Origin of the sequence: Xanthobacter aminoxidans, from assembly GCF_023571765.1 — a bacterium.
In the GTDB taxonomy this organism is placed as follows: Bacteria; Pseudomonadota; Alphaproteobacteria; order Rhizobiales; family Xanthobacteraceae; genus Xanthobacter; species Xanthobacter aminoxidans.
The window spans coordinates 55,266-248,695 of record NZ_JAMJXC010000007.1; the positions used below are offsets into that span (position 1 = coordinate 55,266).

Below are 193,430 nucleotides of genomic sequence, written 5' to 3' on the forward strand. Positions count from 1 at the left end.
GGAGATGAGCACCACCTCCACATTCTGCTGCGCGAGGCCTGCGGCCTTCAGGATCGGACGGGTGTAGTCCTTCAGCAGGGCCTCGATCTCGGTGTCCTGGATGGTCTGCGGCGCCGAGCGGGGCGCCTGCTCCTGTGCCTGGGCAGCGCCCATCCATGTCGCCTGGAACGGTAGAGCGGTCGCGGCGGCGAGGCAAAGCATGCGTCCGGCGGCACGAAGCCCGTGCCGGGCACGCTTTCCAGTTCCGATCCGCATATCCGCTCGGGTTCGATCCATTCCGTCAACCACCACGCAAGCCGCCATTCACGCAGGGACCACAGCAATATCCGCCTTGGCTCGCTCCGGGGCACAGGCTACGAGACTGCCGGACACTGGCTTTGGCAGATGCCAAGGTCAATCCGCTGGCCTTCACGTTGGGGCGAACCCGCCTCAGGGACAGGCAGAATAAGGCGGCAGCACGGCAACGCGGGCATCTGCGCGGCGCACGCCGCCCGAGCGCAACGGAAATTCGACTATGCCGAACGGTCTCCCTCTTCTCTCCCGGCGCAGCGCCGTCGAGCCCTTCATCGTCATGGACGTGATGGAGCACGCCGCCCGGATCGAGGCGCAGGGCGGGCATGTCATCCATCTGGAGGTGGGCCAGCCGGCGGCCCCCGCCCCGCTCGTGGCCCGGCAGGCGGCGGCGGCGGCGCTTGCGGCCGGACAGGTGGGCTATACCGCCGCCCTCGGCATCCCTGCCCTTCGCGCGCGCATCGCCCGCCACTACGCGGAGCAGCACGGCGTCTCGGTCGATCCGGAGCGGATCGTCGTGACCAACGGGTCGTCCGGCGGCTTCATCCTCGCCTTTCTCGCGCTGTTCGAGCCGGGGGATCGCGTCGCCATCGCCGCACCGGGTTACCCGCCCTATCGTCACGTCCTGTCCGCGCTCGGCTGCGAGCCGGTGCTGATCGAGACCCGCGCGGAGGACCGCCACGCCCTCACCCCCGAGCGCCTCCTGGAAGCGCATCGCGCCGCGCCGCTCAAGGGCGTTCTGGTGGCGAGCCCCGCCAATCCCACCGGCACCATGATGGACCGGGCTGCCCTGACGGCGCTCCATGCCTGCGCCCGCGACCTCGGCCTCGCCTTCGTCTCCGACGAGATCTACCACGGCCTCGACTATGCCTTCCCGGCCGTGAGCGCGGTGGAGATCGGCGAGGACGTCACCGTCATCAACTCCTTCTCCAAATACTTCTGCATGACCGGCTGGCGCGTCGGCTGGATGGTGGTGCCACCCGGCGTCTCGCGCACCATGGAACGGCTGCAGCAGAACTTCTCCATTTCCGTGCCGACCCTGTCGCAGATCGCCGCCGACGCCGCCTTCGAGGGCCGCGCCGAGATGGATCAGGTGAAGGCGACCTACTTGGAGAACCGCCGCATCCTCACCGAGGGGCTGCCCGCTGCCGGTCTCGGCCGCTTCCTGCCAGCGGATGGCGCCTTCTACCTCTATGCCGACGTCTCCGACTTCACCGACGATTCGGCGGTCTTTGCCCGCAGCCTGCTCGATGCCGCCCATGTGGCGGCGACGCCCGGCGTGGATTTCGACCCGTTCCACGGCCGCCAGTTCCTGCGCTTCTCCTATGCCGGCTCGGGGCCGGACATGGCGGAGGCGGTGCGGCGCATCGGCGACTTCCTCAAGCGGGGCTGACGTCGGCGACCCGTTTGCGCGCCGCGCGTGTCAATGGGTCGCGGTTGGCCCGGGGAGACCGCCGGCACGCCGCCGCGCCACACGGCCGCTCGATTTGCTGGTAGGATGACCCGTCATGAGCCGGCCGAACGACCAGATCGTCGAGATCACGCCCGATGTGCTGCTGAAGGCCTATGCCTGCGGCATCTTCCCGATGGCCGAGAGCGCCGATGATCCCGGCCTCTACTGGATCGAGCCCGAGCGGCGCGGCATCATCCCCCTCGACGCCTTCCACGTCTCCTCCCGGCTCGCCCGAACGGTGCGCGCGGACAAGTTCGAGGTGCGCGTGGACAGCGATTTCGAGGCGGTCATCGACGGCTGCGCCGAGCCGCAGGAAGGCCGCGACAAGACCTGGATCAACGATCCCATTCGCCGCCTCTATGGCGAATTGTTCGCCCGCGGGCGCTGCCACACGGTGGAAGCATGGCACGACGGGAAGCTCGTAGGCGGCCTTTACGGCGTGCGGCTGGGCGGCGCGTTCTTCGGCGAGAGCATGTTCCACCGCGAGCGGGACGCCTCCAAGGTGGCGCTGGTGCATCTGGTGGGGCGGCTGATCGCCGGCGGCTTCCGGCTGCTCGATACGCAATTCGTCACCAGCCACCTCAAGACCTTCGGGGCGATCGAGGTGTCGCGGCGGCACTATCACAAGCTGCTGGAGAACGCCCTTGAGGTGGAGGGCGATTTCTACTGCTGGCCCCGGGCGGTAACGGGCGAGGCCGCCTTGCAGCCGATCAGCCACACGTCATAGATCGGGTGCTCCACCGCGTGCAGGCCCGGGCTCGCCGCGAACATCCAGCCGGTGAAGATGCGCTTGGCCTGCCCCTGCAATGTCACCTCGTTCACCTCGGTGAAGGAGGTGGTGTTCTGCGTCTCGGTGGCGGGACGCGTGTAGCAGACGCGCGGCGTCACCTGCAGAGCGCCGAACTGGGCCGTCTCGCCGATGGCGATATCGAACGAGGTGATGCGCCCGGTGATCTTGTCGAGGCCGGCATAGACCGCATAGGCGTTGGCGATCTTCTGAGTCGGCGGCTGCACCACCACCACGTCACCCTCATCCCCAGGAGGCGCGGGCTGCATGCCTGCGGGGGGCTGCTGGGCAGCGGCCGGAGGCGGCGGGGGCGCCGGACCGCGCTGGATTGCGGCGGGGGCCGCCGGTCGCTGCGCGGGCGCCGCGGGCGGGGCCGCGATCACCGGAACGCTGTTGGGCACCTGGGGCAGCGGACGCTGGTTGGGAATGGTTCCGGGCGGCGGCAGCGGGGTCTGCTCGATGGTGCCGCGGCTCTGCGCCAGCGCCTGAGGCATCGCGGCGGCGATCAGGCCGGCGGCCAACAGCGAAACGGAGCAGAGGAAGCGCATCAGTCTGTGAACCCGTGGAATGAAGGCGGCAACGCCGGGAAGCGGGCCGGCCCTTCTCCCCTTCTGACCGCCTGAATCGGGCGGTGGCAAGGCGGCGCCCGGAGGAGGCTTCACAGAAAGGAGACCGTGCAGAAGTACCGCGGGACGCCGAGGCGCCGGCCTATTCGCCGGGCGTCCAGGCCTTGTAATCGCCGGTGACGCGGGGACGCAGGCCACCGGCCAGCACCGAGCCCTTGGGACGGTAGGCGCCGGGCGTGCCGGTCATGTTGCGGCGATGCGGCTTCTGCCAGGAGCGGGCGGTATAGGTCTCATCCACCGGCGGCGTATCCACACGATGGTGCATCCAGCCCCACCAGCCCGGAGGAATCGTCGAGGCCTCGGCATAGCCGGGATAGATGACCCAGCGGCGCTCGAAACCCAGCGTCGGATCGATCTTGCCGCCCTTGGTGCGATAGTAGCGATTGCCGAACTCGTCCTCGCCCACGAGCTCGCCGAAGCGCTTCGTCCACCACATGGTGCCGACGGTCTGCTTGTTCCACCAGGTGAAGATGTAGAGCAGAAAATTCTTCACGGCCCGCGCCTCGTTCAAGTCGCGCGGAACATGCCACTCGCCCCGCCCGATGTCCACCGCCGGACAGCCACCGACCGGCTCTTTAGGGGGCGAACAGCAGCATCACATAGACGCAGAACACGATGAGGTGGATCACCCCGTTGAGCGCATTGGTCTTTCCGGTGCCGAAGGAGAGCACGGAAAGGACGAAGGTGAGCAGCAGCATGGTGCGGTCCTCGTTGTCGAGGCCGAGCACCATGGAGCGTCCGATCATGACGCTGATGAACGCCATGGCCGGGATGGTCAGCGACACCGTGGCGAGCGCCGAGCCCAGCGCGATGTTGAGCGAGTGCTGCAGATGATTGCGGGCGGCGGCGCGCACCGCGCTGATGCATTCCGGAAGGAGGATGAGCGTCGCGACCAGCGCGCCGGTCACGGCGTCAGGATCTTCCAGCGAGAACTGGGCCAGGAAATCCTCGAAGGTCGCGGCGACCTGGCCGGAGAGCGCCACCACCGCGGCGAGACTCGCCAGCAGCATGCCGATGGCGAGCAGGAAGGCGGAGAGGCCCGGCACCGGTTCGCCGTGGCCTTCCGCCTGCCCGGCGAAATGCTCGCGATAGCGCACCGTCTGCATGTAGAGAAAGGCGGCATAGAGCGCGATAGCGATCAGCGACATGTAGACGAGCTGAAACAGCGAGAAGGCGCCTGTCGCCCCTGCGTGCGTCTCGTTGGGCAGGATCAGCAGCATCACACCGAGCGCGATGATGGCAGACAGATAGCCCGACGCGCCCTGTTGCTGGATCGTCTGCTCGCGGTGCCGGATGCTGCCGAGCAGGAGGCACAGGCCGACGATTCCGGCGTTCACGATCATCAGCACCGACAGCACGGACTCGCGGGCAAGCGTCGGGTTGTTTTCGCCGTTGAGCATCATGGATGCCATCACCGACACCTCGATGATGGTCACGGACAGGGTGAGGAGCAGCGTGCCCCATGGCTGCCCCAGCCGGGCCGCCACGACGTCGGCGTGCCCGACCGCCGAGAAGGCGGAGCCGCACAGGAGCGCGACCGAGCCAGCCGCGAGCACGCCCGGTGTCCCCGGTCCAACGTCGGGCCACAGCAGGAAGACGAGAGCGAGCAGCAACCCCAGGGCGGGGAGAATATAGGCCGAGATGCCTGGCCGCTTTCCCATCTCTTGCCTTCCCGAATCCAGCCTGTGTGCGCTGAGCGCCCTCCCTTATCCCGTCCGCCCGCAAAAGGGTACAAGCCCCCCCGCGGGACGGAGCTACAGCGCGGGCGAGCGCCCCCCCTCCTTGCGCTCGGCCAGCAGGCACAGATAGAGCGAGGCCAGCGTCGCACCGGCGAGCGCCGTGATCTCCGCATGGTCGTAAGGCGGGGATACCTCCACCACGTCGAACCCCTTGAGGTCGAGCGCACCGAGGCGCCTGAGGCAGGCCATCACCTCACGGGTGGAGAGACCGCCACACACCGGCGTCCCGGTGCCGGGCGCAAAGGCGGGGTCGAGGGCATCGATGTCGAAGCTGACATAGACCGGCGCGTCACCCACCCGATCGCAGATATGCCGGGCCAAAGCAGCGGGGCCCATTTCGCCGGCCACGTTGCCATGCACGATCTCGATGCCGTAGCTGCGGGGCGCATGGGTCCGGATGCCCACCTGAATCGAGCGGTCCACCCGGATCAGTCCGTCCTTCACGGCGCGGGTGATCATGGTGCCGTGGTCCACGCGGTCCCCGTTGTCGTCCCATGTGTCCTGATGGGCATCGAACTGCACCAGCGCCACCGGCTGCCCGAGCCGCGCCGTCAGCGCCCGCAGGATGGGGTAGGTCAGGAAATGGTCGCCGCCGAGGGTTACGAGGTGGCTGCCGCGGGCGTAGTGGGCGGCAGCTTGAGCGGCGATGGCGCCGGGGATGCCCGCCGGCAGGCCGTAGTCGAACACGCAGTCGCCGCCATCCGCGACGTCCAGCGTCTCGAACGGGTCGAAGCCGAAGGGATAGAAGGGATCGCCGTCGAGGATGGAGGACGCGGCGCGGAGGGCGCGCGGCCCGAAGCGGGTGCCGGGCCGGTTCGACACCGCCACATCGAGCGGCACGCCCCACACCACCACCTCTGCTCCCCCGCCGTCACGGGCATAGCGACGGCGCAGGAAGGACGTGACACCCGAATAGTTTGGCTCGGTGGACTGGCCGTGGCGGAAGCCCGGATCCAGCGCGCGGTCGACAGGGCGGGGAAGGGTCGGATCGGCCATATTGTCCTCGCTGGCACTTTTCGCGCACGGCACAGCGCCGCCGGCCCATGCGCGGTCGCATCATAGCGAAGGCCGGGCGCCCCGAAAGCACGGCCAAGAGACGCCTGTGCCGTATTCACCGGCCGCGGGCACTCCTCGGCAATCTGTGGAAACAAAGTCAGCCATCGGAAACAAAATTACGCCGTACAATAGTAGGACGACCGACTTGTGCGCACGTCGACTACACGCTATTGGCGCATACAACCTATTTTTCTCCCCGCGTGTGGTTCAACGCCCCCCGGAGCGGCCCCAGACATGGATTTTCAGGTCCAGACTGTGCTGTCGGTCTCGGCCGTGGTGGGCCTGCTTCTGGCAGGCCTTCAACTTCTGGCGGGATGGCGATTGCGGCAGTCCTGCCTGTTCGTCTGGTCGCTCGCCAACCTGTTCCTCACTACCGGCTGCGTTTTCCTTGCCGCGCGCATCGACATCGGCCTTCCGGCGAGCGTGCTGATCGGCAATGGCTGCATCCTCATCGGCATGGGGCTCATCTACAGCGGAATTCGCACGCTTGATGAGCGCACGCCGAGGCTGGCCGCGGTGGCGGTGGTGACAGCGCTGGGAACCGGCCTCCTCGGCCTGTCGCTGTGGAGCGGCAACAACCTCGCCGATCGCGTGACCATCACTTCGGTCCTGGTCGGTTGCTGGACTGCGACAGCGGGACGCGCCCTGCTGCAGACGCCCGGCGGGGGACCGATCATTTCCCGCGTCGCATCGGCCTTGGTGTTGATGGTTCTGGCCATCGGCTACACGCTGCGGGGCTTGGGGGTGCAGTTCGGCATCGTTCCGCTGCCGGGCGATGGCCCCGTGGAAGTGCTGATCGCCATCGTCGGCCTTGGCCTTGCCATCTGCTGGACCTTCGGCAGTCTTTACATGGTGCTCGAGAAGGTCGCCTCCCTCGACGACCTCACCGGCCTGCTCAATCGCCGCTCGATCCTGCAGCGCGGGGAGGAGTTGTTGCGGTCCGCGCGTGCCCGGCGCATGCCCTTCTCGCTGCTGCTCGCCGACCTCGACCACTTCAAGTCGGTCAACGACCGCTTCGGCCACGACGTGGGCGACCTCGCGCTGAAGCGCTTTGCGGCCGTCGTGCCGCAGAGCATCCGCTCCAATGACGTCGCGGGGCGCTATGGCGGCGAAGAATTCTGCATCCTTCTGCCAGGAGCCGATGCGAAAGGCGCCCATGCCATAGCCGAGCGATTGCGCCTGCTGGTGGAAGCGCAGCTCCGCGAGGTGGCTTCCCACGACATCGGCGTCACGCTCACCGTCGGGGCGGCGACCTATCTGCCGGGGAGCAGCGGGCCGGACACCATCGCCGACCTCATCATTGCGGCCGATGGCGCGCTCTATTCCGGCAAGGCGCTGGGCCGCAACCGCACCGCCATGGCGCAGTTGCCATCGGGTGAGGTCCCGAGCGCGCCGCGGGAGACGCCGGGTCACGGCGCGATCGCCGCGGAGCCCTCGCGCTAGAGGACGCTCATTCCGGCACCAGCCGGCCGCGATAGACCACGGTTGCCTCAGGCCCCTTTGTCGTATCCGGCCGGTCGGCCGGCTCACGCGTCACCACCAGCTCGGTGCCCGAAAGCCCCTTCCGGCCAAGCCGCGCGAGTTCGGGCACGCGTTCGGACAAGCCTGACGAGAAGGCGCCGATCAGCCGCGCGCCGGCGGTGGGAGAGACCAGCCACAGGCGATAGGTCTCGCCGTCCGGTGGTGCCGGGGCGAACGACCGCACATGCACGGCGCCGCTATCGGGGTCGATCCGCACCGACACCGCGGGCAGCGGCTCCGCCTGCATCACAGCGACCCAATAGCCCTCACCGGGCCAGACCCACTCGCGATAGGCTGCCACACCGCCCAGCCCCAGGCAGAGCAGCGCGAGCAGAAGCGAAATCCCGCGCCAGGGACCATGACGCACGACGACGCGCGTGGGCGCGCTCGGCTCGTCCGGCAGCGCCGACACCTCACCGGAAGCGACCTCGGTTGCCCATCCGGGCAGCGGCGCCTCCTCTGCCTTCTCCCCGGCGGCAGGATCAGCCGACGGGGCCTCGCTCGACGGCGCGTCCTGAGGGGCGGGCTCAAGGGAAGACACCTCGGCGGCATCTGCGAGCACGGCAGGCGGCGCGACAGCCTCCGCCTCTTCGTCCGGCTTCTGCTCCGTGGCCTCGGTCACGTCCAACGCCATGGGCGCAGCGACAGGTTCAGGTACCCCTTCAGCGACGGGCGACAGAGCGGCCTCCATAGTGGCCGGCTCCGTTTCAACCGGCGTCGGCGCAGGAGCGGGGGCGACGGGCGCGGGCTCGGCCGCATCGGGCGCGCCCTCGGAAACCGCTGGGGCCGTCGGCTCCACCACGGGCGGCTCCGGAACGACGGCGTCCGGCTCAGCCACGGATCCGGACGGCGGAAGGCTCTCCGCGGCCGGTGACGCTTCCGCAGGCGTGCTGCCCCCGACCGGCGTGGGCGACGCCTCCGCGACGGGCTCCGGCTCCGGCTGCGGATCGGGCTCCAGGAACATGAAGGCTGGCGGCGGCGTGAGCGGCTCGGGCGACGGGCGGGGGCGGGGTGGAGGCGCGACCAGTTGCAGGGGCGCGGACGCCTCCGGCAACCGCGCAGCCGTCGGCACAGTCCCTGGTCCTGGCGACGGGGGACGGGACAACTGGGACGTCACCTGAGGCAACAGGCCCGCCGACCTCGTGTCGCGGATCGGCCCGGCCGGCACCCGTGGGGTCTCCATCGGCTGGGGCGGCCCTAGACCGGCTTCGAGCGGCGGGAAGGCCCGGCGGCGGGACGGCCGTTCCGCCCCACGCGAAGGCTCGACACGCCCCGGCTCGGCGCCCCGGCCAATGCCGAACAGCCGGCGCACCCGTGCGACTGCCCCCTCCCCCGTCCCTGCCGCCGAACGCAGAGGCCGGCCTTCCGGCATGGCCGGCCGGCGGGGCGGATCGGGCGAGGGCGACATGCCGCGCGGCAGGGTGGCCCCGCGCAGGGCGGGCGGGGCGCTCCTCAGATCCGAGGCGATGGCCCGCCAGATCTCCGGCGAGGGAATGACCGGCACGGCCAGTTCATGCAGCGGCGCCAGCCGGCGCTCCCACAGGCGGACCAGAGCGGCAAACTGCGGCTCGGCGGCGCAGCGGGCACGCACCCGGCGACGGTCCTCATTGTCGAGGGTGCCGAGCACGTACTCGGCGGCGAGGATGCGGTCCGCATCAGGCGGCGCCACACGCTCGGGCAGGCGATCGGGAGAGGCCCGGCTCATGGGGTGAACCTCATGACCGCCGCCCCAAGAACTCGCCCAACTGGTGGATGCTGCGGGCCATCCAGGCGCGGATGGCCGGCGCGGGCGCGTCGAAATAGACCGAGAGCGCCTCGTAGCTCCAGCCGTCATAGAAGGCGAGCAGCAGCATCCGGCGCCGCTCCTCGGGCAGTCGTCCGAGGCAGGTCAGGAGGCGCGTCAAAGCCGGGCTGCGGTGCGGCGAGGCGATCGGATCATGGCCGCGCTGGGCGACGTCGAACGGCTCGAAGGCGTCGCCCACCGGCCGCTGCCAGGCCATGTCGAGGGCGCAGCCGCGGGCGATGGAGACCATCCAGCACACCGGGTCTTCATTCTGACGAAGGGTATGCGCCTCGGACCGCACCCGCCGGTAGGCCTGCCGCATGGCCTCCGAGGCAAGCTCGGGCCGGCGCAGCAGGCGCAGCACGATGCCGTAGAGCTTCGGGCTGGTCAGCCGGTAAAGCTCTTCGAACGCGCGCAGGTCGCCCGCGGCAACCGCGTCGACGAGGGCATGGACCTTGCGGTGGGGAGTCACGGAACACTCGTGCTCGGGGTTTGGCCGAGCAGAAGGTACCGGAGCGGTAGACCCGAATGGAAGCCTCAAGGTTGCAGGAACCGCCCGTGGACGAGAAAAATCGTCTGCCGCACCGCAGCAAAGGCTACCTGCCTACCCCCTTGAAACTCAAGCCATACCGCGTTCAGAAGCGCACCGGCGCGGCGGGCCTGAGCGGCGGACGGCGGGTTGCGTTGTCCACACGCGCGGAACGGTCCATCTCTCCGGCCGCCTCCACCAGCGCGAGATCGGCTTCCGCTTCGGTGAGCGTGGCCTTGGCCTCGTCCTGCTGCACCTTAAGGTCGTCCGCGGAGCGGCGGAGATTGTCCCGGCGGTTGCGCGCGGCGAGCGCCAGCGGCGGATAGGCGAAATGGCGCGGATCGGTGATGCCGGAGCGCGCCTCCTCGGCGGCGATGTCGCGGTCGAGTTCCTGGGCCATGCGCTCGAACTCGGCGATCATCGTGTCGATCTGCGCGAGGCGCCGGCGCGCATCGTCGATCTGGAACCGCTTGGCACGGATCAGGGGGTCACGCGACTTCATCGGCGTCTACTCCGGTACAAATGACGCAGCCCCTCAACGCCCGCCCGTGTGCGCCTGAGGCCTCCGGGAATGAGAATGTCCTGTGCTGGTTGCCCTTTCCTTACCTTCGGCGTCGCCATGGCAGGAAAATCGTACGGATCACGCCGTCGGCAACCAATCGTTTACCGCCTTCGTTAATGATGACGCTACGGTTCGGGTGATGCGCCGCCGCGCGCTCAGCCGGACGCCGGATCAAGGGGCTCGGGCGAGGGGTGGTCGGGCGGTTTGCGTGAGGGCTGTGGAAAAACCTTAAGTGCCTGAAACAGAGTCAGTCTTGACTCTCATGCACAAAGATTTTTCCGCAGACTCTTGTGGGTAGGAATCGAGTTCTGTTAACGATTCTACACACGTAACGCGAATCACCCCGATGGCCGAGCAACGAAAGTCGGCGCCGCCGCCTTTCGGCTAGTTGCGAGGAAAGGGATAGCCATGCGCGTCTTGCTCATCGAGGACGACAGTGCTACGGCCCGAGGCATCGAATTGATGCTGAAGACCGAGAGCTTCAACGTCTATACGACCAACCTCGGTGAGGAAGGCGTGGACCTCGGTAAGGTCTACGAGTACGACATCATCCTTCTTGACCTGAATTTGCCCGACATGTCCGGGTTCGAGGTCTTGCGCTCCCTTCGCGTGGCGAAGGTGAAGACGCCGATCCTCATCCTCTCGGGTCTCGCCAATACGGAAGACAAGGTGAAGGGCTTCGGCTTCGGTGCCGACGATTACCTCACCAAGCCCTTCCACAAGGACGAGATGGTCGCCCGCATCCACGCGATCGTGCGCCGCTCCAAGGGCCATGCCCAGTCGGTGATCCAGACCGGCGACCTGATCGTCAACCTGGACACCAAGACCGTCGAGGTGGAGGGCAACCGCGTCCACCTCACCGGCAAGGAATATCAGATGCTGGAGCTGCTCTCGCTCCGCAAGGGCACCACCCTCACCAAGGAGATGTTCCTGAACCATCTCTACGGCGGCATGGACGAGCCCGAGCTCAAGATCATCGACGTGTTCATCTGCAAGCTGCGCAAGAAGCTGGCAAACGCGTCCGCCGGCAAGAACTACATCGAGACGGTCTGGGGCCGCGGCTACGTCCTGCGCGAGCCCATGCATGGTGCCGAGCGCATCGCCGTCTGACCCGACTGCCCTTTCCCTTTCCTTCTCGTCAAGAGGCCCCGCTCCAGCGGGGCCTCTTGCGTTTTGGAACCTCTTGCGTTTCGGAACCTCTTGCGTTTTGGGGCTCCGGCTACTTCGCCTTCGCGCGGGCCTCGGCGCGGGCGAGCCAGGCCTTCATGAAGGCGATCTCCTCCTCCTGCGCCTTGATGATCCCCTCCGCGAGCTTGCGGATCTCGGGGTCCTTGCCGAAGGCGAGTTCCACCTTGGCCATGGCGACGGCGCCTTCGTGGTGGGGGATCATGCCGCGCACGAAGTCGATGTCGGTGTCGCCGGAATAGGCGATGTCCATGTCCTTGTGCATCTGCACCCCGGCGGCCTTGAACGCGGCCGTGGAGGGGGTGTCGGCCGCAGTCGAGGCCGGCCCGCCCATGGCGTGGGGCATATTCTGCATGTCGTGCATCATCGGTCCGCCGGGCACGGCCGACTGGGCCGCCGCCGGGTTGATGGACACAAGGCCGGCGACAACGACGGCAGCAAAGGTCAAGGGCACGGCCGCGCGAGAGCGCGCCGCGAAAGTGCGGGACCGCATGGGGTCTCTCCTGAATGATGAAATGTCCGTTCCGGCGCCCTCGGCCGGCGCCGTAGCCGTCAGGCGCGCGGTCTGGGCGGCGGGAGTTGGACCTCGGGTCCGTGGGCCGGCCTGTCGCTTGCGGACGAAAAGGCGAGACGCTGGCCGGGTCCGTTCGGCCCAGTCGCGAGGTCGAGCGCCGGCGCGACCCAGTGGCAGGTCATCAGGCATCCCCAGCCGGAGCAGCAGGACGGTCCCGCCGGCATGGAGGCGCCGCCGGCATGACCCAGATGCGCCGGCACCACGGGCTGGGCCGTCGCCCGGGGGCCCGCAGGGCTGTGGGTAGAAGGACGCTTCTCGGGCGCGGTCGAAGTGACTGGCGCAACATGCGCCGTCACCTCGTGCGGGCTCACCTCCGCCTGCGCGCCCGGCGCCATCTCATGGGGACAGCTCGCGTGGGCACCGGCCGCACCTGCAAGCGCCAGCACGCCGCAGAGCAGCGCGAGACGCAGAAGCAGGCGTGCGGCCAGACGCATGGGGGCTTTCCTCGGGCGACGGTCAGGCGGCAGAGAGCGTAACCGTATCACCGTCCTGGGTGAAGCCGATCGAAAGGCCGCAGTCGCGGGCGAGAAGCCCGGCATAGAAGGGCTGGACGGAATGGGCATCGAGCCCACCCTCGGGAAGGGTGCCCGTCGCCAGCGCCTCGATGCCCTGCGGAATACGGGCGCTCTGGCCGGTGGAGACGAGAGCGAAGGTCACGTCGTCCCCCTCCCCCGCCCCGGTGACGCGGATGACGCCACCCCGCGGCACGGTGGTGCCGGCGAGCAGGACGAGGTTGAGCAGCAGCTTCACCCGGTTCTTGGGCAGCAGCACACGCGGCAGCGTCCATTCCAGCGACGTGCGCTGATCCTCGACCACGCCGCGCACCACCTGCTCGGCATCCCCCGTGTCGAGGCGGGCGCCGGCCGAACCCGCCGCCCCGAAGGCGAGGCGGGTGAACTGGAGCCGGGCCGAGGCCTGCCGGGCGCTCTTGGCGATGAGGTCGAGGGCCACGTCGCGCATGTCGGCGGCGTTCTCGTCCTCGAGAACCTCGAGACCGTTGACGATGGCGCCCACCGGGCTGATCACGTCGTGGCAGACCCGCGAGCACAGGAGCGCGCCGAGATCGAGCGCGGAAACGGCAAGCGGGATGCGGGGGGCGTCGGCGGACATGACGTTTCCCGGGGCGGCGACGGAGACGGCGCCGGGCACCGCATGCGTCTCGAAATGGCGAATCCGTCTCGAAGGACGGCCGGCCCTGATACACCGCCGCCGGGAAGGGCCACAAGCAGCGCCCCCCTGCGCCGCATCGACATGCGGTCCGCGCCCGTCTAGAGACGGCCGAAACGAGCCCATCGAGATCCGACCATGACCCAGCGCCCTCCCCGCTCCCCCGCGCCTACCGATGCCGCCATCCTCGCGGGGCTGGCCGAGGCGGCGCTGGCGGCCGGCGTCGCCATCCGGCGCATCGAGGCGGAGGGCATCGACGCCCGCCACAAGGCGGACCTCAGCCCGGTGACGGCGGCCGACCATGCGGCGGAAGAGATCATCTGCGCCGCCCTCGCCCACCTCTTGCCCGGCGTGCCGGTGGTGGCGGAAGAGGCCATGGCGCTGGGCGCGCAGGTCGATTGCGGTAACCGCTTCGTGCTGGTCGATCCCCTCGACGGCACCAAGGAGTTCATCTCCGGCAACGGCGAGTACACGGTGAATATCGCGCTGGTGGAGGACGGCACGCCGGTGCTCGGCATCGTCTATGCCCCGGCGCGGGCGCTGCTGTTCGCCGGCCGGCCCGGCGCCGCCTTCCGCGCCATCCGCGCGCCCGGCGCGGCGGTGGATGCGCAGGACTGGACACCCATCGCCTGCCGCCAGGTGCCCGAGGGGCCGATCGTGGTGGCGGCCAGCCGCTCCCATGGTGATCCCGCCACGGACGCGCTGATCGGCCGCTATCAGGTGGCAGAGCGCATACCCGCCGGTTCGGCGCTCAAGTTCGGCCTGCTCGCCGAGGGCAAGGTGGACCTTTATCCCCGGCTCGGGACCGTGATGGAGTGGGACAGCGCCGCCGGCCATGCCCTCGTCGCTGCGGCGGGCGGCAGCGTCACCCGTCCGGACGGCAGCCCGCTCACCTATGGGCATGCGGACGCCAGCTACAAGGTGCACGGTTTCATCGCCTGGGGTGCCGGCGGCCCGGCCCGCGGGCGCACCGCCGATTAACGCTCCGATAACACGCAATCACCATGGTGATTGTGATGCAACGGCTCGGGACAAGCGACGGCGCGCCTTTGCGCGGTCACACTGGTCGCCATAATCGAACCGATTCGTCCCGCTGTTTGCGAATTTCACCGCCCGCCCGCTGAAGCCCTCCGGCCGAAGCCCACCGCGAGAGACCCCATGCGCTTTGCTTCCGTGCGCTTCTCTTCTGTCCGCTTCCCCCGGAGCCTCCTGAAGACCGCCCGCGCGCTCGCGGTCGCCATGGGCGTTGTCTCTGGCCTGCCGCTCGCCGCCGGGCTCACCCCGGCCGCCGCACAACAGGGGCCGGCGCCGCAGAACTATTCAACCAACGAACTGGTGAGCAAGGGCCATTCCTTCTTCGGCAGCGTTTCCCGCGGGCTGGCGCTGTCCATCGAAAAGGCGGTGGGCCAGTGGGGCCAGCCCAACGGCTATATCCTCGGCCAGGAGGGCGCCGGCGCCTTCATCGGCGGCCTGCGCTACGGCGAGGGCGTGCTCTACACCCGCAACGCCGGCGACCTGAAGGTCTACTGGCAGGGCCCCTCGGTAGGCTGGGACTTCGGCGGCGACGGCGCTCGCACCATGATCCTCGTCTACAACCTCAAGAGCGTGGACGACATCTTCCGCCGCTTCGGCGGCATTTCCGGCTCGGCCTATCTCGTCGCGGGATTCGGCATGACCGCGCTTGGCGCCGACGGGATCGTGGTGGTTCCGATCCGTTCGGGCGTGGGCGTGCGCCTCGGGGCCAATCTCGGCTACCTCAAGTTCACCCCCAATCCCACCTGGAACCCCTTCTGATCGCATTGGGGGCCTGACGGCGCTGGCACGCGCGCACGGGCCATGGCATGAATGGCGCTGGCGCCCGCCTGCGACGGCGGGCGGAAGGCTCGGTCGCAGGGCGGCGTCGCCGATGTGGCCTCTAGGCAAAGGGCGAGTGCGCGCGTGATCGAGCAGATCATGTACTTCATGCTGGGCGTGCTGATCGCAACGCTCGTGGCTTTGCTCGTGCTGCCCGCGGTCTGGCACCGGGCCGTCCGGCTCACCACCAAAAGGGTGGAGGCGGCGGTGCCCATCTCCATCTTCGAGGTGCAGGCCGACAAGGACCAGCAACGCGCATTCTTCGCCCTCAACCAGCGGCGGCTGGAGCTGCAATCCGACGCCATGCGCGACACCATCGTCGCCAACGCCGCCACCATCGAGACCCAGCGCCAGCGCACCTTCGAGCTGGAGGGCGAACTGAAGACCCTCCAGGCCCAGCACACATTCCTGCAAGCCACCAGCGCCGAGCGCGATGTGCTTTTGGGCGAAACGCAGGACCAGCTCGCCGACCGCACCGCCACCGTCGCCCGCCTGGAAGAGGCGCTGGCCGATCGGGTTGCCGCCCTCGCCGCGCTGGAAGCCGCCCACGGCACCCTCACCGGGGATGCCCGCGCCCAGGCCGAGGCCTTGAAGGCCCGCGAGGAGGCGCTTGCCGCCGCCCGCACCCGCGTTACTGCCCTCGAAGCGGACGTGGAGAGCCTGAGCGCGCGCCTCACCGACACCGCCCGCCGGCTCGAGGAAACGTCCGCCACCCTTGAAGCCGAGCGCGCCGCCACCCTTGAGGCCCGTGCCATCGCGGCCCAAGCCGCGACCGAGCTTTCCACCGATCTCACCGAGGCGCAGGAAGCCCTTGCCCTCAAGGTGGTCGAGAGCGAGGCGCGGGCGCAGACCATCGCCGTTCTGGAGGCCGAGCGCGACCGGCTCGCCCAGACGCTCGCCATGGCGGAGGCCGACCTTGACGCCAACCGCGCCGTCGTCCACGCCTTCGAGCAGCGGCGCGCCAGCGAGTTCGGCGCGGCCGAGGCCGAGAACCGGCGGCTTGAGGATGCCCTGCGCATGCTCAAGGCCGACCACGCCCTCATGGAAGAGGCAGTGCAGCGCCGCCGGGACGACGGCAATACGGCGCCCGCCCCGCTCGCGAGCGAAGTCCCTGCTGCGGACGGTGCCGACAACGCGATCCTGCGCGAAAGCATGACCGACCTCGCGGCGCGCCTCGCCGCCCTCACCGCCCGGCTGGAGGGCAACGGCTCGCCCATCCGTCAGGCCGTGGCGGATGGCGCCGGCGGCGATCTCGCGTCCCGCATCCGCGCCCTGCTCGGTCCGGCCGACGGCAATGCCGAAGAAGAGGCATCCACCGGCGACGCTCCGGCGATCGAAGCCAATGCCGCTCCGTCCGATGGCACCGTCCGTCGTAGCCGCAAATCCGCGCGCAGCCGGGCGGCCGTATAAGTCATCCGGTCGGACGCGCGCCGCCTCTCGCACAGCCGAACAGGATGAATGAGCGACCTCGATGCCCCTGCGGCCCGCATTGACGCCAGGATTGCGGGACTGAAGGACTGGCGCGGCGACGCCCTCGCCCGCGTGCGCGCCCTGATCCACGAAGCCGATCCTGAGGTGACCGAGGCAGTGAAGTGGGTGAAGCCCACCAATCCGTCCGGCGTGCCCACATGGGATCATGACGGCATCCTCTGCACCGGGGAGGTCTACAAGACCTATGTGAAGCTGACCTTCGCCCACGGCGCGGCGCTGAATGATCCGAGCGGGCTTTTCAATGCGGGCCTCGGCGGCGGCACCCGCCGGGCCATCGACATTCATGAAGGGAAAGAGGTGGAGCCCGAGGCGTTCAAGGCCCTGATTCGGGCCGCCGTGGCCCTCAACACCGCCCGGCAGGCGTCGAAGCGCCGGTAACGCCTATCGCGAGGCTACCGTGAGTTCGTCGAGGCGCGCGCGCATGGATCGCGGCAGCTCGGGGAAACGGGACGGCTCGACGAAGTCCGCCGCGCGATAGGGTGGCCCCTTGGTCTTGCCGGTGAAGACCCGGGTGCCCTCGGCGGTCATCACCACATCGCCGCGCTTCAGCGTGGGGTCTTCCATGACATCCACATGGGTGAGGCCGCCGACCTTGCCGTTGCAGGTGCAGCCCTCGACGAGGCGCTGACGGTAGACATAGGCATTGGGCAGTTCCGAATAGGGCTTGCCCTCGCGGGTGACGGCTCCCTCGATCCCGCGCGCGGGATCCGAGGTGCTCACCACGGTCATCTTCGCGGCCGGACAGAAGGCGGCGCATTGGGCGAGATCACTCTTCTCCACCCCGGCGCGGCCGGCGAGCGGGAAATACCGCCCGTCGCAGGTGCGCACGCAGTAGCCGTGGCCACCGCCGCTGGAACTCGGCGCCGCATCAAGCATGCGCGGGGTGACGATGATGCGGGGCTGCTCGCTGGACCGATAGGTCGGGCGAGCGCCGAACAGGGCAGAGAAAAAGTCCGTCAGGGGCGACCCGCCATGCGAGGGGAACATCCCCCGCGACTGCGCTCTCGCATCGCTGCCGAAGGGCACGAGCGCCAGCGCAAGGCCCAAGGCGAAGGCCACCATCAGCGCCAGCAGCCCGTCTTCCCGGCCGCGTGCCGATGGAAGCGCACGCTCGCCAGTATTTTCGGCCTGTGGTGCACCTTGCCCAGCTTGATCTGCCATTTTCCACCCCATCCCAGGCTCTTCGCATCCCAGGGCGTCACCGCGTCTCACCGCGGCCACACGCCGTTTCGAGGCCATGGCTGGCGAGATGCCCGCTCAGGCCGAAGACGTGTGCGGCGCTCCGATCATTCCGCCCGACGTTCGATGCCGGTCAGGGCAGCGGACGTTCGGGCCGAAGGCGCTGGCATCGAATTTGGCGCGGTTGCCCGCGCGTGAAGATGCCCCGGGGCATGGGGCTCAGGACGTGCGATATCGCCCGGTAGCCTGTCCGCGCAAGCCACGGACAAGCTCCATCGCGATATGATCTCAGGCGAATGCGGATACGCTGCGAACAGGCGGCCTAGGCGTTTCGGCCGGGTGCTCGTGCGGCTGCATAAGGAAGGCAAGGGTGGGCGTCGCGACCAGCAGGGTGGCGAACAGCATCACGACCACAGAAATCAGAACAGACCCATTGGCTACGCGGAGCATCGCGGGACTCCCTCTCCCCGATTCCGGCTGATGGTCCGCCGCACCATCGCCATCCCTAATATAACCTTAATTGCCGGTGGACGGTTCCCGTGCTCAAGGTCACGTTCGCGAGAGTGGGATTGCGCGAATCAGCAAATACACCTTCGGCTTACCGCAACCGACGGCAGCGATGTTTCCCGTGTCGCGCTGCGGCAGTGGATGACCTCCGCCAGCGCTGCGGTGCGGCAACGAAGCCGCCTTGCGCGCCACCGCCCGCCGCACTGATATGGCGGCATGATAGACAAGCTCGAATACCTGATCGCTCTTGCCCGTGAACGCCATTTCGGCCGGGCCGCCGAAGCCTGCGGCGTCACCCAGCCCACCCTCTCCGCCGGCATCAAGCAGCTGGAGGACACGCTGGGGGTGCTGCTGGTGCAGCGCGGCTCCCGCTTCATGGGCTTCACCCCCGAGGGCGAGCGGACGCTGGAATGGGCGCGGCGCATCGTGGCCGACAGCCGCGCCATGCGGCAGGACATCGACGCGCTGAAGCGCGGCCTCGCCGGCCCCCTGCGCATCGCCGCCATTCCCACGGCCCTGCCCATGGTGGCGGCGCTGACGACCCCGTTCCGCGCCCGCCATCCGGACGTGCGCTTCACGGTGATCTCGCGCACCTCCATCGAAATCCTGAACCACCTGGAAAATCTGGAGATCGACGCGGGCCTCACCTATCTCGACAACGAGCCGCTCGGCCGGGTGAACACGGTGCCGCTCTATCGCGAGCGCTACCGCCTCGTGACGGCGGCCGATGCCAAGTATGGCGACCGCGAGAGCGTGACCTGGGCGGAGGTGGCGGAGTTGCAGCTCGCCCTCCTCACCCCGGACATGCAGAACCGGCGCATCGTGGACAACCTCCTCGCCGCCGCCGGTGCCAGCCACAAGCCGACGCTCGAATCCAATTCCATGATCGTGCTGTTCACCCATGTGCGCACGGGGCTTTGGTCCAGCGTGATGCCGGCCATGCTCGCGGATTCGCTGGGGCTCACCTCCACCGTGCGGTCGATTCCGATCCTGGAGCCGGACATCTCCCACTCCATCGGCCTCGTGGTGCCCCATCGGGAGCCGACCACGCCGATCACGGCAGCTCTCGTAGCGGAAGCACGACGTATCGCTCCGAAGCTGGAGCAGGCCACGGTGACCGATCCGGCAATTGCTGCAATGCAATAATTTGGGGCGGCCATGGCCGCTCCCAAAACCGTGTCCGCATAGAAAAACACGATCAATATACCAAGAACCATCCCAGACTGACCGGAATGACGCAGGCCAGCGCCTTGATTTCCGGTTCCGGCGCGCCTCGAACGGGCGCCGCTTGATAGAGATGTTCTATCGCAACATCCCACAGCTGCCTTGATTGAAGGGCCGCGTATGACACACTTTCCCCCAAGCAACACGAAGCAGCGGCAACGCGGCCTCGGTCAGTTGGGGAAAGTGAGACGTCCATGGCGGTCTATGAGGATTGGAGCACCGAGCGCGCAGCGCAGGTGATCGCGGAGCACAAGCATCTCGACGGGGCGACCATGCCGATCCTGCACGCCATGCAGGAGACGTTCGGCTTCGTGCCCGATCCCGTGGTGCCGATGATCGCGGAGACGCTCAATCTCTCCCGCGCCGAGGTCTACGGCGTCCTTACCTTCTATCACGACTTCCGCCGCGAGCCGCCGGGCCGCACGGTGGTGAAGCTCTGTGCCGCCGAGGCGTGCCAGTCCATGGGCAGCACAGCCCTCACCGCCTACGCGGAGGCGAAGCTGGGCGTCTCCATGGGCGAGACCTCGGCCGATGGCCGCGTGACGCTCGAACCCATCTACTGCCTCGGCCTGTGCGCCTGTGCCCCCTCCGCCCTCGTGGACGGGCAGCTGGTCGGCCGCCTCGACCGCGCTACGGTCGACGAAATCGCCGAGTGCGTCGCCGCCGGCAAGCACTTCGGAGAGGTGTGATGAAGTCCCCCCGCATCTTCGTTCCCAACGACGCCACTGCCATCGCCTGCGGCGCCGACCGCGTCGCCAAGCGGCTTGAAGCCGGCCTTCTCGCCCGTGGCATCACCGCCGACATCACCCGCAACGGCTCGCGCGGCATGTTCTGGCTGGAGCCGCTGGTGGAGATCGAGACCGAGCGCGGCCGCATCGGCTACGGCCCCGTCACGCCCGCCGAGGTGGACGAGCTTCTGCACGCCGGCTTCCTGCATGGCGCCGACCATCCCAAATGCATCGGCGTGGTGGACGAGCTGCCCTGGCTGAAGAAGCAGACGCGGCTCACCTTCGCCCGCATCGGCATCATCGACCCGCTCTCCCTCACCGAGTACGAGGCCCACGGCGGCTATCGCGGCCTGAAGCGCGCGCTGGAGCTGGGACCGTCCGGGACGGTGGAAGAGGTGTTCGAGAGCGGCCTGCGCGGCCGCGGCGGCGCAGGCTTCCCGACCGGCATCAAGTGGCGCACCGTCGCCGCCGCCCCGGCCGACCAGAAGTACATCGTCTGCAACGCCGACGAGGGCGACTCGGGCACGTTCGCCGACCGCCTCATCATGGAGGCGGACCCCTACTGCCTCATCGAGGGCATGACCATCGCCGGCCTCGCCGTGGGCGCGACCAAGGGCTTCGTCTATTGCCGCTCGGAATATCCCCTCGCCTTCGTGGTGATGGAGAAGGCCATCGAGAAGGCCCGCATGGCGGGGCTGCTCGGCGACAACATCCTCGGCTCCGGCGTCTCCTTCGACATGGAAATGCGCATGGGCGCCGGCGCCTATGTGTGCGGCGAGGAAACCTCGCTGCTCGAAAGCCTGGAAGGCAAGCGCGGCCTCGTGCGCGCCAAGCCGCCGCTGCCGGCGCATGTGGGCCTGTTCGGCAAGCCCACCGTCATCAACAACCTCGTCTCCCTCGCCACCGTGCCGATCATCCTCGACAAGGGCGGCAAGTTCTATCGCGACTTCGGCATGGGCCGCTCACGCGGCACCATGCCCATCCAGCTCGCCGGCAACATCAAGCATGGCGGCCTGTTCGAGACGGCGTTCGGCATCTCGCTGGGCGAGCTTGTCAACGAGATCGGCGGCGGCACGGCCTCCGGCCGTCCCGTGAAGGCGGTGCAGGCAGGCGGGCCGCTGGGTGCCTACCTGCCGGTGCACCAGTTCGACACGCCGTTCGACTACGAGGCCTTCGCGGCCAAGGACGCGCTCATCGGCCATGGCGGCATCGTGGTGTTCGACGACACGGTGGACATGGCTCACATGGCCAAGTTCGCCATGGAGTTCTGCGCCCACGAGAGCTGCGGCAAGTGCACGCCCTGCCGAATCGGCTCCACCCGTGGCGTCGAGACCATCGACAAGATCGTCGCCGGCGAGAAGCGTGAGCAGAACCTCGCGCTGCTGGAAGACCTCTGCCACACCATGAAGCTCGGCTCGCTCTGCGCGCTCGGCGGATTCACGCCCTACCCCGTCGTCAGCGCCCTCACCCATTTCCCGGAAGACTTCGGCGCCACGCCGAAGCTGCCGGCCGCCGCAGAATAATTGGAGGAACGACATGTCCCTCGTCCATGAAATCGACTACGGCACGCCGGCTTCCAAGTCGGAGAAGCTGGTCACGCTCACCATCGACGGCATGACCGTGCAGGTGCCGGAAGGCACTTCCATCATGCGCGCCGCGATGGAGGTGGGGAACCAGATCCCCAAGCTCTGCGCCACCGACATGCTCGACGCCTTCGGCTCCTGCCGTCTGTGCCTCGTCGAGATCGAGGGCCGCAACGGCACCCCCGCCTCCTGCACCACCCCCGTGGCGGACGGCATCGTGGTGAAGACCCAGACCGAGCGGCTCAAGAAGATCCGCAAGGGGGTGATGGAGCTCTACATCTCCGACCACCCGCTGGACTGCCTGACCTGCTCCGCCAACGGCGATTGCGAGCTGCAGGACATGGCCGGCGTCGTCGGCCTGCGCGACGTGCGCTACGGCTACGAGGGCGAGAACCACACGAAGCTCGGGAAGGACGAGTCCAACCCCTATTTCACCTATGAAAAGTCGAAGTGCATCGTCTGCAATCGCTGCGTCCGCGCCTGCGAGGAAGTGCAGGGCACGTTCGCGCTCACCATCTCCGGCCGTGGCTTCGACAGCCGCGTCTCGCCCGGCATGGACGAGAGCTTCCTCACCTCGGAGTGCGTCTCCTGCGGCGCCTGCGTGCAGTCCTGCCCGACCGCGACGCTGAACGAGAAGGCCATGTACAACATCGGCACCCCCGAGCATTCGGTGGTGACGACCTGCGCCTATTGCGGCGTCGGCTGCACGTTCAAGGCCGAGATGCGCGGCGACGAGCTGGTGCGCATGGTGCCCTACAAGGACGGCAAGGCGAACCGGGGCCATTCCTGCGTCAAGGGCCGCTTCGCCTATGGCTATGCCGTCCACCAGGACCGCATCCTGAAGCCCATGATCCGCTCCTCCATCCACGAGCCGTGGAAGGAAGTGAGCTATGAGGAGGCCATCGCCTACGCCGCCTCCGAGTTCAAGCGCATCCAGGAGAAGTACGGCAAGCGCTCGGTGGGTGGCATCACCTCCTCGCGCTGCACCAACGAGGAGACCTACCTCGTCCAGAAGCTGATCCGCGGCGGCTTCGGCAACAACAACGTGGACACCTGCGCCCGCGTCTGCCACTCGCCCACCGGCTACGGCCTGTCCGTGACCTACGGCACCTCGGCCGGCACGCAGGACTTTGACAGCATCGAAGAGTCCGACGTTGTGCTCATCATCGGCGCCAACCCGACCGACGGCCACCCGGTGTTCGGCTCGCGCCTCAAGAAGCGGCTGCGCCAGGGCGCCAAGCTCATCGTGGTGGACCCCCGCCGCACCGACGTGGTGCGCTCGCCCCACATCGAGGCGGCCTACCACCTGCCGCTGCGCCCCGGCACCAACGTGGCGATCGTGACGGCCATGGCCCACGTCATCGTCACCGAGGGTCTCGTCAACGAGCAGTTCGTGCGCGAGCGCTGCGACTGGGAGGAGTTCCAGGAATGGGCCGCCTTCGTCGCCGAGGAGCGCCACTCCCCCGAGGCGGTGGAGAAGTACACCGGTGTTCCGGCTGACGCGGTGCGCGGCGCCGCCCGGCTCTATGCCACCGGCGGCAACGGTGCGATCTATTACGGCCTGGGCGTGACCGAGCATTCGCAGGGCTCGACCACCGTCATCGCCATTGCCAACCTCGCCATGGCCACCGGCAACATCGGCCGCAACGGCGTGGGCGTGAACCCGCTGCGTGGCCAGAACAACGTGCAGGGCTCGTGCGACATGGGCTCGTTCCCACACGAGCTGCCGGGCTACCGCCACATCTCGGACGACGCCACCCGCGCGTCCTTCGAAGCCCTGTGGGGCGTCGGGCTCGACGACGAGCCGGGCCTGCGCATCCCCAACATGTTCGATGCGGCGGTCGAGGGCACCTACAAGGGCATGTACGTGCAGGGCGAGGACATCCTCCAGTCCGACCCCGACACCAAGCATGTCTCGGCCGGCCTTGCCGCGCTGGAGTGCCTGGTGGTGCAGGACCTGTTCCTGAACGAGACCGCCAACTACGCCCACGTCTTCCTGCCGGGCTGCTCCTTCCTTGAGAAGGACGGCACCTTCACCAATGCCGAGCGCCGCATCCAGCGCATCCGCAAGGTCATGGCGCCGAAGAACGGCTATGCGGACTGGGAAGTCACCCAGATGCTGTCGAACGCCCTGGGCTTCCCCATGACCTACAGCCACCCCGGCGAGATCATGGACGAGATCGCGGCGCTGACGCCCTCGTTCGCCGGCGTGAACTACAAGCTGCTCGACGAGATGGGCTCGGTGCAGTGGCCCTGCAACGAGAAGGCGCCGGAAGGCACCCCGATCATGCACATCGGCGGCTTCGTGCGCGGCAAGGGCAAGTTCATGCTCACCGAGTACGTGCCCACCGACGAGAAGACCGGGCCGCGCTTCCCGCTGCTGCTCACCACCGGCCGCATCCTCAGCCAGTACAACGTGGGCGCCCAGACCCGGCGCACCGAGAACGTGGTCTGGCACCCGGAGGACGTGCTGGAGATCCATGCCCACGACGCCGAGGTCCGCGGCATCCGCGACGGCGACTTCGTGAAGCTGGACAGCCGCGCCGGCTCCACCTCGCTGCGCGCTGTGATCTCCGATCGCGTCGCCCCGGGCGTGGTCTACACCACCTTCCATCACCCGGTGACGCAGGCCAACGTGGTGACCACCGACTATTCGGACTGGGCCACCAACTGCCCCGAATACAAGGTGACGGCGGTGCAGGTCTCGCCCTCCAACGGCCCGACCCAGTGGCAGGAGGAGTACGAGAACCTCAGCCGCACCAGCCGCCGCATCGCGGCAGAGTGAGGCGGCGACAAGCATAGGCTCCTCCCGGCTGCCCCCCGGCGGAGACAGGTGCCAGCCCCTCCCTTCGCGCTCCCTCTCCCCTTGCGGGAGAGGGCCGGGGTGAGGGGTTTCTACCGGCCTGGTACGGTGCCGGACGGAAAGGCCCTCCCCCCTCACCCCCAGCCCCTCTCCCGCAAGGGGAGAGGGGAGCCTAGGCGGAGCCGCCCCCTTCCAGCTGCCCTCGGGTGCCCCCATCTGAAGAATGCCATGACCGACACCCCCGCCTGCCCGCTCCCCTCAGACCTCCCCGCGCCCCCTCCGGCGCGGCGGGTGGAGCGCGTGCAGCTGCGGGACGGGCAGGTCTCCTCCGGCACCCGGGCGGTGCCCGAGGAAGTGCCGGTCGCCCTCACCTTCAATGGCACCACCCATGCAGTGATGATGGCGAGCCCCACCGACATCGCCGCCTTCGCGCTGGGCTTTGCCCTCACCGAGGGCATCGTCGCGGCGAAGGAGGAGATCCTCTCCCGCGATGTGATCGTCGTCGATGAGGGCATCGAGGCGCGCATGTGGATCGCCGAGGAGAAGATGAAGCATCTCTCCGCCCGGCGCCGGGCGCTCGCCGGCCCCACCGGCTGCGGCCTGTGCGGGGTGGAAAGCCTCGCCGAGGCAGTGAAGCCCGCCGCCCATATCACCGCCACGGCCGTCTTCGCGCCGGACGTGGTGCTGGGCGCCATGGCGACCCTCGGCCCGCTTCAGGCGCTGAACCGCGAGACCCGCGCGGTGCACGCCGCCGCCTATTTCGAACCCGGCCGGGGCATCCTAGCGCTGGCGGAGGATGTGGGCCGCCACAACGCCTTGGACAAGCTCGTCGGCATGGCCGCCGACGCCGGCTTCGACACCGCGCGGGGGCTGCTGCTGCTCACCAGCCGCGTCTCCATCGAGATGGTGCAGAAGGCGGCGGTGCTGGGCGTGGGCGTCATCGCCGCGGTGTCCGCCCCGACTTCGCTCGCCATCCGCACGGCAGAGGCTGCTGGCATCACCCTTGCCGCCATCGTGCGCGATGACGGCTTTGAGATTTTCACCCATCCCGGGCGCATCGCGCCCGCTTCATCGGAACGGGACCATGTCGCATAACTCCACCGAGAAGCTGGTCTATATGGCCAACCAGATCGCCACCGCCTTCGCCGCGCAGAAGCACGAGGCGGCTGTGGAGGCGACGCGCACGCACATCAAGAAGTTCTGGGACCCGCGCATGCGCTCCAAGATCGCCGAGCATGTGGCGCACGGCGGCGAGGGACTTCAGCCCATCGCCCGCGAGGCACTGGAAGGGTTGCAGGCGCCGAAGGCGGCCTGATTTCGCCCGTCGCCCGCCGCGTGCGGGCGATCGGCTTTACACCACGTCCCTCGGCGCGAGGGCGCATTCCATGCGCCCCTCCTCCACCTGCAGCACCGGGTGGACGATGCCGAAGCGGGCTTTCAGCTCCGCGCACGTCTCCGACAGAAAATCATCGTCCAGCGTCGCGCCGGGCCGCACCAGATGGGCGCTGAGCGCCACCGAGGTGGTGCTTAGGCCCCAGATGTGCAGGTCGTGCACCTCGCTCACGCCCGGCCGCGCGGCGAGATAGGCCTCCACCTCCGCGGCGTCGACGCCCTCCGGCACCATGTCCATGGCGAGGTTCACGCTGTCCCGCAGCAGGCCCCATGTGCCGGCGATGATGGCGACGGAGATCGCCAGCGACACCACCGGGTCCAGCCACAGCCACCCGGTGAGCGCGATCACCGCACCGGCGATCACCACGCCCAGCGAGATCGCGCCGTCCGCCACCATGTGCACGAACGCGCCCCGGACGTTCAGATCGCCCTTGCGCCCCGCCATGAACAAAAGCGCCGTGCCGATGTTCACGCCGACGCCCACCAGCGCCACCACCATCACGATTCCGGTCTGGATCGGCTCGGGATCGGCGATCCGGCCGAAGGCTTCCAGGATGATGCCGCCGGTGGCGACCAGCAGCAGCGTCGCATTGGCGAGCGCGGCGAGGATGGAGGAACGACCGTAGCCGTAGGTGTGCTTCGCCGTCGGCGCCCGGCGCGACAGCCATGCGGCACCCCAGGCGAGCAGCAGGCCGAGCACGTCGGAGAGATTGTGGCCCGCATCCGCCAGAAGGGCGAGCGAGCCGGACATGAAGCCGAACCCTGCCTCGATGACGACGAAGCCGAGGTTCAGCCCGGCACCGATGGCGAAGGCCCGCAGCGAATCCGGCGGGGCGTGGGAATGGCCGTGCCCGCCGTGGCCGTGCGAATGGCCGGCGTGGTCTTGGTCTTGGTCTTGGCTATCGTGGTCGTCGTGATCGTGGCCGTGACCGCTCTGATGGGATGCCATGCCGCGCCTCCACGCATTCGCGGCATCTTCCACAAGCGCCGGGCGATGTCACGCCCGGCCGGCGCGACGCGAGCGCGCGCCTATGCGAGGAACGCCGAGACGGTCCGCACAAATGCCTCCGGCTGCTCGATGGCGGAGAGGTGCCCGCCCGGCAGGCGCGCCAGCTTCGCGCCGGGAATGGCCGCGGCGATGGCCTCGCCCCAGGCCGGTGGCGTCGAGCGATCGCCGTCGGAGACGATGACCAGCGTCTGGGTGGCGATGCGCGCCACGTCGGTGCGGAAATCCATGTCGCGCATGGCGGCGCTGGTGCCCATGTAGCCGGAAGGCTTCGTGCCCGTGACCATCGCACGGACCTCCACCACGCGGGCGGGGCGCTGCGCCTTGAACTCGGACGTGAACCAGCTGTCGATGACGGAATCGGCGATGGGGCCGGTGCCGTCCTTGCGCACCGCCTTGATGCGGTGATCCCAGAAGCGCGCTGGGCCGGCATGGGCGGTGGTGTTGGACAGGATGAGCCGGGTGAGGCGCTGGGGCGCGTTCAGTGCCAGCCACTGGCCCACCATGCCGCCCAGCGACAGGCCGCAGAAATCAGCGGCGGCGAGGTTCAGCCGGTCCATGATCGCCAGCACGTCGCGGCCGAGGTCGCCCATGGAATAGACCTGGTCGGGCGCGGCGCTCTCGCCATGGCCGCGGGCGTCGTAGCGGATGACGCGGCGGCCCGCGAACAGCGGCACCACCTCGTCCCACATGCCGAGCGTGCAGCCGAGGGAATGGGAGAGGATGAGCGGCGGCGCGCCCTCCGGCCCCGTCACCTCCACCCTGAACCGCTCCCCGGAGACCTCCAGCAGCGCCACGGCGCCCTCCCCTCTGGATTCAATATGCCAGAGGTGTAGCGCGTTCAGGGCCGGGCGCAAGCGTCCCGCTGGACGCCCGCGCCTGTCGCAGGCTCACTCGAGGTCGGTCTCGAAGATAGCCATGCGGAAGTTCTGCGTGGCCTTCCCCTTTTCCTCGTCCTTGGTGAGAGTGCCGATGGCATCATCGCCGAGATAGACCTCGGCGGTGTCCTTGGACTTGGCGAAGGCGACCACCTTGAACTTCGGGTTGCCGAACTTGGTGCGGAGGTAGCTGGGAGCGTCCTTGTCCAGAACCGGCATGCGGAAATGATAGGAAAGCTCGCCGTCCTCCTCGTCCTTGTCCAGAGTGCCGATCGCTTCCTCGCCGAGGAACACCTCGGCGCTGCCCTTCGGCTTCGCGCGGGCTGCCACGTTGATCTGCGGATTGTTGAAGAGGTTCCGCATATAACGCTGCACCTGCTCGATCTCGGTCTTGTCCAAGGGGTGTCCTCCTGAGAGCGGATGGCCGCCTTATGGCCGCCATCGGGTGCGCGTTCAAGCCGGCGGGGTCAGATGTCCGCACCGGACCAGATGTTGTCCTCGAACATCTGGTCCATGGAGCGCGAAGGCTCGGCGCAGCCGGCCTCGCCCACCACCTTGGCCGGGATGCCGGCGACGGTCGAATTGCGCGGCACCGGCTTCAGCACCACGGAGCCGGCGGCGACACGGGCGCAGCGGCCCACCTCGATATTGCCGAGCACCTTGGCGCCGGCGCCGATGAGCACGCCGCGGCGGATCTTGGGATGGCGGTCGCCGCTTTCCTTGCCGGTGCCGCCCAGCGTCACGCCCTGGAGGATGGAAACGTCATCCTCGATCACCGCCGTCGCGCCGATGACGATGCCGGTGGCATGGTCGAAGAACACGCCGCGGCCCATGGGCACCTGGGGATGGATGTCCACGGCGAAGACGGACGACGCGCGGCTCTGGAGGTAGAGCGCGAAATCCTTGTGCCCGTTGTTCCACAGAAAGTGGGCGAGCCGGTGCGACTGGATGGCGTGGAAGCCCTTGAAATAGAGCACCGGATCCAGCGTGCGGTCGGCGGCGGGGTCGCGGTCCACCACGGCCATCACGTCGGCGCGCAGGGCCTGGGAGATGTCCTTGTCCCGGGCCACCGCATCGAGCCAGGCGGCGCGGATGGCGGAGCCCGGCAGGTCGGTGTCGCCGAGACGGGCGGCGATGCGCTCGCCGATCACGGCTTCGAGGCTGGGCTGGCCGAGGATGGCGCTGGTGAAGAATCCGGCGAGCAGCGGCTCGCGCTCGGCGGCCTCCTCGGCCTCGTTGCGCAGGCGCGCCCATACGGGGTCCACCACATCGTGCCAGCGCTCGGTGCCAAGGCGCGTCACGCGCGGCACGGCAGTCTCCGGCACCTGTGAAACCGGTACCTGCGACACCATCGGCAATTGCGGCATCTCTGCCTCCTCGGGGATCAGACTTGCCCCTGTTCTAGCACATGCTGCGGCGAGGCGAGAGGTTCCCGCCGGCCAGCGTCAAGGGCGCGCCTTCAGGAAGTCGAGAGCGCCCTGCTTGAACACCTTGTCACCCACGGCGGGATTGTGGTCGCGGTTGGGAATGTCGAGCTGGGTGCCGTCCGGCAGCAGCGCCACCAGCGGCGCAGCGGCGCCGGCCACCGCATCGCGGGTGCCGATGGCGACCATCACCGGCTGGAAGATGCGCCCCACCTCCTCGCGCGTCAGCACCTGCCGCGAGCCGCGGATGCAGGCGGCGAGTGCCTTCAGGTCCGCCTTGTTGGCATCGGCGAAGGCGCGGAACATGCGGCCCATGGGGTCCGCGACGTCGTCGAGGCTCGGCGCCTCCAGCGCGTCTGCCACCGTCTGCGGCAGGCCCGCGCCTTCCACGAGGTGGATGCCGAGACCGCCGAAGATGGCCGAGCGCACCGCATGGGGAAAATGCAGCGCCATCTGGGCGGCGACCCGCGCGCCCATGGAATAGCCGATCACGTCCGCCCGCTCGAGGCCGAGATGCCGGAGCAGGTTGTGGGCGTCCTCCGCCATCAGGCGGGTGTCGTAGAGGGCGGGATCGTAGAGCTTTTCGGATTCCCCATGGCCGCGATGGTCGAAGGCGATGACGCGATAGCCCGCCTCGGTGAGCGTCTTGGTCCAGGAGGGGCCGACCCAGTTGATCTCCTTGGTGGAGGCGAAGCCGTGGATCAGGAGGACCGGCTCGCCGGCACCCTGATCGAGATAGGCGATATCGACACCGTCGGAGGAGAAATGGGGCATGAGGGACCTTCGCGGGGAACGGCGAGCAGGGGAGCCGCGCGCCGCTCGGGCGCGCGGGCCGGGAAACTAGAAGGTCCCTCCCCGCCTGCCAACTCCCCGCCGGTCTCCTCCTGTCCCAGCGCGCGCACCGCCTCCGTGGCGGCGAGGACGTCGCGGGTTGCCTCAGCGATGACATCGGCGGCGGCGGTTGCCGGCACCGCGACCTCCGCCATGGGCGCAACAACCGGCGCGCGCCGCACGAACAGCTTTCCGCGCGCAGCGCCCCGAGGCGCCTCCCGCCGGCGCCGCTTGTGCCGCCACGTCCGGCGGGCGCAGGCGACGCAGAAGGAATTGAAGCTGGACACCAGCGCGAAGAGATAGAAGACCGCGAGGAAGCCCCACCAGATGAGGTGGAACAGCAGGCTGGTGATGGCGATGGCGCCGCGCCCCAGCGTCTTCAGGATGGCGAGCGTTTGCGCGCCCTTGGCGTCGGCGAGCCGGGCGACGCGGGAGAGGTCGCGGCCGCCCTCGGCCACCTTCAGGCCTTCCAGCGCGGCGCGGGTGCCGGCCTTGGCCTCGATGCGGGCGGTGTCGTCCAGCATCCGGGTGAGGGTGGCGAGGCGATCGGTGCGCACCACGCTCTTCACCGCCGCCCCGTCCACCGCTGCCGAGCCGGAGAGGAGACGGCGCAGAGCCACGAAGTCCACGCTTTCCCGGGCTGCCCGGGTGAAGCTGCGCAGCAGGCCGGCGGAGAGGCGGCCGGTGCGCTTCGCCACCTTCACCAGCGAGATGCCCATACGCACCGGCAGGCTCGCGCCCACGGTGGCGTAAGTTCCCGCGGTGACGGCGATGCCTACTGCCGACAGGCCGAGAATGAGCTGATCCGGTTCCTCCCCGCGGGCCATCTTCAGGCCCTCGCGGCCGGCGTCGCGGATGTCGCCCCAGACCATTAGGTCGCTCGTCGCCGCCCCCGCGAGGCCGGCGAGATCATTGGGCTGGCCGGTGATGAAGCCCATGCCGAACGCCTTGGCGGAATGCAGCGCCTGCGCCGTCGTGCCATTGGCCGCCTCCACCTGCTTGCGCAGCTCCGGGGGAACGGCGAGGTGCCGGGCATCGGCCAAAGCGAGATAGGAGGTGGCGAGGGCGGTATCGTCCTCCGCCAGCGCCGCCGCGATGGCGCGCGCCGCGTCCTCCCCCGTGAAGGCGCGAAGACCGAGATCGGCGAGGGCGGCGGGATCGTCGCGGGCGGCGATCAGCTTCGCGCTCTCCTTCGCCACGGGCACGAGCCAGGGCGCCGCGCCCAGCAGCGAGATGAAGACGACGAGGAAGGCGAAGATGCGGGCCATGGTCTTTCCGTGCCGTCATCCTCGCATCCCATTGTGGCGAAGTCGAAGGCGTTCGCGGCCGGATCAGCCTCCCCTAACGGCAATGCAATTTGAGCCGCGGCTGCCCCTTCCACCGCTTCCGCCGGCCGCTCCCGCCGCATAAAAGGAAGGCTTGGCGCCCTTGCGCGCCATGCGAGCATTGGCCCCAGCCGGGCCGGAGACGCCGGGGCATGAGCGTAACGGGATCGAGAGAGCCAGCCGCCTCGGGCGCACCGACGGCGCTGGACCGTGCTCTGCGGACGATCCGGCCGGCTTTCGTCAGCGTCGTGGTGTTCAGCTTCTTCATCAACCTCCTCGGCCTCAACGCCTCCATCTACATGATGCAGGTCTATGACCGGGTGCTCGGCAGCCGCAGCATCGAGACGCTGGTGCTGCTCACCCTCATCACCGCCTTCCTCTATCTGGTGTGGGCGGCGCTGGAAGGGTTGAGGTCCCGCCTGCTGGAGCGGGCCGGCATCGCCTTCGACACCAAGGTGGCGGCGGACGTCTTCGATGCCGTGCGCCGCATGGCGCTGCGCGCGCCGGGCAATGGACAGGCGCAGGCGCTGCGCGACCTCGACACCGTGCGCGACTTCTATGCCGGCGCCGGCCTCGCCGCTTTGTGCGATGTGCCGTGGGTGCCCATCTACATGATCTGCGCGACGCTGCTGCACCCCTATTACGGCGTGCTGGCGGTGGCGAGCTGCCTGATCTCCGGCTTCCTCGCGGTGCTGAACAACCGCGCCACCCGCGAGAGCCTCGCCGAAGCGGGCCGCGCCGGCATCAAGGCCAATGCCCTCGCCACGGCCACCCTGCGCAATGCGGAAGTGCTCAAGGCCATGGGCATGTCGAAGGCCCTGCGCGCGCGCTGGAGCGAGGCGCACGAGGGCGCCATGGGCTGGCAGAGCCGGGCCGGCGACCGAGGCGCGCTTCTCATCGGCATCACCAAGTTCAACCGGGCGCTGGTGCAGAGCATCGTGCTCGGGCTCGGCGCCTGGCTCGCCATCCAGAAGCAGATTTCGCCCGGCATGATCATCGCCGGCTCCATCCTGGTGGGCCGCTGCATCCAGCCCATCGAGCAGGCAGTGAGCAACTGGAAATCGGTGGTGAACATGCGCACCGCCTATGGCCGCATCCAGCTGCTGCTGCGCGCCGCCCCTCCCCCGCCCGAGCGGCTGCGCCTGCCGGAACCCACGGGGGCGGTGAGCGTGGAGAACCTGTTCGTGCGGGCGCCGGGCCGCGAGACGGCGGTGCTGCGGCAGCTGTCGTTCCGGCTCGACGCCGGCAGCGCCCTCGGCGTCATCGGCCCGACGGCGGCCGGCAAGTCCACCCTCGCGCGAGCGCTGGTCGGCGTGTGGCCGGCCGCGTCAGGCGCACTGCGGCTCGACGGATCGGACCTTGCCCATTGGGACGAGGAGCAGCTCGGCCGCCATGTCGGCTACCTGCCGCAGGACGTGGAGCTGTTCGCCGGCACCATCGCCGAGAATATCGCCCGCTTCACCGCCGCCGAGCCGGAGGCCGTGGTGGCGGCGGCGCAGCTCGCCGGGGTCCATGAGATGATCCAGCAGCTGCCGCAGGGCTACAATACCGAGATCGGCGACGGCGGCCTCGCCTTGTCCGGCGGGCAGCGCCAACGCATCGGCCTTGCCCGCGCGGTGTTCGGCCTGCCGGCGCTGATCGTGCTGGATGAGCCCAATGCCAGTCTCGATCCGGCCGGCGAAGCCGCGCTCACCGAGGCGCTGAAGCAGTTGAAGGCGGCGCGCCGGACGGTGGTACTCATCACCCACAGGCCGGCCGCTTTGGCCCAATGCGATCTCGTGCTCGCGCTCAAGGATGGCACTGCCCTCGCCTTCGGCCCACGCGACGAGGTGATGAAGCGCGTCGCCCAGGGTTCGGCGCCCACGCAGATGCCCCAGCCCGCAGCCTCTGCCGGGGGTAGCGCACCGACTGTTCGCGTCCGCAAATCCGTCGCCGGCCTCGGCACCGCGCCGGCCTCGTCGGCCGGTCCGGCGAACCAGCCGTGAGGCGCGCATGACCTCGCCCGCCTTTCCCGACCGTCCCTTCGCCGGCGCCTCGCCCCGGACGCCCTCGGGCTATCGCAGCGTCGCGCTCGCGGGCTACGCTCTGATCGCCGTCACCTTCCTCGGCTTGGGCGGGTGGGCGGCGATGGCCCGCGTCGACGGTGCGGTGGTCGCACCGGGCGTGATCGGCGTGGAGAGCAAGCGGCAGGTGGTGCAGCATCTGGAAGGCGGCATCGTCGCCGCCATCCTGGTGCAGGAGGGGCAGAAGGTGGGACGGGACGAAACCCTGTTCCGGCTCGATCCCACCCAGTCGCGGGCCAATGACGAGGCCGCCCTCGCCCAGCGACGCGCCGCTCTGGCCCTGGAAGCCCGCCTCGTCGCCGAACGGGACGATGCTCCCGCCATCACCTTCCCGCCCGAGCTTCTGGAACTCGCCCGCGTGCCCGCCGTCCGGGAGGCCATGGCCGACCAGATCGCCCAGTTCCGCGACCGCCGCGCCGCCTTCCAGAGCCAGATCGACATCCTGAACGGCCGCATCCTCCAGCTCGGCCATGAGCTGGAGGGACTTGCCCAGGAACGCGCTTCGGCCCGGCAGCAATTGGTCTTCGTCGAAGACGAACTGACCGCCGTGCGCGAGCTGGAGCGCAAGCACCTCGTCAACAAGTCGCGCGTCTCCTCGCTCGAGCGGGAAAAGGCGCGGCTGGACGGGCTCGTGGGCCGCAACATTGCCGACGAGGCCAAGGCGCGCGGCTCCATCGGCGAGCAGAAGATGCAGATCGTCCAGCTCACGCAGCAGCGGGCGGAAGATGTCGGCTCCCAGTTGCTCGATATCCGCGAGAAGCTGGCGGAGCTGAAGGAGAAAGTTCAGGTCACCCGCAGCGTGCTGGAGCGCATCGAGATCCGCGCTCCCAGCAGCGGGATCGTGCAGAACATCAACCCGCGCATCTACACGGTGGGCGCCGTGGTGCGCCCCGGCGATACGCTGCTGGAGATCGTGCCTCTGGACGCGCCGCTGGTGGTGGAAGCCCGCGTGCCCGTGCAGGACATCGACCGCCTCGACCTCCATGAGGCGGTGGAAGTGCGCTTTCCCGCTTTCCACGGCCGGACCACGCCGATGGTGCTCGGCCATCTCGCGTCGGTGTCGCGCGATCGGCTGGTGGACGAGACCACCCACCAGCCCTATTTCCTCGCCCGCGTCGGCGTGGACGAGACGGACGTGCCGGCCGACCTGCGCAGCCGGCTCCAGCCGGGCATGGATGCGGAAGTCGCCTTCCACACCGGCTCGCGCACGGTGCTGAGCTATCTGCTGCGCCCCCTCGCCGATGCCATGGCCCGCGCCTTCACGGAGCGATGACGGCCTCGCGCCGATAGGCGAACGGGACTACAAGGGCGCCGAAAGAGGACGGGATATGACCATGCTGAAGGTCTGGGGCCGCATCAATTCGGTGAACGTCGAGAAGGTGATCTGGACCGCGCAGGAGCTTGGCTTGCCCTTCGAGCGGATCGAGGCCGGTGGCGCCTTCGGCGTGGTGGATACCCCGGAGTTCCGGGCCAGGAACCCGGTGGGCCGGGTGCCGGTGATCGACGATGACGGCTTCGTGCTGTGGGAATCCAACGCCATCGTACGCTACCTCGCCACCCGCCACGGGCTCGGCGCGCTGATGCCCGCCGACCTGCGCGCGCAGGCCGAAGCCGGGCGTTGGATGGATTTCCAGCTCGGCACCGTCGCCGCGCCGCTGAGCGCGCTGACATGGGGCATCGTGCGCACCGCGCCGGAAAAGCGCGATCCGAAGGCCCTCGCACCGGCCTTCGCCAATCTCGGCGCGGCGCTGGCGATCGTGGAGGCGGGGCTCGCCGGTCGCACTTATCTGGTGGGCGAGGGCCTCACCGTCGCCGACATTCCGCTCGCCTGCTGCGCCCACCGCTGGTTCAACATGCCGCTGGAGGGCACCGGGCTGGAACGGCCCGATCTGCCCAACCTTGCCGCCTGGTACGGACGGCTGAAGGCGCGGCCGGCGGTTGCGGGACTGATGCCGACGCCGCTGACCTGAGGCGCAGGTGATGCGCCTTCAGAAGTGCGTCACCCCATCGTAGATCAGCTTCACGCCGACCACCGCGAGGATGGTGTAGACGAGGCCGAAGAAGCGCGCCGGTGAGACGCGGCGCACCAGCCAGACGCCGGCCATGGTCGACACCACGGCAATGGGGATCAGCGCGGCCGAGGTGGCGAGATTCTCGAATGAGATCTGGCCCAGCGCGAGGAAGAACGGCAGCTTCACCCAGTTCACCACCGCGAAGAAGGCGGTGGCCGTCGCCGCGAACTGCTGCACGGGGAGCGGGCGCCGCAGCAGATAGATCATCAGCGGCGGACCACCCGCATTGGCGATCATGCTGGTGAAGCCGGAGACGGCGCTCCACACCGCGGCGGCGATGGGGCCCGACTCCCCCGGCGTTCGCTTCAGCCGCCGCGACAGGAAGGCGCGCACCGCTTCCACCACCGAGAGCACGCCGATGCCGAAGGCCACCGCCGCGTCGGACACGGAGGCCGCAAGCAGATAGCCGAGCACGATGCCGGCGAGGGCGCCCGGAAGGGTGCGCAGCAGCTCCTTCCGGCTCCAGCGGCGCCAGTAGGCGTAGAGGCTCACCACGTCCTGGACGATCAGCACCGGCAGGATGATGGCGGCCGCCTGGATGGGCGACATCACCAGCGCCAGAATGGGCTGGCCCAGCACCGAAAGGCCGGTGAAGCCGCCCTTGGAGAGGCCCACCACAATGGTGGCCGGCACGGCGGCGGCATAGAAGAGGGGATCGACGATCAAGGGGAACTCGCTGCGGCAGCCGCCCCTCACGCGGGGACGGGCACCGGTCGCGCGGAGGCGCCGGCCTGCCGCCTATAGCAGCCCGCCCGGCGCGGCACGACAGAAAATCCCCTGCAAGGCCAAGCCCCAGTCCGCCGCTCAGCGCCTCTCCCTGCGGCATGAGCCGAGCCGGGCGAGGGCCAGCGCCTGCTCGAATCCGGCTTCGAGGGAATCGATGATGGGCAGGGGCGCGGCGACCTCGATCTCGGCGGCGTAGCCGGCCAGCGCCGCGCCGCCGAGGATGAGCACGTCCGGCGCCTGTGCGGCGATGGTCTCCTCCACCACCCGCGCCACCGCCCAGGTCTTGTCCGACGAGCCGTCCGCATGGCGGGCGGACAGAGCGAGGGCGTCGCCGGGCACCATGGCGATGCCGGCGCAGCGTCCGTCCAGATGGGTGCGGCGCATCAGCTCGCGCAGCATGGCGGGCCATTCGCCGTCCGGCACCACGATGGAGAAGCGTTCGCCCAATTGGAGCGCGGCGAGGATGCTCGCCTCGGCCATGCCGGCGAAGGGAAAGGCGAAGGTGCCGCGCAGCGCCTCCAGGCCCGGCTCGCCGAAGCAGGCATAGAGGGCGGCATCGAAGGGGGGACGCCCTTCCTCCTGCTCCTTCGCCACGGCCGCAGCCACCGCCTCCAGCGCCGCATGGCCCGCCACCGCCGCCGACTGGCGCGTGGTGACATAGGGCTGGCCGAAGCTGGCCGTGACGCCGGCAAGTTCGACGCCTGCGGGCGCACGACGGTTCAGCGCCGCCACCATGCGATCGGTCACGGCCTCGCTGGTATTCGCGTTCAGGACCAGAATCTTCAAAGCGCCCTCCCCCTACCCGCCCCAAAGGAAGCATCCGGGGGCCGGCCTGAAAAGCGTCCCGCACGCCTCTCGACCCAAAATGCATGCGATGAACCGCATTTGCCCAATTGATAGGCAATCATGCAATTTGTCGATGATTTGACGACGAACTGTTTCAAGCATTCCGTAGCGGCACAAAGGATCGGGACGGCTTCTGCGCCGTGGCACAGGGGTTGCTAGCCAGCATGGGCATCGCGCCGAAGAGGACTCGACGATGCTCAAGAAAGACCTGCGCAACAGCCCGGCCAGCCGCCTCCTGAGGACGGCCGCCTTTCTCGTGGCCACGGGGGGCGCCATCGCCGTCCCGGCCCTTCTGGCACCGGGCTTTGCCGCTGCGGAGACCACCCTGCGCATCGGCATGACGGCAGCCGATATTCCGCGCACCCTCGGCCAGCCCGACCAGGGTTTCGAGGGCAACCGCTTCACCGGCCTCACCATGTATGACGCGCTGGTGCTGTGGGACCTGTCCTCGGCCACCAAGCCCAGCGTCCTCGTCCCCGGCCTCGCCACCGAGTGGAAGGTGGACGATCAGGACAAGACCAAGTGGATCTTCAAGCTGCGCCCCGGCGTGACCTTCCATGACGGCTCGCCGTTCAACGCCGATGCCGTGGTGTGGAACGTGGACAAGGTGCTCAACAAGGAGGCACCCCAGTTCGATGCCAGCCAGGTGGGCGTCACCGCCTCGCGCATGCCAACCCTGCGCTCGGCGAAGAAGATCGACGATTTGACGGTGGAGCTGACCACCGCCGAGCCCGACTCCTTCCTGCCCTACAACCTCACCAACCTGTTCATGGCGAGCCCTGCCCACTGGCAGAAGCTCTATGAGACGGCGGAGGGCGCCGACGCCAAGGCGAAGGCCGCCGCGGCCTGGACCATCTTCGCCCGCAGTGCCTCCGGCACCGGCCCATGGAAGATGGCCGCCTTCGTGCCGCGCGAGCGGCTGGAGCTGGTGAAGAACGCCGCCTACTGGGACAAGAACCGCATCCCGAAGACCGACCGCATGGTGCTCCTGCCCATGCCCGAGGCCAACGCCCGCACCGCCGCCCTCCTCGCCGGGCAGGTGGACTGGATCGAGGCCCCCGCGCCCGACGCCCTGCCCCAGCTGAAGTCTCGCGGCTTCAAGATCGAGGCGAACGAGCAGCCCCACGTCTGGCCCTGGCAGTTCTCCCGCATCGAGGGCTCGCCGTGGAACGACATCCGGGTGCGCAAGGCGGCGAACCTGTGCATCGACCGCGAAGGGATGAAGGAGGGCCTGCTCGGCGGCCTCATGGCTCCCGCCACCGGCACCGTGGAGCCCGGCCATCCCTGGCGCGGCAACCCCACCTTCCAGATCAAGTATGATGTGAAGGAAGGCCAGAAGCTGATGAAGGAGGCCGGGTTCGGCCCCGACAAGAAGCTGAAGGTGACGACGCAGACCTCGGCCTCGGGATCCGGCCAGATGCTGCCGCTTCCCATGAACGAATACCTGCAGCAGGCGCTGGCCGAATGCTATTTCGACGTGAAGCTCGATGTGATCGAGTGGAACACGCTGTTCACCAACTGGCGCAAGGGCGCGAAGGACCCGTCCGCCAACGGCTCCAACGCGGTGAACATCACCTATGCGGCCATGGACCCGTTCTTCGCCATGGTGCGCTTTCTCCAGTCCGGCATGGCGCCGCCGGTGTCCAACAACTGGGGCTACATCAACAACCCCAAGTTCGACGAGCTGGTGAAGAAGGCGCGCAACTCCTTCGATCCCGCCGCACGTGATGCCGCCCTCGCCGAGCTGCACGCCGCCTCGGTGGACGATGCCGCCTTCCTCTGGGTCGCCCACGATGTGGGCCCGCGCGCGCTGAGCCCGAAGATCACCGGCTTCGTGCAGCCCAAGAGCTGGTTCGTGGACTTCTCGCCGGTGTCCATCAGCCAGTGAGGCACGCAGGGTAACGGCGCGCGCTTCCGTTCCCCTGACGGCCGTCATGCCCGGGCTTGTCCCGGGCATCCACGTCGGGCCGCCTGAGTGACCTCTGACGCTGAACCCGGCCGCACCACGTGGATGGCCGGGACAAGCCCGGCCATGACGGTCGGCAGATGCGCATCCAAGCGCGGAGCCGCCGGCCCCGCGCCCTTCCAACACAAGCAGGATCGCCCCGTGCTGGTCTATGTCCTCAGGCGCATCGTCTATGTGATCCCCATCGTCGTCTCGGTGGCGCTGGTGTGCTTCCTTCTGGTGCACATCACCCCCGGCGACCCGCTGGTGGCGGTGCTGCCGCCGGACGCCTCGGCGGAACTCGCGGCGCAGCTGCGCGCGGCCTACGGATTTGACCAGCCGCTTCCGGTGCAGTTCGGCCTGTGGGTCTGGCATGCGCTGCATGGCAATCTCGGCACCTCCATCGCCACCGGCCGCCCGGTGCTGGCCGAGGTGACGGCGGCGGTCGGCAACACCTTCATCCTGGCGGTTTCGGCCGCCATCATCGGCTTCGCGCTGGGGGCCTTCTTCGGCCTCATCGCCGGCTATTTCCGTAACACCTGGGTGGACAAGCTCGCCACCTCCATCGCGGTGGCCGGCGTCTCCGTGCCCCATTACTGGCTGGGCATGGTGCTGGTCATCATCTTCTCGGTGTGGCTCAACTGGCTGCCCGCCGTGGGCATGGGGCCGGGCGGATGGTCGTGGGACTGGGAGCACATGCGCTTCCTCATCCTGCCCGCCGTCACCATGTCGGTCATCCCCATGGGCATCGTCACGCGCACGGTGCGCGCGCTCACCGGCGACATCCTCTCGCAGGATTTCGTGGAGGCGCTGCGCTCCAAGGGCCTGCGCGAGACCCAGGTGTTCCGCCACGTGGTGAAGAACGCCTTGCCCACCGCCATCGCCGTCATGGGCCTCCAGCTCGGCTACCTGCTCGGCGGCTCGATCCTCATCGAGACGGTGTTCTCCTGGCCGGGCACGGGCTTCCTTTTGAACTCCGCCATCTTCCAGCGCGACCTGCCGCTATTGCAGGGCACGATCCTCGTGCTGGCGCTGTTCTTCGTCTTCCTCAACCTCGTGGTGGACATCGCCCAGGCGGCGATCGACCCGCGCATCAAGAGGGCCTGATCGTGGCGATGACCAGCGATGCCGCCCTTGAGGCGGCCCCCGTCGAGAAGGCCCGCGGCTATTGGGCGACGGTGGCCCGCCGCATCTCCCGCGACAAGGTGAGCATGGCCTGCGCGGCCATCCTCATCCTCATCGTGCTGGCGGCGATCTTCGCGCCCTGGCTCGGCCTCGCCGATCCCTACCAGGGCTCCATGATCCGCCGGCTGCGCCCCATCGGCACGCCGAACTATCCGCTCGGCACCGACGAGCTCGGCCGCGACATGCTCTCCCGCCTTGTCTATGGCGGGCGGCTCTCGCTGCTCATCGGCATATTGCCGGTGATCCTCGCCTTCGGCATCGGCACCAGCCTCGGGCTGCTGGCCGGCTATCTCGGCGGCAAGGTCAACACGATCATCATGCGCACGATCGACGTGTTCTACGCCTTCCCCTCGGTGCTGCTCGCCATCGCCATCTCGGGCGTGCTCGGGGCGGGCATCGTCAATTCCATCGTCTCGCTCACCGTGGTGTTCGTGCCGCAGATCACCCGCGTGGCGGAGAGTGTCACCACCTCGGTGCGCTCGCTCGACTTCGTGGATGCGGCGCGGGCGTCGGGCGCCTCGGCGCTCACCATCATGCGCGTGCACATGCTGGGCAACGTGCTGGGGCCGATCTTCGTCTATGCGACGGGCCTCATCTCCGTCTCCATGATCCTCGCGGCGGGCCTCTCCTTCCTCGGCCTCGGCACGCGGCCGCCGGAGCCCGAATGGGGCCTGATGCTGAACACCCTGCGCACCGCCATCTACGTCAATCCGGGCGTCGCGGCTCTGCCGGGCGTGATGATCTTCGCCGTCTCCATCTGCTTCAACATGCTCAGCGACGGGCTGCGCAGCGCCATGGACATCCGCAATTGAGCACCATCGAACCTCTTGAGGACCTCGGCGGACCGGCCCAGCCGCTGCTCGCCGTCAACAGCCTCACCAAGCACTTCCCCATCGGCGGCGGCCTGTTCGCCGAAAAGAAGACCGTGCGGGCGGTGGACGACGTGTCCTTCGCTGTCGCCAAGGGCGAGACGCTCGGCATCGTGGGTGAGAGCGGCTGCGGCAAGTCCACCACCGCGCGCCTGCTCATGCACCTCATGCCGCGCACCTCCGGCGAGATCCTGTTCGACGGCCAGGTCGTCGGCTACAGCCTCTCCATGCGCGAGTTCCGGCGTGGCATGCAGATGGTGTTCCAGGACAGCTACGCGTCCCTGAATCCGCGCCTCACCATCGAGGACAGCATCGCCTTCGGGCCGAAGGTCCACGGCATCCCCGACAAGGAGGCGCGGGCGCTCGCCCGCGAGCTGATGGGCAAGGTGGGCCTGCGCCCGGAAGTCTTCGCCAACCGCTATCCGCACGAGGTGTCCGGCGGCCAGCGCCAGCGCGTCAACATCGCCCGTGCCCTCGCCCTGAAGCCACGGCTCGTTATCCTGGACGAGGCAGTCTCGGCGCTGGACAAGTCGGTGGAGGCGCAGGTGCTGAACCTGCTCACCGACCTCAAGCGCGAGTTCGGCCTCACCTACGTGTTCATCAGCCACGACCTCAACGTGGTCCGCTACATCTCTGACCGGGTGCTGGTGATGTATCTCGGGCAGGTGGTGGAGGTGGGGCCGGTGGATCAGGTGTGGGAGGCCCCTGCCCACCCCTACACGCGCGCTCTGCTCGCCGCCATGCCGGCCCTCGACCCGGACAAGCGCACCGAGACGCCGCCGCTCTCGGGCGATCCGCCCAACCCCATCGATCCGCCCGCCGGCTGCCGCTTCCACACCCGCTGCACCTTCGCGGAAGAGGTGTGCGGACGGGTGTGCCCCGCCCTCTCCCCGGCGACGCCGGGCGATACGGCGCCCGACGCCCATCTCGCCGCCTGCCACATGGTCATTCCGGGCTCCGGCCACAGCCGCGCGCCCGCCGCGACGGAGGTCGCCGCATGAGCCAGCATCTTTCGTCTGAAGACGCCGCCGCCATCATCCGCGCCGCCGGCCTCGATCTTCCCGCCAGCGATGCCGCGCGCATCGCCTCCGGCATCTCGCCCGGCCTTGCCGCCTTCTCCGCCGTGGCCGGCACCCTGCCGTTCGATCTGGAGCCGGCGACCTTCCTCGCGGTGCAGCGGCCCTGCGCGGAGCCGAAGGAGGGCGGCCAATGAGCCTGTCGCTCCGCCCCTCCGCCGGCGCGCCGGCCGATCCGGCGCTGATGACGCTCGCGGAAGCCGCCATGGCCATCCGCGCCGGCGTGCTCTCCTCCCGCGAGGCGACGGAGGCGTGCCTCGCCCGCATCGCGCGGCTCCAGCCGGCGCTCAACGCCTTCATCGCCATCGAGCCCGAAGCGGCCCTCGCCGCCGCCGATGCGGCCGATGCCGCGCTGGCGCAGGGCGAGGTGAAGGGCCTGCTGCACGGCCTGCCCCTCGCCCACAAGGACATGTTCTACGAACAGGGCCGCGTCTCCACCTGCGGCTCGAAGATCCTGCGGGACACCGTGGCGACGACGAACTCCACGGCCCTCGCCCGCATCAAGGCGGCGGGCACGGTGCGGCTCGGCGCGCTGCACATGGTGGAATTCGCCTATGGCCCCACCGGCCACAACGCCCATTTCGGCGCGGCGCGGAACCCGTGGAACACCGCCCATGTCACCGGGGGCTCCTCCTCCGGCTCAGGAGCGGCGGTGGCGGCGCGGCTCACCTATGGCGCGCTGGGCTCGGACACCGGCGGCTCCATCCGCATGCCGGCGCATTTCTGCGGCGTCACGGGGCTGAAGACCACGGTCGGGCTCGTCAGCCGCTACGGCGCCATGCCGCTGTCCTTCTCCCTCGACACCATCGGCCCGCTGGCCCGCACCGTGGAGGATTGCGCCATTCTGCTCGGCCTCATGGCCGGCGCCGATCCGCTCGATCCCACCACCGCCACCGCTCCGGTGCCGGACTATCTCGCCGCCGCCGAAGGCCGCCTCAAGGGCCTCACCATCGGCATTCCCGATGCCTTCTATGTGGACGATCTCGACCCCGAGGTCGCCCGCGTGCTGGACGAGACCATCGCGACCCTGAAGCGCGGCGGCGCGCGCATCGTCAGCGTCTCGCTGCCCGACCAGATGAAGCTCTCCGGGGCCTCGCAGGTGGTGCTGAACTGCGAGGCCTCCGCTAGCCACAAGCCATGGCTCCTTGAGCGCCCGCAGGACTATGGCCCGCAGATCCGCTCCCGGCTGGAGAACGGCTTCGCCATCCCCGCCGTAACCTATCTGGAGGCGCTGCGCTGGCGTGGGCCGGCGCTGGCCGCGCATCTGGCGGCGGTCGCCGAAGTGGATGCCGTGCTCGCCCCCACCGCGCCCATGCCCGCCCCCACCATCGCCGAGACCGACACGGACGGCGGGCCGGGCGCGGAGGCGATGATCCAGCGCATCACCCGCTTCACCCGCCCGGTGAACTATCTGGGCCTGCCCACGGTGAGCCTGCCCTGCGGCTTCACCCGCACCGGACTTCCCGTCGGCTTGCAGGTGATCGGCCGGCCGTTCGCCGAGGCGACATTGATCCGCATCGGCGCCGCCTTCCAACGCGAGACCGATTTCCATGAACAGATGCCGGAGGAGCCATGAGCGAAGCGAACGGCACGAAAACCATGGCTGAAGCCGCAAGGCCCCTCGTCGACATCCGCGACCTCACCATCCGCTTCACCGGCGAACGCACCGTCCATGCGGTGAATGGGGTGTCCCTCTCCCTCGGCGAGGGCGAGGTGCTGGGCCTGCTGGGCGAGTCCGGCTCGGGCAAGAGCGTCACCATGCGTGCGCTCATGCGCCTCCTGCCCAAACGGCGCTCGGTGATCTCCGGCAGCGTGCATGTGGCGGGGCAGGATGTGCTCGCCATGGACGACGCCACCCTCTCCGACTTCCGCGGCCGCACCGTCTCCATGATCTTCCAGGAGCCGGCGCTGGCGCTGGACCCGGTCTACACCATCGGCCGGCAGATCTCGGAATCGGTGATGCGCCACGAGGGCGCGAGCCAGCGCGACGCCACCGCCCGCGCGCTGGAGATGCTGGAGCTGGTGCGCATCCCCTCGGCGAAGCGCCGGCTGGATGCCTATCCCCACGAGATGAGCGGCGGCATGCGCCAGCGCGCCATGATCGCCCTCGCCCTCGCCTGCCGCCCCAAGATCCTGCTGGCGGACGAGCCCACCACCGCGCTCGATGCCACGGTTCAGATCCAGATCCTGCTGCTGCTGCGCGAGTTGCAGCGGGAGATGGGCATGTCGGTGATCTTCGTGACCCACGACATCGGTGTCGCCATCGAGATCTGCGACAAGGTGGCGGTGATGTATGCCGGCCAGATGGTGGAGACGGGCACGCTGGGCGAGATCGTCCGCACGCCGCAGCATCCCTATCCGCGCGGGCTGCTCGCCTCTACCGTTCACGGCGCGGCGCGCGGGTCGCGGCTGGAGACCATCCCCGGCACGCCGCCCTCCCTCGACAAGGCGCCTGTCGCCTGCTCCTTTGCGCCGCGCTGTGCCTTCGCGCAGCCGCGCTGCACCGTCGCGCCGCCGCCGCTCGTCCATCTCGGCCCCGGCCGCGACGTGCGCTGTGTTCTGGCTGAAACCCCCGTCCCGGTGAACTGATGACCGCCTACGCCTCCAACCTCACGATCAATGCCGACCGCCTCTGGAGCACGATCATCGAAACCGCCCGCTTCGGCGGCACGGAGAAGGGCGGCGTGCGCCGTCTCACTCTGTCGGAGGAGGACCGGCAGGTGCGCGACTGGTTCCGCGCCGCCTGCGAGGCCGCCGGCTGCACCGTCACCGTGGACGGCCTCGGCAACATGTTCGCTTTGCGGCCGGGGAAGGACATGACCAAGCCACCGCTCGGCATCGGCTCCCACCTCGACACCCAGCCCACTGGCGGCAAGTTCGACGGCGTGCTGGGCGTGATGGCGGCGCTGGAGGTGGTGCGTACTCTCAACGACGCCGGCATCGAGACCGAGACGCCCCTCTGCGTCTGCAACTGGACCAACGAGGAAGGCTCCCGCTTTGCCCCGGCCATGATGGGCTCGGCGGGCTACGTGGCGGACCTGCCGGTTTCCGACATCCTCGCCCGCACCGATGCGGACGGGATCTGCGTCGGCGCGGCGCTGGACGCCATCGGCTATCGTGGGCCGGAAGAGGTGGGCGCGCAGAAATTCTCGGGCTTCCTCGAACTCCACATCGAGCAGGGGCCGATCCTGGAGGCGGAAGGCCTCCCCATCGGCGTGGTGGAGCACGGCCAGGGCATCATCTGGTACGATGGCCGCATCTCCGGCTTCGAGAGCCATACGGGCTCCACACCCATGCATCTGCGCAAGGATGCGCTCGCCGCTTTGTCCGAGATCGTGCTGGCCATCGAAGCCCTCGCCAAGGCGCACGGGCCGAACGCGGTGGGCAGTGTCGGCGAGGCGGTGATCGCGCGGCCCTCGCGCAATGTGATCCCCGGCGAGATCGCCTTTTCCGGCGAATTCCGCACCCCCGACGCCGGCATTCTCGCTGCCCTCGACAAGGCGCTTCAGGAGCAGGTGAAGGAGATCGCCGCGCGGCGGAAGGTGGACATCCGCCTCGACACCATCTGGCGCAAGGAGCCCACCCATTTCGACCCGGCCATGACCGGCGCCATCGCCGCCGCCGCCGACCGGCTGGGCCTGCCGCACCGGCCCATCGTGTCGGGGGCGGGGCATGACAGCTTCCACCTCGCCACCGTGGTGCCCACCGCCATGGTCTTCGTGCCGTGCAAGGACGGCGTGAGCCACAACGAGCTGGAATCCGCCAAGCCGGAGGAGTGCGCCGCTGGCGCCAACGTGCTGCTGCACGCGGTGCTCGCGGTGGCGGGCGGCGGCGCGTGAGGCCTCTCGTCCCACGTTCGCTGACGGGGGAGGCCTTCGCGCCCTATGGCGAGGTGCTGGCGGTGCCGCAGACGGTGGGTATGCGCACGTCGTTCAACACCGTCCTCGCGAACCTGCGGCCCGATGTTCCGGCCTGCCTCTCCCTCATCCTCGCCGCGCCGGTTCCTCAGCCGGTGAGGATCGAGGTGATCGAGCGGCATGTCTTCACCTCCCAGAGCATCGTGCCGATGGCGACAGCCCGCTGGGTGATTGTGGTGGCGCCGGGCGCCGCCGGGGACGGGCCGGACCTGGCGGCGGCGGAGGCCTTCCTGCCCACGCCGGGACAGGGCATCACGCTGGCGCCGGGCACCTGGCACGCGCCGTTGACGGTGCTCGATGCCCCCGCCCCGTTCGCATTCCTCATGTGGCGCAACCACGCGACGGACGACGAAGAGATCATCGCCATTCCTCCGATGGCGGTGGCGGTTTAGCGCCGCTCACGCCTCGGCCAGTCGCTCCCGTCCGCGTTTGCGAATGAAGCGCAGCCCATCCAATACCGGGCGTTCCACCGCGACGAGGAACAGGCTGGCGCAGGCGAAGGCGGCGAGGGCTGTAACCGCGAAGAGCAGCGCGAGCCCTCCGACGCCCACGGGCGCGAAATGCACGAAGGCCCAGGCGGCCGGCCCCACGATCAGCGGCACATGCACCAGATAGAGCGGAAACGAGAGCGCGCCGAGATGCTGCAGCGCCGGTCGCTCGAACAGGTCCCGCAGCCACGGCGTGGTGAGGAACGAGACGATGACGAGCAGCGCCCCGGCCTCCCGCCAGCCGTCGCCGCCGAGGCGGGACAGCACGGCATCGGCAAGGCCCGGCCCGTCCGCATGGCCGGGATAGGTGGCGCCGAGGACGAGACCGAGGAGCGCGAGAAGCGTGCCCCGCATCGGCATCGGCTTCAGCCAGCCGCGCAGCTCGAACAGCAGCGCCCCGCCGCAGAAGGCCGCGAGCGAGAAATCGACAGCAATCCCGAGGCCAAGGCCCCCCGCCACCAGCGCCGGCACCCGCGCCCGCCCCCGCACGAGGGCATAGCCGCCATAGATGAGGATCGAGCCCATCAGCTCGATGCGCATGGTCCAGAGCGGGTTATTGAACAGCGGCTTGCCCGTCTCCACGAACACCTGCACCGCCCCTTCCCACGCCGCCTGCCATAGGGGCGGAATGGGCGGCTGGTGGGTCCAGCGAAACCACGTACTGCCGGAGAGCGCCTGCGCCGCGTTTCCGGCATCGGGAAAGCCGGCGATCCAGACCCATGCGATGAGCGAGGCGGCCAGCGCCGGCAGGGCGAGGCGGAAATATCTGAGGCCGATCAGCAGCGGCGCTTCCTTCAGCGTCCGTGGCGCCGAGGCGGCCAGCACGAAGCCGCTCAGGGCGAAGAAGACGGCCACGGAGAAATGCCCGTTCCACAGCACCGCCAGCGGCGTGTCGGAGACAGAGAAGCCGGTGCGGCCCCAGGAGCGGAAGGGGCCGGGCGTGAAGGCGTAGAAGAAATGGAAGATCGCCACCGTGCAGGAGGCGAAGCCGCGCAAGCCATCGAGGCTGGTGACGCGGCCGAGGGGAGGCTCGATGAGGTGCGTTTCGGAAACAGGCATCAGGCAGGCATCGGGGCAGCAAGCGGGAGCCGGACCGTAGCCCCGCCGGGGACGCGGGTCCATCACCCCCGCCGCCGGGCACCGGACTAACCCGGGCACCCATCCCGCTGCCTGCTCCCGCCGACGCATGAGCCTTCCGGTCAGGCCGGAGGCCGACGGCGTAACGGGGAGCCGGCGGCGTAGCGCTGTCAGGCGCCCCCAAACGCATCCGACGACAGCGACCTCAGCGCCGCGCGATACTCCTCCCGAAGCCGCGCGCAAAGCTCGGCCGCGCCGGGCAGATCGGAGATGCCGCCCACCCCCTGCCCTGCCGACCAGACATTCTTCCACGCCTTCGCCTCGTTCGACATGTCGAGCTTGGCGTGGCCCTGGAGATTGTCCGGGTCGAGCCCGGCGGCGCGGATGCTGGGCTTCATGAAGTTGGCGTTCACGCCGCTGATGGCGGGCGTGTAGAGGATGTCCGCCGCCGAGGAGGACAGGATCATGTCCTTGAATTCCTGCGGCACCATGGCCTCGCGCGTGGCGATGAAGCGCGTGCCCATGTAGGCGAGGTCCGCCCCCGCAGCGCGCGCCGCGAGGATCTGCGCGCCGGTGTTGATGGCACCGGCCATGAGGATGGTGCCGGCGAACACCTGCCTGATCTCGGTGACAAGAGCGAAGGGGCTGAGCTGCCCCGCATGGCCGCCGGCACCGGCCGAGACGGCGATGATGCCGTCCACGCCGGCTTCCGCCGCCTTCTCCGCATGACGGCGGCTGATGACATCGTGGAAGACGACGCCGCCATAGGAATGCACCGCCTTCACGAGATCGGGCACCGCCCCGAGCGAGGTGATGACGAGCGGCACCTTCTCCTCGACACAGATGGCGAGGTCCGCCTCCACGCGCGGGTTGGACTTGTGGACGATGAGGTTGACGCCGAACGGCGCCGCGTCTTCCACCTCGGCAAGGCGCGCCTTGATCTCCCGCACCCAGTCGCGGAAGCCGTCGCTGGTGCGGGCGTTGAGCGCCGGGAAGGTGCCCACCATGCCCGAACGCGAGACCTCCACCACGAGATCGGGACCGGAGGTGAGGAACATGGGCGCGGCCACGGCGGGGATTTTCAGGCGGCCCTCGAAGGCGGCGGGAAGCGGCATGGGATGGTCCTTGTTCTCGTGCGGCGGGGCCGCCGTCTCGTTTGTAAATTTCGAACCGTCATACCCCGGCTCGAGGCACGGGATGACAAGCGCTTACGATGCCGCTCCGCCCGCCTTGGCGGCCTGACGGGCAAAGAAAGCGGCGATCTTGTCCTGCGCCTGCGGGCTCTGAATGAGGGCGGCACAATAGTCGCGCTCCACCTTCAGCGCCTTGTCCATGGGCAGGCGCGCCCCCTCGAACACGCAGGAGAGGATGGCGCGCGGCGCGGGGTCTTCCCCCTTGGTTCGCGCCAGCACGCGGGCGTTCCAGACCGCGAACAGGTCGCCCGCGGCGGTGCTGGTCGGCGCGAGGCCGGGCAGGCGAAAGCCCTTCACATCCCATGGCGCGACTGGGCTGACCCGCCCCTCGCGCAAGGCGGCCTTGGCGGCGGGAAGGAGATCGTCCGACGCCACGATCACATCGATCAGCCCCGCCGCCTGCGCCTCGGCCGCGGTCATGGGCCTGCCGTCCACCAGGATCGGCAAGGCGGCGGCGATGCCCAGGCGGCGAAGCACGCGCTGGGTGCCGCCGGCGCCGGGCAATATGCCGAGCGTCACCTCCGGCAGGCCGAACAGGCCCTTGGGATTGTCCGCGACGAGCCGGTGATGGCAGGCGAGCATCAGCTCCAGCCCCGCCCCGAGCGCCGTGCCGGGCGCAGCAGCCACCACCGGCTTGCCGCACGTCTCCAGCCGGCGGAATAGCGCCCCCATGCGACCGATGCGGCGCGCCGCCTCCGGCAACGTCACGTCCGGTGCCGCGAGGCCGTTCATGATCGCGAGATCCGCCCCCGCAAGGAAGGAGGACTTGCCCGAGGTGACGATGATGCCTGAGACGGCACCATCCGCCGCCAGCCGTTCCACCTCGGCCTCCAGCGCATCGACGAGCGCCCAGCCCAGCGTGTTCACCGATCGGCCGGGCTGATCGAGGATGAGAATGGCGATGCCGTCGCCGTCGATCTCCGTGCGCAGCATGGCTCAGACCCGCTCGATGATGGTGGCGACGCCCATGCCGGCGCCGATGCACAGGGTGGCGAGCGCCGTGGCCTTCCCCGTCCGCTCCAGCTCGTCGAGCACGGTGCCGAGGATCATGGCTCCGGTGGCGCCGAGCGGGTGGCCCATGGCGATGGCCCCGCCGTTCACGTTCACCTGTGCGGGGTCCAGCCTCAAAGCGTCGATGAAGCGCAGCGCCACGGCGGCGAAGGCCTCGTTGATCTCGTAGAGATCGATGTCGGCGGCGCTCATGCCCGCCCGCTTCAACGCCTTCTCGGCGGCGAAGGACGGGGCGGTGAGCATGATGGTGGGTTCCGAGCCGATCTCCGCGAAAGCGCGGATGCGCGCGCGCGGCTTCAAGCCCGCCGCGTCCCCGGCCTCCCGCGTGCCAATGAGCACGGCGGCCGCGCCGTCCACGATGCCGGAGGAGTTGCCGGCGTGGTGGACATGGGCGATCTCGCCGACTTCGGGATAGCGTAGGCGCGCGATGGCGTCGAAGCCGGGGTCCGCCCCCATGGCCGCGAAGGCGGGCTTGAGGCGGGCGAGGTCGTCAACGCTGGAATTGCCGCGCACCGTTTCGTCGCGATCCAGCATCACCTCGCCGATAGCGTCGGTGACGGGCACGATGGAGCGGGCAAAGCGGCCTTCCGCCCACGCCCGCGCGGCGCGGTGATGGCTCTCCACGGCGAAGGCATCCACGGCGGCGCGGTCATAGCCCCATTTGGTGGCGATGAGATCGGCGCTGATGCCCTGCGGCACGAAGCGGGTGGCGAAAGCCACGTCCGGGTCCTGGCTCCACGCCCCGCCGTCCGAGAGGATGGGAATGCGCGACATGCTTTCACAACCAGCGCCGATCACCATGTCCGCCTGCCCGGCCATCACCTTGGCGGAGGCCATGTTGACCGCCTCCAGCCCGGAGCCGCAGAAGCGATTGATCTGAACGCCCGCCACCTCATCGTCATAGCCCGCGCGCAGCGCGGCGATGCGCGGCAGGCACTGGCCCTGCTCGCCGATGGGCATGACGACACCCATCACGATGTCGCTCACAACCGCCGTATCGAGGGCGCTGCGGTCGCGCAGGGCGGAAAGCACGGTCGTGGCGAGATGCACGGGCGTCGCCGCATGCAGCGCGCCATCCGGCTTGCCGCGGCCGCGCGGGGTGCGCACGTGGTCGAAGATATAGGCGTCTGGCATGGAGGGTCCTTGCAGCCGCGCCGCTCAGGCGTAGAGGCCTTCGATCTCGGTGGCGTATTTCTTCTGGATGTTGGAACGGCGGATCTTCATGGTCGCCGTCACCTCGTCGTCGTCGTGGTCCAGCTCCTTGGTGAGGAGGTGGAAACGGCGGATGTGGGACACCTGCGCGAGCTCCGCATTGGCCTTGGCGACCTCGCCCTCGATCAGCGCGCGAACCTGCGGGTTTTCGACGAGATTGCGGAAATTGGTGTAGGCCAGCGACTTCTCTTCCGCCCACTTGCCCACCGTCTCGAAATCGATCTGGATGAGGGCGGAGACATATTTGCGCGCCTCGCCGATGACGATGCATTCCTTGATGAAGACGCTGGACTTCGCGACGTTCTCGATCTCCGACGGGCTCAAATTCTTGCCGCCCGCGGTAATCATGATGTCCTTGAGGCGATCGACGATCTTCACCTGATCGCCCACCATCTCCACCACATCGCCGGTGTGCAGCCAGCCGTCGCGGAGCGCAGCGGCCGTCGCCTCCTCGTTGCGGTAGTAGCCGGCGAAGACGAGGTCGCCCTTCACCATGAGTTCATTGTGCGGGCCGAGCTTCACCTCCACGCCCTCCGCAGCCGGGCCGACGCAGCCGGGGCGGAGATCGGTGAGGCGCTGGCCGGTGCACATGCCGGTGGTCTCGGTGGCGCCGTAGACCTCCACCAGAGGCACGCCGAGGGTGCGGAAGAAACGCACGATGTTGGGCGAGATGGGCGCCGCGCCGGTCATCGCCACCTTCGCGCGCCTGAGGCCGATGAAGTTCTGCAGCGCGCGGAAGAAAAGCAGGTAGGCCACGAAGAAGAGCGCCCGCTCCTTCAGCGAGCGCTTCGACGGGTGCTTCTCGGCGAACGGCTCGCACGCCTTCACGAGGCGCTCGTAGAGCGCACGGCGCACGCCACCCGCCTCCATCATCTTGATGGTGATGGACGCCGCCAGCTTCTCCCAGATGCGCGGCACGCCAAGGAACATGGAGGGCGCGACCTCCCGCAGATCTTCCTGGATGGTGCGGATGCTCTCGCCGAAATTGACCTGTGAGCCCAGGTAGATGGGCGCCATGGTGGTGAGCATCTGCTCGGCCACATGGCAGAGCGGCAAGTAGGAGACGTGGGTGGTGGTCTCGTCGAGCCCCAGCCGCTCGGACAGCGCGATCGCCTCGGCGCGCAGGTTGCGATAGGTGAGCATCGCGCCCTTGGGCTTTCCGGTGGAGCCCGAAGTATAGATCATCAGCGCCACATCGGAGAGCGACTGACGCGCCAGCGCGTCCTCGATGATCCCGGGCTGGGCCGCGCGATGGGCGGCGCCCATCTCGATCATCGTGTCGAAGGCGATCACCTCGCCGCCCGCGTAGGTGCGCAGGCCCTTCTTCTCCACCACCACGATGCGCCGGAGCTTGGGCAGTTCGGCCCGGCGCTCCAGCACCTTGTCCACCTGCTCCTGGTCCTCGCAGACGACGATTTCCGCCTCCGCATGGCCGAGCACATAGGCCACCTCATTGGCCGGGCTGGTGGGGTAGACGCCCACCGTGACCGCCCCGAGAAGGCCGGCGCCGAGCTGGGTGAGCACCCATTCGATGCGGTTTTCCGAGAGCACCGCCACATGCCCGCCCTCGGGCAAGCCGAGGGCGCGCAGCCCGTGGCCGGCGAGGGCCGCGCGCTCGAAATAGGCCTGCCACGACACCGGATTCCAGATGCCGAAATCCTTCTGGCGGATGGCGGTGCGGGCACCGATGCGCTGCGCATTGAGGCGCAGCATCTGCGGCAGGGTTAGGTCCGGGAAAACGGGTGCGGTCATGGTCGCGCGCTCACGAAAGCCAGCGCTTGCGGCGCTTGTAATGCTTGATATCGCGGTAGCTCTTCGCCCCCGCCTCCCCGGCCATGCCGAGGTAGAATTCGCGCACGTCCTCGTCCGCCATCAGCCGCTCGGTGGGGCCATCCAGAACGATCTTGCCGGTCTCCATGATGTAGCCGTAGTGCGAGACCGCGAGCGCCACCGCCGCATTCTGCTCCACCAGCAGCATGGAGACGCCCCGCTCGCGATTGATGCGGGCGATGATGGTGAAGATCTCCTCCACCAGCTTGGGCGAAAGCCCGAGGGAGGGCTCGTCCAGCAGGATCAGCTTCGGCTCCGCCACCAGCGCGCGGCCGATGGCGAGCATCTGCTGCTCGCCGCCGGAGAGATAGCCCGCACGGCCGTTGCGGCGCTCGTGCAGGCGGGGGAAATACTCGTAGACCGCCTCAAAGTTCGTGGGCCTCGTCTTGCCGGAGCTGGCCTTGCGCCCGGTGAGCGCATAGGTGGCGGCGACGAGGTTCTCCTCCACCGTGAGATCCTCGAAGATGCGCCGCCCCTCCATCACGTGGAACAGGCCGCGGCGCACGAGGTCGTGCGGCTTCAGCGCGCCGCTCGGGGCGCCGTCGAAGGTGATGGCGCCGGAGGTGACGTCGCCGTCCTCCAGCGCGAGAAGGCCAGACACCGCCTTGAGGGTGGTGGACTTGCCGGCGCCGTTGGAGCCCAGCAGCGCCACCACCTTCCCGGCCTCCACCTTCAGCGACAGGCCGCGCAGCACCTGGATCGTCTTGTTGTAGACGACCTCGATGTTGGAGATGTCGAGTATGGCGTGCGCGGTCATATCAATCACTTCTTCAGGCTGATCCAGTCGGATGCCGGCTTCATCTGCTTGTCGGCGGCGTTGAACTGGTAGATGCGGCCGACGGGGACGGAATTGCCGGGTACCGAGATCGGCACGCCGATGATGCCGCCGGTGTCGAAGTCCTTGATGGAATTGAGCGCGGCCTTCAGCGTCTTGCCGTTCAGCTCCTTGCCGGCCTCCAGCGTGCGCTTGGCCGCCTCGCCCATAAGCATGGCGGTGAGAAAGCCCTGCATGTAGCCCGTCGCCTGATAGGTGGGGCGGAGCTTGCGGATCTTTTCGAGGATCGGCGCGTCGGGCGAGGTGTCGTAATAGTAGCGATACGGCATCACGCCCATGAAGCCGTCCGCCGGGGCGCCCACATTGGCCCAGAGCGAGTTGTCCATGGACCAGAAGGTGCCCATGAACTTGGTCTTCAGCCCGAGCTGCTTGGCCTGCGACATGAATTCCGGCAGCGGCGCCAGCACATAGCCGTGGAAGATGGTGAAGTCCGGATTGGCGCGGCGCAGCTTCAGCACTTCGGTGGAAACGTCCACCGCGGTGGGCGGGGTGACGATCTGCGCCACCACGTCGAGGCCCATCTCCTTCGCCCGCTTCACGCTCGCCTCGATGGGGTCACGGCCGAACTCGGTGTCCGAATTCACGAAGACGAGCTTCGCCCCCGGCTGCGCCTTGGCGATGTATTCGAGCAAAATGGCGAACATCTCCACATAGTCCGGCCCGGCCATGAACTGGAACGGATACTTCTCGGGATTGTTCAGCTCGCTGCCGAAGGACGCGCCGGCCATGAGGATGGTGCCGCGGCGGTTCAGCTCCTCGTTGATGGTCTTGGCGAAGCCGGTGCTGTCGCCATAGTAGAGATGGATGTCGTTCTGGGTGGTCAGCTTGTTGAACACCGCTACCGAGGTATCCACCTTGTAGGCGGTGTCCTCATAGGCGAGGCGCAGCTTGCGCCCGGCGATGCCGCCGGCCTCGTTGGTGAGCTTCACATAGTCGGACATCCCCGCCTCGATGGCCACGCCGGCGAAGGCGAATACGCCGGTGAGCGGGATGGACCCGCCGATGACGATCTCCTTCTCCTGCGCATAAGCGGTGAAGCCGGGAAAGGCGGAGGCAAGGCCGGCGCCGGCGGCGAGGCCCATGATCTGGCGTCTGTTGAGACTGGTCATTGGCGTTTTCTCCCTTGGATCTTTTTACTTGGTCTTTTCTTGCGTCATGTGCGGAACGGCCACAGATGGAAGAAGCGGCGCGCGCGGCGCACCATTTCCGCCAGTCCATGCGGCTCGAAGACGAGGAACAGGATGATGAGCGCCCCGAACACGATGGTGCGCACCGGCGAGAGCGCCGCGCCGGCATTGGGGAAAATGGGCGCGAGCCAGTCCACCACGTACTTCAGCAGCTCCGGCACCAGCGTCATGAAGGCCGCGCCCAGCACCGAGCCGATGATGGTGCCGAGCCCGCCCACGATGACCGCCGCAAGGAAGAAGATGGAGGTGGCGAAGGGGAAGCTTTCCGGCGTCACCACGCGGAAGAAATAGGCCCACATGCCGCCCGCCACGCCCGCGTAGAACGAGGAGAGAGCGAAGCTCATCAGCTTGTACTTGAGCAGCGGGATGCCCAGCACCTCGGCCGAGATGTCCCGGTCGCGGATGGCGATGAAGGCGCGGCCGATGCGGGTGCGGAAGAGGTTCGCCGCGCCCAGAACCATCAGGCAGGTGATGGGCACGATGACGAAATAGAGCGCGAACGGGCTCGCCAGCTCCAGCCCGAACAAACGCGCCGGCGCGACATTGATGCCGCGCACACCGCCCGTCACCGAAACCCAGTGGGTGAAGACGAAATGCAGGATCACCGAGGCCGCGATGGTGGCGATGGCGAGATAGAGCCCCTTCACCCTGAGGCTCGGAATGCCCACCAGCACACCCACCAAAGCGGACACGAGGCCGGCGGCGAGGATGTTGAGGAGGAAGGGCGTCCCCACCTGCCCCTCGAAGAAGGCGACCGTATAGGCCCCCACCGCCATGAAGGCCGCCTGCCCGAGGCTGACGAGGCCAGTAAAGCCGGTGAGGATGTTGAGCCCCGTCGCGCTCGCCACGTTGATGGCGACGAGGCAGGCGAGATAAAGCCAGTATTGGTTGAGCACGAAGGGCGCGAGCACCAGCATGGCGAGGAGCACGCCCATCCACGCCCGTTGCGTCGAGGTGACGAGCAGCCCCTCGTCGGCGATGTAGGTTTCCTTGGCGGTTGCGATGCGCATCAGAGCCGCTCGATCTCCACGGTGCCAAACAGGCCGTAGGGCCGGATCATCAGCGCCGCGATGAGGATGGAGAAGGTGGTGACGAGCTTGTACTCGCCGCCGAGGAAGGTGCCGGCCCAGGCTTCCACGAGGCCGATGAGGATGCCGCCGACGAGCGCGCCGAGCACGCTGTCCAGCCCGCCGATGATGACCACCACCAGCGCCGAGAGGCCGAACACGCCCATGGTGGGCGAGATACCGCCGATGGCCCCCACCAGCAGCCCCGCCCCCGCGGCGGTGGCGCAGGCCACCATCCAGGCCAGCGAGAACACCGCCGGCACGTTGATGCCGCAGGAATAGGCCGCCGCCTGGTCGGTCGCCGTGGCGCGCAAAGCGACGCCGCCGCGCCAGAAGCGGAACAGCAGCAGGAACAGGGCGATCACCAGCGCCGACACCACGAAGCCTATGGCGATCTTGCGCGAGACATAGGCCTCGCCGATGAACACCGGCGCCTGCCCCATGAAGTCCGGCAGCGCGCGGGGATCGGTATTCCAGATCAGCTCCGTGGCGCCGATCAGCACCGAGCCGAGCCCCACCGTGAGCATGAGCACGGAGATGGAGCTTTCGCCCAGCATGGGCCGGATGAGCGTGCGCTCCACCACGAAGCCGAACAGCGCACCACCGGCGATGGCGAGCGGAATGGCGAGCCATGTGGCGAGACCGAAGGCGGTGACGAAGGCGAAGAAGAGATAGCCGCCCAGCATCAAGATTTCGCCCACCGCGAGATTGATGACGCGGGTCGCCTTGTAGATCAGCACGAAGGACAGGGCCGTGAGCGACAGCAATGCCCCGGAGCCGAGCCCCGCCAGTGTCACCTCGGTGAAGAAGAGCCAATCCATCAGGCCGCCTCCCCCACGCCGGAGAGGCGCCGCATCAGCTCGGCCGGATCGCCCGAGCCGAGATAGGCGGCGGCGACCTCGGGATTGCCCTGCACCTCGGCGGGCAGCCCCTGCGCGATGACCTTGCCGAAATTCAGCACCACCACATGGTCGGAGATGTCCATCACCATCGCCATGTCGTGCTCCACCATGAGGATGGAGATGCCCCATTCTTCCTTCACGTCGAGGATGAAGCGGGCCATGTCCTCGGTCTCTTCCCGGTTCATGCCGGCGACGGGCTCGTCCAGCATCAGGAGGCGCGGGCGCATGGCGAGGGCGCGGGCCAGCTCCACGCGCTTCTGGAGGCCGTAGGAGAGGGAGGCGACCGGCTTGTTGCGGATGTGGTCGATTTCCAGGAAGTCGATAATCTGCCGCTCCACCTCGGCGCGCAGCTCCATCTCCTCGGCCCGGGCGGCGCCCCAATAGGTCAGCGCCTGCAGGAGGTTGGTCTTCATGTGGGCGTGCCGGCCGAGCTTGATGTTGTCGAGCACGGTCATGCCCTTGAAGAGCGCGATGTTCTGGAAGGTGCGCGCCAGCCCCGCCTTTGCCCGCTCCGGCGGATGGGTGCGGGTGATGTCCACGCCGTCGAGGCGGATCGCCCCGGCGCGCGGGCGGTAGAAGCCGGAAATGCAGTTGAACAGCGAGGTCTTGCCGGCGCCGTTCGGGCCGATGAGGGCGGTGATGGAGCCCTTCTTCACCTCGAAGGACACGTCGGTGAGCGCCCTGAGCCCGCCGAACCACAGGCCGAGGCCATCCACCGCCAGATGCGCGGCGATGGGCGCAGGCGTTGCCGCGGAGGCTGGCGCGGCGTTCATGCCCCCTCCCCCGGCCGCGGGCTGGCGCACGGGCGCCGCCCGGCCACAGGGACCGAGTTGACGTGTTCCAAGGCATTCCCTCCAAAGCCGCCGGTTTTCCGGCGATCATCTTGGCTTTACTTAGGAGCGACCATGAGCATCAAAGCTCACAATCAACTGTACCCACCCACACCGTCATGCCCCGGCTTGTCCGGGGCATCCACTGCGCCGACCGTCCGGCGCCTTCAATCCCAACACCGCCTGGGCCCCGAAGTGGATCCCCCGCACAAGGCGGGGGATGACAGGCCAACAAGCGCCCCCTTCAACTCTGCGACTTACTCAGCGCATAGCGCGCGAAGATGCGCTCCACTGGCTCGTCAATCTCGCGGCCGGCCCGCACGAAGCCCTTGCGCCAGTCCACCAGATGCCGGCGCATCCAGGTGCGGGAGAGTTGGAGGTCGCGCGCCCTGACGGCGTCGATGATGAAGCGGTGCGCCTGCGCCATGCGCCCGGCGCCCTCGGGCACCCTCCGGCAGATCATCTCCGTGGAGGGAAAGAACAGCAAGGCGGCGGGCTCGCGCGCCATCTCCAGCACGCGGTTGCCGCAGGCGCGGGCGAGGAGCGCGTGAAATTCAGAATCCAGCTCGGCCACGACGACGGGATTGTTCACCGCCGCCTCGAGGCGCTCCTGGTTATCTTCCAGCGCCGCCAGCATGTCCGCATCCGCATGGACGACCGCGCCTTCGACCGATCCCACTTCCAGCACCATGGCGGTGTCGAACAATTCGCGGAAGGTCACGTCCTGCAGCACCAGCGCGCGGCTGATGCGGGTGGAGAGGCCGCCGGCCCGCGGCTCGCACACGAATAGCTTGCGGCTCGCCTCCCGCCGCACGAGGCCGCCCTGCTCAAGCACGCGAATCCCCTCGCGCACCGTGGAGCGGTTGACCCCGAACTGCCGCACCAGCGCCGCCTCGGTGCCGATCTCATCCCCCGGCCGCAGCCGGCCGGACACGATCTCGGCCTCGATGGCCTCGGCGACCATCTCGTAGGCGGAAGGGACCTTGATGCGGTCGAACCGTTCCATCGCGGGCGGAAAATCCTCAAAAGGAGGCTTTGTCGGACAAAAGGCTATTTGTCGCGAAATGAGTTGTCAACGGGGAGAATTGGAAATGAACTTTATGATATAAATAGCTGATATAAAAAGCTTTTCCTCGTCTCCACGATTTCACCCGACATCTTTTGCATCGCATCATTGCAGGCGCACACTGATGCGTTTGCCGATCGCGCGGCGCGTCGTATTCACGCGTCCCGGACAGTCCCCGGCCCTATTCTTGCGTCGCTCGCCATCGCGCGATCCGAACGCGCGACGTGCCTTGGACGGGTCTGGCCATGCCATTGTTTTTCCAACGAGATTGCGCACATCAAGGGCGCACCCCCGGCGTGTCGCAAAGCAGACGACGCGCAGCGGTCCCCAGCTTCGGGATGGCCGCGCGATGACGGCCGCCCCACCCGAGCCACTGCGTCGCTTTTGCTGGGACATCCAGTCCATGGTGGAACTGGCGGACGATCCGCGCGAGATACTGATGATCGGTCGCGACCTCATGGGCCGGCTGGTGGCGCAGGACGATTGGCTGCCGGAGGTGTTCGCGCAGCTCGACGGCGCACCGTTCCGGCAATACCAGCTCTATGCGGACCAGATGACCCGCTTCACCGTCATCGCCACCGTGCTCGCCCCCAGCGCCGCGCTGCCGGTGAGCGAGCAGACAGTCTGGGAACTGGCCGGCGTGCTGCGCGGCGAGGTCGTGCGCCAGAGTCTCGCGCTGCCGGACGGCGCACCGCCGGTGGCACGGGCGGCTTCGAAATGCCTCGGCGCGGGCGCGGTGGATGCCTTCGCGCCCAAGGACGGGGACGGGCTCGCCATTGCCAACGGCTCGTCCACCGCTCCCGCCATCCTGATCGAGGTGCATGGCGCGGAGATCGGCGACCAGCCCCGCCGCACGGTCGGGCCGGACGGCACCGTGGGCAGCTTCACCACCGTCTACGCCAACCCGCCGGAGGCGCCGGCCTGGGACATCCTGACCATCCAGGCGCGCATTGTGGACTGACGGTTGCCGGCTGGCGGGCGGCGGTGCTCTAGTCGTTCCGCGCCCGCCGGCGCGGAGACCTGCGAGATGCTGCGCCGCGCTGTCCTTGTCCTCGCTCTCCTGCTCGCGCCGGCCCTCGCCCATGCCGAGGATCGTTCCGCGGCGGACCGCGCCGCCGAAGCCGCCATCCGCGCCCGCCTTGCCGCCTGGACCGAGGCGTTCAACCGGGGCGATGCCGCGGCCACCTGCGAGCTGTTCGCCGACGATCTGAAATCCGATGTGCGGGGTGCCCCTGCGGGGGACAAGGCCGCCGTCTGCGCGCGTCTCGCCAAGGCGCTGGCGAAATCCGGCGGCAAGCTCGCCTATGTCTGCCAGATCCACGAAATCCTGGTGTCCGGCGACCTCGCCATGGCGCGCCTCACCTGGGTGCTCACCGAGCGCCCGGGCGGCAATGCGCTTTCGCGCGACGAGGGCATGGACATCTTCCGCCGCGATCCCGACGGCCTCTGGCGCATCGCCCGGTTCATGGCATTCGCGGTGGAGAGCGAGAGCACGCCGGGCGGGAAATAGCCACCACCAAGCCCCGCCCATAAAAAAGCCCCGGAGCAGCCTTCGCCGCTCCGGGGCCTGCCTCAGCGCGTGAGGATCAGTTCTTGGACTTGTCGACCAGAGCCTTGGCCTTGATCCAGGGCATCATGGCGCGCAGCTTCTCGCCAACTTCCTCGATGGGATGGGCGTTGACGCGGGCGCGGGTGGCCTTGAAGGAGGCCTGGTTGACCTTGTTCTCCAGCATCCAGTCGCGGGTGAACTTGCCGGACTGGATGTCGTTCAGCACGCGCTTCATCTCGGCCTTGGTCTCGGCGGTGATGATGCGGGGGCCGGTGACGTACTCGCCGTATTCGGCGGTGTTGGAGATCGAGTAGTTCATGTTGGCGATGCCGCCCTCATAGATGAGGTCGACGATCAGCTTCACCTCGTGGAGGCACTCGAAATAGGCCATCTCGGGGGCGTAGCCGGCTTCCACCAGCGTCTCGAAGCCGGCGCGGATCAGCTCCACGAGGCCGCCGCAGAGCACCACCTGCTCGCCGAAGAGGTCGGTCTCGCACTCTTCCTTGAAGGTAGTCTCGATGACGCCGGCGCGGCCGCCGCCGATGGCGGAGGCGTAGGAGAGGCCGAGGTCATGGGCGTTGCCCGAGGCGTCCTGGGCGATGGCGATGAGGGTCGGCACGCCGCCGCCGCGCTGGTACTCGGACCGTACGGTGTGGCCGGGGCCCTTGGGGGCGACCATCAGCACGTCGAGGTCCTTGCGGGGCTCGATGAGGTTGAAGTGCACGTTGAGGCCGTGGGCGAACAGCAGCGCCGCGCCGTGCTTCATGTTGTCGGCGAGGCTCTCGCGATAGATGTCACCCTGCAGCTCGTCGGGGGTGAGCATCATCACCACGTCGGCGATCTTGGCGGCTTCGGCGGGCGCCATCACCTTGAAGCCCTCGGCCTCGGCCTTCTTGGCGGAGGCGGAGCCGGGACGCAGGCCGATGATGACATCATTCACGCCCGAGTCGCGCATGTTGAGCGCATGGGCATGGCCCTGGCTGCCATAACCGATGACGGCGACCTTCTTGCCCTTGATCAGGTTCAGGTCGGCGTCGCTGTCGTAATAAACGCGCATCGTGGTCTCCTTATGGGCGTTATCTCGAATTGGGGGATGGCCGCGGCTCCTTTGCACCGGATCGCGGCAAATGGAAACAGGCGTTTCGCCCGGCACCGCTGCCGGTGAACGCCTGTTTCCGATTGGTCACATGGTCAGACCGCGGTCCTCACGTGGCCCATTTCACATGGCCTCCGGGCCGCGGGAGATGGCCACCACGCCGGTGCGCGCCACCTCCACGAGGCCGAGCGGCTCCATCAGCCAGGCGAACTGGTCGATCTTGTCCGACTTGCCGGTGATCTCGAACACGAAGCTCTCGCGGGTCGCATCAATGACGCGGGCGCGGAAGGCCTCGGCGAGCCGCAGCGCCTCGCCACGGGCCTCGCCCACGCCGCGCACCTTCACCATGGCCAGCTCGCGCTCCAGCGCCGAGGCCTCCACGGTCAGGTCGCGCACCCGGTGCACGGGCACGAGGCGGTCGAGCTGGTTCTTGATCTGCTCGATCACCATGGGCGTGCCGGTGGTGACGATGGTGATGCGCGAGAGGTGCCCCTCATGGCTCACCTCCGACACCGTGAGGCTGTCGATGTTGTAGCCGCGGCCGGAGAACAGGCCGATGACGCGCGCCAGCACGCCCGGCTCGTTGTCGACCAGGACGGAGAGGGTATGGCGCTCGATGGGCTCGGAAGAGTTGGGCATGGGTGTCTCGGATGGAATGGCGTGAGGGCGCGGGGGAAGAAGCTCCCTCTCCCCTTGCGGGAGAGGGTCGGGGTGAGGGGTATGGTTCAGCTTGGCCAGCGCCGGGCGTTTCGACCCGGCGGCCTCCCCCCCTCACCCCCAGCCCCTCTCCCGCGAGGGGAGAGGGGAGGAAGCGAAAGGGCCCGCCTCACACCAGCATCTTGCCCTCGTCGGTGATGGCCTCGTCGAGGTCCACGGCCATGTCGCCGAGGATCATCTCGTTATGGGCGCGGCCCGAGGGGATCATGGGGAAGCAGTTTTCCTGCTGGTCCACGATGCAGTCGAAGATCACCGGCCGCTTGATGGCGATCATCTCCTCGATGGCGGCGTCCAGATCAGAGGGCTTGTCGCAGCGGATGCCCACGCCGCCATAGGCGTCGGCGAGCTTCACGAAGTCGGGCAGCGCCTCGGAATAGGAGTGCGAGTAGCGCGCGCCGTGCAGCAGCTCCTGCCACTGGCGCACCATGCCCATGTACTTGTTGTTCAGGATGAAGATCTTCACCGGCAGGTCGAACTGCACGGCGGTCGACATCTCCTGCATGTTCATGAGGATGGAGGCTTCGCCGGCGATGTCGATGCACAGGGCATCGGGGTGCGCCTTCTGCGCGCCGATGGCGGCGGGCAGGCCGTAGCCCATGGTGCCGAGGCCGCCGGAGGTCATCCAGCGGTTCGGCTCCTCGAAGCGGAAGAACTGCGCCGCCCACATCTGGTGCTGGCCCACCTCGGTGGAGATGTAGACGTCCTTGTCCTTGGTGAGATTGTAGAGCCGCTCGATGGCGTATTGCGGCTTGATGATCTCGTCCGACTGCCGATAGGCGAGGCAGTTGCGCCCCCGCCAGCGGTCGATCTGTGTCCACCACGCATCCAGCGCCGCCTTGTCGATGGACAGGTCGCGGGCCTTCCAGGCGGCGAGCATGTCGGCGAGCACGCGGGTGCAGTCGCCGATGATGGGCAGGTCGACCTTGACGTTCTTGTTGATGGACGAGGGGTCGATGTCGATGTGGATCTTCTTGGAGCCCGGCGCGAAGGCGTCGAGGCGGCCGGTGATGCGGTCGTCGAAGCGCGCGCCGATGCAGACCATCACGTCGCAGCCGTGCATGGCCATGTTGGCTTCATAGGTGCCGTGCATGCCCAGCATGCCCAGCCACTGGCGGTTGGCCGCCGGGAAGGCGCCGAGACCCATGAGGGTCGAGGTGACGGGCACGCCGGTGAGGCGCGCCAGCTCGCGCAGGATGCGGCTCGCCTCGGGACCGGAATTGATGACGCCGCCGCCGGTGTAGAAGATGGGCCGCTTCGCCCCGGCCAGCATCTCCACCGCCGCCGCGATCTGCGGCGCCTCGGCGTCGAGCTTCGGACGGTAGGTCTTGTGCTGGATGTTCTCGCGGCCGACATAGGTGCCGGTGGCGAACTGCACGTCCTTCGGAATGTCGACCACCACCGGGCCGGGCCGGCCGTTCTGGGCGACATAGAAGGCCTCATGCAGCACGCGCGCGAGGTCGTTCACGTCCCGCACGAGGTAATTGTGCTTGGTGCAGGGGCGGGTGATGCCGACCGTGTCGCATTCCTGGAAGGCGTCGTTGCCGATGAGGTGGGTCGCCACCTGCCCGGTGATGCAAACGATCGGGATGGAATCCATCAGCGCGTCGGTGAGGCCGGTGACCGCATTGGTGGCGCCGGGGCCGGAGGTGACGAGCACGACGCCGACCTTGCCGGAGGAGCGGGCATAGCCCTCGGCCGAATGCACCGCCGCCTGCTCGTGGCGCACGAGGATGTGCTCGATGTGGTTCTGGTGGAACAGCGCATCGTAGATCGGCAGCACGGCGCCGCCCGGATAGCCGAAGATGTGCTCGACGCCCTGGTCGGCGAAGGCCTGGATCACCATCTCGGCGCCGGTCATCTGCTTGCTCATGGTGCAACTCCCTGCGGGAACCGTCCGGTCCCGGCCGGCGCGCTTCGCCGGACTTTTATCCTTGTCTCCACCCGGCCTGCGGCCCGGCTCGATCCTGAAATTCCGCGCCGGCGCCCCGGCTCAGAAACGACGAAGGGGCCCGAAGGCCCCTCGTCACGCGCCACTTCATTCGTCACAGCCCTCAGGCCGGACGGAAAGTGGCGCACCACCCTACGAGAAGAATAACGATCTTGCGCATGGCCGCGCTGTCCCTTTCAAAAGTTGCGCGAAATTACCCACGCGCAAGGGGTCCGTCAAGCGCCGATGCACTCCGTTAGGGAATGCGTGGTAGCTTTCCGCGCGTTCCGCCGTGATATTGCCCAAAGTTGGGGGTCTGTATATCAAACCTGCGGTCCGAGAGGATCCCGATGAGGAGGGGCTCTGCCTCATGAAGACGTTCACGCTCGCGATTTCGGCCACTCTGGTCGCAACTGCGCTGTCCGCCGGCGTCGCGCTCGCGGATTGCCAGACCGATGTCGCGTCGGTTCGCGGTGAACTGGAGGAGAAGGGCAAGGCCCTGCAGGCGGTGGTGAACAAGAAGGAGAAGGACCCGCAGGTGCTCTGCCCCGCGTTCCGCGCCTTCGCCGCCGCCGAGCAGAAATGGGTGAAGTTCCTCACCGACAACAAGGACTGGTGCCAGATCCCGCAGCAGGCCGTCGATCAGGCCGCCGCCTCCAACAAGAAGACCGTAGACATCCGCAACCGGGTCTGCGAGGCCGCAGCCAACGGCGCGTCCGGCGTGGGCGGGCCGAACAAGCCGCCGCCGCAGGGCTCCATGTCCAGCGCGCTCGGAATCACCACCGGCTACAATATCGATGCGGGGAAGAACACTGGCGTCTTCGGCACCCTCAACGGCAACGCACTGAAGTGAGGTCGCCGGATTGAGTGCCCGCGAAGGGGCTGCCGCCCCGCCGATCGCCGATGCCCCGCGCGGTAACTGGGTGGAGCGCCTGGCCCCTGGCCCGGTGCGGCCATACCTGCGACTCGCGCGGATGGACCGTCCGATCGGGTCGTGGCTCCTGCTCCTGCCCTGCTGGTGGTCCACGGCGCTCGCCGCCATCGCCAATGACGATCCCTATCCCTCGCCCAAGCTGCTGGTGCTGTTCGCCATCGGCGCCGTCGCCATGCGCGGGGCGGGCTGCACCTGGAACGACATCCTCGACCGCAAGATCGACCGGCAGGTGGCGCGCACCCGCGGCCGCCCCGTCGCATCCGGACAGGTGAGCGTTCCCGCCGCCTTCGCGTTTCTGGTTTTTCAGGCCCTGGTCGGCCTCGCGGTGCTGCTCTCGCTGCCGCATTTCGCCATCGTCACCGGCATCGCCTCCCTCGGCGTGGTCGCCGTTTACCCGCTGATGAAGCGCGTGACCTCGGTGCCGCAGCTCATTCTCGGCATCGCCTTCTCCTGGGGCGCGCTGATGGGCTGGGCGAGCGTGATGCGCACCATCGCCGATCCCGCCCTGCTGCTGTTCGCCGGCTCGGTGCTGTGGGTGTTCGCCTACGACACCATCTATGCCCATCAGGACAAGGAGGACGACGCCATCGTCGGCGTGCGGTCCACCGCCCTCCTGTTCGGGCGCAGCACCGGCCTTGCCGTGTCGCTGTGCTATGCGCTGGTGGTGTTCCTGTTCGCCGCGGCGCTCATGTCGGTGCCGGTGGGGCCGTTCGCCTATCTCGGACTGATCGGCTTCGCCATTCACCTGTGGATGCAGGTGCGCCGGCTCGACATCGACGATCCCGAGCGCTGCCTCGCCGTCTTCAAGTCGAATCGCGATGCCGGGCTGATCCTGTTCGTGGGCCTCGCCCTCGACACCCTTCTGCCCAACACCATCCTCCCTCTCCTGCCGTAAGGACACCCTTCGGGGCGGTCCGATTGACGCGGTGCAGCATGAGATGGCTTGCCTCGCGGCGCCCGCGCCCCTATTTGGCAGGCAATGAGCACCGAACCGACGCGCGCCGGCGGCGGGGATCATCCCCGTTTCGCCATCGACGACGCCTTCGCCCGCCGTATGGTCCATACGGTGGCCGAAGCCGGCGAGATGGCGCGTGGCATGTTCGCGGCCGGCGTGAAGACCTGGACCAAGGGCAACAATTCCCCCGTCACCGAGGCCGACATGGCGGTGGACGCCTTCCTGCGTCAGCACCTGACGGCGCTTGATCCCGCCGCCGGCTGGCTGTCCGAGGAATCGGCCGATACGCCCGCACGCCTCTCCGCCTCGCGCCTCTGGGTGGTGGACCCCATCGACGGCACCCGCGCCTTCATGGCGGCCGGCAGCGACTGGGCGGTGTCCGTGGCGCTGGTGGAAGCGGGACGGCCGGTGGCCGCCGCCTTGTTCGCCCCGGCCACCGACGAGATGTTCACCGCCATTGCCGGCGCCGGTGCCTTCCACAATGGCCGCGCCCTCGCCGTCGCCTCCCGCGCGCGGCTGGAAGGAGCCCGGGTCGCCGGCCCGCCGGCCGATCTCGACCGCATCGCCCGCGCCGCCCCCATCGAGCGCCTGCCGCGCATCCGCTCGCTGGCGCTGCGCCTCGCGCGGGTCGCCACCGGCGAGATCGACGTCGCCTTCGCCGGCGGCAATTCCAATGACTGGGATCTGGCCGCCGCCGACCTCGTCGTCACCGAGGCGCAGGGCCGCCTCACCGGCCACGACGGCATGGCGCTGCGCTACAATGCGCCCATTCCCAGCCACGCCCCCCTCGTCTGCGCCGGTGCGCCGCTGCACCAGGCCGCGCTCGAGGCGATGGGCGCACCCGTTTCTTTCAAAGCCGCATTGGATACGCCATGACCGAGACGAAGAAGCAGTTGCCCCACCTGGTTTTCGGCGGGGAGCTCACCGCAATCGACAGCGCCGAGTTCAAGGATCTGAGCAAGCTCGACATCGTCGGCATTTATCCCGACTATGCCAGCGCGACAGCGGCCTGGAAGGCCAAGGCGCAGCAGACGGTGGACAACGCCATGATGCGCTATTTCGTGGTACACCTCCACCGCCTCCTCGATCCGGAAACCGGCAAGGTTCAGGGCGGGTGAAGATCGGGTTCCTCGTCCCTCACCCGGTGCGGGACGCAACAACAGTGGGCAAACCATAAGATGTGGCGGCGACTGAGGACAAACCGCGCCTTCAAGGTGGCAGCGGGAACGACGTTTGCGTCCTATTTCAAGCTGGTGGCGCATACGACCGATTTCGTCGTCGAGCCCCCGGACGTCTTCGACACCATCGACGAGCACCTGCCGGTGATCGTCACCTTCTGGCACGGGCAGCATTTCCTCACCCCGTTCGCCATGAAGCCCCACCACAAGGCCAAGGTGCTGATCTCCCGCCATGCGGATGCGGAGATCAACGCCATCGCCGCCGAGAAGCTGGGCGTCGGAACCATTCGCGGCTCCGGCGCCACGTCCAAGCGTGACTTCCACCGCAAGGGCGCGGTCTCCGCCACCTACCAGATGCTGGACACCCTGGCGGAAGGCATCAATGTGGCGATGACCGCCGACGTGCCCAAGATCGCCCGCAAGGTGGGCATGGGCGTCGTTACCATTGCACGCTACTCGGGACGCCCTATCATCCCCGTCGCCATGGCGACCCATAATCGCATCACATTGAAGAGCTGGGACCGTGCCAGCCTGAACCTGCCGTTCGGGAAGGGTGCCGCCGTCGCCGGTGCGCCGATCTGGGTCGACCGCGACGTGGACGAGGCCGGCCTCCTCGCCGCCCGCGATCAGGTGCAGGCCAGCCTCGAGGACGTGACCCGCCGGGCCGAGGCGCTGGCCGCACGGACCTCTCGTCGATGAAGGCCTCGACATGAAGGGGCGCAAGCTGCCTCTCACCCTCCGGGCCTACCGGCGGGCGAGTTCCGTAGCGGCGCTGCTGGCGCCGGCCTGGCTTTCCTATCGCGTCCGCAAGGGTAAGGAAGACCCGGCGCGCCTCGCCGAGCGGCGCGGCTATGCCAGCACCGAGCGCCCCCCGGGCCCGCTGGTGTGGGTGCATGGCGCCAGCGTCGGCGAAGTCATTTCCGTCCTTCCGCTGATCGAGCGGCTGAGCCAGCGCGGTTTCCGCGTGCTGCTCACCTCCGGCACGCTCACCTCCAGCCGCGTGGCCGAGCGGCGGGCGCCGCCCGGCGTCATCCACCAGTTCGTGCCGCTGGACGCCCGCGCCTTCGTCGCCCGCTTCCTCGACCACTGGTCGCCGGACCTCGTGCTGCTGGCCGAATCCGAACTGTGGCCGAACCTGCTCGCGGAGCTGGGCCGTCGCGGCACGCCCGTCGTGCTGGTCAATGGCCGGCTGTCTGAACGCTCCGCCACCCGCTGGAAAAAGCTCCCCAAGAGCGCGCGGGCGCTGCTCTCCCGCGTGGACCTGTGCCTCGCCCAGAGCGAGGAGGACGGCGCGCGCTTCCGGGCGCTGGGTACGCCGCGGGTGGAAGTCTGCGGCAACCTGAAATTCGACGTGCCGCCCCCCTCCGCCGACACGGCCGAACTCCAGCGGCTCGACAAGGCGCTCGGCAAGCGGCCGATCCTGCTCGCCGCCTCCACCCATGAGGGTGAGGAGGCGCTGATGATCGAGGCGCACGAGATCCTCACCTCCAAGATCCCGGAGCTGGTGACGGTGATCGCCCCGCGCCATCCCGAGCGCGGGCTGGATGTGGCGGCGCTCGCCCAGGCGGCGGACCTCGCCACCCGCCAGCGCAGCCTCGGCGAGGTGCCGGACCGGGAAACCGACATCTATATCGCCGACACCATCGGCGAGCTGGGCCTGTTCTATCGCATGGCGCCGGTGGTCTTCATGGGCGGCTCGCTGGTGGAGCATGGCGGGCAGAACCCCATCGAGCCGGCGAAGCTCGGCGCGGTGGTGCTGCACGGCCCCCATGTCTGGAACTTCGCCAACATCTACGAGCGGCTCGATGCCGACGAAGGCGCGGCGGAAGTCACCGATGCGCTGGGCATCGCCCGCGCCGCCTATGCCCTCATCAAGGACCCGCAGCTGCACGGCGAGATGGCCGATGCGGCCCACGCCGCCGTGACCTCGCTGGGCGGCGCGCTGGACCGCACGCTGGTCGCCATCGAGCCCTATCTCGTCCACATCCGCCTGCAGGCCCGCTGATGCTGCGCGCGCCCGCCTTCTGGTGGCGCGACCGGCCGGGCCTTGCCGCCGCTCTGCTCTCTCCGGTCGCCGCCGTCATCGGCGGCGTGGCGCTGCGCCGGCTCGGGGAGGCCGGCGGCATGGTGGACGTGCCGGTGATCTGCATCGGCAATCCCACGGTCGGCGGCGCGGGCAAGACCCCCACCGCCATCGCCCTCATCGAACGGCTCAAGGCGCGCGGGGCGCAGCCCTTCGCCCTGCTGCGCGGCCATGGCGGCAAGGCCAAGGCCCCCCTTCGGGTCGATCCGGCCTCCCACACCGCGGCGGACGTGGGGGACGAAGCCCTGCTGCTCGCCATTCATGCGCCCACCATCGTCGCCGGCGGGGACCGGCTGGGTGGCGCGCGGCTGGCGGTGAAGGCCGGCGCGAGCCATGTGGTGATGGACGACGGCTTCCAGAACCCCTCCCTCCACAAGGATTGCACGCTGCTGGTGATCGATGCCGGCGTCGGCGTGGGCAACGGCTGCGTCACCCCGTCCGGGCCGCTGCGCGCGCCGCTGGCTCCGCAGATCGAGAAGGCCGATGCGCTGCTGCTGATCGGCGACGGCGCGCCGGGCGAGACGGTGGCCGGGCTGGCGCGCGCGGCGGACCTGGCCGTGCTGCACGGGCACCTCGCGCCGGAGCCCTCGGCCGTCGCGGCGCTAAAGGGCAAGCCCCTCGTCGCCTTCGCCGGCATCGGACGGCCGGAGAAGTTCTTCGCCACGCTGGAGGCGGAAGGGCTCAACGTAGTCGCGCGCCACGCCTTCCCCGACCACCATCCCTACCGGACGGACGAGATCGCCCACCTCGCGGCGGAGGCGCGGCGCCTCGGCGCGCGGCTGGTGACGACGCAGAAGGACTTCGTGCGGATCGGCTTCGCGTTCACGGTCAGCGCGAAGATCGCGAACCTGCCCGTCAGCCTCGCGCTGGACGGGGGCGATCGGCTCGACGCCCTGATCAGCTGGGCCGAGGCCCGCGTCGCCGCCCGCAGGCTGTAAGGCTGGACCGGCTCAGTGCCGCCGGGCGAGCAGCGCGGTCGCCGCCACCATCAGCCAGCCCAGGATCATCAGGCTGCCGCCGAATGGCGCGCTCCCGCCCAGGAGCTTGACGTCCATCAAGGCCCGCGCGGCAAGATCGCCCGAAAAGAGAAGCGTGCCGAGCGCGATGGCGCTGGCCCCCACCTTCAGCAGCACGCCCCCGTGCGTGAGCTGGAGGGCAAGAGCGACCAGCGCCGCCAGCGTCGCGGCGTTGAACAGCAGGAAGTGCGACGCGGTCTCAAGGTTGGTGCCCCCGCCCACATGGGCCGCAGCAGCCGCAGCCGCGACACCGGCCGCACCGAACAGGCCGGCAAGAAGGACGAGAAGACGGGTCCAGAGGTCCATCGGGTGTATCCTGTCGGGCGTTTGCCGGGGCGTTTCCTGGGGCGTTTTTTGCGGGCGCATCGCGGGCGTTTGTCTATACGCCCGGCGGGCGGATCGCGGGAGCCGCGCCGGCTGCGGCATCGCGCGCCGCCACGGCGGTGCGCACCCCGGGGACCAACCAAGGGCTATGAGCCCAAAGTCTTGACCGGCGGTGCCTTGTGAAGCGTCGAGGCGCTCAGCATAATCCGCCCCAACCAAGGCGGGTACCGCCGTGAATGATGGACAGCGGACGAAGCGGTCCGCGCGAGGGAGGCAGAAGAATGTCCGACAAGGTCTATGACGTTCCGTCCCAGTGGGCCCAGAAAGCCTATGTGGACGACGCGCACTACAAGTCCATGTATGCCGCCTCGGTCAACGACCCGAACGCCTTCTGGGGCGAGCACGGCAAAAGGATCGACTGGTTCACGCCCTACACGAAGGTGAAGAACACTTCGTATGACCCGGGCCACGTCTCCATCAAGTGGTTCGAGGACGGCGTGACAAACGTCGCCTACAATTGCGTGGACCGGCACCTCGAGACCCGCGGCGACCAGGTGGCCATCATCTGGGAAGGCGACAGCCCCGACGAGAGCCGCAAGATCACCTATCGTGAGCTGTCCTCCGAGGTGAACAAGCTCGCCAACGTGCTGCGCAACCGCGGCGTGGAGAAGGGCGACCGCGTCACCATCTATCTGCCGATGATCCCCGAGGCGGCGTTCGCCATGCTCGCCTGCGCGCGGCTCGGCGCCATTCACTCCATCGTGTTCGGCGGCTTCTCGCCGGACAGCCTCGGCGGGCGCATCGCCGATTGCGGCTCCAAGGTCGTCATCACCGCCGACGAGGGCCTGCGCGGCGGCCGCAAGGTGCCGCTGAAGGCCAATGTGGACGCGGCCGTGAACCAGATCGACGGCGGCGTGGACCACGTGATCGTGGTGCGCCGCACCGGCGGCAAGGTGGACATGACCCCCGGCCGCGACGTCTATTACGACGAAGCCGCCGCCATGGTGACGGACGAATGCCCGGCCGAGCCGATGAATGCGGAAGATCCGCTGTTCATCCTCTACACCTCCGGCTCCACCGGCAAGCCGAAGGGCGTGCTGCACACCACCGGCGGCTATCTCGTCTATGCGTCCATGACGCATCAGTACGTGTTCGACTATCACCCCGGCGACATCTACTGGTGCACCGCTGACGTGGGCTGGGTGACGGGTCATTCCTACATCGTCTATGGCCCGCTCGCGAACGGCGCCACCACGCTCATGTTCGAGGGCATCCCGAACTATCCGAGCGTGTCCCGCTTCTGGGACGTGATCGACAAGCATCAGGTCTCGATCTTCTACACCGCCCCCACCGCCATCCGCTCGCTGATGCAGGCGGGCGAGGAGCCGGTGAAGCGCACCTCCCGCGCCTCCCTGCGCCTGCTCGGCTCGGTGGGCGAGCCCATCAATCCGGAGGCCTGGGAGTGGTACTACCGCGTGGTCGGCGAGGAGCGCTGCCCCATCGTCGATACGTGGTGGCAGACCGAGACCGGCGGCATCCTCATCACCCCCCTGCCCGGCGCGACGAAGCTCAAGCCCGGCTCGGCCACCCGTCCCTTCTTCGGCGTGCAGCCGGAAGTGGTGGATGCGGCGGGCGGCGTGCTGGAAGGCGCCTGCGAGGGCAACCTCGTGATCGCCGACTCGTGGCCGGGCCAGATGCGCACGGTCTATGGCGACCATGAGCGCTTCGAGCAGACCTACTTCGCGACCTATCCCGGCAAGTACTTCACCGGCGACGGCTGCCGCCGCGACGCGGACGGCTTCTACTGGATCACCGGCCGTGTGGACGACGTCATCAACGTCTCCGGCCACCGCATGGGCACGGCGGAGGTGGAAAGCGCCCTCGTCGCCCATCCGAAGGTGTCCGAGGCCGCCGTGGTCGGCTTCCCGCACGACATCAAGGGCCAGGGCATCTATGCCTATGTCACCCTGATGGACGGCGAGGAGCCCACCGAGGAGCTGCGCAAGGAGCTGGTGGCCTGGGTGCGCCGGGAAATCGGCCCCATCGCCTCGCCCGACCTGATCCAGTTCGCGCCGGGCCTGCCCAAGACCCGCTCGGGCAAGATCATGCGCCGCATCCTGCGCAAGATCGCGGAAGATCAGTTCGACAGCCTCGGCGACACCTCGACGCTGGCCGATCCCGGCGTGGTGGAAGACCTCATCAGCAACCGCCAGAACAAGCGCGACGCGGCCTGAGGGCACGTCTCAGGCGCCCTTCATCGTCTCCGTCATGGCCCGGCGCGTCCGGGCCATCCACCGGGCCGATGGAGCGGTGGGACGGACGAAGATCCAGCCCGGCCGCACCGTGGATCCCCCGGATGAACCGGGGGATGACGGCGGTGAAAGCGAAACCAGGACCAAGCCGGCGTCCCTCGGGGCGCCGGTTTTCTTTTGGCACTGGCGCACAAGAAAAAACCGGACGTTCGCGAGAACGCCCGGCGGGAGGAATGCGACGATCATGGAAGCGGCGAGGGGGGCTCGCCGCGCCGCTCAGTGCGAGCGGCTGACCACGGTGTATTCGCCGGCGGCGACCCGCTCGGCGACGCGCGCCATATATTCGGAGCTGGCGGCCTCGCCATAGGTGGCGACGAGGCTGCGCAGGGCGGTGAAGAGCGCGGCCTGCACCAGGCAGTCCTCGTCCAGCCCTTCGCGCACGGCCTCGACCCACGCATCGTTCAGATAGGTCAAGGCGGCGTGGCGGTCATCGGCGGCCATGTCCGAGATTTCGGGCAGGTCGATGACGGGGTTGGTCAAGGTGGACACGTTTGGCTGCCTCCACGCCGCAGAACCGAACGGCGCACCGGATATCTAGCACTTCACGCTGGGGGATTCAGGCGAGTTCTGACCAAAAGGTTAACACGAAAGGGGTCAATTCCCCCCATACCTCACCACGATTTCGTGAGTGAGGCGCCCGCCCTCGTCGAGCTGGCGATCCACCGCCATGTGCGCCGCCGGCGTGCAGCTGCGATAGACCTCGGCATAGCTAGAATAGCCCCGGTTGAAACTGGCGATGATCTTGGAGCGGCGGGCGTCCGAGGGCTGCTCGGTATCGATGAGCGCCTGCATCTCGTTGCGCCAGCGCTGCGCCTCGGCGGTGACTCCGCACAAGGGCCGCAGGTAATGCAGGGCGCCGAGAATTTCCGCGAGGCGCATCAGGTCGCCGTCATAGGGCGGGGGCGCGCCTTCCGTCGGCCCGGCGGCGCGGGACGCGGCGGGGCCGGCGAGCACGAGGCCGGCAGTCAGGAGAAGGGCGAGCGCGCGCATCATCATGGTTCCGCCGCCACTCCTGCGGCGCGCGGCGCGCGCGGTCAAGGGGGCCAACCGGCGGTTCACATCTCGCCCATCAGGAGCGCGGCCTTGGCCACCACCTCGGCGAGCCCCTCGGTGGTGGTGAGGGCGGCGACCTCGTTGGGCCGGAACCAGCCGACCTCGGCGGCTTCCGCGCCGGGCTTCGGCTCCCCGCCGCGCCAGCGGGCGGCGTGGGCGAGCACCACGAAATGGGCCTTCAGCTCCCCCTCCCGGTTGCGCACGATGATGTCGCGGGCGGCGGCGAGGCCGACGATCTCGGCCTCGACCCCAACCTCTTCCATCAACTCGCGCACGGCGGCCTCGGCCACCGTCTCGCCCGGCTCCACCCGTCCGCCCGGCAGGCTCCACAACCCGGCGCCGGGATTGGCGGCGCGGCGGGCGAGCAGCACGAGGGGGCCGCGGAACACGGCGGCGCTGGCGGCGAGCGTCGGGCGCACCTCCACCCGCGGGGGAACGGCCGTTGCGCTTTCCAGGGTGTCGGACATGAAGGATCTCGGGCGAGGCGATGCAGCCGGAGCCGTGACGGGCGGCTTGTGAGGTTTCGGCCGGAGCTTACCTTTCCCCGATCCGAGGAGCACGCGATTCGTGACTGAGCCAGACGTCCCCGCCCAACCCGTTGCCAAACCCGTTGCAAAGACGACCTCCCGTCGAGCCGGCGCCGCGCCGCGCGCATGGCAGCGCATGCTCTCCGGCCGCCGGCTCGACCTGCTCGACCCCTCCCCCCTCGACGTGGAGATCGAGGACATCGCCCACGGCCTCGCCCGCGTGGCGCGCTGGAACGGCCAGACATCGGGCGCCAACATCTTCTCCGTGGCCCAGCATTCCCTGCTGGTGGAGAAGATTTCCCGCCGCACCCATCCGGACCTGGACGCCCGCTGGCGCCTGTGCGTGCTGCTGCACGACGCACCGGAATACGTCATCGGCGACATGATCTCCCCATTCAAGGCGGTGCTGGGGGGCGACTACAAGACCGTGGAGGCGCGCCTCCTCAATGCCATCTGCGTGCGTTTCTCTCTGCCGGTGGGCTGGCCCGATCAACTTTTGAAGATCGTCAAGGCGGCGGACCGCGCCTCGGCCTATTTCGAGGCGACGCGTCTGGCGGGATTTGCGGAAGAGGAGGCGAAAGCCTTCTTCGGCCGCCCCGCCCGCCTCGACGCTGGGGTGGAAAAGGACTATCTCACCCCATGGGAGGCGGAAACGGCGAAAGCCCGTTTCCTCAAGAGATTCGAGGAGCTTGCGCCATGATCCATGTCTGCTCCCTCGCCAAGCTGCACGATACGGTCGCCACGACCGGCGCGCGGCATGTCATCACCCTCATCAATGGCGGCACGGTGCTGACCCGGCCGAGCAACGTCGACCCCACCAACCACCTCTTCCTCGGCATCAACGACATCGCCGAGGAGATCGAGGGGCTGGTGGCGCCGGGCGAGGCGCACATGCTCGAACTGTTCGAGTTCGTGCGCGCCTGGCCGCGCCAGACGCCGCTGGTGATCCATTGCTATGCCGGCATCTCGCGCTCCACGGCGGCAGCCTATGCCACCCTCTGCGCGCTGTTGCCGGATCGCGACGAGATGGAGCTGGCCCAGCGCCTGCGCCACGCCTCGCCCACCGCGACGCCGAACCCGCGCATCGTGTCGCTCGCCGATGCAGCGTTGCAGCGGGAGGGCCGGATGGTTGCCGCCATTCACTCTATCGGTCGCGGCGCCGATGCCTTCGAGGGCGAGCCCTTCTCCCTGCCGGTAGCCTGAGTGGCGCCGCAGACTGGGCGGGACCGCGCGCGATCTCAGCTCTGCATCGCGCGCGCAGCACCAGTGCCGGCTGCGCGCGCGCCCCACTCGCGAGCATGGCGGGCATTGGCTATGTTGCGCCGCAACTTATCCCCGACAGACTGAGCTGCGGGCCTCTGGGCGCCTCTTCGCCAGCCCGCGCCGTCTGCCCTGCCCCGGCCGCCCCGGCCAGAGACCGCCCATGCCCGCTTCCGCCCCGAGCCCGAACCAGCTGGGCTTCGCCCGCATCTTCGCCATGGCCGCCGCTGCCGGCGTCGCCGTGGCGAACATCTATTACAACCAGCCCATGCTGGCGGTGATGGAGGCGGACCTGCCCGGCCCGCTGACGCCGCTGGTGCCCACCGTGACGCAGCTCGGCTATGCCGCCGGCCTGTTCCTGCTGGTGCCTTTGGCCGATCAGATGGAGCGGCGGCGGCTTATTGTCCTGCATTTCGTCGCCGTGGCGGCGGCCGCCGCGTTATCGGCCTTGGCGCAGGGCCCGCTGGCGCTGCTCGCGGCTTCGCTGCTGCTCGGCCTCGGCTCCACGGTGGCGCAGCAGATCGTGCCGTTCGCCGCCCATCTCGCGCCGCCGGAGAAGCGCGGGGCGACGGTGGGCACCGTGCTGTCCGGCATCCTCGCCGGGATCCTGCTCAGCCGCACGCTGGCCGGCTTCGTCGCCGCCCACGCGGGCTGGCGCGCCATGTTCTGGCTGGCGGTGCCCATGGCGCTCGCCGCCGCGGCGCTGATGGCGGCCATGCTCCCCCGCAGCAAGCCGGAGGGCGGGCTGAGCTATGCCAGCCTCATGGGCTCGCTCCTCGGCTTGTGGAATGAGTTCCCGACGCTGCGGCGGGCGGCGATCACGCAGGCGCTGATCTTCGCCTCCTTCATCGCCTTCTGGACCATCCTCGCCTTCCGGCTGGAAGGGCCGCCCTTCGGTCTCGGCTCGGAGGCCGCCGGCCTGTTCGGCATCCTCGGGCTGGTGGGCGTGCTCGCCGCGCCGCTGTTCGGCCGCTTCACCGACCGGCGGGGACCGTCCAGCGTGGTGGTGCTCGGCGCCGTGCTGGCGCTCGCCGCGTGGCTGTTCTTCTCGCTTTGGCCGCAACTGGCGGGCCTTGCCGTGGGTGTGGTGCTGATCGACCTCGGCATCCAGAGCGCGCTGGTGGGCAACCAGCACCGCATCTTCGCCCTGCGGCCGGCGGCACGGGCGCGGCTCAACACCATCCTCGTGGGCACCATGTTCCTCGGCGGCGCCTTCGGCTCGGCTGTCGCCACGATGGCCTGGACATGGGGCGGATGGGCCGCCGTCTGTGCCACCGGGCTCATCCTGTGCGTGGGGGCGCTGGTCATCACGCTGGTCGCCGGGCGGGGCGCCTCGGCCAGGGCCTGAACGGCTCAGCCGGCCGCCAGCACGCCCACCAGCCCCGGCACCGGCACGCCCTTCTCCGAGCGGGTGGAGGCCCGCTCCAGCAGCACGACGGTAAGCCCCGCCTCCGCCGCCAACGCGCGGACATAGTCCTCTCCATGGGCATAGCGCAGCGTCTCGCGCAGCAGCACGCCTTCGCCCTCGTGCGTCTCCAGCGTGAAGGCGAAGAGGCCGCCCGGCGCCAGCGCCGCCCGCGCGGCGTGGAAGATCGGGGCGAGGTCACCCACATAGCAGAGTGCGTCGGCGGCGAGGACGAGATCGAGGCCGCCGGCCGGCATCGCCCCCAGCGCCGCCCCCATCTCGCCGGCTTCGAGGGCGGCGTAGAGGCCGAGCGCGCGGGCCTTTTCCAGCATGGCGGGGGAAAGGTCCACCCCGTCGAGCCGCTCGACCAGCGGCGCGAAGAGCACGCCGGCGAGGCCCGTGCCGCAGCCGAGGTCCAGCGCCGCACCAAAGCGGACGTCGCGCCCCTGGGTGGCACAGGCGGCCCGCACCGCCTCCAGCAGCAGCTCGGGGCCGCGATAGGCGAGCTTTTCGCGCAAAGCGGTATCGAAGCGGCCGGCATATTGGTCGAACAGGGTGCGCACATAGGCCGCCGACATCACGCCGTCCGCCGCCTCGCCCCCGAGCCGCGCCCGGCGCAGCCCCGCGCCCAGCCGGTCGGCGGGATCGAGCGCCAGCGCCCGGCCATAGGCCTCCCGCGCCGCCTCGCTTTCCCCCTGCCCTTCCCGCGCCTCGCCCAGCAGGAACCAGGCGGCGGCGAAAGCGGGCGCCGCCTCCACCGTCTCGGCGAGGAGCTCTGCGGCGGCGGCGAAATCCCCCTCGGCGAGGAAGGCGCGCGCCCAGTCGAGCCGCCGGTCGAGGACGGGATCGCCTGATGTGTCGAAGGCAGCAGCGGACAAGCTCGATCTCGCAGTTCGAGGGAACCTCGCGCAGGCGCGCAAGTCTCCCCATATAGTGGTGAACCCGCCCGATAAAGTGATGCGCCCGGAAGACCTCCTCTGCCCCTCGCCCAAGGGACTCTACAGCCCCGCCGGCGATTTCTACGTGGACCCCACCCGCGCCGTGCCGCGGGCGGTGATCACGCACGGCCATTCCGACCATGCCCGCGCCGGCCATGCCCACGTGCTCGCCACCCGCGAGACGCTGGACATCATGGCCCTGCGCATGGGGCCGGGCTTCGCGGGGGCGACGCAGGCGCTGGCCTATGGCGCGGAGATCATCCTCAACGGGGTGAAGGTGAGCCTTCATCCCGCCGGCCATGTGCTCGGCTCGGCGCAGGTGCGGCTGGAGAAGGACGGGCTCGTGATCGTCGTCTCCGGCGACTACAAGGACGCCGCCGACCCCACCTGCGCCCCGTTCGAGCCCATCCGCTGCCACGTCTTCGTCAGCGAGGCGACGTTCGGCCTGCCGGTTTTCCGCCATCCCCCCGCGGCGGGGGAGGTGGACAAGCTGCTCGCCTCGGTGCGCATCTTCCCCGAGCGCACCCACATCGTCGGCGCCTATTCGCTGGGCAAGGCGCAGCGGATGATGGCGCTGATCCGCCGCGCGGGGCACGACGCGCCCATCTACGTGCACGGCGCGCTCACCAACATCACCGACTATTATGAAAGCTGCGGCATGGATTTCGGCGAGATCCTGCCGGTGAAGGGCGCGCCGAAATCCGCTTTCGCCGGGGCCATCGTCATCGCCCCGCCCTCCTCCATGACGGACCTGTGGGCGCGGCGCTTCGCCGACCCCATCACCTGCTTCGCCTCCGGCTGGATGCGCGTGCGCGCCCGCGCCCGGCAGCGGGGGGTGGAGCTGCCGCTCGTCGTCTCCGACCATGCCGACTGGGACGGCCTCTGCGCCTCCATCCGCGCCACCGGCTGCGAGGAGTTGTGGGTGACGCACGGCGCCGAGGACGCCCTCGTCCACTGGGCCCACACCCGGCAATTGCGCGCCCGCCCCCTCCATATGGTCGGCTACGGCGAGGAGGACGAGGAGGCGGTGGTGGTCGCGCCGGAGGGGGAGGCCCCTCCCCCATGAACCGCTTCGCCGCGCTGCTGGATCGCATGTCCTACGAGGCCGGGCGCAATGCCAAGATCCGGCTCATGGCGGACTATTTCCGCTCGACGCCGGACCCGGAGCGGGGGCTCGCCCTGGCGGCGCTCACCGGGGCGCTGTCGTTCGCCAATGCCAAGCCCGGCGTGGTGCGCACGCTGATCGCCGAACGGGCGGACCCGGTGCTGTTCGAGATGTCCTATGATTATGTGGGCGACCTCTCGGAGACCGTCGCCCTCATGTGGCCCCGGCCGGAGGGCGCGCGGCCGCACGCGCCGCTGCTGTCCGAGATCGTCCACGGCCTCTCCACCTTCTCCAAGGTGTCCCTGCCCCGGCATCTGGCCGACTGGCTGGACGGCCTCGACGAGACCGGCCGCTGGGCGCTCTTGAAGCTCATCACCGGGTCCATGCGGGTGGGCGCCTCGGCGCGCCTCGCCAAGACCGCCGTGGCGAGCCTGGGGCAAGGGCTCACGGAGGTGACGCCGGACGAGGTGGAGCTGGTCTGGCCCGGCCTTGAGCCGCCCTACGAGGAGCTGTTCGCCTGGGTGGAGGGGCGCGGGCCGCGGCCGGAGACCTCCAATCCCGCCCCATTCCGCCCGGTGATGCTGGCCCACGCCATCGAGGAAACGGATTTCACCGCCCTCGATCCGGCCGATTTCCGCGCCGAATGGAAATGGGACGGCATCCGCGTGCAGGCGGTCGCGGGCACCGGGCCGGACGGCGCGCGCGTGGTGCGGCTCTATTCCCGCACCGGCGAGGACATCTCCGACGCCTTCCCGGACATGGCGGAGGCCATCGCCTTCGACGGCGCCATGGACGGCGAATTGCTCATCGTCCGCGACGGCCGGGTGGAGCCGTTCAACGTGCTCCAGCAGCGGCTGAACCGCAAAACGGTGACCGTGAAGATGCTGGCGGAATTCCCCGCCCACATCCGCGCCTATGACCTGCTGGTGGACGGCGCGGACGATTTGCGCGGCGAACCCTTCGCCACCCGCCGCGCCCGGCTGGAGGCGCTCGTGGCGCGCCTCCACACCCCACGCATCGACCTGTCCCCCATGGTGCCCTTCTCGACCTGGGAGGCGCTGACCACCGCCCGCCGCGACCCCGCCTCCGCCGGCGCGGGGGCGGACGCCGGGGCGGTGGAAGGGGTCATGATCAAGCGGGCGGACAGCCTCTATCTGCCCGGCCGGCCGAAGGGGCCGTGGTGGAAGTGGAAGCGCGATCCGCACACGGTGGATGCGGTGCTCATGTATGCCCAGCGCGGGCACGGCAAGCGCTCGTCCTTCTATTCGGACTACACCTTCGGGGTGTGGACGATCGGCGATGAGGGAGAGGATGTGCTGGTGCCGGTGGGCAAGGCCTATTTCGGCTTCACCGACGAGGAACTGAAGCAGATCGACGCCTTCGTGCGCCGCGCCACCATCAACCGCTTCGGCCCGGTGCGCGAGGTGGTGCACGAGAAGGACGAGGGGCTGGTGCTGGAAGTGGCCTTCGAGGGCCTCGCCCGCTCCACCCGCCACCGCTCCGGCATCGCCATGCGCTTCCCCCGCATCGCCCGCCTGAGATGGGACAAGCCGCCGGGCGAGGCGGACCGGCTGGAGACGCTGGAGGCGTTGCTGGGGTGAGGTGCGCGAAGGATTGAATGGCGAGGTCGTGCGGCTCGAGGTGGCGTGCGGCCTGCCCCCACAACACCGTCATGCCCGGCCTTGTCCCGGCCATGACGGCGGAGAAACAGGAAACGGCAGGGACCTTCCCGCCCGCGTCGGCACCCGCCCCTACTGGCTCGCCCACACGATCCGCGCGATCCAGTCCACCTGATCCAGCGGGATCTGCCGGTCCTCGTGGGCGGGGTTGAGGGAGCGCAGCTCGATGTGGCGGGCGGTCTTGCGCACCAGTTCCTTGGCCAGCACCTCGCCCTCCTTGGTCTTCAGCACCACCCGGTCGCCGCGGCGCGGCTCGGAGGCGGGGGAGACCACCACGATGTCGCCGTCGCGATAGACCGGCTCCATGGAATCGCCGGCGATCTCCAGCGCATAGGCGTGGGCGTCGTGGACGTCGGGAAAGACGATCTCGTCCCAGCCGGCGCCCACCGGGAAGCCCGCATCGTCGAAGAAGCCGCCGGAGCCGGCCTGGGCGAAGCCGATCTGCGGAATGGCATGGAGCGGCCGCGTCGGGGGCGGCGACGCGTCTTCGGCGAAGCCCGCGCCGCCGCCATGGGCGGCTGTGCGGTCTGAGCCGTCCAGCAAGGAGAAGAAGTGCTCCGGGCTGGTGCCGGTGGCGGCCAGCGCCTTGGCGATGCTCTCGGTGGAGGGCCAGCGCGGCCGGCCGTCGATGGTCACGCGCTTGGAGCGGTTGAAGGTGGTGGGGTCGAGCCCCGCCCGCCGGGCGAGGCCGGAGGTGGACAGCCCGTGCTGCTCGGCGAGTTCATCGACGGCACGCCAGATCTTACCGTGGGTCAGCATGGGAAAGACGTTCCTTGCCTCGAAGATCCTTGGCCTCGACAGCGAATCCGGATGCGGACCGGGGCCACCCGCGCGACACCACGCCCCCCGATGCGTGGAAGATATGAATTTGTTCCCCATTTGTACAGGACTTCAGTCCGCATGCAACCATAAGGCGAACACAGTTGCCCTTTCGTTCGTGCCGGCCTATGTGCGTCGCCGATCCATTGAGGAGCATCGCCCGTGACTGCCGCCCCCCTCATCTACAAGATCGCCCCCGCCGCCTTGTGGGCCGCCGCCGAGCAAGCGGGCGTGTTCACCGGGGCGCCGGTGGACGTGGCGGACGGCTACATCCATTTCTCCACCGCCGCGCAGGCGCGCGAGACGGCGGCGAAGCACTTCGCCGGGCAAGCCGACCTGAAGCTGGTGGCTATCGAGGCGGCGGCGCTGGGCGCGGCGCTGAAGTGGGAACCCTCACGCGGTGGCGCCCTCTTCCCCCATCTCTACGCGCCGCTGCCGCTCACCGCTGTGAGATGGGTGCGCGACCTGCCGCTCGGCGCGGACGGGGCCCACGTCTTCCCCACGCTGGACTGAAACTCAGCCGAAGGTCCGCCGCTCCAGCGCCGGCAGGCGCAGGGCCTGGAAGCCGCCGCGCGCGAGGAGGAAGGCCAGCATCGCCAGCCAAAGGCCGTGATTGCCCAGCGGCCGCAAGGCGAGGAACACGCCGAGATAGACGCCCAGCGAGGCGAGCATCAGGTTGCGCATGTCGCGCGACCACAGCGCGCCGATATAGACGCCGTCGAAAGCATAGGCCGTCACCCCCGCCACCGGCAGCAGCGCGGCGTAGAGAAGATAGATTCGCGCTTCGGCCCGCACCTCCGGGCTGGTGCTCATGGCGTCCACGATGGCCGGGCCGGTGACGAGGTAGACCGCCCCCGCCAGCACCGCGAAGGCAAATCCCCACACGATGGACAGCCGCACCCCGGCGGAAAAATCCGCCCGGCGCCGCGCACCCACGGCCGAGCCGCAGATCTGCTCGGCGGCGGTGGCGAAACCATCGAGGAAATAGGCGGCCACCATCACCATGTTCTGGAGAACGGCATTGGCGGCGAGGGTCACGTCGCCCGCCCGTGCGCCCTGCGCGGCGAAGAAGGAGAAGGCGAACATCAGCGCCGCGGTGCGGATCATGATGTCGCGGTTGAGCATGACGGTCTGGATGAGCCGCGCCTTGTCGAGCAGCACCGCCTTCGCCACCCCGAGCCGCCCGCCCAGCAGCACGGCGCACAGGACGAGCCCGGCCGCCGCTCCGACGATTTCGGCGACGAGGGTTCCCGCCGCCGAGCCGGCGACGCCCCATCCGGCGCCAAGCACGAGCGCGGCCGAGAGCACCATGTTGAGGACATTGATTCCCAGCTGGAGCACCAGCGCCCGCCCGGTGCGGCCGAGGCCCACCAGCCAGCCCAGCACCACGTAATTGGCCAGGGTGAAGGGCGCGGCGAAGATGCGGATGGCGTAATAGTCGCGCACCGCCGCGTTCACCTCCTCGCTCGCCCCCGCCAGCGACAGGGCCGCGCTCTCGATGGGTGTGCGCAGGAGCACGATCAGGAGACCGAGCGCGCCGGCGACCAGCAGGCCGCGCGCCAGAACCGCCCGCTCCTCCACCGCATCACGTCGCCCCACCGCCTGCGCGGCGAGGCCCACCGTGCCCATGCGCAGGAAGCCGAACACCCAGAACAGCATGTCGAAGATGATGGCGGCGAGCGCCACGCCGCCGAGCAGCGACGCGCTGCCGAGCCGACCCACCACCGCCGCATCCACCACGCCCAGCATCGGCGTGGTGAGGTGCGCCAGCGTCATCGGCAGCGCGATGGCGAGCACGCGCCGGTGCGTCACGCCCCCCGAGACGGCGGCGAGGGACACGGCCTCAGCGCCGGCCGAACACGCGCATGAGCAGCCAGAGCGGAATGACGATGACGGCGCCGAGCAGGAAATAGCGCCACATGCGCTCCACCGCCTCGAAGCTGAAGCTGAACAGGTTGCGCAGCAGGCGCTGGAGGCTGGTGAGGATGTTCATCGGGTCGAGCCCGAGGGCAGCGAGGATCACGCCCACCACCACCGAGAGCAGCACGAGCCGCACCAGCACCCAGGCAGGCGACCCGCCGAAGAAGCGCGTGAGATCGTTGTTCTCGGACATGGGCGGGGCTCCTGTGACGGCCGTGGTTTAGCACGACCGTCGCGCAGGGGGGAGACGGAGCCTGCCTCAGCCCGCCCGCAGGAAGTCCGTGACCAGCGCGACGGTGGCGGCGGGGTTCTCCTCCATGATCCAGTGGCCGCTGCCGGGCACCACATCACCCGTCACGTCGCTGGCGGCGAAGCGCATCACCTCGGCCATCCCGAGGCCGAACGAATGCTCGCCGCCCAGCGCCAGCACCGGCATGGCGAGCTTGCCCGCCTTGAGGAATTCCACGTTGTCGAGGGCGTCCTGGTCGAAGGCGGCGAACTGGGCGAAGCCCGCGTGCATGGCGCCGGGCTGGGCGTAGAGCGCGGCGTAATGTTCCCGCGCGGCCTCCGAGAAGTGGCTGGGATCGGCGGAGAATTCGTTCCAGAAGCGATCGAGATAGATGCGCTCGCGCCCGGCGACGAGGCGCTCCATGTCCGGCCCGCCGAAGCGGAAATGCCAGAGCAGCGGGTTCTTCAGGATCTCGTCCCACGGTCCGACGCCGGGCAGCGGCGCATCGATGAGGGCGAATTTCGTCACCCGGTCGCGGTGGAGCGCGGCGAAGGCGAAGCCCACCATGTTGCCGATGTCGTGGGTGACGAGCGCAACCTTGTCGATTCCGAGGGCATCGAGCAGGCCGGCCATGTCGGCGCCCTGGGTCTTCTTGTCGTAGCCGCCGGGCGGCTTGGCCGAGAGGCCCATGCCGCGCAGGTCCGGCACCACCACGGTGTGGGTGGGCGCCAGCGCCTGGGCGAGGGCGCCCCACATGTCGCCGGTCTCGCCATAGCCGTGGATGAGCAGCACCGCCGGCCCTTGCCCGCCCGTGCGGACATGGAGGGTGGTGCCGTTGGTCTCGATCTCCGCGATGCGGAAATCGGCGGGAAAGGGAACGATCTGGCTCGCTTCGGGGGCAGCAGTCGAAGGCGTCTGGGGCATGGTTTCCTCCCCGCCGCTGGCCGGCGGATGCGCGAGATGCGCTAAGGGAAAGTATGGTCTGTTCCGATGACGACCAGTAGTGGTGCTGCGCGCAAACTTCGCTTGCGCGGCGAACCTTGCCGCATCGTGATGGCGGGCGCAGAATAGGTAGGTACAGCGGCCGCGCGCCCTGCCCCGACGGCGGCGAATTTGCCTCTCCGGCACAAACCTGCTAACAGCCCCAGCTTCACACGGACGGCCATGCCGATCCCGCCGACCGGGCCGAGAGCCCGGAGGCCCCCGCCCGACAGCGCGATGCGCCCTCGGGCGTGCTTTGCGTTGGCTTGATGTGGCGTCCCCTGGATGCTCCCTCATCCGGCCCGCGCAGCGCGGGAGATCATCGCCGTCCGGTGTGAAGCTGCAACACCCGGGTGCCCATGTTCGATACCCTTTCCGACCGCCTCGGCGGCATACTCGACAAGCTGAAGCGGCGCGGCGCTCTCACCGAGGCCGACGTCGGCGAGGCCATGCGCGAGGTGCGCCGCGCGCTGATCGAGGCGGACGTGGCGCTGGACGTGGTGCGCTCCTTCACCGACCGGGTGCGCCAGCGCGCCGTGGGCGTGGAGGTCATCAAGTCCGTCACCCCCGGCCAGATGGTGGTGAAGATCGTCCACGACGAGCTCGTGGCGACTCTCGGCTCCGACGCCGACCCCATCGACCTGAACGCCCCCGCCCCGGTGCCGATCCTGATGGTCGGCCTGCAGGGCTCGGGCAAGACCACCTCCACCGCCAAGATCGCCAAGCGCCTCACCGAACGCGGCAAGCGCAAGGTGCTGATGGCCTCGCTCGACACCCGCCGTCCGGCGGCCATGGAGCAGCTGGCCACGCTGGGCAAGCAGGTGGAGGTCGCGACCCTTCCCATCGTCGCCGGGCAATCGGCCGTGCAGATCGCCAGGCGCGCCATCGAGGCGGCGAAGCTCGGCGGCTACGACGTGGTGATGCTCGACACCGCCGGCCGCGTCACCCTCGATGAGGGGTTGATGGCCGAGGTGGCCGAGGTGAAGGCCGTCACCAAGCCGCATGAAGTGCTGCTGGTCGCCGACAGCCTCACCGGCCAGGACGCGGTGAACACCGCCAAGGCCTTCGACGGCCGCGTGGGCCTCACCGGCATCGTGCTGACCCGCGCGGATGGCGATGGTCGCGGTGGTGCGGCTCTTTCCATGCGCGCCGTCACCGGCAAGCCCATCAAGCTGCTCGGCACCGGCGAAAAGATGGACGCGCTGGAGGATTTCGATCCCCATCGCGTGGCTGGCCGCATCCTCGGCATGGGCGACGTGGTCGCCCTCGTGGAGCGGGCCGCCGAGAATATCGACATCGAGAAGGCGAAGATCACTGCCGAGCGCATGCGCAAGGGCACCTTCGACCTTGACGATCTGCGCGGCCAGCTGGAGCAGATGTCCAAGATGGGCGGCCTCGGCGGGCTCATGGGCCTGATGCCCGGCGTCGCCAAGGTGAAGAACCAGATCGCCGCCGCGAACCTCGACGACAAGGTGTTCAAGCGGCAGGTGGCCATCATCAATTCGATGACCCCCAAGGAGCGCCGCGCGCCCAAGCTGCTCGACGCTTCCCGCAAGCGCCGCATCGCCGCCGGCTCCGGCACCAAGGTGGAGGAGATCAACCGCCTCCTGAAGATGCATCGCCAGATGGCCGACGTGATGAAGGCCATGGGCGGCGCCGCCGGCAAGCGCGGCCCGCTCGCGGGTCTCGCCGGCATGATGGGCTTCGGCGGCGGCGGCCCCTCCCCCGAGATGCTGCAGGAAATGGCGGAAAAGATGGGCAAGGGCGGCCCCGGCGGAATGCCCGGCGCGCCCGGCGGCCTGCCGCCGAACTTCCCCGGCCTGCCCGGCGGCGGCCTGCCGTCCAAATTCCCCGGCGGGCTCCCCGGCCTGCCGAAGGGCTTTCCTGGAGTGGGAGGGCCCGGCAAGAAGAAGTAATTCCGCTCTCTCCCGTCATGGCCGGGCTTGTCCCGGCCATCCACGTCCAGCGGCCTGGCGCATTCCTGCGAGAAGCGTGACGGCGGGACGACGTGGATGCCCGGGACAAGCCCGGGCATGACGGCCTCAGACACTCACATCCACCAATCGAACGACCCAAAGGAAGAAGACCATGTCCCTCAAGATCCGTCTCGCCCGCGGCGGCGCCAAGAAGCGTCCCTACTACCGCATCGTCGTCGCCGACGCCCGCGCCCCGCGCGATGGCCGCTTCATCGAGAAGATCGGCACCTTCAACCCGCTGCTGGCCAAGGATTCCGAGACCCGCGTGGTGCTCGACACCGAGAAGGCGAAGGCGTGGCTCGAGAAGGGCGCCCAGCCCACCGACCGCGTGGCCCGCTTCCTCGACGCCGCCGGCCTGCTGAAGCGCGAAGCCAAGAACAACCCGAAGAAGGCCGAGCCCGGCCAGAAGGCCCAGGAGCGCGCCAAGGAGAAGGCCGACAAGGCCGCCGCGGCCGCGGGTGGCGAAGCCGCCGAGTGAGGCTTTCCTTTCGGGAAGATGAGGAATGGGGGCGCCTGGCGCCCCCTTTTCTTTTGCGGCAACGGTTCACAACCGCGCCCCGGCACCTATCTAAGCCCCAGTCCCGAAAGCTCGGGCGCGGCGGCACCACCGTGACGCTGAGGGCGGTTCCCCCTGTCCGCCGACCGGGCTAGAGAAGGGCGACGCATATTCTGAATCCATTCTGCCCCTCCCGCTGCTTCTGGAGCGCCTGATGTCCGATCCCGTCACCGTCTCGTTCGCCCGGCTCACCGCCGCCGCCAAGGGCGTCCTCGTGGTGCTCACCGACGAAAGCCTCGCCTTCGGCACGCAGGCGCAGAAGCTGGTGAAGGGGGCCGACAAGGCGCTGACCCGCGCGTTCGACGCCGAGAAGTTCAAGGGCAAGGCCTGGAGCGCGCTGGACCTGCTCGCCCCCGCCGGCATCGAGGCGCCGCGCCTCATCATCATCTCGGTGGGCAAGGCGGCGGACCTGAAGCCCAAGGACTTCCTGAAGCTCGGCGGCCTCATCGCCGGCAAGCTGCCCGCCTCCGCCCGCGAGGCGAGCGTGGTGCTCGACCTGCCCGGCACCAAGATCTCCGCCGATTCCGCCGCCGAGGTGGCGCTGGGCATCTCGCTGCGCAGCTACAGCTTCGACCGCTACAAGACCAAGAAGAAGGACGATGCCGAGCCGACCGCCCGCGCCGTGACCCTCCTCGTCTCCGACGAGGCCGGCACCAAGCGCGCCTATGCCGCCCGGCAGGCGGTGGGCGACGGCGTGCTGTTCGCCCGCGACCTCGTGAACGAGCCCGCCAACGTGCTCGACCCGCCGGAATTCGCCCGCCGCGCCGAGGAGCATCTTTCCGGCGTGGGCGTCGAGATCGAGGTGCTGGACGATGCCGCCCTCGCGGAAGCCGGCCTCAAGGCGCTGCTCGGCGTCGGCCAGGGCTCCATCAAGGAAAGCCGCGTCGTGGTGATGCGCTGGAACGGCGGCCCCAAGGACGAGGCGCCGGTCGCCTTCATCGGCAAGGGCGTCACCTTCGACACCGGCGGCATCTCCATCAAGCCGGCCGCCGGCATGGAGGACATGAAGGGCGACATGGGCGGCGCCGCCTGCGTCACCGGCCTCATGTATGCGCTCGCCGCCCGCAAGGCGAAGGTGAACGCAGTGGGCCTCATCGGCCTCGTGGAGAACATGCCCGACGGTGCTGCCCAGCGCCCCGGCGACATCGTCACCTCGCTCTCCGGCCAGACCATCGAGATCATCAACACCGACGCCGAGGGCCGGCTCGTGCTGTGCGACGTGCTCTGGTACGCCAAGGAGCGCTTCAAGCCCAAGTTCATGATCGACCTCGCGACCCTCACGGGCGCGATCCTGGTGGCGCTGGGCTCGGAATATGCCGGCCTCTTCTCCAACGACGACGAACTATCCCAGCGCCTCACCCAGGCCGGTCAGGAGACCGGCGAGCGGGTGTGGCGCATGCCGCTCGGCCCGGAATACGACAAGCTGATCGACTCGAAGTTCGCCGACATGAAGAACACCGGCGGCCGCAACGCCGGCTCCATCACCGCCGCCCAGTTCCTGCACCGCTTCGTGGACAAGACCCCGTGGGCGCATCTCGACGTGGCCGGCACGGCCATGTCCTCCCCCGCGAGCGACATCAACAAGAGCTGGGGCTCGGGCTGGGGCGTGCGCCTGCTCGACCAGCTGGTGAAGGACCACTACGAGGGCTGAGGCTCGCCTCTTTCACGGCCGTCGCCTCTCTCACAACCGTCGCCCTCCGGCTTGACCGGAGGGCCCATCTCCCCGCTTGAGCCGAGGCGGGGAGGGAGAGGCAAATGGCGCCATGGGTCCTCCGGTCAAGCCAGAGGACGACGGCAGATGAGACAGGAAGGCGTTATTCCGCGGGCCCAGCGTGGGGCGGATGCTTCGGCTCGGTCAGGCGCACGGCGGCATAGCCCATCGCGATCACCACGAGGGGCATGACCACATAAGCATAAAGCCAGAGGCCGGTCATATCAGTCGTCCAAGCACGCTTCTTGCCATGAAATGTAGCACACCTGCCGCGGCCAGCCAAAATACGCTACCCAGGGCAATGAGTGGGCCATGGGACGGGGACCCTGCGGCCGCCCCTCCCAGACCGTAAAGCGATGCAACGGCCGGCCCCAGCGCACCGACCGTGAGACAGGCGGTCGAGGCCCGGTCGAGAGCATTGGCCGTCAGCTTGGTGCGCTCGTTCTGGATGAGGCTCATGGGCCGCATATGGATGCCGCCCCCGCGCCGGTCAAGCCAGACGGCGGCGGCGCAGGACATCACGCGGCGCCGCGTGCTAGCCTCCCCGCAATGACCGAAATCCTCTTCTACCACCTTGAGCGCCGCCCTCTGGAGCAGGTGCTGCCGATGCTGCTGGAGAAGTCGCTGGAGCGCGGCTGGCGGTGCGTGGTGCAGTGCGGGTCGGCGGAGCGGCGGGACGCGCTCGATTCCCATCTGTGGACCTACAGCGAGGCCTCCTTCCTGCCCCACGGCACGGAGGCGCAGCCGCTGCCCGAGCGCCAGCCGGTGCTCATCGCCACCTCCGAGGCGAACCCCAACGGCGCGCAGGTGCGTTTTCTGGTGGATGCGGTGCCGCTCGCCGATGCCTCGCCCTATGCGCGCGTCGTCCACCTCTTCGACGGGCGGGACGACGAGCAGGTGGCCAAGGCCCGCGAGCGCTGGCGCGAGGCCAAGGCGGTGGCCGGCAACGAACTCACCTACTGGCAGCAGGACGAGAACGGGCGCTGGGTGCGCAAGGCGTGAGAATTGCCCTGCGTTACTGCAGGAAGAATCACCCCGTCGTCCGTCATCGCCCGCCTTGTGCGGGCGATCCACGGTGGGGCCGGGTCCACACCTTCGAACATGGCTCAAGCGGCAGGTGGATCGCCCGGACACGCCGGGCGATGACGGCGCTCATGAAGGGAGGCATTCCTCCCGCACGCATAAGGCTCTGCCTGCCCCTACGCCCGCGGACTGCGGCGGAACAGGCGGGTGAGCAGCGTCAGCACCGGCAGGATCAGCCCCGGCACGGCGGCGAGCGAGGCGTAGGAGGCGACGTTGGCCTGGGTGGCGCGCAGGTCCGCGGCCACCGCATCCATGGCCGACTGGCTCACCTGATTGGCCAGCGCCAGCTCGCGCGAGGGCTTCAGCATGGCGCCGATGATGGCCACGATGAGCGCGAGGAAGAGCCCTCCGCCGCCCACCACCACGGCCGCCCAGATCGGCCCCATGGATTGCTCCAGCGCCAGGAACAGCGCGACGCCCAGCATCACCACGCCGAAGCTCGCCACCAGAGCGGCGAAGGCGAACAGGCCGGCGCGGGCCGCGATGTGGCGCAGGTGGATTTCGGCAATGATGGTGTTGGTGCGCAGCAGAATCTTCAGATTCCGCATCAGCTGGTCGAAATTCATCCCGCGTCCCTTCCTCTGCGCACAACCCTGACCGGCCGGAGCAGCGAGCCTGCCACCGCCCCCGCCAGAAACGACACGGCCATCCACGCCAGGGGGTTCATCCGCACGGCCCGCCGCGCCTTCGCGCCGCCCGCCGCCTCAGGTCCGCTCGGCGGTCCCTTGGCCATGGCCGCCTTCAGCGCCACCCCTGCCAGCTCGCTCTTGAGCTCGACCAGCTCGGATTCCCGTTCGTCGCCCATACCGCCTCCCGGAACGTCTCCGGGCCGCCTGAGAGGGAAGCACCGTGCGCCGCCCTGTCAAGCCGCCCTGCGCAAGGACAACTTCCGGATCGGTCGATTGATCCCCGCGCCCGGGCTTCAAGGCGACGGAAAGAGGCTCTAGCATCGCCCTCCCGCCCAAGGACGATCCCAAGAGAAGGCCTGCCCCCAATGAGCCCGACCCCCGCCGCGCCGCGCACCCTCGACTATTTCTTCTCCAGCGTGAGCCCCTGGACCTTCCTGGGCCACGGCCCGGTGATGGCGCTCGCCGCGCGCCATGGCGTCAATGTGCGCTTCCATCCGGTGGCCCTCGGCCCCGTCTTCGCGGAAACCGGCGGCCTGCCGCTCGCCAAGCGCGCCCCGCCGCGCCAGCGCTACCGCATTCTCGAGCTTCAGCGCTGGCGGCAGAAGCGCGGCGTGGACCTCAACGTCCACCCCGCCCACTGGCCGTTCGACGGCACGCTGGCCGACCAGACCATCCTCGCCGCCATCGAGGCCGGGCACGCGCCCGGCGCGCTGATGGAGCGGATCTTCTCCGGCGTCTGGGTCCGGCAGGAAAATCTCGGCCTGCCCGAGGTCATCGCCGCCTGCGCCGACGCGGTGGGCCTGCCCGGCGCCGAGCTGGTGGCGGCGGCGGGCGAGGAGAAGATCGCCGCGCTCTATCTGGAGAACCGCGCCAAGGCGCTCGCCGCCGACGTGTTCGGCGCGCCGTCCTATGTGCTGGATGGCGAGGTGTTCTGGGGCCAGGACCGCATCGACCTGCTGGACGACGCCCTCACCTCCGGCCGCGCGCCCTATCGGCCGGACGTGGCCTGAAGTCCCCTGCCCCCTTCCGGCCCCGATCGGCGTGATTATCTAGCGGGAATGACGCGGCGGAACGGGCCGCGGACGTGACGGCGGGATTTGGAGGCGCGCATGGTCTTCCCGGCTCATCCGGCGCATTCGGCCGGTCTCGCGGCGGTCCTCGCCGCGAGCCTTCTGGCGGCCCCTGCCCTCGCGCAGGCGCAAGTTCCGCCCGTGCCGCCCGGCGACACCACGGCGCCGCGCTTCTCCTTCGCCCCGGTGGAGGGCGGCGCGCTGAAGCTCGACCGGGAGACCGGCCGCGTCTCCCTGTGCGCCAAGCGCGGCACGGGCTTCACCTGCGAGGCGGTGCCTGACACGCGCGATGCCTATGAGGCGGAGATCGCCCGCCTTCAGGGGGAGGTGGACACCCTGCGCCGCTCGGCCCAGCTTCCACCGCTCCCGCCCCTGCCGCCGACACAGGGGCCGAACGCCAGCCCCGACACCTCAGACATGGACCGCGCCCTCGACTATGCCGAGCGCTTCTACAAGCGCCTGCGCGGCCTCATCGACGAATTCCGCGCGCCCAACGGGCAGGAGAAGCTCTGAGAGCGCGAAAGGCCGAGGGGTGGGGGCTTCGCCATTGGCCCCGCCCGTCATGCCCGGGCTTGTCCCGGGCATCCACGTCGAGCCGTTTCGCGCTCACCTGAGTCGTAGTCCCGGCCGAGCCACGTGGATGGCCGGGACAAGCCCGGCCATGACGGCGGGAAAAACAGGGGGCTGGCCGCTGACGCCCCCTCCCTCAGAACTCCGCCAGATACCCGTCGATCCGCTTCAGCGCCTGGTCGGCGATGGTGCCGGGGAAGGCGATGAAGACGTGGCAGCCGCCGGGATAGACCTCCAGCTCGGTGCCATTCCCCGCCGCCGCCCACGCATTGGCCATGAAGAGCGTGTCGTCCACCAGAGGGTCGCGGCCGCCGACGATGAACAGCGCCTTGGGCAGGCCCTTGAGGCGCGCCAGCAGCGGCGACACGTCCGGGTCGTCGGCCTTGCCTTCAAGCCGCAGGTAGTTGTCGACGAAGAACTGGATGTCCCGCGTGTTCAGCACCAGCGGCAGGTCGCCCCAGTTGCGGACGGAGGGGGTCAGGCGCAGGTCGTAGCAACCGGCGGTGAGCACGGCGACGGAGAAGGGCGTGAGGCCGTGGCGGTCACGCAGCCGCACGAGGGTCGCGACCGCCAGCGTCGCGCCGCCCGATTCCCCGCCGATGGCGAAGCGCTCGGTGCCGAAGCGGGCCTTCGCCTCCTTCACCAGCCAGAGGGCGGCCGCTTCGCAATCGTCCGGGCCGGCGGGATAGGGCACTTCCGGCGCCAGCGCATAATCCACCGAGACCACCGCCAGCCCGCAATTGGCGGCGATGCGGTCCAGCAGCGCCTCGTTCTCGCGCGCCGAACCCAGCGTCCAGCCGCCGCCATGGATGTGGAAATAGACGCCCCTGGGCGCGCCGTCCGGCCTGTAGATGCGCACCGGCACCGGGCCGCGCGGGCCGGGAATGGTCTCGGCCGTGGCGCGCGGGCTTTCCGGCGCCAGCGGAAACACGCCCTTGCCGGCGAGGCGGGCGGCGCGAATCTCGGGCAGCGGGGTGGCCCACCGGTCGGGGATGGCGGACAGGACCTTCACGATGGCATCGTTGACCATGCGCGTGTCGGGCGCGATGGCCGCATCGGCGAACACGGCGGGATCGAGAACCAGCTTCGACATGGAAGAACCCTGATCGTTGGGCGTCGCCGCCCGAAAAGGCGGCGCGGCAGGCCGTGAACTGGTACGTGGCGGGCGAACACCGCGCAAGAAGCGAACACCGCGCAAGCAGGAGGAGACATCACCATGGCGCGCACCAGCCGCACCCCGGCGCGACTGAGCGGGGCCGTGCGCCACGCCGAGGCGACGCTTCAGGTGGAGACGCCCGGCGAGGGCTTCACCGACATCACCCGCGAGGCCACCGCCTTCCTCACCGAGATCGCCGCCGGCGACGGCGTGCTCACCGTCTTCTGCCGCCACACCTCGGCGTCCCTCACCATCCAGGAGAATGCCGACCCGGACGTGCAGACCGATCTTCTCACCGCCCTGCGCACCCTCGCACCGCGCAATTTCCGCTGGGTGCACGACACCGAGGGGCCGGACGACATGCCGGCCCATGTGCGCACCATGCTCAGCGACGCCAGCCTCTCCATCCCCGTGCGCGGCGGACGGCCGGGGCTCGGCACGTGGCAGGGCATCTACCTCGTGGAGCATCGCGAGCGGCCCCATCGGCGCGAGGTGGTTTTGACTTTCACCGGAACGCTTGGTCAATTTCCCTGATCGGCTTGTCACCGCTTCGCCACGGATTGATGATCGCAGAATCGATTCGCGCTAACGTTGTGGCGACCGCGCGACAAGAAGCTGAAGCCTTGCGGGGGAGGAAGCATGGTGGAAGATGCCGGGAACGGACTGCGCCTCGTCATCGCCGACGACCATCCCCTGTTCCGCGGTGCCTTGCGGGAAGCGGTGCTCGGCCGCAGCGCCGATGCCAGGATCGAGGAGGTCGGCACCTTCGACGACCTGACGGCGCTCTTGGAGCGCGACCCCGAGTTCGACCTGATCCTGCTCGACCTCACCATGCCCGGCGCGCGGGGCTTTTCCGGCCTCATCTATCTGCGCGCCCAGTACATGGCGATCCCGGTGGTGGTGGTCTCGGGCAATGAGGAGCCGGCGGTGATCCGCCGCTGCCTCGATCTCGGTGCCTCCGGCTTCATCCCCAAGAGCATGAGCGTCGGCAACATGCGCGATGCGGTGGCGCAGGTGCTGAAGGGCGAGACCTTCCTGCCGCCCGACATCAACGTGACCACCAAGGCCGACGCCGAGACCGACGCCATCATCGCCCGCCTCTCCACCCTCACGCCCCAGCAGGTGCGGGTGCTGATGATGCTGGCCGAGGGCCGGCTCAACAAGCAGATCGCCTATGAGCTGTCCGTCTCCGAGGCGACGGTGAAGGCGCACGTCTCCGCCATCCTTCAGAAGCTGGGCGTGGAAAGCCGTACCCAGGCCGTGATCGCGGTGTCCAAGGTGGAACAGGGCCTGTGGAGCCATCCGCAGGCGTGAGCACGGACCGGCCCGTTCTGCCACGGTAGGAACCTCTTCACCGGTCACGCTCATAAAGCAGGGCGAGGACCGGGATGCCGCGCGCAGCATCCCGCAGCGGCACGCCACCGGCGTTCCGGGAATGGCGGAAGGATCGAGATGACCGAGCAAAGCCTCAGCCCGACCGGCTCCGAAGCCCCCCGGCGGCGCACCCTGAAGGAGGCCGTCGCGCTCTATACCCAGCGCGACGTGCTCTCCGTCAGCCTGCTCGGCTTCTCCTCCGGCCTGCCGCTGGCGCTCACCGGCGGCACGCTCTCGCTGTGGATGAAGGACGTGGGGGTGACGCTCACCGCCATCGGCCTGTTCAGCCTCGTGGGCCTGCCCTACACGCTGAAGTTCCTGTGGGCGCCGGTGCTGGACGCGGTGGACGTGCCGATCCTGTCCCGCCTGCTCGGCCGGCGGCGCGGCTGGCTTCTGGCCTGCCAGGTTGTGCTCATCGCCGCCATCGCGGCGCTCGCGCTTCAGGACCCCATCAGCGCCCCCTTCGGCGTCGCCGCCTGCGCGCTGGCCGTCGCCATCGCCTCGGCGACGCAGGACATCGCGGTGGATGCCTTCCGCGTGGAACGGCTGGAGAGCGCGAGCGAACAGGCCGCCGGCATGGCCGGATACGTCACCGGCTACCGCATCGCCATGCTGGCCACCGGCGCCGGCGTCATCGCGCTGGTCGCCTATCTGGAAACGGCGCTGGGCCTGCCGCGCGGCACCAGCTGGTTCTGGGGCTACATGATCGCCGCCGGATGCGTCGCCATCGGCCTCGTCGCCACCCTGTTCGCCCGCGAGCCCAGGGCGCCGGTGCGCGCGCCGGATGAAGGCACCGGACACCGGCTGGTGGCCACCACCGTGGGCGCGTTCGGCGAGTTCCTGCGCCGCAACCAGGCGGTGATGATCCTGCTGTTCGTGATGCTGTTCAAATTCTGCGATGCCTTCGCCGGCGTGCTCACCGGGCCGTTCGTGCTGGACATCGGCTTCTCGAAGGCCACCTACGTGGAGATCGTGAAGGTGGTGGGCTTCGGCGGCACCATCGCCGGCAGCTTCGTGGGCGCGTGGATCGCCCGCGAGCGTCCGCTGGTGACGTGCCTGTGGATCTCCGGCGTCCTCCAGATCACCTCCAACCTCGGCTTCACGCTCCAGGCCTATGTGGGCCCGAACGAGGCGGTGCTGACGGGCGTCATCCTCATCGAGAACTTCACCAGCGCCATCGGCACGGTGATCTTCGTGGCCTATCTCTCGGCCCTGTGCGGCGCGCGGGAGCATACCGCCACCCAGTACGCGCTGCTGACGGCGCTGACCGCGGTGGGCCGCACCCTGCTCGGTTCCTCCAGCGGCGCCATCGCCGAGGCGTCGGGCTGGCCGCTGTTCTTCGTCCTCACCGCCGTCGCCGGCCTGCCGGGCCTCGCCGCCCTCGGATGGCTCCAGATGAAGGGGCACTTCGCCGAACTGGCCCGCGACAGGGCCTGACCGGCCCCCCTCAGCGCCGGCCGAAGGCGGGCCGGCTGAAGAACAGCAGCACCAGGGCGAGCGGGATCATGATGTGATCCAGGATCTTGCCCGGCGGGGCGTGGGTGACATCCAGCGGGCGCATGTGGCCGAGCAGGTAGCGGCCCGCATATTCCACCACGATGAACACCAGCAGCAGCGGGATCAGCGCCCGATAGCGCGCCAGGGCGACCACATAGAGCAGCCCCATGATGAGCTGCGACAGGCCCCAGAGCGCGAAGACGAAGATCACCGCCTGCCCTGCCTGGACCGGCGAGAAGGTATCGAGCGGAATGTGCGCCACCGACTGCGCCCCGCCATCCGGCGCCAGCATGTGGAACAGGCTGCGCCCGATGGTCATGGCGGTGATCGCCGCGAACACCGCCACCACCGCACGGTGGCCGGGGAAGTGGTTGTCGATGCGGTCCGGCAGGATCCAGTTCATGGGGCGCTCCGGGCAGAAACAGAGGCGGCACGCGAGACGAAGCCGCCGCCCGGACTTATGGCATCGCTTGGCGCCCGGACCCGATGGCGGAAAATGGCCCGAAGGGTGGCCGTCATTGTCTGTCTCGGGCCGGCTCCCACGGCCCTCTCGCCGTCATGCCCGGGCTTGTCCCGGCCATCCACGTCGGGCCGATCGAGCGGGTGTCCCAGAACTGTTCCCGGCCGACCCACGTGGATGGCCGGGACAAGCCCGGCCATGACGGCGGTTCAGGGGAGAATAGCCAGGACAACCCCCGAACGACCGCTGCGACGGGCGGCTGCTACCGCCGCCGCCCCGCCTGCTGGGCGACCTGCAACACCACCCGCTCGCAGATGGCGGGGGCGAGCGTCGCGTTGCGGCGGGCGGCGAGGACCGCGTCGTCGACGGCGAGGAGCGCCTTCATGCAGCGGTCGGGGTCGAGGCCGCGCAGGGCCTTTTCCAGCTTGGGCTTGCGCGAGAAATGCACCGGCGGGCGCGCGGAGCCCACCACGCTCTCGGGGCTCGATCCCCCGGCCACGGCCAGCGTCATGGGGTGCAAAGCGGTGAGCGCGCGCAGCAGGCCGCCCAGCACGGCATCCGGCCGCGTTGCCGCGCCGAAGGCCTTGGAGAGGGCCGCCAGCGCATCCCGCGTCTCGCCGGCCAGCGCCGAATCCACCACGTCGTCCAGCGCCAGCGCCGAGGCGTCGCCGACGATGAGGCGCACGTCCTCCAGCGTCACGCGCTCGGTGCCCATGCCATAGAGGATGAGCTTGGCGATCTCCCCGCGCGAGGCCAGCCGGTCGCCGCCGATGAGGGAGACGAGCAGCTCGCGCGCGTCGCGATCGATGGAGAGGCCGGCCTCCGCCATCATCTGATCCACGAGGCGGGCGAGGTCGCGCTCGCTGTCGGCGTAGCAGGCGATGGCCAGGGCGTTCTGGGCGTTCTCGCACAGGGTGCGGAGCGGGGCGCCCTTCTTCAGGTCGCCGGCCTCCACCACCACCAGCGCATCGCAGGGGTTGGAGAGCACCGGCTGGATCGCGGGCACGATGTTCTTGGAGCCGGCGCGCACCCACACCACCCGCTCGCCGCCGAACAGGCCGATGGTGGAGGTCTCGTCGATCAGCCGGCGGGGATCGGAGGCGATCTCGTCGCCCTCCAGCCGCACCAGCGCGAAGGGATCGTGGGCATCGGGCACGGCGCGGCGCACCAGTCCCTCGGCGCGCTCGCGCACGAGGCCGGTGTCGGGGCCGTAGATGAGGATGACGCTCTTGGACCGGTCGCGCCGGGCGAGCGCCGCGTCGGCGTCGCCGGGCCGGACCGCGACCATCCGCTCAGCTCGCCGAACGGGCCGGCGGCGCGTTGCCGGTGCGGATGAACCACGCGGCAAGCTGCGCCTTGATCTGGTCCGCCACGGAACGGGCGGCCCGCTTCTCGGCGTCGATCTGGGCGCTGTAGTTGGCGAAGCGCTGGTCGCTGGTGTCGATGGTGGCGGAGCCGGTGGCGGCGCCTTCCACCTGAGTGATCTTCTTCTTGTCGTCCGCCTTGATGATGCGCCAGTTAGCGGTGACGCGGATGATCTGGTTCTCGGGCAGGCCGGAGGCCGAATTGATGAGCGCGGTGGAGACGGACGAATCCACCGTGATGATCATCTGCAGCGGCGCGCCCTTGGGGTTCCCCTCGCCGCCGGTGAGGGCGAAGATCAGGTCGTTGCGCAGATCATTGCCGAGCCGGCCCTGGATCTGCACGATCTCCACATCCCGCATCTTGTCGAGCAGCGCCGGGCCGCCGGTGGTCGAGTTCTCGGCATAGAGCGGCTGGAAGCAGCCCGCGAGCGCCCCGGAGAGGGCGCACACCAGCATCAGCCGCCCCAGAAGGGCGGCGGGGCGCATGCGGAAGGACGGATCAGGCGACGACATTCACGATCCTCTGCGGCACCACGATGATACGCTTCGGCGCGCGTCCGTCGAGTGCCCGCTGGACGCTTTCCAGCGCGAGCACGGCGGCCTCGACCTCGGCCGGGGTCGCCTCGCGCGGGACGACGATATCGTCGCGCTTCTTGCCATTGATCTGGATCGGAAGTGTGACCGTGTCGCGGCGCAGCAGATCGGCCTCGGTGGCCGGCCAGGAGGTCTCCGCCACCAGCGTGCTCTCCTGCGACCCGTGGCCGAGCGCGACCCAGCACTCCTCGGCGAGGTGCGGCGTCATGGGAGCGACCACGCCGGTGAGCATCTCGGCGGCTTCGCGCAGCGCGAAGGCAAGGTCTTCCGGCACCTCAGGCGCCGAACGGGCGGCAGCGACGGCCGAGCCGAACACGTTGGCGAACTCGTGGACATGCGCTACGGCCACGTTGAAGCGCAGCCGCTCGATGTCCTCGGCCACCGTCGCAACGAGCCCATGGGCGGCGCGGCGCAGGCCGAGGGCCTGCTCGCCGAACGTTTCGGGGCGCGCGGCGCCCGGCTTGGCACCCAGCTCCACCGCCTCGTTCACCAGACGCCACACGCGCTGCACGAAGCGCCAGGCGCCCTCGATGCCGCCCTGCGTCCACTCGCTGTCGCGCTCGGGCGGGGTGTCGGAGAGCATGAACCAGCGGGCGCAGTCCACGCCGTAGGTATCCGCCACCACCTCGGGCGCCACCACGTTGCGCTTGGACTTGGACATCTTCTCCGGCGGGGAGACGGTGACGGGCGTGCCGTCCGAGATCCGCACCGCCTTGCCGTTGCCGAGGAGCTTCACCTCCTCGGGGAAGAGCCACTTGCCCTCGGTATCCTTGTACGTCTCGTGGACGATCATGCCCTGGGTGAAGAGGCCGGCGAACGGCTCTTCCAGGTCCACCCGGCCGCAATGCTTCAGCGCGCGGGTGAAGAAGCGGGAATAGAGCAGGTGCAGGATCGCGTGCTCGATGCCGCCGATATACTGGTCCACCGGCAGCCAGTGGCTCACCGCCGCCTTATCCAGCGGCTTCTCCACGTTGTCGGAGGCGTAGCGCAGGAAGTACCAGGACGAATCCACGAAGGTGTCCATGGTGTCCGTCTCGCGCCGGGCCGGCTTGCCGCACTTGGGGCACGGCACGTCGCGCCACGCCTTGGCGCGGTCCAGCGGATTGCCGGGACGGTCGAACGTCACATCGTCCGGCAATTCCACCGGAAGCTGGTCGCGGGGTACGCCCACCGGGCCGCAGTCGTCGCAATGGATGACCGGGATGGGGCAGCCCCAGTAGCGCTGGCGCGAGATGCCCCAGTCGCGCAGGCGGAAGTTCACCCGCCGCGTGCCCTGCGGCTCGCCCGCGACGCGGAAGCGCTCGAGCTGGCGGGCCACCGCCTCCTTGGCCTCGGGCACGCTCATGCCATCGAGGAAGGCGGAGTTGAACAGGGTGCCGTCGCCGTCATAGGGCCCATCGGCCACCGAGAAGGTGGCGGGGTCCGCGCCCTCGGGCAGCACCACGGGGGTGATGGCGAGGTCGTATTTGGTGGCGAAGTCGAAGTCGCGTTGGTCGTGGGCCGGGCAGCCGAAGATGGCGCCGGTGCCGTAGTCCATCAGCACGAAGTTGGCGACATAGACCGGCACGGTGCGCGTGGCGTCCAGCGGATGGACGACACTGAGGCCGGTGGCGTAGCCCTTCTTCTCCTGCGTCTCGATCTCTTCCGCCGAGGTGCCGCCGCGCTTGCACTCGGCGATGAAGGCGGAGAGCTGCCCGTCCGTGCCGGCGAGGTGCTTGGCCAGCGGATGATCGGGCGAGAGCGCGAGGAAGGAGGCGCCGAACAGGGTGTCCGGGCGGGTGGTGTAGACCTTCACCGCCTTGGTGCCGGCGGGCAGCTTCTCCACACCCGCCTTGGCGAACTCGAACAGCACTTCGAGCCCTTCCGAGCGGCCGATCCAGTTGCGCTGCATGAGGCGCACCTTGTCCGGCCAGCGGTCGAGCGTGTCGATGGCGTCGAGCAGTTCCTGGGCGAACTGGGTGATGCGCAGGAACCACTGCGACAGCTTGCGCCGCTCCACGATGGCGCCGGAGCGCCAGCCGCGGCCGTCGATCACCTGCTCGTTGGCGAGCACGGTGTTGTCCACCGGGTCCCAATTGACCTCGCTCTCCTTGCGATAGGCGAGGCCGTTGTCCAGGAAGTCGAGGAAGATGCGCTGCTGCTCCACGTAATAGGACGGGTCGCAGGTGGCGATCTCGCGGTTCCAGTCGAGCGACAGGCCGAGCAGCTGGAGCTGCTCGCGCATGGAGGCGATGTTCTCGTAGGTCCAGCTCTTGGGGTGGATGCCGCGCTCGATGGCCGCATTCTCCGCCGGCAGGCCGAAGGCGTCCCAGCCCATGGGATGGAGCACGTTGAAGCCCTGCATGCGCTTGTAGCGCGCGAGCACGTCGCCCATCACATAGTTGCGGCCGTGGCCGATATGGATGCGCCCCGACGGATAGGGGAACATCTCCATGACGAAGAATTTCGGACGCGGGTCGTCGTTGCGCGTGCGGAAGATGCCGCGCTCGGCCCAGGTCTTCTGCCACTTCGGCTCGGCTTCGCGGGCGTTGTAGCGGTCTTGAGTGCGGTCTTGCGCGCGCTCGGCGGCGTTGTCCGGCATACGATCTTGGGTCATGGGTCCGTCAGGCGTCGAAACGGCCGGGACTAGGACAGAAACAAACCCTGCGGTCAACCGTCCCGCACCGCCGAAGGTGCCCCGGACAAGCGACACCGAAGGTGGAGTGCTGAGCCGGGGGCCAGCGCAGGACTCCCGCGCAGCGGGGCCATCCCTCCCCTCTCCCCTTGCGGGAGAGGGGTCGGGGGTGAGGGGGCGGCGGCCTCATCATGCGTCGCGATGCCGGTTCTCGCGGCACCACACCCCTCACCCCACCCCTCTCCCGCAAGGGGAGAGGGGGCACGGCCTGCACCTTCCGTCGACGCTGCATGCGTCCGGGGCACGAGGGCGGTGCAAGCGCCCCACCCATTCCACTGAAGGACGACGGCGGCCGGTTTGGCCTTGCCACATGCCGGCCCATCGTCCATCAAACCGTGGGGACATCAATCTGGAGGGTGGCGATGACGGCGCCGGGTCGCGGGATGAGAGTCGCTTCGGGAATTGCAGCAACACTCCTCCTGACCACCCTATCAGCCGCGCCTGCGCTTGCGGCGGACGGGGTTCCCGCCCTCAACGGCGCGAAGCTCCCGCTGCTCTGGGGCATCCCCTTCGCCGGCATGCTGCTGTCGATCGCCCTGTTCCCGCTGCTCGCGAACCACTTCTGGCACCACCATTACGGCAAGGTGGCGCTGTTCTGGGGGTTGGCCTTCGCGGTGCCCTTCTCGCTCACCTACGGCCCGTCGGCGACGGCGCACGAGGTGGTGCACACGGCACTCTTGGAATACATCCCCTTCATCATCCTGCTGTTCGCCCTGTTCACCGTGTCCGGCGGCATCCTCGTCACCGGCAATCTCAAGGGCACGCCGCTGGTCAACACGGTGATCCTGGCTTTCGGCACGGTGATCGCCAGCCTCATCGGCACCACCGGCGCCTCCATGGTGCTCATCCGCCCGCTGCTGCGCGCCAATGACGACCGCCAGCACAATGTGCACACGGTGGTGTTCTTCATCTTCCTGGTGTCGAACATCGGCGGCTCGCTGACGCCGCTGGGCGACCCGCCCCTGTTCCTCGGCTTCCTGAAGGGCGTGAACTTCTTCTGGACCACCACCCACCTGCTACACGACACGGCGGTGATCGCGGCCATCCTGCTCGTCGCCTATTACCTGCTGGACCGCTTCTTCTACGCCCGCGAGGACGAGGTGATCCGCAATCCGCCGGACCCCACCCCGGCGACCGACAGCCTCGGCCTGCGCGGGGCGCAGAACCTGCCGCTGCTCGGCGGCATCATCGGCGCCATCCTCATCTCGGCGCTGTGGAAGCCGGGCATCAATTTCGACGTCTACGGCACCCATCTGGAGCTGCAATGGGTGGTGCGCGACGTGCTGCTCGTGGTGTTCGCGCTGATCTCGCTGGCCATCACCCCGGCGCTGGTGCGCGAGCGCAACGGCTTCGACTGGGAGCCGATCCTGGAAGTGGCGAAGCTGTTCGCCGCCATCTTCCTCACCATCATCCCGGTCATCGCCATCCTGAAGGCCGGCGCCAGCGGCGCCCTCGCCCCGCTGGTCAACCTCGTCACCACGCCGGACGGCCAGCCGGTGAACGTCTGGTACTTCTGGCTGACGGGCGCGCTCTCCGCCTTCCTCGACAATGCCCCGACCTATCTCGTGTTCTTCAACCTCGCCGGCGGCGATCCCCACCAGCTCATGGGGCCGCTCGCGGTGACGCTGGAGGCGATCTCGGCCGGCGCGGTGTTCATGGGCGCGCTGACCTATATCGGCAACGCACCCAACTTCATGGTGCTCTCCATCGCCCGCCATCGCGGCGTGAAGATGCCGAGCTTCTTCGGCTACATGGCCTGGTCGTTCAGCTTCCTGCTGCCGCCCTTCGCGCTGATCACCTGGCTGTATTTCGTCTGAGGGGGTGGGCATGCCGGTGGCATACGCACCGCCCTCGCGCCCCGGACGCATGCAGCGTTAGCGGAATGCGAGCCGGGGCCCGGCGCAGGGGACCGCCGCAGGCGCTTCCGGGCCTTACGATCCTCGGGCTTTGCCCCGCTAGGCGGGGAGTCTTGCGCTGGCCCCCGGCTCGGCGCTCCGGCTTTTGCCGTCGCTGGTCCGGGGAACAGGCCGCCGGCGTGGCCGGCGCCCGTCAATGCCCCCCTACTCCCCCGCCAGCCGAAGCGGTGCACCCTGCGCCGCTTCCGCCCGCCTGAGCCGCGCCTCGGCCTCGGCGATGTAGCCGCGGGTGAGCGGCACCGCCTCCTGGCGGCGGGCGAGCTGGATCTGGAACACGTTCAGGCCCTGGTGGCGGAAGCCCATCTCGCTGGCGGCGAGATAGAATTCCCACATGCGGCAGAAGCGCTCGTCGGTGAGCCGCGCCGCCTCCTCCCGGCGGGCGAGGAAGCGCTGGCGCCACGCCTTCAGCGTCTCGGCATAATGCAGGCGCAGCAGCTCGATGTCGGTGACGACGAGGCCGCTCTTCTCGATCTGCGGCGTCACCTCCGACAGCGCCGGAATGTAGCCGCCGGGGAAGATGTATTTGGCGATGAACGGGTTGGTGACGCCGGGCGGGTCGGACCGGCCGATGGCGTGCAGCAGCATCACCCCGTCGTCCTTCAAGAGGCTCCGCGCCTTGCGGAAGAAGGCGCCGTAATGGTCCACGCCCACATGCTCGAACATGCCCACCGAGACGATGCGGTCGAACGGCCCCTCCACGTCCCGATAGTCCTGCAAGGAGAATGAGACATGCGCCGCCATGCCCCGCTCGTCGGCGCGGGCGGTGGCGAGCGCCAGCTGCTCCTGCGAGAGGGTGACGCCGGAGACCTCAGCCCCCGCCATCTCCGCGAGATAGAGGGCGAGCCCGCCCCAGCCGGAGCCGATGTCCAGCACCTTGAGGCCCGGCCGGTCCAGCACCAGCTTCGCCGCGATGTGGCGCTTCTTGGCGAGCTGAGCGTCGTCGAGGCTCTGCCCCTTATGCTCGAAATAGGCGCAGCTGTACTGCCGGTCGTGATCGAGGAAGAGGGAATAGAGCCGGCCGTCGATGTCGTAGTGGTGCGCCACGTTGCGCCGCGACCGCTCGGGCGGATTGAACTGGGCGATGCGCCGCCCGAGCCGCCGCAGCACATGGAACGCCTTGGCCGGCACGCTGGGATTGAAGGATGCGGGCTGGGACATGAGCAGCGCGAGGAGGTCGGCGATGCTGCCGGCGTCCAGCACCAGCGTGCCGTCCATATAGGCCTCGCCGAGCTTCAGCTCGGGATCAAGCACGATGCCCCGCTCGGCCTCGGCGGTGGTGAAGCGCACGGCGAGCGGCTCGGGGATCGGTCCGGCGCGGGGGGAGCCTTTCACGGTGAAGGTGCGGCCCGAGGCCGTCGTCACCTTCAGCGCGCCATCGACGACGACACGACGCAGAAGTGTCTCCAGCAACCGTTCCATCGGCCGCCTCCGGTTTCGTCCGCTCGATCCTTTCCCGCTTCCCGGCACCGGAGGGTTCGGGCCACCCCCTGCGCCCCGAAGTTCCCGGCCTGAAGCGCCGCAACCTCGAAATGAAAACACCAACCGTGCCGCACCGCAATACGGCACGCGACGATTTGACCCGCGGGGCGCGTGCGGGCCGGATGAGCCCGCTTCAGGGCGTCGGCCCGGTGCAGGCTTCCGAGCGGGTGGCGAGGGCAGTCCACACCTGCTCCACGGCGGTGCGGTTGTTGCAGCGGTCGGCGGTGGGCTCCAATTGCTCGTGCAGGTTCATCTGCACCGGCTTGGAGAGCCACCAGCTCATGGAGACCTGCCGGATCTTCTCCGGCGTCGCCGTGCCCACCGGACAATGGCCGGCGCTGTCCTCCGGCCAGACCTTGATCTGCACGAGGTTCACCGCGCAGCGCCCGCCGAAGCGTCCATCGAGCCAGGCGGCGGCATGGGCCACGGCGAGCCGGCCGCGCCCGCTGCGCACCGCGCCGATGGCATCGACGGGGCCGACCACCTCGGGCAGGAAGCTGTGCTCCGCCGCGTCCGGCACCACCACGCCGCGGGCGGTGCGCTCCTCGGTGAGCACGCTCTGGGGATCGTTGGAGACGACCAGGACGAAGGGCGCGAGAGCCGGCTCCACGTCCACCATGGCCTGCGCCAGCTCCAGCGCGCTCTCGGCGCCGAAATTCTCGAAATAGCCGCCGTCGACGATGCGATCCACCACGTCCGTGTCCACCTGGTAGATGGAGCCGGGAGGCGAGATCACCGGGAAGCGGGCAGAGTTGGTGGCCGCCGTGGAGAGCCGCACGTCGAGGTCCGAGCGCACGAGGCTGTGGAAGTCGATGGCGTGGGTGAAGATGGGGCATTCGGCGGTGGGGCCGCCGCTCGGGCAGCGGCTGGAGGCCGCGTAGGTCGGCAGGATGTCGGTGGTGATGATGCGCTGGCCGGTCTCCACCGACGTGCCGTTGAGCACGAGATAGGGCACCCAGTGCTCGGGATCGCGCGGGGCGCCGAGGAAGGGCTCGGAGAGGCGGCGCGCGGCGCCGGGGCCGGCATTGGCGCCCGCCGCCGCCACATGGCGGGCGAAGCTCGCTTCCCAGGCCTCCTCCAGCAGCGCGGCGCGATCGCGCAGGAAGAGCTGCACCTGATCGTGGAAGGCGAGGCCGAAGAAGGTGGCGGTGAGGAAGTCGTCCGCCGTCATGCTCTCCAGGCAGTCGCGCCAGCCGTGGATGGCGCCGCCGAACCAGTGGGCCGGCGCTTCGGTGGGGCACGGCGGCGCAGTCCCGGTGCGGGCGGACAAGGCGGCGGCCACCACCGCCGCGCCGTAGGAGCCGCCCGAGACGCCGGAGAGGGCGAAGAGGTGGGTTGCGACGTTCTTCCCCTGGCGTTCCTGGCCGTCGAGCACGCTCTGGATGGCCGCCGAGAAGCGCCCGTCGTCCCGCGCCGCGCGGCTCACCTTCGAGCCATCGGCGCGGGTGAAGCCGAAGGCCTGCTTCTGCCGGTCGTAGTCGAGGAAATGGCCGATCACGCTGGCGGTGAAGAAGCCCGCCCGGCTCGCCCCGCCCGCGGCGGCCACGATGATCGGGCGCGGACAGGATGAGGGCTGCTCCGCGCAGCCATTGGCCCGCATCCACAGATGGACGGCCTGCACGAGGCTGGTGCGGCGATAGGCCGGCTCGTCGGCGGTCACGGTGCGCACCGCGTGGTTGTCGCCGAACACATAGACGCCGACCGCCCCGGCGATGAACAGGCCGGTCAGGATCGGCACATGGAAGCGCCGCCCCACCGAGGACAGATAGGCGAGGATCGGCACCCAGCCGCCGAAGATCAGCGGCACGGCAAAGGCGAGCGGCAGGCGCGCGGCGAGCCAGTGCGGGCTCGCCACCAGCACCGCCACCACCAGCAAGGCGTAGAAGAGGAGCGCGAGGCGGCCGGAGGCGTGGAGCTGGCCTGCCGCATCGTCCCGCCGCGGCGCGATGGCCAGCAGGCCGAACACCGGCTTCAGCCACCGCCCGAGCACGCGGTCCAGCGCGGCGAGGGCTGTCACCTGCGTCAACCGTCCGCGCAGCACGCAATAGAGATAGAAGAGCGGCACCGCCGCCAGCATAGCCCAGACGAGCAGCACCAACTGGTGGTGGGCGGCGGCGATGGCGGGGCGGTCGGCCAGCGTCGGCAGATTGCCGATGGCCGCGTTGGCGCCCATGGCGAAGGCGAGGAAGGGCGCAAGGCCGATGAGGCGGGGCACCTCGCGCACCGTCGCCGCCATCAGCCGGTCACGCCCGACGACGCCGCGGTGGCCGGCCGAGGCATCGCGCCGGGCGACCAGCACCGCGAGGCCGTCGTCCGTCTCCACCAGCAGGCGCGCGGCGTAGTGCACCGGCATGGCCCACAGCAGGAAGACCGCGGCGACGAGGGAGACAATGGCGCGGGAGAGGCCGGCCGCAGCGCCCGCCGGGGCGCCGGCCATGGCTACGTCGAGGGTCACGTCCTGCGCCTGCGTCACCCCCGCCATCAGCGCGAGGCCGAGGAGGACGCTCAGCAGCGGAACCCGGACCACCCACAGCACGAGGGTGAGATCGAGGATGCGGCGCCAGAAATGCGAAACAATGCCCCTGGGCTTCTGCCGCAAGGAGACGCTTGCCGGCCGAGAGCCCGCACGCACACGCTCTATCCTCATGCGTGCCTCCCATCCCCCGCACGCATCTCTAGGATAGAAGTGTTCCGATCCCGCTTACAACTTACGCCCGGTTGAAGGTAGCGGGCGGACGTCGGGATGCGGGATCGAAGGGCCTCAGATCATCGCCATGCCGCCGTTGACGTGCAGCGTCTGGCCGGTGACGTAGGCGGCTTCATTCGACGCGAGATAGACGCAGGCGGCGGCGATGTCCTCGGGCGTGCCGAGCTTGGCGGCGGGCACGGCCTTGAGGATGCCCTCGCGCTGCTTCTCGTTGAGCGCGTCGGTCATGGGGGTGGCGATGAAGCCGGGGGCGATGCAGTTCACCGTCACCCCGCGCGAGGCGACTTCCTGCGCCAGCGACTTGGACATGCCGATCATGCCGGCCTTGGCGGCAGCGTAGTTGCCCTGCCCCGCATTGCCGGTGACGCCGACGATGGAGGTGATGGAGATGATGCGGCCGGAGCGGCGGCGCATCATGGTGCGCACGGCGGCGCGCGACAGGCGGAAGGCAGCGGTGAGGTTCACCGCGATCACCTGATCCCACGCCTCGTCCGACAGGCGCATGAAGATGTTGTCGCGGGTGATGCCGGCATTGTTGACGAGGATGTCCACATGCCCGCCCAGCGCCTCCTCGGCGGCGGGAATGAGCTTCTCCACCTCTTCGGTGTTGCCGAGGTTGCACGGCAGCACGAACACGCGCTCGCCGCCCATCTCGGCGGCGATGGCGTCGAGCGCCTCGCGGCGGGTGCCGGAGACGGCGACGGTGGCGCCCTGGGCGTGCAGCGCCTTGGCGATGGCGCCGCCGATGCCGCCGGTGGCGCCGGTCACGAGCGCGGTCTTGCCGGTCAAATCGAACATGTCAGCCCCCAGTTTCTTTCGGGTGTCGCGGCTTTTGCGCCGCCGGTTGTATCGGCTTGGTCGGGTGGTGTCCCGACACAAGGGCGCCCTCGCCCGGATTTTTCCGGGGAGGGCGCCCGTCGGTGAGAAGATGTCAGGCGGCGGAAGCGGCCGCGTTGCGGGCGGCGATGAAGGCCGCCACGTCGTCGGGCGTGCCCACGGCGCTCGCCGCGATCTGCTTGTCGATGCGCTTCACGAGGCCGCAGAGCACCTTGCCGGCGCCCACCTCGACCACGCGGTTCACGCCCGCGCCGGCCATGTAGATCACGCTTTCGCGCCAGCGCACGGTGCCCGTCACCTGCTCCACCAGCAGGCGGACGATCTCGGCCGGATCGGTGACGGGGGAGGCGCGCACGTTGGCCACCAGCGGCACGCGGGGCGTCATCACGGTGGAGCCGGAGAGGGCCACTTCCATGGCCTCGGCGGCCGGACCCATGAGGCGGCAATGGAAGGGGGCGGACACCGGCAGCAGCACCGCCTTCAGCGCGCCGCGCTCCTTGGCGATGAGGATGGCGCGTTCCACGGCGGCCTTGGTGCCGGAGACCACCACCTGCCCGGGGGCGTTGTCGTTGGCCGCCTCGCACACGTCGTCGCCGGCGGCTTCCGCCGCCACCGCGACGGCCTGGTCGTAGTCGAGGCCGAGCAGGGCAGCCATGGCGCCCTCGCCCACCGGCACCGCATCCTGCATGGCGCGGCCGCGGATGCGCAGGAGCCGCGCCGCCTCGGTGACGGTGAGGGCGCCGGCGGCGGCCAGCGCCGAATATTCGCCCAGCGAATGGCCGGCGACGAAGGCCGCCTCGCGGGCAAGATCAAGCCCCGCTTCCGATTCGAGAACCCGCAGCGCGGCAATGGATACCGCCATCAGCGCCGGCTGGGCGTTGGCGGTGAGGGTCAGTTCGTCGGAAGGGCCTTCCCACATCACCCGCGTCAGGCTGTCGCCGAGGGCGGCATCCACTTCCTCGAACACGGCCTTGGCGGCCGGGAAATTGTCGGCGAGGGCCTTGCCCATGCCCACGGCCTGGCTGCCCTGACCGGGAAAAATGAAGGCAGTCTGGGGTGTTGTGCGCGACCCTTCGGTCATGGGCGGCCTCCGGCTGGAAATTGGCGAGCGGAGAGACACCGGGATTGTGGGCGAGTCAAGGCAAGGGGGTGGCAAGAGCCGCGTCAGGGCGATTCTCGAATCGCGTGTCAAGCCAACCTTACGATAAGGAAACTGGGGGTTGGCCACGCCCGCTTCACAATTTATCCATAACGAGCGATGGACATTGGGCGCAGCTCTGCACGTCCGCATCAGAAAGTGGTTCCGCCGTGAAGCCTGAAGTGAAGGCCATCCGGGGATTTCCGGCGCTTCTTGCCGCCGCTCTCCTCTCCGCCACCGTCATCGTCCCCGCCTGCGCGCAGACTCTGACGCCGTCCGGAACCGCGCCTTCCGCGCCGCCCACGTCGACCTTCACCGCGCCGCACCCCGCGCTGATGACCGGGCCCGTGCCCTCCTCCATGATGGAGCCGCCGCCGCCCAACCTGCCCTCGAGCACCGGCATGGCTGCGCCCGCGGCCGAGGCGACGGGCACCAACCCGCACAATCTCATCGCCTATTCCTCGGCGACGGTGGATGGCCCCTACATCGCCATGACCTTCGACGACGGCCCCAACCCCGAGACCACGCCGCGCCTTTTGAAGATGCTGGAGCAGCGGGGCATCAAGGCCACCTTCTTCGTGCTCGGCAGCCGCGCCGTCGCCTCGCCCAACATCATCAAGCAGATGGTCGCGCAGGGGCACGAGGTCGCGAACCATTCCTGGGATCACCCCCAGCTGCCCAAGATCCCGGTGGCCGCCGCCGACAAGCAGATCGGCGACACCAACGCCGCCATCGAGCAGATCACCGGCCTCAAGATCCACAATCTGCGCCCGCCCTACGGCGCGATGACCCCGGCGCTGCGCGCGCATCTGCGCGAGAAGTTCGGCTCCACCTTCATCTACTGGTCCGTGGACCCGCTGGACTGGAAGGACCGCAACGCGCAGGTCATCCACGACCGCATCCTGAAGAATGTGCATCCGGGCGCCATCATCCTCGCCCATGACATCCACCCCACCACGGTGGACGCCATGCCGAAGACGCTCGATGACCTCATCGCCAAGGGCTACAAGTTCGTCACCGTCTCCCAGCTCATCGCCATGAACAAGGCGATGCCGGAGCCCAAGGTCGCCTCCCTGAACCCGGCGCCGAAGAAGAAGCCGAAGCCCCAGGGCGCGGCCGCCGCCGCCAACACCACCGGCTCCACCGGCACGAAGCCGGCGACGACCGCGCCCAAGCCCGTCAGCGCCAAGCCGACCGCGCCCCGCCCGCCGGCGAGCGTCGGGCTGTACTGAGGGCAGTTCGTTTTCCGCCCCGGCTCAGGCGCTCCGGCGCTGCCAGGCGCGGGGGGAGAGGCCGGTCCAGCCGCGGAACGCCCGGGTGAAATGGGCCGGTTCCGAATAGCCGAGGTCCAGAGCGACGGCGGCGATGGAAACTCGGCGCTGCCGCAACAGGCTCTCCGCCTCGGCCCTGAGGACCGACCGGGCGACCTGCTCGAACGTGATGCCGCGAAGCACAAGCCGGCGCTGCAGCGTGCGCGCCGACATGCCGAGCCGCCGCGCCACCGGCGCCAGCGCCGGCCGCCCCGCCAGAAGCTCCAGCAGGATCAGGTGCTCCACCAGACCCACCAGATCATCGGGGATTGCCTCCCGTCCCGTGGGCTCCACCCGCTGCGGCCTCGGTGCGGGGTTTTCCGCAAGGAGATGCGCCTCGGGAAAGCTCACAAGGGCGCGGGCGCTGCGGCCAAGATCCGTGCGCAGCACATCCTCGACCGCCGTCCGGCCAGGGAGGGGCGGCCCGGCCACCGCCGCCCGCAATGGGGTGAAGCGCGGGCCGATGAACCGGCGCAGCAGATCGAGCATGTAGCCGAGGGCGAGGCATTCGTTGAACTGGCGCCCTTCGTCGGAGCGGTCGGTGACGCCATAGGTCCAGTGGGCGATCCCGTCTTCGGCCCAGAGTTCGATTCGCGTCGAGGATTGCAGCAGGGTGCCCATCATGCTGTTGGCGCGGGCGATGGCCACGTCGAGCCGGTCGGCGCCGAGTACGTGGTCGGCGAGGGCGCCGAGGCCGAGGATGCCGGCTTCCACCGACAGCCGCGCCCCCAGCGCCGGATCGCCGATCTCCCGCGCCGCGCAGGCGATGAGGCGCAACTGGTCGCGCAGGAGGATCAGCCGCTCGGGATGGTCCACCAGCCGCAGCGGGAGTTCGGCGGCGCGGAACACCTTCGCGGGTGAGCCGCCCGCGCGCTCCACCACCTCTGCGACCCGCCCCATGGAGCGGGCCTTGGTGAGGCCCCATCCGGTCATCCGCGTCTCGTCCTGTCGCGAAATGGCAAGAACCGCCGCCGGCCCCGCGCCATCCTCGCGGCTGACGGGCGGCACAACCGCCCGCGCAGCTTCAGGGATGGAACGCAACATGAGCAAATCTTCTGAAATCGAGGCGCCGGAAGCGGTTCAGGCTGCCCTTCGCACAGCCGTTGGCGCGGTGCATGCGGAGGTACGGGCGGGCGCGGTGCTCCACCTGCCGGCCCATGACGCCCAATGGATGGCGACTGGAATATCCGTCACGCGGGGCGAGACGGTCACACTCCTGTCTTCGGGCATCGCCTGGCTCTCCCGCGCTTTCGACCTGTTCGTCACCGGCGGTCTGTCGCTCTGGTACCGCATCGGCGGGGGCCCCATCGGCAAGGTGGGAGACGACACCTTCAGCTTCACCGCCGAGCGGGACGGGCCGCTTGAGCTGATCTGCCACCTGGCGGGGCAGTGGATCGACGAAAGCGGGCGCTTCGATCCCGCCTCGACCCTGGAGGACGGTGGCCTTTGCGTCGCGGCTCTGGTCTGGCGCGGCGACCGGGACGCGGGCCTTGCCGCCTTCGCGGCGGTCGATTCCACTGGCCTTGCGGCCCGCGAGGTCGCGCGGATCGCGGCCTTTCGCCCGCTGCCGCCCGGCTGGGCGCCCCTGTGGCGGGTGGGCGCCACCTCCATCTTCTGCGAGGCGGTCGACACGGACGCGCCCCCGCGCATCGCCTGCCGCTGCGTCGAGGATGCCGGCATCATCAAATATCCGCTCAGCCTGGAGCTGACCGACGACCTTGCCATCGCCTGGGACTGGCGCATCCAGCGCCTGCCCTCCACGGTCGCCGAGGACATCGCGCCGACCCACGACTATCTCTCCCTCGCGGTGGAGTTCGACACCGGGCAGGACCTGACCTATTTCTGGAGCTCCTCCCTGCCGGTGGGCACCACCTTCCGCTGCCCGCTGCCCTGGTGGGACCAGGTGGAGACCCATATGGCCGTGCGCTCCGGCGCCGCGGGCCTCGGCCAGTGGCTCGGCGAGCGGCAGCCGCTGCTGTCCGACTACCGGCGCTGCGTGGGCGGCGCCGATCCGGCGCGGGTGGTGGGTGTGTGGATCATCGCTCTGAGCGCCTTCCAGCGCGGCACGGGCCTCGCCGATTTCGCCCGCATCCGCCTGGAAGGCGCGGGTGGGCAAACCTGGATCGGGCCGTAGGAGAGAGAGCCTGGGCGGCCCCCTCCCGCCTTGCCTTTCCTTCGAAACCTGCTATACGCCCCGCTTCCGTCGCACCCGGCCGGGGGCTGAACGGACGGTCTTCTTTTGCCGCGGCCCATCCCACGGGTTTGGCCAAGGCGTCGGAAGACAGGGCGAAAGTCCGTCGTCCCGTGTCCCCGCCTTCCGAGCTTCGCGCCTTTCCGAAAGGCAAGAAGGGCTTGGCGCCGGTGGACGGAAGAGTGAAACCGAAAGGCAGTGAACACATGCCGCTCTACGAGCACGTGTTCCTCGCGCGCCAGGACGTCACGGCGCAGCAGGTCGAGGAACTCACCACCCGGTTCAAGGGTGTCATCGAGGCGAATGGCGGCTCGGTCGGTAAGACCGAGTACTGGGGCGTGAAGTCCCTCACCTATCGCATCAACAAGAACCGCAAGGCCCACTTCACCCTTCTGAACATCGACGCCCCCGCGGCGGCGGTGCAGGAGCTGGAGCGCCAGCAGCGCATCGACGAGGACGTCCTGCGCATCCTCACCCTGCGCGTCGAGGAGCACGAGGAGGGTCCCTCCGCCATGCTCCAGAAGCGTGACCGGGACGACCGTGGCGAGCGCGGAGAGCGTGGCGACCGCGGTGATCGTGGCGACCGCTTCGGCGGCCGTGAGGATCGGCCGCGCCGTCCGCGTCCGACCGATGAAGTGCAGGCCGAGGAGGGCAACTGATGGCTTTCGCATCGTCCGGTGGTGCCGGCGCCGGCGGCGGTCAGCGCCGTCCCTTCTTCCGCCGTCGCAAGACCTGCCCCTTCTCCGGCCCGAACGCGCCGAAGATCGACTACAAGGATGTGCGTCTCCTGCAGCGCTACATCTCCGAGCGCGGCAAGATCGTGCCCTCGCGCATCACGGCGGTCTCCGCCAAGAAGCAGCGCGAGCTCTCCGCCGCCATCAAGCGCGCGCGGTTCCTGGGCCTGCTGCCCTTCGTGATCCGCTGATCGCCTGATCCGCTGATTGGGGCGCCCCCTTCGGGAGGGCGCCCTTCCTTTAGCGACGCGCTTCGGGGAATGACCCCCGGAGCGTCTGCTGGGGCGGAAAATCCGCCTCTAACCGCACCCGCGGGACAGCTTGTCGAGATGGTGTACCTTCTTCTCACAGGCGTGGCTGCCGGCCTCGCATCCGCCCTTCTTGCCGCCGGAGCCGCGGCGGGATCGGCGCTGGCCGTGCCCCTGTTCTATCTCTCGCCTTTGCCGGTGATGATCGCCGGCCTCGCCTTCTCGCCGCTCTCGGCGCTGGTGGCGCTTGCCGTGGGCGCTGCGGGGCTCGGCCTCGGCTTCGGCGGAACCCTCCTCCTGACATACATGGTCAGCCTCGGCGGACCGGCCTTCGCCTTGTCCTATGCGGCGATGCTGGCACGGCCGGATCCAGCCGGACGGGACGGGCTGGTGTGGTTCCCGGTGGGCGGGCTGGTGCTGCTCTCCGCTGCCGTCTCGACGCTGGCGGTCATCATCGCCCTGTTCACCGTCGCCGGCGATTACGAGAGCTACCGCAAGGCGGTGATCGCCGCGTTCGAGACGCTGCTCTCGGGCCAGGTGCTGCCGGGGGCGGAGCCGACCGATCCCGCCGCCGTGGGGGCCATCGTGGCGCGCCTGCTGCCGGGCATGGCGGCGGTGATGTCCATGGTCTCGCAGCTCGTCTGCCTCTATCTCGCGGCCCGCGCCGCGCGAATCTCCGGCCGCCTCAGGCGTCCGTGGCCGACCCTGTCGGCCGTCCGCCTGCCGCCCGTCACCTCGCTGGTGCTGGCGGTGGCGATCGCCTTGTCCATGGCCGGGGCGATGGTGGGGCTGTCCGCCTCCGCCGCGGCCGCGACCTTGGTGTGCGCCTATGCGCTCGCGGGCTTCGCCGTGGTCCATGCCGTGACCATCGGCCACTCGGCCCGCTTTCTCATCCTCGCCGGGCTGTGGCTCACCACGGCCGTGCTCGGCTGGCCGGTCATCGCCATGGCGATGCTCGGCTTTGTCGACGCCATGTTCGACTTCCGCTCGCGCATGGGCTCCGGGCAAAGCCCGCCCGCCGCGAACGACCGCTGAAAAACACCGTAAATCCAACGATCAGAGACAGGAGAACCAAAATGGACGTCATTCTTCTCGAGCGCGTCGCCAAGCTCGGCCAGATGGGCGAAGTGGTGAAGGTGAAGGACGGCTTCGGCCGCAACTACCTGCTGCCGAACGGCAAGGCCCTGCGCGCCACCAAGGCGAACAAGGAGCGGTTCGAGACCATGAAGATCGAGCTCGAGGCCCGCAACCTGGAGCGCCGCAAGGACGCCGAGGCGGTGGCCGAGAAGCTCGCCGGCCAGGCCGTCATCATGATCCGTCAGGCGGGCGAGAGCGGTCAGCTCTACGGCTCGGTCTCCACCCGCGACATCGCCGAGGGCTTCACCGCCAACGGCTTCAGCCTCGACCGCGGCCAGATCGTGATGAACCACCCCATCAAGACCCTGGGCCTGCATGTGGTGCCGGTGAGCCTGCACCCCGAGGTCGAGGTGACCGTGCAGGTCAACGTCGCCCGCAACGCGGAAGAGGCCGAGCGCCAGGCCCGCGGCGAGGACGTGCGCACCGCCCGTGACGAGGACGCCGAGATCGAGGCCGAGCTCGCCATCGAGCGCGCCGCCGTGGCCGCCGAAATCGCCGCCGAGGAAGGCGAGGAAGCCTGATTCTGGCCTGAGGCCTGCGGCGCCGGCACCCCGGCGCCGGTTGCAAGCTTTGAACACGGCGTCCCGGCCTCACCGCCGGGGCGCCGTTTTCGTTTCCGGGTTCCGCCCTCGCGTCCCGGACGCATGCAGCGAAAGCGGAATGCGAGCCGGGACCCAGCGCAAGAGACCGCCGAAGGCGCTTCCTGCCCCCAATGCTTCCCGGCTTTGCCCCGCTGCGCGGGAGTCTTGCGCTGGCCCCCGGATCAGCGCTCCGGCTGCGCCGTCGCTTGTCCGGGGAACGGCGGATTCCGTCTCCCGCAGGAATCCTCTAAACTCCCACCGTTTCATCGCCGCCGGCCCGACCGGCCCCCATATTTCAATCCTTGGAGCTGCCCGCCATGGCGCGCGCCCGTACCGCCTATCTCAACCGGGCCGATGTGCCCGACCGTGCCGCGCTTCAGGCGGCGATTGATGCCTTCAAGATCAAGCTGGTGCTGGATGACGGCTATGTGCCGCTGGGAACCTCCGGCTACCTGCCCTGCACCCTCCAGGGCGAGGATGCCGGCTTCACCCTGCGGTTTCGCGACGTGGGGGAGGATGGCGGCAAATCTCCCGCCCTCGCTCCGGTGCTGGGCGCGCGGGACGTGGCCGCCGACATCAAGTGGACCGGCGACATCCGCGAGGAGGTGAGCGCCATGGCGGTGCTCGCCGCCCTCGCCGGCTCATTCGGCGCCGTGGTGCACGACCCGGAGAAGGACGCGCTCATCGCGGCGAAGACGCTCCTCGCCCGCGCCAAAGAGGGCGCCGAGGAGCTGTAGGCCTCACTGCGCGACGCTCTTGGACATCAGGTTGATGACGATGACGCCGGCGATGATGAGCCCGAGGCCGATGAGCGCCGGCAGGTCCAGCTTCTGGCCGTAGTAGACCCAGGCGAATCCGGTGACGAGCACGATGCCGACGCCGGACCAGATGGCATAGGCGATGCCCACCGGCAGCGTGCGCAGGGTGAGCGACAGGCAGAAGAAGGCGATGCAATAGCCCACCACCACGATCACCGAGGGGCCGAACTTGGTGAAGCCTTCCGCCTGCTTCAGCGCCGAGGTGGCGATGACCTCGGCAACGATGGCGATGAGAAGATAGACGTAGCTCATGTGACCCTGCCCCCCGCCGCGGTCGCCCGCAGCCCCATGCGCAGAAGAGGCGCCGGCCCGGCTGCTGTCAACGCGGGGAAATTCCGCAGCGCCCGCCGGCCAGCCTTTCCGTTGGAGGTGCCGTCATCGCCCGGCTATCCTCCCTCCTCCTTCCCCTCCCAGCATGACGGCCACCGTGACCGAGCCTTTCACCCCCCGCGATCCCGCCTATGAGACCAAGGTGCGCGACAGCTTCGCCCGCCAGCCCTTCATGACGCTCATCGGCGCCACCCTCGGCGCGGTGGCGCCGGGACGGGTGGAGATCGTGCTGCCCCATGCGGAGAAGGTGACGCAGCAGCACGGCTATTTCCACGGCGGCTCCATCGGCGCCATCGCCGACACCGCCGGCGGCTATGCCGCCTACAGCCTGTTCCCACCGGATTCGACCGTGCTGACGGTGGAGTACAAGATCAACATCATGGCCCCCGGCAAGGGGGAACGACTGGTGGCCGTGGGCGAGGTGACGCGGGCGGGGCGCACCCTCACCGTGGCGAAGGTGGAGGTCTATGCCGAGGCCGGCGGCACCCGCACCCACTGCGCCACCGCCACCCAGACCCTCATGTGCCTCGCCGGCCGCAGCGACGATCGCGATGCGGCCCCGACCCGCGCCCCTTCCGGCGGCGCGACGGCCTGATGCTGTTCGCCGCCCCCCTGCTGCCGGGCCGTCTGGTCCGGCGCTACAAGCGCTTCCTCGCCGACGTGGTGCTGGACGACGGCACCGAGACCACGGCGCATGTGGCCAACTCCGGCGCCATGCTGGGGCTCGATGCCCCCGGCAGCCGCGTCCTCCTCTCCCGCTCCCTCAACCCCGCCCGCAAGCTGGCCCTGAGCTGGGAGCTGGTGGAGGCCGATTTCGGCGCCGGGCCGGAATGGGTGGGGGTGAACACCATGCACCCCAACCTGCTGGTGGCCGAGGCCATCGCCGCCGGCCAGGTACCCGCCCTCGCCGGCTACGCCCGGATGCGGCGGGAGGTGAAATACGGCAAGGCCAGCCGCGTGGACATCAAGCTGGAAGACGACGCCCGCCCCGACTGCTTCGTGGAAGTGAAGAACGTCCACCTCATGCGCGCCCCCGGCAAGGCCGAGTTCCCGGATTGCGTGACCGCCCGCGGCGCCAAGCACCTCGATGAACTGGCCGGCGAGGTGGCGGCCGGGCGGCGGGCGGTGATGGTCTATATCAGCCAGATCGGCTCGGCCGGCTCCATCGCCCTCGCCCGCGATCTCGACCCCGGCTATGGGCGCGCCTTCGACCGGGCGCGGGACGCCGGGGTGGAGGCGATCGGCCTCGCCTGCCGGATCACGGCGAATGGTATTAACGTAGAGCGAACCGTGCCCATGCTGGGATGAGGTGTCGATTCGAGAGCTGACACCATTGGACAGGCCCCGAACCCCGGGCGAAAACGTGGTGAAACCCGATTCGGAAACCTGGGGTGAATCGCCGATGGCCGTCCCGTTCAGCCTCTCCCGCCGCGGAACCCTGAAGCTCGCCGCGACCCTCGCCGGCGCCCTTGTGGCGGACTCCCTGCTGCCCGCCACCGCCGCCGACGATCCTGACCTTGCGGAAATTAAGGCCCTGAAACCAGGCACTTACGTCTGGTATCCCGAGCGTTCGCCGGACGGCTTCGTGGCCATCGTGGTGAATTTGTCGGACCAGCTCTGCTTCGTCTACCGAAACGGTGTCCGAATAGGGGCCTCCACGGTCTCCACCGGCAAGGACGGGCACGAAACCCCTACCGGGGTATTCACAATCCTGGGCAAGGACGTGGACCACCATTCCTCGCTTTATAACGACGCATCAATGCCTTACACGGAGCGTCTGACGTGGTCGGGCGTGGCGCTGCACGCGGGCGGCCTCCCTGGATACCCCTCCTCCCACGGCTGCGTGCACCTGCCGCTGGCCTTCTCCAAGCTGGTCTTCGGCATCACCCACCTGGGCACCCCGGTCATCATCGCCGACCGCCATTCGGCGCCAGAAGATGTTTTGCATCCGGGACTTATCATGAGCGAGGGTCTGGAGCAGCAGCTCGCCACCTCGGCCACCGGCGAAGGCGCCCCCCAGGATGCCACCACCGCCCCGGAGCCCGTCTCCATGGTGGTGAGCCGGGCCGACAGCTCCATCACCGTCCTCAAGGGCGCACAGACCGCCGTGCAGGGTCCGGTGAGCATCCGCGATCCGCAGAACCCCTTGGGAAACCTCGTCTATGTGCTCATGAGCAAGGACGGAACCGCGCCCCGCTGGAGCGCCGTTTCCTATGAGGGGAACGGCGTCGTGGCCGGTCTGGCGCAGGATGCGCTGGCCCGGATCAGCGTCGATCCCTCCATCAACAAGCAGGTGGCCGCGCTGGTGACGCCGGGCACGACCTTGTTCCTCACCGACCTGCCCGCCCACCCCGGCACCCGGAGCGACGGCGGATTCGTCGTGATGGCCCAGAAGGTTACGAGCTGATGCGTCGGCTCGCCGCCGCGGCAATCCTCGCCCTCCTCGGCACCGCCGCGTACGCCCAGAACAAACCCGCAGCCCCGGTGCCGGCCAAGGAGCTGTTCGGCCGCGCCGCCCAGCCCGCCCCCATGGCCGCGCGCAGCATCGGATTCTATTCCAAGGGCTGTCTCGCCGGCGCCCAGGCCTTGCCCGTCAACGGTCCGAACTGGCAGGTCATGCGCCTGTCCCGCAACCGCAACTGGGGCCACCCGGACCTCGTCGACTTCCTCGAACGCTTCTCGGCGAAGGTGCCGCAAGTGTCTGGCTGGCAAGGCATTCTCGTCGGCGATATGGCCCAGCCACGCGGCGGCCCCATGCTCACCGGCCACGCCTCCCACCAGATCGGCCTTGATGCCGACATCTGGCTCACCCCCAGCCCCGGACGCGAACTCACCCGAGAGGAACGGGAAAAGCTCTCCGCCTCCATGATGGTCCGCGCCGACCGCAAGGACATCGATCCCGCCAACTGGCGGCCGGACACCTGGAAGGTGATCCGCGCCGCCGCCGTCGAGCCGCGGGTGGAGCGCATTTTCGTCAACGCCGCCATCAAGAAGGCGCTGTGCCGGGAGGCGACGGGCGACCGGTCCTTCCTCGCCAAGGTGCGCCCCTATTGGGGCCACGACTACCACATGCACATCCGCCTCACCTGCCCGGCCTCCAGCCCCGACTGCCGTCCGCAGGAAGCCCCGCCGACCGGGGATGGCTGCGGATCGGAGCTGGACTGGTGGTTCACCGACGCGGTGCTGCACCCCAAGCCGGAGAAGGAACCGTCCAAGCCCAAGCCGCCCCTCACCCTCGCCGATCTGCCCGACGCCTGCGCCGCCGTGCTCGACGCGCGCTGACGACGGCCGGCCTCGCGCGAACGTGCTCAGCCGGGGAGCCGGCCTCCGGCTGGTGCCGCTCCGCTCCCCGGCGCATCATACCGGTGCAGGCCGAAACGGCCGCAGCATCATGGGAGGGCGCAATGCTGAAACGTCTTGGTGTTGGTGCAATCGTCCTGTTTGCGGGCCTGAGCCCGGCGGCGGCCGAGAAATGGGATCTTTCGACCATGACCTGCCAGCAGTTCCTGCAGGCGGACAAGGATACGATCACCATTATCCTCACGTGGCTCGATGCCTACTACAAGGACGACGACGCGCCTCCGGTGATCGACACGGACAAGTTCGTGAAGAATGCCGAAAAACTTGCCGGCTTCTGCGCGTCCTCGCCGAGCCTCGGTCTCATCACGGCGGCCGACAAGGTGTTCGACTGATCCCGGAACCCGCCGCCTTAGTCCCGTCTTGAAGAGCTGTCCGCAATTCCGGCCGCCCCGGCCCACGGGACGGCGAGAGGGAGGTTCATGTGTCCGATCTGTCTGATCTTTTTCCCGGATTTGCCTCGCACTACGTGGATACGAAGGCCGGCCGCATCTTCCTGCGGCAGGGGGGAACGGGTGCTCCCCTGCTCCTGCTCCACGGTTTCCCCCAGAGCCACGTGATGTGGCACCGCGTGGCGCCGAAGCTGGCCGAGCAGCACACCCTCATCATCCCCGATTTGCCCGGCTACGGCTGGAGCGCGGCGCCGGAGGGCGGGGCCGATCATTTTCCCTATTCCAAGCGCGCCATGGCGGCCGCCATGGTGGAGGTGATGGAAAGCCTCGGCTTCGCCCATTTCTCTGTCATGGGCCATGACCGCGGCGCGCGGGCCGCCTACCGGCTGGGGCTGGACCATCCCGGCCGCCTCGACCGGCTGGTGCTGCTCGATATCGTGCCCACCTACGTGATGTGGCATCGCATGGACCGGGCGCGGGCGCTGCAGGTCTATCACTGGGCGATGCTGGCCCAGCCCAAGCCCCTCCCGGAGAAGCTGGTGGGCGCCAATCCCGCATGGTTCCTCGACTGGACCATGGCGAGCTGGACGGCGCACAAGGACCTTTCGGCCTTCGATCCGCGCGCAATATCCGCCTATCGCGCGGCCATTTCCTCGCCCGACCGGCTGCACGCCATGTGCGAGGATTACCGGGCCGGGGCCACCATCGACCTCGCCCATGACGAGGCGGACATCGCCGCCGGTCGAACCCTCTCCTGCCCGACGCTCGCGCTGTGGGGCGCCGCCGGCATCCCGAGCCGTGGCGCGAGCCCGCTGGAGGCCTGGAAGGCGTTTGCGCCGCAGGTGGAAGGACAGGCCATCGAGGCCGGCCACTTCGTGGCGGAGGAAGCCCCGAAGGCGATGCTCGATGTGACGATGCCGTTCCTGGCGCAGGGACGGCCGTAGACCGACTACCGGCGTTCCTGGAAGAACGCCCGCAACACGTCGGCCGCCTGCCGCTCGGCGATGCCGCCATAGACCTCCGGCGCGTGGTGGCAGGTGGGCTGGGAGAAAAAGCGGGGGCCGTGCTCCACGGCGCCCCCCTTGGGGTCGGGTGCGCCGAAATAGAGCCGGCGGATGCGGGCAAACGATAGCGCCGCCGCGCACATGGCGCAGGGTTCCAGCGTCACGTAGAGGTCGCAGTTCATCAGACGTTCGGTCTTGAGCTGCGCGCCCGCCGCGCGGACCACCAGCATTTCCGCATGGGCGGTGGGATCGTTCAGCTCGCGCGTGCGGTTGCCGTTGCGGGCGACAACCTCCGACCCGCGCACGAGAACCGCGCCGACCGGAACCTCGCCCCGCTCGGCTGCCGCGCGCGCTTCGTTGAGCGCCATCTGCATGAAGGTTCCCGACATGGTGCCTTTAACCGCCCCTGATCTCGCCCAGCCCATCGCCGCGCTCGCCGCGCAGCCTGCGCTGTGCTAACTCCCCCTCATGCCGCGCACATCACCGCCCCGCAAGGACAAGAACCGCGTTCCGCGCCAGAAGCGCGAACTCCCCGCCGCCCCTCAGAAGGAGGCAGAGCGCGTCGCCAAGGTCGTCGCCCGCGCCGGCCTCGGCTCGCGCCGCGAGATCGAGGAATGGATCGAGGCCGGCCGCGTGGCGGTCAACGGCGAGGTGCTCACCAGCCCTGCCGTCACCGTCACGCCCGCTGACGCCATCACCATCGACGGGGATCCACTCCCCGAGCGGGAGCGCACCCGCCTCTTCCTTTACCACAAGCCCAAGGGCGTCGTGACCACCAACCGCGACCCGGAAGGCCGCACGACGCTGTTCGAGATCCTGCCCAAGGGCCTGCCGCGCCTCGTCAGCGTGGGCCGGCTGGACCTCAATTCCGAGGGCCTGCTGCTGCTCACCAATGACGGCGGTCTCGCCCGCGTGCTGGAATTGCCCGAGACCGGATGGCTCCGCCGCTACCGCGTGCGCGCCAACGGCGAGATCGATCAGGCCAAGCTCGACACGCTCATCAAGGGCATCACCGTGGATGGCGTCGAGTACGGCCCCATCGAAGCTGAGCTCGACCGTGTGCAGGGCGCCAACGCCTGGATCACGGTCTCGCTCCGCGAGGGCAAGAACCGCGAGATCCGCAACGTGCTCGGCGCGCTCGGCCTCGCGGTGAACCGACTGATCCGCGTCTCCTACGGTCCGTTCCAGCTGGGCGAGATCCCCGAGGGCAGCGTCGAGGAAGTGCGCACCCGCGTGCTGCGCGACCAGATCGGAGCTGACCTTGCCACTGCCGCCGGTGCGGATTTCACCGGTCTGCTGGTGGAGCGGGAGATTGAAGAAATCCCCGTGCGTCCCGCCTACCGTCCCGCGGGACGCCGGCAGGCCGAGGCCGACAAGGCCGGCGGGCTGAAAGTGCCATCTCGCCGCGCCAGCCGCGAGCGGGAGGAGTTTGACGCGCCGGTTGAGGATGTCATCCGCCCCGCCGCGCCGCGCGTGCGCCGTCGCGCCAGCGAGGAGCACGGCACCGAGCGCGTGGGCACCGTCGCAGACCGCAAGGGCCGCTCCGTGAAGGTCGAGCGTGTACGGGCGCCCAAGGACGAGGCGCCGCGTCGCGCCCGTCCGGCGGCAGGCGAAGGCGAGGGACGTCCCTTCCGTCGCAGCCGGGACGAAGGAGCCGCCGAGCGTCCGCGCCGCGAGGGTCGCCCCTCCTTCCGCGATGACGCGCCGCGCGGACGCGGCCCGCGCGAGGAAAAGGAAGATTTCCGCCGCCGCCCCACCCGCTCCGGGGGCGGCGACGAGCGGCCGCGCCGTTACGAGGATGACGGCGGCTTCAAGCGCTCCGGCCCCCGCCGCGAAGGCGACCGCCCCCAGGGCGACCGCCCGTTTCGCTCCCGCCCTGAGGGACGTGGCGGCGATTTCGGTGACAGGCCCACCCGCAGCCGCAGCTTTGGTGGCGACCGGCCCGAGGGCGAGCGCCCGGCCCGCGCCCGGCCCCGGCCGGAAGGACGCGGCGGCGACTACGGCGACAAGCCCGCCCGCGGCCGCAGTTTCGGCGGAGAGCGGACAGAGGGCGAGCGTCCCGCCCGTGCCCGGCCCCGCCCGGAGGGACGCGGCGACTATGCCGACAAGCCCGCGCGCAGCCGCAGCTTCAGCGGCGAGCGGACAGAGGGCGAGCGCCCCGCCCGTGCCCGGCCTCGGCCGGAAGGTCGCGGCGATTTCGGCGACAGGCCGCCGCGCGAGCGCAGCTATGGCGACAAGCCGGCCGGCCGCACCCGTTCGTTCGAGGATCGTCCGGGCGGCGGAAAGCCGGCGGGCCGGCCGGGGAGCAAGCCCGGCGGCTTCGGCGCAAAGGGTCCCGGCAAGGGATTTGGGAAGCCCGGCGGTCGTCCTGCGGGTGGCAAACCCGCTGGCAAGCCCGGCGCGGGGCGCTCCGGCCCCGGCAAGCCGGGCGGTCCGCGCGGCAAGCGCTGACGGGAACGTCTGACCCATGCGCATCGTGGGTGGCCGCCTCAAGGGACGGGCTCTGAAAGGCCCGTCCTCCAGCCTCACGCGCCCCACCTCCGACCGGCTGCGCGAGAGCCTGTTCAACATGCTCGCCCACGCCTATGGCGATCCGTGCGACGGCGCGCGGGTGCTCGACCTGTTCGCCGGCACCGGGGCGCTCGGAATCGAGGCCCTGTCGCGCGGCGCGCGTTTCGCTTTGTTCGTGGAGGAGGCCGCGGAGGCGCGCGGGCTCATCCGCGACAATGTCGAAGCGCTTGGCCTTACTGGCGTCACCAAGGTGTTCCGCCGCGACGCCATCCGGCTCGGCGAAATGGGACCGGGCGAGCCCTACGGCCTCGTCTTCTGCGATCCGCCCTACGGCAAGGGCCTCGCCGAGCAGGCGATCGCCGCGGCGGTTGATGGCGGCTGGCTCACCCCCGACGCGCTGCTGATCATCGAGGAGCGCACCGGCCTGTTCGTCACACCGGACGGCTTCCGCGAAATCGAGCGGCGCGCCTATGACGAGAGCGAGCTGACGTTTATCGAGCGGGCCTGAGCCCCTCCCCTCACCGCTCGCTGCGGACGATAACCTCCATCAGCTCCGCCACCTTGCGACGCTGGTCCTCCGCGTCGCCCGAGCGGATGGCATGCTCGACGCAATGCCCCACATGATCCTTCAGCACCTCCTCCTCCACCCGCCGCAAGGCGGCGCGGACCGCCGAGAGCTGGGTGATGATGTCGATGCAGTAGCGGTCCTCCTCCACCATGCGGGAGAGGCCGCGCACCTGGCCCTCGATGCGGCTCAGGCGCTTCTGGACTTGCTCTTTAGTCGGGCTGCGCATGGCTTGCCATATACCCCCTATGGGTATATTGGACAAGAGAGGATACCCCCCGGGGGTTTATTGACGCCTTGAACATGAGCCAGCGCAAGGCCACCTGCCCCGATGCGGCCTAACGCTGGCAGCCGGATTTGCGGAGCCGCCATGGCACAGGACCACTCGTCACACGACCACTCCTCGCACGGCGGCGATTGCTGCGGTGGCAAGGCACCGCCCCCGCTCGACTTGTCGGCGGTGGCCAAGCCGGCCTTGCCCGAGACGGTGAAGGATCCTGTCTGCGGCATGGACGTGAAGACCGACCCGGCCGCCGGCAAGCCCACGACCGAGCATGAGGGGCGCACCTATTTCTTCTGCTGCAACGGCTGCAAGACGAAGTTCGAGGCGGCGCCGGAGACCTATCTCGCGCCGGTGAAGGACCCGGTGTGCGGCATGATGGTGTCGCCCGGCACGGCCAAATACTCGGCCCGGCACGAGAAGAAGCCCTATTTCTTCTGCTCGTCCTCCTGCGAGACCAAGTTCAAGGCCGACCCCGTACGCTACGTGGGCGGCAGCGCGCCGCCGCCGCCCGCCGAAGTCCCGGCCGGCACCATCTACACCTGCCCCATGGACCCGGAGATCCGGCAAATCGGCCCCGGCATCTGCCCCATCTGCGGCATGGCGCTGGAGCCGGAGGTCGTCACCCTCGACGAGGGGCCGAACCACGAACTGGTGGACATGACCCGCCGTTTCTGGATCGGCCTCGCCCTCACCCTGCCCGTCTTCGTGCTGGAAATGGGGAGCCACCTTTTCGGCTGGTCGCCGCTGCCGCAACAGATCTCGAACTACGTCCAGTTCGCCCTCGCCACGCCCGTGGTGCTCTGGGTGGGATGGCCGTTCCTCCAGCGCGGCTGGCAGTCGCTGAAAACGCGGCATCTCAACATGTTCACCCTCATCGCCATGGGCACGGGGGTGGCCTATCTCTATTCGCTGGTGGGCACCTTCGCGCCGAGACTGTTCCCGCACGATTTCCATGCCCATGGCGGCGGCGTGCCCGTCTATTTCGAGGCGGCGGCGGTCATCACCGTGCTCGTGGCCCTCGGGCAGGTGCTGGAGCTGCGCGCCCGCGAGCAGACCTCGAGCGCCATCAAGGCCCTGCTCTCCCTCGCCCCCAAGACCGCCCTGCGCATCCGCGCCGACGGCACGGACGAGACCATCGACCTCGGCCTCGTCGCGCCCGGTGACCTGCTCCGCGTGCGCCCCGGCGAGAAGGTGCCGGTGGACGGCACGGTGGCGGATGGCCGCGCCGTGGTGGACGAAAGCCTCGTCACCGGCGAGTCGCTGCCCGTTTCCCGGGAGCCCGGCGAGAAGGTCATCGGCGGCACGGTCAACGCCTCCGGCGTCTTCACCATGAAGGCGGAGAAGGTCGGCCGCGAAACCCTCCTCTCCCAGATCGTGCAGATGGTGGCGCAGGCCCAGCGCTCGCGCGCGCCCATCCAGCGGCTGGCGGATCAGGTCTCCGGCTGGTTCGTGCCGCTGGTGTTCGCCGCCGCCGTCGTCGCCTTCGTGGTGTGGATGGCGGTCGGCCCCGAGCCCCGGCTCACCTTCGCGCTGATGGCTGCGGTGAGCGTGCTCATCATCGCCTGCCCCTGCGCCCTCGGCCTCGCCACGCCCATGTCGGTGATGGTCGGCGTCGGCCGCGGCGCCCAGCTCGGCGTGCTGGTGCGCAACGCCGAGGCGCTGGAGCGCATGGAGAAGGTGGACGTGGTGGTGGTGGACAAGACCGGCACCCTTACCGTCGGCAAGCCCAAGGTCATCGCCGTGCGTGCCTTCAACGGCCGCAGCGAGGATGAAGTGCTGCGCCTCGCCGCCGCGCTGGAGCGGGCGAGCGAGCATCCCCTCGGCGCTGCCATCGTGCATGAGGCTGCGGCGCGCGAGCTGGTCACATCCGAACCGTCCGGTGTTGACAGCCCGGCGGGCAAAGGCATCGTCGGACAGGTGGAAGGCCACACGATCGCCGTGGGCCATGCCGCCTTCATGAGCGAAATCAGCGTCCACACCGACCATCAGACGGCCATGGCCGAGAGCTTCCGCCGCGAGGGGGCGACGGCGGTGTTCGTGGCCATCGACGGCAAGGCGGCCGGCCTCGTGGCCATCGCCGATCCGGTGAAGGACACGACCGAGGCCGCGCTGAAGCGGCTGCAGCAGGACGGCGTGCGCGTGGTCATGCTCACCGGCGACAACCGCACCACGGCCCTCGCCGTGGCCAAGCGCCTCGGCATCGTCGAAGTCGAGGCCGAAGTTCTGCCTGCCCGCAAGGCCGAGGTGGTCGAGCGCCTGCGTAAGGAAGGGCACGTGGTGGCCATGGCCGGCGACGGCGTGAACGACGCCCCGGCTCTTGCCGTCGCGGACGTGGGCATCGCCATGGGCACGGGCACCGATATCGCCATGGAGAGCGCGGGCATCACCCTGCTCAAGGGCGACCTGGCCGGCATCGCCCACGCCCGTGCCCTGTCGCGCGCCACCATGGCGAACATCCGGCGCAACCTGCTGTTCGCCTTCCTCTACAATGCGGCCGGCGTGCCCATTGCGGCCGGCGTGCTCTATCCCAGCCTCGGCCTGCTCCTGTCGCCCATGGTGGCGGCTGCGGCCATGGCGCTCTCGTCCGTCAGCGTCATCGCCAACGCCCTGCTGCTGCGAGCCTTCACGCCGCGCTGAGCGGCAACGCGCCTTTACAGGCCTCGCCCCCGGACGGAAGATCGATCCGGGGGGCGGCCATGGGGCTTTCGGCAGCGGGCATTTCGGAGCGGATCGGCCGGGCCGGCGCCGTGGCGCGCGGCTTCGGCTCCGCTCTTCTTGGCCTCGCATTGCCGCCCACCTGCATCGCCTGCGGCAGCATCACCGGCGCGGCGGGAGGATTGTGCGGGCCGTGCTGGGGCAAGCTCTCCTTTATCAGCCGGCCCTATTGCGAGCGGACCGGCGCACCGTTCAGCCACGATCCAGACCGCGTGTTCGGCGACGGCTGGCTCTCGGCCGAGGCGCTCGCCGATCCTCCGGCCTATGATCGTGCCCGTGCGGCCGTCACCTTCGATGACGTCGCCCGCGGCCTCGTGCACAAGCTGAAATATGCCGACCGCCTCGATCTCGCAGCGCCCATGGCGCGGCTGATGCTGCAGGCCGGCACCGATCTTACAGGCTCAGCCGAGATCATCGTGCCGGTGCCGCTCCATCCGATCCGGCTGTGGCGGCGCAAGTTCAACCAGGCGGCGCTCCTCGCCCGGCATGTGGCGGCTGCCACGGCCCTGCCCGTCGAGGCCCGCGCGCTGGTGCGGCGCCGTCGGACTCCCTCGCAGACTGCGCTGGGGCGCAATGCGCGGCGCGCGAATGTCGCCGGCGCTTTTGCAGTGCCGCATGGTGCGGCGCATCGCATCGAGGGCCGTCGCGTGCTTCTGGTGGATGACGTGTACACGACCGGTGCGACGCTCGACGCCTGTGCGCAGGTGCTCCGCCGCGCCGGCGCCGCCGGTGTCGATGCGCTCACGTTTGCGCGGGTTGTCGAATTCGGCTGACCCCTTATGATGCGACGCTTTCGTGACGGCACGCCCCCGCGCCGTCCCACCTGTCGTGACATCATGAAGCCCATCGAAATCTATACCAAGAGCTGGTGCCCCTATTGCCATTCCGCCAAGGAATTGCTGCGGCGCAAAGGCTTGACCTTCACCGAGATCGACGTGACCACCGACGCCGAAGGCCAGCAGGAGATGATCCGCCGCGCCAATGGCCGCACGTCCGTACCGCAGATCTTCATTGGCGAGACCCATGTGGGCGGCTGCGACGACCTCTACGCTCTGGAGGACGCCGGCCGGCTGGACGCCCTCGCAGCCTGACCCTGCACGGGGCGTGCGAACGGCAGGCCCCGTGCATTCCCGCCGGGAAGAGCCTATCTGTCGGAGATCGCGCCGCGCCGGGCGCGAAACGGCGATCCAGGCTCCGGCGGCAGCGAAAGAGCAAGCCCCATGACCACCTCGGAACCGACCCCGGCCAAATCCGCGCCCGAAGCGCGCACCGGCAAGACCCTCCGCGTGGGCCTGATCCAGCTGCGAAGCGGCCGCGAACCGGCGGCGAACCTCGATGCCGCCGCCGCCCTCATCCGCGAGGCGGCCCGGGACGGCGCGCGCTATGTCCAGACGCCGGAAGTGACCAACATCATGGAGCTGGATCGCAAGGTCCTGTTCGAGAAGCTCCAGGAAGAAGGCAACGACGCCACCCTCGCCGCCCTGCGCCAGCTGGCGCGCGAACTGGGCATCACGCTCCATATCGGCTCCCTCGCCCTGAAGGTTTCCGACGCCAAGGCCGTGAATCGCGGCTTCGTCATCGACCCCGATGGCGAGATCACCGGCCGCTACGACAAGATCCACATGTTCGACGTGGACCTCGGCAATGGCGAGAGCTACCGCGAGTCGAACGCCTACCGGCCGGGCGAGCGTGCCGTGCTGACCGACGTGGACGGTATCCGCCTCGGCATGACCATCTGCTACGACCTGCGCTTCCCCTCGCTCTACCGGGCGCTCGCCGAAGGCGGCGCCAAGGTGCTCACCGTGCCGTCGGCCTTCACCCGGCCAACCGGTGAGGCCCACTGGCACATTCTGCTGCGCGCCCGCGCCATCGAGAACGGCGCCTATGTCCTCGCCGCCGCACAAGGTGGACGGCACGAGAATGGCCGCGACACCTATGGTCACTCGCTGGTGGTCGACCCTTGGGGCCGCGTCATCGCCGAGGGCGGGACCGACCCGGGCGTCATCCTCGCCGAGATCGACATGGCGGAAGTCGCCGCGGCACGGGCGCGCGTGCCGTCTCTCACCAACGGCCGCCGGTTCGAGATCGCCGAGCCGGGGCAGATCGGCCACCTCCACGTGGTGCGTGCCTCCTCATGATCCGCTACACCCTCAAGTGCGACGACGGCCACGAATTCGAGAGCTGGTTTCCCTCCTCCACCAGCTACGACACCCAGCATGCACGCGGCCTCGTCACCTGCCCCACCTGCAATTCAGCCAAGGTAGAGAAGGCCGTGATGGCCCCGTCCGTCGCGCGCACCGACAAGGGGATGCCGGACAGGGAGCCTGTGGGCGCGCCCGCGAGCGGGCCCGACGCTGGTGCGGCTGCCGAAGCGCCTTCCGCCGAGGCGACGCCCGTGGCGATGATGGCGCGGCCCGACAGCGAGTTGCGCACGCTGATCCGCCAGCTGCGCGATCACATCGTCGCCAACTCGGATGATGTCGGTGACAGCTTCGCCGACCTCGCCCGCAAAATGCATGACGGAGAGATCGAGCATCGTCCCATCCGTGGCGAGGCGACGGTGGAAGAGGTGAAGGCCCTGCGCGAGGACGAGGTGGAGGTGTTCCCCCTCCCGGTGCTGCCGGAAGATCGGAACTGAGGCCTAGACCTCGCGCTCCGCCACCATGAAATAGTTCACCGAGAGATCCTCGGTCAGGCGGAAATCGCCGGAGAAGGGCTCGTAGGCGAGGCCCACCTTCTCCCGAGCGGCAAAGCCGGCTGAAGCGAGCGTCGCCTCCAGCTCTTCCGGCGTCACGAACTTCTCCCAGCGATGGGTGCCGGGCGCCAGCCAGCGCAGGACGTATTCGGCACCGACGATGGCGAGGGCGAAGCTCTTGGGCGTGCGGTTCAAGGTGGACAGCACCAGCACGCCGCCATCCGCCACCAGACGCCCGGCGGTGCGCACGAACAGGCCGACATCGGCCACATGCTCCACCACCTCCAGCGCCACCACCACATCGAAGCGGGCGCCGCGCTCGGCCAGTGCCTCGGCGGTCTCGGCCTCGTAGGTCACGGTGAGGCCCGATTGCGTGGCGTGGGCGCGGGCGATGTCCACATTGCCGGGAGCCGGGTCGATGCCCGTCACATCGGCGCCCATGCGGGACAAGGGCTCGCTGAGCAGGCCCCCGCCGCAGCCGATGTCGAGGAGGGAAAGGCCCTTCAGCGGGCGCAGCGCGCGGGCATCACGGGAGAAATGCCGCACCAGCGTGTCACGCAGGAAAGCGAGGCGCGCCGGATTCATGGCGTGCAGGGGCGCCATCTTGCCCTTCACGTCCCACCATTGGGCGCCGAGCGCCTCGAAGCGGGAGACCTCTTCCGGATCGACCGTGGCGTTCATCTGCGGCATCACGGCCTCCTCGTCGGCGGGCAACATTCCCCACACTTAGGCGCCGCATCCGGCGCGGGCAAGGCCGCGCGGGATGCCCTGTCAGCGCACCATGCCGACGATGTCCTTCACGTCGCGGATGGTCTGGTCGGCGATCACCCGGGCGCGGTCGGCTCCGTCGATGAGAATGGCATCGATCGCAGTCGGATCGGCCATCAGACGCTGCATCTCGGTGCCGATGGGGCCGAGCTTCGCCACGGCCAGATCCACCAGCGCGGCCTTGAAGGCCGAGAACTGGGCGTTGCCGTAATCCGCCAGCACCTGCGCCTTGGTGGTATCGGACAGGGCCGCGAAGATGCCGACGAGGTTGTCCGCTTCCGGGCGCCCCTTCAGCCCCTCTTCCTCCGAGGGCAACGGCTCCGGATCGGTCTTCGCCCTGCGCACCTTGCCGGCGATGGCGTCGGCATCGTCGGTGAGGTTGATGCGGGAGAAGTCCGAGGCCTCCGACTTCGACATCTTCTTGGAGCCGTCGCGCAGGCTCATCACCCGCGTCGCCGGGCCGGCGATGAGCGGCTCGGTGATGGGGAAGTAGCCCTCGCCATGGCCATTGGAGGCGATGGAGGGGGCGAAGTCCGTGTTGAACTTCTGGGCGATGTCGCGCGTCAGTTCCAGATGCTGCTTCTGGTCGTCGCCGACCGGCACGTGAGTGGCGCGATAGAGCAGGATGTCGGCAGCCATCAGGGTCGGATAGGCGAAGAGGCCCACGGAGGCGTTCTCGCGGTCCTTGCCGGCCTTCTCCTTGAACTGCGTCATGCGGTTCAGCCAGCCCATGCGCGCGACGCAGTTGAACACCCAGGCGAGTTCGGCGTGGCCGGACACCTGGCTCTGGTTGAACACGATGTGGGCCTTGGGATCGATGCCGCAGGCGATGAACGCAGCCGTCACCTCGCGGGTGTGGCGCTTCAGCTCTTCCGGGTCCTGCCAGACGGTGATGGCGTGGAGGTCAACCACGCAATAGATGCACTCGTGGCTCTTCTGCAGTTCCACGAAGCGCTTGATGGCGCCGAGATAATTGCCGAGATGCAGGTTGCCCGTGGGCTGCACGCCGGAAAATACGCGTTCTGCGACCGCCGCCATGGCGAACTCCCCAAAGAGCGGCGCGCCGCTCGACCTGAATACGGGCAACGGCCCGCAAAAGTGAATGCGGCGCGTCATGCCACCTGGGGCGGCACGGCGCAAGGGCACAGCCCGCAACGCTGCTGCCCGGCTCAGATGCGGCCCGTCCAGGCCTTCGAGACGGCCGTCTTCACCACGAGCGCGCCGGCGCCGTAGATGGCACCGCCGCAGAAGACGAGCCCGACCAGACGCAGGATGCCCGCCAGCGTCCCCTCCGGCACGGGCCACGTTGCTGCGAGCGCGCCGACCCCGGCCCCCATGGCGAGGCTCGCCGCCGCGAGGCCGGCGGCCGAGAGCAGCACCGGCGTCGAGAAGCGCAACGCGCCACGGGCGATGAGGATGCCCCCCAAGGCCAGAATGGATGCCGCCGCGGACAGCGCCACAGCCCCCGCCGCGATCAGGGGGCCGCCGACCCTTCCCAGCCCGGCAGCGGCGACGATGCACAGCAGCAGCGAGCCGAGCGCGATTCGCTCCGCCGCCTTGATCTGTCCGGACGTGGAGGCGGCGGCCGAGAGGATGCGCTCCAGCCCCTGCGCCGGCAGCGAGAACGAGAGGACGGCCAGCAGCGCGGCCGTCAAGCGGGCGTCTTCGCTGTCGAAGCTCCCCCGCTGGAAGAGTGTGACGACGATGGGCTCGGCCAGGACCGCAAGCCCGACCGCCGCCGGCAAGGCGAAGGCAAGCGCCGCCAGCACCGCCCGTCCGGCATCGTCCGCGGCCTCGGCTCTCCCGCGCCGGAGCAAGGCCGGCACGAGGACCGCCCCCGCGCTCGCACCGACGAGGCCCAGGGGGAGGTCCATCAGCCGCTGGGCGTAGTTCAGGGCGGCGGCGGCGCCAGGGCTGGCGGACACGGCTGCGACCACGATGATGAAGCGAAGCTGGCTCAATCCGGCAAACAGCAAGGCGGGCGACGCCGCCCGAAGCACACCGAGCGCCGCCCGGAGATCGCGAGCCGTCAGAACGCGGAACAACGGCTGCGCCGGACAGCCCCTTGCAGCCAGCCTCATGATGGCAAATTGAGCGCAGCCCGCCCCCACCTGCGCTGCCGCGATGGCGAAGGCGGCGGTGTCGCTTTCCATCAGCCCCTTGGCGAGCAAAACGCCGATGACCGCAAGCACCGTGACATTGGCCGCTGCGGGAGCCAATGCCGGCAGCAGCACGCGATGGGTGGCATTGGCGATGCCGCCGAAGATGGCTGCAAGCCCGGCGAGCGGGATGTAGAGCACCACCACCCGACCGCAAAGGATGGCGACATCCGCCCGCTGCCCGCCCGCCTCGAAGCCCGGCGCCATCAGGCCGATCACCTGCGGCATGAAGAGCGCTACGATAGCCGCGAACACGAGGAGGAGACCGCAGAGCAGCAGCAGGGTCGCGCCCGCGAGCCGGCCAGCCGCCTCATCGTCTGTTCCCGCGGCTTCGTTCGTCGTCCGGGCGAGCGCTGGAATGAAGGCGAGGTTGAACGCGCCCTCGGCCAGCAGCCGGCGCGCCAGCAATGGCAGCGCCATGGCAGCCGCCAGCGCATCCGCCACCGGCCCGACGCCGAGCACAGCTGCCGTGGCCGCATCCCGCGCAAAGCCCATAACGCGGGACGCGAGGGTTGCCGCCGAGACGATGGAGGTTCGGGCGAGGAGGGACATGAGCCCTGCCTATGACTCGCGCGGCCGGTTGTGTCGATGGGCTCTGCGCAGAACGTCCCTCCAAGCCCTGCCCAGGGCGCAAGCCGCGGCGGAGAATGACCGTCACAAACGAAAAACGCCCGCTTGCGCGGGCGTCTTCCGGTCGATCATGCGTCTCAGGCCTGGGGCTGAGGCTCGATGGAGCCGCCGGCACCGCCGGGGCGGGGGCGCTTGGTGGTGGGGATGGCCGAGCCGCGCGGGTTGGACGGCTCGAGCACGCTCTCCCGGTTCGGCGTCTTACCCTCGAGGAGGTCCACGATCTCGTCGCCCGAAAGCGTCTCGTACTCGAGCAGGCCGCGAGCAAGAGCTTCGAGGTCGTCGTACTTCTCGGTGAGGATGCGCTTTGCCTCGGTATAGCCCTCGTCCACGAGCCGCCGGACCTCCTTGTCGATGGTCTGGGCCGTGGCTTCAGACACGTTCTGGTGGCGCTGCATCGACATGCCGAGGAACACGTCCTCGTTGTTCTCGCCATAGGCCACCTGGCCGAGCAGGTCGGAGAAGCCCCAGCGCGTCACCATCATCTTGGCGAGGCGGGTCGCCTGCTCGATGTCGGAGGCGGCACCGGACGTCACCTTGTCGTGGCCGAACACGAGTTCCTCCGCCACGCGGCCGCCCATCATGATGGCGAGGCGCGAGGTCATCTGCTCGTAGCTCATGGAGAGCTTGTCGCGCTCCGGAAGCTGCATGACCATGCCGAGTGCCCGGCCGCGCGGGATGATGGTGGCCTTGTGCACCGGGTCGGTCGCCGGAACATTGAGGGCGACGATGGCATGGCCGCCCTCGTGATAGGCGGTGAGCATCTTCTCTTCCTCGGTCATCACGAGGGAGCGACGCTCGGCGCCCATCATCACCTTGTCCTTGGCGTCCTCGAACTCGGCCATGGTGACCATGCGCTTGTTGCGCCGGGCCGCCATCAGCGCCGCCTCGTTGCAGAGGTTCGCGAGGTCCGCGCCGGAGAAGCCGGGCGTGCCGCGGGCGATGGTCTTGAGATTCACGTCGGGGGCGACGGGGATCTTGCGGGCGTGCACTTTCAGGATCTGCTCGCGGCCAACCACGTCCGGGTTCGGGACAATGACCTGACGGTCGAAGCGGCCGGGACGCAGCAGCGCGGGATCGAGCACGTCCGGACGGTTGGTCGCGGCGATGAGGATGATGCCCTCGTTCGCCTCGAAGCCGTCCATCTCCACCAGCAGCTGGTTGAGGGTCTGCTCGCGCTCGTCATTGCCGCCGCCGAGGCCGGCACCGCGGTGGCGACCCACCGCGTCGATCTCGTCGATGAAGATGATGCACGGCGCATTCTTCTTCGCCTGCTCGAACATGTCGCGCACGCGGCTCGCGCCGACGCCCACGAACATTTCCACGAAGTCCGAGCCCGAGATGGTGAAGAACGGCACGTTGGCCTCACCCGCGATGGCGCGGGCGAGCAGCGTCTTGCCGGTGCCGGGGGGGCCGACAAGCAGCACGCCGCGCGGGATGCGGCCGCCGAGGCGCTGGAACTTCTGCGGGTCGCGCAGGAATTCCACGATCTCGGTGAGGTCGCTCTTCGCCTCGTCGATGCCGGCCACGTCGTCGAAGGTCACGCGGCCGTGCGCCTCGGTGAGGAGCTTGGCGCGGCTCTTGCCGAAGCCCATGGCCTTGCCGCCGGCGCCCTGCATCTGGCGCGACAGGAAGATCCACACGCCGATCAGCGCCAGGAACGGCAGCCAGGAGAGCAGCAGGCTCACGAACCACGGCACGTTGTCCGACGGCGCGCGCGCAGTGATCTGCACGCCCTTGCCGTACAGGCGCTGCACGAGCGAGGGGTCGTTCGGCGCGTAGGTCTGGAACGAGCCCGAACGGTCGGAATAGGTGCCGGTGATGTTCGGCCCCTCGATCACGACCTCGCGCACCTTGCCGGCGTCCACGTCGGTGAGGAGCTGCGAGAAGGAGATTTCGTTCGCGTTGGTGCGCTGGCCCGGGCTGTTGAACAGCGAGAACAAGGCCAGCAGCAGCAGGACGATGATCACCCAAAGGGCGAAATTACGTAGATTGGCGTTCATTGAACCCTCGTGGGGACAGAAGGTCGGTTCCGCTTCGACGCCTCACCATACGGAAAGGATACCTCCGCACAGCACCGCCGCCGGTGGAACCTCCCGCACCGTCCAGCGCCTAATTTAGGAGCGAGGCCCCGTCTTGCCAAGGAGAGGCGCCTTTTCCGCACTTGAATTCGTCGCGATGCCCTCGGTCGGGCGCCGGGGTGGTGCGCTGGATACGAGCACCCGCCCCTTCCGGACGGCCACACTGGCACCTGCTAGGGTGCGGCGAAATGGAGCAGCCGGCAAAGCGAGCGCGGCCAAAAGTGCGGCCAGAAGAACCTCAAGCTTGGCCAACTCGACCGGGCCTTCCCGCCCCTGCGCCGTCACGCAGCGGCCGAGAAGACGCAGGGCGATTTCCTCCGGCAGTTCGGCAAACCGAGCGGCCTCGATGGCGACGCCCGACTTGTCGGCGGTAACAAGTTCCGCCTCCACCCTGTCCGTCATCGCCTCCAGGGCCGAGTCGGCACGGGCGAGCCGGCGGGCGAGGCGGGCGAGGCCGCGCGCGTCGAGGCCCTCCTGCGCCAAAGCGGGAGCGAGTGCCCTCAGGCGCGGACGTGCGAAACGGGCATCGAGATTGGAGGGGTCGCTCGCATAGGCGATGTTGGCGGCATCAAGCGTCGCCACCAGGCGCGCCTTCGGCAGACCGAGGAAGGGGCGCAGAAGGATGAGCTCACCCCGTGCCGTCTCGGCGCTCATTGCCGCGAGGCCGGCAAGGCCCGAGCCCCGCGCCATGCGGAACAGCACGGTCTCGGCTTGGTCGTCGCAGGTATGGGCCAAAGCAAGCGCCGGCGCGCCGACCCGATCCGCCTCGGCCGTGAGCAGCGCATAGCGGGCGTCCCGCGCCGCCTCCTGCAGGCCGCGATCGGGCTTTTTGCTCTGCCAGCGAAGCGTGCGATGAGGCACGTTCAATCGAGCGGCCAGACGCGCCACATCGGCCGCCTCCTCGGCTGCCGCGGGCCTCAATCCATGATCGACCGTCGCCGCAAACAGCCGCGGTCCACCCGGGGACTGCGCCCGCCAGCGGGCGGCGAGATGGAGCAGCGCGGTGGAATCAGGCCCGCCGGAAACGGCGAGGAGAACGGCCGGGCGGCCGGCAAAGCTGGAAAAGAGGGCGTCGAGTTCGCTGTCGGCGACCGCCGAGCAGGAGTCGGGAGGCAGGCTTGCGGAATCCGCCGCCATCGGCCTCAGCAACCGACGCGCTTCTGCTCGCGCTCAACGGCCTGCCGGACGGAGGAGGCGGTGCGAGGATATTTCCGGTCCACCTCCTGGAAGGTGGCACAGGCCGTCTCCTTTTCGCCGAGGCCGGCGAGTGACTGCCCGAGCCGCAGCAGCGCCTCAGGCGCGCGGGCGGAATTCTGGTACTTGGTGGACACCTCGAGAAACGAGGCTGCCGCATCGGAGTAGTTCTGCCGCAGGAACAGACTCTCTCCGAGCATGAAGGTCGCGTCGGCGATGAGCCGGTCGTTGGGAGAAGACTGGATGATCTGGCGGAAGGTCTGCTCGGCGCCGGCATAGTCCTGTCGCTGAAGCTGGGACTGGCCGGCATCGTACAGCTCGCGCACCGTGGCCCCGGCGGACGGCAGCGCGGCCACCTGCTGCCCGGCGGCCGGGCGGATGGGCGCCACGTCCACCGCGCGGGGCGCGGGCGTGGCGCTCGCGGGAGAGCCGAGCGGCTGGGGCGCACCCGGCGCGGCCGGGTCCATGTTGGGATCGAAGGCGTCGGAGCGGCGCACCGGAGCGGCGGGCGCTGCCGCCGGACGGCCGGAGGGAAGCACCGCCGGCGCCTGGACCGGCGCGGCCACGGGCGCCGCGGACGGGCCGCCGGACGGACGGCCGCCGCCGGCCTCCTCCAGCCGGCGCACCTGCGCCTCAAGCTGCTGGTTGCGATACTGCAGTTGCTCGACCTGGCCGGTGAGCTGACGCAGGGTCGATTCCAGCCGCTCCATCCGCTCCATCAGCTCCGGATCCTCGCGCGGAGCTTCCTGCGCGGGCTGGGGCGGCTTGAACAGATTGCCGAAGAGGTTCCCGTCGTTCTGAGCAGCCGCGGGCGCTGCCGTGCCGAGGGCCGCAGCAAAGGCAAGGCCGAAGAGGACGGCATAGGTGCGAACAAGAACACCGACCGGGCGCAGGCGCATCTTCATGTGACTTTTGCTTGGGGCTGGTGGCGAGGAGCACGTCCGGAACAGTGCCGGTTCGAGCCATGCGACTTTACCCCGCCGATCGCGTCCAAAGTGTGACCCGGCAACGACTTGCCGTGGACCGATCGAGGTTCTGAGGGCGCTGGACGCACGAAGGCCGGCACCCGTGGGCGCTGGACGCACGAAGGCCGGCACCCGTGGGCGCCGGCCTTCGCGAGACATTCGGAAGCAGGATCAGGCGCCGCCGCCGTTCAGCACCGTCACCGCGCGGCGGTTCTGAGACCAGCACGAGATGTCGTTGCACACCGCCACCGGGCGCTCCTTGCCATAGGAGATGGTGCGCATCCGGGCCGGGTCGATCCCGCGGGAGGCGAGGTAGTCACGCACGCTCTGGGCGCGCTTGGCCCCCAGCGCGATGTTGTATTCGCGGGTTCCGCGCTCGTCCGCATGACCTTCGATGGTGAAGGTGTAGCGGTTGTACTGCTGGAGCCACTGGGCCTGACGGTCCAGGGTGGCGCGGGCCTGCGGGGTGAGATCGGTCTGGTCGCTCTCGAAGAACACGCGATCGCCAACAGCGACCACGAACTCCTGAGGGGAACCGGGAGGGCCACCCGCGCCGCCGACGCCGGCATTCTGGTTGGGATTGTTGGCGCACGCGGCAAGCGCCAGCGCGAAGCCAAACAGAGCCGCGAACCGGAAGCCGCGAGCAAGGCTGAGGAAACGCATCCGGTAACTCCCTTCTCAACGCTGCACCGGAGGCTTCGGGTCTAAAGCCGTCCGGTTAAGCGAACGTTCCGTACGCGGCCTCCTGGCCGCTCCGAGAGCCGAAAACCGGAGGATGCGGACCACTCCCGCTCGCCATGGTTTCCGGGCCGTTATCATCGCCCTTCGGGCGGGTACGCGCCTCCCTCTCCCGCGTGCAGAAACCCGCACGGCAGGTGAATGAGGTGTTTGCCCGAAAGGCCGGGAGAGGCGACGACGCCCCTCGTCCGACGCGTCCTTCACTGATGCCGGGACGTGGCGTCATCATGGCGCGGAGGTGCAGGGGTGAAGGCAGCGCAACGGCGGTGGCGGGCGTTGCAAAAGAGCCACAACCGAGCCCTTGCTCGGCACCGCCCCTCATCGCTTCGCCTTCAGGAGCGGCCGGATTCCCAGCGGGCGGCCTGCGCCTGCGCCTTCTTGCGGTCTGCCTCGGGCAGCTTGGCCACCACGTCGTCCAGCATCGGATCACCGAGCCCACGGCTCTTGGCGAGGAGGTGCCAGGCAGCCGCCTTCGTCTTGTCCTCCGGCACGCCGCGTCCAACCGCGAGCAGCCGCGCATAGCGGTTCTGGGCGATGGCATTGCCGGCCAGCGCCGCCTTGCGGAACATGGCGGCCGCGGCGGCCTCGTCCTTGGGCACGCCGGTGCCGTTGAACTGCATGATGGCGAATTCCACCTGCGCCGTGACGTGACCGAGTCGGGCGGCGGCGCCCATCATGCGGGCGGCCGCGGCGACATCCTTGTCGACGCCATTGCCCTCCTTCAGCAGCACGCCGAGGGCATACTGGGCATCTTCCACGTCCTTGGCCGCGGCGATCTCGAACCAGCGCGCGGCCTCCGAAGGCTCCTTGGGGACCTTTCTACCCTGGAGATAGAGCAGGCCGAGATTGTACGCGGCGCCGGCATTCCCCTTCTCCGCCGCCTGCCGGAACAGCTGTGCCGCCGCGACCTCGTCCATGGGAACGCCGCGGCCGGCGAGGGTCATGTTGCCGAGCGCGAAAAGCGCTCCGCTCGAGCCGGCATCCGCCGCCTTGCGATACCACTCGATCGCCTTTTTGGGGTCGAGGGGAACGCCGAGGCCTTCGGAATAGAGCTCGCCAAGCAGCGTCATGGCCGCCGGATCTGTTCCGGCGCGGGCGCGCTTCAGGGCCTCGTTGAAGGCGGAAACGTAATAGCCGCGCTGGTACGCGCCATAGGCGAGATCCCCCGAGCCGCCCGGCGTATCGAGGCTGGGATAGGAGATCTGCAGGCCCAGGAGTGGCATGGGCGCGGGTTCGCGCGGACGCTGGGCGGCCTTTGGATCCGGCTTTGCGGACGGCTTGTTGCCGGCCTTCCCATCGGGCTTGGCCGGCTTGGTCGCAGGTTTGGCCGCGGGCTGAGTGGAAGACGCAGCCCCGCCGGGCTGCTGGGCCTGCGCATACGCCAGGGACGGCGCCACAGCCACCGCGAGGGCGAGCAGCACGGCGCTGCCTGAAACAGCGAACCTTAGCCTGCTGAATGGCGCGCGGACGGCCGACATCATTGCGCGTCGTCACCCGATACAAGGCGCGCCTGCGCGGCCGCCACCACCTTCGGTGCTTCGCCGGCCGACGCCAGCAGCGCCTCCGACAGGGCGATGAAATCAGCTCCGGCTTCGGCCAGCGCCGTCACCTCGTCGAGGGAAGAGGCGACGCCGACGCAGGGCACCTCGAACAGTTCGGCCCACCATTCCACAAGATCGCGCACACGGAAGAACTCGCCCGGCTCCGGCGCAAGCGCGCCGAAGGCGACGTAATCGGCCCCGCTCTCCCCTGCGATCATGGCTTCATGGCGCGTGGCAAGCCCGGCGGCACCGACAATGGCCGCAGGCTTCAGCAGCCTCAGAGCCGAATCGAGCGCCGGTCCGGCCGCAACGTGCACGCCGTCGAGACCGGCGCTGGCGACGAGCCCCTCGGAGCCTTCGAGGAGTACGGCTGCATCATGCCGCTGTGCCGCTCCCGCGATCTCGGCGAGCCGCGCCGGATCGAGCTTCTCGCCGGCAGGGGTGCGCAGCACCACGCAGGCCACATCGCCCGCGCGCACCGCGGCCTCCACCATGCGCGGGTCGAGCGCAGGCGTGACGGTGAAGACGAGCATGAGGCGGGCGCCGGTGGCGGGCGGAGGATTGGCCATGGGTCTGATCGGTCTGCCAAGAAATCGGCGAATTGGGGGCACGGACGCGGAATGTCGTCGGCTTTCGCCAGACCATAAGAAAAGGGCCGGCGCAAGCCGGCCCTTCCTGAACGTGATGCGCCCGATGCTCAGGCGGCCTTGCGCTCCTCCTCGGCCGACCACTTGCCGAGGGCCGCGAGGGAGTTCATGTGCGCGCGGTGGGCGAAGGCGGCCTGCGCCTTGGCCACGTTCTCCGGCTTGCCGGACCACGCCTTCTGCGGCGCGGCCTGCAGGGCGCGGCCGTAGGAATAGGTGAGCTTCCAGGGCAGGCCGCCCAGCTTCACCATGGCATCGAGATGGGCGGTGGCGTCCTCGTCGGACTGGCCGCCGGAGAGGAAGGCGATGCCGGGCACGGCGGTGGGCACGCAGGCCTTCAGCACGCGCACGGTCTTCTCCGCCACCTCGGCCACCGAGGCCTGCACCGGGCTCTTCTTGCCAGGCACGATCATGTTGGGCTTGAGCACCATGCCTTCCAGGCGGACGCGCTGGTAGTACAGCTCCTCGAACACCGTCTTCAGCGCCCATTCGGTGACGCGGTAGCAGGCGTCGATATCGTGGGCGCCGTCCATCAGCACTTCCGGCTCGACGATCGGGACGATCTTCGCTTCCTGGCACAGCGCCGCATAGCGGGCGAGCGCGTGGGCGTTGGCGCGGAGCGAGGTGTAGGACGGGATGTGCTTGGTGGTGTCGATGTCGATCACCGCGCGCCACTTCGCGAAGCGGGCGCCGAGGTCGTAATACTCCTTGAGACGACCGGCGAGGCCGTCGAGACCCTCGGTGATGGTCTCACCGGGGCAGAAGGGCTGCGGCTTGGCGCCGGCGTCGACCTTGATGCCGGGGATGGCGCCGGCCTTCTCGATGACGGAGACGAGCGGCGTGCCGTCCTTCGCCTTCTGCCGGATGGTCTCGTCATAGAGGATGACGCCGGAGATGTAGTCCATGCCCTGCGAGCGGAACATCAGCTCGCGGTAGTCGCGACGGTTCTCCTCGGTGGATTCGACCCCGATGGCATCGAACCGCTTCTTGATGGTACCGCCGCTCTCGTCTGCCGCGAGGATGCCCTTGCCGTCGGCCACCATTTTCTGCGCGATCGCGTCGAGCTCCGCCGTCATGTTCTTCACCTGCCTTGTTGCCGCCCCTCGGCGGGCATGGACGCCGGAGCGTGGCACTCCGGCAGATTGATTGTCGTTTGCGCGCCCGAACCGCGGCGCATCTGTCTGCGCGCCTCGAAGTCCCGGAGCCGGCACCGGGTTCCCGACCGATGCCCTACCCGAAAAGCGCCCGCCGCGGAGGGCCGGGCGGGCGCAATCTTCGTCATTTTATCCCGCAGCGCAATATCAGCGCCGCAGGGCCTCCACGCCCGGAAGCGCCTTGCCCTCGAGCCACTCGAGGAAGGCACCACCGGCCGTCGAGACGTAGGAGAAGCGCTCCGCCGTCCCTGCATGGTTCAGCGCGGCCACCGTGTCGCCGCCACCCGCAACCGACAGCAACCGCCCGTTGTGGGTGAGGTCGCCGACATAGCGGGCCACGGCCACCGTCGCCGCATCGAACGGCGTCAGCTCGAACGCGCCGAACGGCCCGTTCCAGACCACCGTCTTCGCCCCGTCGAGCTTCTGCTTGACGATGCCGACCGTCTCCGGACCGGCGTCCAGCATCATCTCGTCGTCCTTCACGTCATCGACGCTGGTGACGCGGTGCGCGGCATTGGCCTTGAACTCGGTGGCGACCACCGCGTCCACCGGCAGGACGATCTCGCATCCGGCCGCCTCGGCCTTCTTCAGGATGTCCCGCGCGGTGTTGGCCAGGTCGTGCTCGCAGAGCGACTTGCCCACCTTCTTGCCGAGGGCGGCGAGGAAGGTGTTGGCCATGCCACCGCCGATGACGAGGATGTCCACCTTCTTCACGAGGTTGCCGAGCAGTTCGAGCTTGCTGGACACCTTGGAGCCGCCGACCACGGCGAGCACGGGGCGCTGGGGCGCCTCGAGGGCCTTGGTCAGCGCCTCGATCTCGCTCTCCATGGAGCGGCCGGCATAGGCCGGCAGCTTGCGGGCCAGCCCCTCGGTGGAGGCATGCGCGCGGTGGGCGGTGGAGAAGGCATCGTTGACATAGATGTCGCCGAGGCTCGCGAGGGCTTCGATGAAGTCCGGCGCGTTCTTCTCCTCGCCCGCATGGAAGCGGGTGTTCTCCAGCACGATCACCTCGCCGGAGGCGAGGCGGGAGACGGCGCTCTTCGCCTCGTCGCCGATGCAATCGGAGGCGAACGCGACCTTGCGGCCGAGTTCGCCCTCGAGGGCCTTGGCGACGGGGGCGAGCGACTGGCTTTCGTCGCGGCCCTTGGGCCGCCCGAAGTGCGCCAGCAGGACGGCCTTGCCGCCCTTGCCGGTGATGTCCCGAATGGTGGGCAGGATGGCCTTGAGACGGGTGGCGTCGGTGACGCGCCCGCTCTCCATGGGAACGTTGAGGTCGACACGCACGAGGACCCGCTTGTCGGCGAGGTCCACGGCGTCATCGAGGGTGCGGAAGGCGATCATGATGGCGCCCCCTTTTCCCGGTCAGCCCAGCTTGCCCATGGCGACAGCCGTGTCGCTCATGCGGTTCGAGAAGCCCCACTCGTTGTCGTACCACGACAGCACCCGCACCAGCGTGCCTTCCATGACCTTGGTCTGGTCGAGGTGGAAGGTGGAGGAGTTGGGATTGTGGTTGAAATCGATGGAGACGTTGGGCTGGTCGGTGAAGCCGAGGATGCCCTTCAGCTGCTGCGAGGCAGCCGCGATGATCGCCTCGTTGATCTCTTCCTTGCTGGTCGCGCGCTTCGCGACGAACTTCAGGTCGATCACCGAGACGTTCGGGGTCGGCACGCGGATGGAGGTTCCGTCCAGCTTGCCGGCCAGCTCAGGGAGCACGAGGCCCACCGCCTTGGCGGCGCCGGTCGAGGTGGGGATCATGGACATGGCCGCCGCGCGGGCGCGGTAGAGGTCCTTGTGCATGGTATCCAGCGTCGGCTGGTCGCCGGTGTAGGCGTGGATGGTGGTCATAAAGCCCTTCTCGATGCCGACGGCATCGTTGAGGACCTTGGCCACCGGGGCGAGGCAGTTGGTGGTGCAGGAGGCGTTGGAGACGACGAGGTGCTCGTTCGTGAGCTTCTCGTGGTTCACGCCGTAGACCACGGTGAGGTCCGCGCCATCGGCCGGGGCCGAGACCAGCACGCGCTTGGCACCGGCGGCGAGGTGCGCCGCAGCCTTGTCACGCGAGGTGAAGATGCCGGTGCATTCCAGCGCGATGTCCACGCCCAGCTCCTTGTGGGGCAGCTCGGCGGGGTTGCGCACTGCGGTGACCTTGATGGGGCCGCGGCCCACGTCGATGGTATCTCCGGCGACCTTGACCTCGCCGGGGAAGCGGCCGTGCACGCTGTCGAAGCGGAAGAGGTGGGCGTTCGTCTCCACCGGGCCGAGGTCGTTGATCGCCACCACCTCGATGTCGGTGCGGCCCGATTCGATGATGGCGCGCAGCACATTGCGACCGATGCGACCGAAACCGTTGATGGCCACCTTGACGCTCATATTGGGTCCTCCTGAGCCGGCTTGAAGCCCGGCCTCCCTGAATTGCGTTGCGCGCCCGCGGTTCACCCGCGGCGCGGTCCTCTCGCGCCCGCCGTGCGCCGAACCTCAGGCCTGCCGGAGCTGATAGAGCGCGCGCGCCGCGACCTGCTGGGCAGTAATGCCGAAATGGGCGTAAAGCTCCTTTGCGGGCGCGCTGGCGCCGAACGATGTCATTCCCACGAAGGCGGCGTTCGAACCGACGATAGCGTCCCACCCCATGCGGATCGCGGCTTCCACCGCAACCTTGGCCGGAGCGTCCCCGATCACCTTTGCCCGCTCTGCGGCGGGCCTTTCGAGGAACAGTTCGAACGAGGGGATGGAGACGACGCGGGTGGGAACACCCTGCGCCTCCAACAGCTTGGCGGCTTCAACCGCCAAGGACACTTCCGAGCCGGTGGCGAACAGGCCCGCCTGCGCCGGCCCGGACGCAGCGAGGATTTCGTAAGCGCCTTCCGCCGACCGGTTCACGGCCGTGGCGTCGGTGCGCAGGAGCGGCAGGTTCTGGCGCGACAGGATGAGCGCCGAGGGCCTGTCGGTGGACTGTAGCGCAATCTGCCAGCATTCCGCCGTCTCCACCGTGTCGCAGGGGCGCATCACGAGGAGGTTGGGAATGGCGCGCAGCGCCGCGAGGTGCTCCACCGGCTGGTGGGTGGGGCCATCCTCGCCGAGGCCGATGGAATCGTGGGTGAGCACGTGGATCACCCGCTCGCCCATGAGGGCCGCGAGGCGGATGGCCGGGCGGCAATAGTCCGAGAACACCATGAAGCCGCCGGAGAAGGGGATAAGCCCCTTGTGCAGCGCCATGCCGTTCATGGCGGCAGCCATGCCGTGCTCGCGCACGCCGTAATGGATGAAGGAGCCGGAGAAGTCGTCCGGCGTCACGGACTTCGCGCCCTTGGCCTTGGTGTTGTTCGAGCCGGTGAGGTCGGCCGAGCCGCCCACCATCTCGGGCACCACCGGGGTGATGAAGTCCAGCACCATCTCGGACGACTTGCGAGTGGCGATCGCGCCGCCGTCCTTCACCGCCTTTTCCTTGACGGCGACGATGGCGCCTTCCAGCGCCGCGGGCAGCGTGCCGGCGACCCGGCGCTCGAATTCGGTACGCTCCTCGGCCGGGCGGGTGGCGAAGCGGGCTTCCCACGCCTCGCGGGCGGAACGGCCTGCGGCACCGGCGGCACGCCAGCCGTTGAGCGCATCCTCGGGCACCACGAAGGCCGGCGCTTCCCAGCCGAGGGCGGCGCGGGTGGCGGCGATTTCCTCGGCGCCCAGCGGCGAGCCGTGGACCTTCTCGGAGCCGGCCTTCTTGGGAGAGCCGAAGCCGATGGTGGTGCGGCAGGAGATCAGGGTCGGACGGTCGGAGGCCTTCGCGGCCTCGAGCGCGGCGAGGATGGCCTCGGGATCATGCCCGTCCACGGCTGCGGTCGCCCAGCCGGAGGCGGCGAAGCGCGCGAGCTGGTTGGTGGAGCCGGAAATGGAGGTGGGGCCGTCGATGGAGATCTTGTTGTCGTCCCACATGACGATGAGCTTGGACAGCTTCAGGTGGCCGGCGAGGTCCGCCGCCTCCTGGCTGATGCCCTCCATCAGGTCGCCGTCGGAGGCGAGGACGTAGGTGTAGTGGTCCACCACATCCGAACCGAAGCGGGCGGCGAGCAGGCGCTCGGCCATGGCCATGCCCACGGCGGTGGCGATGCCCTGTCCCAGCGGGCCGGTGGTGGTCTCGATGCCTTCGGTGACGAAATTCTCGGGGTGGCCGGGCGTCAGCGAGCCGAGCTGCCGGAAGCGCTTGATCTCGTCGATCGTCACCTTCTCGTAGCCGGCGAGGTGCAGCACCGAATAGAGCAGCATGGAGCCGTGGCCGGCGGAGAGCACGAAGCGGTCGCGATCCGGCCAGAACGGACGCGAGGGATCGTACTTCAGCACCTTCGTGAACAGCACGGTGGCGATGTCCGCCGCGCCCATGGGCAGGCCCGGATGGCCGCTGTTGGCGGCCTCGACGGCATCGATCGCGAGGAACCGGATGGCATTGGCCAGACGATCGTGACTCGTGACGCTGTCGCTCGTGCGGCTGGACATGTTCCCGTATCTCCGGTGCCGGCGCTCATGGCAGCCGGCCGGCTAGAGGCAGTCAGGGTTTCACGGGCCCGGCGGCCCGGGTCCGTCGGCAATGCTGGCACGACCACCCGGACCCGGGGCCGGCCTTTGAGCCGCCTTGTACCAAGGCTCACTGCGCTGTCAAACCTGCCTGATCTCCTCGCGTCAAGGCGACGGGCGTGGAGCCACCCGCGCTGCATCGTCGCGGCGACGCAACATAAGGGATGAGCGTGCGTGCGCCGCACGGGCCGGCTCGCGCCTCGGTTGCGGGTTGCCTCCTCAGGGCGCCGCATTCATGTTGACAGACTGGAAAGAGCGGCGTTCCGCCGCCCGTCCGACTCGGCTAAAGTCTCGTCATGTATGCGCTGAAGCAACGCCCGCCGCTGCAGGACGCCCCCATCGAGGCGGCGACCCGGCGCCTCCACGCCGCGCTTGATGCGCTGACCGACGCCATCGATCGCCGGCGCGACGCCGATCGCCATCAGGAGGCTCTGCTGGCCCAGCTCCACGCCCTCGGCAATGACCGCGCCCGGCTCGCCGCCGAGCTGGACGTGGCCCAGGCGGAGGCCGGCGAGGTGGAAGAGGCGGGGCGCGAAATCATCCGCCGCCTCGACGTGGCCATGAGCACCATTCGCGACGTGCTCGCGACCCACGGCGGCTGAGGCGATGCCGCACGTCTCCGTCACCATTGCAGGCCGGCAATACAGGATGGCCTGCGACGAGGGGCAGGAAGAGCACCTCATCCGCCTCGCACGGGACATCGACGACCGCATCACGCAATTGCGCGGCGCGTTCGGCGAGATCGGCGACCAGCGCCTCGTCGTCATGGCCGCCATCACCATCGCGGACGAGCTGGCCTCGGCGCGCGGCCGCATCCGGGCGCTGGAGAGCGATATCGAGAGCCAGCGGGACGCCCGCGCCTCCGCCATGGCCCGCATCGAGGCCAGCGAGGAAGAGGTGGCACGCACCATCGACGCCGTGGCCGAGCGCATCGAACGCCTCGTGGCGGAACTCGCCCCGAAGGAGCGCGGAACGGTGGGGATGGGCTGAAGCTTCAGGCCGAAGGGACTGGCGCCGCGTCCTTTTCGTCCCTACATTGGCAATGCGGGGCTGCGGGGCTCGTTAGGAGACATTTCCCCGGGGCCTTATCGATCCTTAAGGGAGCTGTCCCTGACCTTGCCTCCGGGCTTGGACATATGGCGCCCACCTACGTTGTAGGTTTCCCGGGATCGACCTCCGACGGCTTTTGTGGCTCCGCACGTCTCCCCTTCATCCACACGCTTCAAACGACATGGCCTGTGAAGATGCGGCCGGCGAAAGTCTGGCTGCCGAGAAGAAGCGCCTGCGCCTCCTCGCCCTCGGACGGCGCGCGGCCCTGGGGCCTCAGGCCCGCGCCGCTGCATCCGAAGCCGCGGCTCGCCATGCCGCCGCCGCTCTGGGCGACATCTCCGGCCTGACCGTCTCGCTCTTCTGCGCCTTCCGCGATGAGATCGACACCGCCCCGCTTGCGGCTGAGCTGCGCGCCCGGCGCGCCCGACTCGCCTTGCCTGTCATCCTCGGCCGCGACCGACCGCTGCTGTTCCGACTGTGGCGCGCCGAAGACGCGCTGATCCCCGCAGGAGCCTTCCGCATCCCCGAGCCGCCCGCCCATGCCGAGGAGGTGGTGCCGGACGTGCTGATGGTGCCCCTCGCCGCCTTCGACCGGCGCGGCTTCCGCATCGGCTACGGTGCTGGCTTCTATGACCGTACCCTTGCGCTTCTGCGCGCGCGGCGCCCAGTCCGGGCTCTGGGGTATGCATTTGCGTGCCAGGAGGTCGAAGAGGTTCCCGCCGAACCCCATGACGAGCCGGTGGACATGATGATAACGGAAAGGGAATCTTTCAGCGTGACGGCGCGCCCCTGACGCCCGCCCGCTGCCCTTCGATCGTGCCTGCCGGAAAAGTTCATGCGCATTCTGTTTCTTGGCGACGTCGTCGGCCGCTCGGGCCGCGAATGTGTCGTGTCGCACCTGCCGGGCCTCGTCGCCCAATGGTCCCTCGACCTCGTTGTGGTGAACGGCGAGAATGCCGCCGGCGGCTTCGGCATCACCGAGGCGATCTATGATGAGCTGCGCGCCGCCGGCGCCGACGCCATCACCCTCGGCAACCACTCCTTTGACCAGCGCGAAGCGCTCGTCTTCATCGAGCGCGCCCCCGCTCTGGTGCGGCCGCTGAACTATCCGCCCGGCACGCCCGGCCGCGGCGCGGCTCTGGTCGAAGCACGCAACGGCGCGCGGGTGCTGGTGCTGAATGTCATGGGCCGCATCTTCATGGACCCGCTCGACGATCCCTTCGCCGGCCTCGACCGCGCGCTGGACGGCGCCACGCTGGGCGAGATGGTGGATGCCATCGTGGTGGACGTTCACGCCGAGACCACCAGCGAGAAGCAGGCCATCGGCCATTTCTGTGACGGCCGCGCCTCCCTCGTGGTGGGCACCCACACCCATGTCCCCACCGCCGACTACCGCATTCTCTCCGGCGGCACCGCCTACATGACCGACGCGGGCATGTGCGGTGCTTATGACGGCGTGATCGGCATGGACAAGGAAGAGCCGCTGCGGCGCTTCACCCGCAAGCTCGCCTCCGGCCGGTTCGAGCCGGCGTCCGGCCCTGCTGCGCTGTCGGGCGTCGCGGTGGAGACGGACGACCGGACCGGCCTTGCGGTGAAGGTCTCGGCCGTGCGCCTCGGCGCCGGGCTGGAGCCATCCCGTCCAACCTTCTGGGACTGACGCCCCCTCTGCCCCAGCGGCAGGAAAAGCCCGGCAGCGCCATGCTGCACCCGCTTCCTTGCCCTTTTCCCGTCGGCCCGCCTATAAGGCCGGCTCCAGTCAACAGGATCGGTCCGGGCGGCGCCGCTTGCGCGGCGCGCGGGGCGGGTCCGCACAACGGGACGGTGGCCATGGCCGGGCATTCACAATTCAAGAACATCATGCACCGCAAGGGGCGGCAGGACGCGATGCGTTCCAAGCTGTTCTCCAAGCTGGCGCGCGAAATCACGGTCTCGGCCAAGATGGGCCTGCCGGACCCCAACATGAACGCGCGCCTGCGCGCCGCCATCCTCGCGGCCCGCGCCGAGAACATGCCCAAGGACAATATCGACCGCGCCATCAAGAAGGCGGCCGGGGCAGACACCGAGAATTACGACGAGATCCGCTATGAGGGCTACGGCCCGGGTGGCGTCGCCGTGATCGTCGAGGCGCTCACCGACAACCGCAACCGCACCGCCTCGGAAGTGCGCTCCTATTTCACCAAGTCGGGCGGCAACCTTGCCGAGACCGGCGCGGTGTCGTTCATGTTCGACCGGGTGGGGCGCATCGAGTATGCCCCCGGCAAGGCCGATGCCGACACCATGATGGAAGCGGCCATCGACGCCGGGGCGGACGACGTGACCTCCAGCGAGGACGGTCATGAAGTGATCTGCGCCGCCGAGAACCTTGCGGAAGTGCAGCGGGCGCTGGAGCAGAAGTTCGGCGAGCCGAACAAGGCGGCCCTCGTCTGGCGGCCGCAGAACACCGTCGCGGTGGACGATGAGACCGGCGAGAAGCTGATGCGCCTCGTCGAGACCCTCGAGGACAATGACGACGTGCAGACCGTCACCGCCAATTTCGAGCTGTCCGACGCCCTGCTGGCGAAGCTGAGCGCCTGATCCGGCGCCAGTTTTTAGGAAAATGAGCGCCCGGCAAGGCCGGGCCGCTCGCATTCAAGTACCCTGAGAGGCGGCACAGCCGCCTCTCCTCAGGCCTCAGGCGGCGAACGCCGTGGCCATGGACTTCAGCTCGGCAATGGCGGTGTCGATCTCGCCGCGCTGACGCTCAAGCTGGGCGATCTGCGACAGGCAGCGATCGCGCGACAGGGACAGCTCGCTCTCACCACCCTCATGGGCCGCCACCAGCGCCCGGATCTCCGCCAGGGTGAAGCCGAGGTGCTTGCCCTTCAGGATGACCGCCAGACGCTTGCGATCGGATTCGGAATAGAGCCGGGTCATGCCGTCGCGGCGGGGCGAGATGAGGCCCTTGTCCTCATAGAAGCGCAGGGCGCGCAGGGTGATCCCGAACTCACGGGAGAGGTCGCCGATGGTGAAGACCACGCCCTCGCGGTAGGCCTCAGCAGCCACATGAGCCTGCGAAGGAACGACGGATCCCAGTCCGTGGTCGAAAGTCTTCTCGAACGTGTTGGCGTCCATGCCTCAATTCCCCTTATCGCGATCCTGTCCGTGGCACGGACGGATGGCCTGTGGCGACCTGTCGTGGTTGCAGCGCCCCCCACGCACGCAGCGTGCGCTTCCCCAGGAGCGGAACCGGCTGTCTCGGGCAGGCTGGAATGAACCAGACCGGACCGGAGGTGCCGCTGCGCCACTATGCCTACCGTCGTGATGACGGACTGGGGAGGTTCTGAGGGATACCGTAGGGGAAAGTAACAGTTACAACTCAATCAAATCATATACTTATGCGGCCACACCAAATGCGGTAATGGCGAAGGTCACGCTTCGCGAGGTTGCCGCTGCGGAGGGTGCGGCAGACGTATGGGGGACGTTAGGGCGTGCTACCTGACCGAGGTGGAGCCCTGCGCAGCCTGCTCCAGGGATAGGCGCTCCTGCCACGACAAGCTGGACGACCTCGCGTGGCTGCCTTTCCCCGCGATTTCCACCGCCGCGCCGCAGCGGTGGTGATTAACCGGCGATTTACCTTGATCCGAAATTCTGTGCTGAGGACATCACCGAATCGGGGCATGGTACTTTGACACCTCAAGGTCATCCGTTCGCCCCGCGGGAGGCCGGAATGGAGCGTTTTGAGCGCACGGCCCGGACACGCAAGGGCTTCGAGGGCCATCACGGCTTCGATCCCTATGCGCAGGCCGAACAGCCGGACGTCCCCGCATGGGACGTCTTCGATCTTCCCGCTTCGGCAATCGAAGCTCTCCGGGGGGAAATCGGCATTCTGCGCGAACGTCTGGCGACGGCCGCCCCCAAGCGGGCCGTCACCGAGATGGACCGCGCGATCACGCTTCTGTCTCGCCGCGTCGACGATTTGCGCGAGGCTGGTGCGACCCGTGAGGGATCGGACCAGGCCATCCTCGACGAACTCGCCTCCATTCGTGGCAGCCTTGGCGAGGTGGGGCGCAACGAGCGCTTTGCCGAGCGCTTCAAGGTGGTCGAATCAGGCATCGATGCCCTCGGCCGCAAGATCGATCTTCTGGGCGCCCGTGCCGTGGACCCGGTGGAGGTCGCCCGCCTGCAGAGCCAGATGGGCGAAATGCGCGATCTCGTGCAGCGCCTCGTCACCGGTCCGCAGGGACAGGACGCCATGGCGAAGCTGGCCCAGCGGCTCGGCGCCTGCGCCGAGAGCGTTGCCTTGGCCGGCGAGCAGGCAGCACAGCGCCTGACCGACGCGGCCGGCGATTTCGAGCGCAATGCCGATGCCCTGCTGCGCCGCTTCGCGGATCTGGAAGCCCGCGGCCGCGCTGGCGATGCGGAGGCAACAGACCGCCTGCGCGCCTCGCTGCTCGAATCGGTCAACGGCGTTCATGCCCGGCTCGATCGCATGTCCGGGCAGATCGCCGATCAGGCGGCGAGCGTCTCGCCCGCGCTCGGCCTTGAAATCTCGCAGCGGCTCGGAGCCATCGCGGCGCGCCTTGCCGCGGCGGAGGAAAGTGGCCGGTCGGGCAGCTCCGTCGTCGATGCGATGGAGCGGCACCTGTCCGGCCTGTCGGACCAGCTGCGCCAGACTCACGACCGGCTCGGCCGCCTCGACGAGATCGAGACGGGCCTGCGGCGCCTGAGCGAGGAAGTCCGCAACGTCCGCGAGGATACCCGCTCGGTCGCCAACGAGGCCGCCGCGGCCGTGGCGGCCAAGGTGTCCGACAATCCCGACGGCGCCGCCGTGCTCGGCTTGAAGCGCGGCCTGGCCGCCCTCGAAGCCCGTCAGGACGAGATGGAGCGCCGGGCCGGCGAGCTAATGGCCGCCGAGCTGGAGCAGCAGCTGGACAGCATTTCCGTTGCCCTCGCCCAGGAGGGAGACGGCACCTACGCCCCCCGGTCCGCCGCGGGACGGGCGCCGGCCCAAGACGCGGTCCATGAAGCGCCCTATGAGGAGGCCGCCTATCAGGAGGCTGCGTACCAGGACGCGGGGTATTATCCGGAGCCGTCCTACGAGGAGGCGCCCCAACCCCACGCCACCTATCAGGAGCCGGAATTCCAGCCAGCTCCCGAGATCCGCGCCGAGGATGCCGCGCCCCAGCCGCAGCGCCGCGCCGCGGGTGACGCCACCGAGGCCGACGCCCTCGAAAGCGCGCTGCGCGCCGCCGCGACCGACGTGCCGTGGCCCCGCCCGAACCGCCGCGTCGACTGGGGCACGCCCCCCGCGCACGCAAAGGAAGCGGAGGAGGAGCGTCCGCGCCTCGAAAAGCGCGCCCGCAAGGCGGAGAAGGCCCGCGAACGCCGCCCACACGCGCCGGGCGTGTTCGCCGGCCTGTTCGCGCGGCGCCGTCACATTGCCATGGTGGCCCTGATTGCGGGGGCGACCACTGTCTTTACTGGCCTCAGCGTGGGCATGGCCGTGCGCAACGGACCGGAGATCGTCACCGGGCTGACCGAAGCCCTGCGCCGGCTCGCCGCACCTGCCATCGCCGGGGTGGCTCCGACAGAACTGCCGCCGGCCATCGGCCCGTCCGCCTTGCAGACCGCCGCCCGCGACGGCGATCCCGCCGCCGCCTTCCTCGTGGCCGGCCGCTATGCGGAAGGCCGCGGCACGGACGTCAATCTCGATGCCGCCACCAAATGGCTCGGCTATGCGGTGCAGCGCGGGTCCGCCCCGGCCGCGCTCAGGCTCGGTGCACTCTATGAGTCGGCCGGCAAGGACATGGGCGAGGCGCGGCGGTTCTACACCTGGGCCGCAGAGCAGGGGAACGTGCGCGCAATGCACGCCCTCGCCATGCTCCTGTCCGAGGGCACCCTGCCCGACCTCAACGGCAAGCCCGACTGGGCCGGCGCGCTCAAGTGGTTCCGCACTGCCGCCGATCTCGGCCATCGCGACAGCCAGTACAATCTCGGCGTCATCTATGCCCGCGGCCTCGGCGTGAGCGCCGACGCTGCGGAAGCCTGGAAGTGGCTCGATCTCGCCGCCCGGCAGGGCGACGAGGACAGCGCCCGCAAGCGCGACATCCTGAGCCGCGACGCCGATCCCGCCGTGCTGGCCAAGGCCCAGCAGGCCTCCGCCGCCTTCGTGCCCGCGACGCCGGTCGCCGCCGCCAATACGGTGACCATCAAGCCGGAATGGCAGGAACAGGCCCCCGACGTGGTGGCCAGCGCGGCCCCGGCCAAGGCCGCGACGCGGGTCGCAAGCTCCGCCGGCACCGCGCACTGAGGTATGGGATGCCGGTCTGCGGCATCCCCTTTCCCCGGTCCGCCCGCTGGCGCACCTTGGCCCCATGGACCTGAACGCGATTCGCATCCTCGGCCTCGACCCGGGCCTTCGCCGCACGGGCTGGGGCGTCATCGACGTGCTCGGCTCGCGGCTCTCCTTCGTCGCCTGCGGCACCATCCTCCCCCCCGAGGCGGGCGAGATGGCCGAGCGGCTGGCCTTCCTGCATCGCGGCCTGGTGGACGTTCTCCTGCGCTTCGCCCCGGCCGAGGCGGCGGTGGAGGAGACCTTCGTGAACATGAACCCGTCATCAACCCTGAAGCTCGGCCAGGCCCGCGGCGTCGTCATGCTCGCCCCGGCGCAGATGGGGCTGCCCGTCGCCGAATATGCGCCGCTGCTGGTGAAAAAGAGCGTCGTGGGCGCCGGGCGGGCGGAAAAAGCGCAGGTGCGCATGATGATCGGCATTCTCCTGCCGAAGGCGACGCCCGAGACCGACGACGCCTCCGATGCCCTCGCCATCGCCATTACCCATGCGCATCATCGTGGCGCGGCTGCGCGTGCGCGCGCGGCGCTGTAAACTCCCCCGCGCCCCCGGGGGATATTCGCCATGATCTATGGACAGCTCGCGCTCGTCACGGCGGCCGTCTTCACTGGCGCCGCCTTCTATATCAATGCGGTGGAGCAGCCGGCCCGGCTCATGCTGCCGGATGGCGCGGCGCTCGCCCAGTGGAAGCCGGCCTATCGGCGCGGCTTCGCCATGCAGGCGACGCTGGCTCTGGCCGGCGCCCTGCTGGGCGCCGCCGCCTTCGCCACGGACAATGATTGGCGCTGGCTCGCCGGCGCGGTGCTGATGCTCGCCAACTGGCCGTTCACGCTGGTCGGCATCATGCCCACCAACCGTGCGCTCATGGGCGCGCGGGAAGAGGAAGCCGGGCCGCACACGCGCCGGCTTATCGCTAACTGGGGGCAACTGCACATGGTCCGCACCGGCCTCGGCGCCCTCGCCACCTTCGTCTTTTTCACCGCAGCCACGGGCTGAAGGGTCGCACATGATCGGGAAGCTCAAGGGCGTGGTGGACGAACTCAACGAGGACCACGCCATCATCGACGTGCATGGCGTGGGCTATCTCGTCCATTGCTCCGGTCGCACCCTCTCCGCCCTGCCACGGACGGGCGAGGCGACGGCGCTGTTCATCGAGACCCATGTGCGGGAGGACGCGATCCGCCTGTTCGGCTTCGCCTCGGCGGCGGAGCGGGACTGGTTCCGCCTGCTGCAGGGCGTGCAGGGCATCGGCACCAAGACGGCGCTGGCGGTGCTCTCCACCCTCACCGCCTCGGAGCTGACCCAGGCCATCGCGTTGGGCGACAAGACGACGGTGGCGCGCGCCCCAGGCGTCGGCCCACGGGTGGCCACCCGTATCGTGACCGAGCTGAAGGACAAGATGCCGGGCTTCGGCGCAGGCTCGGTTTCCCTCGCCGACATCGGCGGCGCCCCGGCGGCGGCCCCGGTCGCCGGTGGCGCGGCAGCGGATGCGATGTCCGCCCTCGTCAATCTCGGCTATGGCGCACCCCAGGCCAACGCCGCTATTGCCGCCGCCTTGCGCTCGGCCGGTGAGGACGCCAAGACCGAAACGCTGATCCGCCTTGGGCTGAAGGAGCTGGCCAAGTAGGACGCTCACGGCATCCGCGAGGCGATCTTCAGTTCCTCACCATCGACCGAGAAGGTGCCGTAGCCGCGATGGTGGATGGTGCGCGGTGCCTTCTGCGCCGGGTCGCGCCACGCCTTCACCACCTCCAGCACGAACAGGTTGAAGCGGTTGACGAGGCGCGTCTCCACCACGCGGCATTCGAGGTTGGCGAAGCACTCCGCCACCAGCGGCGCCTGAACCAGCGCCGCCGGAACGGGCGTGAGCCCGACCGTGGAGAACTTGTCCACCTCTTCGCCGGAGCAATTGCCCACGGCCACCACCTTCTCCGCCAGCGCCACGGCGGGAATGGCGATGACGCATTCCTTCGTGGCGCGCAGCGCCCTGAAGCTGAAATCGGCGGAGGAGACGATGCAGGCGATGAGCGGCGGGGTGAATTCCACCATCATGTGCCAGGACATGGCCATGACGTTGGCCCGCCCCCGCGCCGCCGTCGTGAGCAGGACCACCGGCCCCGGCTCGATCAGCTTGTAGACCTCCGCGAGCGGAAGCTCCTTCATGGCACGGCCCATGGCGACCTCCTGAGGTGGAGGTGGCAGGTTTCCACATGCGGCCCGCGCCCGCATTAATCCAGATCACGCCCGGGAGGTCCGTTCCCCTTCCGTACCCGGCCGGCAGGCACTACAGTCGCGCGAGTCGCTGGTCCCGAGGCGCGCAAGGCTCTCGTCATGAACACCCGCCTCCTCTCGGGCGAAAAGCGCGGCGATGATGCCGCAGATTCCACCCTGCGCCCGCAGCTCCTCTCGGAGTTCGTCGGTCAGGCGCAGGCGCGCGCCAATCTGGAAATCTTCATCAAGGCGGCGCGGGCGCGCGGCGAGGCGCTGGACCACGTTCTGTTCGTGGGGCCGCCCGGCCTCGGCAAGACGACGCTGGCGCAGATCATGTCGCGCGAGATGGGGGTGGGCTTCCGCTCCACCTCCGGGCCTGTCATCGCCAAGGCCGGCGACCTTGCCGCCATCCTCACCAATCTCGAAGAGCGCGACGTGCTCTTCATCGACGAGATCCACCGTCTCTCCCCCGCCGTGGAGGAAATCCTCTATCCGGCCATGGAGGATTACGAGCTGGATCTCGTGATCGGCGAGGGCCCGGCCGCACGCTCGGTGAAGATCTCGCTGCCAAAATTCACGCTGGTGGGCGCCACCACCCGCTCCGGCCTCCTCACCACGCCACTGCGCGACCGCTTCGGCATCCCCGTGCGCCTCCAGTTCTACACGGTGGAGGAACTGGAGAAGATCGTGGTGCGCGGGGCGCGGGTGATGGGCATCGCCATCGCCCCGGACGGCGCCACCGAGATCGCCCGCCGCGCGCGCGGCACCCCGCGCATCGCCGGCCGGCTGTTGCGGCGGGTGCGCGATTTCGCGCTGGTGGCGGAGGCGGAACGGATCGATCGCAAGATCGCCGACCGCGCCCTCCTCGCGCTGGAGGTGGACGCCGCCGGCCTCGACGCCATGGACCGGCGCTATCTCACGGTGATCGCCGAATTCTACGGCGGCGGACCGGTGGGCGTGGACACGCTGGCCGCTGCCCTGTCCGAGCCGCGCGATGCCATCGAGGAGATCGTCGAGCCTTTCCTCGTGCAGCAGGGCTTCATCCAGCGCACGCCACGCGGGCGGATGCTGACCGGCGCCGCCTTCCGCCACCTGGGGCTTGCGGAGCCGCCCTCCGTCAAGCAGATGCCGCTGTTCGACGAGGGCGATTGAGAGGCGCGACTGACGCCCTCGACGGCAGCCCGCGCGGAATGTAAAGCACATTGACATGAGCTGGACCCGGAACGGCGAAACGCGCTCCTATCATCACGGCAACCTGCGGGAAGCCCTGATGCAGGCCGCGCTCGACCTCGTGGCCGAGAAAGGTGTCGCCGGCTTCACCTTCGCCGAGGCGGCCCGCCGGGCCGGGGTGAGCCCTGCCGCTCCCTACCGGCATTTCCGCGACCGGGACGAACTGCTCGCAGCCGTTGCCACCGCAGGGTTCGACCGACTGACCGAGACCTTGCAGGCCGCTTGGCAAGGCGGACGGCCCAAGGCCTCCGAAGCCTTCGAGCGGGTCGGCCGCGCCTACCTCGCCTTCGCCCGCAGCCGGCCGGCGGAATATGTGGCGATGTTTGAATCCGGCCTTTCTCCCGATCGTCACGAAGGTTTGAAGCAGGCGGGAGACAAGGCTTTCGGCGCACTGCGCGAGGCCGCCGAAGTTCTGGTCTCTCACATTCCCGGCCCCGGCCGCCCGCCCGCTCTGATGGTGGCGCTGCACACCTGGTCCCTTGCCCACGGCGTTGCCTCGTTGTTTGGCCGCGCCGATGGCGGACGGCGCAAGCTGCCCATGGACCCGGACGACCTTCTTGAGGCCGGATTCCTCGTCTATCTGAAGGGCCTCGGCGCCCCCTCCGAGTGAGGCGTCGGCAGGCGCCCATTGACAAGGAGCGTCCTGCGACCTATCTATGTAAATGTTATTTACATTAACCGGGAACGACAGCCATGGAGCTCGCTTACAAGCTCGACAGCTACGGTAAACCGGCGTGGATCGCGCTCACGGTACTGGGCTTCATGGCCTGGTGGCCGCTGGGCCTCGCCATCCTCGCCTTCGCCATTGGCAGCGGACGGTTCGGATGCGGCAAGCGCAGCTTCGCCCGCTGGCAGGAACAGGGAGGAGAGACGATGAAGGGCTTCGGATGCTGGACTCGTTCGGCTCCCTCCAGCGGCAATCGCGCCTTCGACGAATATCGCCAGGACACCCTGCGCCGCCTCGAGGAGGAGCAGAAGGAGTTCCGCGACTTCCTTGATCGCCTGCGTCAGGCCAAGGACAAGGCCGAGTTCGACCAGTTCATGGCCGAGCGCCGCCGCCGCGCCGACGAGCCGCAGCCGGACGCCTCCGGCAACGGCTGACCGCCCGACCGGCAGGACTGTCGGTCAAGAACGTCGGTACGGTCGCCAACGCCCCCCAGGTTCCGTACCGGCCGAACCGCGCCCTTTGTTCACAAGGGGCGCGGTCTCGTTTATGGGAAGGCGCCATGATCGAGCGTCCGACTCCCTCCCCGTCCGACAAGAACCTCCACCTCGCCGGCCACCTCATTCCCGGCGGCCATGCGCTGGACGTGCGCGTCTATTACGAGGACACGGATTTCTCCGGCATCGTCTATCACGCCAACTATCTGCGCTTCATGGAGCGCGGCCGTTCCGACTACATGCGGCTTCTGGGCGTGGTGCAGGGCGAGCTCTTCGCGCAGGCCGCGGAGGAAGCGCCCGGCTTCCATTTCGTCGTCCGCGCCATGCAGATCGACTTCCTGAAGCCCGCGCGCATCGACGACGTGCTCCAGATCGTCACCCTCTCCAAGGATGTGGCCGGTGCCTCCATCACCCTGCTTCAGCAGGTGAAGCGCGGCGACGAGTTGCTGGTGTCCGCCACCGTGCGGGTGGCCTTCGTCTCCGAGGGTCGCGCCAAGCGCATCCCTGATTCCTTGCGGCAGGCGACCCTCGCGGATGCGCGTGAGGCGGAGGCGCTCGGCGAAATCCGCCGCTGACGCTTGGGAAGGCACGACTTTCGTTACCGTCACGGCGCTGCGCTAACGCAGCATTAAGCGTGTTCATGCACAGCTTCATCCGGCTGCGGCGCTTTCGCACCGCAGCGCAGACCGGCACGCCCGTCAAAGTTTGGACAGTTTCGCCCGGTCAAAGGGCCGCCAAACTTTGAATGCGACGTCCGGCGCTCGAAACCCGCGCGGCCTCAAGCCGGGGCGGGAGCCGGATGCTCCGGGCGGGCACGCCCCCTCCCGAGCGCAGAAGCGGTCCCTCCTCAAGGAGCGCACCGCGGAGCCGAGGATGATTGATGTGACGAGCCGCACCGGCACCGTTTCCCGCCTGACGCCGGCGATCGCCACGGCGGCGGGCCTCCTCCTTATTGGCACCCTGCCCGCGCTCGCCCAGGATCCGATCGGCAGCGCCGTTGCGCCGCCCGCCGCGGACTTTTCCTTCCTCGGCCTGTTCCTGCAGGCCCACATCGTCGTCAAGCTGGTGATGATCGGCCTGATCGTGTCCTCGATCTGGGTCTGGGCCATCATCATCAACAAATGGATGCTGTTCTCCCGCAACAAGCGCGAGATGGACCGCTTCGAGCAGGTGTTCTGGTCCGGTCAGAGCCTCGAAGACCTCTACCGCACCCTCGCGGGCCGCTCCAACCACGGCATGGCCGCCATCTTCGTTGCCGCCATGCGCGAGTGGAAGCGCACCTATGAGGGGGGCGCGCGCTCCCTGGCCGGCCTCAACCAGCGGATCGACAAGGTGATGAACGTCACCATCGCCCGCGAGGTGGAGCGGCTGGAGACGGGGCTGCTGGTGCTGGCGACCGTGGGCTCGGCCGGCCCCTTCGTCGGCCTGTTCGGCACGGTCTGGGGCATCATGACCTCGTTCCAGTCCATCGCCGCATCCAAGAACACATCGCTCGCCGTGGTAGCGCCGGGCATTGCGGAGGCGCTGTTCGCGACCGCGATGGGCCTCATTGCCGCCATCCCCGCGACGATTTTCTACAACAAGTTCATTTCCCAGACCGGGCGTCAGGCCCAGCGGCTGGAGGGTTTCGCGGACGAGTTCTCCGCCATCCTCTCGCGCCAGATCGACGAGCGGGGCTGAACCATGGGCATGTCGGGCGGAGGGGCGGCAGGATGGCAGAGCCGGCGCTCGCGCCGGCGCGCCGCCCCGGTCATGGCCGAAATCAACGTGACGCCCATGGTGGACGTCATGCTGGTGCTGCTCATCATCTTCATGGTGGCGGCGCCGCTGCTGACGGTGGGCGTGCCCATCGACCTGCCGCAGACGCAGGCGAGCGCGGTGAACCAGGACAACAAGGAGCCGATCACCCTCTCGGTGCGGCCCAACGGCCAGATCTATCTCGGCGACAGCGAGATCAAGTACGAGGATCTGGTCTCGAAGTTGCAGGCGGTGACGCAGGCGCGCGGCGGTTTCGAGGAGCGTATCTTCGTCCGCGGCGACAAGAACGCCAATTACGGGCAGATCATGCGGGTCATGGGCCGCCTCTCCGGGGCGGGCTTCAAGAAGGTGGCGCTGGTCACCGAGGTCGAGCAGGGAGGCTGAGCCATCAATCCCATGCGCAGCAGCCTCGCGGCATCGACGGCGCTCCATGTGGGCGTTCTCGTCCTGACCCTGGTGAGTTTCTCCGGGGCGAAGCCGCTTGACCCGACGTTGCAGGACATCCCCGTCGACGTCATTACCTCGTCCGAGTACACCAAGCTCACCCGGGGGGCGCTGACGGGCAAGAAGACCGAAAAGCCGAAGCAGGTGGCCGAGAAGGTCGCCGACCCCACCCCCATCGAGGATCCCAAGCTCAAGGCCAGCGAGAAGCCGCCGGTGGAGGCGACCACCCCTCCCCCGCCGCCGCCTCCCCCGCCGCCGCAGAAGGCCGAGCAGCCGACCCAGCAGAAGGCCGAGCCTGCGCCGCCGCCCAAGGAAACGGCGGAAGTCGCGCTGAAGAACGAGCCGAAGAAGCAGGAGCAGCCGCAGGAACAGGCCAAGGCCGAGGCCGCCCCGCCCCTGCCGCCGCGCAAGCCGGCGCCGCCGCGTGAGCAGCCCAAGCCCATAGAGGCCAATGCGCCCTCGCGCGAGTTCAACACCGACCAGATCAAGGAACTGATCGACAAGCGCACCCCCACCCGGCAGGTGGCGAGCGCGGGCGAGATTTCGAACACCTCCTCCATCGGCGCGCCGAGCGGTCAGGCGGCGACCCTGAGCGTGAACGAGATCGACGCCTTCAAGCGCCGCCTGAAGACCTGCTGGGGCACCATGCCGGGCAACCTCACCGCGCCGCCGCCCGTCGACGTGGACATCTTCTTCAACAAGGACGGCACCCTTTCGGCGCAGCCGCGGATCGTTCCCGGACAGGCGAACGCCGGCAACCCGGCCTTCCAGGCGGTGGCGAGCATCGGCATCCGGGCCATCATCCAGTGCCAGCCCTACACGATGTTCCAACCCGAGAAATACGCCTCTTCGTGGAAGACGCTCGGCATCACCCTCAGCGACAAGCTCTTCACCCAATAGCAGGCCGGCGCCCCCGGCGGCACGCGCCGCCGGCCCCTCGGGCGCGGCGTGACCCGAAAGAACGAGGACGAAAATGACGCGGTCCGGACGCCCGGAAGCCTTCCAGCGCCCACACGATGATGGTCACGCCGGCTCCCCGGCGGGCGGGCCCGCGCAGGGCCTTGGCCGTCGCGCCTTCCTGATGACGGGCATGGCCGCCGGCGCCGCGGGGATCCTCCATGGCGGCCTCGGCGCGGCCCAAGCCCAGGCCGCGCGCATCGAGATCACCCCCGGCGCCTTCAAGCCGATCCCCATCGCCATCACCGACCTCCTGGGCGAGCCGGAACTCGGGCGCAACATCTCCGGGGTCATCACCTCGGACCTGCGCCGCTGCGGCCTGTTCGCGCCCATCGATCCGAAGGCGTTCGTCGAGCAGATCACAAATCCCGACACCCCGCGCTTCCAGGACTGGCGCGTCATCAACGCCCAGGCGCTGCTCACCGGCCGCGTGACGCGGCAGGCGGACGGGCGGGTGCAGGTGGTGTTCCGCCTGTGGGACGTGTTCGCCGGCCAGCAGCTCGCCGCCCAGCAGTTCGTGGCGCAGCCGGAGAACTGGCGGCGCATCGCCCACATCGTCGCCGACGCCATCTATGAGAAGATGACCGGCGAGAAGGGCTATTTCGACACCCGCATCGTCTTCGTGGACGAGAGCGGGCCGAAGGAGCGCCGCATCAAGCGCCTCGCCATCATGGACCAGGACGGCGCCAACGTGAGCTATCTCACCCGCGGCGACAGCCTGGTGCTGACCCCGCGCTTCTCGCCCACCAGCCAGGAAATCACCTACATGTCCTACGGGCAGGGTGATCCCAAGGTGTTCCTGCTCAACATCGAGACCGGCCAGCGGGAGATCGTCGGCAATTTCCCCGGCATGAGCTTCGCGCCCCGTTTCGCGCCGGACGGCCAGAAGGTCATCATGAGCCTCCAGCAGGGCGGCAACTCGAACATCTTCGTCATGGACCTGCGCTCGCGCGCCACCACCCGCCTCACCGACACGGCGGCCATTGATACCGCCCCCTGCTATTCGCCCGACGGGCGGCAGATCTGCTTCGAGAGCGACCGTGGCGGTACCTCGCAGATCTATGTGATGAATGCGGACGGCTCCGGCGCCAAGCGCATCTCCTTCGGCAATGCCCGCTACTCGACGCCGGTGTGGTCGCCCAAGGGCGACTGGATCGCCTACACCCGGCAGGCCGAAGGGCGCTTCGCCATCGGCGTCATGCGCACCGATGGCTCGGGAGAGCGTGTGCTGACAGAGGGTTATCACAACGAGGGGCCGACCTTCTGCCCCAATGGCCGCGTGCTCATGTTCTTCCGCGATCCGGGCGGCGCCTCCGGCCCCTCCCTCTATACCGTGGACGTGACGGGCTACAACGAGCAGCGCCTGCCGACCCCGAGCTACGGCTCGGACCCGGCCTGGTCTCCGCTGCGGTCCTGAGCTTAGCTGGCTACCTCCCATTTCTGTTGGGGCGCGGCTGAACGCGCCTTGACGGGGGCAGCCAAGGCAGGCAAACGCAGGTTCAATCGCTTTCCCTGCCCGCTGCCCCGGCGCCGGGCGCGCCGGCTTTCGGCCTCACGTCAGGTACTTCATGATCCGCTCGCCCCTCATCACCGTCATGGTCCAGGCTGTCCGCAAGGCTGGGCGCACGCTCGCCCGCGATTTCGGCGAGGTGGAGCAGCTTCAGGTCTCCATGAAGGGCCCCGGAGACTTCGTCTCCGCCGCCGACCGCAAGGCCGAGGACACCCTCTTCGCCGAGCTGTCCCGCGCCCGGCCGAACTACGGCTTCCTCATGGAGGAGCGCGGCGCGGTGGAAGGCACCGACCCCGCCAACACCTGGGTGGTGGACCCCCTCGACGGCACCACCAACTTCCTGCACGGCATCCCGATCTTCTCCATCTCGCTGGCGCTGGTGCGCAACGGCGTGCCGGTGGCGGGCGTCGTCTACAATCCGGTGAGCGACGAGCTCTATGTGGCCGAGAGCGGCCAGGGCGCCTATCTCAACGAGCGGCGCATCCGTGTCGCCGCACGGCGCAAGCTCGCCGAATGCGTGGTGTGCTGCGGCGTGCCCCACATGGGCCGCGGCGACCATGCCCAGTTCAACCGCGAGCTTGAACTCGTCCAGCCGCAGGTCTCGGGCATCCGCCGCACCGGCTCCGCCGCCATCGACCTCGCCTGGACCGCCGCCGGACGCTTCGACGCCTTCTGGGAGCGCAACCTCTCGCCCTGGGACATGGCGGCCGGCATCGTCCTCGTGCGCGAGGCGGGAGGCTATGTCTCCGACATGGACGACGGCGAGAAGATGCTGGAGCGCGGCCACATCATGGCCGGCAACGAACTGATCCGCCGCGACCTGCAGAAGCTGCTGAAGAAGGCCTGAGGCGGGCGGGCCTTCAGTCGCCAATAGGGCTGGCTCACCCGCTGTCATCGCCCGCCTTGTGCGGGCGATCCACGGTTGGGCTGGGTGCGGTGTCCATCCTGTCAGAACAGGACCTGCGGATGCGTGGATCCCCCGGACGAGCCGGGGGATGACGGCGGCACCTTACCGCCGCGCGAACAGCTTCTCCACGTCCTTCAATGAGAGCGTGACGAAGGTCGGCCGGCCGTGGTTGCACTCGCCGGCGTTGGGCGTCTGCTCCATCTCCCGCAGCAGGGCGTTCATCTCCTCCACCCTGAGCCGTCGTCCGGCCCGCACAGAGCCGTGGCAGGCCATGGTGGCGGCGACGTGCAGCAGGCGCCGCTCCAGCGGCAGCGCATCGTCCCATTCGGCCGCATGCTCGGCGAGGTCGGTGACGAGGCGGGTCACGTCCGCGTCCTTCAGCAGGGCCGGCACCTCGCGCACCAGCACCGCGCCGGGTCCGAAGGGCTCCAGAACAAGCCCCAGAGCGGCGAGGTCGGACGCCCGCTCGGTGAGTCGATCCGCATCCGCCGGATCGAGATCCACCACGGCCGGGATCAGCAGCCCCTGCCGCGCCACCCCGTCCCGCTCCATGGCCGCCTTGAGCTTCTCGTAGACCAGCCGCTCATGGGCCGCGTGCTGGTCGATGAGGACCAGCCCCTCGCGGGTCTGGGCGACGATATAGGTCTCGTGCAGCTGCGCGCGGGCCGCCCCCAGAGGCCGGTCGAGATCGACGGCAGAGACGGGCGCTGCGTCGGCGCGGGCATCGGCCGAGGGCTCGGCGATCTCGAGACGCACCTGCTCCTCGCCCGACCGGAAGGGCTCGGGGCGCGTAGGCGACTGCCGCCAGTCGTAATCGAGCCGTGGCGCCGGGCGGAAGCCGGCGAAGGCGCCCCCGCGCTCGGGCTCCCCAAGGCCCGAAGAGGTGCGGGACGGAAGGCTGGGCGTCTGCGCCAGTGCCACGAGGCGATCCGCCATGCTGGCGGCAGTGGACGGGATGCGGGCGGCCAAGGCATCGGAAAGCGTGCGCACGATGAGCGCCCGCACATTGCCCCCGTCGCGGAAGCGCACCTCGGTCTTGGCGGGATGGACGTTCACGTCCACGTCGCGGGGATCGAGGGTGAAGAACAGCGCCAGCACGGGATAGCGATCGGACGGCAGAAGGTCCGCATAGGCTGCGCGCACCGCCCCCATCAGCAGCTTGTCGCGCACCGGGCGGCCGTTCACGAACAGGTACTGGCTCAGCGAATTGGCCTTGGAGAAGGTCGGCAGGCCGGCAAGGCCATCGAGCCGAACGCCTTCCCGGATGCCGGAGACGGCGATGACGTTACGCCCCGCATCGGCGCCCAGCACATCCGCGAGCCGCTGCGCCCGGCCGGCCTCATCGTCCGCTCGCGCGGGAAACGTGACCGGCGCGCGCTCGTCGGTGGCGAGGGTGAAGGCCACGTCCGGGCGGGCGAGCGCCAGACGGCGCACCACGTCCGCCGCGGCCGTGCCCTCCGCCCGATCGGACTTCAGGAACTTGAGGCGCGCGGGCGTCGCGTAGAAGAGATCGCGCACCTCCACCCGCGTTCCGCGCCCGAGCGCCGCCGGCCGGGGCGGCGTCACCACGCCGCCATCCACACGCACCTCGAAGGCATGGGCGGCCTCCGGCGGACGGCTGGCGATGGCAAGGTGCGCCACCGCGCCGATGGAGGGCAGCGCCTCGCCGCGAAAGCCGAGGGTGGCGATGGCGAGCAGGTCCTCGCCGGACAACTTGGACGTGGCGTGGCGCTCCACGCACAAGGCAAGATCGTCCGGCCCCATGCCCGAGCCGTCGTCGCTCACGCGCACGAGGCGCCGGCCGCCGCCCTGAATCACCACCTCGATGGAGCGCGCGCCGGCGTCCAGCGCGTTCTCCACCAGCTCCTTCACCACGGCAGCCGGCCGCTCCACCACCTCGCCGGCGGCGATGCGGTCGATGAGCACGGGCGGTAGGCGGCGGATGGACATGGCACTCATCGCGATTCGGATGGGGCGATCTTATCGGCTCCCGCCAGCCGCACGAAATCGCCGCAAACCCGCCCAAGGCCGCGCTTCTACGAGGCCGGGATGACGACCAAGCTTGCTTTGACGCCGGCAAGGACTAATTGTGTAGATTGAATTCCGAGATTGAGGACGGCTCCGCGCGTCGTCCGTGAAGGCAGCGTCATGAACTATGTTGAGGCGGCAAACGCGCCGCTGCGCAAGACCGGCCATATCAAGCTCTACGGGCCGGAAGGCTTCGAGGGCATGCGGCGGGCCGGCGCGCTGACCGCCAAGGCGCTCGACGCCGTGGCGGAAATGATCGGGCCGGGGGTGACCACCACCGCCATCGACCAGCTCATCTTTGACTTCGCCATGGACCATGGCGCCTACCCCGCCACGCTGATGTACCGCGGCTACCGCTACTCGGTCTGTACTTCGGTGAACCACGTGGTGTGCCACGGCATGCCAAACGCCCGCCCTCTGCGCGATGGCGACATCGTGAACGTAGATGTCACCCTGGTGCTCGACGGCTGGTATGGCGATTCGAGCCGCATGTTTCCGGTGGGCGCCATTCCGCGCCGGGCGGAGCGGCTGCTGGACGTGACCTATGAGTCGATGATGCGGGGCATCCGCGCCATTCGTCCGGGCGCGCATGTGGGCGACATCGGCGCCGCCATCCAGGAGTTCGTGGAGCCGCAGCACATGAGCGTGGTGCGCGATTTCTGCGGCCACGGCGTCGGGCAAGTGTTCCACGACGAGCCGAACATCGTGCATGTGGGCCGGCGCGGCGAGGGGCCGAAGCTGGTGCCGGGCATGATCTTCACCGTGGAGCCGATGATCAACCTCGGCCGCCCGCACGTGAAGGTGCTCTCCGATGGCTGGACGGCGGTGACGCGGGACCGCTCGCTCTCCGCGCAGTTCGAGCATGCCGTTGGCGTGACGGAAACCGGCGTGGAGATCTTCACCCTGAGCCCCAAGGGCTATCACAAGCCGCCTTACATCACCGCCTGAGGGAGCCGGATGGCCGAAGCGCCGGAAGACGGCCTGAACGAGGCGCCCCACTTCCACGGGCATCGCGACCGGCTTCGCGCGCGCTTCCGCTCGGCCGGGTCGCAGGCGCTGGCCGACTACGAGCTGCTGGAGCTGGTGCTGTTCCGCGCCGTGCCGCGGCGGGATGTGAAGCCGCTCGCCAAGGCCCTCGTAGACCGCTTCGGCTCCTTCGCCGAGGTGGTGGCTGCGCCGGTGCAGTTGCTGGCCGAGGTGCCCGGCGTGAAGGACGCCATCATCACCGAGCTGAAGGTGGTCGAGGCGGCCGCCCAGCGCCTCGCCAAGGGGCAGGTGAAGCGGCGGCCGGCGCTGTCGTCTTGGAGCGCGGTGATCGACTATTGCCGCACCGCCATGGCCTATGCCGACCGCGAGCAGGTGCGGGTGCTGTTCCTCGACAAGCGCAACCAGCTGATCGCCGACGAGGTGCTGCAGACGGGTACCGTGGACCACGCGCCGGTCTATCCCCGCGAGGTGGTGAAACGGGCGCTGGAGGTGTCCGCCTCCGCGCTCATCCTCTGCCACAATCACCCCTCGGGCGACCCAACCCCCTCGCGCGCCGACATCGACATGACCCGCCGCATCATCGATGTGGCGAAGCCGCTGGGCATCGAGGTCCACGACCACATCATCGTCGGCAAGGACGGCCACGCGAGCCTGAAGGGCCTTCGGCTGATCTGAAGGCTTCCGGGACAAGCGCCCGGATCAGTGGCCCTCGAAGGCCACCAGCGTACGGACCGCCACGCCCATCCCCCGCAGCTTCTCGGAGCCCCCGAGGTCCGGCAGGTCGACGATGAAGCAGGCCGCCTCCACCACGGCGCCGCAGGTCTGAAGGAGCTTCACCGCGCCAGTGGCGGTGCCGCCTGTGGCGATCAAGTCATCCACCAGAAGCACCCTTTGGCCGGGGGTGATGGCGTCCACATGCATCTCGATCTCGTCCTCGCCATATTCGAGGGCGTAGGCCATGCGCACCGTCTGGTGGGGCAGCTTGCCCTTCTTGCGGATGGGCACGAAGCCGGCGGAAAGCTGATGCGCCACCGCGCCGCCGAGGATGAAGCCCCGCGCCTCGATGCCGGCCACCTTGTCGATCTTCGCGCCGGCCCAGGGCTGCACCAGCTCATCCACCGCCCGGCGGAAGGCGCGGGCGTCGCCGAGCAGGGTGGTGATGTCGCGAAACAGGATGCCGGGCTTGGGGTAATTCTCGATGGTACGGATGGAGGCGGCGAAATCGGCAGGGGTCATGACAGGCTCCGGTTTAGCGGAGAAGCTAAGGCGGCGGCAGCGCGGGGGAAAGCAGCACAGCGGCCAAAAGCGCCGATGCCGCGCAGTCGTGATCGGCGGGGCGCCCACATGAAAAAGGGCCCCTGACGGGGCCCTTGATCGTTCTGCGGACTTACGGTCAGCGCACCTGATCAGTGCGCCACGTTCGACCAGACCTTCTTCTTGGTGAAGTAGAGAAGGCCGCTGAGCACGATCAGGAAGATCATGACCTGAAACCCGATGCGCTTGCGCTGGTCGAGGTGCGGCTCTGCCACCCACATCATGAAGGCCGCCACATCCTGGGAATACTGGTCGACGGTCTGGGGCGAGCCGTCCGTGTATTCCACCTGGCCGTCGCTGAGGGGCTTCGGCATGGCGATCTGGTGACCGGGGAAATACTCGTTGTAGTTCAGACCCGGCTGCACATGGACACCGGCGGGGGCATCCTCATAGCCCGTGAGCAGAGCGTGGATGTAGTCCACGCCGTGCTCCTGGTACTGGATGAAGGCGTCGGTGATGAAGCCGGGGAAGCCGACGTGGTAGGAGCGGGCCTTGGCCAGCACCGAGAAGTCCGGCGGCAGGGCGCCGCCGTTGGCGGCGCGGGCGGCGTTGTCGTTCGGGAACGGCGCCGGCCAGTGATCGGACAGACGACCCGGACGCTGGAACATGTCGCCGGCGTCGTTGGGGCCGTCGGTGATCTGGTACTCGCCCGCGACCTGCTTGGCCTGCGCTTCAGTGAAGTGCGGGCCGCCCTCCTGGGCGAGGTTGCGGAAGTACAGGTAGTTGGCCGAGTGGCAGGCGGCGCAGACTTCCTTGAACACCTTGAAGCCGCGCTGCAGCTGCGCCGGATCATACATGCCGAAGGGACCCGCGAAGGACCACGACATGCGATGCGGACGCGGCTGGGCGTGCGCATCCTCGGCACGGGCGCCGGAGGCGCCCGCTGTCAGGAGCAGTGCCGCCGCGACGGCACCGAAGAGAGAGCTACGAATGGTCATTGCTGTTCTCTCCGCGCCGATCACTTGGTCTCGGGACCGGCCGCCCCGGCGACCACCACCGCTCCGCCCTTCGACTTCGCGAGCACGGCATCCGCGATGGAGGCCGGCACGGGCTTGGGGCGCTCGAACAGGCCGAGCAGTGGCAGGATGACGAGGAAGTGGATGAAATAGTAGGCCGTCAGGATGCGCGAGACGATGAGCGCGCCGCCCTCGGCGGGCTGGGAGCCCATGTAGCCGAGGAGAACCGCCACCACCGCGAACACCCAGAAGAACTGGCGGAACAGCGGACGATACTTCGCCGAGCGCACCTTGGAGGTGTCGAGCCAGGGCAGGAAGGCCAGCACCGCGATCGCCGCGAACATGGCGAGCACGCCGCCGAGCTTGTCCGGGATGGAGCGCAGGATCGCGTAGAAGGGCAGGAAGTACCATTCGGGCACGATATGCGCCGGCGTGGAGAGCGGGTTGGCCGGGATGTAGTTGTCCGAGTGGCCGAGATAGTTCGGGATGTAGAAGATGAACCAGGAGAAGAAGATCAGGAACACCACCATCGCGAACGTGTCCTTGATCGTCGCGTAGGGGGTGAAGGGCACCGTATCCTTCGCCACGCTCTTGATGTCCACGCCGTCCGGGTTGTTCTGGCCCACGTGGTGGAGCGCCCAGATGTGGAGGCCGACCACGCCGGCGATCATGAAGGGCAGCAGGTAGTGCAGCGAGAAGAAGCGGTTCAGCGTGGGATCACCCACCGAATAGCCGCCCCACAGCCACTGCACGATGGTGTTGCCGACCCACGGAATGGCCGAGAACAGGTTCGTGATGACGGTGGCGCCCCAGAACGACATCTGGCCCCAGGGGAGCACATAGCCCATGAAGGCGGTGGCCATCATGAGGAGGTAGATGATGACGCCGAGGATCCACAACACCTCGCGGGGGGCCTTGTAGGACCCGTAGTACATGCCGCGGAAGATGTGGATGTACACCGCGATGAAGAACATCGAGGCGCCGTTGGCGTGGATGTAGCGGATCAGCCAGCCGTAGTTCACGTCGCGCATGATGTGCTCGACGCGGGCGAACGAGACCGGGGCATAGGCCACGTAGTGCATGGCCAGCACCACGCCGGAGACGATCTGGCAGACGAGCATGAAGCTCAGGATCGCGCCGAAGGTCCACATGTAATTGAGATTCTTCGGCACCGGGTAAGCGATGGCCGAGGAATGGATCAGCCCGACGATCGGCAAGCGGCTCTCGAACCACTGCGCGACCTTCCCCTTGGGCTGGTAGGTGGAATGTCCTTCCATGAGTCCAACCTTTTTGAAAGCGGCGACGATGCGCGCGTCAGCCGATCACGATCTTGGTGTCGGTGGTGAAGGCGTAGGGCGGCAATTCGAGATTGAGCGGCGCCGGTCCCTGCCGGATGCGGCCGGAGGTGTCGTACACCGAGCCGTGGCAGGGGCAGAACCAGCCGTTGTACTGGCCCTGGTGGCCGAGCGGCACGCAGCCGAGGTGGGTGCAGATGCCGATCACCACCAGCCACTGGTCCTTGCCGGCCTTCACACGCGCCGAATCGGGCTGCGGGTCTTTCAGGTCAGACAGGGGGGTGTCCACCGCCGACTTGATCTCCGCCGGCGTGCGGTGGGAAATGAAGATCGGCTTGCCGCGCCACTGCACAGTGACGATCTGGCCTTCAGCGATGGGGGAGAGGTCCACCTCGGTGGTGGACAGCGCGAGCACGGACGCATCGGGCTGGAGCTGGGAAATGAAGGGCCACGCCATGGCGGCGGCACCGACGGCGCCCACGGCACCGGTTGCGATGTAGAGGAAGTCCCGACGCGTCGTCGTGTCCGACGTCTCCGTATGTGCCACGGCGCAGTCCCCGATAGTGTTGTCGTCCCGACGCACGTCCCGCAACCGCCGGCCGCGCGCAATGCTGCGGCCGCACGGACCTGCGAGCCGCCAATTTCAAGCGCCTCTAATTGCACCCTAGCCCCATCTTGTCCAGATCATGGCGATGCGGCACGCGGTCCTGCACTGCGACAGATCCATGTCGTTGCGCAAGGTCACGTGGGGAACGACGCCGGGCAGCCCGCCGGCCGGTCGCGCTCGGGGGTCGGCCGGCGGATATAAAGCGGCCCCAGCACCCGACTTATGGCTAAGATCAAGCATTGCGCGACGTTCGGCCGACCGGTAGCTTGGCAGTGCTTTCCGTTTGCGCACTCTGCCTCGTCCCGCCCGCGTCGGCCCCACCCGCCCGGACCGCGAAGGCGAGTGTGCCCTGCGCACCGCACAACCATATGATCCGGGGGAGAAACTCATGACGAAACGTATTCTGGCTTGCCTCGCGGCAGTGGCCGGCATCGGCGCGGCGGGGGCCGCCCATGCCCAGACGGTCCCGGTGACGATCGTCAACAACACCGGCATTACCGGCAAGATGTACATCACGGTCTATGGCCAGGACCCGGCCAACCCGACCTCCTATCTGGTCAGCGACGCGACCGGAAAGACCAAGCCGCTGAACACCCAGAACAACACGCCGACCGACTATGGCTTCAATACTGCGTCGACCAGCACATATACGTTCAACGTTCCGCGCCTGAATTCCGGGCGGATCTATATTTCCTTCTGCCAGCCCTCCTATCTCACGATCACTCCGACGGGCAACGGCAGCGGCCCTCTGGCGCCCAATTCGCCAGCGCCCTGGAACACGTCGAGCAAGAACCACACCTCGGTGATCGACTTCGCCGAATACACCTGGGGGCCTGACAACAATTTCAACGTCAACACGACGCAGGTGGACTCGCTGGGCATCCCCATGAAGATGGTCCTGCAGAACGCGTCGCAGACGGTGACGGCCGGCTTCACGGATGCCAACTCGTCGCAAACGGTCGTCAAGACGCTCGTCGCCACGCCGCCATGGAGCACGCTTCTCATCACGGACAGCAAGGGGCGCCCGACCCAGGTGCTCAGCCCCAACCATGGCATGGAAGCAGGGTACAAATTCCCCACCAATTACTGGGACAGCTACGTCAACCTGGTCCTCGCCACCTATTCCAAGGCCGGGAAGAGCTTCACCCTGAACAACCAGATCGGGAGCGTCACGACCCCGTACACTGGAACGACCTCCGCCACCCAGATCACGCTGACGCCCACGGGGGGCGCCAACAAGACGGTCTTCAACAAGCCGACGTCCAAGGATCTCTGGCAGAATGGTCCCACATTCGCCAGCGGCGATGCGGGGCCGGTTCCGAGCCTGCAGCGGTGGATGCAGGCGGCGTTCCTCCGCTCGACCTTCATCAACAGCACCAACAGCATCTCGAACTGCTCTGTGAAGCCGTACCAGGGGCTGCCGCAGAACCTCTATTCCCAGACCATCCACGCCGCATCGCTCAACGGAAAGGCCTATACCTTCCCTTATGACGATGTGTGCGAGCAGAGCAGCTACAACTCGGTCCCCGCGCCGACCAAGCTGACGCTCACCCTGTTCCCGCTCAATTCGACGTGGAACAAGATGACCTGCAGCAACTGACCTGACGCCCCGCTCCGGCGGCGTCCCCGCCGGAGCCTTTCCTTGACCCTGCGCATCGCCCTCTATTGCCCGGACATCGCGCAGAATGCCGGTGCCATCCTGCGCACCGGCGCCTGCCTCGGGGCAGAGGTGCACATCATCGAGCCCGCAGGCTTCCCGGTGGGCGACGCCGGCTTCCGCCGTGCGGGGATGGACTATATCGACCAGGTGGTCTGGCGGCGGCACGCCTCCTTCACCGCCTTCGATGCGGAGCGGCGCGCCGAGGGCCGGCGCTTCGTCCTCCTCACCACCACCGGCGCCGAGCCGCTGTTCGGCTTTTCCTTCCAGCCCGACGACGTGATCCTGTTCGGCCGTGAGTCCGCCGGCGTGCCGCCCGAGGTTCATGCCGCGGCGGATGCGCGCGTGCGCATTCCCATGCGGCCGGGCGTGCGCTCGCTCAATGTCGCTGTCAGCGCCGGCATCGTCCTCGCCGAAGCGCTCAGGCAGACCGGTGGCGTGCCCGGCTGAGCTTTCTTCCGCCGCGGGGAGGCGATAGAAGCGCCGCCAGCCAGAAGAACATCGGAGGCGGAACGCCCATGGAAAACCCCGTGCCCCCCGTTTCCGCCCCCGCCGAGGCCGGCGACGCGCTGCTCGATGCCCGCCGTGCCGAGGCCCGCGCCTGGTTCGAGGACTTGCAGGGCCGCATCATCGCCGCCTTCGAGGCGCTGGAGGACGCCGCCGATCCCGCGCTCTACGGCCCCTCCCCTGCCCGCTTCGTCCGTACCCCCTGGGTGCGCACCGATCACACCGGCGCGCCGGGCGGCGGCGGCACCATGGCCCTCATGCGCGGCCGGCTTTTCGAGAAGGTGGGCGTGCATACCTCCACCGTATTCGGGGAGTTCGCCCCCGAGTTCCGCGCCCAGATCCCCGGCGCGGCGGAGGACCCGCGCTTCTGGGCCTCGGGCATTTCGCTCATCGCCCACATGGCGAACCCGCACGTGCCGGCCGTGCACATGAACACGCGCTTCGTCGTCACCACCAAGGCGTGGTTCGGCGGCGGGGCGGACCTGACCCCGGTGCTCGCCCGCCGGCGTACGCAGGAGGATGCAGACACCATCGCCTTCCACAAGGCCTTGGAAGCGGCCTGTACCGCCCACAAGGTGGCGGACTATGCCCGCTACAAGGCGTGGTGTGACGACTATTTCTTCCTCAAGCATCGCAACGAGATGCGGGGCATCGGCGGCATCTTCTACGATTATCTCGATTCCGCCGCCGCCGGCACCGGCCGCTGGGAGGACGATCTTGCCTTCACCCGCGACGTGGGTCTCGCCTTCCTCGACGTCTATCCCCGCCTCGTGCGCGCCAACATGGCGACACCGTGGACTGAGGAGGACCGGGAGGAGCAGCTCATCCGCCGCGGGCGCTACGTGGAATTCAACCTGCTGTACGACCGGGGCACCATCTTCGGCCTGCGGACGGGCGGCAATGTGGATTCGATCCTCTCCTCCATGCCCCCGGTGGTGAAGTGGCCGTGATCCGCCCGTCATGAATGCGCATTAAGGCTGCTGCTGCGCCGGCCCCTTCGCGGCTGGCCCGGAGACACACAGCCATGGCGTTCGCCCCCGGAGACATCGTCCAGCTCAAGTCCGGCAGCCCCGCCCTTACCGTCGTCACCGCCTCCGAGACGGAGATTTCGGTGGTGTGGTTCGCCGAGGACGTGAGCGAGTTCCGCAAGGACACCCTTCCCGCCATCGCGGTGGAGAAGCTCGAGATCGCCGATTTCGAGGAAGAGGACGAGGAAGAAGACGACGAGGACTGAGCCTTACAAAGGCCCTTCGTCCGCGGCGATCGCCGCCCGCAGCAGGGCGGCGATGTGGCCGGGCTCCTCGGGGAAGCCGGCGTCGATCCAGTCCGCCTCCGCCCGCCGCAGGGCGGCCCCGAGCGCCCGTCCCGGCTTGAGGCCCAGCGCGATCAGATCATCGGCGCGGAACGGGGCACGCGGCACCGCCCATTGAGCGGCCAGCCGGCCGATCCGCTCCATGCCCGGCCGCCCGTGCGCCGCCGCCAGCAGGGCGCGCTCGCGCGCCGCTTCCGCCCCCGTCCGGTAGATGAAGGCCTGCGCCGCCGCGTCGTCGGCCATGTCCGGCACAGGGCCGGCCATGAGGGCGAGGCGCCGCCCCTCGGCATTGGACAGGCGCAGCTTTCCGCGCAGCCGCTCGGCATCGTCCGGCACCCGCACCGCAAGGACGGCGAGACGGCGGATGGCATCGGCCGGCACGTCCCAGCCCTCCCCGCGCCACAACGCCTCGATCTCCACCAGCCGCGCGAACGCCCGGGCATCGGCGATGCCGCCGATCAGCGGCTGGATCAGGCCCGCGTCGCTCATGACGGCAAGGGTCGTCGCCGCTCCGGGGGCGAGGAGCAGCTTCAGCAATTCGGCGCGCACCCGCTCGTGGGACAAGGCGAGCAGGCCCTGCCGCAGGCGCACGGCACCGGAGAATGCTGCCTTGTCCACCGGGCCGGCCCCATAGGCCGCGTGAAAGCGGAACAGACGCAGGATGCGCAGGTAATCTTCGCGAATGCGCGCGTCCGGCGAACCGATGAAGCGGATTTTCCGCGCCTCAAGGTCCGCAAGGCCGCCCACGAGGTCCACCACCGTGCCGTCCGGCGCCGCATAGAGCGCGTTCAGGGTGAAATCGCGCCGCTCGGCATCGTGCTGCCAGCTCCGGCCGAAGCGCACCACCGCCCGCCTGCCATCCGTCTCCACGTCCTCGCGCAGGGTGGTGACCTCATAGCCGTGATGGCCGGACACCACGGTGACAGTGCCATGCTCGATGCCGGTCGGCACCGCCTTGAGGCCGGCGCGGGCGGCGCGGGCGGCGACCTCCTGTGGCAGGGCGGTGGTCGCGATGTCCACGTCGATCACGGGCAGGCCGAGGAGGGCGTTGCGCACCGCACCTCCAACCACCCGCGCCTCCTCCCCGCCGCCATTCAGCACGGCGAGCAGGGGCGAAAGGCCCGGTGTGGTCCAGAACGGCGCGCCGGCAACGCTGACAGTCATTCGAAATGCCCCGGCACGAACGCGCCATCCTTGGTCTGGGCGGGAACGTAGTGAGCGCCCGGCGGGGCCACGCGATCATGCTCGAACAGGAACAGGCCCAGCGCCACCAGCCCGACGGCCGCTACCGAGGCCACCGCGAGGGCGCGCGGCGACCAGTTGGCCGGCACGACCGACCCTTTGGTCGCGAGCAGCAGGGCGCCGTAGAGCAGGAACGGCGTGAGAAAGAGAGCGAGTTCGATGAGCAGGCTGCGCGCCATCAGGCGTAGACCTTCTCGTAGAGATTGCGCAGCATGCCCGCGGTTGCGCCCCAGATGTTATGCCCCTCGAACGGCATCACATAGAAGTGCCGCAGCGTGCCCTTCCATTCCCGCGACTGGCGCTCATGGTTGCGTGGGCTCATGAGAAAGCCGAGCGGCACCTCGAACGCCTCGTCCACCTCGGCGGGATTGAGGGTGAGCGTATAGGCCGGGTCCACCAGCCCCACCACCGGAACGATCCAGAAGCCGGTACCGGAGAGGTAGCCGTCCAGAAATCCCAGGGGCCGCACCAGCGCCGAATCAAGCCCCACCTCCTCGCGCGCCTCCCGCAGGGCCGCATCGATCTCGTCCTTGTCACCGGGATCGATGCGCCCGCCGGGAAAGGCCACCTGCCCCGCATGCTGTGAGAGGTGCGACGATCTGAGCGTGAGCAAAATGGTCGGCTCCGGCCGGGCGATGACCGGCACGAGGACGGCGGCGTGGCGCGGGCGATCCTGCGGGATGAGGCTCACCTTCTCCGGCTGCAAGGCATGGTCGCCGTTCAGCGCGAGAAAGTCGCTTTCCGAATAGAAGGGAGGCGGATCCCGCGACAGGCGCTCACCCGCACGGCGCAGGAAATCGGCGAGGCTGTCACCGGCGCTGTTGGCCTCGGAAAATGCATCATCGGACACCCGCATCAGTCCAGTCCCAGTTCGGCTGCCGGAAGAATGGGGAAGAAGAGCCCGCCCGACGCCACGCCGAACATGGGGACGCCGCCCTCCTCCCGCACCTCCCCGAGATCCATGAGGTCGAGATGGACGGCGCGCGACAGCCGCGCCTCCAGCCCCCGCCGGACATGCAGGTAGGGGACCACCTCGCCCACCCCGTCGCCGCGGGCGAACCGCAGCTCGTGGCCCGGGCCACAGCGCACCACGTCGTCCAGATTGGTGCGGAAGACGAGGGTGCGATTCGGGTCGCTGCGCCCGGCCGCATCCGGCTCAGACGCGGATTCCACGGCCAGATCCACGGCAAGAAACGGAGCATCCTCAACCCGAATGCCCACCTTCTCCACCGGCGTCTTCAGCACGAAGCGCTCGCCCTCCCGTGCCAGCACGGAGGCGAACAGCTTCACCAACGCCGGGCGGGTGATGGGGGTGCCCATGTAGGTCCAGCTTCCATCGGCGCGGATCACCATGTCCATGTCGCCGCAATCGGGCGGATTCCACAGCTCCACCGGGGCCGGACCTTTCCCGCCGCCGGCGCGCGCGGCCGCCATCAGCGCCTCCAGCCGGCCCGGCGCAGATGGCGCATCGGAAGTGGAGGGCGTGAGAGCTGGCGTGTCTGGCGTTGGGGCAGGCATCTGGTCTCCTTGGACCCGGTCACGCCGCAAAAGGCGGAAGCCTCGCGATGACGTGAGTGCGCCGCACCCGCACCACCTCCGCGGGGGCTCGACGGGCGCGCATCATATCGTAAGCTCTCTGTCCGGGTGGCGCGACGTTTGCAAGACTTCGCGAGACGGGCGTGTTCCGCTCCGTCCCAGACCGGCGCGTGGACCGGCCCGCCCGATGCCCGTTAAACAGGCAAAGGGTGGATCAGACTGGCGGATGGGAGCCGGAGGCGTTTTGTTGCCGCTTTTGGCAGCAAGCTTGCGGTGCGTGTCCGGCGTGCAGGCAATTATGGCGTGCGGTTCGTGTTTGGCGTGCGGTTCGTACTTGGCGTGTAGGAGATGAGCATATGTCGGCTGCCGGCGAGACCTTTGACCTCGACCAGATGATCATCCGCAATGCGGAAGCCGCCGCCGCCCATGTGAAGGCTGCCCGCGCGGCCATATCCAACGTCATCTTCGGCCAGGAAACGGTGGTGGAGCGCGCGCTCATTACCATCCTCGCCGGCGGCCATGCGCTGCTCGTCGGCGTGCCGGGCCTCGCCAAGACCAAGCTCGTGGACACCATGGGCACCGTGCTCGGCCTCGATGCCCGCCGCGTGCAGTTCACGCCGGACCTTATGCCCTCAGACATCCTCGGCGCCGAGGTGCTGGAGGAATCAGCCGGCGGCCGCCGCGCCTTCCGCTTCATCAAGGGCCCGATCTTCGCCCAGCTCCTGATGGCGGACGAGATCAACCGCGCCTCGCCGCGCACCCAGTCGGCCCTGCTGCAGGCCATGCAGGAATACCATGTCACCGTCGCCGGCGAGCGGCACGATCTGCCCAAGCCCTTCCATGTGCTCGCGACCCAAAACCCGCTGGAGCAGGAAGGCACCTATCCCCTCCCCGAGGCGCAGCTCGACCGCTTCCTGATGGAAATCGACGTCGATTATCCCGATCGCGACGCCGAGCGGCGCATCCTGTTCGAGACCACCTCGGCGGAGGAGCAGAAGCCCCGCGCCGCCATGACGGTGGACGATCTGGTGGCCGCCCAGCGCCTCGTCCGCCGCCTGCCGGTGGGCGCATCGGTGGTGGAAGCCATCCTCACCCTCGTCCGCTCGGCGCGTCCCGGCGCCGAAGGGCCGGAGCAGGCCTATATTGCCTGGGGCCCCGGCCCGCGCGCCAGCCAGGCGCTGATGCTGGCGGTGCGCGCCCGCGCCCTGCTGGACGGGCGCTATGCCCCCTCCCTCGACGATGTGGTGGCCCTCGCCGAGCCGGTGCTGAAGCACCGCATGGCGCTGACCTTCGCCGCCCGCGCCGAGCGCCAGAGCGTCACCGGCATCATCCGCCGCCTCACCGAGCGGCTCGGGTGAGCGCGGACCGGCCCGCGCCCATGGCCGCTCCCATGGCCAACGCCCCACAAAAAGGCGCGCCCGAGGACGCGCAGCGTCACGCCGTTGAGACGTCCGCCCTCGCCGCCGCAGACCTTGCGGCAGCCATGCCGCGCCTCGTCCTGGAGGCGCGCCGCATCGCCATGAGCGTGCAGCACGGCCTGCACGGGCGTCGGCGCTCGGGCACGGGTGAGAATTTCTGGCAATACCGCCGTTTCGTGGACGGCGAGCCGGCCAATCGCGTGGACTGGCGCCGCTCCGCCCGCGACGATCATCTTTATGTCCGCGAGCGCGAGTGGGAGGCGAGCCACACGGTGTGGATCTGGCCCGATCTCTCGGCGTCCATGGACTATGCCTCCCGCGGGCAGCCGCCGAAGCGCGAGCGGGCGCTTGTAGTGGCTTTCGCCCTCGCGGAGCTTCTGGTGAAGGGCGGCGAGCGCGTGGGCATTCCCGAATTGATGCGCCCCTCCGCCAACCGCCGCATCGTCGAGCGGATGGCCGAGGCGGTGGTGCTGGCGCCGCGCCTGCCGGCGAGCCTGCCGCCTGAGTTCGGCCCCTCGCCGCTCTCCGAGATCGTTCTGCTGAGCGATTTCTGGAGCCCGGCCGAAGAGGTCTCGGCCCGGCTTCACATGCTGGCCGCCTCGGGCGCCCACGGCCATCTGGTGCAGATCGTGGACCCGGCGGAGGAGACGTTTCCCTTCTCCGGCCGCATCGAATTCCGCGAACCGGAGGGCGGCGACCGCCTCACTGTCGGCCGGGCCGAGAGCTGGAAGGCCGACTATGACGTGAAGCTGGCGGACCACCGCGCCCGTCTCCGTGCCGCCGCGGAACGGCTCGGCTGGAGCTTCGCCATCCACCGCACCGACCGGCCGGCGAGCGAAATGCTGCTCGCCCTGCACCAGCGCATGAGTGTGGGGGGCGGCCCGTCCGCCTTCCCGAAGGACGGCGGCCATGCCTTCGTCTCTGGAGGACCGGCCTGATGTTCGGTCTTCCCCTCGCCTTTTCCGCGCCGCTGCTGCTCACCGCCTTCCTGGCGCTGCCGCTGCTGTGGTTCCTGCTGCGCGTAGTGCCGCCGAAGCCGCGCGAGGTTAGCTTTCCCCCGCTGCGCCTGCTCCTGGGCATCACGCCCAAGGAGGAGAGCGCGGCGCGTACGCCGTGGTGGCTCACCGCGCTGCGGATGCTGCTGGCGGCCCTCGTCATCCTCGCCGCCGCCGGCCCCATCTGGAACCCGCCCGCGACGGCGCCGACCGGCTCGGGGCCGCTTCTCATCGTCATAGACCAGGGCTGGCCCGCCGCCGCGAGCTGGGAGGCCCGCCGCAGCGCTGCGGCCGCCCTCATCGACGAGGCGGAGACCAACGGGCGCGGCGTCGCCCTCATTCCCACCGGCGACGTGCCGCGCGAGGCGACCCTCTCCACTCCCGCAGCCGCGCGTGACCACCTGCGCTCGCTGGAGCCGGTGCCCTATGCGCCCGCCCGCAGGGACGCGCTGGCGCTGGCCGGGCGCCTCCTCGGCACGGAGCCCAGCGCCGGCATCGTCTACATTTCCGATGGCGTGGACCTTGGTGCCGATCCCGACACCGCCCGCGCCTTCGCCGATCTCGGCACCGGCGCACGCCTGCTGGTGGTGGGCGGCGGCGTCGCCGCGCCGCTCGCCCTTGCTGGCGCCGAGAATGCCGCGGAAGCGCTCACGGTGAAGGTACTGCGGCCGACCTCCGGCGCCCCGCGCTCCGGCCGGGTGACGGCCCGCGACATGCGCGGCCTCGTGCTCGCCGAAGCCCCCTTCACCCTGCCAGAGGGCGCGAGCGAGGTGGATGCCCGCTTCGACCTGCCGGTGGAATTGCGCAACGAGGTGGCGCGGCTGGAGATTGCCGGCGAACACTCGGCCGGCGCCGTGCAGCTTCTCGACAAGCGCTGGCGGCGGCGCTCCGTGGGCGTCGTCTCCGGCACCTCCACCGACACCGGACAGCCCCTGCTGGCGCCGACCTATTACCTCTCCCGCGCCCTCGGCCCGTTCGCCGACCTGCGCGTGGCGGAGACGGGATCGGCCACCGAGAACATCAACCGCTTCCTCGACCAGCGCCTGCCCGTGCTGGCGCTGACGGATGTGGGCACCATCCCGCCTGCCACCCGCAACCGCCTCGCCAAGTTCGTGGAAGACGGCGGCGTGCTGATCCGCTTCGCCGGGCCGCGCCTCGCCAATGCGCAGGACGATCTCCTGCCGGTGCGCCTGCGCCGCGGCGGCCGTGTGCTCGGCGGCTCCCTCTCGTGGGAAACGCCGCAGAAGCTCGGCTCCCTGACGCCGGAAGGCCCCTTCCGCGACATCAAGCCTGCCGACGACGTGACAGTGAACCGGCAGGTGCTCGCCGAGCCGGACGGCACGCTGGGCGACCGCACCTGGGCGACGCTCGCCGACGGCACACCCCTCGTCACCGGCACCCGTCGGGGCAAGGGCGCGCTGGTGCTGTTCCATGTCACCGGCGACACATCCTGGTCGAACCTCCCCCTTTCCGGCACATTCGTTGAGATGCTGCGCCACGTGGTTGCCCTGTCCGATGCCCCGCCCCCGCCCGAGACGGCGCCGGCGGACACTGCCATTCATCCCGCCGGCCGGCCGGATGTGGCGGCGCTGCCCCCCGCCCGCGTTCTCGACGGCTTCGGCGCCTTCCGCCCCGCCGGCCCCACCGCCCGCGCTTTGCCCGCCGACTATCGCGGCCGTTCCACCGCCGATCATCCGCCCGGCTTCTACGGCCCGCCGGACGGCCTCGTGGCGGTCAACACGCTGCTCCCCGCCGACCGGCCCAAGGCCCTCGACCTCGCGGCGCTGGGCGGACGCACGGAGCCGTTGCAGGAGAGCGCGCCGCGCGACATGCGCGGGCCGATCCTCATCGGCGCCATGCTGCTGCTGCTGCTCGACGCTCTGGCGGTTCTGTTCCTCGCCGGCGGGCTCTCCCGCATGGGCGGAACGCGGCCGCGCCCAGGGGCCGCCGCCATCCTGCTCGCCGCCGTGATGCTGGGCGCCGCCGGAGGCGCCTTCCTGCCCGGACCTGCCCGGGCCGACGACAGCTTCGCGCTGAAGGCCACCACGCAGACCCGCTTCGCCTATGTGGTGACGGGCGACAGCGAGGTGGACGACATCTCCCGCGCCGGCCTCGACGGCCTCGCCACCTTCCTCGCCCAGCGCACGGCGCTGCAGGCCGGCGAGGCCATGGGGGTGGACATCGGGAAGGATGAACTCGCCTTCTTCCCCGTCCTCTATTGGCCCATCCTCGCCAACACGCCGGTCCCGGCGCAGCCGGTGCTGGCGCGCATCGACGCCTACATGAAGCAGGGCGGCACGGTGATCTTCGACACGCGCGACGCGATCGAATCCCCCGGCGGGCCAGGCGCGCCGCTCACCCCGGCGCAGGCGCGGCTGAAGGAGATCCTCTCCCGCCTCGACATTCCCGAGCTGGAGCCGGTGCCGCGCGACCACGTGCTCACGAAGGCCTTCTATCTGCTGAAGGATTTCCCCGGCCGCTTCACCGGCGGCACCACCTGGGTGGAGGCGCTCCCCGCCGCCCGCGACGATGCCGACCGCCCCGCCCGCGCCGGCGACGGCGTGTCCCCCGTCATCATCACCTCCAACGACCTTGCCGGCGCCTGGGCCGTCTCGCGCTCGGGCGAACCCATGCTGCCGCTCACCCCCGGCGAGCCGCGCCAGCGCGAGATCGCCTTCCGAGCCGGCGCCAACATGGTGATGTACGTGCTGACCGGCAACTACAAGGCGGACCAGGTGCACGTGCCGGCGCTTCTGGAACGGCTGGGGCAGTGAGGAAGACATCCATCCGATGAGCTACGGCCTCACCTTCTCCCCCTTCCTGCCGCTGCCGGCCCTGATCGCGGTGGCGATCGCGGCCGCTGTGCTGGCGGGGCTGCTGGTCTATTCCCGCACGCGCGGCTCGGTGTTCCGGGCGCTGGCGCTGGCGGTGGGCCTGCTCGCCCTCGCCAACCCCTCCTTCACCCGTGAGGAGCGCGAGCCGCTGTCCTCCGTTGTGGCGGTGGTGGTGGACAAGAGCCAGTCCCAATCCTTCGGCGAACGCACCCAGCAGACCGAAGCCGCCCGCGCCCAGCTCGCCGAGCGCCTGGGCAAGCTCTCCGGCGTCGAGGTGCGGACCATCGAGGCCGATGCGGGCGACGGCTCGGTGGACGGTACGCGCCTGTTCTCGGCCCTCTCGGCCGGCCTTGCCGACGTGCCGCCGGAGCGGGTGGCCGGTGCCATCATGATCACCGATGGGCGGGTCCACGACACGCCGGAGAATGCCGGCGCGCTGGGCTTTTCCGCCCCCGTCCACGCCCTCATCACCGGCCGCGCCGGCGAGCGGGACCGCCGCGTGGCGCTGGAGAAGACGCCGCGCTTCGGCATCGTCGGCCAGAAGCAGACCATCACCTTCAAGGTGACGGACGAAGGCGCGCCGGCCGGCGCCCGCGTGCCCGTCACCATCCGCCGCGACGGCGAGGTGATCGGCCGCCCCACCGTCACCACCGGCCGCAGCGCCAGCATCGATGTGGACATCACCCACGCCGGCCCCAACATCGTCGAGTTCGAGGTGCCCCCGCTCGAGGGCGAGCTGACGCGGGTGAACAACCGCACCGCCGTCGCCATCGATGGCGTGCGCGATAAGCTGCGCGTGCTGCTCGTCTCCGGCGAGCCGAACGTGGGCGAGCGCACCTGGCGCAACCTGTTGAAGAGCGATGCCAATGTGGACCTCGTCCACTTCACCATCCTGCGCCCGCCGGAGAAGCAGGACGGCACGCCCATCAACGAACTCTCGCTGATCGCCTTCCCGACCCGCGAGCTGTTCCAGACCAAGATCAAGGATTTCGACCTCATCATCTTCGACCGTTATGCCCAGCAGGGCGTGCTGCCGCAGATCTATTTCGACAACATCGTGCGCTACGTGCGCGCCGGCGGCGCCGTGCTGGTGGCCGCGGGCACGGACTTCCTCGACACTGGCTCGCTCTACAACACGCCGCTGGAGGAAATCCTTCCCGGCATACCGCGCGGCGAGGCCACTGACGCCCCCTACCACGCCAAGCTCACGGACCCCGGCAAGCGCCATCCTGTCACCCGCAACCTGCCAGGATCGGAGAGTGACCCGCCCCACTGGAGCCGCTTCTTCCGCGTGATCGACGCGCAGGCGCGCTCCGGCACCAGCCTCATGTCCGCGCCCGGCGACAAGCCGGTGCTGCTGGTGGACCGGGTGGGCGAGGGCCGCGTCGCACTCCTCCTCTCCGACCACATCTGGCTGTGGGCGCGCGGCTACGAGGGCGGCGGCCCGCACATCGACCTGCTCCGCCGTCTCTCCCACTGGCTGATGAAGGAGCCGGACCTGGAGGAGGAGCGCCTCAAGCTCACCGTCTCCGGCCGCGATCTGGTGGTGGAGCGCCAGACCATGGCGGACCAGGTGCCGCCCGCCACCGTCACCACGCCCTCGGGCGCGCTGCGCACCCTCACCCTCGCCCAGGTCGAGCCCGGCCTGTGGCAGGCCAAGACGCCGGCGGACGAACTGGGCCTGTGGCGGGCACAGAACGGCACGCTGAACGCCCTCGCCAATATCGGCCCCCTGAACCCCAAGGAATTCGCCGAGGTAACGAGCACCCGCGACGTGCTCGCCCCCATCGCGGCGGCCACGGGCGGCGGCGTGTGGCGGCTCGCCGATCTCAACGGCCAGGTGCCGCGCCTCGTGCAGGTCTCCGCCTCGGACCGGCTGGCCGGCGAGGACTGGATGGGGCTGAAGACGCGGGACGTCTCGGTGGTGCGCGGCATCGGCCTGTTCCCGATGTTCGCGGGTCTCTCAGGCCTGCTCCTGCTGCTCGGCGTCATCACCGCCGCCTGGGTGCGCGAGGGCCGCTGAGGCGGCCCTCCGGGCGCGGGATGCCGAAACTTAAGGTTATGGTTAACGATTTGCTGCCACGCTCCCGGAAACTCGCACACCGGGAGCATGTTGCATGGCGTCCGCCGCCTCCGTATCCGCCGACCGCAACCGTGGGATCGCGCTGCTGATGGGCGGAGCGATGCTGGCTGGCGGCCTGCTGCTCATGGTCCAGATCGTGACCGCTTTCAGCGCCTTTGCCTCCGTCTGAAGGGACAGCACCGGGAATGGGCGCGCTGCGCGCCCTCGCGATGCCCCCTATTGCAGCGCCGCCCGCTCCTCGGCCTCACGCTGGCTCTCGGCCCGCTTGGTGACGATGGAGGCAATGATGACCACCACCGTCACGATGGCGATGAGGATGGTGCAGACCGCGTTGATCTCCGGCGTCACGCCGAGGCGCACCTGCGAATAGATGCGCATGGGCAGCGTGGTGGCGCCGGGTCCGGTGGTGAAGCTCGCAATCACCAGATCATCCAGCGACAGGGTGAAGGCCAGCATGAAGCCGGACACCACCGCCGGCAGGATGAGCGGCAGGGTGATCTTGAAGAAGGTCTGGAACGGCGGGCAGCCGAGATCCAGCGCCGCCTCCTCCAGCGTGCGATCGAAGGTGACGAGGCGCGACTGCACCACCACGGCCACGAAGCACATGGTGAAGGTGATGTGGGCGAGCAGCACGGTCCAGAAGCCGCGGTCGAAATTCACCGCCACGAACAGCAGCAGCAGCGACAGGCCGGTGATGACCTCGGGCATGACGAGGGGCGCGTAGATCATGCCAGAAAACAGCGTGCGCCCGCCGAATCGCCCATAGCGGGTGAGCGCCAACGCCGCCATGGTGCCGAGCACGGTGGCCGCCAGCGAGGAGAAGAAGGCGATGCGCAACGTCACCCAGGCAGCATCGATGAGCTGCTCGTTCTCCAGCAAAGACCAGTACCATTGGGTGGAAAAACCGGCCCATACGGTGACAAGTCTTGACGCGTTGAAAGAGTAGATCACCAACAGAATGATCGGGATGTAGAGGAAGGCGAAGCCCAGCACGATGGACGTGACGTTGAACCAGGTGAGGCCTTTTCTCATTTGCCTGCCTCCAGTTCGCGCTGCTGGATGTTCTGGTAGATCACGATGGGGATCACCAGCACGAGCAGCAGCAGCACCGCCACCGCCGAAGAGACCGTCCAGGAGCGGTTCACGGTGAACTCGGTCCAGAGCGACTTGCCGATCATCAGCGTGTCGGAGCCGCCGAGCAGATCGGGGATCACGAACTCGCCCACCGCCGGGATGAAGCACAGCAGAGCTCCCGCGGCGACGCCGGGGAGCGAGAGTGGGAAGGTGATCTTCCAGAAGGCCTTCACGGGCGGGCAGCCGAGATCGGCCGCGGCTTCGAGAAGCGTGAGGTCGAGCTTCTCCAGCGCCGAATAAAGCGGCAGCACCATGAACGGCAGGTAGGAATAGACGATGCCGATATAGACCGCGAGATTGGTATTCAGGATCTCCAGCGGTGTGTCGATAACCCCAAGCGCCATCAGCCCCTGATTGAGCAGACCCTCCGGCGAGAGGATGCCGATCCAGGCGTAGACGCGGATGAGGAACGAGGTCCAGAAGGGCAGGATCACCAGCATCAGCAGCGTCGGCTGAATGGAGCGCGGCGCCCGCGCCATGGCGTAGGCGATGGGATATCCAACCAGCAGCAGCAGGATCGTCGAGATGGACGCGATGATCAGGCTGGAGCCGTAGGCGGCGAGGAATTCGTTCGAAAAATCCAGCACGTAGCCGTAATTGGCCAGGGAGAGCTGCGACAGGAAGTCGGTCAGGCCCGAAAGGCCGTTGGAGAGATCGAGTTGCGGCGCATAGGGCGGCTGGGCCACCACGTCCTGCGACAGCGAGATCTTGAAGACGATGAGGAAGGGCGCCAGAAACAGCGCCAGAAGCCACAGATAGGGAACCGCGATCACGAACCAGCGGCCCCGTCCCTTTTCTCCCGCCATGGCCATGACTGCCTCCTAACGGGTCAGAAGGACGCCGGCGTCGGGATCAAACGTGACCCACACCTTGTCCTCCCAGGAAATGGGCCGCGCCACCCGGCGCGACAGGTTCGGCTGGGACACCTTGAGGCGCTGACCGCAGGCGAGCTCCACGTGATAGATGGAGAGATCGCCCAGATAGCCGATGTCCCAGATTTCCCCGGCGAAGACGTTCTCCGTCCCCTCAGGCGGCGGATCGAGCGAAATGCGCAGCTTCTCCGGCCGAATGGCGATGCAGGCCTTGCCGCCGGGCCCGGCCTCGCAGGGATGCGCCACGGTCAGCGGCGACGGCGTCACCTCCGAGGTGAGGCGTGTGGTCTCGCCCTCGCAGGCGGTCACGGTCGATTCGATCAGGTTCACCTCGCCGATGAAGTCGGCGATGTAGCGCGTGGCCGGCTGCTCATAGATTTCCGCCGGGGGGGCCACCTGCACCAGCACGCCGTGATTCATCACCGCGATGCGATCGGCCACGGTCATGGCCTCTTCCTGGTCGTGGGTCACGATCAGAAAGGTCATGCCGAGGGACATCTGCAGGTCCATCAGCTCGAACTGGGTCTCCTCGCGCAGCTTCTTGTCGAGAGCGCCGAGCGGCTCGTCCAGCAGCAGCACCTTGGGGCGCTTGGCGAGCGAACGGGCGAGCGCGACGCGCTGGCGCTGGCCGCCGGAAAGCTGGTGCGGCTTGCGTTTGGCGAACTGCTCAAGCTTCACCAGTTCCAGCATCTCGGTAACGCGGGCGTCGATGTCGGCCTTCGGCATCTTGTCCTGCTTCAGGCCGAAGGCGATGTTGTCCGCCACGTTCATGTGCGGGAACAGCGCGTAGGACTGGAACATCATGTTCACCGGCCGCCGGTAAGGCGGCACCCCCGCGAGATCTTCACCCGCGAGCGTCAGGCGGCCGGAGGTCGGTTCCTCGAAGCCGGCGAGCATCCGCATGAGGGTGGTCTTGCCGCAGCCCGAAGGGCCGAGCAGAGCGAAGAACTCCCGCTCATAGATGTCGAGGCTGACATTGTTGACCGCAGTGAAATCGCCGAACCGCTTGACGACATTCTCGAAGCGGATGAGCGGCGTCTGGGTTGGATCCTTCCATGGGGCAAACGTGCGCCGGACGGCGCCGATGGTTTCCTTGCGCGCCTTGTCCGCTGCCATGACTTCCCCCATCCAGGCCTCGTAGCTGGAGGCTAGCTGCGCAGAAGGAAACGCTCAAGCCGCAAGCAGGCGCATTTTTTCAGCGCCCGTAGCCTGCCGAGCGCCCAACCGTGTCAGCCCGGCATGTCATCCACTGCCATCGGCGCCGAGCCCCTTGCACCGCAGCGCCGCATGTACTAGAGGAGCGCTCCTGACGACGGCACACCCGTCTCCGCGGTCCCCTCCTGGTGCGGCCGCCGGCACGCTGCGGTAGCTCAGTGGTAGAGCACTCCCTTGGTAAGGGAGAGGTCGAGAGTTCAATCCTCTCTCGCAGCACCATCCTATGGCGTTGATCGGCCAAGCTTCTTTGAGATAGAAGGACTTCGGACAGCTCCCCTGGTACACAGAGCTGGTCCACGATGGCCCTTCGCATGTCACGCCCGGTCCGCCTGCCACACACCTCCGTTCCTGCTTTCCGCAAGCGCATCCCCGCCGACCTACGCGGTAAAGTCACAGGACGAGAGGTCCGCATTCCATTCCCAGCCCACGGGCACGAACCCGAGTGCACCGTGGTCGCCACCCTTGGCGTGTCGGAGGTCAAGTTTTCCCTCCACACCCGCGACCCACGTGTTGCCACCGCCCGCTCCGGCATCGCCGAGGACCACCTCCAGCGCCTCTTCGCAGGGCTGCGGAGCGGGCCGGTGCGCCTCACCCACAAGCAGGTCGTGGCATTGGCGGGGGTGTGGTATCGCGGCTTCGTCGCCCACCTTGAAGACGATCCCGGCAAGCCCTTTGTGTTCGAGAAGTTGCGGCAGTCGGTTTCGGACGCCCTCGACGATCCCGCGAAGCTGCGCTCAGAGATGGGACCGTTTGCAGACGAAGTGCTCGCAGCCCACGCCCTCACGGTGGACGATGACAGCCGAGACGCCCTCATGGTCGCCATGCGGGACGCTATTCGCGATGCCGCCGGAACGCTGTTGCGACGAGCACGCGGCGACTATGGGCCGGACACTGTTGCCGAGCGCTTCCCCTCAGTCGGGGCCCTCCCCTCCCCTGCAACGGGCGATGCCCTTCAGGTGCCCGCATCGGCCACAGGCGCAGGCGCGACACTGACCGGCCTCGCCAAGGCGTGGGGCCGAGAGCGTCAACCGCGGGCGAAGACGCTGGAAGAGCACCTTCGGGTGGTGAAGGCGTTCGTGGCGTTCGTGAAGCACGACGACGCCGAAGCGATCACCCCTGAGGACGTGGTCGCCTGGAAGGATGCCCTCGTCGCCGAAGGGCGCCTTGCCGCCAAGACCATCAATGCCAAGTACCTCACGCCCCTGGGCACCGTCCTCAACTGGGGCAAGGCGAACCGCAAGATTGCCGGCAATCCGGCGCAGGGTATCCGGTCGAGCGGGAAGGCCCCACCGCGCACACGGGAACGCTCCTTCACCTCCGAGGAAGCCACCACCATCTTGAAGGCGGCGCTCCGTGCCCACAATGCGCCCGGCAGGAACGCCTTCGAGATGCTGGCGGCGCGACGATGGGTGCCTTGGCTCTGCGCCTACTCCGGCGCCCGCGTCGCCGAGATCACCCAACTCCGGGGGCAGGACTTTCAGGAGGTCCAGGGGGTGTGGGTCTTCCGCATCTCGCCGGAGGCCGGCGCCGTGAAGACGGACAAGCCAAGGACGGTCCCCATCCATCCCGACCTGATCCGGCAGGGGCTCCCGCAGTTCGTGAAGGAGCGCGGGGATGGGCCGCTGTTCTACAAGGAGGCCCCCACCCGCCGGAAGGACCCGACCAAGGCCCATCCCGCAAAGACGGTGGCGGGGCGCCTCGCCGGTTGGGTGCGCGACATTGGTGTGAACGACCCGAACGTGCAGCCGAACCACGGCTGGCGACACTTGTTCATGACGCTGTGCCGCGAGCATGGGGTGGCGGAAGAGGCTCGGTATTTCATCGTAGGCCACACCAGGCGCGACACAGGGCAGAGCTATGGCGAGGCGTCGGCAGCGGCGTTGCTGCGGGAGGTGGCGAAGCTGCCGGCGTTCGGGGTCCAATGAAGGTGGCGGGTCACGCTGGCGTCCATCCACGATTGCGCTAGAACGGGACAACACGCCGAGTTGGGGACGGTCCGCACCATGACGCCGCACGAGTTCATCACGAAGTGGCAGAACTCGAAGCTGAAGGAGCGGGCGGCGGCGCAATAGCATTTCCTCGATCTGTGCCGGCTGCTTGGCGAGAAGACGCCGGCTGAGGTGGATGCCGGCGGCCTCGATTACGGCTTCGAGGTGGGCGCCACCAAGACCGGCGGCGGCCACGGCTTCGCCGACGTGTTCAAGCGCGGCCATTTCGGCTGGGAATACAAGGGCACCCGCGCCAATCTGGATGCGGCCTTGCTCCAGCTCCAGCGCTATGCGGTGGCCCTCGACAATCCGCCGCTGCTCATCGTGTCGGACATCGGAACCACCATCCGCATCCACACCAACTGGACCAATTCGGTCTCCAAAATCTACGACATCCCCATTGCCGAGCTGGAGGATGCGGAGAAGCGTCAGTGGCTAAAGGCCGCCTTTGCGGACCCGGAGGCGCTGCGGCCTACCAAGACCCGCCAGCAGCTCACCGAGGAAGTGGCCGGCAAGTTCGCGGAACTCGCCCGCTCGCTCCGGGCGCGATACGACGAGCCGGAGGAGGTCGCGCACTTCATTAACCGCCTCGTCTTCTGCATGTTCGCGGAAGACGTGAAGTTGCTGAAAGACGGAATGTTCTCCCGAATGCTGGATCAGGCCCTCCTGAACCCAAGCAAGTTCGAAGATTTTGCCCGCAAGCTATTCCGCGCCATGAGCAAGGGCGGGACTATCGGTTTCGAGACGGTGGCGTGGTTCAACGGCGGCCTGTTCGACAGCGACCGCGTGTTCCCCCTGACGCCGGCCGAAATCCGCCTCGTGCACGAGGCTGCGCAGCGCTTTTGGGGAGATATCGACCCATCCATCCTCGGCACCCTCTTCGAGCGCGGACTGGACCCGGACAAGCGCAGCCAACTCGGGGCGCATTACACCGACCGCGACAAGATCATGATGATCATTGAGCCGGTCATCATCGCTCCCCTCGCAGCCGAATGGGCGGAGGCGAAGGCGGAGATTGCTGCACTGATGGAGAAGGCAGCAGCCCTCGACGCTACCGCAAAGACCCAGCGTGGCAAGGCCGGCTCCACAGCCAAGGGGCAGGCCACCACGGCGCTCAATTCCGCCCAGGCGGTGCTGGACCGCTATCTGAAGCGCCTTGCCGACTTTCGGGTGCTCGACCCTGCATGCGGCTCTGGCAATTTCCTGTATCTGGCATTGCGAGCACTGAAGGATCTGGAGCACCGTGCCCAGGTGGAGGCGGAAGCCCTCGGCCTCCCGCGCCGCTTCCCAGCCATCGGGCCAGAGGTGGTGCGTGGCATCGAGATCAACCCCTATGCGGCCGAGCTGGCGCGGGTCTCGGTATGGATCGGTGAAATCCAGTGGATGCTTAAGAACGGCTTCGAGGCCGCGCAGAACCCGGTGCTGAAGCCGCTGGAGAACATCGAGCGCCGGGATGCGTTGCTGAACGAGGATGGGACGCGAGCGGAGTGGCCAGAGGCTAACGTCATCGTGGGCAATCCTCCTTTTTTGGGGCGGGCGAAGCTGAACCGTGTCCTTAAGGAGGATTATGTTGCCGCTCTAAGGAGCGCTTATGCCAATGATGTCCCTCCAAGCTCTGATTTGGTTATATACTGGTTCTATAAAGCCCACGAACTCATATCATGTGGTAGCGTCGAAACTGCTGGGTTTGTTGGGACACAAGCAATTCGCAGAGGTGCAAGTCGCAAGACCCTGGATAAAATCGTCAATTCTGGACGAATTTTCGATGCGTGGTCGGACCAGCGCTGGGCAATTGACGGGGCTGCGGTACGCGTTTCTTTGGTTTGCTTCGATCGCACCAAAGAGGGGCCAGCGCACCTCGACGGCAGACAGGTTGTGCGTATTGCCTCAGATTTGTTTGCGACCGAGCAAATTATTGAGCCATATAGGCTGTCTGAGAATATTGGAACAGGGTTTCAAGGAACCATCAGCGGTGGCCCATTCGAGATTTCAGGAGAGATCGCGAGGAAGTGGATTTCTTCATCCGGAAACCCTAACGGACGGCCCAATTCCGACATTTTGTTCCCGTGGAGGAATGCCGACGACTTGATCGCAGCCATTTCAGACACTTGGATTATCGTGTTCCCGGACGACATGACAGAAACTGAGGCATCGCTCTACGAAGAGCCGTATGAATATCTGTTGAGCGCTTGGGAGGCCGAAAATACCAAACGCGAACGTGAGGGAGAAAAACCGCTAAGGGCTGGCGAGCCTCGTTCGCGAGAGACATGGTGGCTTCTACAGCGGTCGCGGCCCGCACTCGCGAAAGCGAAGTCGAATATGCACAGATACATTGCAACGCCGAGAGTTGGTAAATTTCGGGCATTCCGCTTCTTGCAACGCAATATCGTTCCCGATACTCGGCTCGTAATAATTGCCAGCGACAGCGATTGTACATTTGGCATATTGCAGTCACGTCACCACACCATGTGGGCGCTACGTTACGGAGCAAAGCATGGCGTCGGCAATGATCCAGAGTATGTGCACACAAAAACTTTCGAGACCTTTCCCTTCCCCGAAGGCCTTGCGCCCAACATCCCTGCCGCCGCCTATGCGGACGACCCCCGCGCAATCGCCATCGCCAAGGCGGCGGCCCGGCTCAATGAGCTGAGGGAGAACTGGCTCAATCCCGCCGACCTCGTGCGCCGGGAGCCGGAGGTTGTGGCCGGCTATCCTGACCGCGTAGAGCCCGTGAGCCCTGAGGCGGAGAAGGAGCTGAAGAAGCGGACCCTTGAACCGCCCCTAGTTTTCTAGACGCCTTCGGGGGTCGCTTTGTGCTGCCGTTCGAACTCGATGGGCGACAGCATCCCGTTGCGTGCGTGTTTGCGGGTGGGGTTGTAGAACATCTCGATGTAATCG

At 68.8% G+C, this 193,430-nt stretch carries 187 protein-coding genes, 1 tRNA gene and 1 other RNA gene (1 of these 189 only partly in view); 105 read left to right on the forward strand and 84 right to left on the reverse strand.

Features of this window, described 5'->3' with window-relative positions:
• On the reverse strand, window positions 1-201 hold the 5' portion of the coding sequence (locus EJ105_RS12660) for a M48 family metalloprotease (RefSeq protein ID WP_394042162.1). Its footprint begins 1,188 nt before the window's first position; only the first 201 of its 1,389 coding nucleotides appear in the window; its start codon is at window positions 199-201; its stop codon lies off the left edge, out of view.
• Window positions 202-514: 313 nt separating this feature from the next.
• Between EJ105_RS12660 and EJ105_RS12665 the strand changes: the two genes are divergently transcribed.
• Both EJ105_RS12665 and aat read left to right on the forward strand, forming a co-directional pair.
• Window positions 515-1,684, forward strand: coding sequence for a pyridoxal phosphate-dependent aminotransferase (locus EJ105_RS12665; protein ID WP_250166619.1), 1,170 nt, complete (start codon window positions 515-517; stop codon window positions 1,682-1,684).
• Window positions 1,685-1,799: 115 nt separating this feature from the next.
• On the forward strand, window positions 1,800-2,471 hold the full coding sequence (gene aat / locus EJ105_RS12670; protein ID WP_250166620.1) for a leucyl/phenylalanyl-tRNA--protein transferase: 672 nt from the start codon (window positions 1,800-1,802) through the stop codon (window positions 2,469-2,471).
• Here aat and EJ105_RS12675 read toward each other — a convergent pair.
• From EJ105_RS12675 to speB, 4 genes are all read right to left on the reverse strand, one after another.
• On the reverse strand, window positions 2,408-3,079 hold the full coding sequence (locus EJ105_RS12675; protein WP_250166621.1) for a DUF2155 domain-containing protein: 672 nt from the start codon (window positions 3,077-3,079) through the stop codon (window positions 2,408-2,410). The genes aat and EJ105_RS12675 overlap by 64 nt on opposite strands.
• A 160-nt stretch (window positions 3,080-3,239) precedes the next feature.
• Window positions 3,240-3,650, reverse strand: a complete 411-nt coding sequence (locus EJ105_RS12680) for an NADH:ubiquinone oxidoreductase subunit NDUFA12 (protein ID WP_024279594.1) — start codon at window positions 3,648-3,650, stop codon at window positions 3,240-3,242.
• A gap of 82 nt (window positions 3,651-3,732) precedes the next feature.
• Window positions 3,733-4,818: a calcium:cation antiporter gene (locus EJ105_RS12685; RefSeq protein ID WP_250166622.1), complete on the reverse strand. Its 1,086-nt coding sequence runs from the start codon at window positions 4,816-4,818 to the stop codon at window positions 3,733-3,735.
• Window positions 4,819-4,911: 93 nt separating this feature from the next.
• Window positions 4,912-5,892: an agmatinase gene (gene speB, locus EJ105_RS12690; RefSeq protein ID WP_029557999.1), complete on the reverse strand. Its 981-nt coding sequence runs from the start codon at window positions 5,890-5,892 to the stop codon at window positions 4,912-4,914.
• A gap of 294 nt (window positions 5,893-6,186) precedes the next feature.
• On the opposite strand from speB, the gene EJ105_RS12695 reads away from it, so the two are divergent.
• Window positions 6,187-7,395 (forward strand): GGDEF domain-containing protein, encoded by a 1,209-nt coding sequence (locus tag EJ105_RS12695; RefSeq protein ID WP_250166623.1) that lies wholly within the window; start codon window positions 6,187-6,189, stop codon window positions 7,393-7,395.
• Window positions 7,396-7,402: 7 nt separating this feature from the next.
• Here the strand turns inward: EJ105_RS12695 and EJ105_RS12700 are convergent, their stop codons facing one another.
• From EJ105_RS12700 to EJ105_RS12710, 3 genes are all read right to left on the reverse strand, one after another.
• Window positions 7,403-9,178, reverse strand: coding sequence for a hypothetical protein (locus EJ105_RS12700; protein WP_250166624.1), 1,776 nt, complete (start codon window positions 9,176-9,178; stop codon window positions 7,403-7,405).
• A 10-nt stretch (window positions 9,179-9,188) separates the two neighbouring features.
• Window positions 9,189-9,728: an RNA polymerase sigma factor gene (locus EJ105_RS28010; RefSeq protein ID WP_024279600.1), complete on the reverse strand. Its 540-nt coding sequence runs from the start codon at window positions 9,726-9,728 to the stop codon at window positions 9,189-9,191.
• A gap of 163 nt (window positions 9,729-9,891) precedes the next feature.
• The gene (locus tag EJ105_RS12710; protein ID WP_024279601.1) at window positions 9,892-10,287 is read right to left on the reverse strand and encodes a flagellar export protein FliJ; all 396 of its coding nucleotides are present in this window, start codon (window positions 10,285-10,287) and stop codon (window positions 9,892-9,894) included.
• 468 nt (window positions 10,288-10,755) lie between these two features.
• Between EJ105_RS12710 and ctrA the strand changes: the two genes are divergently transcribed.
• Entirely contained in the window at window positions 10,756-11,457 is a 702-nt protein-coding gene (ctrA, locus tag EJ105_RS12715; RefSeq protein ID WP_024279602.1) for a response regulator transcription factor CtrA, read from the forward strand.
• A gap of 109 nt (window positions 11,458-11,566) precedes the next feature.
• Here ctrA and copM read toward each other — a convergent pair whose 3' ends face one another.
• Together copM and chpT are read right to left on the reverse strand one after the other, a co-directional pair.
• A complete protein-coding gene (gene copM, locus EJ105_RS12720; RefSeq protein WP_431192965.1) occupies window positions 11,567-11,887 on the reverse strand; it encodes a CopM family metallochaperone in 321 nt (106 codons plus the stop codon).
• A gap of 675 nt (window positions 11,888-12,562) precedes the next feature.
• Window positions 12,563-13,216: a histidine phosphotransferase ChpT gene (gene chpT, locus EJ105_RS12725; protein ID WP_029557995.1), complete on the reverse strand. Its 654-nt coding sequence runs from the start codon at window positions 13,214-13,216 to the stop codon at window positions 12,563-12,565.
• 195 nt (window positions 13,217-13,411) lie between these two features.
• Between chpT and cysQ the strand changes: the two genes are divergently transcribed.
• The 4 genes from cysQ to EJ105_RS12745 all read left to right on the forward strand — a co-directional run bounded on the left by cysQ (window position 13,412) and on the right by EJ105_RS12745 (window position 16,996).
• Window positions 13,412-14,254, forward strand: a complete 843-nt coding sequence (cysQ, locus tag EJ105_RS12730; RefSeq protein WP_250166625.1) for a 3'(2'),5'-bisphosphate nucleotidase CysQ — start codon at window positions 13,412-13,414, stop codon at window positions 14,252-14,254.
• A gap of 258 nt (window positions 14,255-14,512) precedes the next feature.
• A complete protein-coding gene (locus tag EJ105_RS12735) occupies window positions 14,513-15,067 on the forward strand; it encodes a DUF1134 domain-containing protein (protein ID WP_250166740.1) in 555 nt (184 codons plus the stop codon).
• Window positions 15,068-15,211: 144 nt separating this feature from the next.
• Window positions 15,212-16,537, forward strand: a complete 1,326-nt coding sequence (locus tag EJ105_RS12740) for a coiled-coil domain-containing protein (RefSeq protein ID WP_250166626.1) — start codon at window positions 15,212-15,214, stop codon at window positions 16,535-16,537.
• Window positions 16,538-16,585: 48 nt separating this feature from the next.
• On the forward strand, window positions 16,586-16,996 hold the full coding sequence (locus EJ105_RS12745) for a DUF1801 domain-containing protein (RefSeq protein WP_250166627.1): 411 nt from the start codon (window positions 16,586-16,588) through the stop codon (window positions 16,994-16,996).
• 3 nt (window positions 16,997-16,999) lie between these two features.
• On the opposite strand, the gene EJ105_RS12750 is transcribed toward EJ105_RS12745, so the two are convergent.
• Window positions 17,000-17,779, reverse strand: coding sequence for a DUF2865 domain-containing protein (locus EJ105_RS12750; protein ID WP_250166628.1), 780 nt, complete (start codon window positions 17,777-17,779; stop codon window positions 17,000-17,002).
• 741 nt (window positions 17,780-18,520) lie between these two features.
• Here EJ105_RS12750 and EJ105_RS12755 point away from each other — a divergent pair.
• From EJ105_RS12755 to EJ105_RS12780, 6 genes are all read left to right on the forward strand, one after another.
• Window positions 18,521-19,450, forward strand: a complete 930-nt coding sequence (locus EJ105_RS12755) for a LysR family transcriptional regulator (RefSeq protein ID WP_024279610.1) — start codon at window positions 18,521-18,523, stop codon at window positions 19,448-19,450.
• Window positions 19,451-19,722: 272 nt separating this feature from the next.
• Window positions 19,723-20,217: a formate dehydrogenase subunit gamma gene (locus EJ105_RS12760; RefSeq protein WP_250166629.1), complete on the forward strand. Its 495-nt coding sequence runs from the start codon at window positions 19,723-19,725 to the stop codon at window positions 20,215-20,217.
• Window positions 20,217-21,779 carry a formate dehydrogenase beta subunit gene (locus EJ105_RS12765; protein ID WP_250166630.1) on the forward strand — a complete coding sequence of 521 codons (1,563 nt, stop codon included), beginning with the start codon at window positions 20,217-20,219 and terminating at the stop codon, window positions 21,777-21,779. Before EJ105_RS12760 ends, EJ105_RS12765 begins: the two co-directional genes overlap by 1 nt.
• A 13-nt stretch (window positions 21,780-21,792) precedes the next feature.
• Window positions 21,793-24,624 carry a formate dehydrogenase subunit alpha gene (gene fdhF / locus EJ105_RS12770; protein ID WP_250166631.1) on the forward strand — a complete coding sequence of 944 codons (2,832 nt, stop codon included), beginning with the start codon at window positions 21,793-21,795 and terminating at the stop codon, window positions 24,622-24,624.
• A gap of 246 nt (window positions 24,625-24,870) precedes the next feature.
• Complete coding sequence (gene fdhD / locus EJ105_RS12775) at window positions 24,871-25,737, forward strand: formate dehydrogenase accessory sulfurtransferase FdhD (RefSeq protein ID WP_250166632.1); 867 nt, start codon at window positions 24,871-24,873, stop codon at window positions 25,735-25,737.
• Entirely contained in the window at window positions 25,727-25,957 is a 231-nt protein-coding gene (locus EJ105_RS12780) for a formate dehydrogenase subunit delta (RefSeq protein ID WP_024279615.1), read from the forward strand. Before fdhD ends, EJ105_RS12780 begins: the two co-directional genes overlap by 11 nt.
• A gap of 36 nt (window positions 25,958-25,993) precedes the next feature.
• Here the strand turns inward: EJ105_RS12780 and EJ105_RS12785 are convergent, their stop codons facing one another.
• The 6 genes from EJ105_RS12785 to EJ105_RS12810 form a co-directional block, all read right to left on the reverse strand.
• Window positions 25,994-26,983, reverse strand: coding sequence for a cation diffusion facilitator family transporter (locus EJ105_RS12785; RefSeq protein WP_250166633.1), 990 nt, complete (start codon window positions 26,981-26,983; stop codon window positions 25,994-25,996).
• An 80-nt stretch (window positions 26,984-27,063) separates the two neighbouring features.
• Window positions 27,064-27,837: a 3-oxoadipate enol-lactonase gene (gene pcaD / locus EJ105_RS12790; RefSeq protein WP_250166634.1), complete on the reverse strand. Its 774-nt coding sequence runs from the start codon at window positions 27,835-27,837 to the stop codon at window positions 27,064-27,066.
• Between the two features lie 93 nt (window positions 27,838-27,930).
• Window positions 27,931-28,317: a DUF3126 family protein gene (locus tag EJ105_RS12795; protein ID WP_024279618.1), complete on the reverse strand. Its 387-nt coding sequence runs from the start codon at window positions 28,315-28,317 to the stop codon at window positions 27,931-27,933.
• Window positions 28,318-28,385: 68 nt separating this feature from the next.
• Window positions 28,386-29,285 carry a serine O-acetyltransferase gene (gene cysE, locus EJ105_RS12800; protein WP_250166635.1) on the reverse strand — a complete coding sequence of 300 codons (900 nt, stop codon included), beginning with the start codon at window positions 29,283-29,285 and terminating at the stop codon, window positions 28,386-28,388.
• Between the two features lie 78 nt (window positions 29,286-29,363).
• On the reverse strand, window positions 29,364-30,116 hold the full coding sequence (locus EJ105_RS12805; protein WP_250166636.1) for an alpha/beta fold hydrolase: 753 nt from the start codon (window positions 30,114-30,116) through the stop codon (window positions 29,364-29,366).
• Entirely contained in the window at window positions 30,044-31,441 is a 1,398-nt protein-coding gene (locus EJ105_RS12810) for a hypothetical protein (protein WP_250166637.1), read from the reverse strand. The genes EJ105_RS12805 and EJ105_RS12810 overlap by 73 nt, the downstream gene beginning before the upstream one ends.
• A 209-nt stretch (window positions 31,442-31,650) precedes the next feature.
• On the opposite strand from EJ105_RS12810, the gene EJ105_RS12815 reads away from it, so the two are divergent.
• Genes EJ105_RS12815 through EJ105_RS12825 form a run of 3 tightly spaced genes read left to right on the forward strand, consistent with a single transcriptional unit; the run spans window position 31,651 to window position 35,531 of the window.
• Window positions 31,651-33,483 carry a type I secretion system permease/ATPase gene (locus EJ105_RS12815; protein WP_250166638.1) on the forward strand — a complete coding sequence of 611 codons (1,833 nt, stop codon included), beginning with the start codon at window positions 31,651-31,653 and terminating at the stop codon, window positions 33,481-33,483.
• A gap of 7 nt (window positions 33,484-33,490) precedes the next feature.
• On the forward strand, window positions 33,491-34,834 hold the full coding sequence (locus tag EJ105_RS12820; RefSeq protein WP_250166639.1) for an HlyD family type I secretion periplasmic adaptor subunit: 1,344 nt from the start codon (window positions 33,491-33,493) through the stop codon (window positions 34,832-34,834).
• 55 nt (window positions 34,835-34,889) lie between these two features.
• Entirely contained in the window at window positions 34,890-35,531 is a 642-nt protein-coding gene (locus EJ105_RS12825) for a glutathione S-transferase family protein (RefSeq protein ID WP_250166640.1), read from the forward strand.
• An 18-nt stretch (window positions 35,532-35,549) separates the two neighbouring features.
• On the opposite strand, the gene EJ105_RS12830 is transcribed toward EJ105_RS12825, so the two are convergent.
• Window positions 35,550-36,299 carry a sulfite exporter TauE/SafE family protein gene (locus EJ105_RS12830; protein WP_250166641.1) on the reverse strand — a complete coding sequence of 250 codons (750 nt, stop codon included), beginning with the start codon at window positions 36,297-36,299 and terminating at the stop codon, window positions 35,550-35,552.
• Window positions 36,300-36,437: 138 nt separating this feature from the next.
• The gene (locus tag EJ105_RS12835) at window positions 36,438-37,145 is read right to left on the reverse strand and encodes an aspartate/glutamate racemase family protein (protein ID WP_250166642.1); all 708 of its coding nucleotides are present in this window, start codon (window positions 37,143-37,145) and stop codon (window positions 36,438-36,440) included.
• A gap of 253 nt (window positions 37,146-37,398) precedes the next feature.
• Between EJ105_RS12835 and EJ105_RS12840 the strand changes: the two genes are divergently transcribed.
• The 9 genes from EJ105_RS12840 to EJ105_RS12880 all read left to right on the forward strand — a co-directional run bounded on the left by EJ105_RS12840 (window position 37,399) and on the right by EJ105_RS12880 (window position 46,589).
• Window positions 37,399-39,093, forward strand: coding sequence for an ABC transporter substrate-binding protein (locus tag EJ105_RS12840; RefSeq protein ID WP_250166643.1), 1,695 nt, complete (start codon window positions 37,399-37,401; stop codon window positions 39,091-39,093).
• A 219-nt stretch (window positions 39,094-39,312) separates the two neighbouring features.
• Window positions 39,313-40,257 carry an ABC transporter permease gene (locus EJ105_RS12845; protein WP_029557973.1) on the forward strand — a complete coding sequence of 315 codons (945 nt, stop codon included), beginning with the start codon at window positions 39,313-39,315 and terminating at the stop codon, window positions 40,255-40,257.
• 8 nt (window positions 40,258-40,265) lie between these two features.
• On the forward strand, window positions 40,266-41,147 hold the full coding sequence (locus EJ105_RS12850; protein WP_029557972.1) for an ABC transporter permease: 882 nt from the start codon (window positions 40,266-40,268) through the stop codon (window positions 41,145-41,147).
• Window positions 41,144-42,205 (forward strand): ABC transporter ATP-binding protein, encoded by a 1,062-nt coding sequence (locus tag EJ105_RS12855; protein WP_250166644.1) that lies wholly within the window; start codon window positions 41,144-41,146, stop codon window positions 42,203-42,205. The genes EJ105_RS12850 and EJ105_RS12855 overlap by 4 nt, the downstream gene beginning before the upstream one ends.
• On the forward strand, window positions 42,202-42,417 hold the full coding sequence (locus EJ105_RS12860; protein WP_250166645.1) for a hypothetical protein: 216 nt from the start codon (window positions 42,202-42,204) through the stop codon (window positions 42,415-42,417). The genes EJ105_RS12855 and EJ105_RS12860 overlap by 4 nt, the downstream gene beginning before the upstream one ends.
• Entirely contained in the window at window positions 42,414-43,856 is a 1,443-nt protein-coding gene (locus tag EJ105_RS12865; protein ID WP_250166646.1) for an amidase, read from the forward strand. The genes EJ105_RS12860 and EJ105_RS12865 overlap by 4 nt, the downstream gene beginning before the upstream one ends.
• Window positions 43,853-44,869: an ABC transporter ATP-binding protein gene (locus tag EJ105_RS12870; RefSeq protein WP_250166647.1), complete on the forward strand. Its 1,017-nt coding sequence runs from the start codon at window positions 43,853-43,855 to the stop codon at window positions 44,867-44,869. The genes EJ105_RS12865 and EJ105_RS12870 overlap by 4 nt, the downstream gene beginning before the upstream one ends.
• Window positions 44,869-46,119 (forward strand): Zn-dependent hydrolase, encoded by a 1,251-nt coding sequence (locus EJ105_RS12875; RefSeq protein ID WP_250166648.1) that lies wholly within the window; start codon window positions 44,869-44,871, stop codon window positions 46,117-46,119. Before EJ105_RS12870 ends, EJ105_RS12875 begins: the two co-directional genes overlap by 1 nt.
• Window positions 46,116-46,589, forward strand: coding sequence for an ureidoglycolate lyase (locus EJ105_RS12880; RefSeq protein ID WP_250166649.1), 474 nt, complete (start codon window positions 46,116-46,118; stop codon window positions 46,587-46,589). The genes EJ105_RS12875 and EJ105_RS12880 overlap by 4 nt, the downstream gene beginning before the upstream one ends.
• Before the next feature lie 6 nt (window positions 46,590-46,595).
• On the opposite strand, the gene EJ105_RS12885 is transcribed toward EJ105_RS12880, so the two are convergent.
• From EJ105_RS12885 to EJ105_RS12935, 11 genes are all read right to left on the reverse strand, one after another.
• Window positions 46,596-47,744 carry an acyltransferase family protein gene (locus EJ105_RS12885; protein ID WP_250166650.1) on the reverse strand — a complete coding sequence of 383 codons (1,149 nt, stop codon included), beginning with the start codon at window positions 47,742-47,744 and terminating at the stop codon, window positions 46,596-46,598.
• A gap of 188 nt (window positions 47,745-47,932) precedes the next feature.
• On the reverse strand, window positions 47,933-48,877 hold the full coding sequence (locus EJ105_RS12890; protein WP_250166651.1) for an NAD(P)H-dependent flavin oxidoreductase: 945 nt from the start codon (window positions 48,875-48,877) through the stop codon (window positions 47,933-47,935).
• 93 nt (window positions 48,878-48,970) lie between these two features.
• Window positions 48,971-49,888, reverse strand: a complete 918-nt coding sequence (locus EJ105_RS12895; RefSeq protein ID WP_250166652.1) for an enoyl-CoA hydratase-related protein — start codon at window positions 49,886-49,888, stop codon at window positions 48,971-48,973.
• A 3-nt stretch (window positions 49,889-49,891) separates the two neighbouring features.
• On the reverse strand, window positions 49,892-51,100 hold the full coding sequence (locus EJ105_RS12900) for an acetyl-CoA C-acetyltransferase (protein ID WP_250166653.1): 1,209 nt from the start codon (window positions 51,098-51,100) through the stop codon (window positions 49,892-49,894).
• A gap of 24 nt (window positions 51,101-51,124) precedes the next feature.
• Entirely contained in the window at window positions 51,125-52,930 is a 1,806-nt protein-coding gene (locus EJ105_RS12905; protein ID WP_250166654.1) for an AMP-dependent synthetase/ligase, read from the reverse strand.
• Window positions 52,931-52,940: 10 nt separating this feature from the next.
• Window positions 52,941-53,765, reverse strand: a complete 825-nt coding sequence (locus EJ105_RS12910) for an ABC transporter ATP-binding protein (protein ID WP_250166655.1) — start codon at window positions 53,763-53,765, stop codon at window positions 52,941-52,943.
• A 5-nt stretch (window positions 53,766-53,770) separates the two neighbouring features.
• Window positions 53,771-54,952: an ABC transporter substrate-binding protein gene (locus tag EJ105_RS12915; RefSeq protein ID WP_250166656.1), complete on the reverse strand. Its 1,182-nt coding sequence runs from the start codon at window positions 54,950-54,952 to the stop codon at window positions 53,771-53,773.
• Window positions 54,953-54,996: 44 nt separating this feature from the next.
• Window positions 54,997-56,040, reverse strand: a complete 1,044-nt coding sequence (locus tag EJ105_RS12920; protein WP_250166657.1) for a branched-chain amino acid ABC transporter permease — start codon at window positions 56,038-56,040, stop codon at window positions 54,997-54,999.
• On the reverse strand, window positions 56,040-56,918 hold the full coding sequence (locus EJ105_RS12925; RefSeq protein WP_029557956.1) for a branched-chain amino acid ABC transporter permease: 879 nt from the start codon (window positions 56,916-56,918) through the stop codon (window positions 56,040-56,042). The genes EJ105_RS12920 and EJ105_RS12925 overlap by 1 nt, the downstream gene beginning before the upstream one ends.
• A complete protein-coding gene (locus tag EJ105_RS12930) occupies window positions 56,918-57,772 on the reverse strand; it encodes an ABC transporter ATP-binding protein (RefSeq protein ID WP_250166658.1) in 855 nt (284 codons plus the stop codon). The genes EJ105_RS12925 and EJ105_RS12930 overlap by 1 nt, the downstream gene beginning before the upstream one ends.
• Before the next feature lie 301 nt (window positions 57,773-58,073).
• Window positions 58,074-58,835 carry a FadR/GntR family transcriptional regulator gene (locus tag EJ105_RS12935; RefSeq protein WP_250166659.1) on the reverse strand — a complete coding sequence of 254 codons (762 nt, stop codon included), beginning with the start codon at window positions 58,833-58,835 and terminating at the stop codon, window positions 58,074-58,076.
• Window positions 58,836-59,244: 409 nt separating this feature from the next.
• On the opposite strand from EJ105_RS12935, the gene EJ105_RS12940 reads away from it, so the two are divergent.
• Together EJ105_RS12940 and EJ105_RS12945 are read left to right on the forward strand one after the other, a co-directional pair.
• A complete protein-coding gene (locus EJ105_RS12940) occupies window positions 59,245-59,856 on the forward strand; it encodes a cysteine dioxygenase family protein (RefSeq protein WP_250166660.1) in 612 nt (203 codons plus the stop codon).
• 66 nt (window positions 59,857-59,922) lie between these two features.
• Complete coding sequence (locus tag EJ105_RS12945) at window positions 59,923-60,405, forward strand: YybH family protein (protein WP_250166661.1); 483 nt, start codon at window positions 59,923-59,925, stop codon at window positions 60,403-60,405.
• Between the two features lie 76 nt (window positions 60,406-60,481).
• On the opposite strand, the gene ilvC is transcribed toward EJ105_RS12945, so the two are convergent.
• The 3 genes from ilvC to EJ105_RS12960 form a co-directional block, all read right to left on the reverse strand.
• Complete coding sequence (ilvC, locus tag EJ105_RS12950) at window positions 60,482-61,501, reverse strand: ketol-acid reductoisomerase (protein WP_250166662.1); 1,020 nt, start codon at window positions 61,499-61,501, stop codon at window positions 60,482-60,484.
• Window positions 61,502-61,663: 162 nt separating this feature from the next.
• On the reverse strand, window positions 61,664-62,179 hold the full coding sequence (ilvN, locus tag EJ105_RS12955; RefSeq protein WP_029557951.1) for an acetolactate synthase small subunit: 516 nt from the start codon (window positions 62,177-62,179) through the stop codon (window positions 61,664-61,666).
• Between the two features lie 187 nt (window positions 62,180-62,366).
• On the reverse strand, window positions 62,367-64,127 hold the full coding sequence (locus tag EJ105_RS12960; protein WP_029557950.1) for an acetolactate synthase 3 large subunit: 1,761 nt from the start codon (window positions 64,125-64,127) through the stop codon (window positions 62,367-62,369).
• A gap of 427 nt (window positions 64,128-64,554) precedes the next feature.
• Between EJ105_RS12960 and EJ105_RS12965 the strand changes: the two genes are divergently transcribed.
• The 7 genes from EJ105_RS12965 to lpxK all read left to right on the forward strand — a co-directional run bounded on the left by EJ105_RS12965 (window position 64,555) and on the right by lpxK (window position 70,272).
• On the forward strand, window positions 64,555-65,037 hold the full coding sequence (locus EJ105_RS12965; protein ID WP_250166663.1) for a hypothetical protein: 483 nt from the start codon (window positions 64,555-64,557) through the stop codon (window positions 65,035-65,037).
• Between the two features lie 10 nt (window positions 65,038-65,047).
• On the forward strand, window positions 65,048-66,013 hold the full coding sequence (gene ubiA / locus EJ105_RS12970; RefSeq protein ID WP_029557948.1) for a 4-hydroxybenzoate octaprenyltransferase: 966 nt from the start codon (window positions 65,048-65,050) through the stop codon (window positions 66,011-66,013).
• Between the two features lie 84 nt (window positions 66,014-66,097).
• The gene (locus EJ105_RS12975) at window positions 66,098-66,949 is read left to right on the forward strand and encodes a 3'(2'),5'-bisphosphate nucleotidase CysQ (RefSeq protein ID WP_250166664.1); all 852 of its coding nucleotides are present in this window, start codon (window positions 66,098-66,100) and stop codon (window positions 66,947-66,949) included.
• A complete protein-coding gene (locus EJ105_RS12980; protein ID WP_024279655.1) occupies window positions 66,946-67,191 on the forward strand; it encodes a DUF4170 domain-containing protein in 246 nt (81 codons plus the stop codon). Before EJ105_RS12975 ends, EJ105_RS12980 begins: the two co-directional genes overlap by 4 nt.
• Window positions 67,192-67,251: 60 nt before the next feature.
• Window positions 67,252-67,950: a lysophospholipid acyltransferase family protein gene (locus EJ105_RS12985; protein ID WP_029557946.1), complete on the forward strand. Its 699-nt coding sequence runs from the start codon at window positions 67,252-67,254 to the stop codon at window positions 67,948-67,950.
• A 10-nt stretch (window positions 67,951-67,960) separates the two neighbouring features.
• Entirely contained in the window at window positions 67,961-69,256 is a 1,296-nt protein-coding gene (locus EJ105_RS12990; RefSeq protein WP_250166665.1) for a 3-deoxy-D-manno-octulosonic acid transferase, read from the forward strand.
• Window positions 69,256-70,272, forward strand: a complete 1,017-nt coding sequence (gene lpxK / locus EJ105_RS12995) for a tetraacyldisaccharide 4'-kinase (protein ID WP_250166666.1) — start codon at window positions 69,256-69,258, stop codon at window positions 70,270-70,272. The genes EJ105_RS12990 and lpxK overlap by 1 nt, the downstream gene beginning before the upstream one ends.
• A 12-nt stretch (window positions 70,273-70,284) precedes the next feature.
• Here the strand turns inward: lpxK and EJ105_RS13000 are convergent, their stop codons facing one another.
• Complete coding sequence (locus EJ105_RS13000; protein ID WP_250166667.1) at window positions 70,285-70,656, reverse strand: DUF423 domain-containing protein; 372 nt, start codon at window positions 70,654-70,656, stop codon at window positions 70,285-70,287.
• Window positions 70,657-70,955: 299 nt separating this feature from the next.
• Between EJ105_RS13000 and acs the strand changes: the two genes are divergently transcribed.
• Window positions 70,956-72,908: an acetate--CoA ligase gene (gene acs, locus EJ105_RS13005; RefSeq protein ID WP_250166668.1), complete on the forward strand. Its 1,953-nt coding sequence runs from the start codon at window positions 70,956-70,958 to the stop codon at window positions 72,906-72,908.
• Between the two features lie 294 nt (window positions 72,909-73,202).
• On the opposite strand, the gene EJ105_RS13010 is transcribed toward acs, so the two are convergent.
• The 3 genes from EJ105_RS13010 to EJ105_RS13020 all read right to left on the reverse strand — a co-directional run bounded on the left by EJ105_RS13010 (window position 73,203) and on the right by EJ105_RS13020 (window position 74,506).
• Window positions 73,203-73,475 (reverse strand): hypothetical protein, encoded by a 273-nt coding sequence (locus EJ105_RS13010; protein ID WP_024279661.1) that lies wholly within the window; start codon window positions 73,473-73,475, stop codon window positions 73,203-73,205.
• Window positions 73,476-73,580: 105 nt separating this feature from the next.
• A complete protein-coding gene (locus tag EJ105_RS13015) occupies window positions 73,581-73,982 on the reverse strand; it encodes a TIGR02301 family protein (RefSeq protein WP_250166669.1) in 402 nt (133 codons plus the stop codon).
• Window positions 73,983-74,041: 59 nt separating this feature from the next.
• Entirely contained in the window at window positions 74,042-74,506 is a 465-nt protein-coding gene (locus tag EJ105_RS13020) for an NUDIX hydrolase (RefSeq protein ID WP_250166670.1), read from the reverse strand.
• Between the two features lie 196 nt (window positions 74,507-74,702).
• Here EJ105_RS13020 and EJ105_RS13025 point away from each other — a divergent pair, with 196 nt between their 5' ends.
• The 3 genes from EJ105_RS13025 to EJ105_RS13035 all read left to right on the forward strand — a co-directional run bounded on the left by EJ105_RS13025 (window position 74,703) and on the right by EJ105_RS13035 (window position 77,174).
• On the forward strand, window positions 74,703-75,266 hold the full coding sequence (locus EJ105_RS13025; RefSeq protein WP_250166741.1) for an HD family hydrolase: 564 nt from the start codon (window positions 74,703-74,705) through the stop codon (window positions 75,264-75,266).
• A complete protein-coding gene (locus EJ105_RS13030) occupies window positions 75,263-75,769 on the forward strand; it encodes a tyrosine phosphatase family protein (RefSeq protein ID WP_024279665.1) in 507 nt (168 codons plus the stop codon). The genes EJ105_RS13025 and EJ105_RS13030 overlap by 4 nt, the downstream gene beginning before the upstream one ends.
• A 220-nt stretch (window positions 75,770-75,989) precedes the next feature.
• Window positions 75,990-77,174: an MFS transporter gene (locus EJ105_RS13035; RefSeq protein WP_250166671.1), complete on the forward strand. Its 1,185-nt coding sequence runs from the start codon at window positions 75,990-75,992 to the stop codon at window positions 77,172-77,174.
• Window positions 77,175-77,179: 5 nt separating this feature from the next.
• On the opposite strand, the gene EJ105_RS13040 is transcribed toward EJ105_RS13035, so the two are convergent.
• Window positions 77,180-78,109: a class I SAM-dependent DNA methyltransferase gene (locus tag EJ105_RS13040; RefSeq protein WP_250166672.1), complete on the reverse strand. Its 930-nt coding sequence runs from the start codon at window positions 78,107-78,109 to the stop codon at window positions 77,180-77,182.
• A 79-nt stretch (window positions 78,110-78,188) separates the two neighbouring features.
• On the opposite strand from EJ105_RS13040, the gene EJ105_RS13045 reads away from it, so the two are divergent.
• Window positions 78,189-79,235 carry a ligase-associated DNA damage response exonuclease gene (locus EJ105_RS13045; protein ID WP_250166742.1) on the forward strand — a complete coding sequence of 349 codons (1,047 nt, stop codon included), beginning with the start codon at window positions 78,189-78,191 and terminating at the stop codon, window positions 79,233-79,235.
• Window positions 79,232-80,875 (forward strand): cisplatin damage response ATP-dependent DNA ligase, encoded by a 1,644-nt coding sequence (locus EJ105_RS13050; RefSeq protein WP_250166673.1) that lies wholly within the window; start codon window positions 79,232-79,234, stop codon window positions 80,873-80,875. The genes EJ105_RS13045 and EJ105_RS13050 overlap by 4 nt, the downstream gene beginning before the upstream one ends.
• 150 nt (window positions 80,876-81,025) lie before the next feature.
• Here the strand turns inward: EJ105_RS13050 and EJ105_RS13055 are convergent, their stop codons facing one another.
• Window positions 81,026-81,712: a S24 family peptidase gene (locus EJ105_RS13055; protein WP_250166674.1), complete on the reverse strand. Its 687-nt coding sequence runs from the start codon at window positions 81,710-81,712 to the stop codon at window positions 81,026-81,028.
• 222 nt (window positions 81,713-81,934) lie between these two features.
• Between EJ105_RS13055 and EJ105_RS13060 the strand changes: the two genes are divergently transcribed.
• Window positions 81,935-82,285 (forward strand): DUF952 domain-containing protein, encoded by a 351-nt coding sequence (locus EJ105_RS13060; protein ID WP_250166675.1) that lies wholly within the window; start codon window positions 81,935-81,937, stop codon window positions 82,283-82,285.
• A 3-nt stretch (window positions 82,286-82,288) separates the two neighbouring features.
• Here EJ105_RS13060 and EJ105_RS13065 read toward each other — a convergent pair whose 3' ends face one another.
• The 3 genes from EJ105_RS13065 to EJ105_RS13075 form a co-directional block, all read right to left on the reverse strand.
• Window positions 82,289-83,611 (reverse strand): MATE family efflux transporter, encoded by a 1,323-nt coding sequence (locus tag EJ105_RS13065; RefSeq protein ID WP_250166676.1) that lies wholly within the window; start codon window positions 83,609-83,611, stop codon window positions 82,289-82,291.
• Between the two features lie 4 nt (window positions 83,612-83,615).
• Entirely contained in the window at window positions 83,616-83,885 is a 270-nt protein-coding gene (locus EJ105_RS13070; RefSeq protein ID WP_024279675.1) for a DUF6460 domain-containing protein, read from the reverse strand.
• Between the two features lie 66 nt (window positions 83,886-83,951).
• Complete coding sequence (locus tag EJ105_RS13075) at window positions 83,952-84,845, reverse strand: alpha/beta fold hydrolase (protein ID WP_250166677.1); 894 nt, start codon at window positions 84,843-84,845, stop codon at window positions 83,952-83,954.
• A 416-nt stretch (window positions 84,846-85,261) separates the two neighbouring features.
• On the opposite strand from EJ105_RS13075, the gene ffh reads away from it, so the two are divergent.
• From ffh to EJ105_RS13095, 4 genes are all read left to right on the forward strand, one after another.
• Complete coding sequence (gene ffh, locus EJ105_RS13080; protein WP_250166678.1) at window positions 85,262-86,818, forward strand: signal recognition particle protein; 1,557 nt, start codon at window positions 85,262-85,264, stop codon at window positions 86,816-86,818.
• Window positions 86,819-86,990: 172 nt separating this feature from the next.
• Window positions 86,991-87,356, forward strand: coding sequence for a 30S ribosomal protein S16 (rpsP, locus tag EJ105_RS13085; RefSeq protein ID WP_029557928.1), 366 nt, complete (start codon window positions 86,991-86,993; stop codon window positions 87,354-87,356).
• A gap of 232 nt (window positions 87,357-87,588) precedes the next feature.
• Window positions 87,589-89,085: a leucyl aminopeptidase gene (locus tag EJ105_RS13090; RefSeq protein ID WP_250166679.1), complete on the forward strand. Its 1,497-nt coding sequence runs from the start codon at window positions 87,589-87,591 to the stop codon at window positions 89,083-89,085.
• A 609-nt stretch (window positions 89,086-89,694) separates the two neighbouring features.
• Window positions 89,695-90,147 carry a DNA polymerase III subunit chi gene (locus EJ105_RS13095; protein ID WP_229645770.1) on the forward strand — a complete coding sequence of 151 codons (453 nt, stop codon included), beginning with the start codon at window positions 89,695-89,697 and terminating at the stop codon, window positions 90,145-90,147.
• Between the two features lie 197 nt (window positions 90,148-90,344).
• Here the strand turns inward: EJ105_RS13095 and EJ105_RS13100 are convergent, their stop codons facing one another.
• The gene (locus tag EJ105_RS13100) at window positions 90,345-90,794 is read right to left on the reverse strand and encodes a phage holin family protein (RefSeq protein ID WP_250166680.1); all 450 of its coding nucleotides are present in this window, start codon (window positions 90,792-90,794) and stop codon (window positions 90,345-90,347) included.
• Entirely contained in the window at window positions 90,791-91,033 is a 243-nt protein-coding gene (locus EJ105_RS13105; protein ID WP_250166681.1) for a hypothetical protein, read from the reverse strand. Before EJ105_RS13105 ends, EJ105_RS13100 begins: the two co-directional genes overlap by 4 nt.
• Window positions 91,034-91,222: 189 nt before the next feature.
• On the opposite strand from EJ105_RS13105, the gene EJ105_RS13110 reads away from it, so the two are divergent.
• On the forward strand, window positions 91,223-91,867 hold the full coding sequence (locus tag EJ105_RS13110; protein WP_250166682.1) for a 2-hydroxychromene-2-carboxylate isomerase: 645 nt from the start codon (window positions 91,223-91,225) through the stop codon (window positions 91,865-91,867).
• A gap of 99 nt (window positions 91,868-91,966) precedes the next feature.
• Window positions 91,967-92,440: a hypothetical protein gene (locus tag EJ105_RS13115; RefSeq protein ID WP_250166683.1), complete on the forward strand. Its 474-nt coding sequence runs from the start codon at window positions 91,967-91,969 to the stop codon at window positions 92,438-92,440.
• A gap of 193 nt (window positions 92,441-92,633) precedes the next feature.
• Here EJ105_RS13115 and EJ105_RS13120 read toward each other — a convergent pair whose 3' ends face one another.
• Window positions 92,634-93,590: an alpha/beta hydrolase gene (locus EJ105_RS13120; RefSeq protein ID WP_250166684.1), complete on the reverse strand. Its 957-nt coding sequence runs from the start codon at window positions 93,588-93,590 to the stop codon at window positions 92,634-92,636.
• A 123-nt stretch (window positions 93,591-93,713) separates the two neighbouring features.
• Here EJ105_RS13120 and EJ105_RS13125 point away from each other — a divergent pair, with 123 nt between their 5' ends.
• The 3 genes from EJ105_RS13125 to EJ105_RS13135 all read left to right on the forward strand — a co-directional run bounded on the left by EJ105_RS13125 (window position 93,714) and on the right by EJ105_RS13135 (window position 96,464).
• A complete protein-coding gene (locus EJ105_RS13125) occupies window positions 93,714-94,187 on the forward strand; it encodes a secondary thiamine-phosphate synthase enzyme YjbQ (RefSeq protein ID WP_081837666.1) in 474 nt (157 codons plus the stop codon).
• A gap of 105 nt (window positions 94,188-94,292) precedes the next feature.
• Window positions 94,293-94,967 (forward strand): LuxR C-terminal-related transcriptional regulator, encoded by a 675-nt coding sequence (locus EJ105_RS13130; protein ID WP_024279688.1) that lies wholly within the window; start codon window positions 94,293-94,295, stop codon window positions 94,965-94,967.
• 138 nt (window positions 94,968-95,105) lie between these two features.
• On the forward strand, window positions 95,106-96,464 hold the full coding sequence (locus EJ105_RS13135; RefSeq protein ID WP_029557919.1) for an AmpG family muropeptide MFS transporter: 1,359 nt from the start codon (window positions 95,106-95,108) through the stop codon (window positions 96,462-96,464).
• Window positions 96,465-96,474: 10 nt separating this feature from the next.
• Here the strand turns inward: EJ105_RS13135 and EJ105_RS13140 are convergent, their stop codons facing one another.
• The 4 genes from EJ105_RS13140 to leuS form a co-directional block, all read right to left on the reverse strand.
• Window positions 96,475-96,927, reverse strand: a complete 453-nt coding sequence (locus tag EJ105_RS13140) for a hypothetical protein (protein WP_250166685.1) — start codon at window positions 96,925-96,927, stop codon at window positions 96,475-96,477.
• 319 nt (window positions 96,928-97,246) lie between these two features.
• On the reverse strand, window positions 97,247-98,272 hold the full coding sequence (holA, locus tag EJ105_RS13145; protein WP_250166686.1) for a DNA polymerase III subunit delta: 1,026 nt from the start codon (window positions 98,270-98,272) through the stop codon (window positions 97,247-97,249).
• A gap of 4 nt (window positions 98,273-98,276) precedes the next feature.
• Window positions 98,277-98,861 (reverse strand): LPS assembly lipoprotein LptE, encoded by a 585-nt coding sequence (gene lptE / locus EJ105_RS13150; protein WP_051679147.1) that lies wholly within the window; start codon window positions 98,859-98,861, stop codon window positions 98,277-98,279.
• Complete coding sequence (gene leuS / locus EJ105_RS13155; RefSeq protein ID WP_250166687.1) at window positions 98,848-101,538, reverse strand: leucine--tRNA ligase; 2,691 nt, start codon at window positions 101,536-101,538, stop codon at window positions 98,848-98,850. The genes lptE and leuS overlap by 14 nt, the downstream gene beginning before the upstream one ends.
• A gap of 461 nt (window positions 101,539-101,999) precedes the next feature.
• Between leuS and EJ105_RS13160 the strand changes: the two genes are divergently transcribed.
• On the forward strand, window positions 102,000-103,433 hold the full coding sequence (locus EJ105_RS13160) for a sodium:proton antiporter (RefSeq protein ID WP_250166688.1): 1,434 nt from the start codon (window positions 102,000-102,002) through the stop codon (window positions 103,431-103,433).
• Window positions 103,434-103,676: 243 nt separating this feature from the next.
• On the opposite strand, the gene EJ105_RS13165 is transcribed toward EJ105_RS13160, so the two are convergent.
• From EJ105_RS13165 to fabD, 4 genes are all read right to left on the reverse strand, one after another.
• On the reverse strand, window positions 103,677-104,951 hold the full coding sequence (locus EJ105_RS13165) for a cyclopropane fatty acid synthase (RefSeq protein ID WP_250166689.1): 1,275 nt from the start codon (window positions 104,949-104,951) through the stop codon (window positions 103,677-103,679).
• 193 nt (window positions 104,952-105,144) lie between these two features.
• Window positions 105,145-107,643 carry a hypothetical protein gene (locus tag EJ105_RS13170; protein ID WP_250166690.1) on the reverse strand — a complete coding sequence of 833 codons (2,499 nt, stop codon included), beginning with the start codon at window positions 107,641-107,643 and terminating at the stop codon, window positions 105,145-105,147.
• Window positions 107,644-107,772: 129 nt separating this feature from the next.
• Window positions 107,773-108,516 carry a 3-oxoacyl-[acyl-carrier-protein] reductase gene (fabG, locus tag EJ105_RS13175; RefSeq protein ID WP_029557911.1) on the reverse strand — a complete coding sequence of 248 codons (744 nt, stop codon included), beginning with the start codon at window positions 108,514-108,516 and terminating at the stop codon, window positions 107,773-107,775.
• Window positions 108,517-108,649: 133 nt separating this feature from the next.
• Window positions 108,650-109,636: an ACP S-malonyltransferase gene (fabD, locus tag EJ105_RS13180; RefSeq protein ID WP_029557910.1), complete on the reverse strand. Its 987-nt coding sequence runs from the start codon at window positions 109,634-109,636 to the stop codon at window positions 108,650-108,652.
• A gap of 227 nt (window positions 109,637-109,863) precedes the next feature.
• On the opposite strand from fabD, the gene EJ105_RS13185 reads away from it, so the two are divergent.
• Window positions 109,864-110,925, forward strand: a complete 1,062-nt coding sequence (locus EJ105_RS13185) for a polysaccharide deacetylase family protein (RefSeq protein WP_250166691.1) — start codon at window positions 109,864-109,866, stop codon at window positions 110,923-110,925.
• Window positions 110,926-110,949: 24 nt separating this feature from the next.
• Here EJ105_RS13185 and EJ105_RS13190 read toward each other — a convergent pair whose 3' ends face one another.
• Complete coding sequence (locus tag EJ105_RS13190; RefSeq protein ID WP_250166692.1) at window positions 110,950-112,047, reverse strand: AraC family transcriptional regulator; 1,098 nt, start codon at window positions 112,045-112,047, stop codon at window positions 110,950-110,952.
• Here EJ105_RS13190 and EJ105_RS13195 point away from each other — a divergent pair.
• From EJ105_RS13195 to EJ105_RS13220, 6 genes are all read left to right on the forward strand, one after another.
• A complete protein-coding gene (locus tag EJ105_RS13195; RefSeq protein WP_250166693.1) occupies window positions 112,046-113,137 on the forward strand; it encodes a DUF3047 domain-containing protein in 1,092 nt (363 codons plus the stop codon). The two genes, EJ105_RS13190 and EJ105_RS13195, sit on opposite strands and share 2 nt — an antisense overlap.
• A gap of 263 nt (window positions 113,138-113,400) precedes the next feature.
• Window positions 113,401-113,853, forward strand: a complete 453-nt coding sequence (gene rpsF, locus EJ105_RS13200) for a 30S ribosomal protein S6 (protein WP_024279700.1) — start codon at window positions 113,401-113,403, stop codon at window positions 113,851-113,853.
• Entirely contained in the window at window positions 113,853-114,119 is a 267-nt protein-coding gene (rpsR, locus tag EJ105_RS13205) for a 30S ribosomal protein S18 (RefSeq protein ID WP_024279701.1), read from the forward strand. The genes rpsF and rpsR overlap by 1 nt, the downstream gene beginning before the upstream one ends.
• A 138-nt stretch (window positions 114,120-114,257) precedes the next feature.
• Complete coding sequence (locus EJ105_RS13210; RefSeq protein WP_250166694.1) at window positions 114,258-115,211, forward strand: DUF2232 domain-containing protein; 954 nt, start codon at window positions 114,258-114,260, stop codon at window positions 115,209-115,211.
• Window positions 115,212-115,252: 41 nt separating this feature from the next.
• On the forward strand, window positions 115,253-115,834 hold the full coding sequence (gene rplI / locus EJ105_RS13215; protein ID WP_024279703.1) for a 50S ribosomal protein L9: 582 nt from the start codon (window positions 115,253-115,255) through the stop codon (window positions 115,832-115,834).
• 377 nt (window positions 115,835-116,211) lie between these two features.
• A complete protein-coding gene (locus EJ105_RS13220; protein ID WP_250166695.1) occupies window positions 116,212-116,631 on the forward strand; it encodes a hypothetical protein in 420 nt (139 codons plus the stop codon).
• A gap of 3 nt (window positions 116,632-116,634) precedes the next feature.
• Here the strand turns inward: EJ105_RS13220 and EJ105_RS13225 are convergent, their stop codons facing one another.
• A complete protein-coding gene (locus EJ105_RS13225) occupies window positions 116,635-116,964 on the reverse strand; it encodes a DMT family transporter (protein ID WP_250166696.1) in 330 nt (109 codons plus the stop codon).
• A 175-nt stretch (window positions 116,965-117,139) separates the two neighbouring features.
• On the opposite strand from EJ105_RS13225, the gene EJ105_RS13230 reads away from it, so the two are divergent.
• From EJ105_RS13230 to EJ105_RS13255, 6 genes are all read left to right on the forward strand, one after another.
• Window positions 117,140-117,637, forward strand: coding sequence for a PaaI family thioesterase (locus EJ105_RS13230; RefSeq protein WP_250166697.1), 498 nt, complete (start codon window positions 117,140-117,142; stop codon window positions 117,635-117,637).
• Entirely contained in the window at window positions 117,637-118,350 is a 714-nt protein-coding gene (sfsA, locus tag EJ105_RS13235; protein ID WP_029557901.1) for a DNA/RNA nuclease SfsA, read from the forward strand. The genes EJ105_RS13230 and sfsA overlap by 1 nt, the downstream gene beginning before the upstream one ends.
• A 94-nt stretch (window positions 118,351-118,444) precedes the next feature.
• Window positions 118,445-119,449, forward strand: a complete 1,005-nt coding sequence (locus EJ105_RS13240; RefSeq protein ID WP_250166698.1) for a L,D-transpeptidase — start codon at window positions 118,445-118,447, stop codon at window positions 119,447-119,449.
• Window positions 119,449-120,324 (forward strand): penicillin-insensitive murein endopeptidase, encoded by an 876-nt coding sequence (mepA, locus tag EJ105_RS13245; protein ID WP_250166699.1) that lies wholly within the window; start codon window positions 119,449-119,451, stop codon window positions 120,322-120,324. The genes EJ105_RS13240 and mepA overlap by 1 nt, the downstream gene beginning before the upstream one ends.
• 122 nt (window positions 120,325-120,446) lie before the next feature.
• On the forward strand, window positions 120,447-120,734 hold the full coding sequence (locus tag EJ105_RS13250; protein WP_156026371.1) for an HdeA/HdeB family chaperone: 288 nt from the start codon (window positions 120,447-120,449) through the stop codon (window positions 120,732-120,734).
• An 89-nt stretch (window positions 120,735-120,823) separates the two neighbouring features.
• Window positions 120,824-121,735, forward strand: a complete 912-nt coding sequence (locus tag EJ105_RS13255) for an alpha/beta fold hydrolase (protein ID WP_250166700.1) — start codon at window positions 120,824-120,826, stop codon at window positions 121,733-121,735.
• A gap of 5 nt (window positions 121,736-121,740) precedes the next feature.
• On the opposite strand, the gene EJ105_RS13260 is transcribed toward EJ105_RS13255, so the two are convergent.
• Window positions 121,741-122,184: a nucleoside deaminase gene (locus tag EJ105_RS13260; protein WP_250166701.1), complete on the reverse strand. Its 444-nt coding sequence runs from the start codon at window positions 122,182-122,184 to the stop codon at window positions 121,741-121,743.
• 79 nt (window positions 122,185-122,263) lie between these two features.
• On the opposite strand from EJ105_RS13260, the gene EJ105_RS27830 reads away from it, so the two are divergent.
• The gene (locus EJ105_RS27830; RefSeq protein ID WP_284145433.1) at window positions 122,264-124,246 is read left to right on the forward strand and encodes a pseudouridine synthase; all 1,983 of its coding nucleotides are present in this window, start codon (window positions 122,264-122,266) and stop codon (window positions 124,244-124,246) included.
• Between the two features lie 16 nt (window positions 124,247-124,262).
• Complete coding sequence (gene rsmD / locus EJ105_RS13270) at window positions 124,263-124,814, forward strand: 16S rRNA (guanine(966)-N(2))-methyltransferase RsmD (RefSeq protein WP_024279714.1); 552 nt, start codon at window positions 124,263-124,265, stop codon at window positions 124,812-124,814.
• Between the two features lie 10 nt (window positions 124,815-124,824).
• Here the strand turns inward: rsmD and EJ105_RS13275 are convergent, their stop codons facing one another.
• Window positions 124,825-125,100: a metal-sensitive transcriptional regulator gene (locus EJ105_RS13275; protein ID WP_024279715.1), complete on the reverse strand. Its 276-nt coding sequence runs from the start codon at window positions 125,098-125,100 to the stop codon at window positions 124,825-124,827.
• 141 nt (window positions 125,101-125,241) lie between these two features.
• Here EJ105_RS13275 and EJ105_RS13280 point away from each other — a divergent pair, with 141 nt between their 5' ends.
• The 5 genes from EJ105_RS13280 (at window position 125,242) to EJ105_RS13300 (ending at window position 130,507) form a co-directional block, all read left to right on the forward strand.
• Window positions 125,242-127,791, forward strand: coding sequence for a heavy metal translocating P-type ATPase (locus EJ105_RS13280; RefSeq protein WP_250166702.1), 2,550 nt, complete (start codon window positions 125,242-125,244; stop codon window positions 127,789-127,791).
• Window positions 127,792-127,850: 59 nt separating this feature from the next.
• Window positions 127,851-128,642 (forward strand): ComF family protein, encoded by a 792-nt coding sequence (locus tag EJ105_RS13285; RefSeq protein WP_250166703.1) that lies wholly within the window; start codon window positions 127,851-127,853, stop codon window positions 128,640-128,642.
• A 63-nt stretch (window positions 128,643-128,705) separates the two neighbouring features.
• Window positions 128,706-128,960, forward strand: coding sequence for a glutaredoxin 3 (gene grxC / locus EJ105_RS13290; protein WP_024279718.1), 255 nt, complete (start codon window positions 128,706-128,708; stop codon window positions 128,958-128,960).
• Window positions 128,961-129,089: 129 nt separating this feature from the next.
• Window positions 129,090-130,007, forward strand: a complete 918-nt coding sequence (locus EJ105_RS13295) for a carbon-nitrogen hydrolase family protein (RefSeq protein ID WP_250166704.1) — start codon at window positions 129,090-129,092, stop codon at window positions 130,005-130,007.
• Window positions 130,004-130,507: a DUF1178 family protein gene (locus EJ105_RS13300; RefSeq protein WP_250166705.1), complete on the forward strand. Its 504-nt coding sequence runs from the start codon at window positions 130,004-130,006 to the stop codon at window positions 130,505-130,507. Before EJ105_RS13295 ends, EJ105_RS13300 begins: the two co-directional genes overlap by 4 nt.
• Window positions 130,508-130,510: 3 nt before the next feature.
• Here EJ105_RS13300 and ubiG read toward each other — a convergent pair whose 3' ends face one another.
• From ubiG to tkt, 13 genes are all read right to left on the reverse strand, one after another.
• The gene (ubiG, locus tag EJ105_RS13305) at window positions 130,511-131,254 is read right to left on the reverse strand and encodes a bifunctional 2-polyprenyl-6-hydroxyphenol methylase/3-demethylubiquinol 3-O-methyltransferase UbiG (RefSeq protein ID WP_250166706.1); all 744 of its coding nucleotides are present in this window, start codon (window positions 131,252-131,254) and stop codon (window positions 130,511-130,513) included.
• 81 nt (window positions 131,255-131,335) lie between these two features.
• Complete coding sequence (gene trpS / locus EJ105_RS13310; protein ID WP_029557889.1) at window positions 131,336-132,370, reverse strand: tryptophan--tRNA ligase; 1,035 nt, start codon at window positions 132,368-132,370, stop codon at window positions 131,336-131,338.
• A 131-nt stretch (window positions 132,371-132,501) separates the two neighbouring features.
• Window positions 132,502-134,043: a murein biosynthesis integral membrane protein MurJ gene (gene murJ, locus EJ105_RS13315; RefSeq protein WP_250166707.1), complete on the reverse strand. Its 1,542-nt coding sequence runs from the start codon at window positions 134,041-134,043 to the stop codon at window positions 132,502-132,504.
• Between the two features lie 155 nt (window positions 134,044-134,198).
• The gene (gene ftsH / locus EJ105_RS13320) at window positions 134,199-136,121 is read right to left on the reverse strand and encodes an ATP-dependent zinc metalloprotease FtsH (RefSeq protein WP_250166708.1); all 1,923 of its coding nucleotides are present in this window, start codon (window positions 136,119-136,121) and stop codon (window positions 134,199-134,201) included.
• Between the two features lie 114 nt (window positions 136,122-136,235).
• Complete coding sequence (gene tilS / locus EJ105_RS13325; RefSeq protein WP_250166709.1) at window positions 136,236-137,336, reverse strand: tRNA lysidine(34) synthetase TilS; 1,101 nt, start codon at window positions 137,334-137,336, stop codon at window positions 136,236-136,238.
• Window positions 137,337-137,341: 5 nt separating this feature from the next.
• Entirely contained in the window at window positions 137,342-138,298 is a 957-nt protein-coding gene (ybgF, locus tag EJ105_RS13330; RefSeq protein WP_250166710.1) for a tol-pal system protein YbgF, read from the reverse strand.
• Between the two features lie 231 nt (window positions 138,299-138,529).
• Window positions 138,530-139,021 carry a peptidoglycan-associated lipoprotein Pal gene (gene pal / locus EJ105_RS13335; RefSeq protein WP_024279727.1) on the reverse strand — a complete coding sequence of 164 codons (492 nt, stop codon included), beginning with the start codon at window positions 139,019-139,021 and terminating at the stop codon, window positions 138,530-138,532.
• Window positions 139,022-139,428: 407 nt separating this feature from the next.
• Window positions 139,429-140,319, reverse strand: a complete 891-nt coding sequence (locus EJ105_RS13340; protein ID WP_250166711.1) for a tetratricopeptide repeat protein — start codon at window positions 140,317-140,319, stop codon at window positions 139,429-139,431.
• Between the two features lie 254 nt (window positions 140,320-140,573).
• On the reverse strand, window positions 140,574-141,206 hold the full coding sequence (locus EJ105_RS13345) for a thiamine phosphate synthase (RefSeq protein WP_250166712.1): 633 nt from the start codon (window positions 141,204-141,206) through the stop codon (window positions 140,574-140,576).
• Window positions 141,207-141,334: 128 nt separating this feature from the next.
• The gene (locus tag EJ105_RS13350; RefSeq protein WP_250166713.1) at window positions 141,335-142,357 is read right to left on the reverse strand and encodes a class I fructose-bisphosphate aldolase; all 1,023 of its coding nucleotides are present in this window, start codon (window positions 142,355-142,357) and stop codon (window positions 141,335-141,337) included.
• A 225-nt stretch (window positions 142,358-142,582) separates the two neighbouring features.
• Window positions 142,583-143,776, reverse strand: coding sequence for a phosphoglycerate kinase (locus EJ105_RS13355; protein WP_250166714.1), 1,194 nt, complete (start codon window positions 143,774-143,776; stop codon window positions 142,583-142,585).
• Between the two features lie 21 nt (window positions 143,777-143,797).
• Window positions 143,798-144,805, reverse strand: a complete 1,008-nt coding sequence (gene gap / locus EJ105_RS13360; protein ID WP_024279732.1) for a type I glyceraldehyde-3-phosphate dehydrogenase — start codon at window positions 144,803-144,805, stop codon at window positions 143,798-143,800.
• A gap of 105 nt (window positions 144,806-144,910) precedes the next feature.
• On the reverse strand, window positions 144,911-146,917 hold the full coding sequence (gene tkt, locus EJ105_RS13365) for a transketolase (RefSeq protein ID WP_250166715.1): 2,007 nt from the start codon (window positions 146,915-146,917) through the stop codon (window positions 144,911-144,913).
• A 374-nt stretch (window positions 146,918-147,291) separates the two neighbouring features.
• Here tkt and EJ105_RS13370 point away from each other — a divergent pair, with 374 nt between their 5' ends.
• The 6 genes from EJ105_RS13370 (at window position 147,292) to EJ105_RS13395 (ending at window position 150,619) form a co-directional block, all read left to right on the forward strand.
• Window positions 147,292-147,597: a DUF4164 domain-containing protein gene (locus tag EJ105_RS13370; protein WP_051460620.1), complete on the forward strand. Its 306-nt coding sequence runs from the start codon at window positions 147,292-147,294 to the stop codon at window positions 147,595-147,597.
• Window positions 147,598-147,601: 4 nt separating this feature from the next.
• Window positions 147,602-147,985 carry a cell division protein ZapA gene (locus EJ105_RS13375; RefSeq protein ID WP_024279734.1) on the forward strand — a complete coding sequence of 128 codons (384 nt, stop codon included), beginning with the start codon at window positions 147,602-147,604 and terminating at the stop codon, window positions 147,983-147,985.
• 54 nt (window positions 147,986-148,039) lie between these two features.
• A non-coding RNA gene (gene ssrS / locus EJ105_RS13380) (6S RNA) lies at window positions 148,040-148,194 on the forward strand.
• 32 nt (window positions 148,195-148,226) lie between these two features.
• The gene (locus EJ105_RS13385; RefSeq protein ID WP_250166716.1) at window positions 148,227-148,838 is read left to right on the forward strand and encodes a 5-formyltetrahydrofolate cyclo-ligase; all 612 of its coding nucleotides are present in this window, start codon (window positions 148,227-148,229) and stop codon (window positions 148,836-148,838) included.
• A gap of 42 nt (window positions 148,839-148,880) precedes the next feature.
• Complete coding sequence (locus EJ105_RS13390; RefSeq protein WP_250166717.1) at window positions 148,881-149,702, forward strand: TIGR00282 family metallophosphoesterase; 822 nt, start codon at window positions 148,881-148,883, stop codon at window positions 149,700-149,702.
• 170 nt (window positions 149,703-149,872) lie between these two features.
• Window positions 149,873-150,619 (forward strand): YebC/PmpR family DNA-binding transcriptional regulator, encoded by a 747-nt coding sequence (locus EJ105_RS13395; RefSeq protein ID WP_250166718.1) that lies wholly within the window; start codon window positions 149,873-149,875, stop codon window positions 150,617-150,619.
• A gap of 96 nt (window positions 150,620-150,715) precedes the next feature.
• On the opposite strand, the gene EJ105_RS13400 is transcribed toward EJ105_RS13395, so the two are convergent.
• Window positions 150,716-151,156, reverse strand: a complete 441-nt coding sequence (locus EJ105_RS13400; RefSeq protein WP_024279738.1) for a MerR family transcriptional regulator — start codon at window positions 151,154-151,156, stop codon at window positions 150,716-150,718.
• Between the two features lie 595 nt (window positions 151,157-151,751).
• On the opposite strand from EJ105_RS13400, the gene EJ105_RS13405 reads away from it, so the two are divergent.
• From EJ105_RS13405 to ruvA, 4 genes are all read left to right on the forward strand, one after another.
• Window positions 151,752-154,334 carry a hypothetical protein gene (locus EJ105_RS13405; protein WP_250166719.1) on the forward strand — a complete coding sequence of 861 codons (2,583 nt, stop codon included), beginning with the start codon at window positions 151,752-151,754 and terminating at the stop codon, window positions 154,332-154,334.
• 64 nt (window positions 154,335-154,398) lie between these two features.
• On the forward strand, window positions 154,399-154,908 hold the full coding sequence (gene ruvC / locus EJ105_RS13410) for a crossover junction endodeoxyribonuclease RuvC (protein WP_024279740.1): 510 nt from the start codon (window positions 154,399-154,401) through the stop codon (window positions 154,906-154,908).
• Window positions 154,909-154,938: 30 nt separating this feature from the next.
• Window positions 154,939-155,370, forward strand: a complete 432-nt coding sequence (locus EJ105_RS13415; protein ID WP_081762672.1) for an anthrone oxygenase family protein — start codon at window positions 154,939-154,941, stop codon at window positions 155,368-155,370.
• 10 nt (window positions 155,371-155,380) lie between these two features.
• On the forward strand, window positions 155,381-156,001 hold the full coding sequence (ruvA, locus tag EJ105_RS13420; RefSeq protein ID WP_029557874.1) for a Holliday junction branch migration protein RuvA: 621 nt from the start codon (window positions 155,381-155,383) through the stop codon (window positions 155,999-156,001).
• A 5-nt stretch (window positions 156,002-156,006) separates the two neighbouring features.
• On the opposite strand, the gene EJ105_RS13425 is transcribed toward ruvA, so the two are convergent.
• Window positions 156,007-156,537, reverse strand: coding sequence for a flavin reductase family protein (locus EJ105_RS13425; protein ID WP_029557873.1), 531 nt, complete (start codon window positions 156,535-156,537; stop codon window positions 156,007-156,009).
• Window positions 156,538-156,705: 168 nt separating this feature from the next.
• Here EJ105_RS13425 and ruvB point away from each other — a divergent pair, with 168 nt between their 5' ends.
• From ruvB to EJ105_RS13470, 9 genes are all read left to right on the forward strand, one after another.
• Window positions 156,706-157,737, forward strand: a complete 1,032-nt coding sequence (gene ruvB / locus EJ105_RS13430) for a Holliday junction branch migration DNA helicase RuvB (RefSeq protein WP_029557872.1) — start codon at window positions 156,706-156,708, stop codon at window positions 157,735-157,737.
• Window positions 157,738-157,792: 55 nt separating this feature from the next.
• Window positions 157,793-158,425: a TetR/AcrR family transcriptional regulator gene (locus EJ105_RS13435; protein WP_024279745.1), complete on the forward strand. Its 633-nt coding sequence runs from the start codon at window positions 157,793-157,795 to the stop codon at window positions 158,423-158,425.
• An 83-nt stretch (window positions 158,426-158,508) separates the two neighbouring features.
• Window positions 158,509-158,916 (forward strand): DUF2852 domain-containing protein, encoded by a 408-nt coding sequence (locus tag EJ105_RS13440; protein WP_024279746.1) that lies wholly within the window; start codon window positions 158,509-158,511, stop codon window positions 158,914-158,916.
• 125 nt (window positions 158,917-159,041) lie between these two features.
• Window positions 159,042-159,551: a tol-pal system-associated acyl-CoA thioesterase gene (gene ybgC, locus EJ105_RS13445; protein WP_250166720.1), complete on the forward strand. Its 510-nt coding sequence runs from the start codon at window positions 159,042-159,044 to the stop codon at window positions 159,549-159,551.
• 298 nt (window positions 159,552-159,849) lie between these two features.
• Window positions 159,850-160,656, forward strand: coding sequence for a protein TolQ (gene tolQ, locus EJ105_RS13450; RefSeq protein ID WP_284145434.1), 807 nt, complete (start codon window positions 159,850-159,852; stop codon window positions 160,654-160,656).
• 3 nt (window positions 160,657-160,659) lie between these two features.
• Window positions 160,660-161,118: a protein TolR gene (gene tolR / locus EJ105_RS13455; RefSeq protein WP_029557868.1), complete on the forward strand. Its 459-nt coding sequence runs from the start codon at window positions 160,660-160,662 to the stop codon at window positions 161,116-161,118.
• Between the two features lie 12 nt (window positions 161,119-161,130).
• Window positions 161,131-162,078: a cell envelope biogenesis protein TolA gene (locus EJ105_RS13460; RefSeq protein WP_250166721.1), complete on the forward strand. Its 948-nt coding sequence runs from the start codon at window positions 161,131-161,133 to the stop codon at window positions 162,076-162,078.
• 181 nt (window positions 162,079-162,259) lie between these two features.
• Entirely contained in the window at window positions 162,260-163,552 is a 1,293-nt protein-coding gene (gene tolB, locus EJ105_RS13465; protein WP_029557867.1) for a Tol-Pal system beta propeller repeat protein TolB, read from the forward strand.
• A gap of 151 nt (window positions 163,553-163,703) precedes the next feature.
• Window positions 163,704-164,492 carry an inositol monophosphatase family protein gene (locus EJ105_RS13470; protein ID WP_024279752.1) on the forward strand — a complete coding sequence of 263 codons (789 nt, stop codon included), beginning with the start codon at window positions 163,704-163,706 and terminating at the stop codon, window positions 164,490-164,492.
• 162 nt (window positions 164,493-164,654) lie between these two features.
• Here EJ105_RS13470 and mutL read toward each other — a convergent pair whose 3' ends face one another.
• Entirely contained in the window at window positions 164,655-166,502 is a 1,848-nt protein-coding gene (mutL, locus tag EJ105_RS13475; protein WP_029557865.1) for a DNA mismatch repair endonuclease MutL, read from the reverse strand.
• Between the two features lie 198 nt (window positions 166,503-166,700).
• Between mutL and map the strand changes: the two genes are divergently transcribed.
• The gene (gene map / locus EJ105_RS13480) at window positions 166,701-167,528 is read left to right on the forward strand and encodes a type I methionyl aminopeptidase (RefSeq protein ID WP_024279754.1); all 828 of its coding nucleotides are present in this window, start codon (window positions 166,701-166,703) and stop codon (window positions 167,526-167,528) included.
• A gap of 9 nt (window positions 167,529-167,537) precedes the next feature.
• Window positions 167,538-168,242 carry a RadC family protein gene (gene radC / locus EJ105_RS13485; RefSeq protein WP_024279755.1) on the forward strand — a complete coding sequence of 235 codons (705 nt, stop codon included), beginning with the start codon at window positions 167,538-167,540 and terminating at the stop codon, window positions 168,240-168,242.
• Between the two features lie 24 nt (window positions 168,243-168,266).
• Here radC and EJ105_RS13490 read toward each other — a convergent pair whose 3' ends face one another.
• From EJ105_RS13490 to petA, 4 genes are all read right to left on the reverse strand, one after another.
• A complete protein-coding gene (locus EJ105_RS13490) occupies window positions 168,267-168,803 on the reverse strand; it encodes an adenine phosphoribosyltransferase (protein WP_024279756.1) in 537 nt (178 codons plus the stop codon).
• Window positions 168,804-168,973: 170 nt separating this feature from the next.
• On the reverse strand, window positions 168,974-169,819 hold the full coding sequence (locus EJ105_RS13495) for a cytochrome c1 (protein WP_029557864.1): 846 nt from the start codon (window positions 169,817-169,819) through the stop codon (window positions 168,974-168,976).
• Between the two features lie 20 nt (window positions 169,820-169,839).
• Window positions 169,840-171,114: a cytochrome b gene (locus tag EJ105_RS13500; RefSeq protein WP_250166722.1), complete on the reverse strand. Its 1,275-nt coding sequence runs from the start codon at window positions 171,112-171,114 to the stop codon at window positions 169,840-169,842.
• 37 nt (window positions 171,115-171,151) lie between these two features.
• Window positions 171,152-171,679 carry a ubiquinol-cytochrome c reductase iron-sulfur subunit gene (gene petA / locus EJ105_RS13505; protein ID WP_024279759.1) on the reverse strand — a complete coding sequence of 176 codons (528 nt, stop codon included), beginning with the start codon at window positions 171,677-171,679 and terminating at the stop codon, window positions 171,152-171,154.
• A 448-nt stretch (window positions 171,680-172,127) separates the two neighbouring features.
• On the opposite strand from petA, the gene EJ105_RS13510 reads away from it, so the two are divergent.
• The 4 genes from EJ105_RS13510 to EJ105_RS13525 all read left to right on the forward strand — a co-directional run bounded on the left by EJ105_RS13510 (window position 172,128) and on the right by EJ105_RS13525 (window position 175,137).
• Window positions 172,128-173,339 (forward strand): beta-1,3-glucanase family protein, encoded by a 1,212-nt coding sequence (locus EJ105_RS13510; protein ID WP_250166723.1) that lies wholly within the window; start codon window positions 172,128-172,130, stop codon window positions 173,337-173,339.
• A gap of 42 nt (window positions 173,340-173,381) precedes the next feature.
• Complete coding sequence (locus tag EJ105_RS13515; RefSeq protein WP_250166724.1) at window positions 173,382-173,846, forward strand: tRNA (cytidine(34)-2'-O)-methyltransferase; 465 nt, start codon at window positions 173,382-173,384, stop codon at window positions 173,844-173,846.
• A gap of 80 nt (window positions 173,847-173,926) precedes the next feature.
• Window positions 173,927-174,853, forward strand: a complete 927-nt coding sequence (gene hemF / locus EJ105_RS13520) for an oxygen-dependent coproporphyrinogen oxidase (RefSeq protein ID WP_250166725.1) — start codon at window positions 173,927-173,929, stop codon at window positions 174,851-174,853.
• 74 nt (window positions 174,854-174,927) lie between these two features.
• Window positions 174,928-175,137, forward strand: a complete 210-nt coding sequence (locus EJ105_RS13525; protein WP_024279764.1) for a DUF2158 domain-containing protein — start codon at window positions 174,928-174,930, stop codon at window positions 175,135-175,137.
• Between the two features lie 3 nt (window positions 175,138-175,140).
• Here EJ105_RS13525 and EJ105_RS13530 read toward each other — a convergent pair whose 3' ends face one another.
• The 4 genes from EJ105_RS13530 to EJ105_RS13545 are packed head-to-tail and all read right to left on the reverse strand — an operon-like array spanning window position 175,141 to window position 177,975.
• Complete coding sequence (locus EJ105_RS13530) at window positions 175,141-176,379, reverse strand: CCA tRNA nucleotidyltransferase (protein WP_250166726.1); 1,239 nt, start codon at window positions 176,377-176,379, stop codon at window positions 175,141-175,143.
• Complete coding sequence (locus EJ105_RS13535; protein WP_024279766.1) at window positions 176,376-176,636, reverse strand: DUF6111 family protein; 261 nt, start codon at window positions 176,634-176,636, stop codon at window positions 176,376-176,378. Before EJ105_RS13535 ends, EJ105_RS13530 begins: the two co-directional genes overlap by 4 nt.
• On the reverse strand, window positions 176,636-177,313 hold the full coding sequence (locus EJ105_RS13540) for a CoA pyrophosphatase (RefSeq protein WP_250166727.1): 678 nt from the start codon (window positions 177,311-177,313) through the stop codon (window positions 176,636-176,638). Before EJ105_RS13540 ends, EJ105_RS13535 begins: the two co-directional genes overlap by 1 nt.
• Window positions 177,313-177,975 carry a DUF1285 domain-containing protein gene (locus EJ105_RS13545; protein ID WP_250166728.1) on the reverse strand — a complete coding sequence of 221 codons (663 nt, stop codon included), beginning with the start codon at window positions 177,973-177,975 and terminating at the stop codon, window positions 177,313-177,315. Before EJ105_RS13545 ends, EJ105_RS13540 begins: the two co-directional genes overlap by 1 nt.
• 374 nt (window positions 177,976-178,349) lie before the next feature.
• Here EJ105_RS13545 and EJ105_RS13550 point away from each other — a divergent pair, with 374 nt between their 5' ends.
• The 5 genes from EJ105_RS13550 (at window position 178,350) to EJ105_RS27835 (ending at window position 185,492) form a co-directional block, all read left to right on the forward strand.
• Window positions 178,350-179,351: an AAA family ATPase gene (locus tag EJ105_RS13550; RefSeq protein WP_250166729.1), complete on the forward strand. Its 1,002-nt coding sequence runs from the start codon at window positions 178,350-178,352 to the stop codon at window positions 179,349-179,351.
• Between the two features lie 32 nt (window positions 179,352-179,383).
• Complete coding sequence (locus tag EJ105_RS13555; protein ID WP_024279770.1) at window positions 179,384-180,349, forward strand: DUF58 domain-containing protein; 966 nt, start codon at window positions 179,384-179,386, stop codon at window positions 180,347-180,349.
• Window positions 180,349-183,180, forward strand: coding sequence for a DUF4159 domain-containing protein (locus EJ105_RS13560; RefSeq protein WP_250166730.1), 2,832 nt, complete (start codon window positions 180,349-180,351; stop codon window positions 183,178-183,180). The genes EJ105_RS13555 and EJ105_RS13560 overlap by 1 nt, the downstream gene beginning before the upstream one ends.
• A gap of 16 nt (window positions 183,181-183,196) precedes the next feature.
• Complete coding sequence (locus EJ105_RS13565) at window positions 183,197-185,263, forward strand: hypothetical protein (RefSeq protein WP_250166731.1); 2,067 nt, start codon at window positions 183,197-183,199, stop codon at window positions 185,261-185,263.
• Window positions 185,264-185,357: 94 nt separating this feature from the next.
• On the forward strand, window positions 185,358-185,492 hold the full coding sequence (locus EJ105_RS27835) for a hypothetical protein (RefSeq protein WP_284145435.1): 135 nt from the start codon (window positions 185,358-185,360) through the stop codon (window positions 185,490-185,492).
• A gap of 47 nt (window positions 185,493-185,539) precedes the next feature.
• Here EJ105_RS27835 and EJ105_RS13570 read toward each other — a convergent pair whose 3' ends face one another.
• The 3 genes from EJ105_RS13570 to EJ105_RS13580 are packed head-to-tail and all read right to left on the reverse strand — an operon-like array spanning window position 185,540 to window position 188,457.
• Window positions 185,540-186,355, reverse strand: a complete 816-nt coding sequence (locus EJ105_RS13570; RefSeq protein WP_024279773.1) for an ABC transporter permease — start codon at window positions 186,353-186,355, stop codon at window positions 185,540-185,542.
• Window positions 186,352-187,269, reverse strand: coding sequence for an ABC transporter permease subunit (locus tag EJ105_RS13575; RefSeq protein WP_024279774.1), 918 nt, complete (start codon window positions 187,267-187,269; stop codon window positions 186,352-186,354). Before EJ105_RS13575 ends, EJ105_RS13570 begins: the two co-directional genes overlap by 4 nt.
• 9 nt (window positions 187,270-187,278) lie before the next feature.
• Window positions 187,279-188,457, reverse strand: a complete 1,179-nt coding sequence (locus EJ105_RS13580) for an ABC transporter ATP-binding protein (protein WP_394042118.1) — start codon at window positions 188,455-188,457, stop codon at window positions 187,279-187,281.
• A gap of 231 nt (window positions 188,458-188,688) precedes the next feature.
• Between EJ105_RS13580 and EJ105_RS13585 the strand changes: the two genes are divergently transcribed.
• From EJ105_RS13585 to EJ105_RS13595, 3 genes are all read left to right on the forward strand, one after another.
• Window positions 188,689-188,763 (forward strand) — tRNA-Thr (locus EJ105_RS13585).
• 230 nt (window positions 188,764-188,993) lie between these two features.
• The gene (locus EJ105_RS13590; protein WP_250166732.1) at window positions 188,994-190,469 is read left to right on the forward strand and encodes a site-specific integrase; all 1,476 of its coding nucleotides are present in this window, start codon (window positions 188,994-188,996) and stop codon (window positions 190,467-190,469) included.
• Window positions 190,470-190,664: 195 nt separating this feature from the next.
• The gene (locus EJ105_RS13595; protein ID WP_250166733.1) at window positions 190,665-193,325 is read left to right on the forward strand and encodes a class I SAM-dependent DNA methyltransferase; all 2,661 of its coding nucleotides are present in this window, start codon (window positions 190,665-190,667) and stop codon (window positions 193,323-193,325) included.
• Window positions 193,326-193,430: the final 105 nt, after the last annotated feature.

What these genes read in the sequence shown, in the direction of transcription:
- EJ105_RS12665 (WP_250166619.1), top strand. Translation starts at nt 515, where the DNA reads ATGCCGAACGGTCTCCCTCTTCTCTCCCGGCGCAGCGCCGTCGAGCCC.
- aat (WP_250166620.1), top strand. Translation starts at nt 1,800, where the DNA reads ATGAGCCGGCCGAACGACCAGATCGTCGAGATCACGCCCGATGTGCTG.
- EJ105_RS12675 (WP_250166621.1), bottom strand. Translation starts at nt 3,079, where the DNA reads ATGCGCTTCCTCTGCTCCGTTTCGCTGTTGGCCGCCGGCCTGATCGCC.
- EJ105_RS12685 (WP_250166622.1), bottom strand. Translation starts at nt 4,818, where the DNA reads ATGGGAAAGCGGCCAGGCATCTCGGCCTATATTCTCCCCGCCCTGGGG.
- speB (WP_029557999.1), bottom strand. Translation starts at nt 5,892, where the DNA reads ATGGCCGATCCGACCCTTCCCCGCCCTGTCGACCGCGCGCTGGATCCG.
- EJ105_RS12695 (WP_250166623.1), top strand. Translation starts at nt 6,187, where the DNA reads ATGGATTTTCAGGTCCAGACTGTGCTGTCGGTCTCGGCCGTGGTGGGC.
- EJ105_RS12700 (WP_250166624.1), bottom strand. Translation starts at nt 9,178, where the DNA reads ATGAGCCGGGCCTCTCCCGATCGCCTGCCCGAGCGTGTGGCGCCGCCT.
- EJ105_RS12710 (WP_024279601.1), bottom strand. Translation starts at nt 10,287, where the DNA reads ATGAAGTCGCGTGACCCCCTGATCCGTGCCAAGCGGTTCCAGATCGAC.
- ctrA (WP_024279602.1), top strand. Translation starts at nt 10,756, where the DNA reads ATGCGCGTCTTGCTCATCGAGGACGACAGTGCTACGGCCCGAGGCATC.
- copM (WP_431192965.1), bottom strand. Translation starts at nt 11,887, where the DNA reads ATGCAGAATATGCCCCACGCCATGGGCGGGCCGGCCTCGACTGCGGCC.
- chpT (WP_029557995.1), bottom strand. Translation starts at nt 13,216, where the DNA reads ATGTCCGCCGACGCCCCCCGCATCCCGCTTGCCGTTTCCGCGCTCGAT.
- cysQ (WP_250166625.1), top strand. Translation starts at nt 13,412, where the DNA reads ATGACCCAGCGCCCTCCCCGCTCCCCCGCGCCTACCGATGCCGCCATC.
- EJ105_RS12735 (WP_250166740.1), top strand. Translation starts at nt 14,513, where the DNA reads ATGGGCGTTGTCTCTGGCCTGCCGCTCGCCGCCGGGCTCACCCCGGCC.
- EJ105_RS12745 (WP_250166627.1), top strand. Translation starts at nt 16,586, where the DNA reads ATGAGCGACCTCGATGCCCCTGCGGCCCGCATTGACGCCAGGATTGCG.
- EJ105_RS12750 (WP_250166628.1), bottom strand. Translation starts at nt 17,779, where the DNA reads ATGGCAGATCAAGCTGGGCAAGGTGCACCACAGGCCGAAAATACTGGC.
- EJ105_RS12755 (WP_024279610.1), top strand. Translation starts at nt 18,521, where the DNA reads ATGATAGACAAGCTCGAATACCTGATCGCTCTTGCCCGTGAACGCCAT.
- EJ105_RS12760 (WP_250166629.1), top strand. Translation starts at nt 19,723, where the DNA reads ATGGCGGTCTATGAGGATTGGAGCACCGAGCGCGCAGCGCAGGTGATC.
- EJ105_RS12765 (WP_250166630.1), top strand. Translation starts at nt 20,217, where the DNA reads ATGAAGTCCCCCCGCATCTTCGTTCCCAACGACGCCACTGCCATCGCC.
- fdhF (WP_250166631.1), top strand. Translation starts at nt 21,793, where the DNA reads ATGTCCCTCGTCCATGAAATCGACTACGGCACGCCGGCTTCCAAGTCG.
- fdhD (WP_250166632.1), top strand. Translation starts at nt 24,871, where the DNA reads ATGACCGACACCCCCGCCTGCCCGCTCCCCTCAGACCTCCCCGCGCCC.
- EJ105_RS12780 (WP_024279615.1), top strand. Translation starts at nt 25,727, where the DNA reads ATGTCGCATAACTCCACCGAGAAGCTGGTCTATATGGCCAACCAGATC.
- EJ105_RS12785 (WP_250166633.1), bottom strand. Translation starts at nt 26,983, where the DNA reads ATGGCATCCCATCAGAGCGGTCACGGCCACGATCACGACGACCACGAT.
- cysE (WP_250166635.1), bottom strand. Translation starts at nt 29,285, where the DNA reads ATGCCGCAATTGCCGATGGTGTCGCAGGTACCGGTTTCACAGGTGCCG.
- EJ105_RS12805 (WP_250166636.1), bottom strand. Translation starts at nt 30,116, where the DNA reads ATGCCCCATTTCTCCTCCGACGGTGTCGATATCGCCTATCTCGATCAG.
- EJ105_RS12810 (WP_250166637.1), bottom strand. Translation starts at nt 31,441, where the DNA reads ATGGCCCGCATCTTCGCCTTCCTCGTCGTCTTCATCTCGCTGCTGGGC.
- EJ105_RS12815 (WP_250166638.1), top strand. Translation starts at nt 31,651, where the DNA reads ATGAGCGTAACGGGATCGAGAGAGCCAGCCGCCTCGGGCGCACCGACG.
- EJ105_RS12820 (WP_250166639.1), top strand. Translation starts at nt 33,491, where the DNA reads ATGACCTCGCCCGCCTTTCCCGACCGTCCCTTCGCCGGCGCCTCGCCC.
- EJ105_RS12825 (WP_250166640.1), top strand. Translation starts at nt 34,890, where the DNA reads ATGACCATGCTGAAGGTCTGGGGCCGCATCAATTCGGTGAACGTCGAG.
- EJ105_RS12840 (WP_250166643.1), top strand. Translation starts at nt 37,399, where the DNA reads ATGCTCAAGAAAGACCTGCGCAACAGCCCGGCCAGCCGCCTCCTGAGG.
- EJ105_RS12850 (WP_029557972.1), top strand. Translation starts at nt 40,266, where the DNA reads ATGACCAGCGATGCCGCCCTTGAGGCGGCCCCCGTCGAGAAGGCCCGC.
- EJ105_RS12860 (WP_250166645.1), top strand. Translation starts at nt 42,202, where the DNA reads ATGAGCCAGCATCTTTCGTCTGAAGACGCCGCCGCCATCATCCGCGCC.
- EJ105_RS12865 (WP_250166646.1), top strand. Translation starts at nt 42,414, where the DNA reads ATGAGCCTGTCGCTCCGCCCCTCCGCCGGCGCGCCGGCCGATCCGGCG.
- EJ105_RS12870 (WP_250166647.1), top strand. Translation starts at nt 43,853, where the DNA reads ATGAGCGAAGCGAACGGCACGAAAACCATGGCTGAAGCCGCAAGGCCC.
- EJ105_RS12875 (WP_250166648.1), top strand. Translation starts at nt 44,869, where the DNA reads ATGACCGCCTACGCCTCCAACCTCACGATCAATGCCGACCGCCTCTGG.
- EJ105_RS12885 (WP_250166650.1), bottom strand. Translation starts at nt 47,744, where the DNA reads ATGCCTGTTTCCGAAACGCACCTCATCGAGCCTCCCCTCGGCCGCGTC.
- EJ105_RS12890 (WP_250166651.1), bottom strand. Translation starts at nt 48,877, where the DNA reads ATGCCGCTTCCCGCCGCCTTCGAGGGCCGCCTGAAAATCCCCGCCGTG.
- EJ105_RS12895 (WP_250166652.1), bottom strand. Translation starts at nt 49,888, where the DNA reads ATGCTGCGCACGGAGATCGACGGCGACGGCATCGCCATTCTCATCCTC.
- EJ105_RS12900 (WP_250166653.1), bottom strand. Translation starts at nt 51,100, where the DNA reads ATGCCAGACGCCTATATCTTCGACCACGTGCGCACCCCGCGCGGCCGC.
- EJ105_RS12905 (WP_250166654.1), bottom strand. Translation starts at nt 52,930, where the DNA reads ATGACCGCACCCGTTTTCCCGGACCTAACCCTGCCGCAGATGCTGCGC.
- EJ105_RS12910 (WP_250166655.1), bottom strand. Translation starts at nt 53,765, where the DNA reads ATGACCGCGCACGCCATACTCGACATCTCCAACATCGAGGTCGTCTAC.
- EJ105_RS12915 (WP_250166656.1), bottom strand. Translation starts at nt 54,952, where the DNA reads ATGACCAGTCTCAACAGACGCCAGATCATGGGCCTCGCCGCCGGCGCC.
- EJ105_RS12920 (WP_250166657.1), bottom strand. Translation starts at nt 56,040, where the DNA reads ATGCGCATCGCAACCGCCAAGGAAACCTACATCGCCGACGAGGGGCTG.
- EJ105_RS12925 (WP_029557956.1), bottom strand. Translation starts at nt 56,918, where the DNA reads ATGGATTGGCTCTTCTTCACCGAGGTGACACTGGCGGGGCTCGGCTCC.
- EJ105_RS12930 (WP_250166658.1), bottom strand. Translation starts at nt 57,772, where the DNA reads ATGAACGCCGCGCCAGCCTCCGCGGCAACGCCTGCGCCCATCGCCGCG.
- EJ105_RS12935 (WP_250166659.1), bottom strand. Translation starts at nt 58,835, where the DNA reads ATGGAACGGTTCGACCGCATCAAGGTCCCTTCCGCCTACGAGATGGTC.
- EJ105_RS12940 (WP_250166660.1), top strand. Translation starts at nt 59,245, where the DNA reads ATGACGGCCGCCCCACCCGAGCCACTGCGTCGCTTTTGCTGGGACATC.
- EJ105_RS12945 (WP_250166661.1), top strand. Translation starts at nt 59,923, where the DNA reads ATGCTGCGCCGCGCTGTCCTTGTCCTCGCTCTCCTGCTCGCGCCGGCC.
- ilvC (WP_250166662.1), bottom strand. Translation starts at nt 61,501, where the DNA reads ATGCGCGTTTATTACGACAGCGACGCCGACCTGAACCTGATCAAGGGC.
- ilvN (WP_029557951.1), bottom strand. Translation starts at nt 62,179, where the DNA reads ATGCCCAACTCTTCCGAGCCCATCGAGCGCCATACCCTCTCCGTCCTG.
- EJ105_RS12960 (WP_029557950.1), bottom strand. Translation starts at nt 64,127, where the DNA reads ATGAGCAAGCAGATGACCGGCGCCGAGATGGTGATCCAGGCCTTCGCC.
- EJ105_RS12965 (WP_250166663.1), top strand. Translation starts at nt 64,555, where the DNA reads ATGAAGACGTTCACGCTCGCGATTTCGGCCACTCTGGTCGCAACTGCG.
- EJ105_RS12975 (WP_250166664.1), top strand. Translation starts at nt 66,098, where the DNA reads ATGAGCACCGAACCGACGCGCGCCGGCGGCGGGGATCATCCCCGTTTC.
- EJ105_RS12980 (WP_024279655.1), top strand. Translation starts at nt 66,946, where the DNA reads ATGACCGAGACGAAGAAGCAGTTGCCCCACCTGGTTTTCGGCGGGGAG.
- EJ105_RS12985 (WP_029557946.1), top strand. Translation starts at nt 67,252, where the DNA reads ATGTGGCGGCGACTGAGGACAAACCGCGCCTTCAAGGTGGCAGCGGGA.
- EJ105_RS12990 (WP_250166665.1), top strand. Translation starts at nt 67,961, where the DNA reads ATGAAGGGGCGCAAGCTGCCTCTCACCCTCCGGGCCTACCGGCGGGCG.
- lpxK (WP_250166666.1), top strand. Translation starts at nt 69,256, where the DNA reads ATGCTGCGCGCGCCCGCCTTCTGGTGGCGCGACCGGCCGGGCCTTGCC.
- EJ105_RS13000 (WP_250166667.1), bottom strand. Translation starts at nt 70,656, where the DNA reads ATGGACCTCTGGACCCGTCTTCTCGTCCTTCTTGCCGGCCTGTTCGGT.
- acs (WP_250166668.1), top strand. Translation starts at nt 70,956, where the DNA reads ATGTCCGACAAGGTCTATGACGTTCCGTCCCAGTGGGCCCAGAAAGCC.
- EJ105_RS13015 (WP_250166669.1), bottom strand. Translation starts at nt 73,982, where the DNA reads ATGATGATGCGCGCGCTCGCCCTTCTCCTGACTGCCGGCCTCGTGCTC.
- EJ105_RS13020 (WP_250166670.1), bottom strand. Translation starts at nt 74,506, where the DNA reads ATGTCCGACACCCTGGAAAGCGCAACGGCCGTTCCCCCGCGGGTGGAG.
- EJ105_RS13025 (WP_250166741.1), top strand. Translation starts at nt 74,703, where the DNA reads ATGCTCTCCGGCCGCCGGCTCGACCTGCTCGACCCCTCCCCCCTCGAC.
- EJ105_RS13030 (WP_024279665.1), top strand. Translation starts at nt 75,263, where the DNA reads ATGATCCATGTCTGCTCCCTCGCCAAGCTGCACGATACGGTCGCCACG.
- EJ105_RS13035 (WP_250166671.1), top strand. Translation starts at nt 75,990, where the DNA reads ATGCCCGCTTCCGCCCCGAGCCCGAACCAGCTGGGCTTCGCCCGCATC.
- EJ105_RS13045 (WP_250166742.1), top strand. Translation starts at nt 78,189, where the DNA reads ATGCGCCCGGAAGACCTCCTCTGCCCCTCGCCCAAGGGACTCTACAGC.
- EJ105_RS13050 (WP_250166673.1), top strand. Translation starts at nt 79,232, where the DNA reads ATGAACCGCTTCGCCGCGCTGCTGGATCGCATGTCCTACGAGGCCGGG.
- EJ105_RS13055 (WP_250166674.1), bottom strand. Translation starts at nt 81,712, where the DNA reads ATGCTGACCCACGGTAAGATCTGGCGTGCCGTCGATGAACTCGCCGAG.
- EJ105_RS13070 (WP_024279675.1), bottom strand. Translation starts at nt 83,885, where the DNA reads ATGTCCGAGAACAACGATCTCACGCGCTTCTTCGGCGGGTCGCCTGCC.
- EJ105_RS13075 (WP_250166677.1), bottom strand. Translation starts at nt 84,845, where the DNA reads ATGCCCCAGACGCCTTCGACTGCTGCCCCCGAAGCGAGCCAGATCGTT.
- ffh (WP_250166678.1), top strand. Translation starts at nt 85,262, where the DNA reads ATGTTCGATACCCTTTCCGACCGCCTCGGCGGCATACTCGACAAGCTG.
- rpsP (WP_029557928.1), top strand. Translation starts at nt 86,991, where the DNA reads ATGTCCCTCAAGATCCGTCTCGCCCGCGGCGGCGCCAAGAAGCGTCCC.
- EJ105_RS13090 (WP_250166679.1), top strand. Translation starts at nt 87,589, where the DNA reads ATGTCCGATCCCGTCACCGTCTCGTTCGCCCGGCTCACCGCCGCCGCC.
- EJ105_RS13095 (WP_229645770.1), top strand. Translation starts at nt 89,695, where the DNA reads ATGACCGAAATCCTCTTCTACCACCTTGAGCGCCGCCCTCTGGAGCAG.
- EJ105_RS13100 (WP_250166680.1), bottom strand. Translation starts at nt 90,794, where the DNA reads ATGAATTTCGACCAGCTGATGCGGAATCTGAAGATTCTGCTGCGCACC.
- EJ105_RS13105 (WP_250166681.1), bottom strand. Translation starts at nt 91,033, where the DNA reads ATGGGCGACGAACGGGAATCCGAGCTGGTCGAGCTCAAGAGCGAGCTG.
- EJ105_RS13110 (WP_250166682.1), top strand. Translation starts at nt 91,223, where the DNA reads ATGAGCCCGACCCCCGCCGCGCCGCGCACCCTCGACTATTTCTTCTCC.
- EJ105_RS13115 (WP_250166683.1), top strand. Translation starts at nt 91,967, where the DNA reads ATGGTCTTCCCGGCTCATCCGGCGCATTCGGCCGGTCTCGCGGCGGTC.
- EJ105_RS13120 (WP_250166684.1), bottom strand. Translation starts at nt 93,590, where the DNA reads ATGTCGAAGCTGGTTCTCGATCCCGCCGTGTTCGCCGATGCGGCCATC.
- EJ105_RS13125 (WP_081837666.1), top strand. Translation starts at nt 93,714, where the DNA reads ATGGCGCGCACCAGCCGCACCCCGGCGCGACTGAGCGGGGCCGTGCGC.
- EJ105_RS13130 (WP_024279688.1), top strand. Translation starts at nt 94,293, where the DNA reads ATGGTGGAAGATGCCGGGAACGGACTGCGCCTCGTCATCGCCGACGAC.
- EJ105_RS13135 (WP_029557919.1), top strand. Translation starts at nt 95,106, where the DNA reads ATGACCGAGCAAAGCCTCAGCCCGACCGGCTCCGAAGCCCCCCGGCGG.
- EJ105_RS13140 (WP_250166685.1), bottom strand. Translation starts at nt 96,927, where the DNA reads ATGAACTGGATCCTGCCGGACCGCATCGACAACCACTTCCCCGGCCAC.
- holA (WP_250166686.1), bottom strand. Translation starts at nt 98,272, where the DNA reads ATGGTCGCGGTCCGGCCCGGCGACGCCGACGCGGCGCTCGCCCGGCGC.
- lptE (WP_051679147.1), bottom strand. Translation starts at nt 98,861, where the DNA reads ATGTCGTCGCCTGATCCGTCCTTCCGCATGCGCCCCGCCGCCCTTCTG.
- leuS (WP_250166687.1), bottom strand. Translation starts at nt 101,538, where the DNA reads ATGACCCAAGATCGTATGCCGGACAACGCCGCCGAGCGCGCGCAAGAC.
- EJ105_RS13160 (WP_250166688.1), top strand. Translation starts at nt 102,000, where the DNA reads ATGAGAGTCGCTTCGGGAATTGCAGCAACACTCCTCCTGACCACCCTA.
- EJ105_RS13165 (WP_250166689.1), bottom strand. Translation starts at nt 104,951, where the DNA reads ATGGAACGGTTGCTGGAGACACTTCTGCGTCGTGTCGTCGTCGATGGC.
- fabG (WP_029557911.1), bottom strand. Translation starts at nt 108,516, where the DNA reads ATGTTCGATTTGACCGGCAAGACCGCGCTCGTGACCGGCGCCACCGGC.
- fabD (WP_029557910.1), bottom strand. Translation starts at nt 109,636, where the DNA reads ATGACCGAAGGGTCGCGCACAACACCCCAGACTGCCTTCATTTTTCCC.
- EJ105_RS13195 (WP_250166693.1), top strand. Translation starts at nt 112,046, where the DNA reads ATGAGCAAATCTTCTGAAATCGAGGCGCCGGAAGCGGTTCAGGCTGCC.
- EJ105_RS13190 (WP_250166692.1), bottom strand. Translation starts at nt 112,047, where the DNA reads ATGTTGCGTTCCATCCCTGAAGCTGCGCGGGCGGTTGTGCCGCCCGTC.
- rpsF (WP_024279700.1), top strand. Translation starts at nt 113,401, where the DNA reads ATGCCGCTCTACGAGCACGTGTTCCTCGCGCGCCAGGACGTCACGGCG.
- rpsR (WP_024279701.1), top strand. Translation starts at nt 113,853, where the DNA reads ATGGCTTTCGCATCGTCCGGTGGTGCCGGCGCCGGCGGCGGTCAGCGC.
- EJ105_RS13210 (WP_250166694.1), top strand. Translation starts at nt 114,258, where the DNA reads ATGGTGTACCTTCTTCTCACAGGCGTGGCTGCCGGCCTCGCATCCGCC.
- rplI (WP_024279703.1), top strand. Translation starts at nt 115,253, where the DNA reads ATGGACGTCATTCTTCTCGAGCGCGTCGCCAAGCTCGGCCAGATGGGC.
- EJ105_RS13220 (WP_250166695.1), top strand. Translation starts at nt 116,212, where the DNA reads ATGGCGCGCGCCCGTACCGCCTATCTCAACCGGGCCGATGTGCCCGAC.
- EJ105_RS13225 (WP_250166696.1), bottom strand. Translation starts at nt 116,964, where the DNA reads ATGAGCTACGTCTATCTTCTCATCGCCATCGTTGCCGAGGTCATCGCC.
- sfsA (WP_029557901.1), top strand. Translation starts at nt 117,637, where the DNA reads ATGCTGTTCGCCGCCCCCCTGCTGCCGGGCCGTCTGGTCCGGCGCTAC.
- EJ105_RS13240 (WP_250166698.1), top strand. Translation starts at nt 118,445, where the DNA reads ATGGCCGTCCCGTTCAGCCTCTCCCGCCGCGGAACCCTGAAGCTCGCC.
- mepA (WP_250166699.1), top strand. Translation starts at nt 119,449, where the DNA reads ATGCGTCGGCTCGCCGCCGCGGCAATCCTCGCCCTCCTCGGCACCGCC.
- EJ105_RS13250 (WP_156026371.1), top strand. Translation starts at nt 120,447, where the DNA reads ATGCTGAAACGTCTTGGTGTTGGTGCAATCGTCCTGTTTGCGGGCCTG.
- EJ105_RS13260 (WP_250166701.1), bottom strand. Translation starts at nt 122,184, where the DNA reads ATGTCGGGAACCTTCATGCAGATGGCGCTCAACGAAGCGCGCGCGGCA.
- EJ105_RS27830 (WP_284145433.1), top strand. Translation starts at nt 122,264, where the DNA reads ATGCCGCGCACATCACCGCCCCGCAAGGACAAGAACCGCGTTCCGCGC.
- rsmD (WP_024279714.1), top strand. Translation starts at nt 124,263, where the DNA reads ATGCGCATCGTGGGTGGCCGCCTCAAGGGACGGGCTCTGAAAGGCCCG.
- EJ105_RS13275 (WP_024279715.1), bottom strand. Translation starts at nt 125,100, where the DNA reads ATGCGCAGCCCGACTAAAGAGCAAGTCCAGAAGCGCCTGAGCCGCATC.
- EJ105_RS13280 (WP_250166702.1), top strand. Translation starts at nt 125,242, where the DNA reads ATGGCACAGGACCACTCGTCACACGACCACTCCTCGCACGGCGGCGAT.
- EJ105_RS13285 (WP_250166703.1), top strand. Translation starts at nt 127,851, where the DNA reads ATGGGGCTTTCGGCAGCGGGCATTTCGGAGCGGATCGGCCGGGCCGGC.
- grxC (WP_024279718.1), top strand. Translation starts at nt 128,706, where the DNA reads ATGAAGCCCATCGAAATCTATACCAAGAGCTGGTGCCCCTATTGCCAT.
- EJ105_RS13295 (WP_250166704.1), top strand. Translation starts at nt 129,090, where the DNA reads ATGACCACCTCGGAACCGACCCCGGCCAAATCCGCGCCCGAAGCGCGC.
- EJ105_RS13300 (WP_250166705.1), top strand. Translation starts at nt 130,004, where the DNA reads ATGATCCGCTACACCCTCAAGTGCGACGACGGCCACGAATTCGAGAGC.
- ubiG (WP_250166706.1), bottom strand. Translation starts at nt 131,254, where the DNA reads ATGCCGCAGATGAACGCCACGGTCGATCCGGAAGAGGTCTCCCGCTTC.
- trpS (WP_029557889.1), bottom strand. Translation starts at nt 132,370, where the DNA reads ATGGCGGCGGTCGCAGAACGCGTATTTTCCGGCGTGCAGCCCACGGGC.
- murJ (WP_250166707.1), bottom strand. Translation starts at nt 134,043, where the DNA reads ATGTCCCTCCTCGCCCGAACCTCCATCGTCTCGGCGGCAACCCTCGCG.
- ftsH (WP_250166708.1), bottom strand. Translation starts at nt 136,121, where the DNA reads ATGAACGCCAATCTACGTAATTTCGCCCTTTGGGTGATCATCGTCCTG.
- tilS (WP_250166709.1), bottom strand. Translation starts at nt 137,336, where the DNA reads ATGGCGGCGGATTCCGCAAGCCTGCCTCCCGACTCCTGCTCGGCGGTC.
- ybgF (WP_250166710.1), bottom strand. Translation starts at nt 138,298, where the DNA reads ATGAAGATGCGCCTGCGCCCGGTCGGTGTTCTTGTTCGCACCTATGCC.
- pal (WP_024279727.1), bottom strand. Translation starts at nt 139,021, where the DNA reads ATGCGTTTCCTCAGCCTTGCTCGCGGCTTCCGGTTCGCGGCTCTGTTT.
- EJ105_RS13340 (WP_250166711.1), bottom strand. Translation starts at nt 140,319, where the DNA reads ATGCCACTCCTGGGCCTGCAGATCTCCTATCCCAGCCTCGATACGCCG.
- EJ105_RS13345 (WP_250166712.1), bottom strand. Translation starts at nt 141,206, where the DNA reads ATGGCCAATCCTCCGCCCGCCACCGGCGCCCGCCTCATGCTCGTCTTC.
- EJ105_RS13350 (WP_250166713.1), bottom strand. Translation starts at nt 142,357, where the DNA reads ATGACGGCGGAGCTCGACGCGATCGCGCAGAAAATGGTGGCCGACGGC.
- EJ105_RS13355 (WP_250166714.1), bottom strand. Translation starts at nt 143,776, where the DNA reads ATGATCGCCTTCCGCACCCTCGATGACGCCGTGGACCTCGCCGACAAG.
- gap (WP_024279732.1), bottom strand. Translation starts at nt 144,805, where the DNA reads ATGAGCGTCAAGGTGGCCATCAACGGTTTCGGTCGCATCGGTCGCAAT.
- tkt (WP_250166715.1), bottom strand. Translation starts at nt 146,917, where the DNA reads ATGTCCAGCCGCACGAGCGACAGCGTCACGAGTCACGATCGTCTGGCC.
- EJ105_RS13370 (WP_051460620.1), top strand. Translation starts at nt 147,292, where the DNA reads ATGTATGCGCTGAAGCAACGCCCGCCGCTGCAGGACGCCCCCATCGAG.
- EJ105_RS13375 (WP_024279734.1), top strand. Translation starts at nt 147,602, where the DNA reads ATGCCGCACGTCTCCGTCACCATTGCAGGCCGGCAATACAGGATGGCC.
- EJ105_RS13385 (WP_250166716.1), top strand. Translation starts at nt 148,227, where the DNA reads ATGGCCTGTGAAGATGCGGCCGGCGAAAGTCTGGCTGCCGAGAAGAAG.
- EJ105_RS13390 (WP_250166717.1), top strand. Translation starts at nt 148,881, where the DNA reads ATGCGCATTCTGTTTCTTGGCGACGTCGTCGGCCGCTCGGGCCGCGAA.
- EJ105_RS13395 (WP_250166718.1), top strand. Translation starts at nt 149,873, where the DNA reads ATGGCCGGGCATTCACAATTCAAGAACATCATGCACCGCAAGGGGCGG.
- EJ105_RS13400 (WP_024279738.1), bottom strand. Translation starts at nt 151,156, where the DNA reads ATGGACGCCAACACGTTCGAGAAGACTTTCGACCACGGACTGGGATCC.
- EJ105_RS13405 (WP_250166719.1), top strand. Translation starts at nt 151,752, where the DNA reads ATGGAGCGTTTTGAGCGCACGGCCCGGACACGCAAGGGCTTCGAGGGC.
- ruvC (WP_024279740.1), top strand. Translation starts at nt 154,399, where the DNA reads ATGGACCTGAACGCGATTCGCATCCTCGGCCTCGACCCGGGCCTTCGC.
- EJ105_RS13415 (WP_081762672.1), top strand. Translation starts at nt 154,939, where the DNA reads ATGATCTATGGACAGCTCGCGCTCGTCACGGCGGCCGTCTTCACTGGC.
- ruvA (WP_029557874.1), top strand. Translation starts at nt 155,381, where the DNA reads ATGATCGGGAAGCTCAAGGGCGTGGTGGACGAACTCAACGAGGACCAC.
- EJ105_RS13425 (WP_029557873.1), bottom strand. Translation starts at nt 156,537, where the DNA reads ATGAAGGAGCTTCCGCTCGCGGAGGTCTACAAGCTGATCGAGCCGGGG.
- ruvB (WP_029557872.1), top strand. Translation starts at nt 156,706, where the DNA reads ATGAACACCCGCCTCCTCTCGGGCGAAAAGCGCGGCGATGATGCCGCA.
- EJ105_RS13435 (WP_024279745.1), top strand. Translation starts at nt 157,793, where the DNA reads ATGAGCTGGACCCGGAACGGCGAAACGCGCTCCTATCATCACGGCAAC.
- EJ105_RS13440 (WP_024279746.1), top strand. Translation starts at nt 158,509, where the DNA reads ATGGAGCTCGCTTACAAGCTCGACAGCTACGGTAAACCGGCGTGGATC.
- ybgC (WP_250166720.1), top strand. Translation starts at nt 159,042, where the DNA reads ATGATCGAGCGTCCGACTCCCTCCCCGTCCGACAAGAACCTCCACCTC.
- tolQ (WP_284145434.1), top strand. Translation starts at nt 159,850, where the DNA reads ATGATTGATGTGACGAGCCGCACCGGCACCGTTTCCCGCCTGACGCCG.
- tolR (WP_029557868.1), top strand. Translation starts at nt 160,660, where the DNA reads ATGGGCATGTCGGGCGGAGGGGCGGCAGGATGGCAGAGCCGGCGCTCG.
- EJ105_RS13460 (WP_250166721.1), top strand. Translation starts at nt 161,131, where the DNA reads ATGCGCAGCAGCCTCGCGGCATCGACGGCGCTCCATGTGGGCGTTCTC.
- tolB (WP_029557867.1), top strand. Translation starts at nt 162,260, where the DNA reads ATGACGGGCATGGCCGCCGGCGCCGCGGGGATCCTCCATGGCGGCCTC.
- EJ105_RS13470 (WP_024279752.1), top strand. Translation starts at nt 163,704, where the DNA reads ATGATCCGCTCGCCCCTCATCACCGTCATGGTCCAGGCTGTCCGCAAG.
- mutL (WP_029557865.1), bottom strand. Translation starts at nt 166,502, where the DNA reads ATGTCCATCCGCCGCCTACCGCCCGTGCTCATCGACCGCATCGCCGCC.
- map (WP_024279754.1), top strand. Translation starts at nt 166,701, where the DNA reads ATGAACTATGTTGAGGCGGCAAACGCGCCGCTGCGCAAGACCGGCCAT.
- radC (WP_024279755.1), top strand. Translation starts at nt 167,538, where the DNA reads ATGGCCGAAGCGCCGGAAGACGGCCTGAACGAGGCGCCCCACTTCCAC.
- EJ105_RS13490 (WP_024279756.1), bottom strand. Translation starts at nt 168,803, where the DNA reads ATGACCCCTGCCGATTTCGCCGCCTCCATCCGTACCATCGAGAATTAC.
- EJ105_RS13495 (WP_029557864.1), bottom strand. Translation starts at nt 169,819, where the DNA reads ATGACCATTCGTAGCTCTCTCTTCGGTGCCGTCGCGGCGGCACTGCTC.
- EJ105_RS13500 (WP_250166722.1), bottom strand. Translation starts at nt 171,114, where the DNA reads ATGGAAGGACATTCCACCTACCAGCCCAAGGGGAAGGTCGCGCAGTGG.
- EJ105_RS13510 (WP_250166723.1), top strand. Translation starts at nt 172,128, where the DNA reads ATGACGAAACGTATTCTGGCTTGCCTCGCGGCAGTGGCCGGCATCGGC.
- EJ105_RS13525 (WP_024279764.1), top strand. Translation starts at nt 174,928, where the DNA reads ATGGCGTTCGCCCCCGGAGACATCGTCCAGCTCAAGTCCGGCAGCCCC.
- EJ105_RS13530 (WP_250166726.1), bottom strand. Translation starts at nt 176,379, where the DNA reads ATGACTGTCAGCGTTGCCGGCGCGCCGTTCTGGACCACACCGGGCCTT.
- EJ105_RS13535 (WP_024279766.1), bottom strand. Translation starts at nt 176,636, where the DNA reads ATGGCGCGCAGCCTGCTCATCGAACTCGCTCTCTTTCTCACGCCGTTC.
- EJ105_RS13540 (WP_250166727.1), bottom strand. Translation starts at nt 177,313, where the DNA reads ATGCGGGTGTCCGATGATGCATTTTCCGAGGCCAACAGCGCCGGTGAC.
- EJ105_RS13545 (WP_250166728.1), bottom strand. Translation starts at nt 177,975, where the DNA reads ATGCCTGCCCCAACGCCAGACACGCCAGCTCTCACGCCCTCCACTTCC.
- EJ105_RS13550 (WP_250166729.1), top strand. Translation starts at nt 178,350, where the DNA reads ATGTCGGCTGCCGGCGAGACCTTTGACCTCGACCAGATGATCATCCGC.
- EJ105_RS13555 (WP_024279770.1), top strand. Translation starts at nt 179,384, where the DNA reads ATGGCCAACGCCCCACAAAAAGGCGCGCCCGAGGACGCGCAGCGTCAC.
- EJ105_RS13560 (WP_250166730.1), top strand. Translation starts at nt 180,349, where the DNA reads ATGTTCGGTCTTCCCCTCGCCTTTTCCGCGCCGCTGCTGCTCACCGCC.
- EJ105_RS13565 (WP_250166731.1), top strand. Translation starts at nt 183,197, where the DNA reads ATGAGCTACGGCCTCACCTTCTCCCCCTTCCTGCCGCTGCCGGCCCTG.
- EJ105_RS27835 (WP_284145435.1), top strand. Translation starts at nt 185,358, where the DNA reads ATGGCGTCCGCCGCCTCCGTATCCGCCGACCGCAACCGTGGGATCGCG.
- EJ105_RS13570 (WP_024279773.1), bottom strand. Translation starts at nt 186,355, where the DNA reads ATGAGAAAAGGCCTCACCTGGTTCAACGTCACGTCCATCGTGCTGGGC.
- EJ105_RS13575 (WP_024279774.1), bottom strand. Translation starts at nt 187,269, where the DNA reads ATGGCCATGGCGGGAGAAAAGGGACGGGGCCGCTGGTTCGTGATCGCG.
- EJ105_RS13580 (WP_394042118.1), bottom strand. Translation starts at nt 188,457, where the DNA reads ATGGGGGAAGTCATGGCAGCGGACAAGGCGCGCAAGGAAACCATCGGC.